The organism is Flavobacterium sp. Root901, from assembly GCF_001429765.1.
GTDB lineage: Bacteria > Bacteroidota > Bacteroidia > Flavobacteriales > Flavobacteriaceae > Flavobacterium.
In genome coordinates, this window is record NZ_LMJB01000009.1 from 173015 (window position 1) to 403700 (window position 230686).

The following is a 230686-nucleotide window of genomic DNA, read 5'->3' on the forward strand; positions in this document are numbered from 1 at the left end:
CCCATCATTACAAACTCGGTTATACCGATTGTTAAACCCCCAAAGGAGAGTGCAATAAGACTTTTTTTCATTTTGATTTCATGAGAAAGGGAAAGACTTTCTACGATACAAATTTAACACTCTTAATCCTGAAAAAAGTTGTACATTTACAATATAAACTTGTAATAATAAAACATGCCGAAATTAAATCAATTTGAAACTCTTGTCATTCATGAGTTTGAAGATGAAAAATTTCATCTTCCGCCGCATACCCATACGTATTACGAAATCATTTATATAAAGAAAGGAAACGGTGTTCATCATCTCAATAATAATCTTCTTCCTTATAAATCCGGAGATTTATTTGTGATCTCGCCAGAAGACGAACATTATTTTGACATTAAAAAACCAACCCGATTTGTCTATATAAAGTTTACTGACAATTATTTTAATTCTAAGCAAAATTTAACCTGCGACGAATTCTTAATTCACACACCGGAAAATTTTATGCGGGATAAGTTATTAAAGGAAACGGTTTTAAAGTTAGACGATCCGTGCAAAACAATTCTTAAAAATACAATCGAAAACATTACAGCTTATAACTGCAAAACCGATGTCTCGACTTCGCCTATTATTTTTTATCAGATTCTTTCGATTTTCGGTTTAATTAAAGAAACCATAAAATGTATGAATCTGCGAATGGAATCGACACATATTGATAACGAGCAAATTGCAACTTATATTCACCAGAATATTTACAATCCAAAATTGGTTCAGATTAAAGTCATTGCGAGTCATTTTAATATTGCCGAAACTTATTTTAGTGCTTATTTCAAAAGAACATTTTCGATTAGTTACCGCGAATACATTAATAATTTACGAACAACCTTAATCGAAAAACGTATTCATAATGACAAACTTTCGATAAAACAAATTGCGTACGAATTTGGTTTTACTGATGAAAGTCATCTTTCGAATTATTTTAAAAAGAAGAAAAACATGAAACCAACAGATTTTAAAAAAACATGAAATCTTAAATAAAGAACAGCTATTAAAAAAAATATTTAAATTTGTAATTCCAAAGTAATTTTCATTGAAGAAAAAGATTCACATATTATTATTCATTTTAAGTCTTGGCTTCTTTTTGATGTCCAATTCCGGATATGCATGTGGAAAATCTTCTGAAAAAAATTCTTGCGAAAAGAAAGTTACATCTTCACATTTATGTGAAAAAGACTGTTGCAAAAAAAGTCAGGATTCTAAAAAAGACAAAGGCGGCTGTAACAGAAAATGTGATCATTCCAGCTGTACAACTACTATTTTACAGTTTAGTATGATTACCCCAAACGAATTTGAATTCGAAAATAATCTCTTTAATTTCTCTCCTGAGAAATCCATTTCTTTTTACAAAACTGCCAGTATTTCTGATGGTTTTACTTCTATTTGGTTAATTCCAAAAATAAAGTAATACTATTTTTGACAGCCATAATTGCGTTTAATCTAACCGTAATCCTGATAATTATCGGGAATAAAGGTTGACGCAGAAAACAGAAAAAAATTAAAACTTCATAAGGAAACTCCGATTACCTTTAATAAAAATTATATAAAAATGAAAAATTCAATTTCAATTATAGCAGCAGCAATTACATTATTATTTTCTGCAAATACAATTCAGGCAAACACCATTAAAACAGTAAAAACAGGAATTGAAATTGCTGATTCAAGTCAGCTTCAAACTGTTTATGATGCTTATTTTACAGTAAAAGATGCTTTAATTAAAAGCGATGCTAAATTAACTTCGGCAAAAGCCAAAGATTTATTGGATGCCATTACTGCCGTAAAAATGGATAAATTAAAAACAGACGAACATACTGCCTGGATGAAAGTGGTAAAAAAACTAACTGCCGATGCCAAAAGTATTTCTGCTTCAGCAGATCTTAAAAAACAACGTGAGACTTTTAAATCGCTTTCTAAAAACACTTATACTTTAATTAAAGCTTCAAAATCGACTGAAACTGTTTACAAGCAATATTGCCCAATGGCAGATGCTGATTGGTTAAGCAGAGAAAAAGCTGTAAAGAATCCTTATTATGGTTCTTCGATGTTAACTTGCGGAAACGTAGTAGAAACTATCAAATAAATATGACGCTCTACATCAAAAATATGGTGTGCAGCCGCTGTAAAATGGTTGTGAAGTCTGAGTTGGATAAACTCGGACTTCAAACTATTTCTGTTGAATTAGGCGAAGTCGAATTACAGGATGATATTACTGATTCTCAAAAAGAAATTCTGCTTAAAAACCTTCAGCCTTTGGGTTTTGATTTAATTGATGATAAAAAAACTAAAACTATCGAGAAAATCAAAAATCTTATTATCGATTTGGTCCATCATAAAAACAGCGAGCTAAAGGTTAATTTATCTGATTATCTGGCAGAAAATCTTAATCAGGATTACAATTCATTGAGTAATTTATTTTCTGAAATTGAAAACACAACAATAGAGAAATATTTCATCAGCCAGAAAATTGAAAAAGTAAAAGAGTTATTAATTTACGATGAACATTCTCTAAGCGAAATTGCCGATATTTTAAATTACAGCAACGTAGCCCATTTGAGTAATCAGTTTAAAAAAATTACAGGCTTTACTCCTACTTCTTTCAAGCAGTCTAAAGATAAAAACCGAATTCAGATTGAGAATTTGTAGTTTTTATTTTAACCGCAAAGTTCGCAAAGCAAAGGTTTACGCATGCTCTTAAAAACATAGCCCAAGGTTTCAACCTTGGGGACAGGGAGGAAATTTTTTGTGTCCCAAGGTTGAAACCTTTGAAACGCAATAATTGGCGCGCAACGGGATTTATCACAATACGTTTCCCCAAAGTTGAAATCTTTGGAACGCAATAATAAGAACACAGGATTTTATCACAATACCTTTCCCAAGGTTGAAACCTTGGGCTATATTCAAAATAGAGTTCGCAAGGTTTTTCATAAAGCCTTGCGAACTCTTCATTTTTATGCAGATCAGGTATGTCAAAAATAATTCGTGCCATTTGCAGTTAAAAAATTCGTATCTTAGTAAATCTTACAAATCATCCCCAAAATTATACAACCAAAAGTAAACGTTACTTCGGAAATTTGCATTGTAATACTTAAAAACCAATACAATGACCCATCAATATATAATTTCAGGAATGTCATGCAACGGGTGCCAAACTAAGGTCGAAAAAACTTTAAATGCAATAGAAGGTGTTCAGGCAGTAGTAACTTTAGATCCGCCGGCTGCAGAAATCACAATGGACAAACATGTTGAAACCGAGAAATTTCAGGAAGTTTTAAGTGCTGCAGGAAATTATACAATTGAGATGAAAACTGCTGCAAATTCAGAAACTAAATCTTGTTGTTCATCCAAAAAAGAACATTCACATCACGAGGCTAAAAAAACAACTGTGTTGCCTCATAATGCAACCGGAGTTTTTTATTGTCCGATGCATTGCGAAGGCGATAAAACCTATAACAAACCCGGAGATTGCCCCGTTTGCGGAATGGATTTAGTTCCGCAGGTTGCCATTAACAACACACAATATACATGTCCGATGCATCCGGAAGTTATTTCCAGCGAACCGGTCGACTGCCCAATCTGCGGAATGGACTTGGTGCCAATGCAGGTTTCAGACGAAGAAAACAAAACGTATTCTGATTTATTAAAAAAAATGAAGATCGCGATTTTATTCACGCTTCCGATTTTTATTATTTCAATGTCAGAAATGATTCCGAATAATCCTCTTTACAATATAATGTCTGTTGAAAAATGGAATTGGGTTCAGTTTCTGTTTTCAATTCCGGTTTTGTTTTATGCCGGATGGATGTTTTTTGTACGCGCATACAAATCAATTGTAACCTGGAATTTAAATATGTTTACGTTAATTGGAATTGGTACCAGCGTTGCTTTCCTCTTTAGTATTGTCGGAATGTTTTTTCCAGATATTTTTCCGGTTGAATTTAAATCGCATCATGGAACTATCCATTTGTATTTTGAAGCCGCTACGGTAATTATCACTTTAGTTTTATTGGGACAATTGTTAGAAGCAAAAGCGCACGGACAAACCAATGGAGCTATAAAAGAACTGTTGAAACTTGCTCCAACCGAAGCAACTTTAGTCGAAAACGGAGTTGACAAAGTAATTTCAATTCACAATATCAAAAAAGGCGATTTATTACGTGTAAAACCCGGAGAAAAAATTCCCGTTGACGGAAAAATAACTTCCGGAGAAAGTACTATCGACGAATCGATGATTACGGGAGAACCAATTCCGGTTGATAAAAAAGTTGGAGATGCTGTCATTTCAGGAACTATAAACGGAACAAAATCGTTTGTAATGATTGCTGAAAAAGTAGGTTCAGAAACGATGCTTTCGCAGATTATTGAAATGGTAAATAATGCAAGCCGTTCACGCGCTCCAATTCAGAAACTGGCCGATCGTGTTTCAAAATATTTTGTACCGACAGTAGTTTTAATTTCGGTTTTAACTTTTATACTTTGGGCAAAATTTGGTCCGGAACCTTCTTACGTTTACGGACTAATTAATGCGATTGCGGTTTTGATTATTGCCTGTCCTTGCGCACTCGGATTAGCTACTCCAATGTCCGTAATGGTTGGTGTTGGTAAAGGCGCGCTACACGGAATATTGATCAAAAATGCCGAAGCATTGGAAAATATGAATAAAATTGATGTTCTAATTACAGACAAAACCGGAACCATTACCGAAGGAAAACCATCGGTAGAAAAAATTTATGCCATTCATAATGACGAAGATTTTCTGCTTCAAAACATTGCTTCTTTGAATCAGCACAGCGAACATCCTTTGGCGCAGGCCGTTGTCACTTTTGCTAAAGCTGGAAATTTTTCTCCTCAAGAAGTTTCAAATTTTGAAACCATTGCCGGAAAAGGTGTTTTAGGAATTATTGAGGGCAAAAAAGTGGCTTTGGGAAATAAAAAACTAATGGATGAAATTGGCGTTTCTGTTCATGAAGATTTAGAAAATAAAGTAACTGCCGAGCAAAATTTAGGAAAAACAATCTCTTACATCGCAATTGACAAAAGTGTTTTAGGTTTTATTGCGATTACAGATGCTATAAAAGAAAATAGTGCAAAAGCGATTAAGGAACTTATAGATCAGGGTATTGAGGTAATTATGTTAACAGGCGACAATCATAATACTGCAAAAGCAGTTGCAGAACATTTACATCTAAGTTCATTCAAAGCCGATTGTCTTCCGGAAGATAAACTAAAAGAAATTGAACGTTTACAAACTCAAGGAAAAATCGTGGCAATGGCAGGTGACGGAATCAACGATGCTCCGGCTTTGGCACAATCGAATATTGGGATTGCGATGGGAACCGGAACCGACGCTGCGATAGAAAGCGCTAAAATTACTTTGGTAAAAGGAGATTTAAACGGAATTGTAAAAGCCAAAAACCTCAGTCATGCCGTAATGTCAAACATTAAACAAAATCTGTTTTTTGCTTTTATTTACAACACTTTGGGCGTGCCAGTTGCGGCGGGAATTTTATATCCGTTTTTTGGAATTTTACTTTCGCCGATGTTAGCAGCACTAGCGATGAGTTTGAGTTCTGTTTCGGTTATTGTAAATGCTTTGCGCCTTCGAAATTTAAAATTGTAATTTATCATGAAAATCAAACATCTTCTTCTTCTTTTCTTTTTTATTGCTTTCCAGCTAAAGGCCCAAAAAATAGTTCGTTACGATTTGCATGTTAGAGATACGATTGTCAATTTTTCGGGAAAAGAAAAACGGGCAATTGCCGTAAACGGGCAAATTCCGATGCCGACTTTGACTTTTACCGAAGGCGATATTGCAGAGATTTATGTGCATAACGAATTAAAAAAAGAAACGACTTCAATGCACTGGCACGGATTGTTTCTTCCCAATAAAGAAGACGGCGTTCCTTACCTGACGCAAATGCCAATTGAACCCGGAACGACGCATAAATATTCGTTTCCGATTATTCAAAACGGAACCTATTGGTATCACAGTCATTCGGGATTACAGGAACAAATTGGTTTGTACGGACTTTTTATCATCAATAAGAAAAAAGACGATCCAGCCATTAGAAAAGGAATTGATGATCTGCCGACGATTCCGGTTATTTTAAGCGAATGGTCCGATTTAAAACCGGAGAATATTCAGCGAATGCTTCATAATGCCAATGACTGGTTTGCCATAAAAAAAGGAACTACGCAGAGTTATGCCGAAGCCATAAAACAAAAACATTTTTCGACTAAAGTGACCAACGAATGGAAACGAATGAACGCAATGGATGTAAGCGATGTTTATTATGAAAAATTTCTGTTGAATGGCAAAAACGAACAACAGCTTTCTGATTTTAAACCGGGTTCAAAAGTCCGTTTACGAATTGCCAACGGAGGCGCTTCAAGTTATTTCTGGCTGACTTACGGCGGAGGAAAAATAACCGTTGTGGCCAGCGATGGAAATGATGTTGAACCTGTAGAAGTCGACCGTTTGATTATTGCGGTTTCTGAAACTTATGATGTTGTGGTTACGATTCCTAAAGACAATAAATCTTTTGCTTTTCTGGCTACAGCCGAAGATCGAACCGGATCGGCATCTCTGTTTTTAGGAAACGGAGAAAAACAACCCATTGATCATCTTTCGAAATTAAAATATTTTGAGGGAATGAAAATGATGAATGATATGATGAAAATGAATGGCGAAATGAACGATATGGGTATGAATATGTCTTTGAATAAAATGGATATGAATGCCGTAATGTATCCTGAAATTTCCGGTGAAGATGAAAATGCAAAACCAGCTATAGATCATTCAAACCATAATATGGAAGAAATGAAAATGGAAACTGACAGCACAGAAAATCCTGAAATTGTGACTCTAAATTACGGTATGCTGAAATCGCCTTTTAAAACCAATCTTCCAAAAGATGCACCAGTAAAGGAACTTCGTTTTGAATTATCCGGAAACATGAACCGTTACGTTTGGAGTCTGGATAATAAAGTAGTTTCTGAAACCGATAAAATCTTAATTAAAAAAGGAGAAAACGTTCGTATCACTTTATATAATGGTTCGATGATGCGCCATCCGATGCATTTGCACGGACACGATTTTAGGATTTTGAATGAACACGGCGATTATTCTCCACTCAAAAATGTAATTGATATTATGCCGATGGAAACCGATACCATCGAATTTCAGGCAAATGCAGACGGCGACTGGTTTTTTCATTGTCATATTTTGTATCACATGATGGCCGGAATGGGAAGGATTTTTAGTTATGAAAATTCAGCTCCAAATCCGTTAATTCATCATCCGGAAATGGCTTTTAAAATGCTTAAAATGGATGATCGAATGTTTCATTTTATGGGCGAAAATGATTTTGCAACAAACGGAAATGACGGTGAAGCGATGTACAGCAACACGCGCTGGAGCATTGGAACAGAATGGCGTTTGGGTTACAATGACAAACACGGTTATGAGACTGAAACTCATATTGGAAGATATATTGGTAAAAATCAATGGTTAATGCCGTTTATTGGTTTTGACTGGCGTTACCGAAAAATGGGAATGGACGAACAGGAACAAAATCTTTTTGGGCAAAAAAACACCAAAGACAATCGCTCGGTTTTTAGCGCCGGATTGGAATATACTTTACCAATGTTGATTAAAGCACAAGTTGAAGTTTATACGGATGGAAATGTTCGTTTGCAGTTTGAGCGAAAAGATATTCCGCTTTCGAGACGTTTGCGAATGAATTTAATGTGGAATACCGATAAAGAATATATGGCGGGATTGAAATATATCGTAGCAAGAAACTTTGGAATTACAACACATTATGACAGCGATATGGGAATTGGTTTTGGGGTTAATTTGAATTATTGATTATTAAAATCATTTATCTATAAAAAAACATCAGCTCGAATTAATTCGAGCTGATGTTTTTTATTTAAATATAATTTCTATTAAAGTGTAATTACAATTTTACCAACCGTTCTTCCGGTTTCTAATTGCGAATGTGCTTTTTCCATTTCATCAAATGCAAATGTTTGTGAAACGTGAGATTTGATAATTCCTTTTTCCATCAAATTAGCAACTGTTTTCATGTCAGTTCCTGAAGATTGCACCAGGATTGCAAACAAATCAACATTTTTATCTTTGGCTTTTTGTGCAAATTCCGGAGCGATTGCACCTAAAATGTAAACTATTTTTCCGCCCGGTTTTACAATATTGATCGAGCGATCGTTGATTGCATCAGATATTGGATTTAAAACAAAATCAATATCCGAAACTTCATTTTCAAAATCGGTTTTACTGTAATCAATATGCTGGTCAGCTCCGTTTTGCAAAACAAATTCCTTGTTTTTTTCTGATGAAGTCCCAATAACATGCGCTTTAAAATGTTTTGCAATTTGCGTTGCATAATGCCCAACTCCGCCAGAAGCTCCGTGAATTAAAACTTTATCGCCTTCCTTAATTTTTCCGTTTGTGACCAAAGCCTGCCAGGCCGTAAGCAAAGCCAGTGTTCCTGCAGCGGCTTCTTCGTGAGAAATGTTTTTGGGTTTCAAAGCTAAATGCGAAGCCGGAACTGCAACGTATTCAGCGTAAGCTTTACCTTTTCCCGGAAAATTTACCATCCCAAATACTTCGTCGTTTAGTTTAAAATCAGTTACATTTTTTCCGGATTCTACAACGGTTCCGGATAAATCCCAGCCTAGAATAATCGGGCGTTCATCGTCAAAAAAATTCTTTATATACTGTGCTGATGACTTTGTTTTATAATCAACCGGATTGATACTCAATGCACTTACCTTTACCAAAACTTCATCGTCATTAATTTCCGGTTTTGGAATATCTACATATTTTAAGTTAGGCATACTTTCAGCATCATTCAATATAATTGCTTTCATAATAATTGTTTTAAAATTGAAGTACAAAAGTATAATATCAGTATCTTTGCCACAAGTATGCACTTTTTTGTAATCTACATACCAAAAACATACTAATATTGATTATCAATGTTTTAAAAATTAAAAAATGGCAAAAAAAAATTATACTGATGGATGTACAGATGTAGTTTGCTCTGTAGATTATGCTTTTAAGAGAATTGGAGGTAAATACAAAGGGCGGATTTTGTGGAATTTAAGCAATAAAAATATACTTCGCTATGGCGAATTAAAAAAAACACTCATGGATGTTACACCAAAAATGCTAACCCAAACTTTAAGAGAGCTTGAAGATGACGAATTGGTTTTAAGAAAAGTATACCATGAAGTACCGCCAAAAGTAGAATACTCTTTAACTGAAATAGGTATGGAACTCATTCCGTTTATCAATCATTTAAAGGAATGGGGAGATAAACAGCGTGCTAAAGAGAAAGCTTAATTTTACAAGTTTTTAAAACTGATTACAAAGAAAACCCAGAAAAGCCAGGTTCTCTTATTTCTGTTAATTCTTGTAAACTATCATTTAACAGTACCGACATTTCCTGTCCTTGTAAGCACACCCCAGCTTTGGCTTTCGCCTTTTATTGCTCTCCGTAATGCTCTAAATAAAATTACGTACATCAATTGTCTATAAACGAATCGTTGCGGAATCAGCCAGAATAATTTAGATAATTTTTCTTTTTCAAAAACAAATGCAACGACACTTACCAGCATGTCTACTAGCATAAAAGCAATGTAATAAATGAGTATTTTACGAAGACTGTCCGGATCATCATGATTCCAAAACAAACTTAAAATAAGTACTAAATCTGCCAATGGGGCAAAAATGGGAAGTATAATTTGAAATAGTAAAATGTTGGGCAGCGCTACCATCCCCAAACCTTTGTAACGCGGATTAAAACAGGCATCCCTGTTTTTCCAAAAAGCCTGCATAATTCCGTAACTCCAGCGGAAACGCTGTTTCATAAACTCTTTGAGACTTTCTGGTGCTTCGGTAATTGCAACTGCTTCAATACAATTTGTAATGCGGTAATCGTTTCTTAAAATACGAATCGTCAAATCACAGTCTTCTGCCAAAGTATCGGTTGTAAAACCTCCGGCTTTTTCGATGGCTTCTTTTTTGAATGCGCCAATTGCTCCGGGAACAACCGTTATTCCGTTAATAAGATCAAAAGCTCTTCGGTCAAAATTTTGTGCGGTTGTATATTCAATACTCTGCCATTTGGTAAGCATCGTGTTTTCGTTGCCTACTTTTACATTTCCGGCAATGGCGCCAATTTCCTGATTGCCTTTTAGCTGCATGGTAAAACCTTTCATTAATTGCGATATAGCATCGGTTTTCAGCTGTGTGTCGGCATCAATACAAACTACATAATCATTTTCTGTTAATTTAATACCGTAATTTAATGCCGAAGCTTTTCCTCCGTTTGGTTTAGTGTTTACTTTTACCTTTGGATTATCTTTAAAAGCTTCATTTATCATAGCAAAAGTTTTGTCTTTGGAGCCATCATCCACAAAAACAATATCAAAATCCGGATAATCCTGACACAGTAAGTTTTCGATAGTTTTTACAGCATTGATCTCTTCATTATAAGCCGGAACAATAATACTTACTTTAGGATTTCCTTCGGATATTTTATAAACAGGCGGATATTTATGATCGCGCCATCGTTTAATAAAAGCCATAATTGCCATTAATGCAATACGCAGAAAACCTAAGAAAATAGCAACCCAGAATGTTGCGGTAATGAAATGTCCAAACCAATATCCAAAATCAAAAATAAAGTTATCGAGCGAAATAAATTGTCCTTTTGCTTCGGGCATAATTTCGGCTTTGGTTTTGCCAAGCAAATGAGAAACAGTTGTAAACTGAATATTTCTGTCTTTAAAATATTTAATAATTCTGGGCAGCGCTTCAACCGTAGCTTGTCTGTTTCCGCCGGCATCGTGCAGTAAAATAATTCCTTTATCAGGATTTGCTTCATATTGTTTTATCGTTCTTATATACACACTATCTGCGCTTACTCCTTTTTCCCAGTCATTTGGGTCAATACTTTCTCCTACCGTATAATAATTTTGTGCTTTGCTTAATGCAATTGGTTTTAGTTCGGCTTCAGTAGTTGGTTCTGCATCAGCATTATACGGCGCCCTAAAAAGCACTGTACTTCTTCCGGTAACGGCTTCGATTAATAATCTTGTAGTTTCCATTTCTGCCGAAGCTCTGTCTGGACTTACCAAAGCAATATTAGGATGCGTAAAAGTATGATTGCCAATTTCGTGGCCTTCTTTATAAATTCGTTGCAGCAACGGAATATTATTTTCTCCCTGAATACCAATTACAAAAAATACAGCTGGCACTTTTTCTCTTTTCAGAATGTCTAAAACCTGAGGTGTATAAGTTGGATCCGGACCATCGTCAAAAGTTAGGATGACTTGTTTGTGTACATTACCAAATTTGCTGATTACATATTTAGTTGGCAATTCTACATATTTCTGCTCCGTAATGATATCTTCATCTTTATTAATTTCTAAGTCAATTTTTCCGGGTGCAGGATCAGAAATCACATTCAATATTTCACCATCTCCAATATATGCCGGACTTTCAATTCTGGTATTGACACGTTTCAATACCGAAAAATCAAATGGTTTTTTAATAATACTTTCGTCTGTTAAACTTCGCTGGTAATAACTCCATAAACGCTGATCTTCACTTCCTAAACGCCATAAAGCAGTTCCTGCCAAACCATATTCATCACTAAATCGAATCGTATTAAAATTTGTTGCAGCATCTTCAAAATTGACTACGTGTGTTTTACCATTGCTGTCTGTATAATTAAAAGAATTGCTGTAACTGTTATTGTCAAATTTAATTTTGGCGTTATACTGTTTTGCAATCGCAATAGCCTGGTCATAAGTTATTGTTTCGCCTTCCTCCTTTTCCTGCCAATCGTAACCATAACCCGCAAAACAAAGTATAATTTTATCTGACGGAATTTCTTTAGCAGTTTTATCAACCGTTTTTTCAATCCATTTTTGACTGCTCACATCGCCCGGAATACTTTGCGCATAATGCTCATCATAGGCCATCAAAAACATGTAATCATTGTATCTTGACAATTCTTTTATATTAAAGTCATCATCGCCTGCCATAATATCCTGAGAAACCAAATAGCCAAGCGGATGTAATTTTTGATACAATTCTTTTTGAAAAGTAATTATAGGTTCGTCGCTATTTTCTTTAAATTCCTCAAAATCAATATTAATTCCTTGAAAATTATATTTTTTTAAAGTCTTTGCGATATCATTAATCAGTCTTTCTCTTTTAGTTTTGTCATGCAGAATCCGATGAATAAGATCGCCGTCAAATTCGCCTTCTCCCAACGATTCATTGATATTATTGATCAAAGGCACGATTTTTACTTTTCCTTTTCTCATCACTTTCAATGCTGCGGTATCAATTTCTGTTTGCAGCAAATCGGTTTTTGGATCTATAAAAAACCATTCCGGAACTACCATATTGAGTTTGTCAATATTTTTTTGCAGTGAAAATAAACTCTGCGGATCCCAGTCTACATAAAAAGCAGCGCGGATTTCTGATGCTGTTTTGTGAACAATTGATTGTTTTTCTAATTTCTGAACCTTCTTTTTAGCTCTTAAGTAATAATCAAATCCTTTAAACTTTTTTAATTCCTGAATACTTAAGTCTTTTGGAATTACAGGGTTTTCTAAACTGCGTCCTGTTTTGGCGCTGTTTGCTAAAAGTGGCAATTCCGGCTTTAGTCCTCTTTTTAAAGTGATGTAAAAAATCGGAATCATTAAAATCAAAACAAACAAAAAAAGTCGGCTTGACCATTGAAAAGTCTTCCAGCGTTTTTGGGTAACTGTCTGAAATATTTGCTTTTTAGTATCCATATATTCTTATTTTTTAGAAGAATATTATAAGAGAAAATCAATCAAAATTAATTTTGCTTTTAAAACTCCAACAACTTAAATAACCTCTGCTTATCTTATTATTTTCGGCAAAGATATTTAAATAATATAATTCTTACATATTATTTGAATTTAGATGTAAAATTATTGTGCGTATATGAAGACAGTATGAAGTATAGAATTTATTGTACAGCGTTGAAGCAGCCGTAAAGCTGAATAAAATTACAAAAGAAAAGTTGAGAAAAAACAAAATAAAAAATAAAATTTCTGACAATCAACAAGTTAAGCATTATAAATAATTTAAAAAAAAATGACTTGTTAAATTACAAGTCATTTATAGTATATTGATTTTTATTTTATTTTAATCGGACACTCCATTCAAAATCCATTTCTGAAACCTGAACTCCTTCTTCATTAGTACCGATAGATTTCATCCAAAAAGTCTGTCCTTCACCGGTTTCAATTGTTTTCTGAATTGCATCGGCAATCAAATGTCCGTCATTACAAACAAATGTTATTCTGCCTGTGGCTTTTTTAGTAAAGTTTCCTTTATTGTTTGCTACCAGCATCGATATCTTTCTTCCGCTTTCCTGAATTTGCGAAATCACCAAAGCACCGGTTGTTAACTCAGCAGCCATTGCCTGAACAGCAAAATACATGGAATTAAACGGATTCTGATTGATCCAGCGGTGTTTTACACTTACGATACATTTGTCTTTGTCTATCGCTTTTACCCGAACACCGCAAATGTATGCCGATGGTAATTTGAATAATACAAATTTGTTGAGTTTGGAAACTGAAACTGCCATAAGTTTATTTTTTTATGTAAAAATACAAAAAAACTATGCACGCACAATAAATTACAAACACTTTCCTGTACAGCCAATAAAATCAAGCATTACGATTGATTTTCAGTATTTTTTTCCTGATAAACTATTTTTCTTATTGTTAAAATTTTGTTAATATTTGGTACTATGCAAAACAAGATACTGTTTTTTAGATATATATTTGCATAAGAAATTACTATATACTTTTAATCATGCAATCAACAACACCACTCATCATGGAAAAATCATCAGAAAAGAATACTTCGGCATTCGCACATTTAAGCACATTAAGTCAATACATTGTTCCGTTTGGGAATTATATTTTCCCAATTATAATCTGGTCAAGCTACAAAGACAAATCAGAATTTGTAGATCACCATGGAAAACAAGCTTTGAACTTTCAGTTAAGTTTATTGCTTTATACGTTAATCTTAGCTTTAATCGCTGTTCCGATTTTTGTTACGGTTTTTTTACAAAACCTGCCAATGGAAGCTGTTTTTAACGATGAAGATTTCTATATCAGAAACATTAATTTTGAAGGAAACATTGGACTCTTGAGTATTGGCGCTACGGCTGTTGTACTTTTTGGACTTTTAAAATTTGTTGAATTCTTTTTAGTGATTTATGCTTCTATAAAAGCTTCGAATGGAGAATTATATAAATATCCAATGACAATATCTTTTATTAAGTAACACTTCGGTTCGCTCAGTGTGACACAAAAAGTTAAAAGTTATAGGTTAAGAGGGAAACCTTAAAAAACAATCAATCATCAATCAAATATCATCAATCAAAAAACGAATTGTTCAATCAAAAAAAAACAAAATGAAATTATGAACATTGAAAACACAAAAGCACAGATGCGCAAAGGTGTTCTTGAGTTTTGCATCTTATCTGTTCTAAAAGAAAAAGACGCATATACATCTGAAATATTAGACACTTTAAAAAACGCTAAATTACTAGTTGTTGAGGGAACAGTTTACCCGCTTTTAACTAGATTAAAAAATGACGGTCTGCTCAATTATCGATGGGAAGAATCTACATCCGGACCGCCAAGAAAATATTATGGTTTAACCGAAATAGGACAAACATTTTTAAACGAACTCAGCGGCACCTGGACAGAATTGTCAGACGCTGTAAAACTAATCACCAATCAAAATCAATAAGTCATGAACAAAACAGTAAATATTAACTTAGGCGGTATGTTTTTTCACATCGATGAAGATGCATATTTAAAATTGTCACGCTATTTTGACGCTATAAAACGATCACTTAACAACTCATCCGGACAAGATGAAATTATTAAAGATATCGAAATGCGTGTTTCTGAATTATTAACAGAAAAACAAAAAAGCGAGAAACATGTTGTTGGACTGAAAGATGTTGACGAAGTGATTGCGGTTATGGGACAACCGGAAGATTACAGAATCGAAGATGAAGAAAATACCAATCAGTCTTTTAATAATTATACAGGAAGAGGCCACAAAAAATTATACCGTGATAAAGAAAATGGTATGATTGGAGGTGTAGCAACCGGTCTGGCACATTATTTTGGAATTGATGCCGTGTGGATTAAAATCGTATTCCTAATATTTGTTTTTGCAGGTTTTGGAACCGGGATTTTAGCTTACTTCGTTCTTTGGATTGTAACTCCTGAAGCTGTTACAACTTCTGAAAAACTGGAAATGACAGGAGAACCGGTTACGATCTCGAACATTGAAAAAAAAGTCCGTGAAGAAATAGATTCATTGTCTGATAAATTTAAAAATGCAGATTATGACAAAATGGGAAACCAGGTAAAGTCGGGAGCTGAGAGAATAAGTAGTTCATTTGGAGACTTTATCATGACAGTTTTTAAAATCTTCGCTAAATTTTTAGGCGTAATTTTAATCATGTCGGGAATTGCAGTTTTAATCATGTTATTAATTGGGGTTTTTACTTTAGGAACAAATGCTTTTGTTGATTTCCCATGGCAGAATTTTGTTGATGCCGGCAACTTTACAGAATATCCTTTATGGTCTTTCGGGTTATTAATGCTTTTTGCAGTTGGGATTCCGTTTTTCTTCTTAACATTATTAGGATTTAAATTGTTATCTCCAAATTTAAAATCGATTGGCAACATTACTAAATATACATTGCTGGCCGTATGGATTATTGCTGTTGCCATTGCAATTAGTATTGGAATTAAACAAGCTACTGAAATTTCACGCGATAATAAAGTGGTAGAAAAGAAAACAATTGCAATCACGCCAAAAGATACTTTATATGTAAAATTCAGATATAATGATTATTACGCTAAAGATTTAAATCGTCACGGAGATTTTCAGTTTGTTCAGGATTCTGCAGGAAACGATGTAATGTACTCAACAGATGTTCGTTTACATGTTTTACGTACTGATGAAGCTTCTCCTTATGTTCAGGTAGAAAAAAGCGCAAGAGGAAATTCATTTACAAATGCGAAAAAAAGAGCAGAAAAAATCAATTTTAAATACCAGGTTAACGGAAATCGTTTAATTTTGGATAATTATTTTCTGACAGACGTTAAAAACAAATTCAGAGGTCAGGAAGTAGATGTGTTCTTATATTTGCCAGAAGGTCAATTATTTAAACCAGACGCATCAATACAGGATTATGATGATTCTGAAGATGATTTTTTCAACTTACACTTTAGCGGAAATTATAACTATAAAGTAGAAGGCGCTAAAATTAAATGTCTGAACTGCCCAGCAGAAGAAATGAACGAAGATCATGACGGAGATTATAATGAAGAAAACAACATTGAAAATGATACTGTAAAAGAAGTTTCTATTAAAATAAACGGAAAAGAAGTTCTAAACGGTAAAAAAACTAATGGAAAGCTAACCACTGATAAAAACGGAGTTATAATTAAAATTAACTAAGCCATGATCAAAATAATCATTCACATTACGAAATTTATTATTGCCACAATTACCGCATTATTGTTTGCTTCATGCAACTTTAATATAAAAACCATTGAAGGAAGCGGAAATGTAACAACTGAAAAAAGAATTGTTCAGGGAGATTTTAAAAACATCGAAGTAAGCAATGCAATAGATTTAGTTATCCAGCAGTCTGATTCAGTAGACATTACCGTGGAAGCCGATGATAACCTGCAAAAAGAAATAATTACTACGGTCGAAAACGGAACGTTGATTATCAAATGCAAATTCAGTTCTTTCCGTAATGTTAACATGAAAAAAGTAACGGTAAAAATGCCTCATGTTAGTAAAATTGAAGCATCAAGCGCTTCTACTGTTACAAGTAAAAATACACTTCAGGCACAAAATATAGAACTAGAAACTTCAAGTGCGGCATCAATGCACGTAGATGTAGAATCTGACAATATTTCTTGTAATTCAAGCAGCGGAAGCTCAATTGATATTAAAGGAAAAGCATTAAAAATCCAGACTTCAGCATCAAGCGGGTCTTCAATCGAAGCCGGAAAATTATTGGCAAATGATGTTGATGCAGAAGTTTCAAGCGGAGGCGTTATCAGTGTTCATCCTATTTTAAACCTAAAAGCACATGCGAGCAGCGGCGGAAATATTAATTACAATAATGTTCCTAAAACGATCGACAAAACTGCAAGTTCAGGCGGAAGCGTTAGTCAGAGCTAACATTTTTTAACTGTTAAATATAAAAGAAATCATTCATCTAAAGTGGATGATTTTTTTATATTTGCTAAAATCAAATCTAGAATTAATGAAAAAAAATACAGCACTATTCCTGTTGCTTTTGTTTACAACATTAACTTTTGCTCAAAAGAGAGAAAGAGTAAAAGGATCTAAAATTGTAACAACATCTGTTAAAGAAGTAGAAAGTTTCGATGCACTTGAAGTAGATGATAACTTAGAGGTTTATCTTGAAAAAGGGGAGAAAAACGAGATTAAAATTGAAGCCGATGATAATCTTCACGAAATCATCGGGATGGATTTAAGAGATAAAACACTTCGCTTATACACATCAAAAGAAAGCACTATTTTCAAAAAACTTTCGGTAAAAATTACCTATACAAGTTCACTAAAAAAAGTAATCAGTAAAAATGATTCTAAAGTTTATGCGATTCAGGAAATTCAATTAGATGATATTACTTTTAATAGTTTTGATTATTCTAAATTATACCTGAATGTAAATTCAAAGAAATTCAGTTTAATTGCAGATGATAAATCCAAAACAGAATTAAACCTAAAAGCCGACGACGGAAATCTACAGTTGAGTAAAAATGCTTCTATTAAAACTTTGGTTTCTGCCATCAAATTTAAATGTGATTTGTACCAAAAAGCAAATGCGGCTATAGAAGGAATTGCTGAAAAAGCAACGATTCGTTTAGACAATAATTCGGTTTTTACAGGAACAAAATTCACTTTAAAAGAAGCAAATGTAACAGCCGAAAACAATTCTGCAGCCACTATATTAGCCGAAACTAATGTTTCAATCGCTGTTGGAGATAAAGCGGAACTTACTTTGTACGGAAATGCAGCAATTCAGTTAACCCGTTTTTCTGAAGAAGCAAAGTTGTTTAAGAAGATTAAATAAGGTTCTAAGATGCTAAGATACTGAGTTTTTTTACTAAACATATAAGGAACAGAGTTCCAGAATTTTTTAATCAACTTGTTTGTCATTTATAGTATTTCATAAAGATTGACTCACTTTGCAGAGTTTCTCGCGGAGATTTCTCCTTCGTCGAAATGACACAAAATGAGATAATACTACACCATAATACTTTTAAATAAAAAAAAAGTCCCGCTCATCGAACGGGACTTTTATATTTATAAGAAGCTCAAATTAACCTGAAACAAAGAAAATCTGAAACCTGAAACTAAAAAATTATTCTTTTGAAGCTAAATATCTTTCAGCATCAAGTGCCGCCATACAACCTGTGCCTGCAGCAGTAATTGCCTGACGGTAAACGTGGTCTGCAGCATCTCCGGCTACGAAAACACCTTCAACATTTGTTTTGGATGTTCCCGGAGTGTTTACAATATATCCGGTTTCATCAAGAGTGATGTAATCTTTAAAAATATCTGTGTTTGGTTTGTGGCCAATTGCTACGAAAAATCCCGTTGCAGGAATTTCGATAACTTCACCTGTAGTTTTATTTAATGCTTTAATAGCATGTACCACATTTTGATCTCCTAAAACTTCAACAGTATCGTGGTTCATCAAAATTTCGATATTTTCTGTTTTGCGAACTCTTTCTTCCATAATTTTAGAAGCTCTGAATCTTTCGCTTCTTACTAACATCGTTACTTTTTTACAAAGTTTAGATAAGTAATGTGCTTCTTCACAAGCCGAATCTCCTGCCCCAACAATCACAACTTCCTGATTACGGTAGAAAAATCCGTCGCAGACAGCGCAGGCAGAAACTCCCCCGCCCATATTTAAATAATGCTGTTCTGATGGTAATCCTAAATATTTAGCAGAAGCACCTGTAGAAATAATTACAGTTTCACAGTGTAACTCGATTGCATCATTAATCCAAACTTTATGAATATCTCCTGAAAAATCTACTTTTGTAGCCCATCCATCACGAATATCAGCACCAAAACGTTTGGCTTGTTCCTGCAGCTGAACCATCATTTCCGGTCCTGTAACACCATCAACATAACCTGGAAAATTTTCTACTTCATTAGTTGTTGTCAACTGGCCTCCAGGCTGCATTCCCTGATATAAAACCGGATTCATGTTTGCTCTGGCAGCATAAATTGCCGCAGTATATCCTGCAGGGCCAGAACCTATAATAAGGCATTTAATTTTTTCGATTGTATCTGACATAATGTGTATTGTTTTTTTGTGATGCAAATGTAAACTTTATTATAAAAAATAACGCCGAAAATAAATCTGAAATAGCTATCTCAAAATAAGTTTTATTTATTTTCATTTTTTCCTTTTGTAAACAAATTTTATTCCTATATTTGCATCCGCTTTCGGGCACTACAACAAATGCATCTTCGGGGTGTAGCGTAGCCCGGTTATCGCGCCTGCTTTGGGAGCAGGAGGCCGCAGGTTCGAATCCTGCCACCCCGACAAAAGTCTTTTCATTTCTGGAAAGACTTTTTTTTTTGCTTTAAACTGAAATATAAAATCAATCAAGATTATAGGTTTCTAAAAATTTATCTCATTTAAAACAATAGCCCGTGATTTCAACGGGGACGCATTATATTATCACGCTACGTTCTCTAGTTGAAACCACGGGCTATTTTAAAAAATATATCTTATTTACTTCTCCATGACAATATAAACAGGATATGATTCATGATTTGGCAAAGCAAATTCTTCATCATAAGGCTGTGTACCATCACCATTATTATATAATGCGACACGTTTTACGCCATCTGTTGTACTTCCGCCAGTACCGTTGATAACATTTTGGATATTCCCCGAACCTGCAAAACGAGTTATACACATTTTTTCGAGTTTTACATTTGGGCTGTTTGGTATTTCAAATCCGTTTTTCTTATTTACTTTTCCATCAGTTCCGGTAAAAACGGCATAAGAACCCAGTCCAATTGTATGATGATCTTTTACCATATTAGCGACTTTAAATGCTGCATAACCGTCTACTCTGCCTGACTGACTGCTCCAAGCTGCCTGATTTGGCGCATCATACGGCGGCTCGTTTTGAAAGAAATAAGTTCTGCCGCGTTCTCCAAGCCACAATACTTCATATTCCTGAAAATGCTCTACAAATAAGGCATAAAGTGTAACATCATTACCCGTAACTATAAGTCCGTTTTTACATCTGTCTCTTACCCAGCGTGCGTCTCCGCCTTTTTGAGAACCATGATCGGCACGCCACAACCAAAAATGATCACCAATCACGTTATTGCTGTTTATCTGCATAGCAGCCTGTATCTGAATATTTTTTGACTGAACACCTCCAACCCTGCAAGTAATATCCGATAACAAGATAGGATCTGCAGCATGATCTGCCTTTGCGCCTTCATTACCAATTCTAATTTGGTAAGTGGTACTATTAAAGGAATCCATAAGAAGTCCGGCAATAATGATTCCGTCTTTATCATCAGCATAAATACATCCCCAGGTATTTTTTTCAGCAGGTTCTAATGTTACCGAAGCAATGCCTGCTCCCAGAAGTATTGCATCTTTTCTGTTTACCTGTATAGGTGCATTCAATGTATAATGTCCCGGAGTAAAAAATATATTTTTTCCGGCTTTTAATGCATTATTAATTTCTACATTAGTATCACCTTCTTTGGCAACATACCATTGAGTAAGCAAATCCTGAACTTTACCTTTTCCCATATCTGTTGATGACCATGAAACTCCTACTCTGTCTTTTTGCCATGCCGGAACAAATACTTTGTATTCACCATCGCTGTCTATAAAAAGAAAAGGTTTTTCTCTAATAATAGGTGTAGTAGGAATTGGGGCATTTATATCGTTTGCCTGCGGCGGATTAACACATCCCTGCCAAACCATATTATAAGAACCGCCCATTGCTCCTGAACCTAAAGGAAAAACGGCATTTCTGGTATACCATTGCTGTTGTCCGCCCCAATTTGGTCTGGAAGAGGTATAATTTGCATCGGCAATAAAACCTCCGCTTCCCCAAAAGTTAGTATTTCCAACATCTGAAATATATTTAGAAGTACTTTCAATTAAAATTCTTCTTGCACTGGTTGATTGAGAAACCGTCCATGCAAAATCCCGCATCACTTCTACATTTTCCACAGAACGCCAAAAAGTACAGGTCGCATTTGCTCCTCCCGAAAGATGAGGCCTGGTGAATATTGAACCTAATTTAACATCTGAAGGAACTTTGCCCAAACCTCCAATATGAGAGTAAAATCCTAATTCTATCGAATTGGCCTCTGGAGATGAAGCAGAACCTGACCCGCCCGAATCGTAAGTCTGCCCCTTAATATTGGCTTTTAAATAATAAGCCTGACGCTTCGTGGTCCACTCGCCATTGGAACCGCCTAAGCCAATTGCTCCAAATTGCGAATTAATATCATTCTTAGCCGTTTCTGCCTTTTCATATTTTCTATCATAGAAGTACATATTGTGTCCAAAAATCTGTTTTTCTAATGATAGTACTATTGTTACAGAGTTACGTGTAATTTTATAATAGTTCTCATATTTATTTTTATTTGGTTTACTGTCTGTAAATACTAATTTAGAAGTAGAACCAACAGCAGCAAAGTCTAAAGCTAGCCGGCTGCCGCCTCTGGTAATTACATAGTTTCCGGAAGAACCAAATTCCGGCCATGATAATGTCATGCTGTGTTTGTTTTTGTTGTAAACAACCTTGCCTTCTGTCTTATTCTCCTGAATTTTTTCATCGGGTGCCTGAGGTGCCGCAAAGCTGCAAAGTATAAGCATGACCGAAAATGCAGTACATGCTGAAATTAACTTTTTAATCATAAAATAATCTTTTTGGTTTGATAATAGTATAGTTTTTCAGGGATTCGAAAATAGCAATAAACTTTAACCTGTTTGTTTTCAATTTTCTTATCAAAAACTATACAAAGACCCTAAATCTGTCTTTTAATGATATAAATAAACCTTATACAATAAATTTATTTTTTTTCAATGGAGTTTTTTTGCCGTTCAACAGAATAAAAAAATGAAAACGACATTCTTATCTATTGCTTTAGCTGTTTCCATAGCGGTTGCTGCACAAAATAAACAATCTTCCCCAAACGTCGATATTACAAAGGAAGAATATACTTTATACATGAAAAATGCTCACGCCTCTTATTATCATGATAAATTTAATGGAAGAAAAACAGCCAGTGGAGCAAAATTTAATAACAGTGCTATGACTGCGGCCCATAAAAAATTTCCGTTTGGCACCATGCTGAAAGTTACAAACGAAATAAACAATAAATTTGTTATAGTAAAAATTACAGACAGAGGGCCTTTTATTAAAGGAAGAGAAATTGATTTAACAAAAAAAGCATTTATGAAAATTGCTTCTAACAAAAAAAGCGGTTTAGTGTATGTAACAATCGAAATTTTAAAAATCAAGTAAACCGTTTCTTCAAAGCCAAACCAGATTTACACCTCTTTTAAAGCATAAACAAAGCCAAATAATCAAAATTTAAACCGGCAATTTTATTCACAACTAAAATTATTTTGTGCCGAAGACCCATCAAACACCGATTAAATGAAGTTTCATAAATGTTAACAAAATAGATTTTCAAAAACCATAAATAATTGTATTTTTACGGTTCAAAATTCAGAAAATAAATGGGCAAAATCATTGCGATTGCTAATCAAAAAGGAGGCGTTGGAAAAACTACAACATCTGTAAATCTTGCAGCCTCATTAGGTGTTTTAGAGAAAAAAGTATTATTAATCGATGCTGATCCTCAGGCAAATGCTACATCAGGTCTTGGGATTGACGTAGAATCTGTTGAAGTTGGTACATACCAAATACTTGAACACAGCCACACACCAAAAGAAACTGTTATTCAATGTACAGCACCAAATGTTGACGTAATTCCTGCTCACATTGACCTTGTTGCCATCGAAATCGAATTGGTCGACAAAGAAAACAGAGAATACATGCTTAAAACAGCATTAGAAAGTGTAAAAGACGAGTATGATTATATCATTATCGACTGCGCACCTTCATTAGGTTTATTAACTTTAAATGCTTTAACTGCTGCTGATTCTGTAGTTATTCCTATTCAATGTGAATATTTTGCGCTGGAAGGATTAGGAAAATTACTGAACACCATAAAAAGTATTCAAAAAATACATAACCCTGATCTTGACATCGAAGGATTATTACTTACAATGTATGATTCAAGGTTACGTTTATCAAATCAGGTTGTTGAAGAGGTTCAGAAACACTTTAATGATATGGTTTTTGATACCGTTATACAGCGAAATGTAAAATTAAGCGAGGCACCAAGTTTTGGCGAAAGCATCATTAATTATGACGCTACAAGCAAAGGTGCAGTTAATTACATTAATTTAGCTCAAGAAATTATAAAGAAAAACAGTAAATAGTTTTTATGACAAAAGCAATTAAAAAACAAGCCTTAGGAAGAGGATTATCAGCGTTATTAAAAGATCCGGAAAACGACATTACATCAGTAGAAGACAAAAATGCTGATAAGGTTGTTGGAAATATTATTGAGCTTGAAATAAGTGCTATCGAAATAAATCCGTTTCAGCCCAGAAGCAATTTTAATGAAGAATCATTACGCGAACTAGCGACTTCTATTAAAGAACTTGGTGTAATTCAACCTATTACTGTTCGAAAATTAGATTTTAACAAATACCAGTTAATTTCCGGAGAGCGTCGTTTACGTGCTTCGACTTTAGTTGGACTAACTCATGTTCCGGCTTATATTCGTATTGCCAATGACAATGAGTCTCTGGTTATGGCTTTGGTTGAAAACATTCAGCGCCATGACTTAGACCCAATTGAGATTGCTCTTTCGTACCAGCGTTTAATTGACGAAATTCAATTAACACAAGAACAAATGAGCGAGCGCGTTGGAAAAAAACGTTCTACAATTGCGAATTATTTACGTCTTTTAAAACTAGATCCGATTATTCAAACTGGTATTCGTGATGGTTTTATTAGTATGGGTCACGGCCGCGCAATCATCAATATTGAAGATTTAGACGTTCAGACTGATATCTATCAAAAAATTGTGAGTCAGAACTTATCTGTTCGTGAAACTGAAACTTTAGTAAAAAACTACCATGAAAGCTTAAAACCAAAAGAAGAAGGAAAAGCTAAGCCTGATTCTTCATTTGTAGTGAGAGAAACACAAAAAAATTCTTTCAACGACTATTTTGGTGCGAAAGTTGATATTAAAGTGGCTGGCAATGGAAAAGGAAAAATTACAATTCCATTTAATTCTGAAGCCGACTTTAATAGAATTATAAAATTAATAAACGGATAGTGAATAAAATTGTCCCCATAAGTATATTGTTCTTTCTTATAGGAACCGTTTCTCTTTTTGCCCAGGTAAAAAAAGACACGGTTTTAGTCGTTAAAGACACTTCTGCATTACAGGAAATAGACCCGCTTACTCCGGCAAAAGCAGCCTTTTATTCGGCTATTTTACCCGGTCTTGGTCAGGCATACAATAAAAAATACTGGAAAATTCCGCTTGTTTACGGAGCAATAGGTACGAGCTTATATTTTTATATTGACAACAATAAAAAATATCACGATTATCGTGACGCATACAAACGCAGGTTAGAAGGATACAATGATGATAAATATGAATATCTGGATGACAGCAGACTTATTGCCGGCCAGAAATTTTATCAGCGAAACCGTGATCTTTCTGCTTTATTTGTTGTCGGATTTTACGTTTTGAACATTATAGACGCCAATGTTGATGCCGCTTTGATTCAATTTAATGTAAATGAAAGATTATCACTTCGTCCGGAAATTTATCCCGCCGATGTAACATTTAAACCTAACGTTGGTCTAACTTTTAATTATCGTTTTTAAATAGCCTCTGTCTATTTAAAATTTACAAATACACAAAAAATGAAAATTGCGCTTTTAGGATACGGAAAAATGGGTAAAGTAATTGAAAGAATTGCTTTAGAAAGAGGTCACGAAATTGTCTTAAAAAAAGACGAGTTTAATACATACGACGGACTTTCTACGGCAGATGTCGCCATCGATTTCAGTGTACCAACAGCTGCCGTTAATAACATTTCAGCTTCTTTTAACGCTAATGTTCCTGTAGTTTCCGGAACAACAGGATGGCTTGAACATTATGATGAAATGATCGCACTTTGCAAGGAGAAAAACGGCGGTTTTATTTCCAGCTCCAATTTCAGTCTGGGCGTAAATATCTTCTTTGGATTAAATGAATATTTAGCGAAAATCATGAATCAATTCGATTCTTATAAAGTTTCGATGGAAGAAATTCATCATATCCATAAACTGGATGCACCAAGCGGCACTGCCATTTCTTTAGCACAAGGCGTAATTCAAAACAGCAATTATTCTAACTGGACTTTAGACGAAGCAAAAAGCAACGAGATTCGTATTGAAGCGAAAAGAATTGGAGAAGTTCCGGGAACACATACCGTAAATTACGATTCTCCTATCGACAGCATCGAAATAAAACATACTGCTCACAATCGTGAAGGTTTTGCCCTGGGCGCAGTAATTGCAGCAGAATGGCTTGCAGGAAAACAGGGTGTTTTCACAATGAAAGATGTATTAAACTTAAATTAAAAACATTTGGATTTTAAGGTTAAACCTTAAAATCGAAAAACATAAATTAAAAAATCATGACACTATATCTTTGGTTCGTATTTTTCTTAGCAGTGCAGGTTATTCACTTCTTAGGAACTTGGAAATTGTATCAGGCAGCAGGGAGAAAAAGCTGGGAAGCAGCAGTACCGGTTTACAATTCGATTGTTTTAATGAAAATTATTGGCCGTCCAGCATGGTGGACTTTATTACTTTTCATTCCAATTATTAACCTGATCATGTTTCCGGTTGTTTGGGTAGAAACACTGAGAACCTTTGGTAAAAAATCAACTTTAGATACTATTTTGGGGATTTTTACTCTTGGCTTTTATATCTATTATGTAAACTATACGCAAAAATTAGAATATCATGCTGACAGAAAACTAACTACTGAAAACAAAACAGCAGATACAGTAAGTTCACTTCTTTTTGCTATTATAGTAGCTACTTTAGTGCATACTTATGTAATTCAGCCTTATACAATCCCAACTTCTTCATTAGAAAAATCTTTATTGATTGGAGATTTCTTATTTGTAAGCAAAGTAAATTACGGACCAAGAGTTCCAATGACAACTGTTGCTTTACCAATGGTTCATGATTCTATTCCTTTAACAAAAAGAAAATCATATTTAAGCTGGCCGCAATTGCCTTATTTCAGACTTCCTGCTTTTGAAAATATAAAGAGAAATGACATTGTAGTATTCAACTGGCCTGTTGATACGGTTCATTATTTTTATGAACCAAAAGGAAGACCAGGTGTAATAAAACCAATCGACAAGAAATCCAATTACGTAAAAAGATGTGTTGGTATTCCTGGTGACAGTTTATCTATTAAAGATGGTTTTGTTTTTATCAACGGAAAAAAACTAATTTTACCAGAAAGAGCAAAACCACAATATTCATATTCTGTAGCTTTAGACGGAAAAACTCCTGTAGATTTTGAATCTTTATTTAAAGAATTAGACATTACAGATCCTGCAGGTTTTAGAACAGAAAAAAGAGATACACTTTATTTCAGAGCTTTGACTGAAGCAAGCGCGGAGCGTTTAAAAAATACTCCCGGCATAACTGCTGTAATAAGAGAAATCGACAAAGGAAACGACAATGCAATTTTCCCTCATATTAACAAATGGAATCAGGATAACTTTGGTCCAATTTATATTCCTGAAGCTGGAAAAACAGTTGCTCTTACCAACGAATCTCTTCCATTTTACAAAGAAATCATAACAAACTACGAAGGAAACACCTTAGAATTAAAAGGTTCTAAATTTATCATAAACGGTAAAGAAACGAACACTTATACTTTTAAACAAAATTACTACTGGATGATGGGAGACAACCGTCATAATTCTGAAGACAGTCGTTACTGGGGTTATGTTCCTGAAAATCATATCGTAGGAAAACCAGTTTTTATCTGGATGAGCTGGGATACAAACGGAAAGGGCATTAATAAAATTCGCTGGAGCAGAGTTTTCACTACTGTTGACGGAGAAGGACAGCCGCAATCTTATTTTAAATATTTCCTAATTATTCTTGCACTTTACTTTGTTGGAGAATTTTTTTGGAAAAAAAGAAAACAGAATAAAGCATAAAAAAGACGTTTATTCGTTGATCCGGCAAATCGTTTAATCGTTTCTTAAAAAGTACGGTTAAACGATTTACCGATTAAACAAAAAATTATAATCATGAATTCGTTATTACTTCCTACTTATTTTCCTTCTATCAGCCATTTTGCAGTTATGGCTCAATCTGAAAATATAATTTTTGAAATGGAAGATAATTTTCAAAAACAAACTAACAGAAACAGAACGTACATCTATAGTCCAAACGGAATTCAGTTATTAAATATTCCAATAAAACACTCTAAAGCTGTTCATCAAAAGACAAAGGATGTTTTGATCGAGAATGAATTTGACTGGCAGAAACAACATTTTAAATCACTTGAAGCGGCGTATAGAAGTTCTCCGTTTTTTGAATATTTTGAAGATGATATTGTGTCTATTTTTGAAAAAAAGCATACTTTTCTAATGGACTTAAATATGGAAGTCTTTGACACAGTTACCAAATGTCTTCGAATGAAAATTGAATTTGAAAAAACTACAGAATACTTTCACGAAGTAGAAAATATTTCTGATTTCAGATATTTAGCAAACGGAAAAAAAGATCAAAACGCATTTGAAAAATATACTCAGGTTTTTGATGACAAACACGGATTCATCAATAATTTAAGTGTTTTGGATTTACTTTTTAATGAAGGGAAGTTTGCCGCAGATTATTTAAAAACTCAGAAAATAATCTAAAACTGATCTATTGAAAGTCTTGTCATTATGGGGTAATGATCAGAGTTTTCAAAATCAGAAAAACTTTCAAACTGCTTTACTTTCATTTTAGTATCTGTAAAAATATAATCGATTCGGGCTGGATAATACTTAAACTTATAAGTCGCTCCAAAGCCTTCTCCCGCTTCTTCAAAAGCATCTTTGAGTTTACCCTTGATATTTCGGTAAACGTATGAAAACGGACTGTTATTCATATCTCCGCAAATAATAATCGGGTACTGGCATTTCCTGATATGCTCTTTAAAAATTTCAGCCTGTTCCTGCTGCTGCGTAAATCCTTTACTGATTCTGGCATAAATTCGCTGTGATTTCTTCTGATTTACATTATCAATATCGTCTGAAATCTCACTGACATCCGGAGATATTTTAATAGACTGCAAGTGCATGTTATAAACACGAATAACATCTTTTCCGCGTTTAATATCAGCATACACTACGTTATTATCAGATTTAGGAAAAACAATTTTTCCTTCGTCTATAATAGGAAATTTAGAAAAAATGGCCTGTCCTGTTTTTATCTGTTTTCCATCAATAAAAATATAGCGATGCGGGTATACTTTTAAATCAATATGCGCTGAGTTCGAATATTCCTGAACACACAAAATATCGGGATCTTTTTCATCGATAAATGCTTTTATATTTTCCGGAATATCATCACGGTCCAGCCATTTAAAAACATTAAATAAACGAACGTTGTAACTCATTACAGAGAAATCCTTTTCATCTTTAATATATTCTTTGGCTGAGAATTTATAGAATTTGCTGATAAAAGTAATTCCGGTCAACAAAACTAAACCAGACAAAATAAGGCGCTTTTTAAACTGAATTGCCCAATAAACAAAGAACAATCCGTTTGCAACAAAAAAAGCCGGCATAAACAGCGTAAGCACCGATAAAAGCGGAAAACTTTTAGGTGCCAAAAAAGGTAAAATATAGACACTGAAAGTAAGCACAGTCAGCACTATATTCAAAAAGAACATTATCTTATTAAACCACGAAAGGTTTTTCATATTTTTCTGCTAAGGATTATTTTCCAGCTTTAAATAAAAACTCTTTTTCTTCTTTTGTCAGACAATCATATCCGGATTGGCTGATTTTGTCTAAAATTTCATCAATCTGCTGCTGCGTTTTGTCCTTTGTAACAATTCTTGATGTCGATTTTTCTGTAGGTTTTTTGTAATTCTTATGAACTTTTGTAAATGGGGTCGTTGGGGATTTTCTAAAGAGATTAGCAAAGAAATCCAATGTTCTGGAAACAATCCTGCTTAAATCTGTTCCGTTTTGAAGCAGTTTTATAAAGATAAATCCAAAAAATGCTCCGGCTAAATGCGAGATATGTCCTCCCATATTTTCTAAACGGAACTGCATTAAATCTAAAACTAAAATTATGCCGGTAATGTGCCAGAGTTTGACATTTCCAAAAAGAAACAATCTGACATTCATTAATGGCTGATAGGTTGTTGCTGCAACTAAAATCGCCATTATAGCGGCCGATGCACCAACTATTGAAGCTGAAGTTCCTAAAACATAAAAACTTAAGGCAAATACAATTCCAGAAAAAATTGCACCTAAAATATACAATCCTAAATATTGTTTTTGAGTAAAAAAAGTAAGGAACAAATTACTTGCGAAGTTTAAAACCAGCATATTAAATAACAAATGCATAAATCCGAAATGAAAAAACGCATACGTTAAAAAAGTCCATGGTTTAAAAATGAAAATCTGAGGATCTGATGACAGAGCCAGCCAGTTTGGAAAAATAAACTGACCAGTTGAAAACTGATAGAAAAAAATTAGCGAAATAAAAAAACATGCAACATTCCAATAAATAACCTGCATTGCAATGCCGCCCAATTTATATTGAAGTTTTAAATCGTCAAGAATATTCATAAAGTTCTCTTTTGGTTTTTAAATTTAATTAAAGTTAAAAATTTAATTCCATCGATTATTGTTAAACTGATTTTTTTTCCAGTACCACATAATCATAAAACCGAAAAAAGCACCGCCGATATGTGCATAATGAGCTATTCCAGAATCTATTCCCATTAAAGAACTTCCAAAAATCCCAAAAAATCCATCGAACAAAAGCATATAAATTGGCACAAAATATTTAGCTTTAATAGGAATTGGTATAAACAGAATTCCAAGTTCTGCATTTGGAAACATAAAAGTAAACGCGACAAGTAAACCATAAATAGCTCCCGAAGCACCAACAACAGTTCCCAGATAAGCATTCATGAAATGTTTAAATTCTGAAGCAGTCAAAATCTCCTGCCATCTTGTATCTATTTTACCGCTATTTAACAAATTAAGAATATCTGCTTTGTGATAGCCATTTTCTAATAAAATATTCAAGCTATCCTGATAAAAATAATAGTTTACTGCAAAATTCACTAAAGCTGCTCCGAGTCCGCAGGAAATGTAGAAAAATAAAAATTTTCTTCCTCCCCAAAAATGCTCTAATGTTGAACCAAAAGAATATAAAGCGAACATATTGAATGCAATATGAGAAAAACCGCCATGCATAAACATATGCGTGATAGGCTGCCAAACTTTAAATCCCGGATTTTCAGGAAAAAATAATGCTAAATATTCGTACGATACGGGAACTAACTGAGTACCAATAAAAAATATTATATTAATGATTAGCAGCTGTTTAACTACTGGCGTTATATTCATCATAAGGCAAACTTTTTATCTATATCTTCCACACGCATAGTAATGAAAGTAGGTTTTTGAAAAGGTGAAATATTTGGATCTTTGCAGGCAAACAATCCGTTTACCAGATTGTCCTGCTCTTTTTCGGTTAAGTAAGATCCTGTTTTAACCGCTAAACTTTTTGCCATCGATTTGGCAATAGTATCATTTTGACTGTAACTGCTGGCCGGAATTCCGTCCTGCAAATCGCTTAATAATTGTTCGATTACTATAGAAACTTCGCTTTCGGTAATGTTTACCGGAATTCCTGAAATTACAATATGATCGCTTTGCGCTTGCTCAAAAACAAAGCCTGTTGTTTCTAAAGAAGGTTTTAATTCTTCAATTAATTTCATTTCTGCAGAAGAATAAAACAAATCTAACGGAAAAAGCAATTGCTGGCTTGAAGCCTGATTTACCGTCATATTCAGCAAAAATTGCTCGTATAAAATGCGCTGGTGTGCCCGCTGCTGATCCACGATTATCATTCCGGATTTTATTGGCGAAACAATATATTTTTTATGAATTTGATAGGTTTTCTGACTTGCCTGTTCTACTTCATCATCATTAAACAAAGATGATGTTACTTCTTCGTTTTCAAAAGCAAAAGGAAAACTTTCCATGCTTTCTGAATTTTCTGTATCCAGACCAACATACAAACTTTCCCAGCTTGCCATTGGTTCTACTCTTTTAGAATATCCCGAATAAGATGAAGACGAGGAAGAGGAACCGGAATTATAACTTCCTGTACCTGATCCAGAAACCGCTTTTGCATAATGCTGATTGGTTTTATCATCTGTAAAAGGGTTAAAAGTTCCATCAACCTGAATTGTGGGCACTTCTGCATCCAGATCTTTGTAATGATAAGGCGTATCTAAATTTGAGTCTCTGTCAAAATCCAAAACCGGAGCGACATTAAACTGCCCTAAACTGTGTTTTATAGAAGCTCTTAAAATGGCGTAAAGAGCCTGTTCATCATCAAACTTAATTTCTGTTTTGGTTGGATGAATATTGATATCAATTGTATTTGGCGGAACCTGAAGGTATAAGAAATAACTTGGCTGACAGCCGTCTTTCAAAAGCCCGTCATAAGCTGCCATAACCGCATGATGCAGATAGCCGCTTTTTATAAAACGATCATTTACAAAAAAGAACTGCTCTCCCCTGTTTTTCTTAGCAAATTCAGGTTTACAGACAAATCCCTGAACGTTTATAATTTCGGTATCTTCCTTTACTGGAACCAGTTTTTCATTGGTTTTACCAGACATGATTCCAACAATTCGCTGGCGATATCCGGCAGCCGGAAGATTATACAATTCGCTTCCGTTATGATAAAAACTAAAATGAATGTTCGGGTGTGCCAAAGCTACACGCTGAAATTCATCCATTACATGACGAAATTCAACTGTATCTGATTTTAAGAAGTTACGGCGTGCCGGAATATTAAAAAATAAATTTTTAACCGCAAATGAGGTTCCTTTTGGCAGAACCGCTACTTCCTGCGAAATAAATTTACTTCCTTCAATAATAATATGTGTTCCAAGCTCATCCTGTTCTTGTTTGGTTTTCATTTCCATGTGCGCGATTGCCGCAATAGAAGCTAAAGCCTCTCCGCGAAAACCTTTAGTAGCAAGAGAAAATAAATCTTCGGCCTGACGAATTTTGGACGTTGCATGGCGTTCAAAACACAAACGTGCGTCTGTAACGGTCATTCCAACACCATTATCAATAACCTGAACTAATGATTTGCCGGCATCTTTTATTATCAATTTAATATCAGTTGCCTTTGCATCAACAGCATTTTCTAACAATTCTTTCACAACAGAAGCGGGTCTTTGAACCACTTCTCCTGCAGCAATCTGGTTAGCAACGTGATCAGGAAGTAATTGAATAATACTCGACATTTAAAATTTTAGATTGTAGATTAACGATTTAAGATTTTGATTTAAATCTAAACCAAGTTGGACAAATTTAGTGAATTTTGATTGTGATTCAGAATATCTAAAGTCATAAAAAAAACAAAAAACCTATACTATTATGACACAGTACAGGTTTTAATATTTTTAAAACAAATGTGTTTTATTCTTTCTCGATTTTAACAGGCGTTTCTTCAATTTGAAGTGCTCCTGAAGTCAATAATGGCTGATTAAAAGGATGTGAAATTGAAGCCTGCTGACGAATATAAGCCATTTTTATAGCAGCTATTGCAGCTTCGGTTCCTTTGTTTCCGTGAACACCGCCGCTTCTGTCAATAGATTGCTGCATGTTATTATCTGTTAAAACGCAAAAGATAACCGGAATATCAGTCTGAACATTTAAATCCTTTATTCCTTGTGTAACGCCTTCGCAGACAAAATCAAAGTGTTTCGTTTCGCCCTGAATTACGCATCCGATTACAATAACCGCATCGACATTTTGTGTCTGAAGCATTTTTTTTGCGCCGTAAATCAATTCAAAACTTCCCGGAACATTCCAGCGAATAATTTGCTGTGCAGGAACATCACAATCAATTAAGGCATCAAAAGCGCCATTATAAAGTCCTTCTGTTATAACATCGTTCCACTCAGAAACAACAATCCCAAATCGAAAGTCTTTCGCATTTGGGATCGTGTTTTTATCGTATTCTGATAAATTTTTATTTTCGGTAGCCATCTGTAGTATTTTAGATTTTTTTATTTAAGAGTTTATATTCTTAAATACAAATCTACAATCTAAAATCTAAAGTCTGAAATTTTTATTGTGCTAATCCAATCAAAGCATCAACAGAACCAGCCTCAGGAGTTGCATCGAAGTTATCTTTAATATCATTTAAGTATTTTAAAGCATCTTCTTTCTGGCCTAAAGCAATAGCCGTTTTAGCAGCTTTTAACAAAAAACGAGGTGTTGTAAAATCGTTTTTGTTAGATTCAGCAGCTTTTACATAATAGTCTAAAGCTTCTTTTTGATTGTTTTTTTGAGAATAAGCATCTCCAATTGCTCCGGTTGCCAAAGCACTTAAAATTAAATCATCTGATTTAAATTCTCCTAAATATTTGATAGCATCATCAAATTTACCTGTATTTAAATATGCCATACCAGCATAGTAATTTGCCAGATTTCCAGCATCAGTTCCTGAATATTCATCAGCAATTTTTACAAATCCAAATTTACCTTCAGATCCGTTTAATGCCAATTTATATAAAGAATCACTCGCTACACCATCAACAGCTTTTTGAAAGTTTTGCTGCGCTACAAACATTTCGTTTGCCGCTTCGTCCTGCTTAGGGTTTTCAATAAATTTTTGGTAAGCCAAATAACCAATAGTAGCAACTGCAATACCAGCAACTAAACCAATAATGATTTTTTGATTTTTAGCAACCCAATCCTCAGTTCTTGAAGCAGTTTCATCTAATTTAGAAAAAACACCAGCAGTTGTGCTGTCTTTTTCGTCAATGATTACCTGTTGTTCTTCGTTTACTTCTTTAACTTCCTTCTCTTTTGGTGCTTTATATCCTCTTTTATTGTAAGTAGCCATTTAAAATTAATTTAGTGAACGGCAAAAATAAAATTTTTCTTGAAACTGAGGCAAAAAAAATCAAAATTATCACTATTTTAAAAAAAATATTTTCGCCAACGCTAACTGCTTTCACATCAGCATTAAAATAAATCAACTTGAAAAGAGCCAAAAGCCCATTATATCGATAATTTTCGATAATTTGCACCCTCAAATTTTTACTGCTCCGAAACAGTAACTTTTACCTTTTAGAGTCTCTTAAAAATGCATTTAAACAAAATTTCTTTATTCAACTATAAAAATTTCTCCGAAGCCAGTTTTGATTTCGACATCAAGATCAATTGTTTTGTTGGTAAAAACGGAATTGGCAAAACAAATGTACTCGATGCCATTTATCATTTGGCGTACGGGAAAAGTTATTTTAATCCGCTTGCGGTTCAAAATATCAGGCACGGAGAAGAGTTTTTTGTTATTGATGCCGAATTAGAAAAAAATGACCGGACAGAGCAAATTGTCTGCAGTTTAAAAAAAGGTCAGAAAAAGGTTTTAAAGAGAAACGGAAAAGCATACGATAAATTCTCCGATCATATCGGTTTTATTCCACTGGTAATTATTTCACCTGCCGACCGCGATTTAATTGTTGAAGGAAGCGAAACACGCCGTAAGTTTATGGACAGTGTTATTTCGCAGTTAGATTCGGCTTATCTGCATCAGCTTATACAATATCAAAAAGTAATTGTACAGCGAAATGCGCTTTTGAAATATTTTGCGCTCAATCATACTTTTGACAACGATACCTTATCTATATATAATGAGCAGCTGAATGAATATGGGAAGTCAATTTTTGAAAAGCGAAAAGATTTCCTGGAACAATTTATACCTATATTTAATAACCACCATCAGGCTATAACCGGTTCTGAAGAATCTGTGCAATTGGTTTACGAAAGCCATTTATTCGAAAAAGACCTTTTAAGTTTACTACAGGAAAACATAAATAAAGACAGAGCGCTGCATTATACAACATCAGGAATACATAAAGATGATTTGTCGTTTGAAATTGATTCGCATCCGATAAAAAAATTCGGATCGCAAGGACAGCAAAAATCATTTTTAATTGCTTTGAAACTGGCTCAGTTTGAGTTCCTGAAAAAACAAAGCGGTGTAAAACCTATTTTATTGTTTGATGATATTTTTGATAAACTCGATGAAACCCGTGTTGCAAAAATTGTCGAAATGGTTAACAGCGAAACTTTTGGCCAGCTTTTTATTTCAGACACGCATCCGGAACGAACAGAAGCGATTGTAAAATCGACGCATCAAACTTATAAGATTTTCAATTTGTGATTTTTACTCTGCCGTAATTTTTTTTATCAATCAGTTTCAAAAGGAAGTTTTTAGCCACAAATTTCACAGATTCTCACAGATTAATTTTCCGCAACAGCAAAAATCCTTTTAATCTTTTTAATCTGTGGCAAATAATTAAATTTTGAAACTTTGACAAAGTTGATACAATTTGTATCAGATTTCTTAATCAATTCCAAAATGGAAATCCTTAAATTAGCCTAACAAAAAATTATAACAACTGCAATTAAATTTAGGACTATGCTAACAAAAGAATCATTGCAATTTTTAGACGATATAAAAAAGAACAACAATAGGGAATGGTTTCAGGACAATAAAAAACGTTATGAAATCTTCAAAAAAGATTACCATCAACTTGTGAGTGAATTTCTGGATGCCATGAAACCGCTTGATCCTTCATTGGAATTGCTGGAAATTAAAGATTGTACTTTTAGAATTAATCGCGACATTCGATTCTCAAAAGATAAATCGCCTTACAAAGCACATCTGGGCGTTTGGCTTTCTGCCGGAGCAAAAGGCGCCAATCGTTCCGGTTATTACGTACACATTGAAAAAGGGGCGAGTTTTATTGCCGGCGGATTTTATTCACCAGATGCAGAAGATCTGAAAAAAGTCCGCAAAGAAATCGCTTTTTTCTATGATGATCTGCAGGAGATTTTAAATGATAAAAACTTCCAAAAAGAATTTGGAAACTTAGACATAAACGAAAACAATTCACTTAAAAGCATGCCTCGCGGTTACGAAAAAGACCATCCGGCAAATGAGTTTTTAAAATTAAAGAGCTTTACCGCAACTCAAAAATATGACATTGCCGAAGTTACCAAAAAAGACTTCGTAAAGAAAATGACTCAGAAACTGATCGCGTTAAAACCTTTAAACGATTTTATAAACCGCGCTTTAGAAACTGAATAATTTTAGTTTTATTTGCCACAGATTTCACAGATTCTCACAGATTATTTTTTTGCAACAGCAAAAATTCTTTTAATCTTTTAATCTGTGGCAAAAACAATAACTGAATGAAAAGGAAAATACTTTTTCTTGGAGAATCTTACCGCGCCGATGCCATAACCTGGATGAAAGGTTTAAAGGAATTTGGCGGTTTTGAAATTATTACCTGGGAACTTCAAACTCCAAATAATTCAAAACTCAACAGATTCAAACGTATTTTAGAGTATTTCTCTGCTCCAGCTGCTATTCGGAAAATAATTAAAAAAGAAAAACCGGATATGGTTATTGCCGAAAGGACTACCAGTTATGGTTTCTTAGCTGCTTTATCAGGTTCAAAAACTATTGCCGTCGCCCAGCAAGGCAGAACCGATTTATGGCCGGAAACTTCTGTTTTATATCCGTTTAAGAAATTTATTCAGAAGTACGCCTTCAAAAAAGCACATTTAATTCATGCGTGGGGACCTGTTATGACCATTTCTATGAAAGAAACCGGCGTAGATATGAGTAAAGTTTTAGTACTTCCGAAGGGAATTGATTTATCTCTTTTTACTCCTTCAACCAATAATTCGAATAAAATTGAAGCGATTGTAACACGTTCGCTGCAGCCGGAATACCGACATGATTCTATTTTAAAAGCTTTTGGAATTTTACATCAAAAAGGAATTGACTTTTCTTTGACGATTGTAGGAGACGGAACTCGTTTGCAATTTTTAAAAGATTTAGCAAAAGAATTACAAATTGAAAACAAAGTAATTTTTACCGGAAGAATTCCGAATACTGAACTTCCTAAATTATTACAGCAATCCAATATTTACATCAGCATGCCAATTACGGAAGGCGTTTCGGCATCTTTATTTGAAGCAATGGCTTGTAATTGTTACCCCGTAGTTTCTGATATTGCAGGAAATCAAAGCTGGATCACCCATCGCGAAAACGGACAATTAATTGAAATCGACAATATTGAAATGCTGGCAGAAGAATTAATCTGGTCTTTTGAAAATACTGAATCCCGAAATCAGGCAATTATTCAGAACAGAAAATTTGTTGAGGAAAATGCTAATTATGATATAAATATGAAAGTTATTTCAGAGAAATATCATGAGTTACTTGATTCCCGAAAGTAATTAAATAACAAAGTTAGACAAACTGCGCTTAAAACTTTGCCAGTTTTGCGGTTAAACCAAAAATTATAATCCTTACTTTTGACACAGATTAAAAAGCCTTTTATTTATGGAAATCCAATCCAATTTTTCTTTAAAAAACTATAATACTTTTGGCATTGAAGCCAAAGCCAGACAATTCGCTGCAGTTCATTCAATTGCTGAATTGAAAACTATTTTAGAAGAAAACAAAAACGAGAAAAAATTTATTTTGGGAGGCGGAAGCAACATGCTTTTAACCAAAGATATTGATGCATTGGTGATTCATATTGATTTAAAAGGCAAAAAAATAATCAAAGAAGACGATGATTTTGTCTGGGTTGAAAGTCAGGCTGGAGAAACATGGCATGATTTTGTTCTTTGGACAATTGACAACAATTTTGGCGGATTAGAAAATATGTCTTTAATTCCCGGAAATGTCGGTACAACTCCTGTACAAAATATTGGGGCTTACGGAACTGAAATTAAAGATACTTTTGTTTCCTGCGAAGCAATGCATATTGAAACGCAGCAAATGAAAACTTTTACTAACGCCGAATGCAGTTTTGGGTACCGTGAAAGTATTTTTAAAAATGAAGTAAAAGATCAATTTATAATCACATCTGTAATTTATAAACTCACCAAACGCAATCATAAAATCAATACTTCATACGGTGATATTTTGGCTGAATTGGCTAAAAACAATATCTCAGAACCAACTTTGAAAGATGTCAGCAATGCTGTAATCGCAATCAGACAAAGCAAATTACCTGATCCAAAAGAATTAGGAAACAGCGGAAGTTTCTTTAAAAATCCCATTTTATTGAAATCTGATTTCGAAAAAATCCATCAAAAATTTCCTGAAATGAAGTTTTATGAAGTTTCTCCAACTGAAGTAAAAGTTCCTGCAGGATGGCTGATTGAACAGGCAGGATTTAAAGGAAAACGTTTTGGTGATGCCGGCGTACATAAAAATCAGGCCTTGGTTTTAGTAAATTATGGAAATGCAACCGGTCAGGAAATTTTAGCCGTTTCGAAAGAAGTTCAAAAGACTGTCTTTGATATTTTTGGTATACAAATTGAAGCAGAAGTGAACGTGATTTAAAACGTATATTTTACAAAGCTTACCACTACCATTAATGAAAGAATTGAATATCAAAGTTATATTACTGCAAATATTAGGAATGATTTTCCTGATTAATGGTATTTTACAGCTTAAACTTTATACAGTTTCTGAAAAAATCATGTGGGCACAAACACATGCTCAATACAAAAACTCACAATACTGGAACAGTCTCCTGCCAACAAAAGAAGGTATTTTTAACTTTTGGCCGAATGTTTACGTATGGATTTTTTTAGGTTCTTTAATTGGCATTTCCATTATGGCATTTGTAAATTGGAAAAGTAAACTTTCTTCTTTAAACATTATTATACTTGCGATCGTTTTATACATTCTTTTGAGACTTAAATTTTTTAGAAAAGGAGTAATATCACAATTATTCCGTCCGGTCAGAACGTGCTTATCTAATGATTTTGGGACACAATGTTTGACCGAAGGAATCATTTTTACTTTTATTGGAGTTGCCATTCTATACTTCAGCGTAATTAAGATTTATTTAAACTCCAAAAAACTCAGCTGAGCCTAAAATAAGAACAGAAACTATTTTCACAAAAAAGACAAATCCAATGATGAAAAAGTACTGTTAATTATATAAGGAATTGTCTGCAAATCTTTATCTTCGTTTTAGAAGTCACAGAAAGAATTCTTTTTGCCGATTTTCTATTTAATAATATTTATAAAGATTTCCACTGCTATTTGTTTCGGACCATCTTTAAATAAACTCACAAAATGTATACACCAGAATTATACAAAAACGAAGATCCGGAATCGATCAGAACTTTTTTAAAAGAAAACAGTTTTGGAATCCTGATTAACCAAACCAACGGCAGATTATGCGCCACACATATTCCTATAGAATTAGAAATCAATGATGAAGGAAAAGAAATCCTGCAGGGTCATATTTCTAAGTTAAATCCACAAGCTGAAGGTTTTGCAGAAAATGATCAGGTTTTGGCAGTATTTACCGGGCCGCACAGTTACATTTCTTCTTCATGGTACGATCATGAAAATGTGCCTACATGGAACTATATAGCCGTACATGTTTATGGAAGAATTAAAATTGTTGATTACTCAGCTGCTGTCGAACAATTAAAAAAACTGGTCGACAAATACGAAGCAAATTCTGAAAATCCTGTTCGCGTTGAAGATCTGTCTGAAAAAACAATGCGTGAAGCAAGAGGAATCTTTGGTTTTGAAATAGAAATTGACGAAATCCAGGCCACAAAAAAACTTTCTCAAAACCGTGACGATCATAATTATAAAAACATTATTTCTGAATTAGAAAAAACAGAAAACCCTCAATCTATTGCTGTTGCAAAAGAAATGTCGAAATGCCGAAAGTAATTAGGATTAAACATTGAAAATTAGTAATTCATAACTACCTTTGTTGTCGCAAAAATTCAATATTAACAGACATTAAAATTATATGCTTATAACTTTATTTTACTTCTTTATTGCTATTGTTTTTATCCAGCTTTTCTATTATTTGGGAATCTTTGGAAAGTTTGCTTTTGCTAAACCTCAGGATGTGACACCAAAAAACATTCCGGTTTCTGTAATTGTATGTGCAAAAAATGAAGAAGAAAATGTAAAGAAATTCATTCCGTTATTAGCAGAACAAAATTATCCTGATTTTGAAATTGTTTTAATTGATGATGCTTCAAGCGACGAAACACTTGAAGTTTTCGAAGAATTTGAGCAAAGATATTCCAACATCCGTCTGGTTAAAGTTGAAAACAATGAAGCTTTTTGGGGAAACAAAAAGTATGCTTTAACTTTAGGAATCAAGGCCGCAAAAAAAGAATATTTATTGTTTACAGATGCTGATTGTTATCCGGTTTCAAAAGACTGGATTACAACAATGACGTCTCAATTTACCGCAGAAAAAACTATTGTTTTGGGTTATGGAGGTTATGAAAAAATAGAAAATTCTTTATTGAACAAAATAATTCGTTTTGAAACGGTTTTAACTGCTGTTCAATATTTTTCGTGGGCAAAAGCCGGTCTTCCGTATATGGGCGTTGGCCGAAATCTTGCTTATAAAAAAGAGGAATTTTTTAATGTAAACGGTTTTATTGATCATATTCAGGTTCGTTCCGGCGACGATGATTTATTTATAAATCAGGCAGCAAACAAATCAAATACTACTATGTCTTATATTCCCGAAAGTTTTACTTATTCAAAACCCAAAGAATCTTATAAAGACTGGTTTACACAAAAAAGAAGACACATTTCAACTGCAGAATATTATAAGTTTTTTGATAAATTTCAGCTGGGGCTTTTCTTTTTATCACAATTATTTTTCTTTTTATCTGTTATAGTTTTATTGGCTTTCCAGTTTCAATGGATTGCTGTTACGGCTATTTTAGCCACTCGTTACACTGTAGTTTGGACTGTAATTGGTTTTTCTGCAGGAAAATTAAAAGAAAATGATATTAAAATTTGGTTTCCTGTTCTGGAAATTGCGCTTATTATGACGCAAATTAATATCTTTATAACTAATCTCTTTTCAAAACCTGTATATTGGAAATAAATTCTAAAATAGAAAAAGCAAAAAAAGGTGACCAGGTCGCCTTTACTTTTTTATTAGATTATTTCTGGAATGAAGTTTATGCCTTCATGCTTAAACGTACAGAAAATGAAACTACCGCAGAAGATATTACTATTGAAACTTTTTCAAAAGCTTTTGACAGAATAGCTTCTTATAATCCGGAATTTCAATTCAATACATGGCTTATTGCTATTGCAAAAAATGTATACATTGATTTATTACGTAAAAAGAAAACCAATCTTTTTATAGAAATTACGGATACCGAAGACCAGCAGGCATACAATATTGCCGATACTACTCCATCTGCAGAAGATGCATTAATTAAAGAGCAAAATCTCTCCCGTTTGCTTTTATGCATTAAAGAATTAAAACCACACTATCAGGAGGTAATCCAGCTTCGTTACTTTCAGGAAATGTCCTATCAGGAAATTGCTGACAAAATTGATGAGCCTCTAAGCAATGTAAAAGTGAAATTACTACGCGCTAAAAAATTACTTGCAGAAATCATTGAACGTAATAGATAATTTATTATCTTTAGAAAAAGAATAAGATATAATCATATTTTATCTTAAAAAATTAATTTATTCACACACTAAAACAACAACTCCTGCGTTGTTTGCTAAAACCCAACTCCTATCGCTTATGATTTAAAAGTACTTAACCTTAAAATCCAAAAATCATGACTAAATTAAGCATCTACGAAAACAAATGGATAGATCTTGTTTTCGAAAACAAAAACAAAGAGTACGGAGCGTATCAATTACGTCAGGAAAATTCTAAAACAACAGTAACAGCTTTATTTATGGCATTGTTGTTATTAACAGCCTTAGGAAGTGTATCGATGCTGATTAGTAAATTTAGAACGCAGACAACGGTAAATGATCCCACAGTTATTTCTTGCCCAATAACACCAATTACATTACCGGATATTGTAAAACCTAAAATCAAAGACCCAATTGCTCCTCCAGTGCAGTCAACTGCACCGGCTGCACCAGTAACATCTTCACAATTGACAAATCCGGTTATTGTGCCTACAGATCAGGCAACACAAAACATTGCTCCTAACGTTGAAAACAATGCTCATGTAGACAATACTAATGGAACAGAAGGAACAATTGTAAATGCAGTACCGGGAACTCATGGCGGAGAAGTAGTAGAAACACCACTTGGTGACGATGGAAACTCTATTGTTAACACAGTTGCTTTAGACAAATTACCAGAATTCCCCGGAGGAATTAAAAAGTTCTATACATATGTTGGTAATAATTTTACTAAACCAGAAATGGATGCAGAAAGAACTTTAAGAGTATACGTTTCGTTCGTAATAGAAAAAGACGGGACAATGACAGATATTGTGGTTAAAAACGATCCGGGATTTGGAATGGGTAAAGAAGCTGTCAGAGTTTTAAAATCATTAAAAACAAAATGGGCTCCGGGAATATTAGCAGGAAAACCAGTTAGAACTGCCTACAATCTTCCGATAACTATTAAAACAGGAGAAACCGAATAAAAATAAAAAATAGAAAAGCAGAATTTAGGTTCTGCTTTTTTTATGTTCAAAAATAAATCCCGACATTAAGAGATTAAGTCCTGATTTAAAGAAATTCTACTTAATTTTCTTAATCCCTTAATGGTTAGAAAAATTCTTTTATTCTTCATTTTGCTTATTTTTACAAGATATTTAATCACTAAAAACATTTAAAATGGGAATATTTTCAGCTCTTATGGGCAATGCAGGAACTGTCAGCCAAGAAGATTTACTTAAAAAATACGGTCAGCTTTTGACTGATAATGAAGAAATCGAAATGGGTTTTAAACTAATTCGTGACACTTTTATTTTTACAAACAAAAGATTAATCTTAGTTGATGTACAAGGATTAACAGGGAGCAAAACCGAATATAAATCTATTGCTTACAAAAGCATTACCCGTTTTAGCGTAGAAACTGCCGGAACATTTGATCTTGACGCTGAATTGAAAATCTGGGTTTCGAGCGAATTAAACCCAAGTATTGTAAAACAATTTAATAAATCTGTAAACGTATACGATGTTCAGAAAGTTTTGGCACATCACGTTTTAGGTTAAATCATAAAACAAAAAAAACCGGCAAATCGAGATTTGCCGGTTTTTTTTATAATAGTCAAAAAAATTATTTTTTCTTTGTCGTTTTCTTTTTAACAGCAGTCTTTTTAGGAACTGTATTGTCAATCTTTTGCTGAACATACGGTTTATAAACACCATCTTTTTCAGCTCTTGCTTTTGCATCATCGGCTCTTTTTTTAGAATCAGGATGCGAACTCATCATTTGATCTATAAAAGAAGCTTCAGCACCTTCGCTCATTTTAGCCAAAATTCTAAAAGCAGATTCTTCAGCATTTACATTGTAACCGTTTTTCTTTAAGAAATTATAAGAATACAAATCGGCTTCCGTTTCTTGTTTACGACTGTGTTTACTATCGATTAAAGCACTTCCAATTTTCCCTAACTGACTGTCTGTTACAGCAGAAATTTTAGCAGACTGAGAAGAAGCTCCGTCAATTAGTGCTTCTTTTTGATACGCTGCACGCATTGCATCTCTTGAATCATTATTTGCTACGTGGCCTATTTCGTGACCAATTACTGCCAGCAGTTCATTATCATCCATAATATCCATTAGACCGGAATACACACGAACACTTCCGTCTGCAGTTGCAAAAGCATTAACTTCTTTTAATTTGTATACTTTAAAATTTAAAGTAAAACCCTCGCCTGCAGTATGTTTTCCAAAAACACGGTTTAATCTTAAAGTATAACCGTCATTTGGTCCTGCCACCTGATTAGTCGAATCTAATTTTCGAACCGCTTCTTTTGAAAGCGCTGCAGCATCGGCATTTGTTAAAGTAAAAGCTGCAACACCTTTTTGAACTGCACCTATTGCTTTTTCACCAAAATTAATTTGTGCATTCATTTTGGTTAAACCAAATGCTGCAAATAGTGCTACTATTATAAATCTTTTTTTCATGTTTTTATAATTACAATTTAACAACAAATGTAAATAACATAATGCTATTTCATTTCACTCAAGGTTCATTTTTTTAACAATTAAAGGTATAAATTTTAAATGAGCTATAAACGTCTTTTTAATCATTGTTAATCTCTAAATCAAAAAAAAACCGGTAATACTGCAGTATTACCGGTTTTACATTTTTGTATAAAAATTACTTCTTTTTTGCTGTCTTTTTAACAGCAGCTTTCGCCTTTGTTTTTGCAGGTGCAGTATTTACAATTTTCTGTTGTACATATTCTTTATACAAACCGTCTTTTACTGCTCTTTTCTTAGCCTCATCTGCTCTTTTTCCAGAATCAGGATGCGAACTCATCATTTTAGTCATAAAAGATGCCTCTGCTCCTTCGCTTAGATTTTGAAGAATTCTAAAAGCTGATTCTACTGCATTGACATCATAACCATTTTTTTTCATAAAATTATAAGAAAACAAATCGGCTTCAGACTCTTGTTTTCTGCTATGTTTACTATCGATCATCGCACTTCCTAATTGTCCTAATTGAGATTTTGTCATAGTTTCAATTTTTCCTGATTGCGATGAAGCTGCATCTAACAAGGCTTCTTTTCTATAAGCAGCTTTAATTGCATCTCTGGTATCATGATTTACAACGTGTCCAATTTCATGACCAATAACCGCAAGCAATTCATTATCATCCATAATATCCATCAAACCTGCAAATACACGAACACTTCCGTCAGCACATGCAAAAGCATTAATATCTTTTACTAAATATACTTTATAATTTAAAGTCACACCTTCGGTTGAAGTGTGTTTTCCAAATAAGCGGTTTAATCTCAAAGTATAACCATCTGCAGGTCCGGCAACAGGATTATTGGCATCCATTTCTGCAATTGACTCTTTGGCCAGAGCAGCTGCATCTGCATCGCTAAAAGTAAATCCTGAAACGCCTTTCCCTAAAGCTCCCATAGCTTTATCTGAAAGGACTTGTGCATTCACTTCAGCCAAACTAAAGACCGCGAATAAAATACCTAATACAATAAATTTCTTTTTCATGTTTTCAAACTATTAAATTAACAGCAAAATTATTACAGCGTAAATTTTACGTTATCTCAATGAGCCAAATTTGTATTAGAATAAGGTGAAATTTAATATTTAAAAATCAGGTGTAAATATCAATATTTTAAGAAAAAACCAAAAAAAGCAAAACCTAAATTCATTTAAAATCAAATTATTAGCATTTAACTTAAAATATTAAATATTATAAGCAAACACTAAAAGCAAACGAAAAGCAAATTAGCATTATCAAATAAACTACATTCCGTATCTTTGTATTCTGATTTATGATATATGGAAACAGTCATTGAAAACATACCGCCTGCAAAACCTAAATGGTTGAAGGTTAAATTACCTATAGGACAAAAATATACTGAACTGCGTGGTTTGGTTGATAAATACAGCTTAAATACTATTTGCACCTCCGGAAGCTGCCCAAACATGGGAGAATGCTGGGGAGAAGGAACTGCAACATTCATGATTCTTGGAAATGTCTGCACGCGTTCTTGTGGTTTTTGCGGCGTTAAAACCGGAAGACCTGAAACTGTAGACTGGGATGAACCTGAAAAAGTAGCCCGTTCTATAAAAATCATGAACATCAAACATGCTGTAATTACAAGTGTTGACAGAGATGATTTAAAAGATGGCGGTTCGATTATCTGGATGGAAACTGTAAAAGCGATCCGAAGAATGAATCCTGAAACTACACTTGAAACTTTAATTCCGGACTTTCAGGGAATAGAAAGAAATATAGACCGAATTGTAGAAGCAAATCCTGAAGTAGTTTCGCATAATATGGAAACCGTTCGCCGATTAACGCGTGAAGTTCGTATTCAGGCAAAATACGATCGCAGTCTTGAAGTTTTACGCTACCTAAAAGAAAAAGGAATAAACAGAACTAAATCCGGAATTATGCTTGGTCTTGGTGAAACCGAAGAAGAAGTATACCAGACCATGAGAGATTTACGCAATGCAAATGTTGATGTTGTAACTATTGGACAATATTTACAGCCAAGTAAAAAACATTTACCGGTAAAAGAATTTATAACTCCTGAATTATTTGCCAAATACGAAAAATTTGGTCTTGAATTAGGTTTCCGTCATGTAGAAAGCGGACCGCTTGTGCGTTCTTCATACAAAGCACAAAAACATATTTTATAAAAAGGTTTAATCGTTTAATGGTTAATCGTTTAATCAGAGATAGGTTAAAAGTTCAACAATTAAACGATTAAACGGTTTTAACGGTTAAACAAACTAACGAATAAACCAGAATTGAAAACAAGAATTGCCATTAATGGTTTTGGAAGAATTGGCAGAAATTTATTTCGCCTTCTATTAAACCACCCTGAAATTGAAGTTGTTGCAATTAATGATATTGCAGATAATAAAACAATGTCGCATTTAATAAAATACGACAGTATTCATGGAGTCCTGCCTTTTGCAGTAAGTTATGATGAAAACGGCATTATTGTAGATAACAAACATTTTTCGTTTTTTCATGAAAAAAGCATTTCAAATCTGGACTGGAAAAGTCAGTCGATTGATTTTGTAATTGAATCAACAGGAAAATACAAAACACACGAAGAATTAAATGGGCATATTGAAGCCGGAGCAAAAAAGGTAATCCTTTCTGCCCCTTCAGAAGTTGATACTATTAAAACAGTAGTTCTTGGAGTAAATGAAAATATTTTAGACGGAACAGAAACCATTGTTTCTAATGCAAGCTGTACCACAAACAACGCTGCACCAATGATAAAAATTATCGAGGAATTATGCGGAATTGAACAAGCTTACATTACAACAATACATTCTTACACAACAGACCAAAGCCTTCACGACCAGCCGCATAAGGATTTACGCAGGGCAAGAGGTGCAAGTCAGTCGATTGTTCCAACTACTACAGGTGCAGCTAAGGCATTAACAAAAATTTTTCCTAAATTGCATGAAAAAATAGGAGGCTGCGGCATTCGTGTTCCAGTTCCCGATGGCTCGTTAACAGATATCACTTTTAATGTTAAGCGCGCCGTTACTATTGAAGAAATTAACATTGCATTTCAAAACGCCTCAAAAACAAATTTAAAGGGAATACTGGATTATACCGAAGATCCCATCGTTTCAGTTGATATAATTGGCAATACACATTCATGTTTATTTGATGCACAACTAACCTCTGTTATTGACAAAATGGTAAAAGTTGTGGGTTGGTACGATAATGAAATTGGCTATTCATCAAGATTAATTGATTTGATTTTACTGATCAGAAAAAAATAAAATTCATTATAAATACGCTGCCATATATGAAATGCTATATTTTATTTGCAGTTTGTTTTTTTTATTCCTTTTTGTATTCTCAAAACAACCAGAATACAGACAGCATTTCCTATTATAACAAAAACCGAAGCTCGGCCCTTACAACTTTCCATGAAATAATTAAGAAACCTGATAATCCTTCGATTTTAAAAACAAAAAGCGAGGCGTATTATCAGCTTGGATTGATTGAAGCAAAACTTAAACGGAATGATTCTGCAATAATTTATTTTAACAAGGCTTTAGATTATACTGATAAAACGAATGACCTTTCGCAAAAATCAAAAATTACTTTAGCCATAAGTCAATATTACAAACAAAACCGCAAATTTGATCTGGCCTATTCTTATCTGGATGAACATTATCAGTTAGAAAATTATATCCTGAAATTAAAAAATGCCAAAATTGATAATAATGAATTTGAAAAATTCAAAAAAAATCAATCTTTAAACAATACCCTTAAACGACAAAGTGAAGAAAAAATTCAGCTTAAAACGTATCGGTATTCTAAATTAGTCAGTATTCTGGCTATTGCGCTGATTTCAATCCTATCGCTTTTGAGTCTGGCTTTGTATAAAAATAATATTATTCGAAATCAGAATAATTTAATTTTAAGAGAAAAAAACAAAGAACTGATTTTAGCCAAAAACAAAGCCGAGAAAGCCTCAAAAGCCAGATCTGAATTTTTATCTACCGTAAGTCACGAGCTCCGGACTCCGCTCAACGCAATTAACGGAATTACGCATTTACTTCTGGAAGACAATCCAAAAAAAACACAGCTTAAATATCTGGAATCCCTAAAATTTTCAGGAAATTATTTAACTACTTTTATAAACGAAATCCTCGAGATTAATAAAATCGATTCAACAAAAGTTGAAATTGAAAACATAAGTTTTAATTTAAAAGAGCTGCTTTTCAATATTCAGAGTTCTTTAAAAGAATTGGCAGCCGTCAATAAAAACTATTTTAATCTGGAAATAGACGATTCAATTCCGAATATATTAATCGGCGACCCTACTAAAGTTTCTCAAATCATATTAAACCTAATAAACAACGCTTTAAAATTTACTGAAAACGGACATGTAAATGTAATTGCAAAATTATTTTCACAGGAAGAAGAAAATGCAATTGTTTATTTTGAAATAGTCGACACAGGAATTGGTATTCCCGAAGATAAATTACAAACTGTTTTCGAGAGCTTTTCTCAAGGTTCCATCGAAGTAAACCGAAAATATGGCGGAACTGGATTAGGCCTGGCAATTGTTAAAAAGTTAATTGAACTTCTTGGCAGCGAAATCAAACTAAAAAGTGAAGTTGGAAAGGGATCGACTTTTACTTTCAAATTAAATTTTAAAATCAACAACGAACCTTTGGAAGCTATTACAGAAGAAAAACCATACAGCGACAAGCAGTTAGAGCATAAATCAATTTTATTGATTGAAGACAATAAAATCAACCAGATGATAACACGAAAAATGCTTGAAAACAAAGCAATTCATTGTGAAATTATTGATAATGGCGAAGAAGCCGTTGAACTTTTAAAAGTTAAGCATTTTGACATGATTTTAATGGATGTGCACCTTCCCGGAATCAACGGAACTACTGCTACACAGCAAATTAGAGATTTTGATAAAATAACTCCAATTATTGCACTTACCGCAATTTCGCTTGACGAAAACCGCGATATGCTTTTATCTTTTGGAATGAACGATGTAATTACCAAACCTTTTGCCCCTGACGAATTTTACAGTACAATCGCAAAGTTTTTTGATTCCTCTAAGATGCCGGAGTCTTTTTAATATATTCTAAAATAGACGAATCAAAATTTTGCTGGTGATTTATAAAAGTACTTTTTATAGGTAAATAATATAACTGAGAAATTAATTTAGAATCCTTTAAACGAACGTAATCTTTCTCAGTTGTAATTATTTTTCTTCCATTTGCTTTGCTCTGAATTGCTTCTAAATCTGCGTCAGAAAAATGATGATGATCCGGAAAAGTCAGGCATTCATCCTCTTCATTTTTTAAATAATCAAAAAAAGGTTTTGGTTTTGCAATTCCGGCCAAAAGTAATTTAGATTCCAATTTAATTTCGTCAACTTCTATTTTTTTATCTTTTCCATAAATTACGGTATCATAATCGATAAAACTAAAAAAGATTTGCTGCGAGCAGTTAAGATGCAGTTTTAAACGGATTTCTTCTTGTTTCTGTTCAGACAGCTCTTTTGGGCATTTGGTAACCACAACGATATTTGCCCTTTCTGCACCGCTTCGGCTTTCTCTTAAATTTCCTGTCGGAAGCATACAATCATCTGCGTATAAATCATCAAAAGAAGTGAGCAAAATATAATATCCGGCTTTGACTTTTCGATGCTGAAAAGCATCATCTAACAAAATAACCTGTGGTTTTTCTTTCTGTGAAAGCAATTGGGTAATTCCGTTTTTACGATCTGCATCAACAGCAACCTGAGCATCGGGGAATTTTTGATAAAATTGAAAAGGTTCGTCTCCTAGAATTTCAGCATTTGAATTTTCATCTGCCAAAACAAATCCTTCGCTTTTTCTTTTGTAGCCGCGGCTTAAAGCTGCAACCTTATATTTGTCCGACAACAAGCGAATTAAATATTCAATTTGCGGCGTTTTACCGGTTCCGCCAACGCTTAAATTTCCAACAGCAATAACCGGTACATTAAATGAAGTCGATTTCAATATTCCTTTATCAAAAAGAAAATTACGAATTGAGGTTATAAAGCCGTATAAAATGGCAAAAGGGAAAAGTATTTTTCGGAGTAAGTTCATTTTACGAAAGTATAATTTTTTTCGTTAATTTGTTTTTAGGTTTAAACATCTGTTAAAAACCTGAAATCAAAAACTTGAAATGACACCAAAAAAATGAAAATCAAAGATATCATAACCGTACTAGAAGAAATGGCACCACTCGCCTATGCAGAAGATTTTGATAATGTTGGGCTCCTGGTAGGAAATCCGGAAACAGAAAGTACCGGAATTTTAGTTTGTCATGATGCACTTGAAAACGTAATTGACGAAGCAAAAACTAAAAACTGTAATGTTGTGGTTTGTTTTCATCCCATTCTATTTTCAGGAATTAAAAAAATTACAGGCAAAAATTATGTCGAACGCGCTATTTTAAAAGCCATCAAAAATGATATTGCCATTTATGCTGTTCATACCGCGTTAGACAATCATTCGCAGGGCGTTAATAAAATTTTCAGCAATGCTTTAGGATTAAATAATACTAAAATATTGATTGCGAAACAGCAATTTCTTCAAAAATTAATTACTTATACCGTTCCTGATAATGCTGAAAAAATTCGAAATGCAATGTTTGAAGCCGGCGCAGGAACAATTGGCAATTATGACAGCTGCAGTTTTAATTCAGAAGGCTTTTTTACTTTTAAAGGAAATGAAAAAAGTAACCCTACAATTGGCGAAAAAGGAAAACTACATACCGGAACCGAAATTAAAATTGAAGTTATTTTTGAAAAGCATTTACAATCCAGCGTTTTAAAAGCCCTTTTAAGCAATCACATTTATGAAGAGGTGGCTTATGAAATATACGAACTGCAAAATTCACATCCAAATATTGGTTTGGGAATGATTGGCGAACTGGAAAATGAAATGGAGGAAAAAGAATTTCTTTTGTATGTAAAAGAAAACATGATTGCACGCGGCATCCGTCATTCTGCCTTTACAGGAAAAAAAATAAAAAAAGTAGCCGTTCTGGGCGGTTCAGGAAGTTTTGCCATCCAAAATGCAATTCAGGCCGGAGCCGATGCTTTTTTAACTGCCGATTTAAAATATCATCAATTTTATGAAGCCGAAAATAAGTTACTTTTGGCAGATATTGGTCATTTTGAGAGCGAACGCTATACAAAAAACTATATTGTTGATTATCTTCGAAAAAAAATTCTTAATTTTGCGATCATTTTATCGGAAGAAAATACAAATCCAGTTAAGTACTTATAGAATATGACGAATACGAAAGAATTAAGTGTTGAGGACAAGTTAAGAGCAATATATGATTTACAGCTTATTGACTCTAGAATTGACGAAATCAGAAACGTTAGAGGAGAACTTCCTTTAGAGGTTGAAGATTTAGAAGATGAAGTTGCAGGTTTGAGCACTCGTTCAGAGAAACTGAAAAGTGAACTTGAGGTGATTGAGGAGCAAATCAAAGCAAAAAAGATTGCTATTGAGGAGCATAAAGAGGTTATCAAAAAATACACTAAACAACAAGAATCAGTTCGTAATAACAGAGAATTTAATTCTTTAACTAAAGAAGTTGAATTTCAGGAATTAGAAATTCAATTGGCTGAAAAGCAAATCAAAGAGATGAAAGCTTCTATCGAGCACAAAAAAGAAGTTATTTCTAATTTAAAAGAAAAACTTGATGCTAAAAGCTCTCATTTAAAACATAAAAAATCTGAATTGGATGCAATTATGGCCGAAACTCAAAAAGAAGAAATCTTCTTGTCTGAGAAATCTGCTGAGTTTGCTGCACAAATCGAAGACAGATTATTAGCTGCTTACAACAGAATCAGAAGCAGTGTTCGTAACGGATTAGCTGTAGTTTCTATCGAAAGAGGAGCTTCTGCAGGATCTTTCTTTACGATTCCGCCGCAAACACAAGTTGAGATTGCTTCCAGAAAAAAAATTATTACTGATGAGCACTCCGGAAGAATTTTAGTTGATACTCAATTAGCTGAAGAAGAAAAAGAAAAAATGGAACAATTGTTCTCAAAAATCTAAATATCAAATCCCGATTCTTATCGGGATTTTTTTTGCCTATTTTTTTTGCCACGAATTACACAAATTTTCACTAATTATTTTTTTAACAATACTCCAAATAAAAAATTTGTGAAAATTTGTGAAATTCGTGGCAGACCTTTTTACCTTTAGAAAAAATTTAAGTTTTGGGAATTAAAAAAGGAATTCGTTTTATTACATTAAAATCAGTTGGATCTTATATTAACTTTTTGAGTTACGTGCGTCCGCAAAAAGCCATGGAACTTTCTTATGCACTTTTTAGCCAGCCCCGAATTGGGAGATTAAAAAAAGAAACACTTCCAAAAGTTTTAAGAAATACCGAAACAGAAATTTTTCATCATAACGAACATCATTTTCAAACCTATATCTGGAAAGGGAATGAAACCAAAATTTTACTCGTTCACGGATGGGAAAGTAATGCTTCCCGATGGAAAAAAACCCTGCCCCATTTACAAAAATCCGGAAGTACTATAATTGCAATTGACGCACCTGCTCACGGGCAAAGCAGCGGTAAAGAATTTAATGTTCCGCTTTATGCGGAATTTATTAATAAGGCCGTAGAAAAATATCAGCCTGAAATTATTATTGGTCATTCTATTGGCGGCGCAGCCTGCGTTTATCATCAATATTTATTTCCGAATACGAGTATAAACAAAATGGTTATTCTTGGCGCTCCATCTGATTTAAAAACTTTGATTGATAATTATATTTCTATGCTGAGTTTAAATACCAAAATGTTACCGCTTTTAGAAAGTAAATTTATAAATCGTTTCAACTTCAAACTGGATGAATTTTCAGGACAGAAATTTGCATCAGAGTTTACCGTTCCCGGTTTTATTGCCCATGATATTTTAGATAAAATCGTCGCTTTTGAAGAAGGAAAAAAAATAGCCAGCAACTGGAAAAACAGTCAGTTTATTGAGACTAATGGTCTAGGACACGGAATGCACGATGATGAATTGTATGAGAAAGTAATTGAGTTTCTTTTCCCTAAAGGTTCAAAGTAACTTTTTAAAGGTTCTGAGTCTCTAAGCTGCTAAGGTTCTAAGTTTTTATCAAAAAAAATCTCTTCTAAACGACGATTTTAAAATGTTTTAAAAGTTCTTTTTCTCCTTTTCCGGTAATTTGTATTGCTCTGGAATCTTTGGTTCTTCGCAGCCAATCCTCGGCAATCATTTTATCTAATAAAGAAGCACCAATCGAACCCGCGATATGATTTTTCCTTTCGCTCCAGTCTAAACATGGTTTTAAGAATAAACGTCTTTGCTTTTTAAGTTCTTCAAGATTGATTCCAAAATCAGAAAACCATTCTGCTCCTTCGCTGCTTATTTCAAACTTATTATCAGAATCGAGAATAATTTTTTGTTCTAAAAGGCTTTCGGCGACAGCCACACCAATTTTCCCGGCCAAGTGATCGTAGCAGGTTCTACAGTGTTTTATTGGCGAATGTTTTTCCGGATTCTTTTTCTGCGGAAGTGACGGCGGAATCAAACTTGCCATGGATTCAATTACATACGCAACTTCTTTGTTCGAAAATCTATAATATTTATGACGCCCTTGTTTTTCTACACAAAGCAAGCCCGCATCCAAAAGTTTAGCGAGATGCATACTCATATTTTGCGGCGATGTATTTGCTGAAATAACAAGTTCGGTTGCTGTGAATGCTTTGCCGTCAAGCAAAGTCCACATAATAGATGCACGGGTTGGATCACCGATTAATGCTGCTATTTTTATAAATTGATCTTCCATTTTATGCAATCATAGTTAAAACAAGACTGAAGTATTCGTTTGTAAAGTTAAATAACTTTGCTAAAAACAATTCATCATGTCATCTTTATTTCTACAATCAGAAATCGAAAATCCTTATTCATTTTATCAGAAAATGATAGAAGAAAATCCTGTTTATTGGGATGAAACCAATAAAATATGGGCTGTTTATTCTTATGAGTATTGTTCAGCCATATTAAGAAATACAAATTCACATGTTCCTGCATTCCCTTCAAATAGAGATCTTAATCGATTTGCAGTAGAAATAATTAAAAATCTCGCCCGATTATCTGACGGAATTCAACATGAAATTGCAAAAGAAACCGCTGTTATTTTATTTTCAAACATGAAAAATGCCGGAATTGATGTCATTATGAAGGAATTACTTCAAAACAAAAAGGAAATAAACTGGGTTGATTTGGTCTGCAAAAAATTACCGGTTTTGACTGTTTTAAAAAGCTTTGATTTTAATGACGCCGATTCAAATTTTATTGTTGAAAAAATAGCCGTTATTGTAAAAATAATGCAGCCGAATAAAACGGTTGAAGATGTAAACATTATTAATGAAGTTTCAGAAAAAATCTATACAATTACAGAAAATCATATTGTTACACTTTCGTTTTATAAAACGCTGATTGAGAAAATCTCTAATAACTATGGTATTTCATCAGAAGAAGCAATTTCAATTTGTATTTGTAATTTAATCGGATTGTTTATTCAAAGCTATGATGCCTGCAGAGGACTTTTGAGTAACTCTTTGTTGCAGATTTTTTCTCAGGAAAATAGCGCTGAAATCGAAATTGATAAAAACCGCATACAAAAATTCGTTGTAGAAACTTTGCGATTTGATCCGCCGATTCATAATACGAGACGAGTTGCTGTGGAAGATATCAGCTTAGGTGAAATTACAATTAAGAAAAACGATTTCATTTTAGTTGTTTTGGCAGGAGCCAATCTGGATTCGAAACAATTTATAAATTCGATGATTTTTGATCCTGAAAGAAGCAACAATCACGAAAACCTAACTTTTGGAACGGGCGGACATATGTGCCTGGCGAAGTATTTTTCGATTAACCTGACAGCCGACGTTTTATACTATTTGCTTTGCAATTACGAAATTTCGATTTTAGAAACTAAAACCGAATATGAACCAATGATAAACGCCAGACTGCCAAAAGCAATTTGGATTTCACTTTTAAATAACAAAATATGATAGCAGTAATTTTTGAAGTCATTCCGAATGAAGGAGAAAAAGAAGAATATCTGGACATTGCCGCAAAATTAAGACCTGAACTGGACAAAATTGACGGTTTTATTTCGATCGAAAGATTTCAGAGTTTTACCAATCCTGACAAAGTTTTGTCATTGTCTTTTTGGAGAGATGAAGAAAGCATTCAGCAATGGCGAAATCTTGAAATGCATCGATATGCCCAATATAAAGGCAGAAATGAAGTTTTTAAAGATTATCATTTGAGAATTGCAGATGTAAAACGCGACTATGGAATGTTCGAAAGAAAAGAGGCGCCAGAGGACAGCAGAGATTTTCATCAATCTAAAATCTGAAATCTGAAGTCTAAAATTTAATTTTTCGCTACTTTTGCAGTATGGAAGATAATCTTAAACGTCTTAATAAATTTATTGCTGAAACAGGTTTTTGCTCCCGTCGTGAAGCCGATAAATTAATTGAAGAAGGACGTGTGACAATAAACGGAGTCGTACCGGAAATGGGAACTAAAGTTTCACCATATGATGAAGTACGCGTAGATGGAAAATTAATCGTGGAAAAGCACGAAAAAATGATTTACCTGGCATTTAACAAGCCTGTTGGAATCGAATGCACGACTAATTTGGAAGTTCGGAATAATATTGTGGATTATATTAATTATCCAAAACGTATTTTTCCTATTGGAAGACTGGATAAAGCGAGTGAGGGATTAATTTTTATGACCAATGACGGCGATATTGTAAATAAGATTTTACGCGCCAGAAACAATCACGAAAAAGAATATACGGTTACTGTAAACAAACCAATTACAGACCGATTTATACAAAGAATGGGTAACGGAGTTCCGATTTTGGATACGGTTACTAAAAAGTGTAAAGTAGAACAAATCAGCAAGTATACTTTTAAAATCATTTTAACGCAGGGACTAAACCGCCAGATTAGAAGAATGGCCGAATATTTGGGTTATGAAGTTACAGCGTTAAAACGTATCCGAATTATCAATATTTCTCTCGATGTTCCGGTTGGCCGTTATCGTGATTTAACCGATGCTGAAATAAAAGAACTGAATCAGTTAATTGAACCTTCGAGTAAAACAGAAGAAGCAAGTCTGCCAAAAGTCGAAAGTCCGAATAAAACCTCAGGCAGAAGAACAACATTTATTTCGAAACACGATCCCCGATTTAGAAAAAGAGGCGATAATTAAATATAAAAAGTCCCGTTTGCAAATCACAAACGGGACTTTTGCTTTTATTTATTTTGATGATTCAAAAACTCATAATATAAAGCTTTAGACAAGAAGCTGTTATTTTGATAATCTGAAATTAATTCTTCTCTCATCGCTTCATTATTGCCTCCGTTTAAATTGTTTTTTAAGAAATAATCTCTTCGGGTATCGTCATTAAAGTTTAAACTGCTTAAGAATTTTGGTTCTACTCCTTTGTTGACAGAAATATTATAATTCGTAATTAAACTGCCCCAATTTATAAAACTGCACATCAGGATTGTTCCGTAAAAATACCAAACCATTTGATTGAATAAATAAGCATTTGTTTTTTGTTTGGTAATTTTCAGAAAAGAATAAATAAGTCCGATAATTGCTAAAATTAAAAAAGCATAAACACCAAGACGTTTATAAGTTAAACCGTAAAAGGACACATATTCAGAGTTTTTGATAATTGTGCTCAGTATTAAAATAATATTGAGGACAAGCCATACTTTAGCTAGTTTTTTTAATGTGGATGCTTTTTCATCAAAATTAAAACCTCCTTTAAAATAAAACAGGATTACGCCAACTGCCATCAGGATTGAAAAAATAACTGCATTTACACGCTCGTGTGTGTCTGCACTTAAATTTGTTTTTTCGACAACTTCAAAGAACTGCTCGTAGTTATAAGCTGCGATAAAAGCTAACAGCATAATATTTAAAAGAAATAAAGTGATTTCACCGCTTTTTCTTTCGAAGTCAAGATCAAGAAATGTAAAAGTACTTTGGGTTTTTATTTCAGCCATATTCGTGAATTCATTATTCAGTTTTGGGTTCAATTGATAACAGACGTCCGGAACCCAATAATTCCAAAAACTAAACGAAATATAAAATCCCAGAATACAAATCAATACTAATTGTACGATATCAAGATCTAATGTATAATCTGTAAATAATGAAGAGAAATGATTGCTCCCAAAAGAATAAACGATAAAAAACAATCCAAGGAAGATTGCGGGAATAACTACAAAAGCTACTAACTTCTTGGCAAAATCATTGTGAATTTTTTGTTGTGGAAGCCATTGACTAAATATAAAAATGCGTCCCAGAGAAGTAATTCCGTTTAAAAAAATGAGTGGAAAAATCTGCACCATTTTAAGTTCTCCATCCTGCGTTTTAAACTGTAAAAACAGAATTGAAAATACTAACGCAAAAAAAGAGGCGCCGTCTCCATACCAGGCAAAGGCAAAGCAGGACAAAATTGAGGTCATTACCAATACAAGATGTGATCTGTTTACAAATTTCTCCTGAAAAAAATAGCTAATTAACAGAGTAAGTACTACTCCGAAAATAGCTATATTGATTCCAACTGATTCATTGTAAAAAAGCAGTGCAAATACTGCTGTACAAGCCAAAATAATTTTATGTTTTTTCATTTTTAAAGGTTTTTAAATTTCATAAAGTACTTTGTAATTCAAAGTTTTTAAGCAAAAAAATATAGTTGTTACGATTTCATTAATTTTTCAAGATAGGACAAATGTTCCTTGAAAGCCGCACGTCCTAAAGGTGTTACCTGATAAGATGTTTTTGGTTTTTTACCCACAAATTCCTTTTTAATCTCAATATATTGGGATTTTTCCAATGCAGAAGAATGACTTGCTAAATTACCATCGGTGATATTTAAAAGCGTTTTCATCTCGGTAAAATCTACCCAGTCATTAACCATCAGAACGGACATTATACCCAATCTGACACGGCTTTCAAAATCTTTATTTAGTTTGTCAATAATTCCCATTGGATTATTTGTATTTTTTGAACATCACTAATCCATATACGATATGCAAGATACCAAATCCTATTATCCAAAATATCAGACCATATCCAATATAGAAAAGAGAAATACACCCTAATAAAAGCTCAGAAAAGCCTAAATATTTTACATCAGAAAAAGTATATTTTTCGGCATTTATAACCGCAAGTCCGTAGAATATTAAAGTAGCCGGTGCTATAAAACCGTAATTTCCATGATACAGTAAAGCGATACAAAATATCCCGCCTGCTGCAAGCGGCACGGCCAAATTAAACAACATATTTTTAGTAGCAGAAGTCCAAATTGGTAAATTGTATTTTTTACTTTTTCTAATGGTAAAGAAAATTCCAAATGTTAAAGCAAACAGTAAAATTATTAAAGCAGTCAAAATTAAATGAGAAACCAAATTTTCAGGAAGAATTACATCCTGACCTCTAAAATATCCTATTCCTCTAGTTTCAAGTAACATATAGGTATACAGTCCGCCAATTAACGCTGAAAGACCTGCGAAAACTCCTGAAAGTCCGCTTAATGATATAAATCTGGAAGAGCGTTCCATCATGGAACGAATATGTGCTAAATCTTCTTGGTGCTTTTGATTCATAATTAAAGTACTTTGCGATACAAAGTTATTATTTATTTTGAATTGACAAATAAAAATGCATCTTTTTTTATTGAAATTTAATTGAACATCATAAAAAAAGCCTGCTCATTAGAACAGGCTTTGTAAAATATATTGCGATCAAATTTTATTGGTTTTTTGCACTTCTCATTTTACGTGCTAAAAGTGTGTTTTTTAGCAGCATTGCAATTGTCATAGGCCCTACTCCACCAGGAACCGGTGTAATAAAGGCTGCTTTTTTACTTACGCCGTCAAAATCAACGTCACCTTTTATAACATATCCTTTTGGGTTTGATGCGTCATCTACGCGAGTAATTCCAACGTCAATGATAGTTACTCCATCTTTTACCATATCAGCTTTTAAGAATTCAGGAACTCCCAGAGCTGTAATAATGATATCGGCATTTTTAGTGTATTCCTCCAAGTTTTTAGTTCGGCTGTGTGTTAAGGTAACTGTCGAATCTCCCGGATTTCCTTTACGGCTCATCAAAATACTCATTGGACGCCCTACGATATGACTTCTTCCAATTACTACGGTATGTTTTCCTGAAGTTTCTACTTTGTAGCGTTCTAACAATTCCATGATTCCAAATGGCGTTGCCGGAATAAAACTTTCCATTTCAAGCGCCATTCTTCCAAAGTTAGTCGGGTGAAATCCGTCTACATCTTTATCGGGATCGATTGCCAATAATATTTTTTGCTCGTCGATATGTTTTGGCAACGGCAGCTGAACAATATAACCGTCTAGGTTATCATCTTCGTTTAGTTCTTTAATTTTTGCCAGCAGTTCCTCTTCGGTAATCGTTTCCGGCAGACTTACCAGTGTTGAATCAAATCCGATTTCCTGACATGATTTTACTTTACTTCCTACGTAAGTTAAACTTGCACCATTGTTTCCTACCAAAACTGCTGCTAAATGAGGTACTTTTCCTCCGGCTGCTTTTATAGATTGAACTTCGGCTGCAATTTCGTTTTTAATGTCGTTAGATGTTTTTTTACCGTCTAGTAGCTGCATTGTTTTTATTTCAGGTTTAAAAAGTTTTGTTTCAAGTTTTTTTGTTTCACGTTTCACGTTAAACTAAACTATAAATTCTTATCGAAAAAAGTTTCAAATTTCAGCCTCATAACTTGAAACCTGAAACTTGAAACTTTTAATTTTATTATCTCGGCATTCCGCCTGGCATTCCTTTCATACCACCCATCATTTTCATCAGATTTTTTCCGCCCGGACCCTGCATCATTTTCATCATCTTGCTCATTTGGTCAAACTGCTTCATTAACTGATTTACCTGCTCGACCTTAGTTCCCGAACCTTTTGCGATTCTGGCTTTTCTTTTTACGTCAATAATGGCAGGTTTGCTTCTCTCAATTGGCGTCATCGAGTAAATGATTGCTTCGATATGTTTGAAAGCATCATCTTCAATCTCTACATCTTTCATGGCTTTTGAAGCACCCGGAATCATTCCGACAAGGTCTTTCATATTACCCATTTTCTTTACTTGCTGAATCTGCGTAAGGAAATCATCAAAACCAAATTCGTTTTTAGCAATTTTCTTTTGAAGTTTTCTTGCTTCTTCTTCATCAAATTGTTCCTGAGCTCTTTCAACAAGGGACACAACGTCTCCCATTCCTAAAATACGCTCCGCCATACGGTCTGGATAGAAAACATCAATTGCTTCCATCTTTTCACCTGTACCAACAAATTTGATTGGTTTGTTTACAACTGATTTAATTGAGATTGCCGCTCCACCACGAGTATCACCATCTAACTTTGTTAAAATAACCCCATCAAAATTCAGGATATCGTTGAAAGCTTTTGCAGTGTTTACAGCATCCTGTCCTGTCATAGAGTCAACAACAAACAAAGTTTCCTGCGGCTGGATTGCTTTGTGTACACGTGCAATTTCGTCCATCATTTCCTGATCTACTGCCAAACGACCTGCAGTATCGACGATAACTACATTAAAACCGTTTGCTTTGGCGTGTTTAATTGCATTTTGAGCAATTTCTACAGGATTTTTATTTTCTGGTTCTGAGTATACCTCAACACCTATTTGATCTCCAACAACATGTAACTGGTTAATCGCCGCAGGACGGTAGATATCACACGCTACAAGAAGTGGTTTTTTATTTTTCTTGGTTTTTAAGAAGTTAGCTAATTTTCCTGAGAAAGTAGTTTTACCAGAACCCTGAAGTCCTGACATTAAAATAACGCTTGGATTTCCTGACAGGTTAACTCCCGCAACATCACCTCCCATTAATTCTGTCAGCTCATCTTTTACCAGCTTTACCAATAATTGTCCAGGCTGTAAAGTTGTTAATACATCCTGGCCAATTGCTTTTTCTTTTACTTTGGTTGTAAAATCTTTAGCAATTTTAAAGTTAACGTCGGCATCAAGTAAGGCACGACGAACTTCTTTTAAGGTATCGGCTACGTTTACTTCTGTAATTTTACCGTGTCCTTTTAATATATGGAACGCTTTATCTAACTTATCACTTAAATTATCAAACATACTATTTTCTTTATTTGAAGTGCAAAGATAATCTAATTAGATATTTCAGGCAATTTTTATTTAACTGCATTTTTGCCACGAAAGCGCTAAGACACAAAGTGATTTTTGCCATAAATAGCACTAATTTCTTGAATTATTTTTGTCTCCCGCAGATTTAGCAGATTGCGCTGATTTCTTTTATTATTGAATATAAAAAATATTGCGAAACGTTAAGAAACAAAAAAACTTGTGTCTTATCCCTTCGTGGCAAACAAAAAAGGCGCAAAGAAAAACATTTGCGCCTTTGAAATTTTATCCTTTGAACTTTTAGAATTGGAAATATATAAATGGTTGTGAGCCGGCAACTGCTGTTGCATACACGATCCAGTAAACAAATCCAAGAATTATTGCTTTTATTAATAGTGGTGTCTTGTCGAAAACCAGTTTCATTTTGCCTGTAATAACTTCCGGCAAGAAATGCCAAACGTATCCGAACAACATTAATAAAAAAACATTTTTATATCCTAAAATAATGGCTTTCCAGTTCTCCGGTTCAAAAGTTAACTGACCAATGTTATTAATTACCTGTAAAGCTGTTTCGAAATCCCGGGCACGGAAAAATATCCAGCAGAAAACCACAAAGTGAAATGTAATTAAAACAGAAAAAAATGTCCATAAGAAATTGCTTTTTCCGTCTTTTTTTGATGGAAAAAATTCCATAAATATTTTGTGAACCGCCAATGCTAATCCGTGAAGTGCTCCCCAAACAATAAACTGTGCTCCTGCTCCGTGCCATAAACCTCCTAAAAGCATTGTTGTAAACAAATTAAAATTGGTTACCAATGTCTGCTTTCTTTTGTTTGAAAGTAAAAATGACAAACAGAAAATTAAGATACTGCTAAAAGCCACAATTAACGGAATTATACTGGTTGTATAATTTGCCATTCCCCAAAGCAATAATCCAAAGAAGAACAAACTCGGAAATAAATATCCCGCAAACGAACCTTCTCTGTTTCCTCCTATTGAAATATACAGGAAGTCTTTTAGCCAGGTTGAAAGCGAAATGTGCCATCTTCTCCAGAAATCTGTAATTGATGTTGATTTATAAGGCGTTCTAAAGTTGGCCGGTAATTTAAATCCAAGCAATAAAGCAATTCCTATTGCCATATCTGAATATCCTGAAAAGTCACAGTAAATTTGAATTGCATATCCATAAGAAGCCATTAAATTTTCAAATGAGGTATAATTCATCGGCGTATCAAAAACACGATCGACAAAGTTTACCGAAATGTAATTTGAAATAACTGTTTTCTTTATTAATCCGCCAATAATCAAAAATAATGCATTGTTTACATCTTGTTTCGTAAGATTCAATTTTTGATAAATCTGCGGAAGGAAATCTTTTGCGCGAACAATTGGCCCGGCAACCAGCTGAGGAAAAAACGAAACAAAAAATAAATATTCAATATAATTTTTGGTTGGCTTAATTTCTTCACGATAAATTTCGATAATGTAACTCATCGACTGGAAAGTGTAAAACGAAATCCCGACCGGAAGAAAAATATCATGAAATTTAAAATTACCATTGAACATATCGTTATATGTCCCAATCATAAAATTCATGTATTTGAAATAACCCAGCAATCCTAAATTCAGGATTACGCTTATAACCAAATATATTTTTTTTGTACTGTCTTTTGTTTCTTTATAAATAATCTGGCTTAAACCATAATCTACTACTGAAGAAAGCAGTAAAAGTAAAAAGTAAACGCCGCTTGACTTATAATAAAAGAAAAGCGAGAAGAGAATCACATAGGTTAATCTCAAATAAAATGTTTTGCGCAAAAACCCATATACAAAATAAAAAACGAGAAATAATCCTAAGAATAAACCGGTATTAAATAATAGTTTTTCGTCTGGGTTATAAATAAACCAACTTTTAACCTGCTCTATTGTAATTGCACCAAAATTTTGGACTAACCAATTATTGATGTTATCTATTGTTGTCAACTTACTTTTTTAATTTAAAATTATCGTATGCTTTTAAAAATGCTTCAGAAAACAAATTTCCTTGTTTTTCGTATCCTTTTTTAGAATAATGAACCCAATCCGGACCAATTAATCCTGCAGATTTCAGGCTTCTTATTCCATCCATTCCGCCAAATTCATCGTATAAATCCCAAACTGCAAAACCATCTGTTTGTGCGATTTCGATAATTTGTTTCGCATAATCCTGAATAAATGTATTTGGTTTTTTTCTTAAAAGAGATGGAGGCGGCGTCATCACAATTATCGGAACATTTATATTCTGCGCTTTTATATTACTTATAAACTCTCTCAAATGTTTGATATAATTCCCTGATTCTAATTTTTCGTAACTTTCATTTGTTCCAAGAGAAAAAACCAGCATATCCGGATGTAACGCTTTTAATTGTTCAAAAAACAACGGATATTTATTATAATCTGAATATTTAGCACCGTTTACACCAATTCCGCTGTAAATTAAACCCGGAGCATCTTTTTCTAAAACAATTCCGTTTAACTCAAATTTTGAAGCACTTTTATTCGGAATCAAATAAATTTTATCTAAGGCTTTTTCCGAATTATAATAATGGGAATAAGAATCAGACTGTAAATCCAGAGATACAAATTCTGAAGTTTTAATATTTCTTGACTGTTTTTCGTTTGTTGGAATTTTCAATATTCTTCCTGCACGAATGTTATTTGATTTTAGCGAATTGGCTCTTTTTATTTCGGCAATTGAAACATTGTATTTGTCTGCAATTACAGAGATTGCTTCACCTTTTTTAATTTTATGTTTAATTATTTTTGGCTCGGTGGTTTCAATAAATTTGGTTTGAGACGCCGTAGACAAATCAAACATGTCTTCATTTTTTGGCGTTATAATCCGGATTGAATTAAACTTATAAGACGGATCTTTAATATTAAGCTCAAGTACAAACCCGCCGGTATCTCTCCAAAGTCCAATTCCGCTTAAACCAATCGGATAATTTCTAACCGGATAAATATTCTTGTAGGTTTCCCAAACTCTGTTACAGCGAAAACGCTCATTGTAAGATCCGTTTGTTTTGGCCAATTGATACGGAAAAACTAATCCACGTCCGGCATTACCAAATTTTTGCTGCAAATTTTTTCTAATCTCATTGGTCATCAAATCTCCCTGAATATGAGAATCTCCAATATGAACAATATTTACCTTTTGACTGCTGCTGCCCTCATTATCCTTTAATTTCTTAAAAAGACTTTCCAGCACTTTTGCATTATAAATATTATTTCCTGAATTAGATTCGAATGTTACTGAATCAGTTTTTCTAACCATGTTTTTAATTATTGGAGGTGAGACAGGATCTTGCGGTTTATCGTTTGTTGAGAAAAAAAGACAACAAAAGAACATAATAAGTTTATTCATTTACGCTATCTTTTTTTACAGAAATGGAATCTGTTTTGGGTTTTCTGTTTACTTTTGGTTTCACAACAGTTTCACGTTTTTCCCGTAAAACTTTATATTGTTCATATCCTTTATTTAACTGACTGTATAATAAATTTCCAATTACTTTTGCGCCTCTTTGGTTAAAATGCGTGTAGTCTTTATTTGCTTTTGCCGGAGATTCATCTACCCATTTTACCATCGATCCGTCACCGCCCATTAAAGTATATAAATTTACAAATCCGGACTCGGTTTCTAATGCATATTTTTTCTGTGCTTTCATTAAAGGAACAACTGCTGAATCTGTTTTCATTTCTAAATCATACTTGGTCGATTTATCAGCTGTTGAAACAATTAAAATAGAAACGCCGGGAAATGATTCTTTTATTTTGTTTACTGTTTTGGTCATTCCTTTTTCGTACCAAAAATAATTTTTAGTGCCGTAATTCAATACATTCGTTCCATAATGAAGTATGATTAAGTCGTATTTCAGGTTATTATTGAAAGCCTGCATTACATTGGCATCAAACATTGAAATTGGCAATCCGGAGTTTCCTCTTTGAGAAAAATTATCAACATGAACTCCACTTCCGTTATCGAAATTAAATCCATAAATTGGAATTGAATCTGCGTGGATGAAATTTGCTTTAAAACTTTTTATACTTCCGGAAGTAACTTTTAAGCTGTTTACCAAATTATTTGGAGAAAGGGTTTTACGAAGTGTATCTTTTCCTATGATAAAATTGACACTTCCTTTTTTTGAAGATTTTCCATAAAACAATGTCGGATTATCTAATGATGTAGAATATTTGTTTGGTCCGGCTTCGTACTGCACCCAGGTTGTATTGGCTTTATCATTTGCAAAAAACACATGTCCGTTTACGCCAAAAGGACTTATAGGTCTTTTGACATTTAAGTAAGATTGTGTTTTCCAGTTTTTAGAAAATAATGTTTTTACAGAACCTCTTGATGCTGATGATTCTGAGATTATCGAAACAAATCCTACTCCATTTCCTCCAAAACGCTCCTGATAATTCATACGAACATCTTGTACGATTAAATCTCCATCTGTCATAGAGTCTCCATAATAAGCGATTCTGACATGGTTTTGCGGATTTTGTTCAAGCTGATATAATTTTTCATAAAAAGAAATCAGGTATTGGTATCCTTTGTAATTATCGAATGTTTCTGATGGAAATTCGATTCCTTCAGAAGCATCGTAAACAATTTTCTGCTGACCTAATTTACGCTCGCTTTCCTCGATGCTGTCACTTTTTAACGATAAAGAATCTTTTGCTACAGATTCCAGAAGCATACTGTCGATCAGTACATTTTTGGAATCTACTTTGCTATCCGAAAAAATTTTATTTGGCAAAACTTGTTTAAACCCAATAAAAGCAACAAATGCCAATGCAACAATCGCAAAAGACTGAAAAAAATAAGATTTTGTATTCACTTACTAATTATAAATTTGAAGAAGAGAATTAGAAAGACTTTAAAATTCCTGTTAATTCCCAATATAAAAACACGTGCAAAGATAAAATTAAAGATTCATTTTCAATTCATTTTAACAATAAGAAAACAAAAAAAAGAGGTTAGATAAATCTAACCCCTAAATCAAAAAAAATAAAAAAAACAAAGCTAATGATTAACTAATTTTTACTTGTTGTTATTTAAAAATAACTCTTAAAAACAAAGAGTAATTTTCTTCATGTTTAAATGAATTATCAGTAAAAAATAACCCCGAATAATAATATTCGAGGCTATAATTATTTTATTTTAATATAGCGTATTGAAAAGTTGGATGACCTCTTTCAAGATTAACTAGTGCGCCACCTGTAAATTTTAATTTGTAATAGTTTCCAGCTGGATCTTTTACTACATAGAAACGATCTGTTTTAAGAACGAATTGAGACACAGGGATTCCTCCTGCACCTGGAGCACTAGTACTTCTCCAGTTCGAACCAATATTTCTCTGATCTGCTGTAAATTTAGTGTTATCTACATTTGCTAATGTAAAGTTATCATATGTAGTTGTCTCAGTAACTAAAACCTGATATGTTTGTGCTCCGCCTTTAGTATTGTTAACTACAAAATCCGGGTAGAAATATGGTGTTGGTACTGCACCGGGAATAATATTTGTAAATGTTGTGAAGTTAATATCCCATTGCGCTTTCTGCGGCTCAACACTTACTGTTTTATTATCGATTAAGCTAAAGAAAGTAAAGTTGTAAGCTGCATTTTTAGTAACCACAACTTCTTGGTGAGTTGTTGCTGCGATGTCAGCAAACTGAACTTTATAGTCGTTTCCGCTTCTTAAAATTCTAACTTTTTTCCATCCTCTTGCTTCTCCTCCAACTGACCCTTCTTTTCCTAAAACCGGAGCTGCGTCAGCAGGTTTGTTACCTAAGTATAATAAGTATACTTTATTGTTTGCATCTGTAGCTGAAACTTCAGCAATTGTAGTTTTTGTAATATCTCCTGTTGGATCATCGATTTGAGTGGCATCTCCACTTCCCTGGTTTATAATCATAGCATCATCAGCAACTTGTACTTCATCGATGTTAGTAGTAGCTAATTGTTTAGCAGACATTTTAACTGAATTGTTTAATACTACTCTAAAATCAGCTCCTGAATAGAATGCTAATTCCCAAGAATTTCTTAAAGCTTTTGTCATTGTTCCACTGCTTAAATCAACATAAACCTGATTTGGTTCTAATGGTCCTCCAACTTCAGCAGCTAAAGCATTTCCTAAAGAAGCAGTTTGGTTAAAGTTTACCTGAATAGATTTATTCTCAGCAATTGTAGCATTGATAGTAGCACTTGTGATAGTGAAAACTACATTTTTAACCTGACCTTCAATAGCATCTACTAACTTATTAAAATTAAAAGTTACAGAAGATACATTTTTAGCAAAAGGTATCGCTACAGTTTTCCCACTAGCAGCCGGTAAAGTAGTAAAATCAGTTCCGCTTACAACAGCAGTCTCAACAAAAGAAACAGTTACAGTTCCAGCTTCAGCTGTTGGAGAAGCAAATTTTATCTCAATTGGCGTAGTCGCCGCTGATAAATTCAATGAAGTAGATGCAAATGCGATTGAATTCGCAGCAGGTGCATCATCATCACTATTACAGGCCGTAAAAGCAAGTAAAACAAAAGAAAGAATTAAAATAAGATTTTTTTTCATGGTATTTATATATTAATTAAAATTTAGGTTATACGTAAGTTTAAGAAAGTAAGACCGCCCATATCCAAGCAATAAATCAGAGCTTCCTGATCCATGTGCCCCGCCTGTCGAGCCTCCGCCATTTTGAGTAATCTGAACATTTTTTATATCGAACAGATTTCTGGCTCCAAGTGTTATTTCAAATTGATTTTTAAAAAATAATTTTCGAACTGAAGCATCCATCCAACTGTATGGTTTTATTTCATTCAAAAAGAATTTAGCACTACCATCTGTATCAGTTCCAGCTTCAAATTGCTGTTGTTTTCCGTTGTATTTATAATAAAGCGCAAACAAGGTATTCCATTTAGGAATATTGTATGAAATACTGGAATTTAAGTTTAAGGAATACAAGAATTTATCATCAGAAGTGAGCTCTAAAGCTGCCAGATCAATTTTACGTGAAACTCCAACCAGAGCAGCTCCAACTTTTACATTCCAGTTTTTATAAGCATACTGCTCTGTGGTTGAGATATTCCACATTTTGTATTTATTGATGTTTATGTACTTATAAAGTGAAGTAGGCTTTGTTTGTGTCAATACCATATCAATTCTGTCATCTACATCCATAAAAGTGACAGCAAGATTATTGGCTATTTGTGCACCTGAGTCAAAACTGCAAGTTCTTTTAAAACTCACTTCATATGAAGTACTGTTTTCCGGAACTAAATCAGGGTTTCCTTGTAAATTGTGATTAGAATCTACAAAATAGGTATAAAGTTCATCAAAATTGGGTGTGCGATATGATTTTCCAAGTGAGGCTCTGGCTTCTAATCCTTTTTTGAAAAGGTATCTTAAACCTAAAGAACTTGCGTACTGATCTTTAAAAGTTGATTGAATGGAATAACGAAGTCCTGGTCGAATTGAAAATTTATCTGACAAGTTAATTTCTGCAACACTAAAAATATCATAATTTTCCAGTCTCTTTCTAACATCAACAGATTGTAATGCATTGTCTAAAAAAGTTCCTGCAGAGCCACTATAAAAACCATTTTCATTTGTAATTTCATATCCTAATTGAAAATCTACTTTTTTACTGTTAAAAAAATTACTTAGTGTTCCTGTAGAATAGAGTACTTCTTTAGATTGATATGTAAATCTGAAATTATTAAACTCCTGTTTAGTTTCCATTTGATAATTAAACAGTTCAGCATCTCTTTCCTGTTTTTGGTGTGAAAGAGAAACGTTATAATTTAATTGAGAAAAAAGCTTTCCGTTTGCATTTAAATGATGGTAGTAACGATTTGTAATATACCGTTTATCTCTTGCGAAATAAGTTTCAGGAAAAGGATAATTATCCTCCGGAACTAATATTGGACTATAAAAATCTACATTTTCTCCGTAATAATCGAATTTGTAAAAAATTCTGAAATTATTTTTATGATAACCTAACATAGCATTTCCTACCAATTGCTCTTTTGGCAGCCAGCTATATCCTCTCAGACCATCATTTACACTATAATCTTTTCCTTTTTTATTATCATAAAATCCGTCAAAATCATTTCGATTACCACCAATATTGACAAACCAGTTTTCATTAAAATTGTGAGCAAGTTTTGCTGCCTGAATATGACGTCCTTTATCGGAAAGTGAATATTCATTTCCTACGGTTTCTTCCTGAACTGTAGCGTTTATCTCCCACTTATGTCCTGCTCCTTTTTTAGTGATAATGTTTAGAATTCCACTGACAGCATTTGCACCATGCGTCACTCCCATTGAACCTTCAATAATTTCGATGCGTTCAACATCATCAAGGTTTACCTGAGTTAAATCAACATTTGTCCCCATACCGGTATCACTAACTAAAGGGATATTATCAACTAAGATTTTAAAATATTGAGAGTCTAATCCAAACATTGAAACGGTAGATCGGCCATCGCTTCCGCTATTCTTAACCGTAATGTTTAAATATTGATTCAACACATCTGAAAGATTATTTGCTGCTAACTGTTTAATATCCTCTTTAGAAATAACCCGAACATTAAATACCGATTTCTTTATAGACTGCGGTTCGAATTGGCCTGTAACAACAACTTCAGAAAGTTTTTCTCGTGATACAATAGTATCTTTTTGCTGGGCAAAAGAAATGTAGCAGGAAAGTACAGTAAAAAGGAGTAATTTTATTTTCATTATTTTTATTCAGTCTTAATAATCCATGCAAATATATAACTATTTTTAATTATTCTAAATTAAATTTATATATTTGCCGAAATTTAAAACAAACAATAAGTTATGATTTCAAAAAGCCTTTTTTTGTCAGCCGCTGTGGCTTTAACATGTAGTCTTGGTTTTAGTCAGGACAAGAAACAACAAGACATAAAATCGATTAAATCTATGTGCGGTTGTTATGAAGTGAAGTTTAATTTCACAGAAACATTCTCATATCCAAAAGATTCACTTACTTATAAACCATCAGAAACAAAACATGAATCTGCTTTAGAATGGGTAGAATTAATTGAAGATACTCCTAACAAAATCTCAATGCAGCATTTACTTATTGTAAGTGATGACATGATTATCAAACACTGGAGACAAGATTGGTTGTATGAGAACACAGACTTATACTCATTTGACAAAGGAACTAGCTGGAAATATAAAAAATTAGATAAAAAAGCCGTAAAAGGGCAATGGACTCAAAAAGTTTATCAGGTAGATGACAGTCCTCGATATGAGGGTTCTTCAACCTGGGTACATGTTGACGGACAGGATTACTGGACAAACGTTGCCGATGCTCCACTTCCTAGAAGAGAGCAGACAAAACGTAATGATTATAATGTTTTAAAAAGAAGAAATATTCACGAAATTACTGCTACAGGATGGAATCACGAACAGGATAACGACAAACTTATTCGTGATGACGCAGGAAAAGATGTTTTATTAGCTCAGGAAAAAGGATTTGACGTTTACACTAAAGTTGCAGACATTAAATGTATCGCTGCTCAAAAATGGTGGAAAGAAAATAATGCACTTTGGAAAAATGTTCGTGACAAATGGCAGACTCTTTTTGACAGACATAAAGACTTAAATTTAGAAGCTAAAGTTGACAGAAAAGCTCTTTATTCTCTTTTGTTTGATTTAAAACCAACTGCAACAAAAACAGAATCTGATGCAATTATCGACAAATTCGTAAAATAAAAATGTTTGTGTTAGTTGTAAAAAAGCCGATAATTTAAAATTATCGGCTTTTTTTATTCAATTAATATTTTACAGGACAAATTAATATTCATCTTCTTTAAAACCAGTTCGTTTTGTACCTACATAATCGTATTTAACGCCTGGCTCATTACTATATTCCACAGTAAATGAGATTTTATCAACAGTATGTCCGCCTCTTGATATGCCTCCCATTTTTTCAATTTTGCCATTTGTAATTGTAACGGTTTTATTCGGTTGTCTTAAATTAGCTGTATTAACATCAGAACCAAAATCTCCATTATTCATATTTATAGAATACTTTGCTTTTAATAATTGAGATGTAGGCTTCGTTTGCGACAATCCATTATCATCAATGAACATTGTATTATCATTAGCTGAAGTATTATAGGTTGAAAATCTGATAAATTTATTTACGCCCTGTACTTTAACATTAATAAACCAGTCACCTGCAAAGTCTTGGGTTGTTGTTCCTCCAGCCTCTGGATTTCCACCTTCATCGCACGAAGCAAATGAAATAGAAATAAGGATTCCAAAGAATATTCTAATTATATTATATTTTAAATTTTTCATTGTTTTAATTTTAATTCCATTTAAATACTGATTACTTATTCCACCAAATTTTAGTTGTGGTACTCAATAATTCCGGAGTATTTGCATTATAACTTCTTTCAGATAAAGGATAAGGAATTCTCTTTGGAAAAGTACCATACGGCACTACTACATCCGGACTTGCAGAAAAAGCAAATTGACCTCCTATATAAGTCGAAATGTTTTGTGGCACTGGAGAAGTTTTTGGATAATCTGTTCTGTTTTTTTCAAAGAAAGCTTCAAATCCGTTTTCAGGAAAACTAGCCACCCATTTCTGAACAATGATTGCTTCTAATTTTTGCTCAAAAGTACCCGCAGCCGGATAAGCATATGCACCACTAATAAAACTATTTGCTGTTGAAGCGTCTAAACCATTTTTCTTAAAATTTTCAACTATTGCTGCATCATATTTTGCTTTCCCGCTTTGGTTTATTCTTTCTAATGCCTCTGCCTGCAAAAACAAACTTTCTTCATATGACATTAAATAAACTGGCTTTTGAGATCCATTATAGATCACATCCGGGATAGATGCTGCAATTGGACCTTTTGTATATCCTAAACTTGGATTTGCATCATAATTCCCCTGATCCTGAAAAACATAAGCCTTCGGATCAGTGCTTGCAGGATTCCAATATACAAAAGGGTTCATTCTTGGATCAGCATTATTAGTTAAAAACTGCCCCAGAGTTTTACTCAATCTTATATTTGTCCTTGTATTTAATTTATAATTAAACTCATATAAAGGATTTTCATAATTTGGTGAACCAGTAAAATTAGACTCCGCTGCATCAGTATCTAAAAACGAAACATTTGGATCATGTAATAAAGCTGCTATCCCATTGTCTGAAACGGTTTTATTTTTTTCTGATTGTCTGATGTAAATTTTCAATTTCAAGGTGTTGGCGAATTTCTTCCATTTTTCCATTTTCCCCAGAAAAACAAAATCATCTTTACCGGGAACTGATCCTTTTGATGACTTCAAATCTTTTGAAAGTGCCTCATCCAAATCTTTAATCATTAATTGATATACTTCTTGTCCCGTATTAAATTTTGGAGTAAGTATTTTTGGGTTACATGCTTCTGTGTATGGAATATCACCATAAAAATCTGTCATTACCTGAGATGCCTGAACATATAAGGTAGTCGCAATTAAATAATAGTTCCAATTTTCTTCGGCCAAAGCTTTTCTTTGCACTGCCTTTATATCATTAAGAGCATCATACATAGCAGTCCATGCATAATTGTAATCGTTTGTAGTGATTGTATAAGAATCTATGTTCCTAAATTGATTTGCTCCCGAAGATTGTGTGTAATATTGTGCCCAAAATCCTCCTATAATAGACAGTATTCCGCCTTCAGTACCAACTACTCCAATAATCCCCGCAGGAAGTTGAGTAGCTAACGGAGTTGTTTCCGGAGTTAAAAGATCTGGATCTTTATTAATGTCAAGATCAGTACTACATCCTATAAATGTAGTTGATAAAATAAGTATAGATATGATAATTTTTTTCATTTTATTTACTTTTAGAATGTTACTTTAAGACTTGCCCCATAAGATCTTTGAGAAGGGTTAGTTGCAAATTCTCCGGCTTCACTCAATAAACCGTCTCCATAAGTTGACAATTCCGGGTCTACGTAAGGATTTGCCTTAGGCGTCCACATAAAAAGATTTTTTCCATATAAACTTAGATTTGCATTTGCTACTTTTATTTTTTTAGTAAATGATGATGGCACATTATATGATAAAAATATATCTCTTAAACGGATAAATGTTTTGTCAATAACATGACCCGCTTCTATACCAGGGTTTGATGATGTATTCCAAAAACTAGTTACTTTGCTCGTTGTCATTGGTGTTGTATTTTCTGCATAAGTTATGTTTCCTGCCGCGTCTTTAACTTCTACTACAGAATTCGGGATGATATAGGTATTTCTATCATTATATGTTGTTTCAATTCCATTACCTGAAAATTCATTTATCCTTTTTGTATAAGAATACATTTCACCTCCTTGTTTCCAGTCGAAGCTACACCCTAATGTGAAGTTTTTATATTTAAAATTGTTTTTTAATCCCATAACAAAATCTCTTTGGGATGTTCCAACATTACTTTGATCAGCATTAATTGCATAGTATCCCGTTGAAGAAGAAACAATTGGTCGACCGTCAGGGGTTAATTTAGGAGTAAAAGCAGTAAACATACCAAGAGGCTGTCCTTTCTCAGCTACAAAATTAACTCCGTACATCGATGCTAAAGTCAATTTATCCAGTCCATAAGCGATATCAAGAACTTTTGAACTGTTTTTAGAGAATGTAGTTGTGAAATCCCATTGAAAATCTTTCACTTTGACAGGAACAATATTTAACACAACTTCAATTCCTCTATTCTGAAGATCCAATATATTATCTGTTTGTGAAGTAAATCCAGTTGAAGCAGCCAATGGTCTTGAGAATAATAAATCAGTTGTTTTTTTATCATACACGGAAACATCTAAGTTGATTCGTTTTTTATAGAAATTACTTTCAAAACCTAATTCATATTCTCGTGTTCTTTCTGGTTTAAGATTAGGATTTCCTAAGTTTCCGGATAATTCATATCCGTTTACACCACCAATAGGAAGAAAAATGTTTCCAAATCCTAAAGCTGCATTTGCCGGAATCATGGAATTACTTGTTTGATAATAACCTGTATCGTTTCCAATAGAAGCCACACTAGCTCGTAATTTGATAAAATGAGCTGTGTTATCCAGAACAATTCCACTTACACTTAAAGAAGGATAAAAGTATGAGTTTTTCCCTCGAGGTAAGGTTGACGTCCAGTCGTTTCTGCCAGTTAAGGTTACATAAAGTTTCTCCTTATAAGAAGCTTCAACTGATGCGAAAACTCCATAACTTCTTCTTAAATAATCATCTTGCACAACAATAGGTGACAATATTGAGTTAGATAATTCATAAAAGTTAGGGACGTCTAAGTTTGTAACGGAAGCTTTTAATGAAGATCCGCTTCTTTCGTTTGTATTAAATCCAACCATGGCATTTAGGTTAAAATCTTTTCCAATTGGAGAAGTATAAGCTAAATTGAAGTTCGTATCTGTTTCAATATTTTCTGCTGTTTTTTCTGTTACGCCTCCAACAGCTGGTGCTTTCCCATTATCAGCATTTGCTGATCCTGGCAGATAATTCATTATGGCTCCGTATGATTTTATTTTCTCATTTCTGTAATCACCCCCTACTTGATAAGTTGCAGTAAGTTTATCAGTAATTTTGTAACTTAAATTAACATTACCAAAAAAACGGTTTCCTTTTATCTTTGTAGAATTCTCCTCTAAATCAAAATATGGATTGTTTACGTAAGGAGAGTAAAGGTCACTTGGTGTATTATATGGATTATTAATATAATCTTTTAATCCGACAATATTAATATCTCTGGGAGTCTGCGCTAATGCCTGTGCAACTGTACCACCTTCTGTACCGCCCTGACCAGTATTTACTACATTTTGATTTTTATTGATGTAATTTATACTGGTTCTCACTGTAAATTTATTTGCCGAAATACCCGCATTTAATCCTATAGTATTTCTTTTATAAGCATCTGCAGTGGTAGGGAAAATACCATCTGAATCAACAGTTGAAAAATTTAATGAGAAATTTGAATTTTCACCTCCACCGCTTACACGAATACTATTTGTAAACGTAGTTCCTGTAGTATAAAAATCTTTTATATTGTTTGGTAGTGCAGCATATGGTTTAGTTTGCTGTACTCCATTAATAATAGCGCCCCATGGTCTTACTTCTCCATTAAATCTGGCTCCCCATGAACCATTTTCATTACTTGCGTTATTATCAGCATTTGCTGCTCCAGACCATGAAGAATAAGAAAGACCATTCCATCCTTGTCCAAAATCATTTTGCAAATGAGGAACTCTTGCTACTTGGTTAAAATCTGTTGAAGTTAAAAAATCGATACTTATTTTTGATTTGTTTTTAGCTGATTTTGTTGTAATTAAAACAACACCATTTGCAGCTCTGGAACCATACAATGCAGATGCAGCAGCTCCTTTTAGGATAGTCATGCTTTCTATATTATTAGGATCTAAGTCACTTATTCCATTTCCTGCATCAAAACTTCTAGTGCTGTTTATTTTTCCATCAGCAGTTGTTCCTCCTCCATTACTGCTGTTATTGATTGGTGTCCCATCAACTACATATAACGGACTGCTGTTTGACAGTGAATTGAATCCTCGAATAATAACTTTTGATGAGGCACCAGCTTGGGCGGGAGTAGTTATATCCGCTCCTGCAACTTTTCCTGATAATGATTCAAATACATTAACATTTGCAACATCTGTAAGGTCTTTAGCACTTACACTTGTCGTTGCATAACCTAAGGATTTTTTCTGTTTTTTTATGCCCATTGCTGTGGTTACAACAACGCCTTCCAACTCTTGAGCGCCTGCATCAGCCATTCTTACATTAATAACAGAAGAACTTACATTTATCTCCTGAGTTTTCATCCCAATGTAGGAAAATACCAAAACCTGAGACGAGGAAGCTTTAATGGAATATTTACCATCCATGTCAGTTTGAGTTCCTAATTTAGTTCCTTTTAATAAAACGCTAACACCCGGAAGTGGTATTCCTGCGTTATCTGATACAATTCCTGATATTGTTCTCTCCTGTGCAAAAAATAAATGCGTGGTAAGAATAAATATCAGAACTAACATCCCTTTAATTTTTCTTTTCATTATAGTTTATTTGAATTAAGGGGCGCAACTTATAAAATTAAATTAATTTTAACAAGAATTTATTTCTTTTTAACAATAATAAATATAATATATTTCTTATAAATTAATTATTTGAAATAAAAAAACCGTCTAAAGTACTTAGACGGTTTACAATCCTTATTATTTCTTACTAATCGGGTACTAATTCAAAATAGTTAAAAAATGAATATAGGAAAATATCTTTACGATGATATGAGAATCAACAAACAAATTCAATGTAAAACACAATATGTCAATGCTTTAAAAATAAATTACTATGCAATTATAATTATTATGACAAATTGATTTTGCAAAATTAACATGAATAATCCTTAATATAAAAACATTAACAGTATTTAACGTAAATATGTCTTATTTTAATACTTTGTACTTTTTAGGGGATTTTATAAAAAAAGAAGCCGATAGTAAACTATCGGCTTCTTTTTTTTAAATTTTAATATTCTTACATTCTTTCCGGAACTTCAATTCCAAGTAAACTAAAAGCCGACTTAATAACTTCTGCAACTTTTTGCGAAAGCTGTACTCTAAAAATCTTTTTTGTTAAATCGACTTCACCCAGTATATGTACAGATTGATAAAATGAATTGTATTCTTTTACTAAATCATATGTGTAATTTGCAATTAATGCAGGACTATGGTTTTGCGCCGCATTTTGAATTACTTCCGGGAAAAGTTCTATTTGTTTTACGAGTTCTTTTTCTTTTTCATGCAACTCTTCAATATTTGTTTTTGCAGAAAAATCAAAATCGGCTTTACGAATAATGGATTGAATTCTGGCATACGTATATTGAATAAACGGACCTGTATTTCCGGCAAAGTCAACTGACTCTTCAGGATTAAACAAAATACGTTTTTTAGGATCTACTTTTAAAATGTAATATTTCAAAGCACCAAGACCGATTGTTTTATACAATTTTGCTTTCTCTTCTGCAGAATAGCTGTCTAATTTTCCTAAATCTTCAGAAATTTGTTGGGCTGTATCTGTCATATCCTGCATCAAATCATCAGCATCTACCACAGTTCCCTCACGGCTTTTCATTTTTCCGGAAGGTAAATCAACCATTCCATACGACAAATGATATAAACTCGAAGCCCAGTCAAAACCTAATTTTTTAAGAATTAAAAACAAGACTTTAAAGTGATAATCCTGTTCATTACCAACTGTATAAACCATTCCTCCAACATCTGGCATATCTTTTACACGCTGAATTGCAGTTCCAATATCCTGTGTCATATAAACGGCAGTTCCGTCAGAACGCAAAACAATTTTGCGATCCAGGCCTTCATCTGTCAAATCAATCCAGACTGAACCGTCCGGATCTTTTTCAAAAACCCCTCGGTCCAGACCTACCTGAACCACATCTTTTCCTAATAAATAGGTATTGCTTTCGTAATAGTATTTATCAAAATTAACTCCCAGATTATTGTAAGTAGTTGCAAAACCCTCATAAACCCATTCGTTCATCATTTTCCAAAGTTCAATCACTTTTTCATCTCCGGCTTCCCATTTTTTAAGCATGTCCTGGGCTTCAATAATAATCGGAGCTTGTTTTTTTGCTTCTTCTTCGGTTTTACCAGTTTCTATTAATTGATTAATCTCAGCTTTATAGGCTTTATCAAACTCAACATAATATTTCCCGACTAGTTTATCTCCTTTTAAATTGGAACTTTGGGGAGTTTCTCCTTTTCCAAATTTTTCCCAGGCCAGCATCGATTTACAAATGTGGATTCCACGATCATTTATGATCTGTGTTTTATAAACTTTTTTACCCGATGCTTTTAAAATTTCTGCAACAGAATAACCGAGTAAATTGTTACGAACGTGTCCTAAATGCAAAGGTTTATTTGTATTTGGTGAAGAATATTCGACCATAACAGCCTTATCTTCCGGACTTGGAGCTACATAACCAAATTTTGTATTGTCTTTAATATCATTAAAGAAATCTAGATAGTAACTATCAGAAATAACAATATTCAAAAAACCCGAAACTACATTGAAACGAGCAACTTCAGAAACATTTTCTACCAGATAATTTCCAATTTTATTTCCTAATTCTGCAGGATTGCTTTTTATCACTTTCAATAAAGGAAAAATAACCATTGTGATATCGCCCTCAAACTCTTTTCTGGTAGTCTGAAACTCGATTTTATCAACTGAAACATCAAATAATGCTTGTATTGCTTTTTGTATAGAAGGTGTAAGAATTTGTGATAATGACATGTAAACTTATTTTAAAGTGAGCAAAGATACTGCTTATTCATCAATTAGAGAAAATGAAAAAGATATAAAATTATGCAATACTGCAAGAATTTCTTAAAAAACGATTTGTTTTGAATGTTAAAATTATCAAAATATCAAAACACTAATTACCTATAAAACAGAACTTCCGAAAAAAATAAAAAGTTTTTTTTAGTTTTCCTGTAACATAACGACAACAAAATAGTCTTAATAGAGACTTTAAATTTATTTGAAGCCAAAAAAAAATCAAAACAAACAAAAACAACCTCATCATCAATCAAATCAAAATAATCATTATCGCACTATGAAATTAAAATTCTTTCTGTTCGCATTACTGGGGGTATTTGCAACAGCTCAAGCTCAGAATTCCGGAACGGTCACGGGTAAAATTACCGAAAAATCAAACAATGCGCCTATTTCTTACGCGACAGTTTCTCTTAAAGAAAATGGAAAAGTAGTCTCTGGCGTTAACACAGATGACAATGGAGATTTTGCCTTTAAAAATGTGGCGTTAAAGAGCTATACTATCGAAATTCAGTATATCGGATTTAGAAAATACATTGGTTCTGTGGTTTTAGGTGAAAACAAAAAAACTGCAGCTGTAAATGTTGCCCTTGAAGAAGAGGCTACACAATTAAAAGGTGTAAACATTGTTGCTGAACGCTCAACAATCGAACAAAAGATCGATAGAAAAGTGGTAACAGTAGGAAAAGATTTAACTACTGCCGGAGCTTCAGCATCTGATATTATGAGCAACATTCCATCCGTAAATGTAGATCAGGACGGAAAACTTTCACTTCGTGGAAATGATAATGTACGTGTGTTAATCGACGGACGTCCATCGAACATCGATCCTGCACAGTTATTAAAACAAATTCCTTCAACTTCTATTAAAAAAATTGAGTTGATTACAAATCCAAGTGCAAAATACAATCCTGAGGGAATGTCTGGGATTATCAACATTATTTTGCATAAAAATGCGAATACTGGTTTTAACGGAAGCTATAGCGGTGGAATCACTTTTGGAGAAACAGCAAAATACAATCAATCTTTAGATTTGAATTATAAAACCGGAAAAGTGAATTTCTTTGGAAATGCAGGTAACAACTTTGGTACCTATTTTAACGATGGTCACATTAAAAGATTAGATCAGGATGTTAATCAAAAATTAGATATTTCTAATGATAATGACAACTATTTGTACAAAGTAGGTATGGATTATTTAATTAATGATCACAATACTTTATCTATTTATACCAATCAAAATAAATCGACCGGAACTGGATTAGTAAATACTGATATTGATTACAATAACGGTGATCCTAACATTAAAAATATCTACCAAAAAGCCAGATACCAGGGTCCAAACGAAACAGGAACTTATAATTTAGCGTACAAACATATCTTTAAAAAAGAAGGTCATACTTTAGATTTTGAAGGAAACTACAGTAATACGAGAGAAACTCAAAATGCGAATTTTGATACTCAGACAACAAGTCCTGCAAACGCGGTTAACAGCATCATTTACAACGATTACATCAATGACAAAAGAAAATTAGGTACATTAAATATTGATTATGTTAATCCTTTAAACGACAAAACAACTCTTGAAGCCGGAGCTGAAGCCAGAATTACAAGAACAGATAACGATTATATCACAAGTAACCCTGCAGTTGCTGCTGCTGATCAAATTTCTAATTATAAATACGATACTGATATCTACTCTGCTTATGTTACTTTCGGTCAGAAATATAAAAAATTCAGTTATCAGTTAGGTGCTCGTTTTGAAAGTTATAAAGTTGCAGCTGATTTAAATCACGGCTTTAAAAAATTTGATGACGATTATATTACGTTATATCCATCTGCTTATTTAACTTATAATCTAAATGAGAAAAATGTTTTACAATTAAGCTACAGCCGTCGCGTTGACAGGCCAAGTTTAGAGCAGACAAAACCTATTCGTGAGTTTTCTACTCCGCTGGTTACATCATATGGAAATCAGGAACTAAGACCTCAGTTTACCAATTCTGTTGAAGTAAATTATACTAAAACACTTGAAAAAGGAAGTATTACTGCGGGAGTTTTTGTTAGAAGCATTAATGATCAGATAAGCAGAACTTTAAGCCCAGACCCTAATGATGCTTCCGGATATAAACAAATTTTAAGTTTTGCCAATTACGATCGCAATAGTGCTTATGGTTTTGACATTTCTGCCAACTATAAGCTTACAAAATGGTGGGACATCCAGCCTTCAATTGATTTCTCAAGTATAAAGCAGCAAGGTGTTGTTTTTCAATTTGATCCTGTAACAAATACAAGTTCGCCATTAGAGCGCAGTGTAACAACTTCTGCTTTTAATGCCCGTATGAACTCAAACTTTAAACCTACAAAACGTTTAAGCTTTTTATTATTCGGTTTTTACAGAGGAGGAGTTGAAGAAATCCAGCAGCACAGAAACGAAATGTACAAAATGGATATTGGTTCACGCTATACATTGTTAGACAACAAAATGAACATCAGCTTGCGTTTTAACGACGTTTTCAATACAATGAAATTTTCTTTTGATGGTGTTTATCCTTATCCTCAAACTGGTCAGTTTACATGGGAAAGCCAAACGGTTTACTTAGGTTTAACATACAATTTTGGCGGGGCGAAAATCAAAAAATTAGAGCGTAAACAAAGAGAAGATAATACTAATCAAGGTGGTGGCGGAATGTTTTAATCACCGTTTTAAGAAAAGATATTTTTAAATAATTTTGAATAATTTCTTGTAGAAAAAAGCCTGGAGTATGCCAACTCCAGGCTTTTTTATTTAATGAGTATTATAGAAAGTTTCGCAATTCTTTTATTTCTTCCGGATTTGCAATTTCTGAGTCATTTGTAATTGCCGATGAATGATAAAAAGTTAAATCCAATCGTTCCTGCAGCAATTTGATATTTGAAGAACGCAGGCCTCCGCCAGGCATTATTTCGATTCTGTCTCCGGCAAGTTTTTGCATTTTTTCTAAAATTAAAATGCCTTCTTCAACATTGATTCCCTGCCCAGAAGTTAAAATAGTTTTAAATCCGCAGTCAATAATATCTTCCAAAGATTTTTCTGCATTTTTTACAACATCAAAAGCACGATGAAAAGTGCAGGAAAGCGGATGCGCTAAATGCACTAATTCTCTGTTTTGCTTTTTATTAATACTTCCATTTTCTTTTAAAATCCCGAAAACAAAACCATCAACTCCAAGTTTTTTATATTGCTTGATATCTTGTTTCATTTCTGTAAGTTCTTCATCAGAATAAACAAAATTACCTCCGCGTGGCCTGATAATAACGTGCATCTTTATATTCAAACTTTCACGGACTTTTAGCACCAAAATAGAGTTTGGTGTTGTTCCGCCAAGTTTCATATTTTCGCATAATTCTATTCGGTCTGCTCCATTTTCCTGAGCAATTAATGCCGATTCGTAATTAAAGCAGGCTATTTCCAGTTGATTTTTTTTCATTACTTATTGCATTTATTCATAGTTTGTCATTGCGAGGAACAAAGCAATCTCATCTCTTTTCTTCGATTAAAAAATTTGCCAATTGTTATTGTGATTGCTTCGTTCCTCGCAATGACAGAAACAAAATTATAAAAAAACCTGCCCTTAAAAAAAAGCAGGTTTTAAAATATAATGTAAAATGAATTAATTTACCATTTAATAATTGCACTCGCCCAGGTAAATCCGCTTCCGAAAGCTGCCAGAACTACTGTGTCTCCAGATTTGATTTTTCCTTCTTCCCATGCTTCTGTCAGAGCAATTGGAATTGAAGCTGCAGTGGTATTTCCGTATTTCTGAATGTTATTATGAACCTGATCATCTGTAAGTCTGAATTTATTCTGAATAAATTGAGAAATTCTCAGGTTTGCCTGATGCGGAATCAGCATATCAATATCAGAAACCTGAAGACCATTTGCTTCTAAACCTTCGTTTATCACTTCTGCAAAACGAACTACAGCATTTTTAAATACAAATTGTCCGTTCATGTAAGGATAGTAACTTTCATCATTTGGATCATTATCTGCAATAATGTCTGTTACCCAGCGCGCTCCCATCCCCGGTGCCTGCAAAGCCAATTCTTCTGCATGCTGTCCTTCAGAATGTAAGTGTGTAGATAAAATTCCTTTTGCCAAATCTTCTTCGCGACTTAAAACTGCTGCTCCTGCTCCATCTCCAAAAATAACAGAAACGCCGCGTCCGCGTGTTGTCATGTCCAATCCAGTTGAGTGAACCTCAGAACCAATAACTAAAATGTTTTTATACATTCCGGTTTTAATATATTGATCTGCAACAGATATTGCATAAACAAACCCCGAACATTGATTTCTAACATCTAAAGCTCCCACAGTTCTTAATCCTAAATCACGCTGTACTAAAACGCCGGGTCCAGGAAAATAATAATCAGGACTTAATGTAGCAAAAACTACAAAATCAATATCTTCTTTGGCTACGCCAGAACGTTCGATTGCAATTTTAGCCGCTTTTACTCCCATTGAAGTTGTAGTATCTTCTCCGCGAATAATATGTCTTCTTTCCTGAATTCCTGTTCTTTCCTGAATCCATTCGTCATTGGTATCCATTATCTTAGACAAATCATCGTTTGTCACAACATTTGAAGGAACATAATATCCTAAGCCTGCTATTTTTGAATGATACATATAGTATTGTTATTTGTTAAAAATTTAGAATGCAAATTTACGCATACTTTAAAACATAAGAGTACAAATTACTATTTTTTTCGTTATTAGCAATTTAATATACTTTAATTATAAGAGTGTTTAAAAACAATTACTTTTTGAAAAAGCAGTTTTCAAAGCAATTCATTGAAAAGAATGAAAAATAAGAATTAAAATGTAACAAGACTAAAGTATCTTAGACAAACATTTGAATACCATTTTTTTTAAACCCTAAAAATTCAACTCATAAAATTAAAGGTTACGATCTTCTTATTCTTTAATATTGTTTCTTTTTCTTTTGCTCAGGAAAATGTAACCTACCAAAAGCCTTCTAAATCTATTTTAGATCTGGCCGATTACCAAAGAGCCCCAACGGTTTCCATGGATACTAAAAAAGAAAATATGCTTTTAATGTATCGAAACACCTATAAAACACTCGACGATTTAAATCAGGAAGAAGTTCGTTTAGCAGGAATTAGAATTAATCCCGTTACGAACATATCGAGTACAGTAACTTATATAACGAACCTTAAACTTCGTAAAATAAATGGAAAAGACGAAATTCAGGTTTCCGGCTTACCTGAAAACCCAAAAATCACCAATATTCTTTGGTCTCCAAACGATAAAAAGATTTTGTTTTCGCATACTACAAACTCAGGTGTCGAACTTTGGGTTTTAGATGTAGCATTGGCGCAGGCAGTTAAGCTCACCGAAGCGACCGTAAATGCAAATCTCGGAAATCCGTTTAACTGGTTTTTAGACAATGAAACTATTTTGGTAAAAATGCTTCCCAAAAACAGACAGCCGATTCTAGATTCTAAAAAAGATTTACCAAAAGGCCCAATTGTCTCTAATACTTCCGGAGAAAAATCTCAAAACAGAACGTATCCTGACATGCTGAAAAACAAAAACGATGAAGCTAATTTTGAAACCAGTATTACATCTGAATTATATAAAGTCAAACTAAATGGAGATGCGGTTTTATTTAAAGAAGCTGCCATGTTTGCCGGAGAGAAAATTTCGCCAGACGGAAATTATATTATGCTGACTACAATCCAGAAACCTTTTTCGTATGTTGTGCCATTAAACAGATTTCCATCTAAAACAATCGTTTATGACATTCGAGGAAAAGAAATTAAAACGGTTAATGAAGTTCCTTTAAACGAAATTATGCCAAAAGGATTTATGGCTGTCAGAAAAGGAAAAAGAGAAATGACATGGAGAAGCGACAAACCGGCTACTTTATCTTATGTAACAGCATTAGACGAAGGCGACCCTGCAAATAAAGTAGATTTTAGGGATGAAGTTTTTCTTTGGGATGCGCCTTTTGACAAAGATGCTGTATCGCTGATAAAAACACCACAGCGTTTTAATACCATAATTTGGGGAAATGATAATCTCGCAGTTGTTTCTGACGAATGGTACGATACGCGAAATGAAAAAACGTATTTAATAAACCCCTCAAATCCTGCTCAGCAGCCAAAATTAATAACAGACAGAAATTCTCAGGATGTTTACTCTGATCCGGGAGTTTTTGAAACCAGAAAAAATGAATTCAATAAATACGTTCTGGCTTTTGAAAAAGATAATCTTTACAGAATTGGAGACGGTTATACAAAAGAAGGCCAGTTTCCTTTTGTAGATGAATTTAATGTAAAAACACTAAAGTCAAAGCGTCTTTATACTTCACGTTACAAGGATAAAAAGGAAGAAATTTTAGAAATTGAAGATTTTAAATCTGGTAAAGTTTTGGTTCAGATTCAGTCAAAAAGTGAGTATCCAAATTACTTTTTCAGAAACATAAAAAAACAAAATAACCTAACCCCTATTACCGATTTTAAAAACCCATTTGAAAGTATTAAAAATGTCAGCAAAGAAGTAATTAAGTATAAACGTAAAGACGGACTGGAGCTTTCCGGAACTTTATATCTTCCTGCAGGTTATGATAAAACTAAAAAAGAAAAACTGCCTTTATTAATCTGGGCATATCCGGCAGAATATAAAGACAGAAACAGCGCGTCGCAGTCGACTCAAAATTCAAACGAATTTACATTTCCAAATTATGGATCGTTTGTATACTGGGTAACTAAAGGATATGTTGTTTTAGACGATGCTGCTTTTCCAATTATTGGAGAAGGAACCACGGAACCCAATGACAATTTCATTTCGCAATTAGTCGATAATGCCGAAGCAGCAATTAATGCTGTTGATGCTTTAGGATATATTAATCGTAAAAAAGTCGCAATTGGCGGACATTCTTATGGTGCTTTTATGACAGCAAATTTATTAACGCATTCTAATCTTTTTGCTTGCGGAATTGCACGAAGCGGCGCTTACAACAGAACACTGACACCGTTTGGTTTTCAGTCTGAACAGCGTAATTATTGGGAAGTTCCTGAAGTTTACAATACAATGTCGCCTTTTATGAATGCTGATAAAATGAAAACTCCACTATTATTGGTTCATGGCGAAGCAGATAATAATCCCGGAACTTTTACTTTGCAGACCGAACGTTATTTTCAGGCTTTAAAAGGCTTGGGAGCACCGGCAAGAATGGTAATTTTACCAAAAGAAGCACATGGTTATGTTGCTAAGGAAAATATTCTGCATTTGCTTTGGGAAGAAGATCAGTTTTTGGAAAAGTATTTGAAAAACTAATTTAAATATACTATAAAATAAATAACCCGACAAGTTTAAAAAACTGTCGGGTTTGTTTTTTATATAAATGTTTTATAAATAATTTAATCCGAGAAATATTTCCTGTTCCAGCGGAAGGTCGATTTCGCTTTCAAAAAATATTAATTGTCTTTTATAAACGGTTTCCACTAAATAATGTCCTCCCCTAAAATAAGTCCTTCTGATTTTTACCGGAAGTTTAGATTCTGAAACCATTTTAAACTGATGCGGATAAACCAGCGTTTTATGTGTTTCATCTTCATAAGGAAGTAATAAATGGGTTGCAATTTCATTTACCTCTCCAAATAATGAAGCCACATATTTAGTCTGCGGATCTTCATATATTTTTGTCGGATCTCCTTTTACGATAACTTCTCCATGTCGCATCACGATTGCTTCATCTGCAAAAGAAAGGGCATCTGTGCTATCGTGAGTAGCTATAATACAGGTAATTCCTTTTTGTTTTAGATATTTGAATAGGTTTCGGCGTAAGGCATTTTTACGAAAAGCATCAATCTGGCTGAAAGGCTCATCCAATAAAATTACTTCCGGCTCTAAAGCCAAAACCCTGACCAAAGCTACTCTCTGCTGTTGTCCTCCACTTAAAAATTTAGCTTTTACATTTGAAAACTGTTCCATCTCAACCATTTCAAGTAATTCCTGAACACGAAGTTTTTTCATGTTAGCAAAACCATTAGAAAGGAATTTACCAACATTCTCGGCCACAGTTTCATAAGGAGACAAATCAAAATCCTGTGCCAGATATTTCATAAATGGCATTCCCGGAATCAAATTGTATTTTGGTCCCAAAACAGGTTTTTCATTATAAAATATTTTTCCTTCATCTAAATCAAACAAACCGTAAATAAGCTTAAGGAGCGTACTTTTACCGCACCCGCTTTCGCCGATAATGGCAATATTTTCACCTTTATTGATTGTAAAAGAAACATTATTGATAACTGGTTTATCAGTATACGAAAAAGATATATTTTGAATATCAAGCATGAGTTGTAATTAGAGAGGTCAAATTTACAATGTTTAATTTCTAAAGTCAAAAAAAAGCCGCTTCAATTAAGAAACAGCTTTTTTTATATTTTATTTTGTCTGAAATTATTTTCCAGCTTCAGTTTTTGCATCATTAACCATTTTGTCATTTGCAGTAATTGCAAATTCCACACGACGGTTTTGAGCTCTTCCTTCCGGAGTATCATTTGTTGCAATAGGATCAGCAATTCCTAAACCTGAAGTTTTAAAACGGCTTGATTTTAAACCTTTTGAAACTAAATAAGCCTGTACAGAAGCCGCTCTTTGCCCTGAAAGTGTCAGGTTATATTCTGGTTTCCCTGTATTGTCAGTATAACCAAAGATTTGAATATCAGTATCTCCATATTCATTAAATACAGGAACTAATTTATCTAAGTTAGTTTTTGCCTGAGAAGTCAAAGTTGATTTATTGGTATCAAAACGTACAGCATTTTCATTTAAAGTTAAGTGAATTCCCTCACCAACTCTTTCTACTGTAGCACCTGGTAAAGCCTGATCGATTTCACGAGCTTGTTTATCCATTTTATTTCCAATTAAGGCTCCGGTTCCACCACCAACAGCAGCTCCAATTGCAGCTCCTAAAGCAGCGTTTCCTCCTTTACCTAAATTATTTCCCAACACAGCACCAATTACACCTCCGGCAACGGCACCAATCCCAGCTCCTTTTTGAGTATTATTAGCATTTTTTACTGAATCGCAGCTTGCAAATAAACTAACTAATACAAGTAAACTACTTAAACCTAAAACTGTTATCTTTTTCATATTTCTTATTTTAAATATTAATTAGCTCTTTGAAATTGGTAAGTCACGTCTTTAACCTGCCCGCCAACATTAATGTTATCAATTAACTGGAATGAACTTTCAGTTACACCGGCAACTTTAAGCAAATAACCGTCTCTTACTTTTTTGGCTTTTTCACCGGCATCAAGAATTTTCAGGATAAACATTCCCTGATTGTTGATACTCCATACAATTGGTGAAGAAAATCCGGTACAATTTGGAGATGTTAAAGCCATTGTTCCTTTATTATTATTAGAAATAAAGCTCCATGTACTTCCGATAAAACATTTAGAATCAGCTAAATCAAAAGAATTTACTTTGATGTAATCAGAACCCGGATACGACACGTTAGTTAAAACCCAATTCCCTTTTAAGGCTACCTGAGTTGGTCTGTCGAGTTTTTTAGAAAGTGTTTGGTCTGTCGAAGCTGTTGACGAAGCCGATTTACACGCAAAAAACATAGCGGCAATCAGGCATATAAAAATACTCTTCTTCATTTTATACAATTTTTTTAGATTATTATTTTGCTATTTTAACAATTATTGTACCACAAATATACGATTGATTCAGGTATTTTGTGTTTTAGAATCTATTTATTTTCTTTCAAAATTAACATTTCCGCCAATTTGTCATCTCAAAAAAATTGGTATTTAATTTGAATAAGTGAAAACCATCAAGTTAAATTCAAAAAATAAAAAAATATGACAACAGGTAAAATTAATGTTTCAGTAGAAAACATCTTTCCCTTAATCAAAAAGTTCTTATACAGCGATCACGAAATCTTTTTACGTGAGCTGGTTTCAAATGGAACCGATGCTACTTTAAAGTTAAAACACTTAATCAGCATTGGTGAAGCTAAAGTTGAATACGGAAATCCGGTTATCGAAGTTAAGGTTGATAAAGAAGGAAAAAAAATCCACATTATTGACCAGGGTTTAGGTATGACAGCTGATGAAGTTGAAAAATACATCAATCAGGTTGCCTTTTCCGGAGCTGAAGAGTTTTTGGACAAATACAAAGATTCTGCAAAAGATTCCGGAATTATCGGACATTTTGGTCTTGGTTTCTATTCTGCTTTTATGGTTGCAGAAAAAGTAGAAATCATCACAAAATCTTACAAAGATGAACCTGCTGCACACTGGACTTGCGATGGAAGTCCGGAATTTACTTTGGAGCCGGCTGACAAAACTTCACGTGGTACAGAAATTATCCTGCATGTTGCCGAAGATTCTTTAGAATTCTTAGAAGATTCTAAAATCAGTGGTTTACTGAATAAGTATAATAAGTTTATGCCTATTCCAATTAAATTTGGGACAAGAACAGAAACGCTTCCAAAACCAGAAGATGCTCCGGAAGATTATGTTAACGAAACAATAGAAACGGACAACATCATTAATAATCCAAATCCGGCATGGACAAAACAGCCTTCTGAATTATCTGATGAAGACTATAAAAACTTCTACAGAGAATTGTACCCAATGCAGTTTGAAGAGCCGTTATTCAACATTCATTTAAATGTAGATTATCCTTTTAACTTAACTGGTATTTTGTATTTCCCAAAATTGGGTACTGATATGCAGATCCAGAAAGATAAAATTCAGCTTTACCAAAATCAGGTTTATGTTACTGATAACGTAGAAGGAATTGTACCAGAATTTTTGACGATGCTAAAAGGGGTAATTGATTCTCCGGACATTCCGTTAAACGTTTCTCGTTCTGGCTTACAGGCTGATGGAGCGGTTAAGAAAATCTCAAATTACATTACACGTAAAGTTGCTGATAAATTAAAAGCTTTATTTAACGAAAACCGTGCTGACTTTGAAGCAAAATGGAACGACATTAAAATCGTTTTAGAATACGGAATGCTTTCTGAAGATAAATTCTACGAAAAAGCGGGCGCATTTGTTTTATACCCAACTGTAGACAACACTTACTTTACTTTAGAAGAATTAAAAGAGAAGTTAAAAGAAAATCAAACTGATAAAGATGGTAAACTGGTAGTTCTTTATGCGGGAAATAAAGAAGAACAACACTCTTATATTCAGACTGCAAAAGAAAAAGGTTACGAAGTACTGCTTTTAGACTCTCCAATTATTTCGCATTTAATTCAGAAAATTGAAAACGACAATAAAGACTTAACTTTTGTTCGTGTCGATTCTGACCATATTGATAATTTAATTAAAAAAGAAGAAAACACGATTTCTAAATTATCTGATGAAGAAAAAGCAACTTTAAAAACTTCTTTAGAAGCGTATATTCCAAAAGCTTACAGTGTTCAGTTAGAAGCTATGGATTCTCAGGCAGCACCATTCATTATTACACAGCCAGAATTTATGCGCAGAATGAAAGAAATGAGCCAGACAGGCGGCGGCGGAATGTTCGGAATGGGAAATATGCCGGAAATGTACAATTTGGTTGTAAATACTAATTCTGATTTAGCTTCAAGTATTTTAAATACAGAAGATAAAACGCATCAGGAGCATTTAGTAAAACAAGCATTAGATTTGGCTAAATTATCTCAAAACCTTTTAAAAGGTGAAGCCTTGACTGCTTTTGTAAAAAGAAGCTTTGAAATGATTAAATAATCTTTCATAAGAATATTTCAAAATCCTGCAGATTATTTCTGCAGGATTTTTTGTTTTATACTGATTTATAAACATTTAAAACAATAAAATTCTAAAAGCAGATTTTTCATGATTTTGTTCGTTAATTATTTTTTTTCTTACATTTGAATGCCTTTTAATCTAATCTTAAACAAAAACCAATATGAAAAAAACTGCTATTTTAATTTCAGCAATTTGCGCCTCTGCACTAATTTATGTTTCCTGTTCGAGCGACGAAGTAGTTAATCAGGCAGATACAACTGCCGTAGGAGCTTCTGTAGTAATAGATGCTGTGAACGAAATGGACGTCAAAACCGGATTAGCTGTAACGAACACAAATGCTGCAGCAAAACCATCTGAAACCTCCCCGGGAGTCTGCGCCAACATTACTGTTGAAACTCCAAACGGAACATCTTATCCAAAAGTCTTTACAGTAGATTACGGAACAGGATGTGCAGTAAGCAACATTACAAGAAAAGGAAAATTAAAAATTACACTTTCCGGTCCGGTCATTACAACCGGAAGCAAAATGACAATTGAGAGAATCGATTATTACATTAATGGTCTTAAACTAGAAGGAACAATTGAATATACGAATACCACTACTGTTGCAACCGTACCGCAATGGACGAGAAAAGTAATCAACGGAAAATTTACTGATTTACTTGGAAGGGTTTTTACAAATTCAGGAACAATTACTGTAAAACAAACTGCAGGAGTTGATACACCGTATGTTTTAGAGGATAATATTTACGAAATGCCGGAAGGAAATCATACCGTAACTTCTGAAAAAGGAGGAACTCTTACCCTTACTGTACAGGAAACATTAGTTAAAAAATATTCATGCGAGTATGTTTCTAAAGGAAAATTAAAAATTCAGGGCGGATATTTAAACGGCGTTGTAGATTATGGAAATAATGACTGCGACACGAAATACACCTATACGCATGAAAACGGAGCAACTTACAATTTGGCAATGTAATTAATTCATTTTTAAAAAAATATCCAAATCCCAATTTAGAAATAGATTGGGATTTTTATTTTTTTGAAAAATTAAACAGCGGCATATTTACATTCAAACTATTTTCTTTATTTTGCACCCAAAATCCAATAAACTAATGAAAAAATCTATTATTGCCTTTGTTACGCTTGCACTGCTTGCATCATGTAGCAAAAAAGAATCTGCCCCTGATAATCTACACCTTACAGGAAATATAAAAGGTTTAAAAACCGGAACTTTATATATTCAAAGAATCGTTGATACCTCTCTTGTAGCTATCGACAGTATTAAAATTGACGGAAATGCAGCTTTTGAAAGAGATATTAAACTTGAATCTCCGGAAATGCTTTATTTATTCCTCGATCGTGGCGTAACCAATTCTTTAGACAATAATATTTTATTTTTTGCTGAACCTGGAAACATTAATATTGATACCAACTTAGATAACTTTATTGCCAGCGCAAAAATTACCGGATCTAAAAATCAGGAATTATTTGAAGAATATAAAAAAGTAAATTCCCGTTTCATAGACGAAAACCTTTCAATGGTCGAAGCCCGATTTAAAGCTATAAAAAGACAAGATCAAAAAGCAGTTGACAGCATCGACGCCAAACAGCAGTCAAATATTAAAAGAAAATATTTATATGCTACAAACTTTGCGATCAACAATAAAGATCATGAAGTATCGCCTTATATTGCTTTAGCAGAGATTTATGACATTAATATCAAATTTCTGGACACGATTCAAAAATCAATGACTCCAAAAGTAGCTCAGTCCCTTTACGGAAAAAAGCTTACTAAATATGTAGCGGATATTAAGAAAGAAGAGCAGCAAGCTCCTGCCGCAGCAGAATAAAAAAAACGTCCTGAAATTCAGGACGTTTTTTTTTGATTTATTTGAAATTATCTTCCAAACAGGACCCCTAATAAAGAAAACAAAATTACAAGTCCATACAGTACCAGCATCACAATCATTAGAATGCCAATAAATTTGTAGTGTGATTTTAAATAGCCAAATGATTCGGTCAATGCTTCAGAATCATTTTCTCTAAAAGCTCTTTTTCCGTTTGAAGAGAACTTAAATAAATAATACACAGGAAAGAAATAAAGGGCCGCCAATAACAAATAAACAAAACTTATTATGGCGCCAAACGATCCGCCATACATTCCCATTCCGGGCATTGTACTGGCCATTGTAGAAAAAAGTGCTCCTGCAAAAACTGCAATCAGTACTAAAAAGGCAATGCCGACAAAACCAATAATAGACAGGAAATAGGCCCATTTATTAATTTCTTTTAAAAACTCTTTTGATGATTCATTAAGGTGAAGTTCAAATTTTTCAAATACTGAAGATTCTTCCATTTTTTTATGTTTTGGTTAAGAAACAAACATAAGAAAATTTTTAATTATTTTATCTTAAATTTCAAATTGAGATATCAAATGGAAAATAAGTTTTGAGCAGATTGAAATTAAAATTGAAGCAAAAAAAAACCACCACAATTGTGATGGTTTTTGAGCCGATAGAGGGACTCGAACCCACGACCTGCTGATTACAAATCAGCTGCTCTAGCCAGCTGAGCTACATCGGCCTATTTTCGGGTGCAAAGATAAAATTGTTTTTTAATATTCCAAAAATAATTTGACACCTCTCTCTATAATTAAAAAAACCATCACATTTCTGTGATGGTTTCCGTTGAGCCGATAGAGGGACTCGAACCCACGACCTGCTGATTACAAATCAGCTGCTCTAGCCAGCTGAGCTACATCGGCGTCATTACGGGTGCAAATATAAAGCGGTTTTTCGTTTTCCCAAAATAAATTTGCACTTTTTTACACTTTTTTTTGTTTACAATGCGTTGATTTTTTCAATCAATTGATTAGCAGTTTGTTCTAATTCAACATTGATTTGTTTGAAATGTGCTTTTTTATTTTCAACGTTCTTAGCGTTCACTTTTGTAATCAAAGTATCAAATGCAGCAATAGCTTCATCGATTAAAGCATTCGTTTCCGGAGTAGGATTTCCTGTTGTAGACATCTCAAACAAGTAAACTGCCTCAATAATATCTCCTAATACAAAATTGATGTCTTTCTTTAAATTCTTAACGTTTGCCATTTTTATTATAATTTTAATTTGCGTCTGCAAAAGTACACATAATCTTTAGATTAAGTGCTATGAAATGTAAATTTCTAAAATTGAAGCTTTTCCAGTTAAATTAAATGCATTTATCGCAGCAGGAACTAAAACAGTATCACCTTTTATATAAGTGTGTTTAAATCCTTCATATTCGATTTCAAAACTTCCCTCAATGCACATGTAAACGGTAAATGTTTCTCCGGATTTAGAAATTGCAACTTTATCTTCTAACGGAATAAAGTTGGTTGTAAAATAAGGACAATCTACAACTACATTAGAAGTATTTGGTTTTGAGTCATATTTTTTCTGTGTATCGACTTTATTGTAGTTTATTGCATCAAGTGCTAAATCTACGTGCAGTTCTCTTTTGTTTCCCTGTGCATCTACACGATCAAAATCATATAAACGATACGTAATATCAGAAGTCTGCTGGATTTCTGCAACAACCAAGCCTGCTCCAATTGCATGAACAGTTCCGGTTTCTAAAAAGAAAACATCTCCTGCTTTTGCTTTTACATCATCTAAAATTGAAACTAATGTATTGTCATGCAAATGTTTTAAATATTCTTCCTTACCGGAGTTTTCTTTAAAACCAACAATAATTCTCGAATCTGTATCGGCCTGCATCACATACCACATTTCGGTTTTCCCGAATGAATTATGACGTTCTTTTGCTAATTTATCGTTTGGATGAACCTGGATAGAAAGATCTTCTCTTGCATCAAGGTATTTAAAAAGCAAAGGAAATTGCTTTCCAAAACGCTCGTGAACTCTTGTTCCTAAAATTTCGTTTGGCATTTCATTAATAAGTTCCATTAATGATTTACCTTTTAAATCGCCGTTGGCAACAGTGCTTACATCACCTTCTACTGTCGACAGTTCCCAGCTTTCACCGGTAATTTTAGACGTAATTGGTTTGTTTAATAATGTTTTTAATTTTTCACCTCCCCAGATTCTTTCTTTTAGGATTGGCTCAAATTGCAAAGGGTATAAATTTGGTTTCATATTCTAGTTTTATGGGCTAATATCTTTATTAATTTATAAAAGGTAATACTATTTTCTTAATTTAGAGCACTAATTCTTTTATTATTTCAAGTGCTTTCGAAATGTGTTTTGCAGCGTTCATACTATCAAAAATATAAATTACAACTCCATTTCTGTCAATAATATAAGTTACTCTGCCTGGTAAAAGTCCAAACAAATTATTTTTCACGCCAAAAAGATGTCTCAGTCTTTTGTCCTGATCTGAAAGTAAAATGAATGGCAGTTTGTGTTTATTGGCAAATTTATGGTGTGATTTTACACTATCGGCACTAATACCAATTACTTCTGCGCCCAAGTCTTTAAAATCTTCGTATTGATCCCTAAAGCTACAGGCCTCGGTTGTACAGCCGGGTGTATTATCTTTTGGATAAAAATAAATCACTAATGGTTTTCGACCCAGGTAATTCTGGCTTTCAAAAATTTCTCCGTGACTATCTTTTGCAGTAAAATTCGGAACTATATCTCCTATTTTTAATGACATTTATTATTCTCCTTTATAGGTTACAAAATTGCGGTCTGTTTCATACAGTACGATTTCCAAATCAAAATCGGGCTGAATTCTTTTTTTAATTTTATTCCATATCACAACCGCAATATTTTCTGCAGTTGGATTCAAATCCTGAAATTCCGGAACATCCAGATTCAGGTTTTTGTGATCAAACGGAATTTCTACTTCTTCGAGTATAATATCCGCTAATACTTTCACATCTAAAACAAAACCAGTTTCCGGGTCAATTTTTCCTGTAACACTTACTGTTAAACCATAATTATGACCATGAAAATTAGGATTATTACATTTTCCAAAAACAGCATTGTTTTTTTCTAATGACCAATCCTTCCTATGCAGTCGATGTGCAGCATTAAAATGTGCTTTTCTTGATATGGTTACTCTCATTTAGGTCTTTGGTTAATTTGGTTATAATTTATGGTCTTCGAGATAATGATCAAATTCATCAAAAATTATCTTAAACCATACGGTATAAATTTCGGGCTGTTTTTCTATATCTGCTTTTACATCTTCAATGCTCATCCATTTCCAGTCTTCTACTTCGTCCGGGTTAATATTGGGTTCCTCATTATAGTAGCCAATCATAACATGGTCTAATTCATGCTCTGTCAATCCGTTATCAAATGGAGCTTTGTATATAAAGTGAAAGAGCTCTTTCAACTCTGCTTTAAAACCCATTTCCTCAAACAGCCTGCGGCTTCCGGCTTCAATATTGGTTTCGCCTTCACGCTGATGACTGCAGCACGTATTGGTCCACAGCAAAGGAGAATGGTATTTATGATGAGCTCGCTGCTGCAGCATGATTTCATTTTTATTATTTAATATAAAAACCGAAAAGGCGCGATGCAAAAGCGCTTTTTCATGTGCTTCTAATTTTGGCATTAAGCCAATTGGTTCATCGTTTTGATTAACTAATATTACGTTTTCTTCTGTCATAAGGTGCATTGATTTAACAAAAATACGAAAAAAGAAATGGCTATAAAATCCTGGAAAACATTGTGAAAAGTTTAACTACTTCATCGTTTTTGTAAAATTTTGATTTACAGCGCACTGCAAGTCATCTTATCTCAAAAAACCTTTAAAAATAAGATTTAAAAACTATAGGAATTTGTTTTACGTAAATAATGAAAAGTTAAAACATACTTAAATATATCTGAATTGTAAAATAGGCGACATTTCGAAGATAAAACTCGCCGTATCTTTGAAATTCAGATTTAATCACCCAAGAATATATGAAATCTAAAAACTTAATTTTCAGCATTTGTTTTTTAATCCCGCTTTTTATTTTGCAGGCATGCGGACAGAACACAAAAAAACAACCTGCAAAAACCATTACTATGGAAAATAAAATCAGTAAACCCGGAAATCCTTATTATTCGAACACTGACACCACTAAGTTAAATGTGAGTAATGCCGAATGGAAAAAGGTTTTACCCGAAGATGTTTACGCCGTAATGCGCGAAGCTGATACTGAAAGACCTTTTACAGGAAAATACTGGAACACAGACGAAAAAGGAACTTATTACTGTGCTTCGTGCGGCAACATGCTTTTCAGATCGACTGCCAAATTTTCAAGCAGCTGCGGATGGCCGAGTTTCTTTGAACAGGAAAACAAAAAAAGTGTGATTTTTAAAAACGACAACTCACTCGGAATGGAAAGAATTGAAGCCCTTTGCGGACGCTGCGGCGGGCATTTAGGCCATCTGTTTGACGACGGACCTCAGCCAACCGGAAAACGTTACTGCATGAATTCGATTGCACTTGATTTTATTCCTGATTCTAAATAATCATTCAAACTTTTCAACACATAGAAACATAGATTTTTAAGCTCGTAAAAAGAGTTTTGAAAGAAACATGTTTCTGACACATAGTAAAAGATTAAAAAATTCATTTCAGTACTTTTCAATTTAGTAAAAGCTATGTGAATTTAGTCAAGTAAACGCCTTTATTTAAGATTACAGATCTATGTTTCTATGTGTTTAACAAAAAAATCTCATTATGAAAAACCTACTTTTAATCTGCCTGTTTACTTTATCAATAAGCGGATTTTCTCAAAATAAAAAACCTAATCTGGAAACCATTACGCTTGGCGGAGGATGCTATTGGTGTGTTGAAGCTGTTTATGAAAATCTTAACGGAGTAAAATCTGTTGTATCCGGATTCTCCGGAGGAAAAACTGTAGACCCGTCTTACGAAGATGTTTGCACCGGAACAACCGGCCATGCTGAAGTCGTACAGATTACTTACGACAAAAACGTAACTGATATTAATGAAATATTCAAAGTGTTTTTTACCGTTCACGATCCAACAACTTTAAACCGTCAGGGTGCAGATGTTGGCACACAATACCGCTCTGTAATTTTCTATAAAAATGCCGAACAGAAAAAAGCTGCCGAAAGTATTATCGCCGAATTAAACAAAGCTAAAGTTTACAACAATCCAATTGTTACTAAAGTAGAGCCTTTCAGGGTTTTCTATAAAGCCGAAGATTACCATCAGAATTATTATGCAAACAATAAAAATCAGCCGTACTGCAAAATGGTGATTCAGCCTAAAATAGAAAAATTTGAAAAAGTGTTTAAAGACAAACTCAAAAAGAAATAAAAAATACAACGCATAAAAAAGGGAAATGAGTTATTCATTTCCCTTTTTTTATAAGGCAGGACTTTATCAAAGTTGAACCTAAAATTATTGTTTCGCTACTTTTTTAAATCGCATCATTGGCACATCGCCCTGAATTAAATTTAATTTTCCGTCTTTGTCTACAGAATAGCTTGTTATTTTTTTCATTTGCTGTAAAAACTGCTGTTCTCCCCCGCCTTCACAAAACATCATTGTTGCTGGTCCAGGCTCACCAAAAGTTAAAGAATTTCCTTTTAAAGTATATGGCGCGCTGTATCCGTTACATCCGCTGTTACCATACACTTTTGTTTCTTTCTGATCAAAAGTAATTTGCGGTTTTTTATTTGGATACAAACCTTCAAACGCAATTCTTGGTCCTGAGATATATTCTAATTCCCATGTTGTATCATAAATATTGGCCGTGCTTTTATTTTCTTTTGATGCCATACATGAAGCTAGTAATAAGGTTAAAACTGAAACGACTGCAATTGTATATTTTTTCATAAAATTTGTTTTTAATTAATATTTATTTTTCAGGATAAGTTGTTTTCTATAAATATCCTCTTCTCAATATTCGTGCCTTGCTTTAGGTTCTTATTAAAATTTACTATTAAAAAAACCTGCCCGTTTTATTATTAAAACCGCAATTTCTTATCTCTAAGTTACATTATTTTGATTAAAAAACTACAAATCAAATATTTAAATTAAAACTTAAGCTTGCATTTTTTTTGTAATTTGCAAGGATCAAAAAACAAAAAATCATCAATAAAAAACCAAAAAAATGAAGCAGTTTCTTTTATTTTTTGCCATCTTCATGAGTGCTCTTCAAATTCAGGCACAAGAAAACCTTCCAACAGATTATCTTTCTAAAGAATTTCACAAAGGACGCCGCGAAGCTTTTAGGAATTTAATGCCGGCTAATTCTGTAGCCGTAATTTTTTCTTATCCGGAAAAAGTATTTTCAAAAGACATCAATTACAACTATCACGCAAATCCTGATATGTATTATCTGGCAGGTTATAAAGAACCTGATGCCATTTTATTGCTTTTTAAAGAAGAACAAGGAACAGAAAAATACAATGAAGTTCTTTTTGTGAGAGAAAAAAACGCTGCAAGAGAAATGTGGACCGGAAGACGTTTGGGAATTGAAGGCGCAAAATCTAAATTGGGTTTTACTACGGTTTACAACGGAAAAGATTTTGCAAATTTTCCAATTGATTTTAAAAAATTCGATAAAATAATTTATGACAAAATACCAACTGATGTTACCGTAAATAATAACACAGATAATCTTTACGCATTAATTCAAAGTTTTAAAACAAAAGCAGAAATCACTAAGGAAAATGAAGCTTCTAATAACTTGTTTACCAATATAACCAATTCTCTTCGCGAAATAAAAACTCCTGAAGAAATGGAATTAATGCGCAAAACTGTAAAACTTTCCTGTGTTGCCCATAATGAAGTAATGAAGGCTGTTGGGCCTGATATGAGCGAAAATGAAGCTGACGGAATTCACATGTATATTCACCGAAAATACGGTGCCGAAGACGAAGGTTATCCGCCAATTGTTGGTGCGGGCGCAAACGGATGTATTTTACATTATGGAGAAAACAACGCGGCCAAAATCGACAATCAATTATTATTAATGGATGTTGGTTCTGAATATCATGGCTATTCTGCAGACGTTACCAGAACAATTCCGGCAAATGGAAAATTTACCGAAGAACAAAAAGCAATTTATCAAATCGTTTACGAAGCTCAGGAAGAAGTTTTTAAACTTTGTAAAGAAGGAACACCAATTCAGGACTTAACCAAAAGATCGAAAGAAGTCGTTGCTGCAGGATTAATCAAATTAGGAATTATTACAGATCCTAAAGATGCCAGAATTTATTATCCGCACGGTTGTTCTCATTTTCTTGGTTTAGACGTTCACGACAAAGGAAATTACATGGGAACTTTAAAGGAAAACATGATCCTGACTGTTGAACCGGGAATCTATATTCCGGCAAACAGTAAATGCGATAAAAAATGGTGGAATATTGGCGTCCGTATCGAAGACGACATTTTAATAAAAAAAGATTCATATGAAAATCTTTCAGCAGAATCACCAAGAAAATGGCAGGAAATTGAAGCTTTGGCCAAACAAAAAAGCACTTTTAATGAAATGAAATTTCCTAAAATATAATTTTTATTTTTCAGCCACAGATTTAAAGGATTTATACAGATTATATTTAGTTTTCAACATAAAAAATCTTTTTAATCCTTTAAATCTTTGGCTAAATAAAAACCAATTAAAAGCCTCATTTAACTTTTTAAGTGAGGCTTTTTTCTGGGAATTTTCCCGAACTTTGTTTCCTAAATTAATTTAAAAAATGAAAGCACTTACTTTCTCTACTTTTGGAGATTCTGATGTTCTGGAATATATAGAAATCCCAAATCCGCAATTAAAAAGCGATGAAATCTTAATCGAAATGAAAGCTATCGGATTAAACTTTGCCGATGTTTACAGACGAAAGGGAAATTATCATTTAAAAGGAAATCCGCCTTTTATAGCAGGTTACGAAGGCGCAGGAATTGTAGTTGATGCCAATAATCATCCGGAATATAAAGTGGGAGATCGTGTGGCTTTCGCCGATGCCCCTTTTGCCAATGCAGAGTTAGTTGCCGTAAATGTAAATCATGTTTTGCCGCTGCCGGAAGCTATTTCTTTTGAAACTGCAGCTGCCATATTATTACAAGGTTTAACAGCACATTATTTAGCCACAGACAGCCATAAAACGCAAAAAGGCGAAACAGTTTTAATTCATGCCGTTGCGGGCGGAGTTGGCCAGACGTTAACACAAATCAGTAAGTTATTAGGCGCAAAAGTTATCGGACTGACTTCTTCTGCAGATAAAGCAAAAGTGGCTTTTGAACAAGGCGCTGATCACGTTTTATTATACAATGAAGATTGGAAAACAGCACTTTTAAAAATTGCTCCCAAAGGCGTTGATGTCGTTTATGACAGTATCGGCAGCACTTTAAAAGACAGTTTCGAAGTCACAAAAGAATGCGGACAGGTTGTTTTCTTCGGAATGGCAGGCGGAGATCCCGAACCTGTAGATCCAAGAATGTTAATGGACGGTTCTAAAACCCTAACCGGCGGAGATTTGTGGAGTTATTTAAATTCTAAAGAAGAAAGAATTAAAAGAGCCAACCAATTATTTGACTGGATTATCGAAGGAAAAATTAAACTTTCAACTCCAACTTCTTTCAAATTATCAGAAGGAAAACAAGCGCACGATTATCTGGAAAGTCGAAAAAGCACCGGAAAAATTATTCTAATTCCGTAAAAACATCAGGGCGTGCCACCAATAAAAAAAGGGGCTGACTATGCAAACCGCTTAGCCGCCCCTTTTTTTACTGCTGTCGGGCTATCCGCACTACTTCGGTAGTTTGCTCCTATCCCTCACGCAGCATCTGTACTTTTTATAACTGATAGATTTTAATTTTAATCAATTCAGACAATTTTAAAATTCTGCCAACATCTTCTTTATGAGCAGCAAAAAAAAGATAATCGTCTCCTCCCGTTTCATAAGTCATTAATTCTAAACCCAGCTTTCCTAATGCTGATTGAATATAAGGGAATAAATCATGACTGTAGGTTTCTTCCGGATATTCGAAATTAAGTTCCTGACCTATTATTTCAGAAATAAAATACTCTGCATCTTCCGGATCAAATTTCCAGTCGCTGTGCCAATAATTAGTACTGTCAAGTAAAAAATCAAAATCTCCATCATACAGAACATCATAAAATGGTGCTTCAATTTTATAATCGAAAAGTATTCTGGATTGTCTTTTAAGTTCTTTATTGCTGATATTTCCTCTGGTAGTCAATTTTAAAAATTCTTCGAAATTCTGCAGTAATTCAACTTCTCTTTTTTGTTTCAAAATAGTAGTTGGAAGCTCAATGTTTTCTGGAATTGTAATTTGTAAAAAGCTGCATATTTTTTCCAAGACAAATGCAAGCACTTCCAATTTAGAATTATCAACTTCATTTAAATCTAAATATGCTGAATCTAAGAGATCTTGTATATAAAGAAAATCATACCTAAAATCCTGTAATATTCTAAAATCATTTATTTCAACACTCTTATTCGTTTTGCAAAAGAATATAAAAAAATTATAGACACTGGCCTTATTGCTATTTATTTTCGAATAGTATTCTTTTAGATATTCATCTGGTTTTTTATAATATTGAACGCGAATAAAATGATACTCAAGCCGATCTGTCTTTTCATTAAGATTCAGTTTTTTATAAATTTCATTTCGAATATTATGCATTTCTGAAGATCCGCTTTGATCAGTATCATTTTGAGAATCTAAAAACAAATCCGGAAATTTATATGCATTTAAAGAAATTCCATCAGGCGCATTTTCTTCGGTAATTTCAATTGTAGATATTTTTGCCAGTTTATCATAAACTAACTGTAGAATGGAAAGAGAAATTATAGAATTTTTCATTTGAATAATAATTGTACCTAACAATTTAATTTACTTGATATAATAAATTATTCAAAAGTAATATTTTATTTACAAAAAGTCTATTTTCTTGATAGTATTAGAGCTGATTGATCTCAATTTTTGTCAATTCAGATAATTCTAAAATCCGGTCAACATCACCTTTATGGGCAACAAAAAAAAGATAATTATCTCCGTAAGTATCGTAAGTCATCAACTCCAAATCTCGTTTTTCTAATGCCGATTGTATATAAGGAAACAAATCATGACTGTAAGTTTCTTCCGGATAATCGAAAGCAAAATCTTCCCCAATTAAATTAGAAATAAAATATTCTGCATCTTCCGGATCAAATTTCCAGTCGTTGTTCCATGCGTCTATACTCTCAAAAAAAGCAAAATGGCCTTCGATCTTTTCGTGATATTCTTTGGTTTCTTTTTGAAAATTCTTAAATAACTTTTTTGATTGTTTTTTAAGTTCTTTTTCTTCAATATTGCCTCTTGAAACCAATTGTATAAATTCTTCAAAAACGGCTTCTGTTACTTCTTCGCTTTCCAGTAAATTTTCTGCAGACGGGAGTTCAACTGTTTCCGGGATTTCAATATCTAAATACTGGCAGATTCCCTGCAAAACGATTTTAAAATCTTTAATTCCTATTTCCTGAGTTTCATTCTTTGGATTGCTTAAATCAAGAGGTTCTGTATCTAATAAACCTTTGGTATAATCTAAAAAATGTCCGCTGGAATACAAAATCCTGAAATCATTTGTTTCAAGACTGTTTGTGGCGCAAAAGAAAATCACAAAATTATTTAGTACACGTTTGAAATATTGTTTTACTTCTGAACCTGGTGCAGAATAAAATTGAATATGAATAAAATCATATTCTAATCTATCCTGCATATTTTCTTCTGAAATTGGTCCGATATTGATCTTTTTGTAAAGTGCATTCAAAACTTCATACGAATTATTAAAACCGGCTTTTTTGATTTCTGCCTGCGCTTCATCATGATCAAACGAACCCGGAAAATAAAATAAATTAACCGTGACGCTGTCCTGAATTCCTTTTACTTTAAATTCAAAACTGCCTTGTACATTGTATAAATGAGAATAAATAGGATCAATAACATCAAAAGAAATTATTGATTTTGGATCGTTGTTTTTGTTAAATAAATTCGAGAAGAAATTTTTCATGGCGTTTAAATAGTGTTGCATGTGGTATCTCTAAATTAATAAGAAATACAGACATACAATATACTTTTCGCCGTAAAATTATTTCAAAGATTCAGCAATCATCAAAGCGCATTTTTCGCCGTCAATGGCAGCAGAAATAATTCCGCCTGCATAACCTGCTCCTTCTCCACACGGATATAAACCTTTTATCTGCAAATGTTCCAGAGTTAAAGGATCTCTTGGAATACGAACCGGAGACGAAGTTCTGCTCTCGGGCGCGTGCAATATGGCTTCATTGGTTAAATAACCGCGCATCGATTTTCCAAATTCTTTAAAACCTTCACGCAAAATCTGCGATAAAAATCCCGGAAAAACCTGTCCCATTTCTACAGAAGTCGTTCCCGGAACATAAGATGTTTTCGGAATATCTGCAGAAACTTTATTTTGAGTAAAATCGACCATTCGCTGTGCCGGAACTTTTTGAGTTTGTCCCGCCAGATGCCAGGCTTTTTGTTCGATGCTTTTTTGAAATTCCATTCCGGCCAAAGCACCAAATTTTGCAAAAGGTTTAAAATCTTCTAATTTCAATTCAATTACAATTCCGGAATTGGCTGTTGCCTGATCACGTTTCGATGGCGACCAGCCGTTTGTAACTACTTCTCCCGGACTTGTTGCACAAGGCGCAATTACACCGCCCGGACACATGCAGAAAGAATACATTCCGCGGCCATTTACTTGTTTTACAATAGAATACGGCGCTGGAGGTAAATATTCTCCGCGATAATCGCAGCTGTACTGAATGCTGTCAATTAGTTCCTGCGAATGTTCTGCACGAACTCCCAAAGCAAAAGGTTTTGCTTCGATTAAAATTTTCTTTTTATCCAGCAACTCAAAAATATCACGTGCGGAATGTCCCGTTGCCAAAATCAATTTGTTCGATAAAATCTTATCCCCATTTTGCGTTACGATTCCTTCAACTTCATTGTTTTTCACCAAAATATCGGTAACTCTGGTATCAAATAAAACCTGACCGCCAAACTCAATTATTTTGTTCCGAATGTCTTCAATAATTTTCGGAAGTTTATTAGTTCCAATGTGCGGATGCGCTTCTACCAAAATATCATCAGAAGCTCCAAAAGCAACTAATAATTCTAAAATTCTGGTTACATCGCCTCGTTTTTTAGAACGTGTATATAATTTTCCGTCAGAATAAGTTCCGGCTCCGCCTTCTCCAAAACAGTAATTAGAATCTTCGTTTACGATATGTTCCCTGTTAATTGCTTTTAAATCGCGTCGGCGTCCGCGAACGTCTTTTCCTCGTTCGAGTACAATTGGCTTTAAGCCTGATTCAATTAATTGTAAAGCAGCAAAAAGTCCGGCTGGCCCTGCTCCAACCACAATAACTTCTTGTGCAGCAGAAACATCTTTATAATTTGGAAGTTGAATTTTACTTTCCTGAAAAGGTTCTCCTTGTAAAAAGATCAGAACTTTCAAGTTGATTTTAATCGCTTTTTGACGTGCATCAATAGAGCGTTTTAAAATCGAAACATGCTGAATTTCTTTTGGAGAAACTTTAATCTGCTTAGACAAATAGTCTTTTAGCAATGATTCGTTTGCAGCAATTTCTGGGGTTACTTGAAGTAAAAGTTCTTTAGGCATTTTTTTGTATTTATTCTATTAGCTTTTCTTTCTATGAAAAGAAGATGCAAAAGTACTATTTTGAAATGAGATTTTATCTTTGCAGCAAAATTTGCACGCAGATCACACAAATTACAGCAGATTTTAGAGATTTTCAGCATAAAGGATATAGTAGAGGCGCACTGCACTGCATCTCCGTAACGAATAGCTGTAATGGGTTAGACGCACTGCAGTGCGCCTCTACAGAAAAAACTTAGAACCTTAGTATCTTAGAATCTCAGAACCTAAAAAAACCTTGTACCTTTGTACTAAGAACCTTTGTACCTATAAATAATGTCCAGAAAAATAAAATTAATTTGGGATTTTCGAGGCCCGGCTGCTGCAAAAACTGCAGAACATCATGAAATTCACTTAAAAGAATTTATCGCAATCGAAAAATTACCTTTAAACATTACCGGATTTAAAATCGTAAACGATATGCACGCCACAGCTTTTATGGTTGTAACCGATGAAAATATGATTCAGGTAAGAGATGCTTTGAAACCGCATCGAGGGGAATTATATGAAGGATAAATTCCAAATTTTAAATTCCAAGGTTGGGAAATATTTTAAAAACAAATTCCAAATTCCAATTTACTTTTCAGTTTGGAATTTGGAATTTAATATTATTGGGATTTAACGTTAATTCGCTACTTCACTGATAAACTTAATTCGCATTAAACGTAATTCATCAATATCGTAATCGCCGTCGAACTCTTTTAAAGCATCTTCGATTTTATCCGATTCTGATTCCATGAAATAATCGTGAATCTCTTCCTGCTGATCATCATCTAAAATATCATCAAGCCAATATTTGATATTTAATTTAGTACCGGAATAAACAATTTGTTCCATCTCCTTAATTAAAGTATCCATAGTTAAGCCTTTCGCAGAAGCAATATCACTTAACGGAAGCTTTCTGTCAATATTTTGAATGATATATAATTTGTTGGCAGAATTTACTCCTGTGGATTTTACAACTAAATCGTCCGGACGAATAATATCGTTATCTTCAACATATCGACTGATGAGCGTAACAAATTCGCCGCCGTATTTTTTAGCTTTTCCTTCACCAACTCCATGAATATTGTATAATTCAGTCAGCGAAATTGGATATTTTAAAGCCATATCTTCAAGTGAAGGATCCTGAAAAACAACAAATGGAGGAACTCCCAGTTTTTTGGCCACTTTTTTACGAAGTTCGCGCAGCATTCCCATTAAAACTTCATCTGCAGTTCCTGATGATTTTGATGATGCAACGATTGCCTCATCATCAGCTTCACTATATTCATGATCTTCAGACATCATAAATGAAACCGGGTTTTTGATAAAATCCAAACCTTCTTCGGTAATTTTTATTACACCGTATGTTTCAATATCTTTTGATAAATATCCTGTAACCAAAACCTGTCTTAACAATGCCATCCAGTATTTTTCGTCGTGACTAGATCCTGAACCAAAGTAAGACTGTGTATCTGTTTTATGCGCCTTAATAACCGCATTTATACGGCCGATTAATGTAAAAACAATTTCTTTTGATTTATAAATATGTTTGGTATCCCTGACAATTTCGAGCAATTTAACCACCTGATCTTTGGCCTCAACTTTATGTTTAGGATTACGAACGTTGTCATCCATATCTGCACCTTCGCCGGTTTCGCTGTCAAATTCTTCTCCAAAATAATGCAGCAGAAATTTTCTGCGTGACATTGAGGTTTCGGCATAAGCTACAACTTCCTGCAAGAGCGCAAAACCAATTTCCTGTTCAGCAACTGGTTTTCCTGACATAAATTTTTCAAGCTTTTCAACATCTTTATAAGAGTAATAAGCAAGACAATGACCTTCGCCTCCATCTCGGCCGGCGCGACCTGTTTCCTGATAGTAGCTTTCGAGTGATTTTGGAATATCATGGTGAATTACAAAGCGAACATCTGGTTTATCGATTCCCATTCCGAAAGCAATAGTGGCTACAACCACTTCCACATCTTCCATCAAAAACATATCCTGATGCTTTGCGCGTGTCTTAGCATCTAAACCTGCATGATACGGCACAGCGCTGATTCCGTTTACCTGCAAAACTTCTGCAATCGACTCTACTTTTTTACGGCTTAAGCAATAAATAATTCCGGATTTGCCTTTATGCTGTTTGATAAAGCGAATAATATCCGATTCGATATTTTTCGTTTTAGTACGTACTTCGTAATATAAATTTGGTCTGTTAAACGATGCCTTAAAAGTACTGGCATCAGACATGTCCAAATTCTTTAAAATATCCTCCTGAACTTTTGGTGTTGCAGTAGCGGTAAGACCAATAATGGGTACTTTACCTAATTGTTTAATAATATTTCTAAGATTTCTGTATTCCGGCCTAAAATCATGACCCCATTCTGAAATACAGTGCGCCTCATCGATCGCAACAAATGAAATGGGTACACTTTGTAAAAAGGCTACATATTCTTCTTTTGTTAAAGATTCGGGAGCAACATATAAGAGTTTAGTTAATCCTGAACTGATGTCTTTTTTTACTTGTGCAATTTCTGTTTTGGTAAGAGAGGAATTCAACACATGTGCAATTCCGTTTTCTGATGAAAGGCTTCGAATCGCATCTACCTGATTTTTCATCAAAGCTATTAAAGGAGAAACAACAATAGCCGTTCCTTCCTGAATTAAAGCGGGCAATTGATAACAAAGAGACTTACCGCCGCCCGTAGGCATAATTACGAAAGTATTCTTTTTATCTAAAATACTCGTAATGACTTGCTCCTGCAAGCCTTTAAATTGGCTAAAGCCGAAATACTTCTTTAATTCCTTGTGTATTTCAATTTCGTTTGAATTCATTCTTTATTTAAATGGATATTTTTGTATAAATTTGCAACACATAAAGATACAACTTTCTTTTATACATACAAATTTTAAATATTCTGTTTTGATCTCAAAAGAAAATATACTGGCAATCGCCAAAAAAACCATACTCTCTGAAAGTGAAGCAATTACAAAGTTAATTGATTTTCTGGACGAAAATTTCTTCGAAGCAACTCAACGTATTTACGAAACTAAAGGCCGATTAATCGTTACCGGAATAGGAAAAAGTGCAATAATCGCTCAAAAAATGGTCGCTACTTTTAACTCTACCGGAACACCATCAATGTTTCTGCACGCTGCAGAAGCTATTCATGGTGATTTGGGAATGATACAAAGTGACGATATTATTATTTGCATTTCAAAAAGCGGCAACAGTCCGGAAATTAAGGTTCTGGTTCCATTATTGAAACGTTTTGGAAATACCTTAATTGCTATTACCGGAAATATTACTTCGTTTTTAGCAAAAGGTTCTGATTACGTTTTAAATACAACTGTAGATACAGAAGCCTGCCCTATAAATTTAGCCCCGACCAACAGCACTACAGCGCAGTTGGTTATGGGAGATGCCCTTGCCGTTTGTTTAATGGAAATGCGTGATTTTAAACCCGAAGATTTTGCAGTTTACCATCCGGGAGGAGCTTTAGGAAAAAAGCTTTTACTTCGTGTAAAAGACATGATCGAGCATTCGTTAAAACCTGCTGTTACTCCGGAAACCTCTATTAAAAAGGCAATTTTCGAGATTTCCGAAAAGAGATTAGGGGTGACTGCAGTGATTGAAGACAATAAAATTATCGGAATTATTACGGATGGAGACATCCGAAGAATGCTAAACGACGTAGATACTATTGCGGACTTAACTGCAAGAGATATTATGTCTAAAAATCCTAAAGTAGTTTCTTCAGAAACTATGGCAGTTGACGCATTAAATATTTTAGAAGATTTTTCTATTACACAGCTTATCGTAGCTGACAACGGCGAGTACAAAGGAGTATTACATTTACATGACATTTTAAAAGAAGGAATCGTATAATGGCAAAGAAAAACCTTGGCGAGATGTCATTTTTGGATCATCTTGAAGAATTAAGATGGTTATTAGTTAGAAGTACAGCGGCAACATGCATTATGGCATTTGTAACTTATTTTATTAGTGATTATTTGTTTGACAAAATCATTTTAGGCCCAACAAGACCTACATTTTTTACTTATGTCTGGTTTTGTGATTTATCCCATCAATTGGGTTTTGCAGATAGTATTTGTATTACAGAACTGAATTTTATTATTCAGAATACTGAAATGGAAGGTCAGGTAAATATTTTTGTCTGGATGTGTCTTTTAGCAGGATTCATCTTGAGTTTTCCTTATATTTTATGGGAAATATGGAAATTTATCAGTCCGGCACTTTATGAAAAAGAAAGAAAAAATGCCAAAGTATTCATATTTGTGTCTTCACTGCTTTTCTTTTTAGGAGTATTGTTTGGATACTTTGTTGTAATCCCAATGTCGGTAAACTTCGTTGCCACTTTCTCTGTAAGTGATGTTGTAAAAAACCAGTTTACACTTGATTCATATATGGGAATGGTAAAAACAAGTATTCTTGGAAGTGCCATATTTTTTGAGTTACCCATCGCTATTTATTTCTTAACCAAATTAGGGCTCGTGACTCCTGTATTTTTAAGGAAATATTGGAAATATGCCGTCATAATTATTCTAATCATTGCTGCAATCGTAACTCCGCCAGATGTGGTGAGCCAGACCATTGTAGCTATCCCAATGTTAATTATCTACGAAGTAAGTATTCTGATTTCGAAGGTTGTTTATAAAAATAAATTAAAAGAAAATGTCTGAATTAATTCAAGAATTTAACGACTATCGTTCTAAAATGAACGAAAAATTACTCGCTGACAACAACAAAATTGTAAAGCGAATTTTTAACCTGGACACGAATGCATACGCTGAAGGAGCTCTTGATGTAAAAACAAAAGAACTTTTAGGTTTAGTTGCTTCTACAGTTTTACGCTGCGATGACTGTGTAAAATACCATTTAGAAACAAGTTACAAGGAAGGTGTTTCTAAAGAAGAAATGATGGAAGCAATGGGAATTGCAACTCTTGTTGGAGGAACAATCGTAATTCCGCATTTAAGGAGAGCATACGAATTCTGGGAAGCTTTAGAAGAAGCCGGGAAGTAATTAGAAAATATGTCAATTAGATAATTGGGGAATTTCTTGAAATGCTCTAATTATTTAATTTTTAACCATAAATTCCAAATTTTAAAACGCAATAATTTGTTAATTGATTCATTGGATTGATTATTTTACATTTATTTTGCTTTCAAATTGAATTTGAGCTAGTTTTTCATTTATCTCATTTTCAAATTATCTAATTATCTAATTAAAAAAATGAAGCTAAGAGCCGATAATTTAATAAAAACATACAAAGGACGAAGTGTTGTAAAAGGAATTTCTGTTGAAGTAAACCAGGGAGAAATCGTTGGACTTTTAGGTCCAAACGGTGCCGGAAAAACAACTTCTTTCTATATGATCGTAGGATTGGTAAAACCAAACTCAGGAAACATATATCTTGATGATTTAAATATTACTGATTATCCTATGTACAAACGTGCACAGCAAGGAATTGGTTATCTGGCACAGGAAGCATCTGTTTTTAGAAAATTGAGTATTGAAGATAATATTTTAAGCGTTTTACAATTGACTAAACTTTCTAAAGAAGAGCAGATTGCAAAAATGGAAAGTTTAATTGAAGAATTCAGTTTAGAACATATTAGAACTAACCGCGGGGATTTACTTTCGGGTGGAGAACGCCGTCGTACTGAAATTGCACGTGCTCTGGCTACAGATCCAAAATTTATTTTGTTAGATGAGCCTTTTGCCGGAGTTGACCCGGTTGCGGTTGAAGATATTCAGAGAATTGTAGCACAGTTAAAAAATAAAAACATCGGAATTCTAATTACCGATCACAACGTTCAGGAAACCTTAGCGATTACAGACAAAACATACTTAATGTTTGAAGGAGGAATCCTGAAAGCGGGAGTTCCGGAAGAATTAGTTGAAGATGAAATGGTTCGCCGCGTTTATCTTGGACAAAATTTCGAGCTCCGTAAAAAGAAACTGGAATTTTAATTTAAGTATTCAGTCTCAGTTTTCAATCTCAGCAAAACTGAAAACCGAAAACTGAGACTGTAAACTTATTCAACAGTAATAAACTGCAGCTGTTCTATATCTCCATTGTAAATATTTACATCTACACGATGCTCTATTCCGGGCAGAGAAGCTTTTTCTGTAAACTGCCAAAACAGCCAGTCATCTTCAATTTTTTCTCTGTAGAAGTTATAATTGGCTATCCAAAATAAATATTCTCCAAATTCTTCTTTTAAGAAATCAGAATAATATCTTTCACCTGAATAAATTATCGGGCGTACCTGATAATGTTTTTCAACTTTGGTCAGCCAGCGCTTTAAACCTTTTTTCAAACTATCCAAAGGCTGATTTTTAGGTAATTTTTCAATATCCAAAACCGGAGGAAGATCTCCTTTTTGCAGTTTTACAGTTTTTATAAAAAGATCTGCCTGCTCTATCGAATTTTCGTTTGGACGATAATAATGATAAGCGCCGCGCATGATTTTATTTTCTTTTGCTCCTGCCCAATTTCGCTTAAACTGACTGTCAACACGATCGTTTCCGGCCGTTGCGCGAATAAATACAAATTGTACCGGATATTTTTCTTCGAGAATTTCAACTTCTTCCCAATCGACTTTTCCCTGAAACTCAGAAACGTCAATTCCAATCACTTTTCCTTTATGATTTTCGAGAACCTGAATGTTTCGAACATCAGAAAGATGTTTATCTACGGCATCTTCTTCTAAAACCTTTTCTGTTTTAAAGCCGAGATAGTAAGCTAATCCTCTGCGATAATGATAAATTACTGCAAAGAAAAGCAAAGCCAGAAAAGAAAAAATTATAAAACGGATTACTTTACTTAATAAAGATCGCTCAGGTTTTCGGGAATAAGAAGTTCGTCGTGTCGTTTTTCTTGCCATTCGGATAAAACTACTTTTTCAAAAACAAATTATTTACGATTGATAACAACACATAAAAAATGATAATTAGAGGAACGGCTCCAAAATGAAATAACAAAAGCAAAACGAAAGAAATAAGCAAAAACACAATTTGTAATGCATTGTCTTTCACATTAAACTTTTTAACTTTTAAAGCAAAAAGCGGAATTTCAGCATTTAAAATATAAGCACTGCATAAAGTAATTGCCAATAAAACATACTGATTGGTTAAGATTTCAAGAAGCAGTAAAGAATCTGAAAATTGTAAAACTAACGGAAGACTCAAAATAAAAAGGGAATTTGCCGGAGTTGGCAGTCCAATAAATGAATCTGTCTGACGTGTATCAATATTAAAATTGGCCAAACGATAACAAGAACCCAGAGTTACGATAAATCCTAAAAATGGGATAAAAGCGTTTGTGCCTAATTCATGTGCGCTGTTTGTAAATAAGCTGTACATTACATAACCGGGCGCAACTCCGCTGGTTACCATATCTGCCAGCGAATCCAGCTGTAAACCAAGCGGACTTGAAACTTTGAACAATCTGGCGAAAAAACCATCAAAAAAATCAAAAAAGATTCCCAAACTAACCATATAAAAAGCCATTTCGTAATTAGCCTGAGAAATAAAAACTATTGCAACGCAGCCGCAAAAAAGATTAATCAATGTAATTAAATTCGGAATGTGCTTTTTGATATTCATGTTTTGGTTTTGATAAAATTTGAATGACAAATTTCGTTTAAAAATTCAATTAAACCACACTAAAATAAAACTAATATTAAACTAAGCAAAACATGGTTTTAAACTTTCGCAATATTTATCAAAAGGAAGAAATTAGATAGGTAAAATATTCTATTTTTGATAAAAATTTAAAAACAGGTTATATCCTGCAAAAAACTAACTTCTTGAAAAAACTTTTTGCGTTTTTATTATTTTGGAGTTTTACTTCGCAATATGCCCAAACCGTTCGTAAATATTCGAATGAGTTTATGAATATTGGCGTTGATGCCGCTGCGTTAGGAATGTCGAGTGCCGTTACTGCATCAACAAATGATGTAAATGCAGTTTACTGGAATCCGGCAGGTTTAACCCATCTGGAAGATCATCAGCTTTCGCTGATGCATGCCAGTTATTTTGCCAATATTGCGCAATATGATTTTATAGGTTATGCAAGTCCAATTGATGACCGAAGTGCATGGGGAATCTCGATGATTCGCTTTGGAGTCGATGACATTATGGACACAACGCAGTTAATCGACAGCCAGGGAAATATTGATTACAATAGAATTCGGTTATTTTCTACGGCTGATTACGGTTTTACTTTTTCATACGCAAGAAAACTTCCTGTCGAAGGATTTCAATATGGTATAAACGCCAAAATCATTAGACGCGTTATTGGAAAATTTGCCAATTCCTGGGGGTTTGGTTTTGATGTCGGACTTCAGTTTGAGCACAATGACTGGAAATTCGGATTGATGCTTCGTGATATTACGACAACTTATAATGTCTGGAATATTGATGAAGAAGAATATGCAAAAATTGCAAATGCAATTCCGGGAGAAAATAATGAACTACCAGAAAGTACTGAAATTACCCTGCCAAAAGCACAATTCGGTGTTTCTAAAAAGTTTGAATTTCATGATGATTACAGCCTTTTGGCAGCCGGAAATTTAAATATGCGTTTTGAGCAGACAAATGATATTATTTCGTCTAAAGTTGTGAGTATAGATCCGGCGATTGGTTTTGAGTTTGGCTACACCGACCTTGTTTTTTTAAGAGCCGGGGCCGGAAATTTTCAGAATGTCATGCAGCTGGACAATACCGAGAAATTAAGTTTTCAACCCAACATTGGTCTTGGTTTTAAATACAAAGGCATTCAGGTTGATTATGCTTTAACTGATTTGGGAAACCAAAGTGCTGCTTTGTATTCGAATATTTTTTCGATAAAAGTAGATTTGGGTATTTTTAGATAACAATTACAAAACTGTTAGACTTCTTAAAGTTTAAATTATGAAAAAAGTCCTTTTACAAAAAACACTTTTTAGTTTATTATTATTACTAAGTTTTACAATTGGTTTCAGCCAAAATGTTCCTTTATCAAAATATGCTAAAATAAGCGTGATTACCTGCGGATTAGGAAATGAAACGTATTCTTATTTTGGGCACACTGCTATTCGTGTTAAAGATCCTTTAAATAACCTTGATGTGGTTTACAATTATGGTGCTTTTGATTTTAGTACACCCAATTTTGTTGCCAAATTTGCAAAAGGCGACCTGCAGTATTTTGTGGTTGTACATGAGTTTGCAGATTTCATAAATGATTACACTTATGAAAAAAGAAGTGTTTTTGAGCAGGAATTGATTCTTTCGCAAGACTTAAAACAAAAGCTTTTTGATAAATTAAATACTGTTTTATTATCAGAAGAGCGTTATTATACTTATAAGTTTATTGACAAAAACTGCACATCGATGGTTGTTGATGTTGTCAATTCGACTTTAGGAGGAAATGTAATTGTAAAGAAAGAAGATGCTGATAAAACTTATCGTTCTGTTTTGTTTCCTTATTTTAAAGGACATTTTTACGATCAACTCGGAACGAGTATTATTTTTGGAACAAAAGTAGATCAACCGGCAACCCGGATTTTTCTGCCTTTTGAGTTAAAAAACAGTTTAGATGAAACTACTTTTGAGGGGCATCTTCTGGCAGGAAAAAGTAAAACCCTTTTAAGTTTTCAAAAAGAAACTCCAATATCCTGGTGGAATAATATCTACACTTATTTATTTATTCTGGGATTTGTAGTTTTAGCACACAACAAAATTGTAGACAAAATCTATCTTGTAATTTTATCTTTTATGGGAATCTTTTTTGTTTCTGTTGGATTTTATTCTTTTCATCAGGAACTGGCAATGAATTATAATGTCTTATTATTTAGTCCGCTTTTATTAATCCTGATTGTATTTTCGGTTTTAAAAAATAAAAAATGGACTTACAGGTTTGCCGTTTTACACTTACTATTTTTACTTGTGTATACTATTTTTATTATCAACAAAGCACATTTTTTCATTATGCTTCCAATGATTATTACGAGTGGCTTTGTTTTAGTAAGAGCTGCCATACGAAACGCAAAACCAATTCCTATAATAATTTAAAATTATTGTCCGCGGTAAAACAGCACAGTCGTAATGGTTTTAAACGTAATACTTAAATCCAAAAAAACACTTCTGTGTTTGATGTAATAAAGATCGTATTGCAATTTTACTAAACTTTCGTCTATTGATTCTCCATACGAATAGTTCACCTGAGCCCAGCCGGTAAGTCCGGGTTTTATAACATGACGCGTTTCATAAAAAGGCATTATTCTGGCAATTTCTTCAACAAAAAATGGCCTTTCGGGTCTTGGCCCTATTACAGCCATATCTCCTTTTAAAACATTATAGAATTGAGGCAGTTCGTCTATTCTTGATTTACGCATAAATTTCCCAAACGGAGTTATTCTTTTATCATTTTGAACTGCAAATACGGCACCGTTTGTTTCAGAAGCTTTAATCATGGTTCTGAATTTGTATATTTTAAAAATATTCCCGTTTTTCCCTACTCTGTCTTGTGTATAAAACAAACTCCCTTTGTTTCCAAGAAGATTACCAATGGAAATAAACGGAATAAAAATTACACAAATCAATAAACCGGTAAATGAGAACAGCAATTCTAAAAAGCGAATTAAAAACAGATACAATTTATTATTATTACTTCGGCTGAAAGGAAAAAAACGATAAAAATCGCGGGCTATATAATGTACCGGAATACGTTGTGTTTTACTTTCGTAAACCTGAGTATATTCTCTAATAATATTACCCGATTCTAATAAGTGAAGTAATTGCTGATATAAGTCTGCTGTAATTCCATCTGTTTTTTGAGAAGCAATTACAATTTCTGAAACACTGTTTTGGATTACAAAATCTTCCAGTTCGCTTTTAGCAATTTCTTTAACATAATAAACCGCTTTTGATGCAGAAACGGAATCAGAGTTAACGAATCCGATGATTTTATAATGCGGATCTACACTTTCGAGACCCAGCACTAAGTCTTCCACCTGATCCTGATCGCATATCAAAACCACATTTTGTGAAAATCGTTGAGATGCTAAAAAAACGGCATAAAAGAAACGCCATAAAAGAACTGTAAAAAGTAAAGTGAGATAAAAAATCAATATTACCAATCGCTGCTTTGGAAGTCCTGGTGATAAAACCGGTGTAAGAAGGTATGCTAAAACCGTTGTAGACACTGTTAGTACAACACTTCTGAGCGTTTGAAACTGGTTACTTGCAATCTGGAGATTATACATTTCGAAAATTGTTCCAAAAATGTATAAATACCCAACAAGAATTATTGGTCTATAAATAGTCGCTATTTCAAAAGCGAAATAGTGGTCATTAAAAAGGACATTTAAGAAATATAATGCAGACAAAACAAAAACTGCATCAAAAGCAAAAAGTAAAACTTTCCGTTCTGAAATTTCAAAATGCATTTTATTACTTGAACGCATGTTTATGTAGGTTTAGGGCTTAAACTTAAAGCAAATGTATTATAAAAAACCAAACTAATCCACTGGATTATTTGTTTTTCCAGGAAATTTAACCTGCACTGAAAGAAGTGTCAGTGCATATACAAAAGCAGGGGCAGCAATTCGCATCGCAGCATGGTTTATAGTAAGCAGCCAAAAAATAAAAAAGGAAAAGAAATATAAGTGCTGTCTATTGTTAATGTAAGTCACCAATGGAACGACAATTAAAATTAAAAATCCAAAAATACCAAACAAACCATGTTCACTTAACATACGGGATATTTCATTATGAGCAGCAACTGACTGCCCTAATGCTTCTCTTCGAATATCTTTTCCCATTCCTGCACCAATTCCTAAAATTGGGTTATCAAGAAATAATTTTAAATCTGCATCAATAATAGCTTCCCTTCCTCCTAAGCGATCACTTTTATCTCTTCCTTTTGCGTCTTTATTTGCATATCTTTTTTCAATAAGTCCTCTGGTCTGAAGTGAGGTATAGCTCCAAATTCCAACCCCAAGAAAACCCACGAGCAATAAAATTAAACCAACCTTGCTTTTTCCTTTTCTATTAGATACATAATACAATAAAAACAATAAAAAAATAATCATTGCTACTCCTGATATAACACCTCCTCTTGAAAAAGTTGCTATTCCTCTGTAGCTCACAAATATTAATAAAGCTCCATTTAAAAACATTTCACTTTTTAATTTTGAAGATAAGACCAATTGTGAAAAGAAAATAAACATTCCGAGCCCTAAAATTGTTGAAACCTGATTGGGTCCAAATCCCCCGGAGGTTTCGAAATTAGACTGTGTTCCTGTTACAACGTCTTTTACACTCGGATTGTATAAAAATAAATAGACTACAGTTGTAATTATCGGCAAGCCCATTATCGTTATAACTTTTTGTAAATCAGGAAACAATATTCGTCTTTTTAAGGTATAAATAGATGCAATTGCTAAACAGACAGGTCCTGACAAGTTAAACACTAAAGCTTTTCTAATATCTGTATTTAAATTTTCACTTGCATTTGTAACTAAAACACCTGGAATTAACAACAACAAAAAGAATAAATAGATTGATGCATTTACTGAAAAGTTGCTGTAAATCATTCCTGTCAGCATAAAAAATATGACCAGTACCTTGACATATTCGTTATTAAAATTTCCTCCAGTCATTCTTAAGAAAACCTCAACACCCACTAAATATGCAGTGACGAAAAGAACCTCATTGTTTTTATTTTTATTCTTTACAATTAATAAAAATCCTAAAACCGGTATAATAAGTCCGTAAATTTTTGATAAAAAAGGCACCGCAAAAATCGCTAAAGCAATTACAGCATGAATGAAGACAAGGTAATTATATGATAATGTTTTTTTCATGACTAAATTTACTTTTTATACAAAAGCATCAATTTATTAATTACTTCTTCTTCTGAATAATTTTTAAGAATTGACTGTTTTAAATTCTCAACAACTTCCTTCCTTAACAATTCATTTTCTATTATTTTTGATAACTGAGATTTTACTTCTAATTCATTTCTGGGATCAAACAATAATCCTGAGATATCATTTTTTATAATTTCTGAACAATATCCAGCATTGGTTGAAACAATAGCTAAACCTGCTAATCCATATTCCAGCAATGTTACAGGAAAACCTTCTTCAGTTGAAGATAAAACTCCAATCGTTCCTTGAGATAAGATATAAGAAATATCATTTCTTTCTCCGTACAAATGTATATGATTTTCTAAAGAATTTGATTTGATAAATGTCTTTAAAGTTTCTGAATAAGTATCCAAATAATCTTTTCCTATTAAATGCAGACTCCAATCTGAATTCTTTAATCCTAATTCAAAATATGATTTTAAGATAAGCATATGATTTTTAGGATTTTTTAAATTTGCTAAAAAAACAATTCTTTTTCCATCTCTTCCCTTTAATTGAGTAATTTGTTTCTGATTATTCTTTTGTGTTGTAAAATTAGGCACAAAACTAACCCTTTTACAAAGCATATTTTTTTCATTCCATTCCTTCAATTGATGACTGACTACAAAAATTGAATGAAAAAATAGAGATAAAAAAATTAAGGTTTTATTTTTAAATCGGGATTCCCGTATCCTGCTTCCATAATGATCATGCCAAAATATCTTAATTGCTGGCAAAGTCAATTTTACCAAAACTGCAATAAAAAAAGACGAGCTGTGCGCATGAATAATATCAATCTTATTACTTACTAAATATTTTCGAAGCTTGAATATGCTTTTAAAATCAACAGTCTTTTTTTTATCTAAAAACAAATAGGAAACATTACTATTTATCTGCGTAAGTAATTGACCTTCTTTTCTCGTAGCTATTAAACCTGAAAATTTTATTTTTTCAGACAAAGCATTTGAATAATTCACCGCCATTCTTTCAGCTCCTCCGGCTTCTAAAGAATCTATGATCTGTACAATTCTCATTTCGAAACCAATTTTTCAATTTCATTTTCAAAAACTTCTATAGTATAGTTTTGAGACCATTGAGCTGCTAATTCGGATAGATTTTTATAAGTAATTTGATCTAAAAGCAAATTTTCAATTTGAATAACATCTTTTTTTAAATTCATTTCCAATATGATTCCTCTTTTTTGATCATTAAGCATATATGGTACACATGAAACATTTGTTGCCAAAGGAACACAGCCCCAAAACATTCCCTCTGCGATAGCTTTTGGCCATCCTTCACTTCGTGATGGTAAAATAACGAAATGACTTTTTTTATAAGCTTTTTTTAATACATCCTTATTTTGATTCCCTTGCAAAAAAACACAGTCCTGAAGTTCATTTTTCTGAATATATTTTTCCAGATTAACTCTTTCAGGCCCTTCTCCAAATAAGTTAAGCATAACTTTATACCCTTTTTTAGCTAAGATATCAACTAATTTTAAAGCATACATAGGATTTTTACCTGCAGTTAAACTTCCAACAAAAACAAACTCAATTCCCAGATTTAAGTTGTTTTTTTCAATTGCTTCTTTTTCATAAACTGAATATGTAGCTGTAAAAAAAGGTTTCACATTTTTAGACTGATTTTCCCATTCTCCATAAACCAAAACCTGCATATTCTGGGTTAAGAATGTATTATTTAAAATACGTTTTTGCAGTTTATATGTCCACGGCTGTTTGCTTTTTGGATCCCAATTTCCGGCATATTTTGCAGTTTTTATTTTATTTGGAAAGCAAATCTGAACAAAACAGCCAATTAAACCCATGTTTCCGGGACAGCGTAAGTGAATATGATCTGCATTTTTCATGGCTTTAAAAGTCTTCCAAATTATCAAAGGCAAGTTGAATGCGCTTTTTAAAATACGCATTGGTGTATTAAATGCTAAAGCGGGTATTTTGTGAAAACTTATTTTAGAATGCTCGTAAGCCAAATCAATATTACTTGACTGTCCTTTACTAAAAGGAGCCACAATAGTAACCTCATCAACATATTTAAACCAGATATTCATTTCTCTAACATATGGACCATAGGCCAATAAGTTAGATTGCCCTTGATAGTGTTCAACGTGAGTGATAATGGTAAAGTTCATTAATTTGGGAGTAAGTTCTTTTTAAATTAGTCTTTCGGCTTTAAATTACGTTTGGATTTTAATTTTCGATTATTTTTTTGATTTTAGCACAATAACTATCTGTTCCAAATTTTTGCAAATATGTTTTTCTGGCCTCTGTTCCCATAAAATCACAATTTTTGTGATTATTTTCTACTTTTTCAAACAACGAAATCATTTCTTCTAAAGTTGGATTAAACTTAAAACATTCAACCTCATCTGTTAGTTCTCTGGTCAATCCTGTTCCGTTTGAAATTAATAATGGGGTTTGATTCATCATTGATTCTAAACCAACTGTTGGCAGGTTATCAAATTTTGATGGTATAATGGTATAATGGCTTTTATTTAAATATTGATCAATTTCATTGTAAGGTAATGCTCCATGAAAATTAATATGATTATGAGAATTACTTAATTCTAATATCTGATCATGTTGACTTCCGTTTCCAGCAATATTTAAAAGAATTTTCGATGTTGGAAACTTGTTTTTATAGGCTAAAAAAGCATCGATTAATTCAACAACTCCTTTTGAAGGTTCTAAACGGCCTAAATAAGAAATTACAATGAAATCTAAATCTACAGTAATTTTCTCAGTAAATCTATCTTTCATTGGGTTAAGAACTTTTATGCTATTCTGACAATGGAAATATTTTTCTAAATCTTCTTTAGCTAAATCTGAAGGGCAGATAACTAAATCTGTAAACCAGCGATAAAGCAATTGTTTTCTATACTTTTTAAAATTTCTTTTAAATGAAGAACTCGAAACATCTTCCTTAATCTGGCTTGATAATGTATGATAGTACGGAAATGTCTTAACCTTTCCAAGAGAAAGGATTTTTGAAACTACGATTGTGATATTAACATTTACAAAATGGCTTATTACAATACTTGGTTTGTATTTTAGATAAATTTTGGCAAACCAAAATGCATCAGAAATCTTTACAGGTCTTTTATCTGTTGGCCATGAATAAACTAACAGTTCTCCGTTTTCAGTATTTTCTTTGAAAGGGTTATTAAAAAAAGGCCGATGAGAAATAAATACAACTCTATTTCCATGATTGGCCAAATTCTGAGCCAGATAATAGCTCATATAAGCAAATGAGCCGGCTGTATAATTATGTGCAATTAAAATTGTCTTCATCCTTTTACATCAAAAAATTACATTTTTATAAAAATCAATATTTTGACGAAGAATATTTTCAAGTCCGTATTTTGTAATTACGTACTTTCTGGCTTTTTTTCCCATTTCTTTTGCTTGTTCTTTGTTGGATAAAAACCAAATAATTTTTTCAGCAATATCTACTGGATTATATGGATCACATAATAAACCTGTTTTATAGTTTTCAATTGTTTCAGGCCCCGGCCCCAGTTTTGTAAAAACAACTGCTTTTTCCATCGCCATTGCTTCAGGTGCTACCAACCCTTGAGTTTCCATATGAGAGGGAAATACACATAATGAAGCTTCAGAATAAACCTGGGGAATATCAGAATAAGGCACAGCTCCGTGAAAATTAATATCCTGAGATGCATTTCCCAGTTTTATCAATTCTTTATCTTTTAACATCTTCATATAAGAAGTACCATTGGGAAAAAACCAATCCCTTCCATAGACTTCTAAAGTAACGTTTGGAAATTCTTTTTTAACTAACGGAAAAGCCTGAATTAATTGACGAATCCCTTTTTTTTCACAAACCGTTCCGGCAAAAACAATTTTATTATCAGAATCGTTTGTAATTATTGGTTTAAAAAAATCTGTATCAATAGGATTACTTATATAAGCTATTGGTTTATTGTGATAACTTAGATATTTTTCAGTATGCTGTTTTACATATTCAGAAACTGCAATAAAAGCATCAGCTTTTTTAAAAGATCTTTTTTCCTGAAATCCTTTCCATTTATTGATTTTCCTGTTTTCGCTTTCAGCAAAAAAATGGTGACCTCCATGTAAACGGATAATGTACTTGATGTTTTTTATTTTAGATAAGAAGGCGAGACCAAGCTCAGAAGATTCAATAATCTGTATTGGACTATTTTTATGAATCTCTCTGATTTTTTTATCAACTGTCTTCGAATTAAAATACCAAGAAAGTCCTTTTACTTTGCTTTTTTTTAATCTGTAAACCTTTATTCCTTCGACAATTTCAGATTCATTAGTTGGAGAATAATTAATTCCGATGACTGATATTTGAAAACCTTTTTTAACCAGTGAAACTGCCAATGTCTTAACAAAGCTGCCAATTCCTCCATGTGGAAAACCTTCTTTTGGAAATTCATTGGTTATGAAACAAATGTGCATTTATATATGTTTTTTAATAAAACTATCTATTGACAAATAGAAATCATTTATGTTTTCTTTGATTTTTTCATCAGACCAATCCCACCAGCTAATTTTATTCAAAGCATCTATAGTTTCCTGATTATGTTTGAATTTGATAACTTTTGCCGGAATCCCTCCTGCAATTGCATAATCTGGAATATCATCAGATACAACTGCACCAGCCAAAATAGAAACTCCGTTTCCAATTTTAACATTGGGCAAAATTGTAGCATTCATTCCAATCCAAACATCATTTCCTACTATTATATCAGATTTATTTGGTTTCAATTTTTTATTTAAATCGGCAGCTTTATAAGTCATACTATTAATTATTATTTCATCATTTTTTTCTAAAATTTCATGAAATAAAGGAAATGATGTAATTTCACTCTCAGTATGAAAGCCTGAATCACAAATGAAGTTTACATCATTTGCAATGGAACAATATTTACCTATTTTGAGACTTGAATCATTATACCATTTCCATACAAAAGCACCGTTATCATATGTTTTATCTCCAATAACTGCCCATTTTGCATCTTTTAAATAAACACTATTTCTGCCCTTTAAATAATTGTAGAAATTAATTCCTAAAATACTCCAAAGCAATTTTCTTATATAAAGAATCATACGTTTCTATTTTTTATAAGATTAGAAATATTAATTGAAGCGCTATTATTCTTTTCTTCAACTACAATATTATACCACTCCTTTAAATTGCTTATAGAATTCCACTCTTTTTTGTAAATAATTTTATCTATAATTTCCTCTTTATTATTGAGCCAAATTACGGCATCATCATTTGGCATACTTTTAAAATGCTGAAATTGATAGATCGTTTTTACTGACCAGCGTTTATCATTTTGATTTTGCTGATCATAGTTAATGAAAACACATGGCTTATTAAACTTTCCAAAATCAAAAGCCATTGTTGAACCAACATTTACAACTATATCAGAATAGAATGCAGTACTCACTAATAACTTTACATCTTTAAAAGTTGGATAAACGGTGTTCCATTCTTTTGATTTACTAAAATACCATACGGGCGGAGCTTCTTTAATTAAATCTTTATATTGTTTTACAACTTTATCAAATCTTCCCGAAAAATCGACCGGACATCTTCGCAGTAAAATTTGATATTCGTTCTGTAGATTCGCTTTGATAATTTCTTCGGCTATATCTTTCAAATAATCCGGATCATCCGGAGAAGTTTTGATATCGTCACCAGAAAAACATATAATTTTTTTATTCAAATCCAGATCATATTCCCTATAAAAAGATTTCTTATCAATTAAATTTTTCGGATCATCATAAAATTCAAATTGTGGAGTTCCAGTAACATGAATATCATCTGATAAAATTTCGGGATAATATTGCTTCAATTCATTTTTCATATAACCGGACCATACCAAATAGTTATCTGCACGGAGTGCCAATCGGGCTTTTGGTAAATTATCCCAGGAGTAAATCACAGTGCTTGTTTTAATTCCCAAATCACTTGCTGCGGCAAAAACCGGAGCTGCATTCAAAGCTCTTTGGTGTGAACAAAAAACATGATCAATTTGCTGCTGTTTCAGAATAGTTTTTACTTCATCGTAAAACGAATTTTGACGAATTGCTTTCTGATACATTCTTTCAAGTTTTAAAATACTTGAATAGTCTTTAAAAAAGGCCGATAACAATTCTATCGTTTTATAGAATATCTTTTTTGAAAATCCTTTCTGTTTCCAGTTCCAGTTAGTTAATAAAGTTGGATTATTAACTTTAGAATTATTGTAATGCAATCTTGAAAGACAAATTAATTCTCTCAAAAACTTTTCCTTAACAGACTCTTTATAAGATGGAATTGAGATTTCTTCATTAATTGCAGTATTTTCTTTGATTGCTTCTATAGTTTCGCGGTCGAAATTATGAAACAGAATTATGTCTTTATTTAAATTATTAAAAACATTAGAATAAAGATAATTTCTTATTCCAACACCATCAGGAAAAAGCAGTACTATTTTATTTTTATCCATTGAAAAACTATTCTAAAAAAAAATCTTTTAAAATTTTTGCCGTAAATATTTTTGCTCCTTTATCATTCATGTGTCCGCAAGAAGAAAAATATTTATTTTCAATTACAACATTTTCATAATTATGAATTTCCGGATATGCTTTTTTTACTTTATCAAAATAATTCAATCCTTTTGTGTTTTCACACATTGGTGTCATTAATGCGATAAAATTAATGTTATTGGCTTTACAAAGATTTTTAATTTCTTCGTAATATTTATTGTGCTTTAATGGATTTAAATTCACAATATTATTTTTCATATTAGCATTTTTGTGCTTTCCTAATGGATAATATCCTAAGTTATCTAATGTATTCGTTTTTTCCTTTTTTAGAACCTTAACTACTTCTCTAAATCCTATTTTTCCATCATATTTAATATATCTGTAAAATGGGATATAATAAAGCTCATTAAAATCTGTTTCATTTAAAAAATGATTTTTAATAACCTCTGAGTTATGGATATATGGCAGAAATTTAGCAGAAATTCCCTCCGCCTGATGTTCATTTGAAAGATTTAAATCGGCTTCTAGAATAATATTTTTGATTTGGTATTTTCGTTCGATCATTAATTTCAACATCAAAGAAGCTTCAAATAAATGTCCGCCGCTCATTCCGTAATTGAATGCTTTTAATCCTTTGTCTTCAAACATTTTTGCCACAAAATGATTATTTGCTCTTGAAGATCCTAAAAAAACAACATCGTATTTCTGGGCTTGTGAATTAAAAACTTTTTCGATTTTCCCTCTGTCATTGGAATGCATGAAAATATAGGTATACAACCCATCTAATAGAAATGCTATTAAGATTGTTATGACACTAATTTTAGCGATATAAATTAAAAACTTCTTCATTAAAACTGAAAATATATAAATTCTTTATAATCTGAAAAAGTTCCAAATGCCATAATCGCTAAAATTGCCAAGGCTACTTTTAATGTACTCCATTTTCCAGAAAGTGGTTCTACTTTACTGCGGTTATTCCACTCGATTAACACAAATAACGCAATCATTAGTAAAAGTTCATAGCTGTAACGTTCATTATCTAAATACTGAAAACTAAAATCTCTGCTGGTAATAATTCTTTTTAAATACAAAACTGCGTCTGTAATTGTTTTGGCTCTAAAAAATACCCACGCAATGCACGTTAACGCAAATGTGTAAAGTATACTGAAGAATACTTTTACAGAATCAAAATCAAATTTCAACTGAATGGTGTCCATGTTATTTCGATTACTGTTAGAAAGAAGTAATGGCAGGAAATAAACTGCATTTATGAATCCCCAGGCTAAGTATGTCCAATTTGCACCGTGCCAAAAGCCACTAACAACAAAAATGATGAATGTATTTCTAATTTTCATCCATAATCCGCCCTTACTTCCTCCTAACGGAATATATAGATAATCACGAAACCAGGAAGAAAGCGAAATATGCCAGCGTCGCCAAAACTCGGCTATATCTCTTGAAAAATATGGATAATTGAAGTTTCGTAATAAATCTAAACCAAATAATTTTGATACACCCAGTGCAATATCTGAATATCCGGAAAAATCACCATAAATCTGAAAAGCAAAGTATATAGCTCCCAAAATTAATGAGAAGGAATTCATGGAAGTGTAATTATCAAAAACAGCGTTGGCGTAAGGGGCACAAGTATCGGCAATAATTACCTTTTTTACTAAACCCCAAATAATTTGATAAACTCCTTGTTTTGCATTTTCTAAATCAAATTCACGTTTAACTTTTATCTCTGGAAGTAAATGTGTCGCTCTTTCGATTGGTCCTGCTACTAAGAGCGGAAAATAACTCACAAACAGAGAATAATCTACAAAGTTATATTCGGCTTTTATTCTTTTAAAATAAATATCTATTACATAAGAAAGACCGTGGAAGGTGTAAAATGAAATTCCAACCGGTAAAATTACATTTAGTAAAAGTGGACTTGCTTTTATACCGGCTGAATTTAATAATTCTGAAAATGAAGAGGCAAAGAAATTATAATATTTAAAGACTCCTAAAAATCCCAGATTGACCAAAATACTCAACCAAAACCAAAATTTTCGGCTTTTCTCAGATTTACCTTTTTCAATTTGAATTCCCGTGTAATAATCCAGAAAAGTTGAGAAAACCAATAAAAACAGAAATCTCCAATCCCAACAAGAATAAAAATAATAACTGGCAATAATCAGTAAAGCATTTTGGGTGCTTTTGTTTTTATTAAAAACAAACCAATACAGCAAAAAAACGATTGGTAAAAAGATAGCAAATGCTATGGAGTTAAAAAACATATGAGTTTACAATGGTATTAAAAAGGATATTATATATCTCTAAATTGTTTTTGGTGATTCAGCTGCCAAATATCGTTTTTCTTTAATGATTGTAAAAACAATTCGTTACTATTTCCTTCTCCAAAATCATTATCTGAAACCTGAACTTTATGAGAATCTATTTTGGAAAGAGCTTCAAGAATATCTTTTTCAGAATAATCGACATTTAGAATATCGGCATGAATGGCTCTATTTTGCTGGCGCGTTCCAATATTTATAATTGGTATCCCATAATAAGGCGCCTCTCGAATTCCGGCACTGCTGTTGCCAATTATAAATTGACTCTTTTTTAATAAAGTCAGAAAATATTCAAATCGCAATGATGGAAAAATTCTGAATCTTGTAATTCCTTCTAATCTTTTAAATTCGTCTATTATGAATTGGCTTCCCAAATCATTGTTTGGAAAAATAACAATATAGTTTCGATTATCTTTTAGTAAACAGTCAACAAAAGTAACAACGTATTCTTTCATTGAATTAAATTCTGTCGTAACCGGATGGAACATTACTAATGCATAATCTTCAAACGGAATTTCATAATATTTTTTTGCTGTTTCCAGAGAAGGCAGATTATTAGAAAACATAATGTCAATATCTGGGGAACCAATGGTAAAGATAGACTCTTTTACTTCTCCCATTTGCAATAATCTTTTTTCGGCCTGCTTATTAGACACAAAATGCACGTGACTTAGTTTACTAACACTATGACGAATTAATTCGTCTACAGTTCCAGAAACTTCACCACCTTCGATATGAGCAACCAAAATATTATTTAAAGATCCTACAATAGCGCCTGCAAGTGTTTCTACTCTGTCTCCGTGCACGACGATCATATCAGGTTTTATGTTTTTGCAATAATTGGACAACCCTTCAATAGTCTTTGCCAACGTTAAATCCATAGTAGTTTCGTGGGTATGATTTTCGAAAGTAAAAACGTTTTTAAAATTACAGCGTTCTATTTCGATTAATGTATAACCATAAATCTCCTGCAGATGCATTCCGGTAACAAAAACAAAAGCTTCAAAATCCTCTTGTTCTTCTAGAGTCTCAATGAGTGATTTAATTTTCCCGAAGTCTGCACGGGTACCGGTAAGAAATAATATTTTTTTTGAAGAATTATTCAAAATCAGAAAAATCTAATTGTTCGTCATTTTCAATATCTCTCGATGCGGTTTTTCCAATTAAATCATTAAAATGTTCCGCTAAAATTTTACCTGTTCCGGGACGTTTAACCCAGATATTTTCTTTAGATAAAACTTCTCCTTTTTTAATTGGCTTTATAGCGCAAACCGTAGCAAAAGCAAAATCGATTGTAACTTGTTCCTCTAGAGCAGGTTTTTTAGTTCCACCTCGCATTAAGGCAATTTCAGCACTTGAAACAATTAATTCTGCACATGCTTTTTCATCCATACTGCAAACAATATCCGGACCTGTTCGCTGCATATGATCTGTAAAATGTCTTTCCAGAATACTTGCACCAAGCGCTACTGCACCTAAGCAGGCATTATTGTTTAAAGTATGGTCACTTAGTCCAAACACTTTATCCGGAAAAGCCTCATGAAGTTCGACCATTGCTCCAAAACGAACTAAATGAATTGGTGTTGGATATAAATTTGTAGTATGAAGTAAAGCAACCGGAATATTGTGTTTGTCAAAAATTGCAACCGCTTTTTGAATACTTTCTATTGTATTCATACCTGTGCTTAAAATCACTGGTTTTCCAAATGACGCAATATGTTCTAACAAAGGATAATTATTGCATTCTCCTGAACCAATTTTATAAGCCGGAATATCAAATTTCTTTAATCGCTCTGAAGCTGCTCTTGAAAAAGGTGTCGAAATAAAAATCATGCCTTTGCTTTCTACATAATTTTTCAATTCCAACTCTTGCTCTTCATTTAGTGAGCATCTTTCCATAATTTCATAAATAGAAACATCTGCATTTCCCGGAATTACTTTTTTGGCTGCACCAGACATTTCATCTTCTACAATGTGAGTTTGGTGTTTTACTACTTCAACTCCTGCTCTGTGTGCTGAATCAACCATTTCTTTTGCGACTTCTAAAGAGCCTTCGTGATTGATTCCTATTTCGGCAATAACTAATGGTGGAAAATCTGGTCCAATTTTACGGCCTGCAATTTCTATATATGGATTCATTGTTTATTGGTTTTGGTATTTTATTGTTTTTTATAAAGATATCTCGCATACTCTAAATCTTCAGGAGTATCGATATCAACTTGTGCAAAAATATGATTTACCTCGAATGGAAAAGCATTTTCTGAAATAATAATATCGTTTAGTATTAAAGAACTCTTTGTAATATAAAGTAATCCGTTTTCAAAAAAAAGCGGTTCTAAATCCTGACTTCTCTGCCCAAAAGTATAATTAAAAGGCTGAAATTTATTATCCATTATTTTTCCAAATTTTTGATGATTTCTGGAAACCGTAAATAGGCTGTCTTTATTTTCTTTTTCGAATTTATTAAAAGCTTCTTGTAATAAGTTTTCAGGACGTAAAGGATTTGTTGCCTGTAATAAAACAACATTTTCCACATCTGTATCAATTGATTCCAAAACATGTTTTAATGCCGAAACTGTTGGCTCTAAATCTCCTGAAAGGGATTTTGGTCTGTCAATAACTTTTGCTCCAAATTGCAGTGCTGTTTTTTTTATTTCAGCATCATCTGTTGAAACGTAGATATCATCTATAATTCCACTATTTTCTTTTGCATATAATATAGAATGGGCAATTAAAGGTAATTCTCCTAAAAGCTGAATATTTTTTTCTGATATTCGTTTTGATCCTCCTCTTGCAGGAATTATAGCTATTGTTTTCATCTCCTTAATTGTTTTATTAAGCTGGATTTTCAATTATCTCAGCTATTTTCTTTTTTATTCTTATTTTATCTCTAATTGGTTTTTCAATGTAGACATAAGATAATGAAGAAATAATAATCAGGATAATAAGTCTTAGAAAAAAGACAAGTGTAGGCTCACTTAAATGCAGATATTTATTTACACTATATGCACTTACTAAGGAATAAACTGGAAATTGTAGAATATAAATTCCAAAGCTAATTTCTCCCAAAAATATAAATATTCTTTTTTTAAATAATGTAGTTATTATTCCATTATTTAAGGAAATAAGGATTATTAATGGAATGAAAAGCACTGCCAGCATTCCATTATGAAATTTTAAATTTAGCGGAAATTTTAAAGCCAAAAAGATTAATCCGAGAATTAATAGAATTAAAAAATCATAGCTGCCATTCTTATGCTGCCATTTTTTGATTAAAAAATATCCAGATAAATTTCCAATCAAAAATTCATTGAGATGCAATATAGGATTGTACATCAATAAATCTCTTACTAACTCATTTCCGGCAAATAATAAAAAAAGAGTTTCAAATAAAATTTGACTAAAAATCCAAAATACAACAATATATACTGCAGCTTTTTTATAACTATTATTTTTAAGAATATTAAAAACAATAGGGAAAGCTGCATAAAACAACATTTCTACAGATAAAGACCATCCTGGTGGATTAAAAGATAAAGCTTGTCCCGGAATCCAGCTTTGAATCATAAATATGTTTAAAAACATACCTAATAAATCAAGGCTTTTAGTTCGTATTTGTAAAAATAACACAAGAAGTATGGCAAAAAAATAGATGGGATAAATTCGTGCAAACCTATTTCTAAAATATTCTTTTGGTGAAAAATTTGATTTTTTCCCATAAGCAATTATCATAACAAATCCTGATAGTAAAAAGAAATAACTAACACAAACATCTGCGTTAAAAAATATTGGTTTTACAAAATCATTATTAAAGAGAAAGCTTTTTTTTCCAAAATGAAAAATTACAATTGATACTGCGGCTAAAAACCGTGTAAATGTTAATTGATCTATTCTCATACTTGTTATTTACTTTCTATTCTGAATTTTGCTTCTTGAATGATAGAAGTCATATTTGCATCCCAATTTTCCATAGAATACATTTTATTAGATAACGGTGTAACCTCTATAGTTTGATCTATAAAATCATTTATTGCACCAACCCACTCAGAAACAAAATGAGGGTTTTCTATTAATTTACCGTATTTACCATATTGTAAAACTTCAGGAACACCTCCCATTGCCGATGCAATGCAATAATTACCACAATGTAATGCTTCAATTAAACTTAAACCGAAACCTTCCTGACAAAGAGTGGAAAAAAGATAGCAATCAGATGCTTGATAATATTCCGGAAGATTATCGTTTGAAATTCTGCCTAAAAATTTAACTCCCAAAATATTTTCTTCTCTTTCTGATCCTATAACAAGAAGAATAATATTTTTTTTCGATTCATATACTTTTCTCCATGCTTCTAAAACAATATGCAATCCTTTTTTGGGTCTATCTTGTGAACACCAGATAAAGACTTTTTTATCTTCAAATCCAAGTTTTTTCTTTAAATTATGTTTATTAGAAACCGATATGGTTTTAAATTTTTGAGTATCAATTCCATTATAAAGAATTGAAAAATGACAAGGCAGAACATTAACTTTTTCTCGAAATTGATTATAGCTATCATGGGTCAAAACAATTAGCTCATCAATCAATTCATAAAAATTTGAACCGGAATTTAACTGCATATACGGTGAGAATCCATGATAAAAAAACTGAATGTAGCAATTCTTCAAAATCCCTACTGAATTAAGATAATCATAAAGAGGTTTAATCATTCCATAATTATCAACAACTTGAATTATATATTTTTGATTTGGAACAATTATTTTATTTAGAGCCTTAAAATATTGAAGGTTTTTTTTCTTAAAAACCTTATGTTGAACTTTCTGTAAGAAACTCGTATTAGCAAAACTATAGTTAATCCCTGAAAACTTAATTTGAGTTTTTGGGCAAATAACATAATCTATTCTATGATCACCTTGAAGATAATTTTTATAGAGTGTTGTCCAGCTTCCAATTTTAGAATAAGGTAATGGCACTTGGGAAATTAAAATTGTTTTTGTCATACTTTAACTTAATTAATAAATTCCTGCTTCTGCTTTACTAAGTCCTTTGTATTTTAAAAACCATCTTTTTACAGGTTTTCTCGACATTACTTTCCTAAATAAAACATTTTTAATCCATAAAAGGATTTCATTTCTTTTGTTAGATTTAAAGTTTAATGAAAATTCCGGAGTTGTATTTGAAATTAACAAAGACTGTAAAACTTCTTCCATCCATGATTCTTTAACATTCCCCATATGATATGTATAATTATCTTCTGTAGCTAAACGCCAAAATCCCTGATCTACAACAGGCTTGTCAAGAATATCATCACTGTTTCCTCCCATTACATATTGGGTGTGTTTTTCCTTAATTTCTCGCAAAATATCTCCTCTATATGTTACAACAAAATGTCCTGCACCAACAACTGCCTTTGTAGAATTACTGGAAATTGTTAGATATTTTTTTAGATGTACATCTCTATAAAAATTTGAATTATTAATACTAACAGCAAATGCTTCTAAAGCTTCGGGGTTTTTGACTTTTGAAAATTGCATTTTTTTTGAAAAAAAATTCTCAAAGAGTATATTAAAGGTTTTATCATTAAATGATTTTGACGAAGGGGTTGGACATACAGCTCCTGCTTTTGGAAATGCTTTGAAAACTTTATATGTTTCCTCTTGCCAATTATTCAAAAACAGAACGTCTGCATCAGCAGCTGTTACTAAATCAAACTTATGCCCTACGATTCCTTTTAAAATTGCATTGATATATCCAATATTTGTTAAATGAATAATCTCTTGAATTTTATGTTCATCAAACATATTTTGCAAATAATCAATAACGATTTTACAACTACCATTATTTACTATAGATATGTATGTTTTATTATGACTTGTTTTTATAAGAGACTCAAGGCTGTATTTTAAGATTTGAAAACTATCCGTAAAATACCCTTCAAGATTTGGAATATAAACTGGTATAATAACCTGATGGAAAAAATCCTCGGTTTTTTTTATTTTATCTTTTTCAGGATTAAAACCTATTCGCATTTAATAATTTATTTCTAGGTTTTTATATAATGCTATAACCTTTTGTTGATTAGTATTATAATCTAATTTTTCAAGGGCAATTTTGTTATTTATATTTTTTGCCTCTATCAACATTTCTTTATCTTCAATAGATTGAATGATTAATTTAGCAATCGAATCAATATTTTCAGGATCTTCGATTAAAAATCCATTTATTCCATGATCTATAATCTCGGCCGAGACATTTCCCGGATTGGATTGAATGGGAAATGCTCCCATAACAATTGACTCCAACAATGTATTTGCCATTCCATCTGAAGTATTATTTCCAATATATATTATCGATTTACCCATTAATTCCATTATTTGCTGGTGCGATAAATCATGTCGGCCATATACTTTATATTCTAAATTATTTTCAGCTGTATACTTTTCAACAATATTGTGTGCTCCAAAAACAATTATCTCATATTGGTCAAGTTTTGTCTTTAATTTGTCAAGTGCTTTAATTATATTTATTGCCCTACCAAATAAGTTTTGATATCCTTTAACTAAAATTACTTTTCTCTTCTCAATCGGCAGTTTATAAATTTCAAATTCTTCTATTTTATAACCTGTTCCGCCAGGAATTACTCCTACATGTGTACCACTAAAACCTAATTCTTTGGCTATTTCATAATCTCTAAAACAATCAGTATGTAAATAATTTACGCGTTTTAGAACATTTTTGATTTTGTTTTTATGATATATAAAATTCTGAAAATAAAACAAATCACTACCCCAGCAAGAGTAAATCCATTTAATGTTCGGGAATTTATTCATCGTTTTAATTATTGGATAAGAGCAGGATTGCATTTCAAAACTATGAATAATGTCTGGATTAATTTCCTGAATTATTTTTTCGAGAACTTTGTTTTCAGTAATTTCAAAAAAAGGACGAATTGAATTATATAATTCAGGCATTTTTTTAGAGAGCCAATATTCGCCTTTTAAGTAAGGTAATTTTCTTTTTTTCCAGTTTGTAAATTGATGATCTGATTTAAATGTATCCAACTCTCCTCTATTTAAAACATCAAACCAATAGAGTTCATGATCGGTTTTGCTTAAATTTTCAATCCATCTAAAAAAATGAATGGAAGGCATTGAGATGAAGAGAATTTTCATATATTTTTAAGTAATAAATAACCTTTATTAAATATGGAATAAAATATAAAAGCATTTATGGATTTTATTGCACCTAAATAATCCATTAATTCTAATTGTTTCTTTATTAATATCCTTAAATATTTGTATCTATTTATATCTTTTTTCTGGAGAGCAGTTATTAAAAACCATTTACATCTCTTTTTGATATAATTATTTAATATTAAAGGATTTGCTTTTTTATTAATTTTCAATAATTTTAAGTGCTTTTCAAGAGAAACTATCTCTGAGTAAATTTCTTTATAGTTTAATTTACTTATTTCATGAGCTAACGATTCTGAATGAATTCTATATTGGATTAAAGGTTTATGAATATATTCTATTTTTGGGTTTTGATATAACATTCTTAAATTAAAATCCCAATCGTCTAAATTAGTGATCTGTTCATCAAAAAGCTGCGTTTGCATATTTATAAATTTTCTACTCCAGGTTTGAAAAACATAATATGCAATTTTTCCAACTAGATAATCTTCAATCAAATTTTGAGAAAAATAATTATACTTTTTATCTAATTTAATTTCATCAATATTTATAAACTCAATATTTGAAACAACAAGATCGCAGTCTTTTTCTAAGAATATCTCCAGAGTACTAGCAAGGCAGTCAGTTAGCATAATATCATCACTGTCAAACCATTTTATATAAGTTCCTTTCGATTTTTCAAAACCATAATTCCTGCAGGAGTTTGGTCCCTTTAAAAGATTATCAGGACGATTATAATATTGAAATCGAGAATCTTTCAACACATATGTATTTACAATTTCTTCAGTATGGTCTATACTTCCGTCATCCACAATGATACATTCCCAATTAGTATGTGTTTGATCAATTATGCTATCCAAAGTTTTACCAATCAAATGTGCTCGCTGATAAGTTGGAATAATAATTGAAAAAAATGTGCTTTTATTTTCTATAAGCATATATCATACCTGTATTGATTGCCAATTGCTGGCTAAAACAATTAAAATTGTATTTCAATAATATTTTTTCTAGTTCCTGGCTTCCTTTATCATGCCATTCTATCATTGCAAAATCAATTTTATTCAAAATTCCACTGTTATCTAAGTCTTCGAATATCTCATATTCAGCTCCTTCACAATCAACTTTCAAAACTATTTTAAAATTTTGGTTTTGATTTATAATTTCTTTTAGAACCGAAGAAGCATTCTTTATTATTACATTTACTTTCTCAACATCCGAAATTATAAAACTCGAGCTTAAAGCACCTCGAGATCCCGTATTTCCTTTAACATTTTTATTAAATAAGAATGTTTCTTCTTTGTCCGTGTTACCTAATCCATAATTATTTAATTCAACCACTTTATTCTTATTTAAAGTCAGGTTAAATTTTGCCTGATCATAAGTAAGTGGTACTGGTTCATATGAATATATTTTTTTTACATTATCTTTTGAGGAAAAAAACAGTGCTCCTAAACCTATGTTTGCACCAATATCAATAACTACAACTTCATCATTTGTACAAAAATTATAATCATTTGAATAGAAAATTTCGTTTAAAATAAAAAATTCTTCACAAGTTTCTAAATAAACAGTCGTATCATCAAATGTAAATAAAACTCCTTGTCCATTATCTTTTATACGTATGGAATATTTATTTTCCAGATTACGAATAAAATCAAATGTCTTTATTAATAATTCTAAGTTATCTATAACCTTATATTTTTTTAAATAAGATATTTTTCTTTCTCTTTCTTTGTTCTTATTTTCAATTTTATATCCTAGTTTAGCCAAAAATCTATATAAGTATTCCTTCATTTTTTGAATCTGTATTTTATCAATTTTATAAAATCTTCAATTTTTATCATTTTACAATAAGACAAAAATAACTTAATCTGTATTCTTTCTGTCCTAAAGTAGTTTTTTAAAAAATTTAGTCTTATTTTTTTTAATTGATTGTTAAACAATTTATTATCATAAATTTTCTTTTTAACATTGCCTTTTTGCAATAAATTAAATAAGATCAAAGATTTTTTGAAATCGTCAATTGTATAATGATCTTGTTTTTTAAATGCAATATGCATTTTTTTATAGATATCATTTTCAAAATTAATAATTGATTCAAACATTCTAAACTGAGAAGAATATCCTACTGTAGTTTGATGTACATTATTCGCTTGAGAAACTTGCTCCTCATGACTCCTATAGAGTAATAAAACTTCTTCTAAATTTGCTAACTCTCCTTTGAATGCCAAGCGTGTCCACAAATCATAATCTTCAGCATGTTTATATTTTATATCATACAAATTTTCTTTGAAAACAGCTGTTTTCCCCATCACAGAGGGATGACAAAATGAAGTTGTAAAACATAATTTTATAATTATTTCTTCGTGAAATAAAGGGTGTCGCAAAATAGTATTTTCATTTATTATTTGAATTGCAGAGCCACACAAAATAATATTTGGATTTTGTTCTAAAAACTTCAATTGTTTTTCAAAGCGTTGTGGCAAACAAATATCATCGCCATCCATTCTGGCAATATATTCTCCTTTTGCAATTGAAACAGCATAATTTAAGCTATAAATTAATCCTGTATTTTTCTCTTTTCTAATTAAATTTATTCTCGAATCATCAAAATTCTCTATAATTGCAACTGTTGAATCAGTTGAGCAATCGTCAATAATTAATAACTCAAAATCTTCAAATGTCTGATTTAATACACTTTCAATTGATTCTCTAATATATTTTTCACAGTTGTAAACTGGTAATATTACACTTACTTTGGGCATTTAAGGTTATTAAATTTAATTTCTTATTTATCTATTTTTTATAAAACAATAAAACTCTTTTAATAAATCTATAAGGCGTTAGAATTCCTTTTCCTAATTTATAATCAATTGTTTTTCTAAGATTATGCGAACCTAATTCTAAAGCTTGCATTTGTGAAAAAAGATTCTCAATCATTAATTCATGATAAGTATTCCATAAATCTTTATGTTTTATATATATATATTTGTATAATTCATATTTATGAAATTTATTAGCCTGCGAATTTCTCGATTGATTTTTTTTTCTGTAGTTAAATAGATATTCTTCTATTATGACAGTTTTCCATCCGGCTTTTGCTACTGAAATATTAAATTCCCAATCCTCATAACCCTTTTTCATTTTTTCATCATAACCACCTGCATCGAACCAACATTTTTTTCTAAATAAATAATTTCCAGAAGCACTATTAAAAAGAATCAAAGTCTCTAAATCACCTCCCGGAATTTTAGACATCTCTACAATTCCCTTATCATTAAAAATCTTAATCCAGCAGCTTATTATTCCTATCTTTTTATCGATAGAGATATAATTTAATGCTTTTGAAATAAAAACAGGATCAAAATAATCATCGGCATCCAGAGTCAGAATATAATCTCCTTTTGCATGATTTATTCCATTGTTTCTTGCAGCACTTGTTCCTAAATTTTCCTGATACAGGATTGTCAAATTTTCTTGAGTTATAGCTTTAAGAATATTTTTTGTCTTAATATCTGATCCATCATCTACAATAATAATCTCAACATTTTTATGCGTTTGATTATTAATTGAGTTTATTGCTTCATGAATATATTCATGATCATTATAACAAGGTATAATTACAGATACTAGATCATTCAAATTTGACATCATATTTCTAATTTAAATATTTCTTTCCTGGCTTTCTGTTTTGCAAAACGCTTAATTCTATACTTTCTTTGTTTATGAGTTGATATTTAGTCTTATTAATTAGGTACTCTTTAAAATTAAATTTCAACAAACTAAAAATTGATTGTTTAAAAAAATAATTTCTTATTCTGGTAATTTCTTCATAGTCTTTTGAATTTACATTAGCATATTTTACACGTATTCTATTCAAAAATTTATTATAATATTTTGCAGAACCTTTTATAAAATCAATTGTATTATTATTATCACTATTGTGCTTTATAATTGTTTTTGGCGTAATACCAATTTTTAAATTATGATATAATACTCTTTGACAAAAATTATCATCTTCTCCATAGAGAAAAAACATAGGATCAAATCCTCCTACAATTTCAAAAGTTTTTTTAGGTATAAACCAAGCTGCAGCATTTATCATTTCGATTTCATAAAGCTCTTTCATATCTTTATTTAATATTGAATCGGAAATTAGATTATTTCCTTGTCGATTTATATAATATAAAAAACTCATGTCTAATAAATCTCCATTTCCATCTGAATGGATAGGGCTTACTATTCCAAAGTCTAAATTTCTACTTGAAACTTTTAATAATTTCTCAACAGTATCTTTTTGTATAGTTGTATCTTGGTTTAATAAAAATATAAAATCACTATTTAATTCTAATGCCAGCGAAATACCTAGATTATTAGCTCGTCCAAATCCTAGATTTTCATTAGATTCAATAAGTTTGATTTTTTGAGAATAATTATTTTTTAAAAAAGCATTTGTATTGTCTGTACTGCAATTATCAACAATTATAATTTCTGGCAATAAAGTACTTTCCAGAATAGAATCTATACAATTTTTTATCCATTTCATACCATTGAAGGTAACAATGACTAAGCTTACTTTCATTTTTAAATTTAAATTAATCTACTGACAATATATTTCCCTAAAATAAAATTTATTTTTAATGAAATGCTGAATTTAAAGACTGACAGAAGATAGATTAAGCCTTTCTTTTTGCCTAAGATATATATACAATGATCTATATATTTTTTCCCAGCAAAGATTTGTTGTTCTAAAGTAGAATTATTACTTCTTAAACTCTGTTGATATTTGTTATGAAATGACTTTATCGAGAACAACCAATCTTTATTTAATACACCTATTGACAAATGTTCTATTAAAATTTTCTTGGTTACCCCAATTTTTTTCCCTCTTGTTTTTACCTTACAAGACAAGCTAAGATCATAATTATGAAAACCAGTTAAATCTACATCAAAAAACAAGTCCTTTTCACTTTTTAAAGCCATGAAAACTCCATCGATCACTAAAACTTCTTCTAAATTATCATCTGTAAACCCAAAAAATTGTTTTTCAATTTTATTCTTTTCATGTTGGATGAGATTGACTACTTTATACTTGTTTTCACAATCCCACCATCCTGTTGGATATTGAGTTTTAACTTTTGATCCTGCAATTCCGATAAGAGCAAAATTAGCGTTTTCCTTAAATTCCGATTCTAAAATTAATCCCCATTCTTTTGTATGAAATATAATATCATCATGAATGAAACATAATATATCTCCTTTACTTTTTTTAATTCCTAAATTATAAGCTTCGAAAATAGAATAATCGGATTTGGAATTATCTATTAACACTAATTCATGTTGATTTCCGATTGTATTATTTATATTTTCAGCTAATTCTGGTGAAAGAGCTTCGGTACGGCTGCATATAATTAGAGAAATCATTTAGAAAAGATTAAAATATTTTTAAGTCGTTTATAAAAAGGATATTTTTTCACAAATACATCAAAAATTCCAATTAATATTAAAATCGCCTTCCACTTCTTTTTATTGTTGAATAAAATCAAAGCTTTTTCATACTTTAACAATTCAATTATTTTTTTATTCTTTTCAAAAATCTGCTTTTTGTTAACAACAGGGATTGGATGTAAATAATTAACGATTGCTTTTCGCATTTGAAGATCTATATCAATAAGCGATATTTGCTTTTGAGATTTTGAAATACGTGCTATAACACTATTATCATGATATCTAAAATTGTTAATCGATTCAGCTAAAAATGAAATCTCCTGATTAATAATTACCTGAAGATATATAATCCAATCCCCACAATATCTAAGCGCTGGTGTATTAATTAATTGATCTGAAATTTCTAAGTTATCTTTGCGAAATAAAACAGCACTTGCATTTGGAATTACATTTTTCTTAATCAAATATTTTTCGATAAATAAATTACCTTCCATAACAAAATTTTCAGCAAATTGTTTAGTATCTAAATCATCCGTATATGTCTTCCAATTGCCAATAATCTTATCATTTATATCTACTTTATTAGATTGACAATACGACAAAGTAATCTGATCATTTAATAATAATGGCTTAATTGCAGATTCTAAAAAAAAAGGATCACAGAAATCATCAGATTCTGCAATCCAAATAAATTTACCTTTTGCAAGTTGAATTCCTTTTTTCCATTGAACAAAAGTATTCCCTGAATTTATTTCATTGAAAATACAATGCTTTACATGATCATTTTTTGAATATTTTACTAGAATATCTTTACTGTTATCTGTACTGCAATCATCTAAAAGAATTACTTCAAAATTATAATATGTTTGATTAAATATGCTTTCTAATCTTTTTTCAAGAAATTTTGCATGATTATAATTGGGTAAAATTACAGATATAAGAGGATTCATTTTTCGATTATTTTCTTTCTCCATCTTCTCAATAATATATATATCAATTTTCTTGTAGAATAATTTCCTACTGCATTTTTTTCAACACATAAAACTGGGGCATATCTATTCATAATATCATGCAATGCCTGATATATTTCTCTTTCATACTTAAAATGATAGTATTCATTTATTCTATGATATAAATCTGCTCTATAGTGTATCATTCTAAAATCTTTATGGGTTATAGAAACTCCTAATCCAAAAACTCTATAAACACTCATCACTTCTTTAAAAAGAAAAAATTTACCAAATTGAAATAGATAAGAAGCTAGCGCAATATCTCCACTTTTAACGTGTAAAAATTCTTGCGGAAAAACATTATTTTCTTCTAGAAAAACATTTCTTAAAACAATCGATGCAGTCGGTATGTTCCAGTTATATAATAATCCATACATATTGTATTCATAATCAATGACTTTAAGTTCTTGATCAACAAACTTATTCTTACCGTTTTCAAGTGTAAGAAATTGACATCGATGAAAACACATTACATAATCAGGATTTGCTTCTAAAAAACTTATTTGCTTTTTTAGCTTCAAAGAATCAGTCCAATAATCATCTCCTTCACAAATTGCAATAAACTCACCTTTACTTGCCTGCAATACAAACTGAGAATTTAGCATCATACCAATATTTGACTCATGCTTAATATAGTTAATCCAATTACTTCTAGGATGATTTTCTATAATTGAATTTACAATTTCATCTGTTGCATCAGGTGAGGCATCGTTGGAAATAATCAATTCAACCTCAAAGTCAACTTCTTGCATTAAGACACTATTTATTGCTTCTTCAATAAATTTATCGTGACCATAAGTTATCATGCATACACTGACTTTTATGTTTTTTGACATTCTATTTGATTTAAATATTTTATTGTATTTTCCATTCAAATTGTGGTCTTATATATCCGGGTTCCCTACCCATATAAGTTCCTAATTCCCTACCAGAATCTACAACTGTAAAAGCAATAATATCATTTTCAACAAAAATTGGCTGTTTTGAGTCTTCAACAATGAAAAGAGATAAAAAGTATTGTCCGGATTGAAAAAATGATTTTGGAAAATTACAACTTAAATCATTTATGCCATTCTTTAAAAAAAAATTTCCAGCATTAGAAAATGAGAACATGGCTTCGCCAATTTCATTATATAAATGATATGTTATATGGTATCTTTTTGCATCCTCTACTTTTATATTTATTTTAGTATTCAAAATGATTGATTCATTTTCCTGCAATACATCATCAGAACTTCTTTCAAAGTTTTTTAAAGAAATTTCAATTAATTTAAACACTGGAAAATCGTATTCATTACCAAATGTTTTTAAATTCATTGTTTCCGCATTCCCGCCAAGATAATAACTTACAGCATTTTCTATCTGGCCTTCAAAAGCAACCTTTCCATGTTCCAATATAATCCCTCTTGTACATAAACTTTTTACTGCAGCCATATTATGACTTACAAATAAAACTGTTCTTCCTTCTCCTTTAGAAATATCCTGCATTTTTCCAATTGCCTTTTTCTGAAATTCAGCATCGCCGACTGCTAAAACCTCATCAATAACCAAGATTTCCGGTTCTAAAAAAGCCGCGACAGCAAATGCCAGACGAACCGTCATCCCGCTGCTATATCTTTTTACAGGAGTATCTATGTAACGCTCACAACCTGAAAACTCGATAATTTCGTCAAGTTTAGAAGCAATTTCTTTTTTAGTCATTCCGAGGATTGCACCGTTTAAGAAGATATTTTCACGACCTGTCATTTCACCATGAAATCCAGTTCCAACTTCTAATAATGAAGCAATTCTTCCACGAGATTTTATAACTCCGGTTGTTGGTGCTGTTACTTTTGAAAGTATTTTTAAAAGTGTTGATTTTCCTGCCCCATTTTTACCAATGATTCCTAAAACTTCTCCACGTTCTACTTCAAAATTAATATCCTGAATTGCCCAAACATATTCTGACGTTCCTTTAGTTGAACGGTCATTTGTATCACCAATTTTTAAATATGGATCTTCTTTACCACGAATTTGATGCCACCATCGGTTTAAATCGTGAGTTAACGTACCTGTACCTACTTCTCCCAAACGATATTGTTTTGAGATGTTCTCGGCTTTTAAAATAATATCTTTTTCCAATTATACTTTTATTTTGTCTTAAATACGATTTATTAAAGCATTGATTTAAACTGTATCAATAAAGCTTTTTTCTGTTTTATTAAAAATCAAAAGACCCAGAAAAAATATAATTATTGTAACTGCCACAGTAAAGCTTAATCCAATTATCGAAATTTCACCCACATTAAGAAGCATATAACGTGCAGATTCAATAATATAAGCAAGTGGATTATATTCTACAATCCATCCATAGGCTGGTAATTTTGCTTTTATAAGTTCCATTGGGTACATAACGGCAGACAAATACATTAGCAGCTGTATTCCAAAGGCCACTAAATAGCTAAAATCACGATATTTAGTCACCATTGAAGAAATCAACATTCCTAATCCCAGTCCTAGAATCCCCATATTAATGATTAATAATGGAAAAAAAAACACGGTTGCATTAAGAGTTAATTTATCTCCTTGCAAATAATAAAAAATATAAAATGCAATAAAAATCACAAGTTGAATTCCTAATTTGATCAAATTTGAAATTACAACAGAAAGAGGTGTAATTATTCTCGGAAAATAAACTTTACCAAATATACTGGCATTGGCTTTAAATGTGTCTGAAGTTCCATTTAAACATGCTGTAAAATAATTCCAAACTGTTATTCCTGCCAAATTAAATAAAAAAGGCCTAACGATTCCTGTGTTAATACCAGCAACATTATTAAATATTATGGTAAATGTTATAGATGTAAATAAAGGTTGAATCAGATACCAAAGCGGGCCTAATACTGTTTGTTTGTATACTGTAATAATGTCTCTTTTCACAAAAAGAAGTAATAAGTCTCTGTATTGCCAGATTTCTTTAAAATTTAATGAAAAGAACTTATTTTTTGGTGTAATTTCAAACAGCCAATTATTAGAATTATTATTCATTTTATATTTCTATAATTTTTTAAATAGTTTTAAATTTTACTAAATCTCAAAATCCAATTTGATTTAACAAGATTTTTAGTCGCTTATTATTTGATAAAAAAGCAAAAAGGCGTTTTAAAAAAACACCTTTTTATAATACCATATATTTTTTGCGAAAATTATTTATCCAGAACTTCAAAAGCTGAATTCATACTTTTAAATTCGGGAACAATTTTTTTCATCTTAGCTACTATATCTTCATTATCATAAAAATCTGCGATTCCGATTAATTCATCTATATCAGTATGGAGATTTTCGTATTCATCTTGTATTTCCTGAGCTATCATAATTTTATTATGATAGGTTGGCAGTGTTTTAGAAGTATCATTTAACAATTCTTCGTATAACTTTTCACCAGGTCTCAAACCAACAATTTTTATTTTAATTTCTTTATCAGGAATAAACCCTGCAAGCTTAATCATTTTTTTAGCCAAGTCGATTATTCTTACGGGTTTACCCATATCAAAAATATAGATCTCACCACCATTACCCATTGCCCCAGCTTCCAAAACTAACTGACAAGCTTCAGGTATAGTCATAAAATATCGAATAATATCCTGATGCGTAATGGTAACCGGACCTCCTTCTGCAATTTGTTTAGTAAATAAAGGCACAACAGAACCATTAGAGCCTAATACATTACCAAATCGTGTTGTAATAAATTTTGTAACTCCCGGTATATTCTCTTTTTGATTTTTCAAAAATAATGATTGAACGTATTTTTCTGCAATTCGTTTACTGGCTCCCATTACATTACTTGGATTCACAGCTTTATCTGTAGAAACCATCACGAATTTTTTTACGTGATATTTGCACGCTAAATCAGCTAGATTTTTAGTTCCTTTTATATTTGTTAATATAGCTTGCGATGGATTTTCTTCCATCAATGGAACATGTTTATAAGCAGCTGCATGAAAAACTACATGAGGATTATAATTTTTAAATACTTTTTCTAATGCCTTTTTACTTTTTACATCAGTAATTACTGCTACAATTTTTGCAGTTGTATCCATGCTTAGTGTTTCTAAGCAAAGATTATGTAAAGGAGTTTCTGCGTGATCTAAAATAATAACTGTTTTTGGATTAAATCCAAGAACCTGCCTTACTATTTCACTACCAATTGACCCAGCAGCTCCAGTAATAAGAATGGTTTTATCTTTTAACTGTTTAGAAATCGACTTACTGTCTAAAACTATAGGTTTTCTCTCTAATAAATCTTCAATCTGAATATTTTTTACTTTTTGAGAAATCTCTTTTTGATTTTCCCAGTCTGAAATTAGAGGAACTGTATAAACTCTATAATTAAATTCAAGACATTGATCAACAATAATCAATTGTTCATCTTTTGATAAACTTTTATCAGCAATAATAACACCTTCAGCTGCAACAGAACGCATTAAGGCTGGAAGTTTTTTTCTTAAAATCAAAATTGGTAAATCCAACATCCTCTTAGAGGCATTTTGATTGTTTTTATCTACAAAACCAACAATTTTAAATCGGGATGGAGTTTCAAATTTTAACGCATTTGCTACAGAAATAGCGTTTGCATCAGTTCCATAAATTACTGTTCGTATAAGTTTTGAATTTGTTTTTTCTGAAAAATATAATTCAAAAGTTTGCTTTACAATTACACGATATAAAAATAATCCACAAAAAGACAAAACCAGATTTATGAATAATGCTGTATTTAAAAATGCTTTTTCACCTGTATACAATTCATAAACCAAATTGACAAACAAAAAGAACACCAAAACTGACATTTGCGAGAATAAAAGTTTTATAGCGTCAATATAGGATGAATGCCTTATGATACCTGAATAAGTTCTAAAAAGCCAAAAGAAGAATACATTAACTATAATTAAACTTGAAACAAAATAAAAGTCATGTGCAACAATAATATAGCCTAATGCTGTGCCTTCGAACAGCATATAGGTAAATGTAAAAGAAAAAAGAAGCACCATAATATCTATAGCAACGATAATCCACCTTGGTAAATAACTAAGGTTATTAATGTTTGCTCTCAAATTCCTTGGAGAAAAAGAATTGTACAAAAAGGATGCTATTTTAGTTGGTTTATCTGTATCCAATTTTTGATTTAATTAAATTTTTAACAGACTTGTCTGTTTTACAAAAATACGAATTAAAGGATTATAAATTTATTAATTTTTTTTGAAATTAAATTTTAACCCCATTTTTCTTTTGTTTTAAAAGTTCATTCAAATATTCTCCATAACCGGATTTAACTAATGACAAAGCTAAACTCTTCAATTGTTCATCATTAATAAAGCCTTGTCTCCATGCCACTTCTTCAATGCATCCAACTTTTAAACCTTGTCTTTCCTCGAGAACCTGAACAAAATGCCCCGCTTGCATTAAACTGTTAAAAGTTCCGGTATCAAGCCAAGCTACCCCTCTTCCTAAAACGCCAACTTTTAAACTTTTCTTTTCTAAATAAATTTTATTTATATCAGTTATTTCATATTCTCCTCTTGCACTTGGTTTTATATTTTTAGCAACTTCAACTACTGAATTATCATAAAAATACAATCCTGGAACTGCAAAGTTTGATTTTGGCTTTTCTGGCTTTTCTTCAATACTAATTGCATTTAAATTTCCATCAAATTCAACAACACCATAACGTTCAGGATCTGAAACATGATATGCAAAAACAACTCCCCCATTAGGTTTAGTGTTAGATCTCAATAATTCCTGCATTGTAGCTCCAAAGAATATATTATCCCCCAAAATTAATGCAACATCATCGTTCCCAATAAAATCTTCGCCAATAACAAAGGCTTGTGCTAAACCATTTGGAATTGCTTGTTCTGCATAACTAAATTTACATCCTAAATTAGAACCATCACCTAATAATTTTTTAAAACTTGGCAGATCATGAGGTGTTGAAATAATCAATATTTCATTGATTCCTACCATCATCAATGTAGACAATGGGTAATAAATCATTGGTTTGTCATAAACAGGCATCATCTGCTTACTGACTGCGAGTGTTAAGGGATGTAAACGTGTTCCTGAACCTCCAGCTAAAATTATTCCTTTCATAATATCTTTGAGTTTTTTAGATTTTAAAAATTTGTTACTAAATGCTGATACAAATCTTTAGATTAATCTATATAATGAACATTTTTTCTAAACTATCTTTATAATCAGGAATATCAACGTTATAAGTTTTTTTTATCTTTATTTTACTTAACAACGAAAATATTGGTCGTTTTGCAGGAGTTGGATAAGATGATGAAGGTATTCCATAAACTTTACAATTGTACTTTCCAAACTCTTTTATAGCCAACGCAAATTCATACCATGTTATTTCACCTTCATTTGAATAATTGTAAATTCCTGGTATCCATTTTTCAGATTCAACAATATCAATAATTACCTGTGCTAAATCAGCGGCATAAGTAGGAGATCCTACTTGATCATTGACAACATTAATTTGATCTTTTTCTTTCATTAATCTCTGCATTGTTTTAACAAAATTATTGCCAAATTTGCTATAAACCCAAGAAGTTCTAATTACAATTGAGTTTGGATTTTCTTTAACACAAGCTATTTCTCCGGCTCTTTTACTTTCACCATAGATATTAATAGGATTTGTTACAGCTTCTTCATTTAAAGGAGTTGATGAAGATCCGTCAAACACATAATCTGTCGAAATGTGTAGTAATTTCACATTATTACCCTCAGCATATTTAGCGATTGATTCAACTGCTAAATGATTAATTGTAAAAGCTATTTCTTTTTCTGTCTCTGCTTTGTCTACTAATGTGTATGCTGCGCAATTCAGGATAATATCAGGTTTAATTTCATTTAACTGCACTTTCAGCAAGTTAACATCATCAAGTGTAACTTTGCTTCGATCTGCAAAAACCCAATTATAATGTAAATATTGTAAGGACAAAACATACAATTCAGAACCCAATTGACCATTCGAACCAGTTACAAGTATCTTCTTCATTAAAATAAACTATTGCATTCCTGAATAAAAGGTAGATTTTGATCTTTTTCTGAAATAATGGCTTTATTTAAATCTATCATCCAGTCAATATTTAATGACGGATCATCAAATTTAATACCTCCTTCGGAAGCTTTATTGTAAATCTGATCACATTTATACATTACAGAAGCGGTTTCACTTATGACTGAAAAACCATGTGCAAAACCTTGTGGTATTAATAGTTGCTTTTTATTCTCGGCTGATAATAAAACACTGAATGTTTTGCCGTAAGTTCGTGAACCTATTCTCAAATCAACTACAATATCTACTATTTCGCCTTGTAAAACACGAACTAGTTTAGTTTGAGCAAATGGTGGATTTTGATAATGCAAACCTCTCAAGGTTCCATATCGTGAAAATGATTGATTATCCTGAATGAAATCAATTTCAACACCTAAGTCTTGAAATTTAGTTTTGTTGTATGATTCAAAAAAATAACCTCTTTCATCTCCTAATATAATAGGTTCGACGATAAGTAAACCTTCAATAAATGTTTTTTCAATTTTCATTTAATTAGAATTTCACGTTAAAAAAATCGTCTAAAACTGCCTGTATTCTTTTTCTATCTTCATCACTTAAATTTGATCCAGAAGGCAGACACAACCCATTTTCAAATAATTTTTCAGACACTTTTTTACCATAATATGGATACTGTTCAAAAACAGGCTGCAAATGCATTGGCTTCCAAAGAGGCCTGCTTTCAATATTAGCTGCTTCAAATGCGACTCTTAAATTTTCTCTTGTCTTTCCCTTAGTTTTTGCCGAATCGATTGTAATGGCAGACAACCAATGATTTGAAAAATAATCATTATTTGGTTCTGTAAGAACCTCAACGCCTTCAATATTATTAAAGTAATTAGCATAAAATCTATTCATCTTTCTACGAAGTTGTATATGATTGTCTAAAATTTCCATTTGTCCACGACCAATGCCTGCGCAGATATTACTCATTCTGTAATTATATCCAATTTCACTATGTTGATAATGAGGTGCATTATCTCTAGCCTGAGTAGAAAGAAAAACTGCTTTTTCTTTTATCTCTGATTTTTTTGTTACAATTGCTCCACCTCCAGACGTTGTAATAATTTTATTTCCATTAAAAGAAAGAATTCCTATTTCGCCAAAAGTTCCACATTTCTTATTTTTAAAATAACTTCCTAGTGCTTCTGCACTATCTTCAAGAACAGGAATGTTATACTTTGCAGCGATATTATTAATATCATCAACTTTGTAAGGCATTCCATAAAGATGAACTGCAATGATTGCTTTTGGTTTTTTTCCTTTCGAGATTCTGTCAATAATAGCATTTTCTAGTGAGATTGGACATAAATTCCATGTATCACTTTCGCTGTCAACAAAAACAGGAGTTGCCCCTAAATATAAAATTGGATTTGCAGATGCTGAAAAAGTCATACTTTGGCAAATAACTTCATCACCAGTTTTAATACCTAATAGAATTAGCCCTAAATGAATAGCAGCTGTTCCTGAACTTAGTGCACCTACTTGAACATTTGATCCCAAATATGTTTCTAAATCTTTTTCGAAACCGTTGACATTTGGTCCTAATGGAGCTATCCAATTTGTATCAAAAGCTTCTTTCACATATTTTTCTTCTGTTCCTCCCATATGTGGAGATGACAGCCATATTTTTGAATTATTCATTTTTATGATTATATTTTATTATTTTGCCTGGATTACCAACAACAACAGCAAAATCCGGAATATCATCGATTATTACCGATCCAGCTCCTATCGTTGTCCATTTTCCAATTTTAACACCTTGTATAACGCAAGTACCAATACCAACATGTGTTCCCTCTCCTATTGTAACGTTTCCTGCTAGAGAAACATTGGGAGAAATATGGCAATAGTCTGCGATGTTGCAATCATGGTCAATTATTGAACCCGTATTAATAATACAATGCTCACCTATATTTACAGAAGCATTTATAACGACTCCCGCCATAACAACAGAACCTTTATCAATTTTTGCACTTTCAGATATGATTGCTTTATTATGAAATGCAACAGCAAAGTGAGCATTAATATTTGAAGCAATTTTTTTTCTAGTCTCATTATTTCCTATCGAAATAATAATTTTATCTCCTGGCAAAATTTCTGTTTTAGAAAATTCAATTACAGGAATATCCATAAGAAAATTATTTTTTGGATAGTCATCCAAAATTGCTCCAACTTTATTGTTTATGCTTTTTAATATCTCAATAATTACTTTGCAATGACCGCTTGCTCCATATAAATATTTAACACTCTCCATTAAAACGATCTATAGTTGCAACATTTGCTGCATTAATTCCTTCACTTACAATTACTTTTTTAAAAGTTTTCAGAATAATTTTTAAATCTAACAAAAATGATAAGTTTTCAACATACCAAACATCAAATGTAAATTTATCCTGCCATGAAATTGCATTTCTTCCATTTACTTGTGCCCAACCTGTAATACCTGGTTTGACGTCATGTCGTTGTTTTTGGAATTCGTTATACAATGGTAAATATTCCGGTAGTAATGGACGAGGACCTATAATACTCATATCACCTTTTAGAACATTTAATAATTGAGGTATCTCGTCTAAAGATGTTTTTCTAACAAATTGACCAATCTTCGTTATTCGTTCTGCATCTGATAATAATTCTCCTTGAGAATCTTTCTTCTCGTTCATGGTTCTAAACTTTATTATTTTAAAAATCTTACCACTTTTCCCTGGACGGTTTTGAAAAAAAAATGGTTTTCCTTGATTTGCAAAACATAAACCTATTGTTACTATAAAAAAAATTGGACTCAGAATTAGAAAACCAATAAATGCAACTAAAAAATCAAGTGCGGGTTTAAAAACTACTTTGTACATAAATTTTCTAATTTTTTATATTCATCTAAAATAGCATCCCAAATGACTTTTTGATCATAGCGAGATACGATCATTTCTCTAGATTTCTCTTTTAAAGAATTTTTCAATTCTGAATCACTAATCATTCTTTTCATACTATCATATATCGATTGGGCATTTTTTACAGGCACGATTATTCCATTAATTCCGTCTTCAATAATTTCATTACATCCATTTATATCAGAGACAATAGATGGTAAGCCCATAGCGCCTGCTTGCATTACAACATTTGGAAATCCTTCTCGATAGCTAGGAAAAACTAAACAATCGCTAATAGCAAAATAAGAACGAACATCTTGCTGGAAACCAACTGAAAGAATTTTTGAATTTTCTTTAATAATCTGAAGGGTATTCAAATCCAATGGATCTAATTCTTCTTCAAAAGGACCAACAAGAATTAATTTAGCATTACTATAATCCTTACTAAGTTCATTGAAGGATTTAACCAGTTCATTTATACCTTTATCAGAAACAAGTCTTCCAACAAAAATAAAAACAAAATCTGTTGGAATAATATTTAAATGTTTTGCTAATAAAGTTTTTTGTTCTGATGAAATTAAGTTTGCATCAAAATGATTGGTGTTAATTCCATTTGAACTTCCATTTCCTAAAACTTTTAATTTTGCTTTATCTGCAAATTTATTTTCTACTATAAAATCATACAACCCTTTTGAGTTTGGATATACATTTGTAGCAAATCGATAAGTTAATTTTTCTACAAGATTTAATAACTTTCTTTTATTTCCCGTGGCTTCCATTAATGGTAAACCTGCAACAGTATGTAGTCTAAAGGGTACTCCAGCAAACTTTGCAGCAAGCATTGAAATAATACCTGCTTTTGGTGTATGAGAATGGACTATAAAAGGTTTTTCTTTTTTTAAAATAATATATAATTTATAGAGGGATTTTAAATCTTTCGCAGGCGAAATTTTTCTAGTCATTTCTACCGACAAAACCCGAATTCCTTCATCTAAATTAACATCTGACAGTTCTTTTCCAGCAGATGAAATTCCGATTACTTCATAATAAGAAGACATAAATCTATTTTGCCCTTTTAATAAAGTTTTTAATGATAATGGAACAGTCGTAATACGTATTAATTTCTGTTTACTTTTACCTGAAATTATTTGGTTCATTTCTAAATGTAGGGATATTTTTAAACACAATCAACATTTACCGCACTAAACAATGTTTGTGTGTGTATTGCTTTTAATTTCTTTAGATCAAATGTTTAATTCACAGAAATTATTCTTTCACGCAATTGTTTTTTTCTCAGTTCAGTTTCTTTAGTATCCAACTTTCCGTTGGTATTTATCTTCAAATTAGAAAATTTATACTTTGGTATATATTTAAAATCGCTGGCCATTAATAATTTATTCTGACTGTCATTCCAATTAGAATTTGTAACATTAATAAATCCGCCAAGCACTTTAATGGATTCTGGATATGAAAGTCTATTACCTCCCATTAAAAAACTCGTTTTAGAAAAGTAATCAATATGAGAATCAATATTAATCGAAACGTTCTTATGATTTTTTCCAATCATATTCAATAAAATAATTGCGACGCCAGCATCTGCGTTATTGAAAGTTTTTATTTTTTTTAAATTTATACTTTCTAAAACATCATCATTAGTATTTGGTTCGATATCAATTCCTGCCATCGGAAGAGTTCCATTAGTATTTGAAAGTACTATATTCGAAATATCTATTTTCTTCCCACTTATAATCGATATTCCATTGCGTCGATTGTTATCAATAATTCCTCCTTTAACAATAATATTTTCTGACTCTATGACAGAAACTTTACTAATATAAATACCATCTCCCCAACAATTTTTTATTTCTGGGTTATAAATTGAAATATTTTTAGATGAAAGTATATTAATACCCATTCCCCATTCTCCCTTCACACCCGTATGTTCATATCTTTCTCCTATTAATTTAGGATTATATATTTGAACGTTTTCTATATTTTTAAGATCTAAAATTTGATAATTTGAAAGTGAATTTGCCTTTAAAATTAATTTTGATTTACTTTTAAATAGTAGTATTGAATTGCTTTTTAATGTTAAACCATTTTCTCCTATTAGGATTGGAAAATTAGGAAATTCAACAAAACTATTTTCATCAATTCCTTTTTGTAAGTAAGTACCATAATCAACAGATCCATCCTGAACATAATTCTTAGGCAGATAATTCTCTAACCTTGAATATTTAATTTTGCTTTTTACAACTAATGGAATAGTAGCAATATGAGTTGTTTTAACGTTTCTATATTTAAAACTTAACTCCTTCTTTTGCTGGGAGTTGCATGATACAAAAAACAATAAAACTAATAATAATATTAATTTATTCATTATACTAATTTATATATTTCAATATATTGATCTATCATTTTATTTATACTAAAATCATTAGATCTTAGTAAGCACTGTCTAGCATTTTTTTGATAAAAATCATTGTCCTCTAGCAATTTCCTTACCAAAATTTCGAGTTCTTTCTCATTTCCTTTTTCAAATAGCAAACCATGGTCTTTAACAATTTCTTTGATTCCGTCAATATTACTTGCTATAACCGGCTTACCAGACGCCATTCCCTCTACAATCGCTAGTCCAAATCCTTCCCATTCTGAAGATAAAATTACAACATCGCTATACTTCAATAATTCGGGAATATCGTATCTGTTACCTAAAAACACTACTCTTTCTTTAATCCCTAATCCTTCTGCTAAAACTTTATTGTTCTCAATCAAAGGTCCATCTCCTACCAAAATCAATTTAACTACTTCCGGAAGCAGTTTCAAACTTCGAATTAAAGTCGCTTGATCTTTTTGTTTACGAAAACTAGATACCTGTATTAACTTAAAATCTTCTTTTTCGAAAAACTTAAAATCTGCAATATTATCCACATTATTAAATTTTTTGGTCTCTATACCATTATTAATAACGTGCATGTTTTTATTAAATTTTAGATGTTTCTTCAAGTTATTTTTTACACCTAGAGTTATACAAACAATTTTTTGAAGTTTCTTATAAATAATCCTGTCAACAAATTTAAATAGCACCATATCCCTCCTTCTATTGTTAGTACTATGTTCTGTATAGACTAATTTGACTTTCGAAAAAGAAATACATTTTGCAATTACTACCCAATATAATGTTGGAAATAAGTGTAAGTGTGCTACGTCATATTTCTTTAGATAGGGAATAATTTTAAATATTAAAAAAGGGTTATAAATAGATTTAGAGGTAAGTCCTGATACTTTTCCATTGCTATTCTTCTCTAGCTGTTCCCAAAATGGAGTTTTCCTATTGTTTATAGAGAGAACATCCATCTCTATTCCTTTGGCTTGATAAAGAGGGACACTATCAACAATTAACTTTTCTGCTCCCCCAATAGATAGAGATGTAATGATTTGCAATACTTTCACCTGGTAAATTTATTTTCTTTTCTTAAGCTGTGATGTTTTTTAAAATTATCTTTCAATCTATTCTTTTGATTCATAAAACTCATCTCTAATTAGTGCTCGATCATAATACGATTCCTTAACAAAAATTACGCTCGTGTATCTATATAGAGGGTTATTAAAAGTAATGTAAGTTTTCAAAAAACAAAATAATATAACTGGAAATACAACGGTTTTTCTCAACTCTCGATGCTTAATTAAATCTTTTAAATTACATAATATAATTAAATACGCCCAAAAAAACAACAGTGCAAATCTATTTATCATGGCATCTGAAGTACTAAAATATAGTTGAATAAAACAGTAACAAAAAAAACTGTTAAAGTATATTGGAGAAATTACTTTATTATTTACTATATATTTATAATTACTTAGTACTAATATAAACAGGAAGATCTTTTCAAGGATTCCAAATCGTATTCCATAAGATGCATCTGATTCAGTTACAGTGCCAGCCAAATATTCAAATCTTCCACCTAGTACAGCTCCTAATGAAGCCATAATACTATCTATAAAGCGAATCTGAAGAAAATAAACTATAGTGCCAAAAATTAATAAAACAACCAATACTTTTTTATTGAAATAATTTCGCTTTAGGAAAAAAAGAAAGAGAAAGGTGATGCCTGTCAAATGAAAACTCATAGAAAATAAGATAATCAGGAAGGCCTTTATTTTTTTATTTTTATTAATGTATTCTATCGATTGAACTGCTATCAAGATAGCTGTAAAATTTCGTAATAAATCAATAATTAAAAGCGGAAAACAACTTATAAGAACAATATAGGCTAGCGAAATATTATATGATTCTTTTTTTAAGAACCGATGCCATAAAACGACTTGTATTAGTGTTATAAAAAACACAAAAAACGAATACTCAAAGCCTAAATCATGGAATAATTTCACCAAAAATGAAAATCCAATCTCATAGTCAAAAGCTGTCCACACATCTAAAGTTGCTTCTGAATAATAATTTTCATAATTAAACCAATCGCTTCCTATAAAACCTCTAAATCCAAAAAATAAAACAAAAATAAAAGCACACCAAAATCCAGCTACACTTTTATTATTTGACTGTTGACTGCTTTTTTCATAAAAGTATAAAAAAACATAACATAGTATAAGGGCAAGATATGGTAAACTAAAAAAATTCATTGCCCTTTTATTTTTCTATCAATTTACTCACCAAAGATTTAATATTTACTGAATTATACAAAGACAAAGAACCTTTACTAAACTCATCGTAATTTTTATCGATTTCTAAAATGATATTTGCCATTTCCTTAGGTTTAAATTCAGCAACTACTTTTCCCGCATTGTATTTATTAAATAAATTGGACAATCCAGGAACATCATTTGAAATCATGGGTACACTAAAGCATGAATATTCAAAAATTTTATTGGGTGCACAGTAAAGCGTATTTATTGCTGTTTCGATTGAGCCTTGTTGTGAAAAATAGGACAGAAAGCCTATATATGCTTTTTGAGTAACCTCCAGATGATATGGAGCCGATTTAAAAGGCAAAAACACAACACGCTCTGATTTGTATTTGTTGATAAGTCTAGCCTTATTATTATCGTCTCCTCCCATAATGCAAATCACATATTCGCTTGGTAAATATTGTATGGACTCACATAACTCATCTAATCTTCTTTCAGGATAGTTAAAAATACCCTGATATAAGATCAGCTTTTTATTCTTGAAAAGAGCTTCAGTCTCATCATCAAGTATGTTTTTTAATTTAGAAAGATCAAAATCAGGCTTGTTTGGAATTACAATTGGTAATTTTACCAAATTAAAATAAGCTTTTGTGATATGAGCCCTATTGTATTCACAGCAAACCACTTTCCATGCTTTTTGCATAGTGCCTGCATAATTAAGAAATGGACTTAAAAGCTTATATCTCAATCCAACTTTTAGTTGTGGAGTTTCAAATAAATACAATATTGATTTAAATTTAAAAACTAAATTATAAAGAAGCCATATATTTTGATTTCCGAATAACCATAAAATTGAGTCTTTTTTAAATTCTTCATTTACAATTTTCTCAACTTTTTTCTTATAGGAATATAGTTTAAAAAATTTTACAATTTTATTTTCTTTGGTATCGTTTATAATTGTTTCAATATAAACTACCCCTTGCAATTCTAAATCAGAAATCGTATTTTTATCACTGCAATAACCTACAATAACAACTTTCTTACCTAGAGAGAGTAATATTTTCACTATAGTTAGAATAGGCGGGTATTTTTGTATGTCATGATTATATACTAAGATATTGCTCATTTATTCTAAATTTGATATATAGTTTACAATTCTTTCACACGCTTTTCCATCACCATAAGGATTGTGTAGTACACTCATCCTTGTATATTTATCCTCATCATTCAGCAATTTATTTGCTTCATTCACTATAAGTTCTTTGTTGGTCCCAACCAATATTACTGTTCCAGCAACTACTGCCTCAGGTCTTTCTGTCGATTCACGCATAACCAGCACAGGTTTTCCAAGACTTGGTGCTTCTTCCTGAACTCCACCACTATCAGTAATGATTAAATACGATTTATCCATCAACCATACAAAAGCAGGGTAAGCCAAAGGTTCTATTAACTTAATATTATCAATTCCAGATAGTATTTCATAAACAGGTCGTTTTACATTAGGGTTTAAGTGTACTGGATAAATTATCTCTACATCTTGATTAATTAAAGCTATTTCTCTTAAAGCTTCACAAATTCGAATAAAACCATCTCCATGATTTTCTCTACGGTGGCCGGTAACAAGAATTGTTTTTACATCCTTTTTCACAATCTTCTTTAAGTTTTCAATTTCCAAATTATAGATCTCTTCTACTCTTTTAGAACTATCAATCAATGCGTCAATAACCGTATTACCTGTTACCAATATTGTTTCAGATGCTATATTTTCTTTTAAGAGATTTTCCTTAGATGCTTCTGTGGGGGCAAAATGATAATCCGCAATTCTTCCTGTCAGTTGTCTATTCATTTCTTCAGGGAAAGGTGTTCGCTTAAAATTTGTACGAAGTCCTGCTTCAACATGACAAATTTTAGCTCCAGAATAAAATGATGCTAAACTAGCTGCCATTGTTGTCGTTGTATCACCATGCACATAAACATAATCTGGTTTAAAATTCTCTAAAACTTCTTTTAAGCCGATTATAATATCTGCTGTTAGTGAATATAAGTTTTGATTTGCCTTCATTAAGTTCAGGTCGTAATCTGGCTGAATATTAAAAAAGTCCAAAACTTGATCTAACATTTCCCGATGCTGAGCGGTAACACAAACTCTGGTTTCAAAAATATCTGAATGTTTTTTAAACTCTTGAACCAGAGGAGCCATTTTTATAGCCTCAGGCCTTGTTCCAAAAACAATTAAATTTTTTTTCATTATAATATTTACAACTATTTAAATTACCTTATATTATCTTTTTCTTTGAAGAAAATTCTAAGCACGATTATATCTTAAAAAACTTAACTATTCGACGAATTTGGCGATAAAAATGAATTGGCCATTCATAATTTTTAAGTTCTTTTTCTATCATTATCTCATTTTTTTTGCAAACATCTATAATCTTATCATATTCACTTTTCCATAAGGTCATTATAGAATTATAATCGTAATTTTCATTAAACATTTTAATAGCTGCATTACCAGCACTAATTCGACGTGAATCTGATTCTATTATACTTTGTATTGCTAATTGAAAGCTTACTGGAGATCGATCCTTTGGAGAATTAATGACTATTATGTCTTTATCTAAGTTATTCTCGCCCCAAAAACCCCAAGCAGATTTATTTGTTTCAGGAGTAAATCCAGCAATTATTGAAGGCTTAGCACACGAAGCAGCTAGCAAAAGAGTAGTTCCCATACCAACAAACATTGTACATCTCTGATACAATTTTTCTAAATCTTTACCAACTACCGTTCCTTTTAATTGAATAATTTCCTGACCCAATTCTCTATTTATATGAATCGCTAATTGATTTAATTCATTGAATAAATTACCATCGCCTACGATAACTAATTTGTATTCCTTAAAACTTTCATTTTTTCTATATATTTCATAGAAATCCTGAATTAAATATTTTACGTAGTCTTTATCTTCAGATAACCTGCTGACAGATAAAATATATTTTTGAGCAGAAACAGAACTATCGGTCTCAATTGCTTTAACTGGAATGGGTATTATATTGGGATTTAATTTTAATTTTGTAACTCCTTCAATATATTCATGCATTTGTGGCGTTAGTGAATAAAATAGCCCAAACCTATTCATTTTCTTAGTGATAATTTTCAATAAAGGATTACGCCTGTAAGAAAGCTCCGACAATATATTAACACAAAAAGGAATTTTAGTTTCATTATACAAAGAAGCCACGTGAACAATTGGGTATGAATTATGAGCCTCAATAACATTTACTTTATTATCTAATAAAATTGTCTTTAGCTTTTGTTTAAAGCTGTTGTATTGAGCATTTGTAAATACTAAAGGAGGTAAACTTATTCCTTTCAACGTTATATGAATTGTACCTTGAGGTAAATTTGAGACATTTTCGCCACCCTCTGAAATAACCAAAACATCAAATCGGTTGTCAATGAGCCATTTACACTTATTAATTACGTAAGTTTCTGCACCACCTATAATCATCAATGGGGTAATAAACGCAATTTTAAATTTTTCTTTATTCATTTAAATCGAATTCTTAAACTTAAGAGCTATTAATTTGCTTATTTCTTTGAAATAATAGTTTTCTAAAAATGTAAATCATGAAAAACAAACACAGCAAATAATTTAATGCAAATGCCATTGCAACTCCTTCAACATTGTAATACTTCATAAACAGCCACCCAAAGAAAACATAGTTAGTACTAAAAAAAATCTCAGTTATTAAAAAATATTTAGTCATTGATTTTGCAATCATAATATATCCCAATATCCACGAAGCAATCTTGAAGAAATCACCCAGTAATTGCCAAAAAAACAATGCCTGCATAGCCATAAAATTTTTTGTAAACAACACTGAAATTATTACAAAACGAAGAAAGTATATAATTATACATCCTAAAACAACAAGAGGCATTATAATCTTAAAGCTTTTAAAAACTTCGCTTTTAATCTCATACTCTTCTTTAATAGATGATAATTTTGGCAAATAATAAGTGCTTAATGATGTTGTTATAATCATTAAATATCCGTCTGATATACGCATCATTCCTTGCCAAAAACCCGCAGAGTCAACTCCTAAATTCTTAATAATTATATTTCGTAATAAAATTTGCGAGACAGGAATAGTGACAGCTGAAACAATTGCCATCAAGCTATAATGACTTAATTTTAAAGCAATTACCTTATTAAAACCAAGTTTAAAATATTTCCATGAAAACCAATCACTTTTGGTAATTAAAAATAGAGTAATAAAAAAAACAATAGATTGGGAAAGTACTAACGCATATAATGCCCCTTCTAATTTGAAATAATAAACTAGAATCAAAGTAAAAATTAATCCTATAATACTTCCAACAGTATTAACTAAAGTGTATTTTTTAATCTCCTTCTTACCATTCAAAATTGAAATCATCAAAGAATTTAGAGAATACAAGATTATTGTAACGCCCAAAACCCTAATCGGATTGCCATACAATTTTGTAACAAATATCCATTTAGAAAATAATGTGCCAAATAAAAAAAGTACCACTCCAATAAATCCCGAACAATAAACACTTATTCTAAAAGAGGTACTAAATAAGGATTTTAAATTTTCTTCGTCTTTTTCATATTCAGCTGTATATTTTACAACTCCTGTATTGATAGCTCCATTTGCAAAAGTAAGTACTACTGTTATAAAGTTAGAAAAAGCTCCTATTAAAGCTACGCCCGCTGGCCCTGTCAGTATTGCTATTGCTTTACCAGCTACAAACCCAGTACCAACTCTTATGAATGCAATTATTGCTGAAAAAAAAGATGTTTTTAGAAGATTCAATATTTAATTATTTAATTAAGGCTATAATTTAGAAAACTAAACTGTATCATTTACAGGAAACATTTCTCTATGCCAATTCGCAATATTTGTCTTTAAGATTTTAGCAGGAGATCCGCTTAATAGTGCTCTTTCTGGATATTCACCCGCTAACACTACTGAAAGAGAAGTAACTATTGAATTTTTATTGACAACGGCTCCCTTTAATACTTTTGCACCAACTCCAATCCAAGTATGATCTCCAATTACTGTTTTCTTTGTAGAATTTTTCCCTTCAATTCCGTGCCAATCACAATCAGTGATAAAAGTATCCCACGCAATAATACAATCCTTACCTATTTCTACACATTCATTTACCATAACAACTGAATTAGCTGTAATCCCTGACCCACTCTCTTTACTTTTTCCATGCAATATTAATTGAGCATTTGGAGCAAGATAAATTTTAGTACCTTGTCCTAATATAAAATCATTCTCTATAATACATTTTGCATTATTTCCTAGCGAAAATGAAATACAACCATCTCCATTTAGCCACCGTTCCAAAATCAATTTATTTTTTATGACTAGTTTAGCATTCTTTTGTTTTTTGACTTTTATCTTCATCGAACCATTAATTTGAAATGCTGGAAAAAAGCTGTATTCATCAACAAATCGAAATGTTAAATAAGCTGCATAGAACCAATTAATTGGTGATTTTAAAAAAAAAATAAAACTGGGATAATTGCGAATGTTTTTTTTTAACGAATTTATCATCTTTAATATTCATTAAGAGCACGAATAATCGTCTCTACTTCTTCAAAACTTAACACCGCACTTAAAGGTAAACTTAAAACTTCATTATGAATTTGTTCAGAAATAGGAAAACTTAAATTATTCCATTCTTTATATGCCTCTTGTTTGTGAGGTGGAATTGGATAATGTATTACAGTTTGTATACCTTTATCTTTTAAATAATTATGCAAATCATCTCGCTTAACAGTACGAATTACAAATAAATGCCAAACATGAGCTAAGTTTTCTTTAACTTCTGGTAATGAAATTTTTGAGTTAACGATTTCATTAAGATATCTATTTGCGATATTACGCTTTGTTTTCGTTTCTAAATCTAATTTTTTTAATTTAACTGTTAACATAGCTGCTTGTAATTCATCCAAACGACTGTTTATACCTTTATATAGATTTTGATATTTTACATGTGAGCCATAGTTTAATAAAGCACGTATGCAGGCAGCCAATTCATCATCGTTAGTTGTAATTGCTCCTCCATCTCCTAATGCTCCTAAATTTTTACCTGGATAAAAGCTAAATCCAGCTGCATCTCCCCAGTTTCCAGCTTTTTTATTTTTCAAAATTGCTCCATGTGCTTGTGCGCAATCTTCAATTACTTTTAAATTATGCTTTTTAGCAATTGTATCAATAACAACCATATCACATAATTGACCATAAAGATGAACAGGCAAAATAGCTTTAGTTCTTGAAGTAATTTTAGATTCTATTAATGAAGAATTCATATTAAAGGTCTCTAAATTTGGTTCTATCAAAATTGGAATTAGATTATTTGCTGAAATTGCCAGAATACTAGCAATATAAGTATTTGAAGGAACTAAAATCTCATCGCCTTCTTGAAACCATCCCATTTCTTTATATGCTCTAATGATGAGTATTAGTGCGTCTAGACCATTTGCAACACCAATTGCATGTTTTGTACCACAATAACTTGCAAATTGTATTTCAAACTCTTTTAATTCATTTCCCATTATATACCAACCTGAATCTAAAACTCTAGTAAATGTTTCGAGTAATTCATTCTTGTATTGTGCATTTATTTTTTGTATGTCTAAAAATTTAATCATTTCTTTTTACTGGTTTTAAGCCCTCTAAATAATATTTTTCATTTGTTATTTTATCAGTTAAATTCAAGTCTAACAACTTAGAATCTTCTGTTATATAACCTACATGTTTTGCCGGATTACCATACCAAACCGTATATGGCGAAGTGCTTTTAGTCAATACACTACCAGCTCCAATTAATGTCTTTTTACCTATTTCAATGCCACACAAAATTGTAGAATTTGCACCAATAGAAACCAAGTCATTAATAATTGTCTTTTCATTTTTATAATCCTTGTTTTTTGAAATGGGAATTTTGTCATTTGTAAAAGTAACATTTGGACCAATCATTACTTTGTTACCTATTGTAACACCATCCCAAATTTGGACTCCTGGTTTAATAGTGACATCATCACCTATAACAACATCATTTTCAATAAAAACATTGCAATTTATATTACATCTTTTACCTATGACTGCACGCTCAAGTATTACTGCAAATTGCCAAACAAAAGTATCTTCGCCTATATTTTTTGATTGAACATCAGATAGCAGGTGTATCATTTCTATAATTTAAATATTCAACATAATCTCTAATGTAATCTGATTCTCTATACTCGCTAGAAGCAAAAACTAAACAAATTGAGCCACTTGAAAAATCTTTTATTTCTCTCCATATACCTGGTTGAATGTATAATGCTTTAGAAGGATCGTTTAAAAAGAAATCTTTTCTAGTGACTCCATCATCTAATACAAATGTAAATGAACCACTCGCTGCAATTATATATTGTTGCAACTCATAGTGACCATGCCCACCTCTATCTGCTCCCATGGGAACATCATATAAATAATAAATCCTTTTTACTTCAAAAGGAATATTCTTGTTATTTTCTACAACTGTAATATTTCCAGCGTCATTATGGACTTTTGATAAGTCAATAATCTTACAATCTGAAACACTAAACATTTTTCAAATTTTTAAATTTTTCAAAATCTCTAATATAATCTTCCTTTGAAAAAGAACTACTAGAAATGTGTAAAGCCAAAGAATTTGTTGAAAAGTTCTCCATATGCCTCCAAGTTTTTGCTGGAATGTGTAATCCATAATAACTTCTATTCAATGAATATTTTTTAACGCTCCCATCTAGATCCGTTATAACTACATCAAAACTTCCACTAATTGCAATAATAATTTCTTCTTGTTCTTTATATGCATGCCCTCCTCTAGTCTCACCACCAGGAACATCATAAATCCAGAAGACTCTTTTAATTTCGAATGGAATTTGACTAGGATTTTGCATAAATGTTAAATTTCCTCTTGGATCTTGAATTTTAGGAAAATTTATAATTTTTGGCTTCATAATAATTATTTAAATAATTAAAGTTTAGCATCTACATTTGATCTCAAAAAATTCTTCACATCATAAATAACACTTAATTCTTTTTGAAAATTAGATAAATTTAAATCTAAAAAATCATTGTGTGCTACCCCTAAAACTATTGCATCAAATTTTTGATTTGGCATATCAGAATAGACATCTAAATCATATTCATGTTTAACTTCTAAAGGATTTGCTAAAGGATCATATATAACTACTTCAATACCGTATTCACCTAAAGCCCTTATTACATCAACAATTTTAGTATTACGTATATCAGGACAATTTTCCTTAAATGTTAGTCCTAGCATTAATAAAGTTGTACCTTTAATAGCTATTCCTTTTTTAATCATCAATTTGATTATTTGAGAAGCAATATATTCTCCCATACTATCATTTAATCTTCGTCCTGCTAAAATAATTTCTGGATGATACCCAAATTCCTGTGCACGTTGTGCCAAATAATAAGGATCTACCCCAATGCAATGTCCCCCAACTAAACCAGGTTTAAAATGTAAAAAATTCCATTTTGTTGCAGCTGCCTCCAATACATCATTTGTATTGATGTTCATTAAGTTAAATATTTTTGCTAATTCGTTTACAAAAGCAATATTGATATCTCTTTGTGAATTCTCAATAACTTTAGCCGCTTCGGCAACTTTAATAGTTGGCGCTAAATGTGTACCCGCTCCAATTACACTTTTATACAAGTTATCCACTACAATTCCTATTTCGGGAGTAGATCCTGCTGTAACTTTTAAGATTTTTTCAACAGTGTGTTGTTTATCTCCTGGATTGATTCTTTCTGGTGAATAACCCGCAAAAAAATCTTCATTGAAAATTAGCCCTGAGATTCTCTCCAATACTGGAACACATTCTTCTTCTGTAACACCAGGATAAACCGTAGATTCATAGATAACAATATCCCCTTTTTTTAACACTTTACCCACCGTTTCACTTGCTTTATAAAGTGGTGTCAGGTCTGGTCTGTTATTTCTATCAACTGGAGTAGGTACAGTTACAATGAATATATTACATTCTTTTAAATTTTCTAAATCATAAGTACAATAAAGACCCAATTCACTATTAGGATTATCTACTAAAACGGCTTTCAAAACTTCATCAGACACTTCAAGTGTAGAATCATGACCTGCATTTAGTATATCAACTCTTTTCTTATTAACATCAAATCCAATTACTTGGTATTTCGTAGCAAATAATCTTGCTAGTGGTAAGCCCACATAACCTAAACCAATAATGGCAATTTTTTTCATATTTGTAATTATTCTTTAAATTAGTAAATGAAACTATTTTACTATTAGTTTATTTTCTTAGATTTTTATAATACCAATTAACGGCCTCCTTAACCCCTTTTTCTATTGAATATTCCGGGTTATACTCCAATAATCTTTTTGCTTTCTCAATACTTGCTAAAGAATGGGGAATATCACCTGCACGGTTTGGTCCATAAAGAATTTCAACATTTTTTATATTTGAATCAAACTCTGAAAGTTTATCACGCAACATATATACTAACTCATTTAAAGTTGTTCTATCTCCAAATGCAGTATTATAAATTGTATTAACAGCCTCACTATTTTGAGATAAAATGGCTCTTTCATTCATTTGTATTACATTATCTATATATGTAAAATCTCTAGAATAGTTACCATCTCCATTAATCAAAGGACTTTCATAATTCATAAATTGCATAACAAATTTCGGAATTACAGCTGCGTATGCTCCATTTGGATCTTGACGTCGACCAAAAACATTAAAATATCTCAACCCTATTGTTTCCAATCCATATATTTTACTAAAAATGTTAGCATATAATTCATTTACATATTTAGTAATTGCATATGGAGAAAGCGGATTACCAATCTTATCTTCAACTTTTGGTAATGATTCTGAATCTCCATAAGTTGATGAACTTGCAGCATAGATAAAACGTTTCACCTTAGCATCTCTTGAAGCAACTAACATATTTAAAAACCCACTAACATTTACATCATTAGTTGTTATCGGATCATTTATAGATCGTGGAACAGATCCTAAAGCTGCTTCATGCAGAACATAATCAACACCTTCTACTGCCGCTGTACAGTCCCCAAGATTTCTAATATCTCCTTCAATTAAAGTAAATTGATTATTAGCAAAAAAAGGCTCGATATTATGTCGATGTCCTGTTGAAAAGTTATCAAGGCAAATAACCTGGTTTCCTTTTGCTAAAAAATATTCACATAAATTTGAGCCTATAAACCCAGCTCCTCCTGTTATTAAAATTTTCATTAAATTGTATTTATAGTTTTTTTTAATAATAAAAAACCAGCAGTCAAAAAAGATGCAATAAAAGCTCCTAAAATGAATCCTTTTAATATTCCTAAATGCTCTTTTGCTAGTGGCAGTATAGGTGAATCAATTATCTGAATAAGAGGAGTTTCTTTGCGTAGGGCAACTTTGGCTAATTCGGCTTGTTTTACTAATTCTGTCAGTATTGCGGTATTTGCCTGAACATCCACCTGTCTTCTGGCAGATGGGGTTCTTCTTACATTTAAAGCTGGATTTAAATTAAAAGTATTATCATTTGCAATAGCTACTCCAGTAATAGCACTATTAAGCTCTCTTCTAATAGAATCTGTTTGCCTTTCTAGTATATCCATATTTAACCTTGCTTTTTTACTTTTGGTTTCAACATAAAAATTTCCAACTTGTTTGGCTAATGCTTCGCAAAAGTATTTAGCAAATAATTCGTTTTTTGAAGAAACGTCTATAGTAATAATCGCAACTTTTTTATCTTTTTGACCTACATTTAAACTTCCCTTAGATAGGTTTTCATAAATTTTACCTAAAATACTATCTTGTATTCTGGTAAAACCTACTCTTTTTCCATCAGGTAAAAATTCTAATGACTTAAATTTATTATCATCTTCCCATTTTTTTCTCCAGTTATTATTTTGAATATACATCTCAGCCAAAGAAATTAATTTTCCATCTACTTTAACAGGACTCAATAACGTTTGTTCGACCATACTACGAGACCTAAATAACTCTGTCAAGTTTGGACCTGTAAAAATGCCTCCTCCTTCACCACCAACATCCAAACCTAGTGAAGTAGCCAAACCTAATGCGTTTCCTAATCCTCCTCCCGTTTTTTCATCTTCTAAGGCAAAAGAAAGGGTAGCTGTGTAAATAGGTTTTTTTAAAATAGAGTAAGTAATCCCTAAACAACCCCCGATAAATCCAGCCAACAGTATAATTTTCCATTTTGATAACAAAAAAAAGAACCATTCCTTTATTTTTTCTATTAATTCTTTTAACGAAATCTCGTTACTTTCATCAATTACATTATTCATAAAAAAATTATTTAAAAGCTGTAACGATTAATAATGCTAGACTTGTTATAACACTCCCTATACTAACCCACTCTCCTGTTGTCATTCTCTTGGTTTCTGGCTTTTCTGGGACAACTATCTGTGAATCTGGTTCTACTGTAGGATAAGATCTGAAAAATAAAAATGATTTAGTTACATCAGCTTTTCCATTAGGATATATTATATATGCCTTTCTCTTCCAGCCTTTATTATTCACTCCTCCCACAGCATTTATGTAATATTTAAATCCTTTTCCACTTCGGTATGGAATTTCTGATGTTAACAATACATTTCCAGTTACTTTTACTCCTTCATTATAAACAGCCACCTCAATTTCGTCACCTGGAAATAACGTAACGTTAGAAAAATGATTTTTATCTTTCTCTATTTTCTCCCAATTAATTGGAATAGTCGCAAACTTTATATCTTCTAATTTTTCTTTTAAAGAATCATTTTTAGATAAGTTCAAATCTATGCTTTCTAATTTATCTATTTCTTCTTGTTTGATCGGCCTTTTGATTTTCATACCCTCTATGTTAGAAACAGAAGTCAATCCCCCAGCTCTCATAACTATATCATATACTTTTTCCTTTTTGTTCGCTAAAACATATTTACCTGGATAAACTACTGCTCCTGAAATCGTGACCATTTGAGGTTTTTCATAAACAGCAATTCTTCTAATATTTATAACATCAAAGGGTTTTAAAATAAAATTCTTGGCTTGCTCATTATTGTCTGTAGTAATTTCAAATTGAACTAATTCAACGCGTTTTGGATCTGAATCATTTATGACATCCGACTTTACCATTCTTGCTATTTCTACTCTTTTAGATGCGGAACCTGTTAAACCACCAACTTGTACAATTAAATCATTTAAGGTTAGATTCTCAAAATATTCATATACCCCAGGATTTTTTACCTCTCCGTCAATAGTAACTTTATATTCTTCCCTAAAATCTAAAATTGAATAAACAGTTACGATATCCTCCCTCTTTAATTCAAGGTCAGCATTTATATCTCCTGATAATGCTGCGGTTAAATCTACATTTACTATCTCGGTTGTCAAATCTGATTTTAAACGGATAATTCTGGCTCTTTTACTATATGCGTCTTCTTTAAGACCTTCTGCTCTGGTTATAAGATCAGAAACTCTCATCCCTTCATTAAAAGAATAGTAATCTGGTCTGAAAACAGCGCCCTCAATCTTAATTCGATTTTCAAATCTGTTTAAAATTTTTGTTACTTTAAAAACATCTCCTGATTGTGGATTATAGGTTGAGAAATCACTTTCATTGATATCATGAACTTTAAATTCTTTTGCTGTCTTTTGAGTAACATTTACTGAAGCCGTGTAAGCAAATTCATTAAATCCTGAAGCAAAGTTCAACAGATCTGAAAAAGTTTCTCCCTTTTTCATTTCAAAAATACCTGGACGTTTAACCTCTCCCTGAATTGTTACCCTTTGTGTGTAAGCTGGAATCCTGATAACATCATTATCTTTTAAACTTACATTATCTGATTGATCTCCCTTAACTAAAAATCTATAGATATCTATGTTTTTAAAAACTTTATTATTTCGAATTAATTCAATATTTCTATAGCTTCCATTTTTACCCGGACCTCCCGCTAAATGCAATGCATTATAAACTGTTGCTAAAGAAGATATTGAATAATTACCCGGCTGCTTTCCTCCAACTACAGTTATTTTTATAGTTCGTATTTGACTTAAACTTACACTAACTTGTGATTGACCCGAACGAACAGTACTATAAACTTTCGCAATTGCAGCCTTGATTTTTTGTGTCGCAGCTTCAACAGACATTCCTGATACTGAAATTTGGCCTACATACTGAATTGTGATTTTACCTTCTACACTTACTGGTATACTAGCGTTATATTCCTGAACTCCGTATACACTAACTTGTAATTCGTCTCCAGGTCCCAACACATAATTCATTGGAGTTGCTAATTTCAAATCTGGTTCAAAATTTAGAGTTGGATTATCAAAAAGCTCAGAACCAAAAATTAGTGCATTGGCAGAATCTTTTACTTTTTCATTTACAATTTTATCTTGCTTTCTTCCTGATTCTTTTGTGCTTTCTTGAATTTTGGGTTTATCGGTAGATTTAGCTGAATATGCATTAAGTCTTGCTTTTAATTTATCATATTCGGTTTGACTCATTCCTTTGGAAAGGGCCATTGGTTCAACTTGTTCTATCGTGGTATTGTTATTTTTTAATTGTGCACTTATTTTAGCCAAATCATCATCGGTTAAATAATCCACATTTATTGTGCTTAAATCTTTAGATCTTAGTATATCCTGCGCATTTACGTGCAATGACATCATTAAAATAATGAATAGAGTAAGAACGTATGTTGTTTTTTTCATATTAATTTAAATTTGATACAAATAAAATCTATGAATATTGTTTTTGATAATAGTCTTTGTAAGCCCCAGAAGTGACATTCTTTAACCATTCTCCATTTTCAAGATACCAGTTAATTGTTTTTTCTAAGCCTTCTTCAAAAGTTACTGAAGGTCTCCAACCCAGCTCTTTATTGATTTTTGAAGCATCTATTGCATAACGCAAATCATGTCCGGGCCTGTCTTTGACATAAGTAATTAATTCTTGAGAAGTACCTTCGGTTCTGCCTAATTTTTTATCCATAATTTGGCATAACAATTTTACTAAATCAATATTTTTCCACTCATTAAATCCTCCTATATTATAGGTTTCATGATTTTTACCTTTATGGAAAACCAAATCTATTGCAGCAGCGTGATCTTCAACAAATAACCAATCGCGCGTATAATTTCCATCACCGTATACTGGTAAAGGCTTTTCATTTATAATGTTATTTATAAAAAGAGGAATCAATTTTTCAGGAAAATGGTACGATCCATAATTGTTAGAACAATTTGTTAAAACATAAGGTAGTCCATAAGTTTCACCATAAGCACGGACAAAGTGATCAGAACTTGCTTTAGAAGAAGAATAAGGTGAATTTGGATCATAAGGAGTAGTTTCAGTAAAAAGTCCATCAGTTCCAAGAGAACCATATACTTCATCTGTACTTATATGATAAAATCTTTTGCCTTCATAATTCTCTTTCCATTGATTTTTTGCTGCATTTAACAAATTCATAGTGCCAATTACATTTGTTTTTACAAAAGCTAAAGGATCTTCAATAGAACGGTCAACATGTGACTCTGCAGCTAGATGGAGAATTCCATCAAAATCATTACTTAAAAAAAGATCATTAATAAAACTTTCATCAACAATATCCCCTTTTACAAAAGTATAATTCGATTTGTTTTCAATATCTTTTATATTTTCAAGATTACCTGCATATGTCAAAGCATCCAAATTATAAATTTGGTAGTCTGGGTATTTGTTCACAAAACGTCTTACTACATGCGAACCAATGAATCCTGCACCGCCCGTTATAAGAATTTTTTTCATTTTTCTATTAATTTAGTAATTCTGAATTTTGCTTTTCCAATTCATTATAAATATCTTTTACGTCTTGCGAATTTTCTTTTTGTAGAATTAAATTTGCATTATTAGTATGAACGAAAATGGTATTTCTTAACCCTAAAAATGTAGTGTAGCTTTCACATCCAATAACCATATTTCCATTTGCATCGATCGGATGACCCTTTGTAATCAAATACTCATAAACAGATTCAAATGAACCTAAATCTGACCATGCGAAAGATGCGGGCACGACTTTTATTTTCTTACTACGTTCCATCACAGCATAATCAATACTAATTGACGGAATTTCTAATGATAAATCTAAACTTAAAAAACCATCTTTACTAGCTTCCCAAACAGCTTTAGATTTTTCATAAACATCTGGTTGAAACTGTTTCAATTCATCAAGTAAAACTCCCGCTTTAAAACAAAACATTCCGCTGTTCCATAAAAAATTACCCCTTGCAATAAATTCTTTTGCTGTAGTTTCATTTGGTTTTTCACGAAATGAAATCACTTTATCGCCTTTTGATTCTATATAACCATATCCCGTTTCTGGTTTTGTTGGAATAATACCAAAAGTCACAATATAACCATCCTGTGCTTTTAAAATAGCTTCATTTATAGCTTGATTATAGTTATCCATTTTATCAATAATATGATCTGACGGAGTAACAATTAATATATCGTCAGGATTAGAGGCAAACGCTGCAAACGCAATTGCTGCTGCTGTGTTTCTAGGAGTTGCCTCAACAATATTTATGTATGAAGTTTGTGTTTTATTCATTACTTTACCACTCAAATGATGGTTATCTACATTCCCTACAACCATAACTTTATTTGCTAAATGACTATTTCTGTCTACAGTCATTTCAAAAAGTGATTTCCCTTCAAATATCTCAAGATATTGTTTTGGCTGACTTTTGCGGGATAATGGCCAAAGCCTGCTTCCAACTCCTCCGGTTAGAATTACATGTATTATTGAATTATTTATTTTCATATCTTTTCTTTAAATTTAAAAAAAAAGTTTTAGAAACTATAATCTATTATCAGCTATAGTTCCTAAAACTCCTTTTACATCGTACAATAAACTATTTGATTGTTGTAACTCTGAAAAATTAAGTTTTAAAAATTCCTTGTGTGCAACACCTAAAACAATAGCATCAAATTTTTCTTTTGGAATTGAATCTATTGTCGTCAATTTATATTCTTTTTTTACCTCTTCAATATTCGCTAATGGATCAAAAATAGTAACAGCTATTCCATATTCTTTTAGTGCCCTTATTACATCTACAATTTTTGTGTTTCTAACATCTGGGCAGTTTTCTTTAAAAGTGATTCCCAACATTAAAAGATTTGCCCCGTTAACTGAAATTCCCTTTTTGATCATCAATTTTACCACTTGAGAAGCGACATATTCTCCCATACTGTCATTTAAACGTCTTCCTGCTAAAATTATTTCAGGATGATATCCAAATTCTTGCGCTCTTTGGGCTAAATAATACGGATCAACACCAATACAGTGCCCGCCTACAAGACCAGGCTTGAATGGTAAAAAATTCCATTTTGTTCCTGCCGCCTTTAAAACCTCCTGAGTATCAATATTCATTAAATTAAATATCTTTGCCAACTCATTAACAAAAGCGATATTAATATCTCGTTGAGAATTCTCAATTACCTTTGCTGCTTCGGCAACTTTGATCGAAGGCGCTAAATGAGTTCCCGCTGTGATAACAGATTTATACAGGGCATCGACTTTTAAACCAATTTCCGGAGTTGAGCCTGAAGTCACTTTTAAGATTTTTTCGACCGTATGTTCCTTATCTCCCGGATTTATTCTTTCTGGGGAATATCCAACAAAGAAATCTTCATTAAATTTTAATCCTGAGAATCTTTCTAATACCGGAACGCATTGTTCCTCTGTGACACCTGGATAAACGGTAGATTCGTAAATTACTACATCTCCTTTTTTCAGGACTTTACCAACAGATTCGCTTGATTTATATAGTGGAGTAAGATCCGGACGATTATTTTTGTCTACAGGTGTTGGAACAGTTAATACAAAATAATTACAATTTGAAATGTCTTCAAGAGAACTTGTACAATAAAGCCCCGTTCCTTCATTCCCGTTTTTAACTAAAACCTTTTGCAATGTTTCCTCATCGACTTCTAATGTTGCATCAATACCGGAATTTAAACTTTCAACTCTAGATTCATTAATATCAAAACCAACAACTGAATATTTTGTAGCAAACAATCTCGCCAATGGTAAACCAACATACCCCAGACCAACAACTGCTATTTTTATATTTTCTTTCAATTTTACTTTCAATTTATGGTTTCAGTTACTAAAACTCACGGCTTCGCCCTTCTGAGTCACAAATAATTGACTCAGACAACCTAAAAAACAATTTTGGCAAATATAGCATATTCATTCTGTTTAATCAATACAGTTTATAGTATAACTAAAAAGAAATCGTATTAAATTTTTACAAAAAAGACAAGTAACTCTTAATCAGTACAAAAAGAATTTTACTACAAAAAACAAAAGAGAAAAATAGTTATTATTTTTCTCTTTTGTTTTTTGTGAAAGCATTGTCTTACTTATATTTTATTTTTAAAACACACCCAAGTGATTCTAAAAACAAAATATAATATGTATTTGAAACTTCCTGAACAATGGCGCTCTGATTATTAAAAGCACCAGATTCAAGCTTTATTTTGTCTCCAACCCGAAACGATGTAACCGAAATATCTGCTGTATTTGAAGATTTTAGACTATTTTTAATAATATTGATTTCTTCATCACGAACAATAGCAGGCTTTCCTAACCAAAATAAATACCTCACAACCCCTGCAATCTGAAACACCGTATTTCTCTCAATTTCTGGCAATTGCACAAATACATACGAATTAAAAAGAGGCATCTCAACTTTTTTTTTCCTGTCTGACCACTGTTGTACTTTAGTAATTAGAGGACAATAGCATTCAATTCCTATTTGAGTAAGTTTTTCTGCTACTTTTTTTTCCCATTTTGGTTTTGTATAAATAACGTACCAGTTCATGCTTGCTTAATTAATATTGAAATACAGCCCCTATTCTACTTCTACTATTTCTCGTATTTAAAGATCCCTTCAATACAAATGTTTTTTATGAACCTATTCCGTTATAAACAAAACCAATAGACTCAAGTTTTTTTGCATCTAATATATTTCTTCCATCAAAAACAAATGCAGGCTTATGCATCGATTCATAAATTTTCTGCCAATCGTATGTTGTAAATTCATCCCATTCAGTTAATACTGCGATAGCATGAGCATCTTTACAAGCTTCATAGGCATTATCAAATATACTTAATCCTTCAATGTTTTTTTCCGGACTTCTTGTCTCTAAATAGTTTAAATCATTAAGCATTTTATTTCTTGACACCTTAGGGTCATAAACCGAAATTTTTGCTTGTTCATTAATTAAATCATCAGCTACATATATTGCTGCAGATTCTCTTGTATCATTTGTGTCTTTTTTGAACGCCCAGCCTAAAAATGTGATTTTTTTATCTGCCACTGTGTTATACAAAGTCTGAACAATTTTATTTGAAAACCTTCGCTTTTGATGATCATTCATAATGATCACCTGCTCCCAATAATCGGCAACTTCATTTAAGCCGTACGATTTGGCGATATAAACCAAATTCAAAATGTCTTTTTGAAAACAAGAGCCGCCAAAACCAACCGACGCTTTTAAAAACTTCGGACCAATTCGACTATCCATTCCGATTGCTTTGGCAACTTCATTTACATCTGCACCAGTTTTTTCGCATAGTTCAGACATTGCATTAATTGAAGATATACGCTGTGCTAAAAATGCATTGGCTGTAAGTTTAGACAATTCTGATGACCAAACATTTGTGGTTAAAATTTTATCTTTACTTACCCAATTAGCATATACATCGACCAAAGCCTTTATTGCAATTTCTCCTTCGGGTGTTGTGTCTCCTCCAATTAAAATTCTGTCCGGATTTAATAAATCTGTAACAGCTGTTCCTTCCGCCAGAAATTCCGGATTTGATAAAATTTGAAACTGAACACCATTTCCTGTATTATCCAAGATACTTTTTATAGCTTCAGCCGTTCTAACAGGCAGAGTCGATTTTTCAACTACAATTTTATTCTGTTTCGCAACTTTTGCAATTTGTCTTGCACATAATTCAATATATTTTAAATCAGCTGCCATACCTTTTCCTTTACCATAAGTTTTGGTTGGAGTATTAACTGATATAAAAATTATTTGAGCTTCATCGATAGCTTTTTCAACTTCTGTTGAAAAAAATAAGTTTCTTCCTCTTGCTTCAGCTACAATTTCTGAAAGTCCCGGCTCATAAATAGGAATATTATCAGTATTCGGGTCATTCCAGTCTTTAATTCTTTGTTCGTTCAAATCTACAACCGTGACTTGAATATGTGGGCATTTTTGCGCTATAACCGCCATTGTAGGACCTCCTACATAACCAGCACCTATACAGCAAATTTTTGTAATTTCCATTTACTTCGTTATTTCTTTATTTTATTTCAAATTATTCCAATACCAGCTTACAGCTTCTTTTAATCCTTGCTGCAAAGAGTATTTTGGATTATATCCCAACATTTTTTTTGCTTTATCGATACTTGCTAATGAATGCGGAATATCACCTGCCCTGTTTGTACCATAGATAACTTCAACATTCGCAATTTTTGGATCAAATTCAGCCAGATATTCTTTTAAGTATCCAACCAAATCATTTAGTGTATTTCTATCCCCAAAAGCTGTATTGTAAACTGTATTTACTGATTCGGGATTTTGACTTGTTATAGCAAGTTCATTCATCTGAATAACATTATCTATATAAGTAAAATCGCGAGAATAGTTTCCATCACCGTTAATTACCGGACTTTCATGCTTCATTAATTGCTTAACAAATTTTGGAATCACTGCCGCGTAAGCTCCATCCGGGTCTTGCTTTCGTCCAAATACATTAAAATAACGCAGTCCTATTGTTTCTATACCATAAGTTTTGCTGAAAATTTCCGCATATAATTCGTTGACATATTTGGTTATTGCATATGGTGACAATGGTTTTCCGATAACATCTTCTACTTTTGGCAGCCCTTCAGAATCTCCATAAGTAGAGGAACTGGCCGCATACACAAAACGTTTTACTTTTGCATCTCTTGCAGCAGTCAGCATATTTAAAAAACCAGAAACATTTACTTCATTAGTTGTGATCGGATCACTTATTGATCTGGGAACAGAACCTAAAGCTGCCTGATGTAAAACGTAATCAACACCTTCAACCGCTAAAATACAATCTTCAATTTTTCGAATATCACCTTCAATTAATTTGAAATTTGGATTATTAATAAAATCCTTCAAATTATGATGATGTCCAGTAGAAAAATTATCCAAGCAAATTACTTTATGGCCTAGTCCCAAAAAATGTTCTGATAAATTAGAGCCTATAAAACCAGCACCTCCAGTAATTAATATTTTATATTGATCTGACGTTTTCATTGTAATATTATCGTTTTCTAAATTTACCAGATATCAAATTCCAAAAACTTATTTTCTTTTCTTCTTCATGATATCCATTTGAATAGGCTCCATATCCATAACCATATCCATAAGTAGAACCATATTTTGCCTTGTTTTCAAAACCATTAAACACAATGCTTGCATTACTTAACTCACCTCTTTTAACTTTATTGTTAAGCAGCGTGATCATGTCTTTTTTAGTATAATTTTGTCTCACAATATATAGCGTGACATCTGCGTACTGAACTAATTCAGATGCATCTGAAACCAGACCAACCGGAGGTGTATCCAGAATTATATAATCATATTTTTGTTTCAATTCATCGATTAATTCTGTCATTGCATCACTCAAAATTAATTCGGATGGATTTGGAGGAATCGGTCCGGAAAGTATAACATCAAGATTAGCAATTTGTGTTGAATTTGTAATTTCATCTAAATTATTTTGGCGGATTAAATAATTTACGACACCTAAATTGTTGTTTGTCAAACAAAATTCGTCTGCTAATCTTGGCTTTCTTAAATCTAAACCAACGATAACTGTTTTCTTTTCACTTAAAGCAAAAACTGTAGCAATATTTATCGAACAAAATGTCTTTCCTTCACCACTTATAGAAGATGTGATCATTAAAGTTTTTGAACCATGAAGCTGTTGTTTCTTGTATAAAAACTGTAATGAGGAACGTATACCTCTAAAAGCTTCTGATAATGCAGATTTTGGTTTGTCAAATACCGCCAGACTCACAGCATCTTTACTTAATCCTACTACACCAATTATTGGTATTTCGGTCAATTTACTGATGTCATCAGTGTTTTGAATTGTGTTATTTATAAAGAAATTGATGAACACAATGATAAGAGGGATTAATACCCCCATAAACAACGCCAAAATGTAATTTGCAGAAGTTTTAGGACCAATTAAACCTTCTCCTATATCTTTGGCCGGATCTATAAAATGAATGTCTGATAAATTTGAAGCTTTTACTATTTCTGCTTCATTTCTTTTCTGAAGGAATTCTGTATAAATATTATCATTTAAATCATACTTCCTTTTTATTTTTAAAAGCTCTTGCTGTTCTTCAGGTAATTTTCTAACAGTACTTTCTGCCTGACCAATTTTTGCATTTACCAAAGATAAATCATATAGCAAGGAAGATTTTGCTGAAATTATATTTTCCAATAAAACATTTTTTACAGCCTGCATTTGATTGTCAAAGTCTTTAAAAATCTTATCACTTTTTACGGCATAAGCCATTTCCGATCTTTGTGTAGAAAGAGCAATAAGTTTAGAAACATTGGTAACAATATTAGGATCTTCTATACCCGCAACAGAAGGTGCCGGTAATCTGGAATAATCGACACTATTATTTAAATAGGATCGAAGAGAATTATAGTAAGCGACTTTTCTGGTAATTTGATCTCTTTGAACATCAAAATCCATAATCTTATCTGAAAATTTAGCACCTCCGCCTTCAATTTCATATATGTTTTTATCTTTTCGAAAAGTTTTTAATTCGTCACCTGTCTGTTTTAATTGAGTTTCCATAGCAACAAGCGTGCTATCTATAAATCTTATAGTATTGGTAGCAAACTGATTTTTACCATCAAGTTGAATTTTAATCAGCATTCTTACTGTTGCATTTAAATATTCAACCATTCTGGCTTTATTTGTTCCCTGCATTCCCAATGTTAACAGTGACCCTCCATTTTTGTCACTATCTACACTAATTCCTTTATATTTGGAAACTGTTCCGTCAAAATCATTAAATTTCACGAAATATTCTTTTCCTTTATAAAAACCGGGGTTATCGTTAATTTGCAGTTTCCAATTTAAAAATGGTAAAGAAACTGTTTCTCCAACTTTGTATTTTTTTATAAATGTAACCGGCTGTACAGAAGTGTTACTGTAGGTATTTGTAGAATATGTAATAACGGAAACAGAATTACTTTCAAATGGAATTTGAATTTGATATTCATTTTCACTTAAAAACTTAATATTAATTAAAGTGTTTGCAAGCTGTCCTTTTGTTTTATCAATATCAACATAAAAAGGTACAGCTCCATAAGAATCAACTAAATTGTATTCTCCCTGCTCCAGATAATCAATATAATATTGTAATTTATCGACTACTAGTTCGTTATGTGACCTTGATTGTAATATTGTAGAAATACCATTTACCTGATCTGAAATTCCTCCCCAATTAAAAACCAAACTGGTATTAGATGTAAAAAACGGATTGCTTTCTTCTTTTATTGAAATCATGGTCTGCATTCCGTAAATTTTTTCTTTTCGAATATTTACCTGATATGCAATAGTAAAAGCTATGATTAAGCTTAACAGAAACCATTTCCAATAACTTAAGATTTTCAATAAAAATCCTTTAAAATCAAAATTTGATTGATTTTCAAAAATGGAAAAATCTTTTATATCTAACATCTAATAATTATTTTTTAATTTCTGATTATCAAATAAACTGTTGTAGCCAATGACAGTAAAGTTATTATGGTTCCGATAGATTGTATCCCGGTTTGACCAGTCCCCCATGTCTTTTGCTTCAACGGTTTAACATATATATAATCATTTGGCTGTAAATAATAATAGGGCGATTTCATAACATTAACATCTGTAAGATCTATTTCATTCATTAGAACTCCAGTTGGAGTTTGGCGAATAACCATCACAGCTTTTCTATTTCCAACTGTTGTAATATCTCCTGCATTGGCAACAGCTTCCATTATATTCACATTATCCTTAAATAATGTTTTTGTTCCTGTACTTGCAACTTCTCCATTTATCGTATATCTAAAACCTGCCAATTTTACTGTGACAAAAATGTTAGCTTCACTTTTAAAATATTCTTCAAGTAATTTTTTTTCAATTTTAATACGAACTTCTTCAAGAGTATATCCAATAACATTAATTTCTCCTAAAATTGGTATTCTTATATTCCCATGATCATCAACTGTAAATCCATCAAAATACAAGGTTGATTCTGATTTGGCATCAATATTACTTTCTGCTTTATTAAAAATAGAAACTAATTTAGGATCAATAGCTTTTATGTTGACACTTAAAACATCATTTACCTGTAATCGATAAGGCTTAGATTCTACTGATGCAATATTATTTTGCTCTGATGAAGTGTTTTTATCCTGAAGATACACTAGATCGTTTAGTGGAATACAAGATGTAAATAAGGTGCTTATCAACAAGAATATATAAAAGCTGTTTTTTGTCATTTTGAAAATTTTATCGCAAATATAGTTTTTCCTTTACTCTTCAGGAAATCTATATATTATTTGATTCGATTTAATTGTTTTTGAAAGTTTTTTCAAACGGAACCCGATGCAAAATACTTCTCCCAAGAGTGATTTCATCTGCATATTCTAATTCATCTCCAACAGAGATCCCTCTCGCAATTGTAGAAATAATAATTTCAGATTCAGCAATTTGTTTGTAAATGTAAAAATTTGTGGTATCTCCTTCCATAGTAGAACTTAGTGCAAAAATAATTTCAATTACTTTTCCTGCCCTTACTTTTTCAACTAAACTGGAAATATTTAACTGACTGGGACCAACTCCTTCTATCGGAGAAATTTTTCCGCCCAAAACATGATAAATTCCTTTATACTGCCCTGTATTTTCTATAGCCATAACATCTCGAATATCTTCGACCACACAAATGGTTTGATGATTTCTGGCATTATTTGCACAAATTTCGCAGACTTTTGTATCTGAAATATTATGGCAGCTTTCACAAAACTTAATATCCTCACGCATATTTAATAATGCCTGAGAGAGAAATCCAGTCTGCTCTTTTGGCTGTTTTAATAAATGAAGAACCAAACGCAATGCCGTTCGCTTACCTATCCCTGGTAATTGCGACATTTCGTTGACTGCTTTTTCTATTAGTTTTGATGAAAATTCCATGACGACAAAAGTAATACTTTTAATGGTATCACTAATTTTGATATATCGAAAATCAACTATTTAGGGAAATAAATATTTATTTCCCTAAATAGAAGTAAAACTTTTTCCAGCTATTTTATATTTATTGAGAATTTAAAAGATAGAATAGAAACTTAATCAGCTTTCTGGATTAATATTGATTTGTGGCCAGCAGAACCAAAGTACAGGCAACTTCTACTTCAATATTATTTAACTCTAATAATTGATATAATTCCGGATTTTCAGTTCCCGGATTAAAAATCACTCTTTTTGGATGAGCTTCGACAATGTAATTGTAGTAATCACGCTGACGAGCAGGATTTAAGTATAAAGTAACAGTATCAATATTGGTTACCGGAATGGCTTTTGTTTGAATTTTAACTCCGGCAACTTCTCCCGTATTTTGTCCTATCGCGATAACCGTATGTCCTTTTTGAGTTAAAGAATTTATAGCTCTAAAAGCATAACGCTCAGGTTTTGTGGTAGCACCAAGAAGTAAGGTTTTTTTATTTTTCATCATCTTAAATATTATACAAAAGTAGTGAAAAAAATATGGGACAAATTATTCTATTGATTTCAAATATTGACTTTAAAAAATAATATCAAATATTAATTTGTCACGAGATATTAAAATTTGACTATTTTTACTTCACTAACCAGTTTTATATGGATCTATTTATTTATCTGTTTGCAGCACTTTTTTCTGTACTAAACCCAATTGGAACAGTTCCAATTTTTGTTGGATTAACACAGCATGATTCGCAAAAAGAGCGTTCAAGAATTTCTTTATGGACAGCCATAAACGTTGGTATTATTTTATTGGTTTCTTATTTCATTGGTCAATATGTTCTAACTTTTTTCGGAATAAGTATCGATGCACTTCGAATTGCCGGCGGAATTGTAATTGTAAACTCTGGTTTTTCTCTGCTTTCTGGCAAATTCAATAAAAAACGAGGCATCAACAAAAAAATTGAAAGCGAAGTACAGCAAAGGAACGACATAGCCTTAACACCTTTAGCAATACCAATGCTCGCCGGACCTGGTTCTATTTCTTTGTTAATAGCATTTTATCAGGAACATCACGAAATGGAAGAAATTGTTTTTTCCTGCCTGGCAATTTTAGCAATTGCAGTTGTTATTTTTGTTATCCTGAAAAGTGCACATTATTTAGCCCGTATATTGGGTGCTTCAGGAATTGTAGCGATTTCCAGGATCGTTGGTTTTATTGTAATATCTATCGGAATTCAATATATCGTGAGCTCGATTATAAATATTATTAAAGGAAATTTGATGTAGTTCACTATGCTTAAAATAAAAAAAGGGACAACTTTAAAACTGTCCCTTTTTTATATCTATAAATTTTAATTTTTCGGCAAAAACACTTCAGCCATCATGCATCGTGCACTTCCGCCTCCGCAGGCTTCAATTGTATCTAAGCTCGAACTTAATATTGCAGCATGTTTCTCCAATTGCTGGATTTGTTTCGGAGTTAGACTTTGATGAGCAGAGGCGCTCATAACAATATATTTTTTATCGTTTGTCCCTCTAACTTCNAGCATGTTTCTCCAATTGCTGGATTTGTTTCGGAGTTAGACTTTGATGAGCAGAGGCGCTCATAACAATATATTTTTTATCGTTTGTCCCTCTAACTTCCAGCATATTACCGGCAAAATTATTAACCTGGTCTTCTGTAATCAGAATGATTTCTTTTTTATCTTCTTTCAAATTATCCAAAACCATTTTTCGCTCTTTTTTATCATCAATACAATCAGCACAGATCACGGCAAAAGTCTCACCCAGGCACATCATTACATTGGTATGATAAATTAGTCTGCGATCGCCGTCAACGGTTTGAAACGCTTCAAAAATTACCGGGGCATAATCAAAATCTTCACAGAATTCTATAAACAATTCTTCGTCTGCGCGGGGAGATAAGGCACAATAGGCTTTTGCATTAGCACGATCTAATAGTAAACTTCCTGTTCCTTCTAAAAAATAACCATCTTCTTCTGCTGATGTGTAATCTATTATATTAGAAATCACAAAACCTTTTTCTTCAAGGGTGTCTAAAATATCCTCACGACGTTCCAAACGACGGTTTTCTGCAAACATTGGATAAAGTGCCACGTCACCATTTTCATGGAAGGAAACCCAGTTATTTGGAAAAATACTGTCCGGAGTATCTGTTTCTAAAGTATCTTCGATTACTGTAACATCAACTCCAACGGCTCTCAGCTTTTCAACAAAAACATCAAATTCCTGTTGTGCTTTGNTCCGGAGTATCTGTTTCTAAAGTATCTTCGATTACTGTAACATCAACTCCAACGGCTCTCAGCTTTTCAACAAAAACATCAAATTCCTGTTGTGCTTTGGCATTAACTGTACTTGGCAGTAATCCGTCCAATACTTTTTGGTAATAATTATTTACCGCTGTCTGTTCATTCATTCTAAAAGCAGCAGGCCGAATCATTACGATTGCATTTGTTGTTTGTTTCATGTTTTTTTATTTTTTTGTTTCAGGTTTAAGGTTTCAAGTTATGACAACTTGAAACCTTAAACCTGAAACTTTTTTAGTCTCTAATTAATGGCAGGGTTGAGCATCTCAACAATCCTTCTTGTTTTGCAATTTCAGCATACGGAATTTCTTCTACAGTAAAACCGTTTGCCCGAAGCCAATTGTTTAAGCGGGTAAAGTTTTTCTCAGAAACCACCACATTTGTATCAATCGAAAATACATTTGAAAACATATGATACATTTCCTCTCTTTCAATATGAAACAGGTTTTCTTTTCCAAAAAGATTTACCAGATACAAATAATCGGCTTCTTCACGAAAACCTCTTTTATAAATAATGCCTTTATCTTTTCCAACGGGTTGAAAACAGCAGTCTAGATGCAATGCATTATCACGGGCTTCCAATTTGGATTTTACCAGATCAAATTCCTTGACAATTTTATTTGGAAACAGCTCTTTGATATAATTTACGCCATGCATGTTTGTACGCGCAGTGATATAATCTTTATAATCGCTTCCTTTATAAGTTCCTATAAAAATATGATCGTTCCAAAGCATAACATCTCCGCCTTCGATATGAACTTCNCGCGCAGTGATATAATCTTTATAATCGCTTCCTTTATAAGTTCCTATAAAAATATGATCGTTCCAAAGCATAACATCTCCGCCTTCGATATGAACTTCTTCGGGCGGGCGCACCACTTTTATGGGATCGATTTGATCAATTACATATTGAATGGCATCTAACTCGCGTTCGCGATCGGGCAGAATATTCGATTTTATAAAGACATCATCAATTACAAACCCAATATCCCTTGCAAAAATCTGATTGTAATTTTCGATCATTTCAGGACGATAAACCTTTACATCGTATTTCTGAAAAACAGCATTAAAAGCGTTCATTTCAGCAACCATGTCTTTTTCTACAGGGTATGTACCTGCTTTAATATGTTCCAGCGATTTAGGATCATAGGCTTCATCTATTGATGGAGTTGGNCCGCCTTCGATATGAACTTCTTCGGGCGGGCGCACCACTTTTATGGGATCGATTTGATCAATTACATATTGAATGGCATCTAACTCGCGTTCGCGATCAGGAAGAATATTCGATTTTATAAAAACATCATCAATTACAAACCCAATATCCCTTGCAAAAATCTGATTGTAATTTTCGATCAATTCAGGACGATAAACCYTTACATCGTATTTCTGAAAAACAGCATTAAAAGCGTTCATTTCAGCAACCATGTCTTTTTCTACAGGGTATGTACCTGCTTTAATATGTTCCAGCGATTTAGGATCATAGGCTTCATCTATTGATGGAGTTGGYCCATTATGAACGGCCGAACCCAAAACTACTGCACGCAGTCTTGACGTTTCGTTCTTTACATTTAATGGCAGCATAACTTTATTATATTTTGAGCAAATATAAAAAAAGCTTCACAGTTAAGTGAAGCTTTCTTTTTTTTATTTATTAGACTTAAACTCTCGTAGCGGATGTCCTGTATAAATTTGTCTTGGTCTTCCAATTGGTTCTTTGTTTTCACGCATTTCTTTCCATTGTGCGATCCAGCCAGGAAGCCTTCCAATAGCAAACATAACAGTAAACATATCTGTTGGAATCCCTAATGCTCTGTAAATAATTCCAGAGTAAAAATCAACGTTTGGATATAAGTTTCTTGATTTGAAGTAATCATCCTCAAGGGCTGCTGTTTCTAATTTTCTTGCAATATCTAAAATCGGGTCTTCAACACCTAAAGTTTCTAAAACTTCTTTAGCCGCTTTTTTGATGATCTTAGCTCTTGGATCAAAGTTTTTATAAACTCTGTGACCAAATCCCATTAAACGGAAAGGATCGTTTTTATCTTTTGCTTTTGCCAGGAATTTATCTGTGTCGCCGCCATCTTTGTTAATTTCCTCAAGCATTTCAAGCACGGCCTGATTAGCTCCTCCGTGAAGCGGCCCCCAAAGAGCAGAAACTCCGGCAGAAATAGATGCAAATAAACCTGCGTGAGATGACCCAACCATTCTTACCGTAGATGTTGAACAGTTCTGCTCGTGATCTGCGTGAAGAATAAATAATTTATCTAAGGCATCAACAACAACAGGATTTACTGTATAAGGTCCTGTAGGTAATTTAAACATTAATTGCATAAAATTTTCTACATAACCAGTTGTATTGTCATAATAGTTTAACGGATAACCCATTGACTTTCTGTAAGTCCAGGTTGCAATTACAAGAAATTTACCCATTGTTTTGCAAATGGCTTCATACATTTCTTTTTCATTATCAACGTTTACCGCCTTTGGATTAAATGCTGTCAAAGCACTTGTCAAAGCAGATAATACACCCATTGGATGCGCTGTTTTTGGAAAACCGTCAATGATATTTTTCATCTCTTCGTTTACCAAAGTATGTTTTTTAATACCATTTTCAAATTGCTCTAATTCCTGAGCAGTTGGTAATTCTCCAAAAATCAAAAGATAAGAAACTTCTAAGAAGTTAGCCTTTTCAGCTAAATCTTCGATTGAATATCCTCTGTAACGTAAAATTCCTAATTCTCCGTCTAAGAAGGTGATTTCGCTCTTACAAGATCCCGAATTTTTATATCCCGGGTCAATTGTAATAACACCTGTTAAATCACGTAATTTGTTAATATCGATAGCTGATTCATTTTCACTCCCAGTAATTACCGGAAGTTCAATTTTCTTACCATCTACTTCTAATGTAGCTATTTTTGACATAATATAATCGGAAATAATTCTATAAAATAATAATTTATCAAATCTAAGGAATTTAAGACTAATTAAAAAAAGAATCCTGATATGAATTTGTTAAAACTCCAAAAAAAAACCATTCGCGTTAACGAATGGTTTGATTTCAATATATAACTCTTACAATTATTTGATCTTGAAAGCGTTTAATCCCGGGAAATAAGCAGTACTTCCCAACTCTTCTTCGATTCTTAATAATTGGTTGTATTTTGCCATACGATCAGAACGAGACGCAGAACCTGTTTTAATCTGTCCACAGTTTAAAGCAACAGCTAAGTCTGCGATTGTATTATCTTCAGTTTCTCCAGAACGGTGAGACATTACAGATGTATAACCCGCATTTTTAGCCATGTTTACAGCTGCAATTGTTTCAGTTAAAGTTCCGATCTGGTTAACTTTTACTAAAATTGAATTAGCAATTCCTTTTTCGATACCAGTTGATAAACGAGCTACGTTAGTAACAAATAAGTCATCTCCAACTAATTGTACTTTATTTCCAATTTTATCAGTTAAAGCTTTCCATCCATCCCAGTCATCTTCGTACATACCATCTTCGATAGAAATAATTGGATATTTAGCAGCAAGTTCAGCTAAATAATCAGCCTGCTCTTCAGAAGTTCTGATTTTTCCAGTTTCACCTTCAAACTTAGTGTAATCGTATTTACCGTTTACATAAAATTCAGAAGCTGCACAGTCAAGAGCAATCATAATTTCGTCACCGAAAGTATATCCTGCTTTTTCAACTGCAAGTTTAATCGTGTCTAATGCATCTTCAGTACCGCCAGCTAAGTTTGGAGCAAAACCTCCTTCGTCACCAACAGCAGTGCTTAAACCTCTGTCGTGTAAAACTTTTTTCAAGCTGTGGAAAATTTCAGTTCCCATTTGCATAGCATGTGTAAAAGAAGTTGCTTTTACCGGGAAAATCATAAATTCCTGAAATGCGATAGGCGCATCAGAGTGAGAACCTCCATTAATGATATTCATCATCGGTACAGGCAATGTGTTAGCAGAAACTCCACCAACATATCTGTATAAAGGCAGTCCAAGTTCGTTTGCAGCAGCTTTAGCAGCAGCTAAAGAAACTCCCAAAATAGCATTAGCTCCTAATTTAGATTTATTTGGAGTTCCGTCTAAATCGATCATTAACTGATCAATTGTGTTTTGTTCAAAAACAGAAGTTCCAACTAATTCTTCAGCAATAACAGTATTTACATTGTTCACTGCATTCAAAACTCCTTTTCCAAGATAGGCTTTACCTCCATCACGTAATTCAACAGCTTCGTGCTCTCCGGTTGATGCTCCAGATGGAACTGCAGCTCTACCTAAAACTCCGTTCTCAGTTACTACATCAACCTCGATAGTAGGATTTCCTCTGGAATCCAAAATTTGTCTTGCGTGAACTTTAATTATAATACTCATTATTTTTGTTTTTTATTAATAGATTATAGATTTTTTTTCGAAATTATAAAAATATTTAATATTAAAAACGAATTTTCTTTACTAAACACCTTTATTTATTAACTACATCGTTTTAGACACTGCCAGTTTTATATTCTCAACAAATTGGTCAAATAAATAAGACGAATCATGTGGTCCCGGACTTGCTTCCGGGTGGTATTGTACTGAAAAACAATTTTTATTCTTCATACGCATTCCCGCAACAGTGTCATCATTTAAATGTATATGAGTCAGCTCCAATTCAGGATGTCCGTCCAAGGCTTCTCTTTTTACAGCAAATCCGTGGTTCTGCGATGTAATTTCACCCTTCCCTGTCAAAAGATTTTTTACAGGATGATTGATTCCTCTATGCCCTCCAAACATTTTATAAGTCTGAACGCCATTAGCTAAAGCAATAATTTGATGGCCTAGACAAATTCCGAATAATGGTCTGTCATCTGCAATTATTTTCTTTGCTACTTCAATTACTCCATGTAACGGGTCCGGATCCCCAGGTCCATTTGACAAAAAGAACCCATCAGGATTAAATGAATTTAAATCTTCATATGTAGCATCGTATGGAAAAACTTTAATATAGCAGTCTCTCTTGGCAAAGTTTCTTAAAATGTTTTTCTTAATTCCAAGGTCAAGTGCAGAAATTCTATAAGCTGCATTTTCATCACCAACAAAATAAGGTTCTGTAGTCGAAACTTTAGAAGCCAGTTCTAAACCTTCCATATTTGGAACATTTGATAATTCTTTTTTCAAGTCTTCAATTGAAGTTCCATCAGTGCAGATTACAGCATTCATTGCCCCATTATCACGAATATAACTAACCAGAGCTCTTGTATCAACATCAGAAATACAAATCAAGTTTTGTTTCGCAAAATAATCTTTTAAACTTCCAGATGCACCTTCTCTTGAATAATTAAAACTAAAGTTTTTACAAACCAAACCAGCAATTTTCACATCTTCTGATTCGATCTCCAGATCATTTACACCATAATTACCAATATGAGGATTAGTAGTTACCATAATTTGCCCAAAATAAGAAGGATCTGTAAAAATCTCCTGATATCCGGTCATTCCAGTGTTAAAACAAACTTCACCGAAAGTTTTACCGCTGATTCCGATAGATTTACCATGAAAAATAGTTCCATCACTTAGTAATAAAATGGCGCTTTGTCGTGTTGTGTATTTCATTCTTTAATTTGTATTGTTTTTAATCGTCTAATGAAACTTTAGGTTTCAACTGTAATTAGATATTTTGCAAATTTACTTCTTTAAAAGAGTGCTGCCAAGATTTTTTAAAATTTTCATTCATAAAAATAAAACCCTGACAATGAAATAAGTTAAATTTCACTCTTCTAAAAAATTCAAAAAAAAAGGATAAACTAAAAATTAGCTTATCCTTGATTTCTATAGAATCATTACTTTCATAATTATTCAGAAGCTTCAGTAGTCGATTCTGATTCAGCTGCAGGAGCTTCAGGAGCAGTACCTTCAGCTTTTTTAGCTTTACCACCACGACGGCTTTTAGCTTTTTTAACTTCTTTTTTACCTCCGTTGTAAAGTTCATTGAAATCTACAAGTTCGATCATCGCCATATCAGCGTTATCTCCCAAACGATTTCCAACTTTAATGATACGAGTGTATCCTCCTGGACGGTCACCAACTTTAGCAGCTACATCTCTGAACAAGTCTGTTACAGCATATTTACTACGTAAGTAAGCAAAAACAATACGACGATTGTGAGTCGTATCCTCTTTTGATTTTGTGATTAAAGGCTCAACGAATTGTTTAAGCGCTTTAGCCTTAGCAACAGTAGTGTTAATACGTTTGTGCTCAATAAGAGAACAAGCCATATTTGCCAACATAGCTTTTCTATGTCCAGTCTGTCTGCTTAAGTGGTTGAATTTTTTTCCGTGTCTCATGACGTGTTTTTTTTATCTTCATCTTGCTTCAATCCACTATGGAGAGCAAAATATGAAGTAAATTATTCTTTATCTAATTTGTATTTAGCTAAATCCATTCCGAAAGTTAAATTCTTCACTGCAACAAGTTCATCAAGTTCAGTTAAAGATTTTTTACCGAAATTACGGAATTTCATTAGGTCATTTTTATTGAACGATACTAAATCACCAAGTGTATCAACTTCAGCCGCTTTCAAGCAATTTAATGCTCTTACAGATAAATCCATATCAACAAGCTTAGTTTTAAGCAATTGTCTCATATGCAATGACTCTTCATCATACGATTCTGTTTGTGCAATTTCGTCAGCCTCAAGTGTAATTCTTTCATCAGAAAACAACATGAAATGGTGAATTAAAACTTTAGCAGCTTCAGTAAGAGCATCTTTTGGATTGATAGAACCATCAGTTTTAATTTCAAAAACTAATTTTTCGTAATCTGTTTTTTGCTCTACACGGAAATTTTCGATTGCATATTTTACATTTTTTACCGGAGTAAAAATAGAATCTGTAAAAATCGTTCCAATTGCAGCATTCTGTTTTTTGTTCTCTTCAGCAGGAACGTATCCTCTACCTTTTTCGATTGTTAAATCGAAGTTCAATTTGATTTTAGAATCTAAGTTACAGATAACAAGGTCTGGATTCAAAACTTGGAAACCTGAGATAAATTTTTGAAAATCACCTGCTGTTAATTGATCTTTACCAGAAACAGAAATAGTAACTGATTCATTATCGATATCTTCAATTTGACGTTTGAAACGTACTTGTTTCAGATTAAGGATAATTTCGGTAACATCTTCAACAACACCTGAAATAGTAGAAAACTCATGATCTACACCTTCGATACGAACAGATGTAATTGCATAACCTTCTAACGCTGAAAGCAAAACTCTTCTAAGTGCATTACCAACTGTCAATCCGTAACCAGGTTCTAAAGGTCTAAATTCGAATTTACCTTCAAAATCGGTTGAATCGATCATGATAACTTTATCGGGCTTTTGAAAATTAAATATTGCCATAAATTTCGACTAAGTCAATTATTATTTGTTGTACAACTCTACGATTAATTGTTCTTTAATGTTTTCTGGAATTTGAAGTCTCGCAGGTATAGAAACAAAAGTTCCTTCTTTAAGATCATTGTTCCAGGTAATCCATTCATAAACATGACTTGAATTTGATAAAGAACGCTCGATAGCCTCTAAAGATTTAGATTTTTCACGAACTGCAACTTTATCACCAGGTTTTAGGTGGTAAGAAGGAATGTTTACAACTTCTCCGTTTACTGTAATGTGTCTGTGAGATACAATTTGACGAGCACCTCTTCTAGATGGAGCAATTCCCATTCTAAAAACAACATTATCTAATCTTGCTTCACATAGTTGTAATAAAACCTCACCAGTTACACCTTTAGTAGCTGATGCTTTTTCGAATAAATTTCTGAATTGTTTTTCTAAAATTCCATAAGAATATTTAGCTTTTTGCTTTTCCATTAACTGAACAGCGTACTCAGATTTTTTTCCTCTTTTCTTAGCCATCCCGTGTTGTCCAGGTGGGTAATTTCTTTTTTCGAAAGATTTATCATCTCCGAAGATTGCTTCGCCAAATTTACGAGCGATTTTGGTTTTTGGACCAGTATATCTTGCCATTTTAAAAAAAATTTAAGGTAGAAATTATGAATTCAGGTCTAATCCTTCGATAATCTATGTTCTACCTTGTTTATACTATAAAAAATAAAAAATTAAACTCTACGTCTTTTTGGAGGACGACATCCGTTGTGCGGCATTGGAGTAACGTCGATGATCTCAGTAACTTCAATTCCACCGTTATGAATAGAACGGATAGCAGACTCACGTCCGTTTCCTGGTCCTTTTACATAAACCTTAACTTTTTTAAGTCCTGCCTCAAGAGCTACCTTGCTGCAATCTTCTGCTGCCATTTGAGCTGCATACGGAGTGTTCTTTTTAGAACCTCTGAAACCCATTTTACCAGCTGAAGACCAAGCAATAACTTCACCTTTCTTATTTGTCAAAGAAATGATAATATTGTTGAAAGTCGAAGAAATATGAGCTTCACCCGTTGATTCAACGATAACTTTACGTTTTTTTGCAGTTGCTTTAGCCATATTACTTATTATTTAGTTGCTTTTTTCTTGTTAGCAACAGTTTTTCTTTTTCCTTTTCTTGTTCTAGAGTTGTTTTTAGTTCTTTGACCTCTTAATGGAAGACCAGATCTATGACGAATACCTCTATAACAACCAATATCCATTAAACGTTTGATGTTCAAAGAAACTTCAGAACGTAATTCTCCTTCAATTTTGTAAAATGAAACAGCATCACGAATCGCTCCGATCTCGTCATCATTCCAATCTTGAACTTTTTTATCTTGGCTAACTTGAGCTTTTTCTAAAATCTCAATAGCTCTACTTTTTCCTAATCCGAAGATGTAGGTAAGTGCTATAACACCTCTTTTGTTTTTTGGGATATCTACCCCTGCTATTCTTGCCATAATTATCCTTGTCTTTGTTTAAATCTAGGATTCTTTTTGTTTATCACGTACAATCTTCCTTTTCTACGCACGATAATGCACTCGGCACTTCTCTTTTTTACTGATGCTCTAACTTTCATAGTGAATATCCTTTAATATCGATAAGTAATTCTTGCTTTTGACAAATCGTAAGGACTCATTTCCAGTTTCACTTTATCACCAGGTAATAACTTGATATAATGCATTCGCATTTTTCCAGAAATATGAGCAATTACAATATGTCCATTTTCTAACTCCACACGGAACATCGCATTTGACAATGCTTCAATGATTGATCCGTCTTGTTCTATTGCTGATTGTTTTGCCATAAATATATTAAGCTACTGCTTTTCTATTTTTACCAGTCTTCATTAAACCATCATAATGCTTGTTTAACAAGTATGAGTTGATTTGTTGAATAGTATCTATTGCAACCCCAACCATAATTATTAATGAGGTACCTCCAAAAAACATTGCCCAAGATTGTTGTACATCCATAATACTTACAACAATAGCTGGGAACACAGCAATTAAAGCAAGGAATAAAGATCCTGGGAAAGTTATTAAAGACATCACTTTATCTAAAAAATCTGAAGTTTCAGCTCCCGGACGAACGCCTGGAATAAAACCACCGCTTCTTTTTAAATCATCAGCCATTTTGTTAGTAGGTACAGTGATCGCAGTATAAAAGAATGTAAATACAATAATTAAAGTTGCAAAAACAAAATTATACCAAAAACCAAACATATTACTAAATGCACCAACAATAGATTGTGATGTATCTGACTTAGAAAGTCCAGCTACAGCTGCAGGTATAAACATAATTGCCTGAGCAAAAATGATTGGCATAACTCCAGAAGCGTTAAGCTTAAGAGGAATCCATTGTCTATTACCACCTGCCAAATCCTGCTCGTAATCTCCAGTTGTTGTACGACGAGCGTATTGTACCGGAATTTTACGTACTGCCATAGTAAGCAATACACAAGAAATGATTACTAATAACCACACAATAATTTCAATAACTAACAACATTGGACCTCCATTGTTATTGGTAACTCTCGTTGTAAACTCTTGAATAAAAGCTTGTGGTAAACGAGCCAGGATACCAACCATAATTAATAATGAAATTCCATTTCCAATACCTTTATCTGTAATTTTTTCACCAAGCCACATAGCAAAAATTGTACCAGTAACTAAGATGATAACAGACGAGAACAAAAATTCAGGAGAATTAAAGCCTAGTAGAAAAGCACTACCAGGCAATGTTCTGTATAAATTATAGATATAAGTTGGACCTTGAACCAGTGTAATAGCTATAGTCAACCAACGAGTGATTTGATTAATCTTTTTTCTACCACTTTCTCCATCATTCTGAAGTTTTTGTAAATAAGGAATAGCAATTCCCATTAACTGAACAACAATAGATGCAGAAATATAAGGCATGATACCTAAAGCAAAAACTGAAGCTTTAGAGAAAGCACCCCCAGTAAACATGTCTAGGATAGATCCTAAACCATTTTTAGTTTGTCCCGCTAAACCAGTTAATTGAGTTGCATCAATCCCCGGAAGCGTAACATGTGCACCAAAACGATAGACTAAAAGTAATCCTAATGTAATTAAGATTCTGTTTTTCAGTTCTTCGATTTTCCAAACATTACTTAGTGATTCAATAAATTTCTTCATCTTAATAGATAAGTTATATAGTTACAGCTTCACCACCAGCAGCTTCAATAGCAGCTTTTGCAGTAGCAGTAAATTTGTGGGCAGTTACTTTTAATTTTGCTTTCAATTCACCTCTACCTAAAATCTTAACGATTTCATTTTTTGAAGCAAGACGATTTGCTACGAAATCTGTCATAGAAACAGAATCAGTAATCACACCATTGTCTACTAATAATTGAAGCGTATCTAAATTAACACCTTCGTATTCTTTACGATTGATGTTTTTGAAACCAAACTTAGGAACACGTCTTTGAAGTGGCATTTGTCCACCCTCAAAACCAATCTTTTTAGAATAACCAGAACGAGATTTTGCTCCTTTGTGACCTCTTGCAGAAGTACCACCTTTTCCAGAACCTTCTCCTCTACCTACTCTTTTATTTTGATTGTGCGTTGATCCTTCAGCAGGTTGTAAGTTACTTAAATTCATAACAGTATTTGTTATTTAGCTTCTTCAACAGAAACTAAGTGTTTAACTTTGTTTATCATACCAAGGATAGCAGGATTTGATTCATGCTCCACAACTTGTCCTAATTTACGTAGACCTAAAGCTTCTAAACCTCTCTTTTGAGAAAGAGGACAGTTGATCTTGCTTCTTACTTGTTTTACTAATAATTTAGCCATAATTTCCTTGATTAACCTTTAAAAACTTTTTCTAAAGAAACTCCTCTCTGTTTTGCAACAGTATGAGCGCTTCTCATTTGTAATAAAGCATCAAAAGTTGCTTTAACTACGTTATGAGGATTTGATGATCCTTGAGATTTTGATAATACGTCGTGAATTCCTACTGATTCAAGAACTGAACGAACAGCTCCACCAGCAATAACCCCTGTACCATGAGAAGCAGGAATTAAGAATACACGTGCACCACCAAATTTACCTTTTTGTTCGTGAGGAACTGATTGACCATTCAAAGGAATTTTTACTAAATTTTTCTTAGCATCTTCTACTGCTTTCGCAATTGCTTCAGAAACATCTTTAGATTTTCCTAATCCGTGACCAACTACTCCATTTTCATCACCTACAACTACAATAGCAGAAAAACCAAAAGCTCTACCTCCTTTTGTAACTTTAGTAACACGATTCACACTTACCAGACGATCTTTAAGTTCAAGACCACTAGGTTTTACCAATTCTACATTTTTGTATTTAGACATAATATATTAGAATTTAAGTCCAGCGGCTCTTGCGCCTTCTGCTAATGATTTAATACGACCGTGATATAAATAACCACCTCTATCGAAAGTAATGGTATCAATCCCAGCTTGTAACGCTTTCTCTGCAACTAATTTTCCAACAGCAGCAGCGATTTCAACGTTAGTACCTTTTCCTATTTCTTTTTCTCTCGAAGATGCAGCTAATATAGTAACTCCATTTACATCATCAATAAGTTGAGCATAAATTTCTTTGTTACTTCTAAATACAGATAGTCTTGGTTTAGCAGCAGAACCACTAATTGTTTTTCTAATTCTGAATTTAATTCTCTGTCTTCTTTCAGATTTTGTTAATGACATAATCTTATATTTTAAGCTGATTTACCTGCTTTTCTTCTTAATACTTCACCCACAAATTTAACACCTTTACCTTTGTATGGCTCAGGCTTACGGAAACCTCTGATTTTCGCAGCAACCTGTCCTAAAAGTTGTTTGTCAAATGATGTTAATTTTACGATTGGGTTTTTACCTTTTTCAGATATTGTTTCTAAAGATACTTCTGGAGCAATTTCTAAAACAATATTGTGAGAATATCCAAGAGCTAAATCTAATTTTTGTCCTTGGTTTGAAGCTCTATAACCAACTCCAACTAATTCTAGTTCTTTTGTGAAACCTTCAGAAACACCGATAATCATATTATTGATCAAAGATCTAAATAATCCGTGTTTTGCTCTGTGGTCTTTATGATCAGACGATCTTTCTACTGATACTTGATCGCCTTCAACTTTTACAGTTACGTCCGAAAACTCCTGAACTAGCTGACCTTTTTTTCCTTTTACTGTAATAATACCGTCTTTAACTTCTACAGTTACACCAGCAGGGATTACAATTGGGCTTTTACCTATTCTTGACATCTTATCTAGTGTTTAAAATTAGTATACGTAACAAATTACTTCACCACCTACATTTAATTGCTTAGCTTGTTTTCCTGTCATCAAACCTTTTGATGTAGAAACAATAGCAATTCCTAATCCGTTAAGGATTCTTGGTAATTTGGCAGCACCTGCGTACTTACGTAAACCAGGTTTACTAATTCTTTGGATATCTTTAATTACAGGCTCTTTAGTATCTTTATCATACTTTAAAGCAATTTTGATAGAACCTTGAACAGTGTTCGTCTCAAATTTGTAACTTAAGATATAACCTTGATCAAATAAGATCTTAGTTATTTCTTTTTTAAGATTAGAAGCTGGAATTTCAACAACTTTGTGGTTTGCAGCCACAGCGTTACGAACTCTAGTCAAATAATCTGCAATAGGATCTGTATACATATGTATTTGATTGCGATTATGGTTTTCAGGAAGCACCCGCCTCCTGAACCTTTAATCAATTTATAAACTTTTTTAAATTACCAGCTGGCTTTTTTTACACCTGGAATTAATCCATTGTTAGCCATTTCACGGAAAGTTACACGAGAGATACCGAATTGACGGATATAACCTCTAGGTCTTCCAGTTAATTTGCAACGATTGTGTAAACGAACAGGTGAAGCATTTTTAGGTAATCTTTGTAAACCTTCATAGTCTCCAGCTTCTAATAAAGCTTTTCTCTTTTCAGCATACTTAGCTACCGTTTTCTCTCTTTTCACCTCGCGGGCTTTCATTGATTCTTTAGCCATGTCTTAATTCTTTTTAAAAGGTAATCCTAATTCAGCCAATAATGACTTTGCTTCCTTGTCTGTTTTTGCAGTAGTAACAAATGTAATATCCATTCCTGAGATTTTGTTTACTTTGTCAATATCAATTTCTGGGAAAATGATTTGCTCCAAAACTCCAAGATTGTAGTTACCTCTTCCGTCGAAACCAGTAGCTTTAATACCACCAAAATCTCTAACACGTGGTAAAGCAGAAGTAATAAGTCTATCTAAAAACTCATACATTCTTTCGCCACGTAAAGTAACTTTTGCTCCAATAGGCATCCCTTTTCTTAATTTGAAAGACGCAACGTCTTTCTTAGAAATTGTAGATACTGCTTTTTGTCCAGTGATCTTTGTTAACTCATCAACTGCATAGTCAATAAGTTTTTTATCAGATACAGCTGCACCAACTCCACGGCTCAAAACGATTTTTTCAAGTTTAGGAACTTGCATTACGTTTGTATATCCGAATTCTTCTTTAAGAGCAGAGATCACTCTACTCTTATATTCTTCTTTTAGTCTAGGTGTATATGCCATTACTATAGTACTTGATTAGATTTTTTTGAAAATCTTACTTTCTTATCTCCTTCTACTCTAATACCTACTCTAGTTGTTTCCTTAGTTTTAGGATCAATTAAAGCAATGTTAGAAATTTGAATAGAAGCCTCTTTCTTAACGATACCACCTTGAGGGTTTTTAGCACTTGGTTTAGTATGTTTTGAAACCAGGTTTACACCTTCAACGATCGCTTTGTTTTTTTCACGGTAAACACGTAAAACTTTACCTTCAGCACCTTTATGGTCTCCAGCAATAACTCTTACGATATCTCCTGATTTTATTTTTAGCTTTATCATCTTAAAACGAATTAAAGCACTTCTGGTGCTAATGATACAATTTTCATGAATTGTTTTTCACGAAGTTCTCTTGCTACCGGACCAAAAACACGAGTTCCTCTCATTTCTCCTGCAGCATTCAATAGAACACATGCATTGTCATCGAAACGGATATAAGAACCATCAGCTCTTCTCACTTCTTTTTTAGTACGTACAACAACTGCAGTTGAAACAGCTCCTTTTTTTACGTTTCCGTTTGGAGTTGCATCTTTGATAGAAACTACAATTTTGTCACCAACAGAGGCATATCTTCTTTTAGTACCTCCTAAAACACGAATAGTTAAAACTTCTTTAGCTCCCGTGTTATCTGCTACTTTTAGTCTTGATTCTTGTTGTACCATAATTATTTAGCTCTTTCTAAGATTTCAACTAATCTCCAACATTTTGTTTTACTTAAAGGACGCGTTTCGCTAATTCTTACAGTATCTCCAATGTTACAGTCGTTTGTTTCGTCGTGTGCAACATATTTCTTAGTTTTCAACACGAACTTACCGTATAATGGGTGTTTTACTTTTCTTACCTCAGAAATAACGATAGATTTATCCATCTTATTTGAAGTAACAACACCTATTCTTTCTTTTCTTAAATTTCTTTTTTCTTCCATCTTTCAGCAGAATACAATTATTGTAACTCTCTTTTAGTTAACTCTGTAGCTAGTCTTGCAACTGTTCTTCTAACACTTCTAATTTGAAGCGGGTTAGCAATTGGAGAAATAGCGTGAGCCATTTTTAGGTCAGCATATACTTTCTTAGTTTGACTAAGCTTTTCTTGCAACTCCGCTGCAGAAAGATCTTTTATTTCTGATTGTTTCATAATAAATATAAATTATGCTTCGAAATCTCTAGCAACGACGAACTTAGTTTTTACTGGAAGTTTTTGAGCTGCAAGACGTAAAGCCTCTTTTGCAACTGATAATGGAACCCCTCCAACTTCAAACATAATTCTTCCTGGTTTAACAACAGCAGCCCAATACTCAACTGCTCCTTTACCTTTACCCATACGTACTTCAAGAGGTTTCTTAGTAATAGGTTTGTCTGGAAATATTTTAATCCATAATTGTCCCTCTCTTTTCATGTAACGAGTTGCAGCAATACGTGCAGCTTCGATTTGACGAGAAGTTAAGAACATTCCATCTTCATGTACAGATTTAATACCAAACATTCCATTTGAAAGTTCATGCCCTCTTTGAGAGTTACCTTTCATTTTACCTTTTTGTACCTTACGGTATTTTGTTCTTTTAGGCTGTAACATTTTTCTTTAGTTTAAAAATTTACTTTCTTTTACGAGCGTCTGGTTTTCCACCTTTATTAAAGTTAGATTTACCTCTAGGGGCATCTCCACCTTTACCACCGCCAGTACCAGATTGTTTTTTATCCATTCCAGCAAGTGGAGAAAGATCTCTCTTTCCATAAACTTCACCTTTCATGATCCATACTTTGATTCCCATTCTACCATAAGTAGTGTGAGCTTCCGCCAAAGCATAATCAATATCAGCTCTGAAAGTTGATAGAGGAATTCTACCTTCTTTGAAACCTTCTGAACGCGCCATCTCAGCACCATTCAAACGACCAGAAATCAAAACTTTGATACCTTCAGCGTTCATACGCATAGAAGCAGCAATAGCCATTTTGATTGCACGTCTGTAAGAGATACGGCTTTCGATTTGACGAGCGATGCTTGTCGCCACAAGATAAGCATCTAATTCAGGTCTTTTAATTTCAAAGATGTTAATTTGAACCTCTTTGTCAGTAACTTTCTTAAGTTCTTCTTTTAACTTGTCTACCTCTTGTCCGCCTTTTCCGATAATGATACCAGGTCTAGCAGTAGTGATAGTAACGGTTACAAGCTTTAAAGTTCTCTCGATGATTACTTTAGATACACTAGCTTTTGATAAACGAGCGTGGATATACTTTCTGATTTTGTGATCTTCGGCAAGTTTATCACCGTAATCATTTCCACCATACCAGTTTGAGTCCCATCCTCTGATGATACCAAGTCTATTTCCAATTGGATTTGTCTTTTGTCCCATGCTGCTTAAGAATTGCTTTGTGTGTTATTGATAGCTCCAAGCACGATTGTTACGTGGTTAGAACGTTTTCTTATTCTGTGTGCACGACCTTGTGGAGCTGGACGAAGTCTTTTTAACATCATACCACCATCTACTCTGATCTCTTTAACAAATAATCCAGCTTCTTCTAAATTACCTTCACTATTTTTTTGCTCCCAGTTATTGATTGCAGATAATAATAGTTTTTCTAATTTTCTTGAAGCTTCTTTAGAACTGAATCTTAAAATGTTAAGTGCTCTTTCTACCTTCTGACCTCTTACCAAGTCCGCTACTAAGCGCATTTTTCTAGGTGAAGTAGGGCAGTTATTCAATTTTGCGAAAGCAATAGACTTATTAGCCTCTTTTCTCGCATCTGCTGTTTCTCTTTTACGAACTCCCATTGCTTCTTATTTTTTACCTTTATTTTTTGCTCCAGCATGACCTCTAAAAGATCTAGTTGGTGAAAACTCTCCTAATTTGTGACCTACCATGTTTTCTGTTACGTAAACTGGTACAAATTGACGACCGTTATGAACTGCGATAGTTTGTCCAACGAAATCCGGAGTAATCATAGAAGCTCTAGACCAAGTCTTTACTACACTATTTTTACCACTTTCTACGTTTTCCTGAACTTTCTTGTCTAATTTATAATGAACGAAAGGTCCTTTTTTTAATGAACGTGCCATATCTTATTATTTCTTTCTACGTTCTACGATATACTTGTTACTCGGGTTTTTCTTAGAACGAGTTCTGTAACCTTTAGCTGGCAATCCGTTTCTTGAACGTGGGTGCCCTCCAGAAGAACGTCCTTCACCACCTCCCATAGGGTGATCAACAGGGTTCATCGCTACTGGTCTAGTTCTAGGTCTTCTTCCTAACCATCTTGTTCTACCTGCTTTACCAGATACAACTAATTGGTGGTCAGAATTAGAAACAGCTCCAATTGTAGCCGAACAAGTTAACAAGATCAATCTTGTCTCTCCAGATGGCATTTTAATTGTAGCGTATTTCCCGTCTCTTGCCATTAACTGAGCAAAAGTTCCAGCTGAACGAGCAATTACAGCTCCTTGTCCTGGACGTAACTCAATACAAGATATAACAGTTCCAAGAGGAATTCTGCTTAAAGGTAATGTATTACCAATTTCAGGCTGAGATTCTGGACCAGAAACTAATTTCTGACCAACTTTCAATCCATTTTGAGCAATTACATAAGTTTTCTCTCCATCAGCATAAGCCAATAAAGCGATAAATGCAGTACGATTTGGATCGTATTCGATTGATTTCACTGTAGCTGGAATTCCATCTTTAGTTCTTTTGAAATCAATAATACGATATCTCTGCTTGTGACCACCACCCGTATAACGCATGGTCATCTTTCCTTGACTATTTCTACCTCCAGAGTTTTTTATCGGCGCTATCAAAGAGCGTTCCGGCTTATCAGTTGTAATGGCGTCATAACCATTCACAACTCTAAATCGCTGACCTGGGGTAATAGGTTTTAATTTTCTTACTGACATTTTTCTATCTTAGATATTGTTGTAAAAATCAATTGTTTCTCCTTCTTGTACTTGAACAATTGCTTTTTTGATTGCATTTGTCTTTCCACTGATTAAACCACTTTTAGTGTATTTAGTAGATCTGTCTGGTCTCACATTCATTGTGTTAACAGAAACGATAGTTACTCCATAAGCAGCCTCAACAGCTTTCTTAATTTGAACTTTGTTTGCTTTTTTGTCAACAACGAATCCGAAGCGGTTTAGAACTTCACTTTCTTTGGTTACTTTTTCAGTTACTATAGGTCTAATTATGATACTCATACTCCTATTATTTACTTAAATTTTCTTCAATTAACTCTAAAGAACCTTCCAAAAGCACCAAATTATTAGTGTTTAATATTGCGTAAGTGCTTAATTCTGAGCTAGTTACGACATTAGAAGCCTTTAAATTGCGTGACGACAAATATACATTTTTATTTGACTCTCCCAACACAAATAGAGATTTTTTATTTTCTAACCCTAAAGCTTTCAAAACGTTAATGAAATTTTTAGTGTTTGGCGCATCAAAATTAAAGTCTTCAAGAACGATAATATTTGACTCTTTTGCTTTGATTGAGAAAGCTGATTTTCTAGCCAATCTTTTCAAGCCTTTATTCAATTTAAATGAATAACTTCTTGGTCTTGGTCCGAAAACTGTTCCTCCACCTTTAAACAAAGGATTCTTAACACTTCCCGCACGAGCTGTACCCGTACCTTTTTGCTTTTTAATCTTACGCGTACTTCCAGTTACTTCAGCTCTTTCTTTAGCTTTGTGAGTTCCTTGTCTTTGGTTAGCAAGATATTGCTTAACATCAAGATATACTGCGTGATTGTTTGGTTCAATTGCGAATACTGAATCAGAAAGTTGAACTTTTCTACCAGTATCTTTTCCGTTGAAATCTAATACTTTTACTTCCATTACTTCTGAATGATTACGTAAGAGTTTTTGTGCCCAGGAATACATCCTTTAACAACAAGTAGATTCTTCTCAGCAACTACTTTTAAAACTCTAAGGTTTTGAACTTTTACATTATCTCCTCCCATTCTTCCAGCCATACGCATTCCTTTGAATACTCTAGATGGATAAGAAGAAGCTCCTACAGAACCTGGCGCTCTTAAACGGTTGTGCTGACCATGAGTAGCTTGCCCAACACCACCAAAACCGTGACGTTTAACAACCCCCTGGAAACCTTTACCTTTAGACACACCTTGTACGTCTACAAATTCTCCTTCTTCAAAAATAGAAACATCAATAAGATCTCCTAATTTTTGTTCAGTTGCAAAATCTTGGAATTCAACGACTTTTTTCTTAGCAACAGTTCCAGCTTTTTTAAAGTGACCTAAAGCCGCTTTAGTAGAATGTTTCTCGTTTTTGTCATCGAAACCAAGTTGCAACGCTTCGTACCCGTCAACACCTTTGGTTCTGACTTGGGTAACAACACACGGCCCAGCCTCGATTACTGTACAAGGAATGTTTTTCCCGTTTTCGTCGAAAATACTAGTCATGCCGATTTTTTTACCAATTAACCCAGACATAAATATTAATTATTAATTACTAAAATTCCCTTCAATTTGAAAATAACAGAAATTTCCAAACAGGGAGTGCAAAAGTAGATATTAAAATTGAATATACCAAACAGTTATAAAAATTAAATCGCTCATTATCAAAATCCAAGCATTAAACGCATCGCAAAAGTGACCATTTTCATTCTAAAATTCAAACCTTACATTTAAATTAAATATCTTTCACACTTAACATTTAATCACATAAATAACAACAAAAAACTTCCGCACCGCGCTAAAACAAAGAGTTTTAAACATTTCAATATTTTACAATCTTTAAAATTTCAAATAAAAAACCTTCATGTATAAACAAAAAAAAGCGAGACAAAAATGCCTCGCTTTTTATATATTAAAAATATAAAAAAATTATACTTTTATTTCAACTTCAACTCCACTTGGCAATTCAAGTTTCATTAAAGCATCAATAGTTTTAGATGAAGATGAATAAATATCAATCAATCTCTTGTATGACATTACTTCAAATTGCTCTCTCGCTTTTTTGTTAACGTGCGGAGAACGTAATACAGTGAAAAGTTTTTTGTGAGTTGGCAACGGAATTGGACCTGTTACAACCGCTCCAGTAGTTTTTACTGTTTTTACGATCTTTTCAGCAGATTTATCTACCAACATGTGATCGTAAGATTTTAGTTTTATTCTGATTTTTTGACTCATTTTCTTAAAATTAAGCGTTACCTTTTGCTTTTTTGATTACCTCTTCTGAAACGTTAGAAGGTGTTTCTGCATAGTGAGAAAACTCCATTGTTGAAGTAGCTCTACCAGAAGATAATGTTCTTAACGTTGTTACGTATCCAAACATTTCTGACAAAGGCACATCAGCTTTAATAGTTTTAGCACCATTTCTATCACCCATATCATTAACCTGACCTCTACGACGGTTCAAGTCACCAACGATATCACCCATGTTTTCTTCAGGAGTAATAACTTCGATTTTCATGATTGGTTCTAAGATAACAGCTCCTGCAGCTTTACCAGATTCTTTATAACCCATTCTTGCAGCTAATTCAAAAGAAAGAGCATCAGAATCCACAGGGTGGAAAGATCCATCTGTCAAAGTCACTTTTAAACTATCTACAGCATATCCTGCTAATGGACCAGTTTTCATAGCTTCTCTAAATCCTTTTTCAACAGCCGGGATATATTCTTTAGGAACGTTACCACCTTTTACAGCATTGATAAACTGTAATCCAACTGGAACTTTACCATCAACTTCATCAGCAGGTTCGATTGTAAATACGATATCACCGAATTTACCACGACCCCCAGATTGTTTTTTGTAAGTTTCTCTGTGTGTTGCAGATCTTGTAAATGCTTCTTTGTACTCAACTTGAGGCTCACCTTGGTTTACTTCAACTTTGAATTCACGTTTCATTCTATCAACCAAGATATCTAAGTGAAGCTCACCCATACCAGAGATAATAGTTTGACCTGAAGCTTCGTCTGTTCTAACAGTAAAAGTCGGATCTTCTTCAGCTAATTTTGCCAAAGCCATACCCATTTTATCAACGTCAGCTTTAGTTTTCGGCTCAATTGCAATACCAATTACAGGATCAGGGAATTTCATAGACTCCAAAATAATTGGATTCTTTTCATCACATAATGTATCTCCAGTTTTGATATCTTTAAACCCTACAGCAGCTCCAATATCTCCAGCCTCAATAAAGTCGATTGGATTTTGTTTGTTAGCGTGCATTTGGTAAATACGAGAAATTCTCTCTTTGTTACCAGAACGAGTATTTAAAACATAAGAACCAGCATCTAAACGTCCAGAATAAGCACGGAAGAAAGCTAAACGACCTACGAATGGGTCAGTAGCAATTTTAAATGCCAAAGCAGCAAACGGCTCTTTTACATCTGGCTTACGTAAAATTTTAGTTTGATCTTCTTCTAATAAATCAGCATCATCAGGATGAATACCTTCGATACCTTCTTTATCTAAAGGAGATGGCAAATATTTACAAACTGCATCTAACATAAACTGAACTCCTTTATTTTTGAAAGAAGAACCAGCAAGCATAGGAATGATTGCCATGTCGATTGTAGCAGCTCTTAAAGCATTATTAATCTCTTCTTCAGTAATAGAGTTCTCATCCTCCATATACTTATCTAAAAGATTTTCGTCGTAAGTAGCAATTTCTTCGATAAGGATAGAACGGTATTGTCTAACCTCGTCAACCATGTCAGCAGGAATATCAACGATATCAAAAGTAGCTCCTTGAGTTTCATCATGCCATACGATAGCCTGATTTTTAACTAAGTCAACAATACCTTTAAAATCAGCCTCATCACCAATAGGTAAAGTAATTGCAACCGCATTCGATTTCAACATATCTTTAACCTGTCCGCATACTGCTAAGAAGTTTGCACCTTGACGGTCCATTTTATTTACGAATCCCATACGTGGAACTCTATATTGATCCGCAAGTCTCCAGTTAGTTTCTGATTGCGGCTCAACACCATCAACAGCACTAAACAAGAAAACTAAACCATCAAGTACACGTAAAGAACGGTTTACCTCTACAGTAAAGTCAACGTGTCCAGGAGTATCAATAATATTAAAGTGATAAGGTAATGATTCCGGAAGAACTTTACCTTGCTCAGTTGGAAAATTCCAAGTACAAGTTGTAGCTGCAGAAGTAATTGTAATACCTCTTTCCTGCTCTTGTGCCATCCAGTCCATTGTTGCAGCACCATCGTGCACCTCACCAATTTTGTGTGATTTTCCAGTATAAAAAAGAATACGCTCAGTAGTTGTTGTTTTACCAGCATCAATGTGAGCAGCGATTCCGATATTTCTTGTATATTTTAAATCTCTAGCCATTTCTTACGAATTAAAATCTAAAGTGAGAGAATGCTTTGTTAGCTTCTGCCATTTTGTGAGTATCCATTCTTTTCTTAACTGCAGCACCTTCTTCTTTAGCAGCAGCTAAACACTCTGATGCTAAACGTTGTGCCATAGATTTTTCGTTTCTTCTTCTAGAATAAAGTATTAACCACTTCATTGCCATAGAGATCTTTCTGTCTGGACGAATTTGCATTGGAATTTGAAATGTAGCTCCACCAACTCTACGGCTACGTACTTCTACGTGAGGCATAACGTTTGTTAAAGCATCTTTCCAAATTTCTAATGAAGTTTTTTCATCATTTTGCTTCTTAGTTTCGATGATATCAATAGCATCATAAAAAACTTTAAAAGCTGTAGACTTCTTACCGTCCCACATTAAGTTGTTTACAAAACGTGTTACCAATTGATCATTAAATCTTGGATCTGGTAAAAGTGGTCTTTTCTTTGCCGCTCTTTTTCTCATGTCTTTTTCTTAAAAGTTTTTAAATTACTTTTTTGCTTCTTTTGGGCGTTTAGCACCGTACTTAGATCTTCTTTGCGTTCTTCCTGCAACACCTGACGTGTCAAGCGCTCCACGAACGATATGATATCTAACACCTGGTAAATCTTTTACCCTTCCGCCTCTAACTAATACTATCGAGTGCTCTTGTAAATTGTGTCCTTCTCCAGGGATGTAAGCATTCACCTCATTACCATTTGTCAAACGTACACGCGCAACTTTACGCATTGCAGAGTTTGGTTTTTTTGGTGTAGTAGTGTAAACACGCGTACAAACCCCTCTTCTTTGAGGACAAGAATCTAAAGCAACCGATTTACTCTTCTTAGTTATCTGAGTTCTTCCTGTTCTTACTAATTGTTGAATTGTTGGCATAATTAATACTAAAAATTAATATGATATTAAATTCCCGCTTTTTACGGGGTTGCAAATGTATAAAATAAATTTCAGTATACAAACGTTAATCTATTAATTTTCAACAAGATTATTTAATAGTATGTTTTTTCAAACAAACAATAGATATTTGCACTTCGTTTAATTAAACAAAAATTATACAAATTGAAAAAGTTTTTTCAGACATTGTTTTTTCTTTTGATAAGCATCTCCGCTTACACTCAAAATTTTTATTTAAAAATAAACGGATCAAACAGTATTGAAAACAAAACTATTGACTCACTAAATTACAAGACTGCTCACACAAATATAAAATCTCTTTTTAATGAGATCAAACTCACTTCAAACAGACTTTCCAAAGAAGGCTATTTGGATGTCAAAACAGTAGAAACCAAACAAATAAATGACAGCACTTATATATCATTTTTAGACTTAAAAAAAAGAGTAAAATATGTGCATATATATATAGGTATAAATTATCCATTTTTAAATTTCGAAGAAACACTAAACGACACCGTAATTATTCCTTATCCTGAAATTGAAAACTACTTAAATCAAAAAACAATTAGTGCCGAAAAAGCAGGTTTTGCACTCAATAAAATAAAACTCAAAAATATCCGGAGAAAGAATTTAATAATTTATGCCGACTTAAATTTTGAATCTGAGAAAAAAAGAACTTTAAATTCTATTATCCTAAATTATGCAAATAACAATTCTGCTAATTTTTTTCCGAAAGGACATCTAAAACAACTTAATAAAAAATATCTAAACAAAATATTTAATCGAGAAATTACAAAACAGCTTTACGAAGACATAAACAATTTTGAGTATGTTTCTCAAACAAAATATCCTGAAATACTTTTCACAAAGGACTCAACTAAAATTTATGCATATGTAGAAAAAAGAAAAGCAAATACATTTGATGGATTTATTGGTTTTTCAAATGATGAAAATAAAAAAGTAACACTCAACGGTTATCTTGACGTTTTACTAATCAACACACTTCATGCGGGAGAACAATTTTCTTTGTACTGGAAAAGTGACGGAAATCAACAAAAAACTTTTAACACAAGACTTGAAATTCCATATATTTTTAAATCTTCACTTGGAATCAAAGCCCAATTAAACATCTTTAAGCAGGACAGTACTTTTCAAAACACAAAAACTGCTATTGACCTTGGATATTACATCAATTATAATTCAAAAATATATCTGGGATACCAATCCACAGAATCAAGCGATATTCAAAACACAAACAATGCAATTATAAGTGACTTCAATAATTCATATTTTACATCAACATACGAGTATAAAAAAACAGACTACGGCAATAACTTAATGCAGAAAAAAGCTTTTTTAAATTCATTAATCGGGCTCGGAAAAAGAGACACAAATAGTGACTTAGAAACAGCGGGGCCAAGCAGCCAATTTTTTGTAAATCTAAATGCCGGCTATAATTTTGAACTCAACAGTAAAAATTATATTAACATAAATTCACAAAATTTTTATTTGCAAAGCAAAAATTACATTTCTAATGAATTATTTCGTTTCGGCGGAAATAAGTCAATCAGAGGTTTTTTGGAAAACAGTCTTCAGGCAAACTTTGCAAGCAGCATTCTTACAGAGTACAGATATATCGTTTCTTCCAATCTTTATATTAACTCCATTCTCGATTACGGAATATATCAAGACTTAACAAGCCTTTCGGACCCAAAAAAAATAAAAAAATTAATAGGAATTGGAATTGGAACATCAATACAAACTCCTAACGGATTAATAAATATTAACCTTACAAATGGCGGAGAGAAAATTCAGGAGTTACAATTATATAACACTATCATAAACATATGTTATAATGTTAAATTTTGACCTTTAACGAAAAAAAAAAATATTTTACTAGGAAAGTTAACAAATTATTAAGAGTTTTGCGATACTAATTCAAAATATTTAAAAATGAAACTAAAGTTCAATGGATTCTTAGTGCTTTTATTAGTACTAGTTGCGCAACTTTCTTTTGCGCAAGAAAGAGCTGTTTCGGGAACAGTTTCTGACAATGCAGGAATGCCTTTACCAGGTGTTAGTGTAATAGTCAAAGGAACAAAATCTGGAACGCAAACCGATTTTGATGGTAAATACTCTATCAAAGCTTCATCAAGCCAAATTTTGGTATTTAGCTACATTGGGATGAAAACCCAGGAAATAGCTGCAACTTCATCAACAGTTAACGTAAAATTAGCTGGTGATGCACAAGAACTTGAAAGTGTTGTTGTAACAACAGCTTTAGGTGTTAAAAGAGAGAAAAAATCTCTTGGTTATGCAACACAAGAGGTAAAAGGAGGAGATTTAAGAAATGGTACTTCAAGTGGTAACTTCTTAAATGAACTTTCTGGAAAAGTTGCAGGGGTTAACGTTAGAAGAAACACTAACTTTGGTGGTTCTACAAGTGCAATTTCTCGTGGGGTTAAAGCTATCAATCAAAGTAATGAGATGCTTATTGTAATTGACGGTATGCCAATTAACAATGGAAACAATACTAATGATGGTACAGTAGCTCAATCAAGAGGTGCTCAAGGTTATGACTACGGAAATAACGGTATGGATATCAACCCAGAAGACATCGAAAGTGTTAACGTATTAAAAGGTGCTGCTGCATCTGCATTATACGGATACTTAGCTGGTAACGGGGTTTTAATGATTACAACTAAAAAAGGTAAAGCAAAAAGAGGTTTAGGTATTACTGTTTCTTCTGAAGTAGTTACTGGAGTAATCGATAAAAGCACTTTTACTAAATACCAAAAATCATACGGAGCTGGATACGGTGCTTCTTTTGATACTACACAAGATATCAATGGAGATGGTGTAAATGACAGAGTTGTATATATGGGAGATGACGCTTCTGTTGGAGCAGCTTTCGATCCATCGTTAAATGTTTACCAATGGGATGCTTTTTCTGCATATCCAGGAAACAACAATTATGGAAAAACTACTCCTTGGACAGCGGCTAAAAATGATCCAACGTCATTCTTCAAAAATTCTTTATCATTAGTAAATACTATCTCATTTGAAGATGGTAACGATAAAACAAACGTTGTATTTAATTATACAAACAGCAAACAAACAGGTGTAATGCCTAATAGCGAAATAAACAAAAATAACTTCAGTTTAAAATTAAATCACCAATTTACTGACAAGTTATCTTTGAGTACTTTTGCTAACTTTTCAAATCAAGCAACAGTTGGTAGAAACATGACTGGATACAGTGACAACTTAGTTTCTGGTTTCCGTCAATGGTGGCAGACAAACGTAGATTTGAAACAATTAGAGCAAGCATACAACGCTTCAGGCGGACAAAACGTAACTTGGAACAGAACATCTGTAAGTAATGGATTCCCAGCTTACTGGAATAACCCATACTTTGATCGTTACAAAAACTACCAAAATGATAGTAGAAATCGTTTTGTTGGATATGCTAACTTAACTTACAAAATTGCTGACTGGTTATCTGCTACAGCAAAAATATCTACAGATACTTACGCTGAGCTTCGTGAAGAAAGATTAGCAGTAGGTTCAGTTGGAAAAACTTTCGGTATCAATGCTTTCACAGAAACTTCAGGATACCAAAGATATAATGGTAACTTCTCTGAACAGAACTACGATTTATTACTTAACTTCAAACATAACTTTGGTGAAAACTTTAGTTTAACTGGAGTATTAGGTGGAACTGTAAGAAGAAACTATTTCAATCAAATTACTGCTTCTACAGAAGGAGGACTTATTGTTCCTGGTCTTTATAGCTTAGACAACTCTGTTTCTGGAAGTCCATTCCCTTACGAAAGAGAAACTAAAACTGGAGTAAACAGTTATTTTGCTTCTGTTTCATTAGGTTACTTAGATCAATTCTTTATTGATGCAACATCAAGAAGAGATGCATTCTCTCAATTACCAGAAGGTGACAACTCATTATTCAGTAACTCTATTTCTGGAAGCTGGGTTTTCACAAAAGCTATTGATGCAAGCTGGTTAACATTTGGTAAATTAAGAGGTGGTTACTCTGAGAGCCCACTTGGAACTCCAACATTGGCATTAGTTGATACTTACACAAAAATCAACTCATTCAATGGACAACAACAATATTCAGTAAACTCTACAAAAAACAATCCTAACTTAAAACCTATCAAAACTGAAACAGAAGAGATTGGTCTTGAGATGCAATTCTTAAACAGAAGAGTTGGATTTGACGTGAGTTTATACAAAAATACAAACGACGGCGAAGCTATTCCAGTTCCTTACTCAACTGCAACAGGTTACTCAACTCGTTATGTAAACGCTGCAACTATTCAAAACAAAGGTATTGAGGTTCAATTTAACGCAACTCCAATTAAAACAAATGATTTTGCATGGGATATTACAGTTAACTGGTCTAAAAACGACAATAAAGTAATCGCATTAGCTGATGGTGTAGAAAACTTATTAATTGGTGGTTCTTACCCAGGTGGTGTTACTTTAAACGCTGTTGTTGGAAAACCTTTCGGAGTTCTTAAAGGAACAGATTATACTTATACTGCTGATGGTCAAAAAATTGTTAACCCAACAACAGGAAGATACGTAATCAATACTTCTACAAATAACATTATTGGTGATATTAACCCTGATTGGATTGGTGGTATCCGTAACAAATTTTCATACAAAAGTCTTTCTTTCAGTTTCTTAATTGACATGAAAAAAGGTGGAGATATCTTTTCTACTGACCAATGGTATGGTGTTGGTACTGGTTTAACTGATGAAACTGCTGGATTAAATGATCTTGGAAACCCAAAAAGAAATTCAGTTGCTACTGGCGGAGGTATAATCAACCCAGGAGTTTATGCTGATGGTACTCCAAACACAACAAGAACTGCTTACTCAACTGGTGGAGCTATTACAAACGCTTACTCAAACGGGCCAAGAAGTCAATATGTATATGATGCTGGTTTTATTAAATTAAGAGAGGTTAATATTACTTATACATTACCAACTTCATTAGTACAAAAAATCAAATTAGTGGATGCAAAAATCTCACTTATTGGATCTAACTTATGGATAATTGACAAGAACCTTCCAGATGCTGATCCAGAAAGTGGTTTAGGATCTAACATTGGATCTGCAGGTTTATCTATCGGATCTCTTCCAACCACTAGAAACATTGGTTGCAACTTAACAATAAAATTCTAAGCTATGAAAAATAGACTGCTTATATTAATACCACTTTTATCCTTGTTTGCATCATGTACTGATGATATTACAGGATTAAACACGGACACTAAACGTCCAACTTACACTCAGGCTGAGTACTTATTTACCAACGCAGAACATGCAATGGTAGATCAAGTAACAAGTACTTCTGTTAACTTTAACGTTTTCAGATTATTTGCTCAACAATGGACAGAAGTTCAATACCCACAAGAAAGTCAATATGATCTTACTGGTAGAACTATTCCTGATACACACTGGACTACATATTACCGTGATGTATTAAAAGATTATAAAGAAGCTAGACAAATTTTGGTTGATTCAAAAGCTACTTACACTGGAGCTCCTGAAGGATTAATCGTTATTAACAATAAAATTGCTGTAATTGATATCTTAACTGCATATACTTATGGTATTTTAGTTGACACTTTTGGAGATGTTCCGTACAGTGAAGCTTTAGATATTATCAATCACCCACTGCCAAAATACGACGATGCTCAAACAATTTACAGAGATCTTATCTCAAAATTAACAACAGCATCTAACTCTTTAGATTCAAGTGAAGATAGTTTTGGAGATGCTGATTTAGTTTACGGTGGAGATGTAGCAAAATGGGCTAAATTTGCTAATTCGTTACGTTTAAGAATGGCAATCAATATGCATGATGTTGATGCTGCTTATGCTTCAACTCAAGCTATTGCTGCTGTTAATGATGGTATTATTACATCTAGTGCTGATGGAACTTACATGAATTATGCTGCAACTCAGCCAAATGCTAACCCATTATACGTTGATTTAGTTGCTTCTGGCCGTAATGACTTTATTCCTGCAGATACATTTGTAAATAAATTAAACGCTCTTAGTGACCCAAGAAGACCTCAATATTTTACTGAATACCCAGTTGGATCAGGATTATACAAAGGAGGAGTTTATGGAGCAATTAATACTTACGATGCATTCTCTCACTTAACTGAAACAATTAAAGAGCCAACATATCCTGGTGTATTATTCACTTATTCAGAAGTTGAATTTTTACTAGCTGAGGCTGTTGAAAGAGGTATTGCTGTTGGTGGTACTGCAGCATCTCACTACAATGCAGCTATTACAGCTTCTATGTTAGACTGGGGTGTAGCACCTGCTGCTATTGCAACTTATTTAGCAAGACCTGATGTAGCTTATGCTACTGCTACAGGAACTTGGAAGCAAAAAATTGGAGAACAATCATGGATCGCTTTATTCAATAGAGGATTTGAAGCTTGGACTTCTTACAGAAGATTAGACTACCCTGCTTTACAAGTACCTGCTGTAACTTATGGTGATATCACTGAAGTTCCAAAACGTTATTCTTATCCTAACAGAGAGCAAACGCTTAATGCTACTAGTTTAGCAGCAGCAGTTGCTAAACTAGGTAACAATAATGTTACTACTAAAATATTCTGGGATAAACAATAATTTTGTTCCAAATCAATACCAAAAACCATCCTGTTCATTCAGGGTGGTTTTTTTTTATATAAACATTATACTTATATTTGCCCTATGGAAAAAGAACATCAAATATTTGGCATTAGAGCCATTATAGAGGCAATACAAGCAGGACAGGAAGTCGATAAAGTATTTATACAAAAAGAGATTTCGGGAGAATTAATGAAAGACCTAATGAAGGTAATGAAACGTGCTAACATTAATTTTTCTTATGTACCTGTTGAAAAACTAAACCGATTAACGCCAAATAATCACCAGGGTGCCGTTGCTACAATTTCACCAATTGGATTTATCGATATTGAACATTTAGTTGAATCCACTATTGAATCAGGGTCTAAACCATTATTTTTAATATTAGATCAAATTTCAGACGCTCGAAATTTTGGAGCTATTATCAGAACTGCTGAATGCACAGGAGTCAACGGAATCATCATTCAAAAAGCAGGTTCAGCTCCGGTAAATGGAGATACTGTAAAAACATCTGCCGGTGCGGTTTTTAATGTTCCAATATGTAAAGTTGAACATATTAAAGATGCAATATTCTATTTACAAGGATCTGGAATAAAAACTGTGGCTGCTACAGAAAAAACAGATCAAAATATTTACGATTTATCATTAAACGAACCATTAGCAATTATAATGGGATCTGAAGACAGGGGTATCAATCCTTCTGTACTTAAAATCGTTGATGAAAAAGCAAAATTACCAATGTTTGGCTCAATTGGATCGCTTAATGTGTCTGTGGCCTGTGGTGCATTTTTATATGAAACTGTACGTCAGAGAAGTTAAGTAATACAAGAATTAGGAATGACAAATAAATAGTAAATTTTATGTCTTCACAACCTAATCATTTCTTACTAAAAAAAATAAGTCCAATACTTATAACAATTATTTTTGCAAGTATTGGTTATGGCCAAACCATACACTATAATCAATTTTGGGGTGAAGTTCAATTTAACAGAACTATAAACGAAAAATGGTCTGCAGAATTAAACATCGGAACGAGTTACAGCAGTACAAAATCCTCACCAAATATATTCGAACAAAACACTCAACGGTTTTTTAGAGGCTGGGGACATTATTATTTGTCACCACGATGGAAACTGTCAACTTCTATTGGTTATTTTGACAATAAAGATGTACCTGAAATAGGTCAGTTTGCTTCACCAGAATGGAGATATGCCTTACAGGGAATCTATTACTTTCATAAAGCCGGTTACACATTAAGTACAAGAATGCGGGCTGAACTTCGGCACATGAAAAACGAAGATGATACTCATGAAAATGTAATACGTTATCGGCAGCAGATAAAATACATACAACCTGTAAACAGTAAAATCCTGCGTTCCGGAGTAATTTATGTACTGGCTTCTGACGAACTTTTCTTTAAATCAGGAACTAAAGTTACAGGTCTTAGTTTTTTTGACAGGAACAGATTAAATATTGGTGCCGGATATTTATTTACCGATGATATTCAAGTTGAATTAGTCTATGCGAATGATTTCCTTCCCAGAGACAATGCAGACCAAATTGTCAATGCTGCTTCGCTAACGCTTAAATTTAATAATCTTTTTAAAAACATACATAAAAAGTTATTGGATAAAGCTGAAGCTCTTAATGAAGATTAAGTTACTTTTCTTTCTTCAAAAAACACGCCAGCTGTTTTAAGATTTCGTCTTTGTGCAATTTAAAATTATAATCACGAACAAACTCTGTTCCTTTCATATTGATTGATGCGACTACAGCTTCAAACTTAGAAAAAGCATCAATATCTTTATTATCTATCAAATAAAGAACCTGCATTATAGAATCGTTTTGAATATATTGAGTATCATAATGCGTTAATTTATACTTTTCATTATTAGCTAAGCGTATAATTAAATCGTCAGTTATGTTTTTTCCGGTTTTTTTTTCCGGGAAAGGAGTCGGCTGCAAAGCCACAAAATAATTTTCTTTATCAGTAACGATATTAATTTTTAGTGATTTCGACTTGGTTGTATAAAATACTGCCGGATCGAAATAATATACCATTGAACCATCTGCAAGAACTTTATTCTTTACATTGCATTGGGCAAAAGACTCAATTGAAGTCAAAACCAAAATTGTCAAAAAAAGCTTTTTCATTATACAATTTGTAAATGGTTGTAACAAAATTAATCATTTTCTTTAAATGCTTTTAAACAATCAAAATTTATCTCCTGATTCTGATTTAGTTACAATATAATTTACCTCTATAGTAGAATTAAAATATGATTCGGGATTATTATTTTCGTTTTCCTCTTCCGTTTCTGTATTAACAAAATTGCCATTTTCATCAAAATGTTTCATAAAAGCATCTTGTTGAGGATCAAAATCTGGTTTTTGCCAATCGTAAAGTATTGGTTTTGAATATTCAGGTGTTTTATAATAGAGCGAAAGACCAAATCCTGTAATAAATCCGGCCAAATGTCCTTCCCATGAAATTGCCGCATCAACATCTGGAAATATATACCAGATCATTCCGCCATAAAGCAAAATAACAGATAATGAAAGCGCAACTAAACGATAATATTTAGTTTGAATTCCTTTAAAAAAAATAAAACTTACCAGAACATAAATTAATCCACTCGCTCCAATATGAAAATTTGAACGTCCTATAATCCATGTTATTAATCCTGAAAACAAAATTCCATAACAAATAACTGCTAGTGACTGTTTTGGATAAAAAAACTGTAAAGCTGCCAATAATACAAATAACGGAATTGAATTATTATATAAATGCTCTAAGTTTTCATGAATAAACGGACTGAATAAAACTCCTTGTAAACCTGAAAAATCCCGCGGATAAATTCCATGCTGATAAAAATCAAAATCAAACCGAATCTGCATCCAATAAATAATCCATAATAAAAGCACAAAAAATGCCGGCAGTCCAATAATAGCATTTGAAAATTTAAAGTGATTATCATTCATATTATTCGATTCTAATTTATGTTTTGACATCAAAAAACTATCCAAATAAAATTTACTGATAATTTGTCAGCTTAAGATTTATATGTTAAATGTTTCCGAATGAATAAGTATATAGTTTTACTGAAGGTAAAATTAAATCTGAAAATAGTAATTTTACAAAATGGAAGCACCTTTAGCAGAGCGTATTCGCCCACAGAAATTAGAAGATTATGTAAGTCAAAGTCATTTGGTTGGACCAAATGGTTCGCTGACGCAGCAAATTTCGAGAGGAATAATACCTTCGTTGATTTTCTGGGGACCTCCCGGAACCGGAAAAACAACTTTGGCACAAATTATTGCGCAGGAATCAAAACGTCCTTTTTATATTTTAAGTGCAATTAATTCCGGAGTTAAAGATATTCGGGATGTTATTGATAAAGCGAAACAAAGCGGAGGCTTATTTACAGCCAAAAATCCTATCTTATTTATAGATGAGATTCATCGATTTAGTAAATCGCAGCAGGATTCCCTTTTGGCCGCTGTCGAAAAAGGATGGATTACACTTATTGGCGCAACAACAGAAAACCCAAGTTTTGAGGTTATTCCCGCATTATTATCGCGCTGTCAGGTTTATATATTAAATGCTTTTTCAAAAGACGATTTAGAAGCCTTATTACATCGTGCCATGAAAATTGATGTCGAATTGGCATCTAAAAATATAACTTTAAAAGAAACAGAAGCCCTGCTCCGTCTTTCTGGCGGCGATGGCAGAAAGTTGTTGAATATTTTTGAACTTGTTGTAAATGCTTCTCCAAATGACGAAGTAATTATTACCAATGACCGGGTCCTTAAACTTGTACAACAAAATACAGTTTTATACGATAAAACAGGCGAACAGCACTATGATATTGTTTCGGCATTTATTAAATCAATAAGAGGAAGCGACCCAAATGGTGCAGTTTATTGGCTTGCCAGAATGATTGAAGGTGGAGAAGATGTAAAATTTATCGCCAGAAGAATGTTGATTTTATCCAGTGAAGATATAGGAAATGCCAATCCAACTGCATTTATTATGGCAAATAATACCTTTCAGGCCGTATCTACAATTGGTTATCCTGAAAGTCGTATCATTTTAAGTCAGTGCGCCATTTATTTAGCAACATCCCCAAAAAGCAATGCTTCCTATATGGCTATTGGAAATGCACAGCAGCTGGTAAAACAAACCGGAGATTTACCCGTTCCAATTCATTTGCGAAATGCTCCAACGAAGTTGATGAAAGAATTAGGCTATGGAGAAGATTATAAATACTCTCATGACTATGCCAATAATTTTGCAGAACAAGAATTTTTACCAGATGCTATAAAAGAAACGGTTCTTTACAATCCGGGAAGCAATTCGAGAGAGAACAGCAACCGCGAATTTTTAAAGAACCGCTGGAAAGATAAATATGGTTATTAAACCTTATTTTATTTAAAATTTTACAGAAATTTTTTCAGAAACCAATTTGTCATTTTGATAATATTCAAAATACCATTGATTGTCCTTTGCATTTAAAGAACCTTGTATTCCATCTTTAATTGCTATAAAAGAATCCGCACGCGAAGTTTTAAGCAGCTTCATTACCACTTTTGGTGTTTTATCAATTAATTGAAAACCATTTTCTGTTGGCTGTGCGTATAATAAATTCGGATCTGAAAGATTTACATTGACAGCTGGTTTTTCTTCAACTGGAGTATTTGCAGCTACAGTTACAGCAGCCGCAGCAGGTTGTACTTGTACTGCATTTGAAGAAGAAACAGATTTTCCGCTGTATTGATAATGCAAACCAATTACAGATGTAAATGCATTTTCAAGACTTTCTTTATAGGCAACTTCATATTCTTTTTCTCTGCTTTTTCCGGTTTCAGATGTGTAAATTACTTTTCCATAACAATCTTTAAACTCAATAAAAAGTTTAGTTACCAAAAAGGCATTGTCCTTTTTTACATCAATATACAAAAGTTCACATCTGTCGAATCCAGCCGGGATCTGTTCATTGGTATAAAACGCCTGAAATCCTGCTTTGAGTAAATTTGACTTTGTTAATGTAGCTAATCTGTACTGATTTTCAGTTTTAAGAAAGTCATATTTTAATGGAATTATAACAGCTTTGTAATCATTAACAGATTGCGAAAATCCAATTAAAGAGCAAAGAAACAGAGCTAATAAAGCTTTTATTTTCATAATTATAAATATTTTTTTAGTTCTAGTAAATGGTTAATTTGTTTAAAATTCTTAGGTACTTCAACATTTCTTACGTTAAAAAAAATGGCATCTAGTCCAGCATTTAAAGCTCCATGAACATCTGCATCAAGATCGTCGCCAATCATAATACTATTTTGTTTTGATGCCTGAGCCAAATTGACAGCATAATCAAAGATAATACTATTTGGCTTTTTAACTCCCGCTAATTCAGAATTTGTAATTGTGCTGAAATAACCTCCAAGTGAAGCATTATTGATTTTTTTAGTCTGAACACTCGCAAAACCGTTTGTAATAATATGGAGTTTATATTTTGGTTTTAAATATTCTAAAACTTCAATTGCACCATCAAACAAATAATTATTATCGGTTAGAAACTCAATATAATCATTGGCAATCTGATCTATATTTTCATCTGAAATAACATAATTCAAAGCATCAAAAGAAAATTTTAATCTATTGTATCGCAATTCCTGATGTGTAATCTGGTCATTTTGGTACAAGCGCCAGCATTCCTGATTTATTGGAACATATTTCTCAATAAAATCTTCAATTCTTATATGACCAAAATTATTTTTAAAAATACGATCAAAAGCCATTTCAGAGTTCTTGTCAAAATCCCAAAGAGTATGATCTAAATCAAAAAAAATGTCTGTAATATTAGTGTTCATAAATTAAAAAATTCCTTCATCTACAAAACTATAATATTTTGTTTCAGTTATTATCAAATGATCCAAAACTTTAACATCTAGTATCTCCCCTGCTGTTTTCATTTTCTTTGTAATTTGCATATCGGCATCGCTGGGATTTAGATTTCCCGAAGGATGATTATGACACAAAATCAATCCTGTAGCACCGTTTTCTAATGCCAGTTTAAAAACTAACCTGACATCGACCACAGTTCCTGTTATACCTCCTTTGCTCAATTGCGATTTAGAAATAACCTTATTTGAATTATTAAGAAAAAGCACCCAAAATTCTTCATGGGGAAGTTCACCAATAATTGGCTGCATTATTTCAAATATCCCTTTACTTGAAGTTATTTTTTTAAATTTCAATGCATCCTCACTTCTTTGTCTTCTTCCTAATTCTAATGCAGAAACGATAGAAATGGCCTTCGCCTCACCTATTCCCTTAAATTGTGTTAATTGAGCAATAGACATTTTTCCTAAAACATTTAGATTTCCTGCATTCAGCAAGATGCGTTTGCTTAAATCTACAGCCGATTCATTTCGGCTTCCCGATCCTATTAAAATAGCAACTAATTCTGCATTACTTAAAGATTCTTTTCCTTTTAACAGGAGTTTTTCACGCGGACGGTCATCTTCAGACCAGGTAGTAATAGGAAAATAAGTGTTTTCCATTTAATTTATATTTATGATTATCAAGTATATTTTAAAAAACATTTTCGGCGAATATATCAAATATATAAGAAAAATCATTCAAATAAATTTGTGTAAATAAAAATGCCAATTACAATAAGCAATTGGCACATTATCAAATTTCTAGTTTGATTAATTATTCAATCAAACCTTTTACTTCATCAAAATTTAAACCTCCGTAATTTCCAGAGCTCATTAATAAAAGTGCAGAATTATCTAAATTCAGATTAAAAAGATATTCTTTAAATTCAGCCGGATTGGTATAAATGATTAGATCTTTTCTATTAAAAGAATTTGCAATCTGCTCATAAGTAACTTCTTCTAACTGCTTAATTTTTACAGCATCTGGCGAATAAAAAACAACTGCAACATCTGCATATTCTAATGCGCCTTCATATTCTTTTAAAAATTCAGCATTTAAACTGCTGTATGTGTGCAATTCTAAACACGCAACCAAAGTTCTGTTTGGATATTGTTCTTTTACAGCTTTTGTCGTTGCAGCAACTTTACTTGGCGAATGTGCAAAATCTTTGTAAGCTACTTTTCCTTTTCCTTCGGCAATTTTTTCTAAGCGTTTTGATGCCCCTTTAAAACTAGCGATGGCTTCATAAAAATCGGCTTCGTCAACTCCCATGTTTTGGCAGATCCATTTTGCTCCGGCAAGATTATTTAAATTATGCGCTCCAAAAACTTCAATTGGCATATCGCCTTCTGGAGTTTTTAATAATGTTACACCATCATTAACGGTATACTCCGGAGTATGATAAGGAAGTTTCCTGATTGGATTTGTCGCAGCTTCAGAAACTCTTTTTACCTCAGGATCATTTTCGTTGTAAACCAAAATTCCGCCATTTGTAATTTTTGAAATAAAGATTTCAAACTGCTCAACATAATTTTCATACGTTGGAAAAACATTAATATGATCCCATGCAATTCCTGAAATCAAAGCAATATTAGGCTGATACAAATGAAATTTCGGACGGCGATCAATTGGAGATGATAAATATTCATCGCCTTCTAAAACCACAAAATCATTTTCTTCTGTTAAATGCACCATTGTATCAAAACCTTCTAATTGTGCACCCACCATATAATCCACTTCTATATTATGATAATGCATTACGTGCAGAATCATCGAAGTGATAGTTGTTTTTCCGTGAGATCCTCCAATAACAACACGGGTTTTATTTTTAGACTGCTCGTATAAAAATTCAGGATATGAATAAATTTTAAGACCCAATTCCTGCGCTTTTAACAATTCGGGATTATCAGCTTTTGCATGCATTCCAAGAATTATGGCATCAATATCGGCAGTGATTTTTTCAGGAAACCAACCCATTTCAGCAGGAAGAATTCCTTTTTTTTCTAATCTTGATTTTGAAGGCTCAAAAATAGCATCGTCACTTCCTGTAACCTGATAGCCTTTATTATGTAATGCTAATGCTAAATTGTGCATAGCGCTTCCGCCTATAGCGATGAAATGTGTTTTCATTTAAAATGTTTAATCGTTAAACTGTTTAATTGGTTAATCGAAATACCCAATAACTGATAAAACTCAAATAATTATTTTTCAAAAATAAGTAAATATAAAATGTGTTATTTGGTTTTACTGATAAATTAGTACTTTGTACAGAAAATATTTTAGAAATAATTCCTGCCTTAAATTAACAGTCACTATAATAAAAATTCTGTTTAATTAAAATTGCAGCATACATAAAAACTTGATTACACTCATCCTGAGAGGTTTTAAATGCAAAAACAACAAAAAAACCCGACAGGTTATTAAAACCTATCGGGCTTGATATTTATTTCAGAAACCGGAATTATTTTACAATCGTCAATTCGTCGATGATATTTTTAGCTCCGGCGTATTTATCGATAATCCAAAGTACATAACGAATATCAACATTGATAGTTCTTTGTAATTTAGGATCAAAAATAACGTCTCCAGCCATAGCTTCGATATTTCCGTCAAAAGCAATTCCAATTAATTCTCCTTTTCCGTTAAGAACCGGTGAACCAGAGTTTCCTCCTGTGATATCATTATCCGTTAAGAAGTTAACTGGCATATACCCTGCTTTATCAGCATATTGTCCAAAATCTTTTGCTTTGTTTAATTCTAATAAACGTTTTGGCAAATCAAATTCCTGATCTCCTGCTTTATACTTTTTCACCATACTTTCCATTGTAGTATAATTGTTGATCGCAGCATCATTACGAGGATCAGCTGGTAAAGCACGAACTTTTCCGTAAGTTAGTCTCAGGGTAGAGTTGGCATCAGGATATTGAATCGCATTTAATTTTGATTCTCTCAAGCCTTCAACCAGTTCACGATAAGCGATTGCAAAACCATCATCTGCTTTTGCCTGATCGTCTGTTTTAGAACGGTATTTTGTCAATAAATCATTAGAAATAATATACAAAGGATCATGCACAATCGCTAATGGTTTTGGATCAGCCATAAATGCTAATACTTTTTCTTTTGTAGTAAAATAACTTACTTCAGCTGCTTTTGCTACATCTGCAGTAAAATCACCATTATTTTCTGATTTCATTTTGGCAATTTGCGGAGCTAATCCATATTCAGCAGCCTTAGAAGCATATAAATTTAATTGTGCAGTCAACAAGTCTTTTTCTAATGGAGCATAAAAATTACCATAGATATTCTCAATCATTGAGTTGATCTTAGGAAGCATTTCTGCTCTCTTTGCTTCATTTTCTTTATAATAAGCAATTAATTCATTTCCTAAATTAGCAGGTCCTGCTGCATACGCCGATGTACGTAAAAGCTGCATCAAGTAATTATCGTGGCGCGCTTTTAAGTTCGTTTCTCTATAATAATCGTTAATCGTCGGAATTACATTTTCATATTTTTCTTTATTCGCAGGTTTACTTGCCCACTCATAAAATTTATCTTCCTGTTGTGATTTAGTATCTACTGTTCCGGCTTTTGTTAAAGCGTCAATCATACCCTGGCGGTTTTTCCAGTAATTTGCTGTAGAAGCATATTTAGATGCATATTGCAAACGAACTGTTGCATCTTTGTCCATATACTTTTTCATTTGATCCATTCCGGTTTTAGCACCTTCAACCCATGCAGGATAAGCATATTTAATATTTTGCTCGATTCCGCCCGCCGGCATCCATCGATTTGTCCTTCCCGGGTAACCTAAAATCATGGCGAAATCATTTTCTTTCACACCTTTAATACTTACCGGCAAATAATGTTTTGGGTTCAAAGGCACGTTGTCTTTTGAGTAAGCTGCCGGATTTCCGCTTTTATCAGCATACACTCTAAACATAGAGAAATCTCCTGTTTGGCGAGGCCATTCCCAGTTGTCAGTGTCTCCTCCAAATTTCCCAACACTTTCCGGAGGTGTTCCCACTAAACGAACGTCTGTATAATCCTGATAAACGAAATAGTAATATTCATTTCCCTGAAAGAAAGGACGAACAGAAACAGTATATTTTCCGTTTTCGCTATTTTCTTTTTCGATCAGGCTAATTTCCTGCTGAATGATTTTGTTTCGTTCAGTTTCAGTCATTGTATCATTTACTTTTGACAAAATTCTTTTAGAAACATCGTCCATACGAACAAAGAAACGAACATACAGAGATTTTGGTTTCATTTCGGCACTTCTCTCTTTTGCCCAAAAACCATCTTTTAAATAGTTTTGCTCTGCAGTTGAAAGTTCTGCAATTGCATTATATCCACAGTGATGATTTGTTAAAACCAATCCGTCTTTAGAAACGATTTCAGCAGTACAACCACCGTTAAATTGTACAATTGCATCTTTTAAACTGTGGTGATTAATACTGTAAATTTCTTCGGCTGTTAATTGCAAGCCCATTTTTTCCATATCTCTATGGTTCAATCTTTCGATAAACATCAGGAACCACATTCCTTCATCAGCTCTTACAGGAAAAGCCATAAGGCACATGGTAAAGAATAAAATTATTTTTTTCATGTTATTTTGTTTAAGTTATGCGAATATAAGTCATTTTCATAATTATTCGATTTAAAAGAAGAGCAAAAATGAATATGATTATATTTTTTTCGCTTTTTATTAAGAATTTAACATTTTAAAAAACAAAAAAAGGCGTCCTTTTCAGAACACCTTTTTTAAATATGTAAAATAATTTTACTCGTTAAGCATTTTCCAAAGTTTATCTTTTAAATCTGTCAAACCTTGCTGTGCAACAGATGAAATAAACATGTACGGAATATCTTTAAATGAAACGTCTAATTCTGCTTTTAATTCTGCTTTAAGTTCGTCGTCCAGCATATCACATTTTGAGATAACCAAAAGACGTTCTTTGTCCAGCATTTCAGGATTATATTTTGTCAGCTCATTAACAAGAATATCATATTCTGCTTTAATATCCGGTGTATCAACCGGAACTAAAAACAATAAAGTTGAGTTACGCTCAATGTGACGCAGAAAATAATGTCCTAAACCTTTTCCTTCTGCAGCACCTTCAATAATTCCCGGAATATCTGCAATTACAAAAGACTGAAAATCCCTGTAAGCTACAATTCCTAAATTTGGTTTTAAAGTCGTAAAAGGATAATCTGCAATTTTTGGTTTTGCCGAAGTTAATACAGACAATAAAGTGGATTTTCCCGCATTTGGAAAACCAACTAAACCAACATCTGCCAGAACCTTAAGTTCCAGAATAACGTCCATTTCTATTCCCGGCAAACCTGGCTGTGCATAACGCGGGGTTTGGTTGGTCGAACTTCTAAAATGCCAGTTTCCTAAACCTCCTTTTCCTCCTTTAGCCAGAATTCTTTTTTCGCCGTCTTCTGTAATTTCAAAAAGTGTTTCTCCGGTTTCCTTGTCTTTTACAACAGTTCCCAAAGGCACTTCAATAAATTTATCATCTCCATCTGCTCCTGTGCTTCGATCTCCTCCTCCATCTCCGCCGTGTCCTGCTTTAATGTGACGGGCAAATTTTAAATGAAATAATGTCCAGAGTCCTTTATTCCCAACTAAATACACATGCCCTCCGCGACCTCCATCTCCTCCGTCGGGACCGCCTTTTTCAATAAATTTCTCTCTATGTAAATGCGTTGATCCTTTTCCTCCTTTACCGGACGAAACATATATCTTAACGTAATCTACAAAATTTCCTTCTGTCATTTTTCTGAATTTCAGATTTTAGATTTTTAGATTTAGATTGAAATCCAACTAAAACTACTCACTATCCTCTTATTATTATCTATATTTAAATTGAAAGCCATAATTATAAACCAGGTAAAACTCATAATTTATAACTCATAACTCAATTTTTATTCTTTTAAAGCTTTTACCAAAACTTTATCAATCTTAACGCCATCCATATCGACCACCTCTAAGATAAATTTTTGCCAAACCAGTTTTTCACCTTCTTTTGGAATATGCGAAAGCTCGGTCATAATCATTCCGCTAACAGTATTTACTTCGTAATCATTTGTTAGTTCATCTAACTCAAAATAAGTTAAAAAATCGTGTAATGAATAATGTCCGTCAACCAGCCATGAACCATCTTCTCTTTCTACGAGCTGAAATTCATCTTTATAAAATTCTGATGCGTCTCCAACCAAAGCTTCCAAAATATCATTCAGCGTAATTAATCCCTGAAAAACTCCATATTCATCAGAAACCAAAGCATAATGGACGCCTGTTTTTTTGAAGTTTTCCAATGCTTTATAAGCAGTTGTCTGCTCCATTAAATAAGGAGCATCAGATATTATTGAAGCAAAATCAAAATGATCATTTTCAATATTGGCAAAAATGTTTTTAAGTGTTGCTACACCGACAATGTCATCATAATTTTCATTATAAACCGGATATACGGTATGCAGATCCTGAACAACTAATTCTTTTATTTTAACTTTATCAGCATTTAGCGGCAGCATATCAACCGATTTTCGGTGTGTCATTAAAGAACTTACTTTTCTGTCTCCAATATGAAAAACACGCTCAACGATATCCTGCTCAATTTCCTGAACTTCTCCAACTTCGGTTCCTTCTTTAATGATTGCTTTAATTTCTTCCTCGGTAACTTTTCCGTCAGCTGTTGGTTTTATTTGTAAAACATTCAGCAGAAAATCTGTTGAAGAGGTTAATAACCAAATGAAAGGCGCTGTAATAATCGAAATTACCTTCATTGGCATGGCAACCATTTTTGCAATTGATTCGGGATAGTTTAATCCAATTCGTTTTGGAAGCAGTTCTCCTAAAACCAAAGAGAAAAAAGTTAAAACAACTACCACAATTCCAACCGCAATTGAATGTGCATAAGGTTTTAAAGCGGCAAATCCGGCAACAAAAGCCTCAACATCGAAAGTAATTTTATCTCCGGAATAAATACCGGTCAAAATTCCGATTAAGGTAATTCCGATTTGTACCGTTGATAAAAATTTATTTGGGGAATTGGCCAGATCCAGTGCTGTTTTAGCACTTTTATTTCCTTTTTTTGCTGCTGTTTCCAGTCTGTTTTTTCGTGCAGAAATTAATGCAATTTCAGACATCGAGAAAACCCCGTTTAATAATATTAGAAAAAATATAATTAGTATTTCCAATTTGTGGCTTGTTCGTTATAAAATAGTCTCGTTAATATAATTTGTAATCTCAATTTTTTAATAACTGTAAGTTAAAAAACTAATTTTTCTAACCCAAATATTCATTCTCAAATTTGAAAACTCCTTTTAAGGTTAGAAAAATAGTTTTTCTGCTTCCCGATGGCCCGGGATGAAACGTACAGCCGGATTAGCTTCTACAAATTATCTATAACTGACGTTAAGCGCTCTGTAATTTGTTCAATTGTTCCGATACCGTCTACGGCATGAAACTTATTCTGCTCTTTGTAATATCCAATTAACGGAGCCGTTTTCTCATTGTATTCCTGGTATCTTACACGAATTTTTTCTTCGTCCTGATCATCAGCCCTGCCGCTTGTTTTTCCTCTTTCAAGTAAACGTTTTACCAAAATTTCATCATCAGCCTCTAAAGCTATTGTAGCTGTTACACTTGAACCAATTGTTGGCAAAAATTTATCTAAAGCTTCTGCCTGATTAATTGTTCTTGGATAACCGTCGAACAAAAAACCTGCAGTATCCGGGTGTTTTTTTACTTCATCAATTAACATTGCAGTTGTTACTTCGCAAGGAACCAATTCTCCATTGTCCATAAAAACTCTTGCTTTTTTACCTAGTTCTGTATCATTTTTTAAATTAAAACGAAAAATATCTCCTGTAGAAAGATGTGTTAAATTGTATTTTTCTTTTAAAAATTCTGCCTGAGTTCCTTTTCCTGCTCCCGGCTTTCCAAATAAAACAATGTTAATCATAATACGTTTGAGTTGTGACTTCTTATTTTTTTGAAGAAGTTTAAAATGAATATATAGTTGTGTTTTGTTTAATGTTATTCTGCTAATTTGTATACTTCTGTAAGGTTTCGTCCAAGACCATTGTAGTCTAATCCGTAACCCACAATAAATTTATTCGGAATTCTGATTCCGATATAATCTATTTTAATGTCCTTTTTATAAGCTTCCGGTTTAAAGAACAAAGTCGCCACTTTAAAGTGTTTTACATTTTGTGCTTTAAATAAATATTTTAATTCTTCAATCGTATTTCCTGTATCAACAATATCTTCAAGGATTACTACGCTTCTTCCGGATAAATCCTGATTAATTCCTATTAATTCTTTAACAGAATTTGTTGTTTCGGTTCCTTCATAAGATGCCATTTTGATAAAGGAAACCTCGCATGGCTTTTTGTATTTTTTAAGGAAATCGGCAACAACCATAAATGCGCCATTCAAAACTCCAATAAAAATTGGAGTATCATCTCCAAAATCATCTTCTACCTGAGCCGCCAGTTTGGTTAAAGCAAAATCAATTTCTTTAGCCGAAATAAACGGAACAAATTGTTTATCGTGAAGTTGTATCATTATTTTTAAATTTAAAATAATGGACAAAGATACAGAATTACAACCAATCTGCCGACATCAAAATATATTCAGAAACCGACTTTTTTGCGAATGTTAAATATCAGTTAATAATTACAAAATCTTCCCTGCAGATATTTTTTAATTTACTAAATTGTTGTTGAATAATCATTTAACTCCAAATACCAATGAAAAAATCCTTACCGATACTTTCACTATCACTATCAATATTAATAACGGCCTGCAATGGGCAGGTTAAAAAAGAAGAAAAAGAAGCACTGGCAAAACAACCTGCAAATGTTGTTAAAACCGCAATTGGTGACATTACACTTCCTCCGCCTTATGCCACAGAATCTAAAACCAATAACAGTAAAGTAATTGGCTGGCCAAACGGAATTACACCAAAAGCTCCGGAAGGTTTTACAGTAGAAAAATTTGCAGATGGTTTTGAAAATCCACGCTGGACGTATATCGCTCCAAACCAGGATATTTTTGTTGTAGAAAGCGGAACAAGATCAAGTAAAAACCAAATCACAGTGCTGCGTGATAAAGATAAAGACGGAAAATTTGAAACCCGTGAAGTTTTTATTAAAGACTTAAATAAGCCCTTTGGAATGCTGGTTTTAAAAGACTTTTTTTACATTGCAAATACAGACGGTTTATATCGTTATCCTTATAAAAACAATCCGCTTAAATTAGAAACCAAAGGCGAAAAAATTCTTGAACTTCCCGCCGGAGGTTACAACAATCACTGGACCAGAAATTTATTAGCAAGTCCTGACGGAAATAAAATTTATGTTTCTGTAGGTTCCGGAAGCAACAACGCTGAACATGGTATTGACAAGGAAGTTCGCCGTGCCGGTATTCTTGAAATTAATCCTGACGGAACTGGCGAAAAAATTTACGCTTCGGGTCTTAGAAACCCGGTTGGAATGGACTGGAATCCTGTTACGAAGCAACTTTGGACAGCTGTTAATGAGCGTGACGATCTGGGCGACGATTTAGTGCCGGATTATATTACAAGTGTAAAAAAAGATGGTTTTTACGGATGGCCGTATTCTTATTTTGGAAGCATTCCTGACCCAAGAATGAAAGGGGAAAGAAAAGATTTGGTAGAAAAAGCAATTGTCCCTGATGTCCCTGTTGGTCCACATACTGCTTCGTTAGGGTTAGCTTTTTATACTAAAGATGCTTTTCCGGCAAAATATAAAAATGGTGCTTTTGTTGGACAGCACGGTTCTTGGAATCGCTCTAAAATTTCTGGTTATAAAGTTCTTTTTGTTCCTTTTAAAGATGGAAAACCTTCAGGAAAACCGGAAGATTTTTTAACAGGTTTTATTTCAGATGAAAATAAAGCTGAAGTGTATGGACGTCCTGTTGCCGTGACGGTTATGAATGACGGCTCGCTTTTAGTAAATGATGATAGTGGAAATACGATTTGGAAAGTTACAGCTAAATAAAATCAGATTAGTTTATCTAAAACCAATTCCAAAATTCACATATATTTTAAACACATAGAAACATAGATTTTATTTTTTGTTATGATTAAAAGAAAACTCATTTCGCCATTAAAATATGCAGCTGAAATGAAACGCCTTTTTTGCCTCAGTAAATTCTATGTTTCTGTGTTTTAAACTATGCCTTTTAACCCAAATCATTTATGACCATAAAAAAACATTGTCTCTTTCTTTTTATGTTTCTTGTTTTTCAAAATATAGAAGCGCAAAAAAAAGCCGGCAGACAAATTGACTCTCTGCAAACCGAAAAACTAAAAGAAGTAGTTATCAGTTCGCTTCATATTAATAACAATTCATTAAACACTCCAGCCTCAATTGGCATTCTTTCAAAAAAAGATTTGCTGCAAAACAATACTACAGACATTACAACGGTAATCAATACAATTCCGGGTGTTTTTATGCAGTCTTCTAATTTTACGACAACCCGAATTTCAATTCGCGGAATTGGGGCAAGAACTACTTACGGTACTAATAAAATCAGAGCTTTTTACGGCAGTATTCCGCTGACTTCAGGAAACAGCGAAACTGTTATTGACGATATCGATCTGGAAAACCTCAATCAAATCGAAATTATAAAAGGGCCGCTCTCTAGTGTCTATGGTGCAGGTTTAGGCGGTGCCATTTTAATTTCACCTCAGCTTTCTAAAAACGAAAATCAAAGTGCCGGAATAAGTTCTGTTTTTGGTTCTTACGGATTATTAAAAAACAGTTTGAATTTTAGTTTAGATAAAAAAGAAGGAAGTTTAAATATTAGCTATCACAATCTAAAAACCGACGGCTGGCGCGAAAACAGTGCTTATAAACGTGAAGGAATTACCCTCGCCGGAGAATTGTTCAGAAAGAAAAACAGCAAACTAACGTATTTTTCAAATTACACTTATTTAAAAGCCTTTATTCCGAGTTCGATAAATAAAACTGCTTTTGAAAATAATCCGGAATCCGGTGCTCCAACCTGGGTGGCTTCAAAAGGATTTAAAGAATACAAATCGACTTTGGGCGGATTAGCTTATGATTTTAAAATCAATGAAAATTTAAACAATTCGACTTCTGTTTTTATTAATTATAAAGACAGCAACGAGCCAAGACCTTTTGACATTTTACGTCAATATACGTTTGCATCGGGAGCAAGAACACAATTTACCGGAAATTTTAAGATTGGTAAAAAAGAGAACCATTTTATTGCGGGAATTGAATACTTTACAGATACTTATAAAGGCAATACTTTTGAAAACCTGTATCAGCAAAATAATGGTTTAGGAAGCCTTCAGGGTAATCTGCTTACAGAAACCGGACAAAAAAGAAATTTCTACAATATCTTTTCTCAATTACGAACTTTACTTTCTGAACAATTCGAAATTCAGGCTGGTTTAAATTACAACAAAACAAAATTCAACCTTGATAACTATACCGCAAATACCAATCAGGAATATAGCTATGATGGTATTTTCTCTCCTCAATTGTCATTATTATTCAAACCGAACCTGCAGCAAACGGTTTATTTTTCTATAAGCCGCGGGTTTTCATTACCGGCAACGGAAGAAACCCTGAAAAGCGACGGCACAATAAATCCCGATATAAAACCTGAAAACGGCTACAATTTTGAAGTTGGAGGAAAATTCTATTTTTTCAATAAAAAACTTTACACAGAAATTGCTTTATATCGAATGGAAATTAAAGATTTATTGGTGGCCAAAAGAATCGGTGATGATCAATATGTGGGTTTAAATGCCGGAAAAACATTTCATGAGGGCATCGAAATTACACTAAATCATAATTGGCCAATTAATCGTATTGTTTCGCTGAATTCTTATTTAGCCGGATCTCTCGGCAATTATGAGTTCAAGGAATTTGTAGATAACGGAAATGACTATTCAGGAAATAAACTTACCGGAGTTGCGGCCAATAAAGTCAACGGCGGAATTACTGTAAATACAAATTTCGGGATTTATTTCAATGCAGATTATCAGTTTGTAGATGAAATTCCAATGAACGATGCCAATACCGCTTTTTCAGATTCCTATAACATTCTCAATCTAAAAACAGGGTATCGATTTGAGATTCTGCCAAAATTAACAACACATATTGCAGCTGGAATAAACAATGTAACAAATACAAAATA

221 protein-coding genes, 3 tRNA genes and 5 pseudogenes (2 of these 229 cut by a window edge) are annotated in these 230686 nt (G+C 32.7%); 66 read left to right on the forward strand and 163 right to left on the reverse strand.

The features are described from left to right. Nucleotides 1–71, reverse strand: partial view of an MFS transporter gene (locus ASE21_RS18135; protein ID WP_057124133.1) — the start only. Its footprint begins 1096 nt before the window's first position; the window shows 71 of its 1167 coding nt (coding positions 1–71); the start codon lies at nucleotides 69–71; its stop codon lies beyond the left edge, outside the window. Nucleotides 72–174: 103 nt separating this feature from the next. Here ASE21_RS18135 and ASE21_RS18140 point away from each other — a divergent pair, with 103 nt between their 5' ends. From ASE21_RS18140 to ASE21_RS18165, 6 genes are all read left to right on the forward strand, one after another. Continuing rightward, the gene (locus ASE21_RS18140) at nucleotides 175–1008 is read left to right on the forward strand and encodes an AraC family transcriptional regulator (protein ID WP_057124134.1); all 834 of its coding nucleotides are present in this window, start codon (nucleotides 175–177) and stop codon (nucleotides 1006–1008) included. Nucleotides 1009–1072: 64 nt separating this feature from the next. Further along, complete coding sequence (locus ASE21_RS18145; RefSeq protein ID WP_057124135.1) at nucleotides 1073–1447, forward strand: hypothetical protein; 375 nt, start codon at nucleotides 1073–1075, stop codon at nucleotides 1445–1447. Nucleotides 1448–1588: 141 nt separating this feature from the next. After that, on the forward strand, nucleotides 1589–2119 hold the full coding sequence (locus ASE21_RS18150) for a DUF3347 domain-containing protein (RefSeq protein ID WP_057124136.1): 531 nt from the start codon (nucleotides 1589–1591) through the stop codon (nucleotides 2117–2119). A 2-nt stretch (nucleotides 2120–2121) separates the two neighbouring features. Further along, nucleotides 2122–2682: a helix-turn-helix domain-containing protein gene (locus tag ASE21_RS18155; protein ID WP_057124137.1), complete on the forward strand. Its 561-nt coding sequence runs from the start codon at nucleotides 2122–2124 to the stop codon at nucleotides 2680–2682. A gap of 457 nt (nucleotides 2683–3139) precedes the next feature. Next, entirely contained in the window at nucleotides 3140–5656 is a 2517-nt protein-coding gene (locus tag ASE21_RS18160; RefSeq protein ID WP_057124138.1) for a heavy metal translocating P-type ATPase, read from the forward strand. A gap of 6 nt (nucleotides 5657–5662) precedes the next feature. After that, nucleotides 5663–7906 (forward strand): multicopper oxidase family protein, encoded by a 2244-nt coding sequence (locus tag ASE21_RS18165; RefSeq protein WP_057124139.1) that lies wholly within the window; start codon nucleotides 5663–5665, stop codon nucleotides 7904–7906. Nucleotides 7907–7986: 80 nt separating this feature from the next. On the opposite strand, the gene ASE21_RS18170 is transcribed toward ASE21_RS18165, so the two are convergent. Then, nucleotides 7987–8931, reverse strand: a complete 945-nt coding sequence (locus ASE21_RS18170) for an NADP-dependent oxidoreductase (RefSeq protein WP_057124140.1) — start codon at nucleotides 8929–8931, stop codon at nucleotides 7987–7989. Nucleotides 8932–9058: 127 nt separating this feature from the next. Between ASE21_RS18170 and ASE21_RS18175 the strand changes: the two genes are divergently transcribed. Then, entirely contained in the window at nucleotides 9059–9406 is a 348-nt protein-coding gene (locus ASE21_RS18175) for a winged helix-turn-helix transcriptional regulator (RefSeq protein ID WP_057124141.1), read from the forward strand. Between the two features lie 80 nt (nucleotides 9407–9486). Here ASE21_RS18175 and ASE21_RS18180 read toward each other — a convergent pair whose 3' ends face one another. After that, on the reverse strand, nucleotides 9487–12879 hold the full coding sequence (locus ASE21_RS18180) for a polysaccharide deacetylase family protein (protein ID WP_057124142.1): 3393 nt from the start codon (nucleotides 12877–12879) through the stop codon (nucleotides 9487–9489). A gap of 374 nt (nucleotides 12880–13253) precedes the next feature. Then, entirely contained in the window at nucleotides 13254–13706 is a 453-nt protein-coding gene (locus tag ASE21_RS18185; RefSeq protein WP_057124143.1) for a DUF4442 domain-containing protein, read from the reverse strand. 254 nt (nucleotides 13707–13960) lie between these two features. On the opposite strand from ASE21_RS18185, the gene ASE21_RS18190 reads away from it, so the two are divergent. The 6 genes and pseudogenes from ASE21_RS18190 to ASE21_RS18210 all read left to right on the forward strand — a co-directional run bounded on the left by ASE21_RS18190 (nucleotide 13961) and on the right by ASE21_RS18210 (nucleotide 18278). After that, nucleotides 13961–14416, forward strand: coding sequence for a DUF4870 domain-containing protein (locus tag ASE21_RS18190; protein WP_057124367.1), 456 nt, complete (start codon nucleotides 13961–13963; stop codon nucleotides 14414–14416). Between the two features lie 165 nt (nucleotides 14417–14581). Then, a pseudogene (locus ASE21_RS18195) lies at nucleotides 14582–14809 on the forward strand (PadR family transcriptional regulator); the annotation flags it as partial. Then, entirely contained in the window at nucleotides 14749–14913 is a 165-nt protein-coding gene (locus ASE21_RS22480) for a PAS domain-containing protein (RefSeq protein WP_410503573.1), read from the forward strand. The pseudogene ASE21_RS18195 and the gene ASE21_RS22480, both read left to right, overlap by 61 nt. Continuing rightward, nucleotides 14891–16621 (forward strand): PspC domain-containing protein, encoded by a 1731-nt coding sequence (locus tag ASE21_RS18200; RefSeq protein ID WP_057124144.1) that lies wholly within the window; start codon nucleotides 14891–14893, stop codon nucleotides 16619–16621. Before ASE21_RS22480 ends, ASE21_RS18200 begins: the two co-directional genes overlap by 23 nt. Nucleotides 16622–16624: 3 nt before the next feature. Continuing rightward, nucleotides 16625–17359: a head GIN domain-containing protein gene (locus ASE21_RS18205; RefSeq protein ID WP_057124145.1), complete on the forward strand. Its 735-nt coding sequence runs from the start codon at nucleotides 16625–16627 to the stop codon at nucleotides 17357–17359. A gap of 85 nt (nucleotides 17360–17444) precedes the next feature. Continuing rightward, the gene (locus ASE21_RS18210; RefSeq protein ID WP_057124146.1) at nucleotides 17445–18278 is read left to right on the forward strand and encodes a GIN domain-containing protein; all 834 of its coding nucleotides are present in this window, start codon (nucleotides 17445–17447) and stop codon (nucleotides 18276–18278) included. Nucleotides 18279–18569: 291 nt separating this feature from the next. On the opposite strand, the gene trxB is transcribed toward ASE21_RS18210, so the two are convergent. Beyond that, nucleotides 18570–19517: a thioredoxin-disulfide reductase gene (gene trxB / locus ASE21_RS18215; RefSeq protein ID WP_057124147.1), complete on the reverse strand. Its 948-nt coding sequence runs from the start codon at nucleotides 19515–19517 to the stop codon at nucleotides 18570–18572. A 177-nt stretch (nucleotides 19518–19694) separates the two neighbouring features. Here trxB and ASE21_RS18220 point away from each other — a divergent pair. After that, nucleotides 19695–19769, forward strand: a tRNA-Pro gene (locus ASE21_RS18220). Nucleotides 19770–19961: 192 nt separating this feature from the next. Here ASE21_RS18220 and ASE21_RS18225 read toward each other — a convergent pair. Beyond that, entirely contained in the window at nucleotides 19962–22130 is a 2169-nt protein-coding gene (locus tag ASE21_RS18225; RefSeq protein ID WP_057124148.1) for a hypothetical protein, read from the reverse strand. A 202-nt stretch (nucleotides 22131–22332) separates the two neighbouring features. On the opposite strand from ASE21_RS18225, the gene ASE21_RS18230 reads away from it, so the two are divergent. The 7 genes from ASE21_RS18230 (at nucleotide 22333) to ASE21_RS18260 (ending at nucleotide 28253) form a co-directional block, all read left to right on the forward strand. Next, nucleotides 22333–22740, forward strand: a complete 408-nt coding sequence (locus ASE21_RS18230) for a septal ring lytic transglycosylase RlpA family protein (RefSeq protein ID WP_057124149.1) — start codon at nucleotides 22333–22335, stop codon at nucleotides 22738–22740. A 218-nt stretch (nucleotides 22741–22958) separates the two neighbouring features. Further along, entirely contained in the window at nucleotides 22959–23726 is a 768-nt protein-coding gene (locus ASE21_RS18235; protein ID WP_057124150.1) for a ParA family protein, read from the forward strand. 5 nt (nucleotides 23727–23731) lie between these two features. Beyond that, nucleotides 23732–24634: a ParB/RepB/Spo0J family partition protein gene (locus ASE21_RS18240; protein ID WP_057124151.1), complete on the forward strand. Its 903-nt coding sequence runs from the start codon at nucleotides 23732–23734 to the stop codon at nucleotides 24632–24634. Beyond that, the gene (locus ASE21_RS18245; RefSeq protein WP_057124152.1) at nucleotides 24634–25194 is read left to right on the forward strand and encodes a DUF5683 domain-containing protein; all 561 of its coding nucleotides are present in this window, start codon (nucleotides 24634–24636) and stop codon (nucleotides 25192–25194) included. The genes ASE21_RS18240 and ASE21_RS18245 overlap by 1 nt, the downstream gene beginning before the upstream one ends. A gap of 39 nt (nucleotides 25195–25233) precedes the next feature. Continuing rightward, nucleotides 25234–25935 carry a 4-hydroxy-tetrahydrodipicolinate reductase gene (gene dapB / locus ASE21_RS18250; RefSeq protein WP_057124153.1) on the forward strand — a complete coding sequence of 234 codons (702 nt, stop codon included), beginning with the start codon at nucleotides 25234–25236 and terminating at the stop codon, nucleotides 25933–25935. 56 nt (nucleotides 25936–25991) lie between these two features. Continuing rightward, complete coding sequence (gene lepB, locus ASE21_RS18255; protein WP_057124154.1) at nucleotides 25992–27545, forward strand: signal peptidase I; 1554 nt, start codon at nucleotides 25992–25994, stop codon at nucleotides 27543–27545. 93 nt (nucleotides 27546–27638) lie between these two features. Continuing rightward, complete coding sequence (locus tag ASE21_RS18260; protein ID WP_057124155.1) at nucleotides 27639–28253, forward strand: WbqC family protein; 615 nt, start codon at nucleotides 27639–27641, stop codon at nucleotides 28251–28253. Here the strand turns inward: ASE21_RS18260 and ASE21_RS18265 are convergent. The 6 genes from ASE21_RS18265 to ASE21_RS18290 form a co-directional block, all read right to left on the reverse strand. Beyond that, complete coding sequence (locus ASE21_RS18265; RefSeq protein WP_057124156.1) at nucleotides 28250–29302, reverse strand: endonuclease/exonuclease/phosphatase family protein; 1053 nt, start codon at nucleotides 29300–29302, stop codon at nucleotides 28250–28252. The two genes, ASE21_RS18260 and ASE21_RS18265, sit on opposite strands and share 4 nt — an antisense overlap. 16 nt (nucleotides 29303–29318) lie before the next feature. Beyond that, nucleotides 29319–30182, reverse strand: a complete 864-nt coding sequence (locus ASE21_RS18270; RefSeq protein WP_057124157.1) for a rhomboid family intramembrane serine protease — start codon at nucleotides 30180–30182, stop codon at nucleotides 29319–29321. Between the two features lie 42 nt (nucleotides 30183–30224). Next, nucleotides 30225–30974: a rhomboid family intramembrane serine protease gene (locus ASE21_RS18275; protein WP_057124158.1), complete on the reverse strand. Its 750-nt coding sequence runs from the start codon at nucleotides 30972–30974 to the stop codon at nucleotides 30225–30227. Beyond that, the gene (gene mutL, locus ASE21_RS18280; protein WP_057124159.1) at nucleotides 30971–32893 is read right to left on the reverse strand and encodes a DNA mismatch repair endonuclease MutL; all 1923 of its coding nucleotides are present in this window, start codon (nucleotides 32891–32893) and stop codon (nucleotides 30971–30973) included. Before mutL ends, ASE21_RS18275 begins: the two co-directional genes overlap by 4 nt. A gap of 175 nt (nucleotides 32894–33068) precedes the next feature. Next, nucleotides 33069–33641, reverse strand: a complete 573-nt coding sequence (ribH, locus tag ASE21_RS18285; RefSeq protein WP_057124160.1) for a 6,7-dimethyl-8-ribityllumazine synthase — start codon at nucleotides 33639–33641, stop codon at nucleotides 33069–33071. Between the two features lie 82 nt (nucleotides 33642–33723). Next, complete coding sequence (locus tag ASE21_RS18290; protein ID WP_057124161.1) at nucleotides 33724–34503, reverse strand: tetratricopeptide repeat protein; 780 nt, start codon at nucleotides 34501–34503, stop codon at nucleotides 33724–33726. Between the two features lie 243 nt (nucleotides 34504–34746). On the opposite strand from ASE21_RS18290, the gene recF reads away from it, so the two are divergent. The 10 genes from recF to ASE21_RS18340 all read left to right on the forward strand — a co-directional run bounded on the left by recF (nucleotide 34747) and on the right by ASE21_RS18340 (nucleotide 43686). Beyond that, a complete protein-coding gene (recF, locus tag ASE21_RS18295; protein ID WP_057124162.1) occupies nucleotides 34747–35826 on the forward strand; it encodes a DNA replication/repair protein RecF in 1080 nt (359 codons plus the stop codon). 258 nt (nucleotides 35827–36084) lie between these two features. Then, entirely contained in the window at nucleotides 36085–36756 is a 672-nt protein-coding gene (locus ASE21_RS18300) for a DUF2461 domain-containing protein (RefSeq protein WP_057124163.1), read from the forward strand. Between the two features lie 104 nt (nucleotides 36757–36860). After that, nucleotides 36861–37916: a glycosyltransferase gene (locus ASE21_RS18305; protein ID WP_057124164.1), complete on the forward strand. Its 1056-nt coding sequence runs from the start codon at nucleotides 36861–36863 to the stop codon at nucleotides 37914–37916. 106 nt (nucleotides 37917–38022) lie between these two features. Next, nucleotides 38023–39036, forward strand: coding sequence for a UDP-N-acetylmuramate dehydrogenase (gene murB, locus ASE21_RS18310; RefSeq protein ID WP_057124165.1), 1014 nt, complete (start codon nucleotides 38023–38025; stop codon nucleotides 39034–39036). Between the two features lie 34 nt (nucleotides 39037–39070). Further along, nucleotides 39071–39571, forward strand: a complete 501-nt coding sequence (locus ASE21_RS18315) for a hypothetical protein (RefSeq protein WP_057124166.1) — start codon at nucleotides 39071–39073, stop codon at nucleotides 39569–39571. 209 nt (nucleotides 39572–39780) lie between these two features. Further along, nucleotides 39781–40395, forward strand: coding sequence for an FMN-binding negative transcriptional regulator (locus ASE21_RS18320; RefSeq protein WP_057124167.1), 615 nt, complete (start codon nucleotides 39781–39783; stop codon nucleotides 40393–40395). Between the two features lie 82 nt (nucleotides 40396–40477). Further along, complete coding sequence (locus ASE21_RS18325) at nucleotides 40478–41584, forward strand: glycosyltransferase (protein WP_057124168.1); 1107 nt, start codon at nucleotides 40478–40480, stop codon at nucleotides 41582–41584. After that, a complete protein-coding gene (locus tag ASE21_RS18330) occupies nucleotides 41575–42126 on the forward strand; it encodes an RNA polymerase sigma factor (RefSeq protein WP_057124169.1) in 552 nt (183 codons plus the stop codon). The genes ASE21_RS18325 and ASE21_RS18330 overlap by 10 nt, the downstream gene beginning before the upstream one ends. A 155-nt stretch (nucleotides 42127–42281) precedes the next feature. Beyond that, a complete protein-coding gene (locus tag ASE21_RS18335) occupies nucleotides 42282–43112 on the forward strand; it encodes an energy transducer TonB (RefSeq protein WP_057124170.1) in 831 nt (276 codons plus the stop codon). A 193-nt stretch (nucleotides 43113–43305) separates the two neighbouring features. Then, nucleotides 43306–43686 carry a PH domain-containing protein gene (locus ASE21_RS18340; RefSeq protein ID WP_012022332.1) on the forward strand — a complete coding sequence of 127 codons (381 nt, stop codon included), beginning with the start codon at nucleotides 43306–43308 and terminating at the stop codon, nucleotides 43684–43686. A 64-nt stretch (nucleotides 43687–43750) separates the two neighbouring features. Here ASE21_RS18340 and ASE21_RS18345 read toward each other — a convergent pair whose 3' ends face one another. Both ASE21_RS18345 and ASE21_RS18350 read right to left on the reverse strand, forming a co-directional pair. After that, entirely contained in the window at nucleotides 43751–44602 is an 852-nt protein-coding gene (locus ASE21_RS18345) for a M48 family metalloprotease (RefSeq protein WP_057124171.1), read from the reverse strand. Nucleotides 44603–44798: 196 nt separating this feature from the next. Beyond that, a complete protein-coding gene (locus ASE21_RS18350; protein WP_057124172.1) occupies nucleotides 44799–45659 on the reverse strand; it encodes a M48 family metalloprotease in 861 nt (286 codons plus the stop codon). Nucleotides 45660–45953: 294 nt separating this feature from the next. Here ASE21_RS18350 and lipA point away from each other — a divergent pair, with 294 nt between their 5' ends. The 3 genes from lipA to ASE21_RS18365 all read left to right on the forward strand — a co-directional run bounded on the left by lipA (nucleotide 45954) and on the right by ASE21_RS18365 (nucleotide 49765). After that, on the forward strand, nucleotides 45954–46820 hold the full coding sequence (gene lipA / locus ASE21_RS18355) for a lipoyl synthase (RefSeq protein WP_057124173.1): 867 nt from the start codon (nucleotides 45954–45956) through the stop codon (nucleotides 46818–46820). Between the two features lie 111 nt (nucleotides 46821–46931). Next, nucleotides 46932–47930 (forward strand): type I glyceraldehyde-3-phosphate dehydrogenase, encoded by a 999-nt coding sequence (gene gap / locus ASE21_RS18360; RefSeq protein WP_057124174.1) that lies wholly within the window; start codon nucleotides 46932–46934, stop codon nucleotides 47928–47930. 26 nt (nucleotides 47931–47956) lie between these two features. Continuing rightward, nucleotides 47957–49765 carry an ATP-binding protein gene (locus ASE21_RS18365; RefSeq protein ID WP_242410303.1) on the forward strand — a complete coding sequence of 603 codons (1809 nt, stop codon included), beginning with the start codon at nucleotides 47957–47959 and terminating at the stop codon, nucleotides 49763–49765. Here the strand turns inward: ASE21_RS18365 and lpxK are convergent. Beyond that, a complete protein-coding gene (gene lpxK / locus ASE21_RS18370) occupies nucleotides 49743–50765 on the reverse strand; it encodes a tetraacyldisaccharide 4'-kinase (protein WP_057124175.1) in 1023 nt (340 codons plus the stop codon). The genes ASE21_RS18365 and lpxK overlap by 23 nt on opposite strands. A gap of 93 nt (nucleotides 50766–50858) precedes the next feature. On the opposite strand from lpxK, the gene ASE21_RS18375 reads away from it, so the two are divergent. The 3 genes from ASE21_RS18375 to ASE21_RS18385 all read left to right on the forward strand — a co-directional run bounded on the left by ASE21_RS18375 (nucleotide 50859) and on the right by ASE21_RS18385 (nucleotide 53761). Further along, on the forward strand, nucleotides 50859–51953 hold the full coding sequence (locus tag ASE21_RS18375; RefSeq protein ID WP_057124176.1) for a Nif3-like dinuclear metal center hexameric protein: 1095 nt from the start codon (nucleotides 50859–50861) through the stop codon (nucleotides 51951–51953). 3 nt (nucleotides 51954–51956) lie between these two features. Next, on the forward strand, nucleotides 51957–52736 hold the full coding sequence (locus tag ASE21_RS18380) for a zinc ribbon domain-containing protein (protein ID WP_057124177.1): 780 nt from the start codon (nucleotides 51957–51959) through the stop codon (nucleotides 52734–52736). A gap of 164 nt (nucleotides 52737–52900) precedes the next feature. Next, nucleotides 52901–53761, forward strand: coding sequence for an alpha/beta fold hydrolase (locus ASE21_RS18385; RefSeq protein ID WP_057124178.1), 861 nt, complete (start codon nucleotides 52901–52903; stop codon nucleotides 53759–53761). 64 nt (nucleotides 53762–53825) lie between these two features. Here the strand turns inward: ASE21_RS18385 and ASE21_RS18390 are convergent, their stop codons facing one another. Then, nucleotides 53826–54503, reverse strand: coding sequence for an ArsR/SmtB family transcription factor (locus ASE21_RS18390; RefSeq protein WP_057124179.1), 678 nt, complete (start codon nucleotides 54501–54503; stop codon nucleotides 53826–53828). Nucleotides 54504–54579: 76 nt separating this feature from the next. On the opposite strand from ASE21_RS18390, the gene ASE21_RS18395 reads away from it, so the two are divergent. Genes ASE21_RS18395 through rluF form a run of 3 tightly spaced genes read left to right on the forward strand, consistent with a single transcriptional unit; the run spans nucleotide 54580 to nucleotide 56950 of the window. After that, nucleotides 54580–55734: a cytochrome P450 gene (locus tag ASE21_RS18395; protein WP_057124180.1), complete on the forward strand. Its 1155-nt coding sequence runs from the start codon at nucleotides 54580–54582 to the stop codon at nucleotides 55732–55734. Beyond that, nucleotides 55731–56084 (forward strand): antibiotic biosynthesis monooxygenase family protein, encoded by a 354-nt coding sequence (locus ASE21_RS18400; protein ID WP_057124181.1) that lies wholly within the window; start codon nucleotides 55731–55733, stop codon nucleotides 56082–56084. Before ASE21_RS18395 ends, ASE21_RS18400 begins: the two co-directional genes overlap by 4 nt. 41 nt (nucleotides 56085–56125) lie before the next feature. After that, a complete protein-coding gene (rluF, locus tag ASE21_RS18405) occupies nucleotides 56126–56950 on the forward strand; it encodes a 23S rRNA pseudouridine(2604) synthase RluF (RefSeq protein WP_057124182.1) in 825 nt (274 codons plus the stop codon). 44 nt (nucleotides 56951–56994) lie between these two features. On the opposite strand, the gene ASE21_RS18410 is transcribed toward rluF, so the two are convergent. The 10 genes from ASE21_RS18410 to ASE21_RS18455 form a co-directional block, all read right to left on the reverse strand. Next, nucleotides 56995–58386 (reverse strand): DUF4173 domain-containing protein, encoded by a 1392-nt coding sequence (locus ASE21_RS18410; protein ID WP_057124183.1) that lies wholly within the window; start codon nucleotides 58384–58386, stop codon nucleotides 56995–56997. 68 nt (nucleotides 58387–58454) lie between these two features. Further along, nucleotides 58455–58745, reverse strand: a complete 291-nt coding sequence (locus tag ASE21_RS18415; RefSeq protein ID WP_057124184.1) for a winged helix-turn-helix domain-containing protein — start codon at nucleotides 58743–58745, stop codon at nucleotides 58455–58457. Nucleotides 58746–58749: 4 nt separating this feature from the next. Further along, nucleotides 58750–59364: a hypothetical protein gene (locus tag ASE21_RS18420; protein ID WP_057124185.1), complete on the reverse strand. Its 615-nt coding sequence runs from the start codon at nucleotides 59362–59364 to the stop codon at nucleotides 58750–58752. Nucleotides 59365–59509: 145 nt separating this feature from the next. Next, nucleotides 59510–60397 carry a bifunctional 5,10-methylenetetrahydrofolate dehydrogenase/5,10-methenyltetrahydrofolate cyclohydrolase gene (locus ASE21_RS18425; protein ID WP_057124368.1) on the reverse strand — a complete coding sequence of 296 codons (888 nt, stop codon included), beginning with the start codon at nucleotides 60395–60397 and terminating at the stop codon, nucleotides 59510–59512. 145 nt (nucleotides 60398–60542) lie between these two features. Next, on the reverse strand, nucleotides 60543–61895 hold the full coding sequence (gene ffh, locus ASE21_RS18430; RefSeq protein WP_057124186.1) for a signal recognition particle protein: 1353 nt from the start codon (nucleotides 61893–61895) through the stop codon (nucleotides 60543–60545). Nucleotides 61896–62201: 306 nt separating this feature from the next. Next, nucleotides 62202–63884, reverse strand: coding sequence for an MBOAT family O-acyltransferase (locus ASE21_RS18435; protein ID WP_057124187.1), 1683 nt, complete (start codon nucleotides 63882–63884; stop codon nucleotides 62202–62204). A gap of 1 nt (nucleotide 63885) precedes the next feature. Next, the gene (locus ASE21_RS18440; RefSeq protein WP_242410304.1) at nucleotides 63886–65214 is read right to left on the reverse strand and encodes a GDSL-type esterase/lipase family protein; all 1329 of its coding nucleotides are present in this window, start codon (nucleotides 65212–65214) and stop codon (nucleotides 63886–63888) included. 82 nt (nucleotides 65215–65296) lie between these two features. Then, nucleotides 65297–66778, reverse strand: coding sequence for an SGNH/GDSL hydrolase family protein (locus ASE21_RS18445; protein ID WP_057124189.1), 1482 nt, complete (start codon nucleotides 66776–66778; stop codon nucleotides 65297–65299). A 318-nt stretch (nucleotides 66779–67096) separates the two neighbouring features. Continuing rightward, on the reverse strand, nucleotides 67097–68509 hold the full coding sequence (locus ASE21_RS18450; protein ID WP_057124190.1) for an HmuY family protein: 1413 nt from the start codon (nucleotides 68507–68509) through the stop codon (nucleotides 67097–67099). 12 nt (nucleotides 68510–68521) lie between these two features. Next, nucleotides 68522–70675: a TonB-dependent receptor plug domain-containing protein gene (locus tag ASE21_RS18455; protein ID WP_057124191.1), complete on the reverse strand. Its 2154-nt coding sequence runs from the start codon at nucleotides 70673–70675 to the stop codon at nucleotides 68522–68524. Between the two features lie 102 nt (nucleotides 70676–70777). On the opposite strand from ASE21_RS18455, the gene ASE21_RS18460 reads away from it, so the two are divergent. After that, a complete protein-coding gene (locus ASE21_RS18460; protein WP_057124192.1) occupies nucleotides 70778–71680 on the forward strand; it encodes a DUF6607 family protein in 903 nt (300 codons plus the stop codon). A gap of 81 nt (nucleotides 71681–71761) precedes the next feature. Here ASE21_RS18460 and ASE21_RS18465 read toward each other — a convergent pair whose 3' ends face one another. From ASE21_RS18465 to argS, 4 genes are all read right to left on the reverse strand, one after another. Continuing rightward, complete coding sequence (locus ASE21_RS18465; protein ID WP_057124193.1) at nucleotides 71762–72271, reverse strand: lipid-binding protein; 510 nt, start codon at nucleotides 72269–72271, stop codon at nucleotides 71762–71764. A 31-nt stretch (nucleotides 72272–72302) separates the two neighbouring features. Next, nucleotides 72303–73802, reverse strand: coding sequence for a SusD/RagB family nutrient-binding outer membrane lipoprotein (locus ASE21_RS18470; protein WP_057124194.1), 1500 nt, complete (start codon nucleotides 73800–73802; stop codon nucleotides 72303–72305). A gap of 11 nt (nucleotides 73803–73813) precedes the next feature. Next, nucleotides 73814–77032: a SusC/RagA family TonB-linked outer membrane protein gene (locus ASE21_RS18475; RefSeq protein WP_057124195.1), complete on the reverse strand. Its 3219-nt coding sequence runs from the start codon at nucleotides 77030–77032 to the stop codon at nucleotides 73814–73816. A 481-nt stretch (nucleotides 77033–77513) separates the two neighbouring features. Then, nucleotides 77514–79292, reverse strand: a complete 1779-nt coding sequence (gene argS / locus ASE21_RS18480; protein WP_057124196.1) for an arginine--tRNA ligase — start codon at nucleotides 79290–79292, stop codon at nucleotides 77514–77516. A gap of 322 nt (nucleotides 79293–79614) precedes the next feature. On the opposite strand from argS, the gene ASE21_RS18485 reads away from it, so the two are divergent. After that, nucleotides 79615–82032 carry a TonB-dependent receptor domain-containing protein gene (locus ASE21_RS18485; protein WP_057124369.1) on the forward strand — a complete coding sequence of 806 codons (2418 nt, stop codon included), beginning with the start codon at nucleotides 79615–79617 and terminating at the stop codon, nucleotides 82030–82032. A 100-nt stretch (nucleotides 82033–82132) separates the two neighbouring features. On the opposite strand, the gene ASE21_RS18490 is transcribed toward ASE21_RS18485, so the two are convergent. After that, the gene (locus ASE21_RS18490; protein ID WP_057124197.1) at nucleotides 82133–82804 is read right to left on the reverse strand and encodes a copper homeostasis protein CutC; all 672 of its coding nucleotides are present in this window, start codon (nucleotides 82802–82804) and stop codon (nucleotides 82133–82135) included. A 188-nt stretch (nucleotides 82805–82992) separates the two neighbouring features. After that, nucleotides 82993–84000: a 3-oxoacyl-ACP synthase III family protein gene (locus ASE21_RS18495; protein WP_057124198.1), complete on the reverse strand. Its 1008-nt coding sequence runs from the start codon at nucleotides 83998–84000 to the stop codon at nucleotides 82993–82995. Nucleotides 84001–84264: 264 nt separating this feature from the next. Between ASE21_RS18495 and ASE21_RS18500 the strand changes: the two genes are divergently transcribed. Beyond that, entirely contained in the window at nucleotides 84265–86676 is a 2412-nt protein-coding gene (locus ASE21_RS18500) for a prolyl oligopeptidase family serine peptidase (RefSeq protein ID WP_057124199.1), read from the forward strand. Nucleotides 86677–86748: 72 nt separating this feature from the next. Here ASE21_RS18500 and ASE21_RS18505 read toward each other — a convergent pair whose 3' ends face one another. From ASE21_RS18505 to ASE21_RS18515, 3 genes are all read right to left on the reverse strand, one after another. Continuing rightward, on the reverse strand, nucleotides 86749–87699 hold the full coding sequence (locus ASE21_RS18505; RefSeq protein ID WP_057124200.1) for an ABC transporter ATP-binding protein: 951 nt from the start codon (nucleotides 87697–87699) through the stop codon (nucleotides 86749–86751). A gap of 105 nt (nucleotides 87700–87804) precedes the next feature. Then, the gene (locus ASE21_RS18510; protein WP_057124201.1) at nucleotides 87805–88500 is read right to left on the reverse strand and encodes an OmpA family protein; all 696 of its coding nucleotides are present in this window, start codon (nucleotides 88498–88500) and stop codon (nucleotides 87805–87807) included. A gap of 17 nt (nucleotides 88501–88517) precedes the next feature. Continuing rightward, nucleotides 88518–89015 (reverse strand): lipocalin family protein, encoded by a 498-nt coding sequence (locus tag ASE21_RS18515; RefSeq protein WP_057124202.1) that lies wholly within the window; start codon nucleotides 89013–89015, stop codon nucleotides 88518–88520. Nucleotides 89016–89219: 204 nt separating this feature from the next. Here ASE21_RS18515 and htpG point away from each other — a divergent pair, with 204 nt between their 5' ends. From htpG to ASE21_RS18530, 3 genes are all read left to right on the forward strand, one after another. After that, on the forward strand, nucleotides 89220–91103 hold the full coding sequence (htpG, locus tag ASE21_RS18520; protein ID WP_057124203.1) for a molecular chaperone HtpG: 1884 nt from the start codon (nucleotides 89220–89222) through the stop codon (nucleotides 91101–91103). A 181-nt stretch (nucleotides 91104–91284) separates the two neighbouring features. After that, nucleotides 91285–92103, forward strand: coding sequence for a hypothetical protein (locus tag ASE21_RS18525; RefSeq protein ID WP_057124204.1), 819 nt, complete (start codon nucleotides 91285–91287; stop codon nucleotides 92101–92103). Between the two features lie 136 nt (nucleotides 92104–92239). After that, the gene (locus ASE21_RS18530) at nucleotides 92240–92977 is read left to right on the forward strand and encodes a DUF4369 domain-containing protein (RefSeq protein WP_057124205.1); all 738 of its coding nucleotides are present in this window, start codon (nucleotides 92240–92242) and stop codon (nucleotides 92975–92977) included. A gap of 47 nt (nucleotides 92978–93024) precedes the next feature. Here ASE21_RS18530 and ASE21_RS18535 read toward each other — a convergent pair whose 3' ends face one another. The 8 genes from ASE21_RS18535 to idi form a co-directional block, all read right to left on the reverse strand. Beyond that, the gene (locus ASE21_RS18535) at nucleotides 93025–93483 is read right to left on the reverse strand and encodes a DUF5362 family protein (protein WP_057124206.1); all 459 of its coding nucleotides are present in this window, start codon (nucleotides 93481–93483) and stop codon (nucleotides 93025–93027) included. A gap of 153 nt (nucleotides 93484–93636) precedes the next feature. Next, nucleotides 93637–93710, reverse strand: a tRNA-Thr gene (locus tag ASE21_RS18540). Between the two features lie 107 nt (nucleotides 93711–93817). Next, a tRNA-Thr gene (locus ASE21_RS18545) sits at nucleotides 93818–93891 on the reverse strand. Nucleotides 93892–93967: 76 nt separating this feature from the next. Then, the gene (locus ASE21_RS18550; protein WP_012022371.1) at nucleotides 93968–94234 is read right to left on the reverse strand and encodes a hypothetical protein; all 267 of its coding nucleotides are present in this window, start codon (nucleotides 94232–94234) and stop codon (nucleotides 93968–93970) included. A gap of 57 nt (nucleotides 94235–94291) precedes the next feature. Then, a complete protein-coding gene (locus ASE21_RS18555) occupies nucleotides 94292–95260 on the reverse strand; it encodes a type I phosphomannose isomerase catalytic subunit (protein WP_057124207.1) in 969 nt (322 codons plus the stop codon). Between the two features lie 61 nt (nucleotides 95261–95321). Further along, nucleotides 95322–95780: a peroxiredoxin gene (locus ASE21_RS18560; RefSeq protein WP_057124208.1), complete on the reverse strand. Its 459-nt coding sequence runs from the start codon at nucleotides 95778–95780 to the stop codon at nucleotides 95322–95324. Between the two features lie 3 nt (nucleotides 95781–95783). After that, nucleotides 95784–96194, reverse strand: coding sequence for a 6-carboxytetrahydropterin synthase (locus ASE21_RS18565; RefSeq protein ID WP_057124209.1), 411 nt, complete (start codon nucleotides 96192–96194; stop codon nucleotides 95784–95786). 21 nt (nucleotides 96195–96215) lie between these two features. Next, complete coding sequence (gene idi / locus ASE21_RS18570; protein WP_057124210.1) at nucleotides 96216–96743, reverse strand: isopentenyl-diphosphate Delta-isomerase; 528 nt, start codon at nucleotides 96741–96743, stop codon at nucleotides 96216–96218. 296 nt (nucleotides 96744–97039) lie between these two features. Between idi and msrB the strand changes: the two genes are divergently transcribed. Both msrB and msrA read left to right on the forward strand, forming a co-directional pair. Further along, complete coding sequence (gene msrB, locus ASE21_RS18575; protein ID WP_057124211.1) at nucleotides 97040–97594, forward strand: peptide-methionine (R)-S-oxide reductase MsrB; 555 nt, start codon at nucleotides 97040–97042, stop codon at nucleotides 97592–97594. A gap of 211 nt (nucleotides 97595–97805) precedes the next feature. Continuing rightward, a complete protein-coding gene (msrA, locus tag ASE21_RS18580; protein ID WP_057124212.1) occupies nucleotides 97806–98411 on the forward strand; it encodes a peptide-methionine (S)-S-oxide reductase MsrA in 606 nt (201 codons plus the stop codon). 84 nt (nucleotides 98412–98495) lie between these two features. On the opposite strand, the gene ASE21_RS18585 is transcribed toward msrA, so the two are convergent. Beyond that, nucleotides 98496–98933: an META domain-containing protein gene (locus ASE21_RS18585; RefSeq protein WP_057124213.1), complete on the reverse strand. Its 438-nt coding sequence runs from the start codon at nucleotides 98931–98933 to the stop codon at nucleotides 98496–98498. 277 nt (nucleotides 98934–99210) lie between these two features. On the opposite strand from ASE21_RS18585, the gene ASE21_RS18590 reads away from it, so the two are divergent. Together ASE21_RS18590 and ASE21_RS18595 are read left to right on the forward strand one after the other, a co-directional pair. Beyond that, the gene (locus ASE21_RS18590; protein ID WP_057124214.1) at nucleotides 99211–100614 is read left to right on the forward strand and encodes an aminopeptidase P N-terminal domain-containing protein; all 1404 of its coding nucleotides are present in this window, start codon (nucleotides 99211–99213) and stop codon (nucleotides 100612–100614) included. A gap of 187 nt (nucleotides 100615–100801) precedes the next feature. Further along, nucleotides 100802–101761: a quinone oxidoreductase family protein gene (locus ASE21_RS18595; protein WP_057124215.1), complete on the forward strand. Its 960-nt coding sequence runs from the start codon at nucleotides 100802–100804 to the stop codon at nucleotides 101759–101761. Between the two features lie 136 nt (nucleotides 101762–101897). Here the strand turns inward: ASE21_RS18595 and ASE21_RS18600 are convergent, their stop codons facing one another. The 3 genes from ASE21_RS18600 to ASE21_RS18610 all read right to left on the reverse strand — a co-directional run bounded on the left by ASE21_RS18600 (nucleotide 101898) and on the right by ASE21_RS18610 (nucleotide 105756). Then, entirely contained in the window at nucleotides 101898–102932 is a 1035-nt protein-coding gene (locus tag ASE21_RS18600) for a hypothetical protein (RefSeq protein ID WP_128414724.1), read from the reverse strand. Nucleotides 102933–103029: 97 nt separating this feature from the next. Beyond that, on the reverse strand, nucleotides 103030–104118 hold the full coding sequence (locus ASE21_RS18605; protein ID WP_057124370.1) for a hypothetical protein: 1089 nt from the start codon (nucleotides 104116–104118) through the stop codon (nucleotides 103030–103032). A 78-nt stretch (nucleotides 104119–104196) separates the two neighbouring features. Beyond that, the gene (locus tag ASE21_RS18610; protein ID WP_057124217.1) at nucleotides 104197–105756 is read right to left on the reverse strand and encodes an NAD(P)/FAD-dependent oxidoreductase; all 1560 of its coding nucleotides are present in this window, start codon (nucleotides 105754–105756) and stop codon (nucleotides 104197–104199) included. A gap of 312 nt (nucleotides 105757–106068) precedes the next feature. Here ASE21_RS18610 and ASE21_RS18615 point away from each other — a divergent pair, with 312 nt between their 5' ends. Beyond that, on the forward strand, nucleotides 106069–106308 hold the full coding sequence (locus tag ASE21_RS18615) for a hypothetical protein (RefSeq protein WP_057124218.1): 240 nt from the start codon (nucleotides 106069–106071) through the stop codon (nucleotides 106306–106308). A gap of 108 nt (nucleotides 106309–106416) precedes the next feature. Here ASE21_RS18615 and recQ read toward each other — a convergent pair whose 3' ends face one another. Then, a complete protein-coding gene (gene recQ, locus ASE21_RS18620) occupies nucleotides 106417–108612 on the reverse strand; it encodes a DNA helicase RecQ (RefSeq protein WP_057124219.1) in 2196 nt (731 codons plus the stop codon). 88 nt (nucleotides 108613–108700) lie between these two features. Here recQ and ASE21_RS18625 point away from each other — a divergent pair, with 88 nt between their 5' ends. The 4 genes from ASE21_RS18625 to lptB all read left to right on the forward strand — a co-directional run bounded on the left by ASE21_RS18625 (nucleotide 108701) and on the right by lptB (nucleotide 111775). Then, nucleotides 108701–109666 (forward strand): SIS domain-containing protein, encoded by a 966-nt coding sequence (locus ASE21_RS18625; protein WP_057124371.1) that lies wholly within the window; start codon nucleotides 108701–108703, stop codon nucleotides 109664–109666. Beyond that, a complete protein-coding gene (tatC, locus tag ASE21_RS18630; RefSeq protein WP_057124220.1) occupies nucleotides 109666–110481 on the forward strand; it encodes a twin-arginine translocase subunit TatC in 816 nt (271 codons plus the stop codon). Before ASE21_RS18625 ends, tatC begins: the two co-directional genes overlap by 1 nt. Then, nucleotides 110474–110824, forward strand: coding sequence for a carboxymuconolactone decarboxylase family protein (locus tag ASE21_RS18635; protein ID WP_057124221.1), 351 nt, complete (start codon nucleotides 110474–110476; stop codon nucleotides 110822–110824). The genes tatC and ASE21_RS18635 overlap by 8 nt, the downstream gene beginning before the upstream one ends. Nucleotides 110825–111034: 210 nt before the next feature. Continuing rightward, entirely contained in the window at nucleotides 111035–111775 is a 741-nt protein-coding gene (lptB, locus tag ASE21_RS18640; protein WP_053470913.1) for an LPS export ABC transporter ATP-binding protein, read from the forward strand. Between the two features lie 65 nt (nucleotides 111776–111840). On the opposite strand, the gene ASE21_RS18645 is transcribed toward lptB, so the two are convergent. Both ASE21_RS18645 and ASE21_RS18650 read right to left on the reverse strand, forming a co-directional pair. Continuing rightward, nucleotides 111841–112692 (reverse strand): glycoside hydrolase family 25 protein, encoded by an 852-nt coding sequence (locus ASE21_RS18645; RefSeq protein ID WP_057124222.1) that lies wholly within the window; start codon nucleotides 112690–112692, stop codon nucleotides 111841–111843. Between the two features lie 10 nt (nucleotides 112693–112702). Next, entirely contained in the window at nucleotides 112703–113413 is a 711-nt protein-coding gene (locus ASE21_RS18650) for a CDP-alcohol phosphatidyltransferase family protein (RefSeq protein ID WP_057124223.1), read from the reverse strand. 287 nt (nucleotides 113414–113700) lie between these two features. On the opposite strand from ASE21_RS18650, the gene ASE21_RS18655 reads away from it, so the two are divergent. After that, a complete protein-coding gene (locus ASE21_RS18655; RefSeq protein ID WP_057124372.1) occupies nucleotides 113701–114684 on the forward strand; it encodes a PorV/PorQ family protein in 984 nt (327 codons plus the stop codon). A 37-nt stretch (nucleotides 114685–114721) separates the two neighbouring features. Further along, nucleotides 114722–115861 (forward strand): DUF4105 domain-containing protein, encoded by a 1140-nt coding sequence (locus tag ASE21_RS18660; RefSeq protein ID WP_057124224.1) that lies wholly within the window; start codon nucleotides 114722–114724, stop codon nucleotides 115859–115861. Nucleotides 115862–115863: 2 nt separating this feature from the next. Here ASE21_RS18660 and ASE21_RS18665 read toward each other — a convergent pair whose 3' ends face one another. The 61 genes from ASE21_RS18665 to ASE21_RS18965 all read right to left on the reverse strand — a co-directional run bounded on the left by ASE21_RS18665 (nucleotide 115864) and on the right by ASE21_RS18965 (nucleotide 180787). Next, nucleotides 115864–117255 carry a sugar transferase gene (locus ASE21_RS18665; protein ID WP_057124225.1) on the reverse strand — a complete coding sequence of 464 codons (1392 nt, stop codon included), beginning with the start codon at nucleotides 117253–117255 and terminating at the stop codon, nucleotides 115864–115866. 54 nt (nucleotides 117256–117309) lie between these two features. Continuing rightward, on the reverse strand, nucleotides 117310–118656 hold the full coding sequence (locus tag ASE21_RS18670; RefSeq protein ID WP_057124226.1) for an O-antigen ligase family protein: 1347 nt from the start codon (nucleotides 118654–118656) through the stop codon (nucleotides 117310–117312). Between the two features lie 8 nt (nucleotides 118657–118664). Next, the gene (locus ASE21_RS18675) at nucleotides 118665–119735 is read right to left on the reverse strand and encodes a glycosyltransferase (RefSeq protein ID WP_057124227.1); all 1071 of its coding nucleotides are present in this window, start codon (nucleotides 119733–119735) and stop codon (nucleotides 118665–118667) included. Then, the gene (locus ASE21_RS18680) at nucleotides 119732–120850 is read right to left on the reverse strand and encodes a glycosyltransferase (RefSeq protein WP_057124228.1); all 1119 of its coding nucleotides are present in this window, start codon (nucleotides 120848–120850) and stop codon (nucleotides 119732–119734) included. Before ASE21_RS18680 ends, ASE21_RS18675 begins: the two co-directional genes overlap by 4 nt. 58 nt (nucleotides 120851–120908) lie before the next feature. After that, nucleotides 120909–122009, reverse strand: a complete 1101-nt coding sequence (locus ASE21_RS18685; RefSeq protein ID WP_057124229.1) for a glycosyltransferase family 4 protein — start codon at nucleotides 122007–122009, stop codon at nucleotides 120909–120911. A 9-nt stretch (nucleotides 122010–122018) separates the two neighbouring features. Beyond that, a complete protein-coding gene (locus ASE21_RS18690) occupies nucleotides 122019–123164 on the reverse strand; it encodes a glycosyltransferase family 4 protein (RefSeq protein WP_057124230.1) in 1146 nt (381 codons plus the stop codon). After that, on the reverse strand, nucleotides 123165–123815 hold the full coding sequence (locus ASE21_RS18695; RefSeq protein ID WP_057124231.1) for a CatB-related O-acetyltransferase: 651 nt from the start codon (nucleotides 123813–123815) through the stop codon (nucleotides 123165–123167). It lies immediately after the preceding gene. Beyond that, complete coding sequence (locus ASE21_RS18700) at nucleotides 123812–125206, reverse strand: hypothetical protein (RefSeq protein WP_057124232.1); 1395 nt, start codon at nucleotides 125204–125206, stop codon at nucleotides 123812–123814. Before ASE21_RS18700 ends, ASE21_RS18695 begins: the two co-directional genes overlap by 4 nt. Before the next feature lie 7 nt (nucleotides 125207–125213). Further along, on the reverse strand, nucleotides 125214–126095 hold the full coding sequence (locus ASE21_RS18705) for a hypothetical protein (RefSeq protein ID WP_057124233.1): 882 nt from the start codon (nucleotides 126093–126095) through the stop codon (nucleotides 125214–125216). Further along, on the reverse strand, nucleotides 126095–127528 hold the full coding sequence (locus ASE21_RS18710; RefSeq protein WP_057124234.1) for an MBOAT family O-acyltransferase: 1434 nt from the start codon (nucleotides 127526–127528) through the stop codon (nucleotides 126095–126097). Before ASE21_RS18710 ends, ASE21_RS18705 begins: the two co-directional genes overlap by 1 nt. Before the next feature lie 29 nt (nucleotides 127529–127557). After that, complete coding sequence (gene neuC / locus ASE21_RS18715) at nucleotides 127558–128691, reverse strand: UDP-N-acetylglucosamine 2-epimerase (RefSeq protein WP_057124235.1); 1134 nt, start codon at nucleotides 128689–128691, stop codon at nucleotides 127558–127560. After that, nucleotides 128684–129724 (reverse strand): N-acetylneuraminate synthase, encoded by a 1041-nt coding sequence (gene neuB, locus ASE21_RS18720; protein WP_057124236.1) that lies wholly within the window; start codon nucleotides 129722–129724, stop codon nucleotides 128684–128686. Before neuB ends, neuC begins: the two co-directional genes overlap by 8 nt. Before the next feature lie 20 nt (nucleotides 129725–129744). Next, nucleotides 129745–130404, reverse strand: coding sequence for a cytidylyltransferase domain-containing protein (locus ASE21_RS18725; RefSeq protein ID WP_057124237.1), 660 nt, complete (start codon nucleotides 130402–130404; stop codon nucleotides 129745–129747). A gap of 16 nt (nucleotides 130405–130420) precedes the next feature. After that, the gene (locus ASE21_RS21645; protein WP_082603507.1) at nucleotides 130421–131482 is read right to left on the reverse strand and encodes an acyltransferase family protein; all 1062 of its coding nucleotides are present in this window, start codon (nucleotides 131480–131482) and stop codon (nucleotides 130421–130423) included. Nucleotides 131483–131487: 5 nt separating this feature from the next. Beyond that, nucleotides 131488–132585: a glycosyltransferase family 4 protein gene (locus ASE21_RS18735; protein ID WP_057124238.1), complete on the reverse strand. Its 1098-nt coding sequence runs from the start codon at nucleotides 132583–132585 to the stop codon at nucleotides 131488–131490. A gap of 12 nt (nucleotides 132586–132597) precedes the next feature. After that, nucleotides 132598–133614 carry a glycosyltransferase family A protein gene (locus tag ASE21_RS18740; RefSeq protein WP_057124239.1) on the reverse strand — a complete coding sequence of 339 codons (1017 nt, stop codon included), beginning with the start codon at nucleotides 133612–133614 and terminating at the stop codon, nucleotides 132598–132600. Next, on the reverse strand, nucleotides 133615–134757 hold the full coding sequence (locus tag ASE21_RS18745) for a glycosyltransferase (protein WP_082603508.1): 1143 nt from the start codon (nucleotides 134755–134757) through the stop codon (nucleotides 133615–133617). Beyond that, nucleotides 134754–135716, reverse strand: a complete 963-nt coding sequence (locus tag ASE21_RS18750) for a glycosyltransferase family 2 protein (RefSeq protein ID WP_057124241.1) — start codon at nucleotides 135714–135716, stop codon at nucleotides 134754–134756. The genes ASE21_RS18745 and ASE21_RS18750 overlap by 4 nt, the downstream gene beginning before the upstream one ends. Further along, nucleotides 135700–136572: an FkbM family methyltransferase gene (locus tag ASE21_RS18755; RefSeq protein ID WP_057124242.1), complete on the reverse strand. Its 873-nt coding sequence runs from the start codon at nucleotides 136570–136572 to the stop codon at nucleotides 135700–135702. Before ASE21_RS18755 ends, ASE21_RS18750 begins: the two co-directional genes overlap by 17 nt. Then, complete coding sequence (locus ASE21_RS18760; RefSeq protein ID WP_057124243.1) at nucleotides 136569–137543, reverse strand: glycosyltransferase family 2 protein; 975 nt, start codon at nucleotides 137541–137543, stop codon at nucleotides 136569–136571. Before ASE21_RS18760 ends, ASE21_RS18755 begins: the two co-directional genes overlap by 4 nt. A 31-nt stretch (nucleotides 137544–137574) precedes the next feature. Then, nucleotides 137575–138432 (reverse strand): glycosyltransferase family 2 protein, encoded by an 858-nt coding sequence (locus ASE21_RS18765; protein ID WP_128414725.1) that lies wholly within the window; start codon nucleotides 138430–138432, stop codon nucleotides 137575–137577. Nucleotides 138433–138436: 4 nt separating this feature from the next. After that, nucleotides 138437–139360, reverse strand: coding sequence for a glycosyltransferase family 2 protein (locus ASE21_RS18770; protein ID WP_057124245.1), 924 nt, complete (start codon nucleotides 139358–139360; stop codon nucleotides 138437–138439). 8 nt (nucleotides 139361–139368) lie between these two features. Next, nucleotides 139369–140202 carry a glycosyltransferase gene (locus ASE21_RS18775; protein ID WP_057124246.1) on the reverse strand — a complete coding sequence of 278 codons (834 nt, stop codon included), beginning with the start codon at nucleotides 140200–140202 and terminating at the stop codon, nucleotides 139369–139371. Continuing rightward, complete coding sequence (locus ASE21_RS18780; RefSeq protein WP_057124247.1) at nucleotides 140199–141200, reverse strand: glycosyltransferase family 2 protein; 1002 nt, start codon at nucleotides 141198–141200, stop codon at nucleotides 140199–140201. Before ASE21_RS18780 ends, ASE21_RS18775 begins: the two co-directional genes overlap by 4 nt. Then, entirely contained in the window at nucleotides 141173–142072 is a 900-nt protein-coding gene (locus ASE21_RS18785; RefSeq protein ID WP_057124248.1) for a glycosyltransferase family 2 protein, read from the reverse strand. Before ASE21_RS18785 ends, ASE21_RS18780 begins: the two co-directional genes overlap by 28 nt. A gap of 19 nt (nucleotides 142073–142091) precedes the next feature. After that, complete coding sequence (locus ASE21_RS18790) at nucleotides 142092–143357, reverse strand: polysaccharide ABC transporter ATP-binding protein (RefSeq protein ID WP_057124249.1); 1266 nt, start codon at nucleotides 143355–143357, stop codon at nucleotides 142092–142094. A gap of 45 nt (nucleotides 143358–143402) precedes the next feature. After that, nucleotides 143403–144263 (reverse strand): ABC transporter permease, encoded by an 861-nt coding sequence (locus ASE21_RS18795; RefSeq protein ID WP_057124250.1) that lies wholly within the window; start codon nucleotides 144261–144263, stop codon nucleotides 143403–143405. 158 nt (nucleotides 144264–144421) lie between these two features. Further along, complete coding sequence (locus ASE21_RS18800; RefSeq protein ID WP_057124251.1) at nucleotides 144422–146389, reverse strand: polysaccharide biosynthesis protein; 1968 nt, start codon at nucleotides 146387–146389, stop codon at nucleotides 144422–144424. Between the two features lie 88 nt (nucleotides 146390–146477). Further along, nucleotides 146478–147362, reverse strand: a complete 885-nt coding sequence (gene rfbA, locus ASE21_RS18805; RefSeq protein ID WP_057124252.1) for a glucose-1-phosphate thymidylyltransferase RfbA — start codon at nucleotides 147360–147362, stop codon at nucleotides 146478–146480. A 67-nt stretch (nucleotides 147363–147429) separates the two neighbouring features. Next, on the reverse strand, nucleotides 147430–148278 hold the full coding sequence (rfbD, locus tag ASE21_RS18810) for a dTDP-4-dehydrorhamnose reductase (protein WP_057124253.1): 849 nt from the start codon (nucleotides 148276–148278) through the stop codon (nucleotides 147430–147432). Continuing rightward, entirely contained in the window at nucleotides 148278–148826 is a 549-nt protein-coding gene (gene rfbC / locus ASE21_RS18815; RefSeq protein WP_057124254.1) for a dTDP-4-dehydrorhamnose 3,5-epimerase, read from the reverse strand. The genes rfbD and rfbC overlap by 1 nt, the downstream gene beginning before the upstream one ends. 4 nt (nucleotides 148827–148830) lie before the next feature. Further along, nucleotides 148831–149979: a DegT/DnrJ/EryC1/StrS family aminotransferase gene (locus ASE21_RS18820; protein WP_057124255.1), complete on the reverse strand. Its 1149-nt coding sequence runs from the start codon at nucleotides 149977–149979 to the stop codon at nucleotides 148831–148833. After that, on the reverse strand, nucleotides 149972–150592 hold the full coding sequence (locus ASE21_RS18825) for an acetyltransferase (protein WP_057124256.1): 621 nt from the start codon (nucleotides 150590–150592) through the stop codon (nucleotides 149972–149974). Before ASE21_RS18825 ends, ASE21_RS18820 begins: the two co-directional genes overlap by 8 nt. Next, complete coding sequence (locus tag ASE21_RS18830; RefSeq protein WP_057124257.1) at nucleotides 150579–151184, reverse strand: sugar transferase; 606 nt, start codon at nucleotides 151182–151184, stop codon at nucleotides 150579–150581. Before ASE21_RS18830 ends, ASE21_RS18825 begins: the two co-directional genes overlap by 14 nt. Next, complete coding sequence (locus ASE21_RS18835) at nucleotides 151172–152359, reverse strand: glycosyltransferase family 4 protein (RefSeq protein ID WP_057124258.1); 1188 nt, start codon at nucleotides 152357–152359, stop codon at nucleotides 151172–151174. The genes ASE21_RS18830 and ASE21_RS18835 overlap by 13 nt, the downstream gene beginning before the upstream one ends. Before the next feature lie 95 nt (nucleotides 152360–152454). Next, nucleotides 152455–153582, reverse strand: a complete 1128-nt coding sequence (locus ASE21_RS18840; protein WP_057124259.1) for a right-handed parallel beta-helix repeat-containing protein — start codon at nucleotides 153580–153582, stop codon at nucleotides 152455–152457. Next, nucleotides 153582–154655: a glycosyltransferase gene (locus tag ASE21_RS18845; RefSeq protein WP_057124260.1), complete on the reverse strand. Its 1074-nt coding sequence runs from the start codon at nucleotides 154653–154655 to the stop codon at nucleotides 153582–153584. Before ASE21_RS18845 ends, ASE21_RS18840 begins: the two co-directional genes overlap by 1 nt. A 57-nt stretch (nucleotides 154656–154712) precedes the next feature. Then, complete coding sequence (locus ASE21_RS18850) at nucleotides 154713–155843, reverse strand: EpsG family protein (protein ID WP_057124261.1); 1131 nt, start codon at nucleotides 155841–155843, stop codon at nucleotides 154713–154715. 7 nt (nucleotides 155844–155850) lie between these two features. Further along, complete coding sequence (locus ASE21_RS18855; protein ID WP_057124262.1) at nucleotides 155851–156975, reverse strand: hypothetical protein; 1125 nt, start codon at nucleotides 156973–156975, stop codon at nucleotides 155851–155853. After that, a complete protein-coding gene (gene wecB / locus ASE21_RS18860; protein WP_057124263.1) occupies nucleotides 156976–158097 on the reverse strand; it encodes a non-hydrolyzing UDP-N-acetylglucosamine 2-epimerase in 1122 nt (373 codons plus the stop codon). 67 nt (nucleotides 158098–158164) lie between these two features. Beyond that, the gene (locus ASE21_RS18865) at nucleotides 158165–159400 is read right to left on the reverse strand and encodes a glycosyltransferase (RefSeq protein WP_057124264.1); all 1236 of its coding nucleotides are present in this window, start codon (nucleotides 159398–159400) and stop codon (nucleotides 158165–158167) included. A 19-nt stretch (nucleotides 159401–159419) separates the two neighbouring features. After that, nucleotides 159420–160691, reverse strand: coding sequence for an O-antigen translocase (locus tag ASE21_RS18870; protein ID WP_057124265.1), 1272 nt, complete (start codon nucleotides 160689–160691; stop codon nucleotides 159420–159422). Nucleotides 160692–160727: 36 nt separating this feature from the next. After that, nucleotides 160728–161444, reverse strand: a complete 717-nt coding sequence (locus tag ASE21_RS18875; RefSeq protein WP_057124266.1) for an acyltransferase — start codon at nucleotides 161442–161444, stop codon at nucleotides 160728–160730. A gap of 2 nt (nucleotides 161445–161446) precedes the next feature. Beyond that, nucleotides 161447–162544, reverse strand: a complete 1098-nt coding sequence (locus ASE21_RS18880) for a DegT/DnrJ/EryC1/StrS family aminotransferase (protein WP_057124267.1) — start codon at nucleotides 162542–162544, stop codon at nucleotides 161447–161449. After that, nucleotides 162537–163085: an acyltransferase gene (locus ASE21_RS18885; protein ID WP_057124268.1), complete on the reverse strand. Its 549-nt coding sequence runs from the start codon at nucleotides 163083–163085 to the stop codon at nucleotides 162537–162539. The genes ASE21_RS18880 and ASE21_RS18885 overlap by 8 nt, the downstream gene beginning before the upstream one ends. After that, nucleotides 163066–163488 (reverse strand): sugar 3,4-ketoisomerase, encoded by a 423-nt coding sequence (locus ASE21_RS18890; protein ID WP_057124269.1) that lies wholly within the window; start codon nucleotides 163486–163488, stop codon nucleotides 163066–163068. The genes ASE21_RS18885 and ASE21_RS18890 overlap by 20 nt, the downstream gene beginning before the upstream one ends. Continuing rightward, entirely contained in the window at nucleotides 163481–163882 is a 402-nt protein-coding gene (locus ASE21_RS18895) for a sugar 3,4-ketoisomerase (protein ID WP_057124270.1), read from the reverse strand. Before ASE21_RS18895 ends, ASE21_RS18890 begins: the two co-directional genes overlap by 8 nt. Before the next feature lie 17 nt (nucleotides 163883–163899). Next, nucleotides 163900–165174, reverse strand: coding sequence for a nucleotide sugar dehydrogenase (locus ASE21_RS18900; RefSeq protein WP_057124271.1), 1275 nt, complete (start codon nucleotides 165172–165174; stop codon nucleotides 163900–163902). A gap of 49 nt (nucleotides 165175–165223) precedes the next feature. Further along, nucleotides 165224–166192, reverse strand: a complete 969-nt coding sequence (locus ASE21_RS18905; RefSeq protein WP_057124272.1) for an SDR family oxidoreductase — start codon at nucleotides 166190–166192, stop codon at nucleotides 165224–165226. Then, nucleotides 166192–167256 (reverse strand): lipopolysaccharide biosynthesis protein, encoded by a 1065-nt coding sequence (locus tag ASE21_RS18910; RefSeq protein WP_057124273.1) that lies wholly within the window; start codon nucleotides 167254–167256, stop codon nucleotides 166192–166194. Before ASE21_RS18910 ends, ASE21_RS18905 begins: the two co-directional genes overlap by 1 nt. Nucleotides 167257–167263: 7 nt before the next feature. Next, nucleotides 167264–169663: an SLBB domain-containing protein gene (locus tag ASE21_RS18915; protein WP_057124274.1), complete on the reverse strand. Its 2400-nt coding sequence runs from the start codon at nucleotides 169661–169663 to the stop codon at nucleotides 167264–167266. A 28-nt stretch (nucleotides 169664–169691) separates the two neighbouring features. Next, on the reverse strand, nucleotides 169692–170738 hold the full coding sequence (gene rfbB, locus ASE21_RS18920; protein WP_057124275.1) for a dTDP-glucose 4,6-dehydratase: 1047 nt from the start codon (nucleotides 170736–170738) through the stop codon (nucleotides 169692–169694). A 7-nt stretch (nucleotides 170739–170745) separates the two neighbouring features. Continuing rightward, the gene (locus ASE21_RS18925) at nucleotides 170746–171753 is read right to left on the reverse strand and encodes a mannose-1-phosphate guanylyltransferase (protein WP_057124276.1); all 1008 of its coding nucleotides are present in this window, start codon (nucleotides 171751–171753) and stop codon (nucleotides 170746–170748) included. 36 nt (nucleotides 171754–171789) lie between these two features. Beyond that, complete coding sequence (locus ASE21_RS18930; RefSeq protein ID WP_057124373.1) at nucleotides 171790–173073, reverse strand: nucleotide sugar dehydrogenase; 1284 nt, start codon at nucleotides 173071–173073, stop codon at nucleotides 171790–171792. Nucleotides 173074–173353: 280 nt separating this feature from the next. After that, complete coding sequence (locus ASE21_RS18935) at nucleotides 173354–173818, reverse strand: UpxY family transcription antiterminator (protein ID WP_057124277.1); 465 nt, start codon at nucleotides 173816–173818, stop codon at nucleotides 173354–173356. 85 nt (nucleotides 173819–173903) lie between these two features. After that, nucleotides 173904–175295, reverse strand: a complete 1392-nt coding sequence (locus ASE21_RS18940) for a UDP-glucose 6-dehydrogenase (protein ID WP_057124278.1) — start codon at nucleotides 175293–175295, stop codon at nucleotides 173904–173906. 21 nt (nucleotides 175296–175316) lie between these two features. Further along, nucleotides 175317–176300 (reverse strand): SDR family oxidoreductase, encoded by a 984-nt coding sequence (locus tag ASE21_RS18945; protein ID WP_057124279.1) that lies wholly within the window; start codon nucleotides 176298–176300, stop codon nucleotides 175317–175319. Nucleotides 176301–176307: 7 nt separating this feature from the next. Further along, complete coding sequence (locus ASE21_RS18950) at nucleotides 176308–178758, reverse strand: polysaccharide biosynthesis tyrosine autokinase (RefSeq protein ID WP_057124280.1); 2451 nt, start codon at nucleotides 178756–178758, stop codon at nucleotides 176308–176310. A 14-nt stretch (nucleotides 178759–178772) separates the two neighbouring features. Next, entirely contained in the window at nucleotides 178773–179561 is a 789-nt protein-coding gene (locus tag ASE21_RS18955; protein WP_057124281.1) for a polysaccharide biosynthesis/export family protein, read from the reverse strand. 70 nt (nucleotides 179562–179631) lie between these two features. Continuing rightward, entirely contained in the window at nucleotides 179632–180252 is a 621-nt protein-coding gene (recR, locus tag ASE21_RS18960; RefSeq protein WP_057124282.1) for a recombination mediator RecR, read from the reverse strand. Nucleotides 180253–180421: 169 nt separating this feature from the next. Next, nucleotides 180422–180787, reverse strand: a complete 366-nt coding sequence (locus ASE21_RS18965; protein WP_057124283.1) for a CoA-binding protein — start codon at nucleotides 180785–180787, stop codon at nucleotides 180422–180424. Nucleotides 180788–180936: 149 nt separating this feature from the next. On the opposite strand from ASE21_RS18965, the gene ASE21_RS18970 reads away from it, so the two are divergent. Next, nucleotides 180937–181566 carry a MarC family NAAT transporter gene (locus ASE21_RS18970; protein WP_057124284.1) on the forward strand — a complete coding sequence of 210 codons (630 nt, stop codon included), beginning with the start codon at nucleotides 180937–180939 and terminating at the stop codon, nucleotides 181564–181566. A gap of 65 nt (nucleotides 181567–181631) precedes the next feature. Here ASE21_RS18970 and ASE21_RS22345 read toward each other — a convergent pair. From ASE21_RS22345 to rpsL, 41 genes and pseudogenes are all read right to left on the reverse strand, one after another. Next, the coding region (locus tag ASE21_RS22345) for an arginine deiminase-related protein (protein ID WP_242410305.1) at nucleotides 181632–181823 on the reverse strand (192 nt) is incomplete at its 5' end. A 1-nt stretch (nucleotide 181824) separates the two neighbouring features. Continuing rightward, nucleotides 181825–182505 (reverse strand): annotated as a pseudogene (ctlX, locus tag ASE21_RS18975) (citrulline utilization hydrolase CtlX); the annotation flags it as partial. A gap of 38 nt (nucleotides 182506–182543) precedes the next feature. Next, a pseudogene (locus ASE21_RS22065) lies at nucleotides 182544–182767 on the reverse strand (arginine deiminase-related protein); the annotation flags it as partial. A 73-nt stretch (nucleotides 182768–182840) separates the two neighbouring features. Continuing rightward, on the reverse strand, nucleotides 182841–183368 hold a 528-nt coding region (locus ASE21_RS22070; RefSeq protein ID WP_242410306.1), incomplete at its 5' end, for a dimethylarginine dimethylaminohydrolase family protein. 1 nt (nucleotide 183369) lies between these two features. After that, nucleotides 183370–183779: pseudogene (locus tag ASE21_RS22350) on the reverse strand (amidinotransferase); the annotation flags it as partial. Nucleotide 183780: 1 nt separating this feature from the next. Then, nucleotides 183781–184187, reverse strand: a pseudogene (locus ASE21_RS22485) (amidinotransferase); the annotation flags it as partial. A gap of 63 nt (nucleotides 184188–184250) precedes the next feature. Then, on the reverse strand, nucleotides 184251–185528 hold the full coding sequence (locus ASE21_RS18985; protein ID WP_057124285.1) for a citrate synthase: 1278 nt from the start codon (nucleotides 185526–185528) through the stop codon (nucleotides 184251–184253). A gap of 156 nt (nucleotides 185529–185684) precedes the next feature. Continuing rightward, nucleotides 185685–186977, reverse strand: coding sequence for a phosphopyruvate hydratase (eno, locus tag ASE21_RS18990; protein WP_057124286.1), 1293 nt, complete (start codon nucleotides 186975–186977; stop codon nucleotides 185685–185687). A gap of 102 nt (nucleotides 186978–187079) precedes the next feature. Next, the gene (gene carA / locus ASE21_RS18995) at nucleotides 187080–188198 is read right to left on the reverse strand and encodes a glutamine-hydrolyzing carbamoyl-phosphate synthase small subunit (protein ID WP_057124287.1); all 1119 of its coding nucleotides are present in this window, start codon (nucleotides 188196–188198) and stop codon (nucleotides 187080–187082) included. Nucleotides 188199–188437: 239 nt separating this feature from the next. Continuing rightward, nucleotides 188438–188929, reverse strand: a complete 492-nt coding sequence (gene rplQ, locus ASE21_RS19000; RefSeq protein ID WP_053470833.1) for a 50S ribosomal protein L17 — start codon at nucleotides 188927–188929, stop codon at nucleotides 188438–188440. 62 nt (nucleotides 188930–188991) lie between these two features. Further along, nucleotides 188992–189984, reverse strand: a complete 993-nt coding sequence (locus ASE21_RS19005; RefSeq protein ID WP_008464329.1) for a DNA-directed RNA polymerase subunit alpha — start codon at nucleotides 189982–189984, stop codon at nucleotides 188992–188994. A 21-nt stretch (nucleotides 189985–190005) separates the two neighbouring features. Next, nucleotides 190006–190611, reverse strand: coding sequence for a 30S ribosomal protein S4 (gene rpsD, locus ASE21_RS19010; protein WP_057124288.1), 606 nt, complete (start codon nucleotides 190609–190611; stop codon nucleotides 190006–190008). Nucleotides 190612–190703: 92 nt separating this feature from the next. Continuing rightward, nucleotides 190704–191087, reverse strand: coding sequence for a 30S ribosomal protein S11 (gene rpsK, locus ASE21_RS19015; RefSeq protein WP_012022477.1), 384 nt, complete (start codon nucleotides 191085–191087; stop codon nucleotides 190704–190706). A gap of 8 nt (nucleotides 191088–191095) precedes the next feature. Further along, nucleotides 191096–191470, reverse strand: coding sequence for a 30S ribosomal protein S13 (rpsM, locus tag ASE21_RS19020; protein WP_012022478.1), 375 nt, complete (start codon nucleotides 191468–191470; stop codon nucleotides 191096–191098). 2 nt (nucleotides 191471–191472) lie between these two features. Beyond that, entirely contained in the window at nucleotides 191473–191589 is a 117-nt protein-coding gene (gene ykgO, locus ASE21_RS21655) for a type B 50S ribosomal protein L36 (RefSeq protein WP_002987490.1), read from the reverse strand. Between the two features lie 12 nt (nucleotides 191590–191601). Beyond that, nucleotides 191602–191817: a translation initiation factor IF-1 gene (gene infA, locus ASE21_RS19025; protein ID WP_007136545.1), complete on the reverse strand. Its 216-nt coding sequence runs from the start codon at nucleotides 191815–191817 to the stop codon at nucleotides 191602–191604. 7 nt (nucleotides 191818–191824) lie between these two features. Beyond that, nucleotides 191825–193171 carry a preprotein translocase subunit SecY gene (gene secY / locus ASE21_RS19030; protein ID WP_057124289.1) on the reverse strand — a complete coding sequence of 449 codons (1347 nt, stop codon included), beginning with the start codon at nucleotides 193169–193171 and terminating at the stop codon, nucleotides 191825–191827. A 13-nt stretch (nucleotides 193172–193184) separates the two neighbouring features. Next, nucleotides 193185–193637 carry a 50S ribosomal protein L15 gene (gene rplO / locus ASE21_RS19035; protein WP_057124290.1) on the reverse strand — a complete coding sequence of 151 codons (453 nt, stop codon included), beginning with the start codon at nucleotides 193635–193637 and terminating at the stop codon, nucleotides 193185–193187. A gap of 11 nt (nucleotides 193638–193648) precedes the next feature. Next, a complete protein-coding gene (gene rpmD / locus ASE21_RS19040) occupies nucleotides 193649–193831 on the reverse strand; it encodes a 50S ribosomal protein L30 (RefSeq protein ID WP_012022481.1) in 183 nt (60 codons plus the stop codon). A gap of 11 nt (nucleotides 193832–193842) precedes the next feature. Continuing rightward, complete coding sequence (gene rpsE, locus ASE21_RS19045; protein ID WP_085950926.1) at nucleotides 193843–194367, reverse strand: 30S ribosomal protein S5; 525 nt, start codon at nucleotides 194365–194367, stop codon at nucleotides 193843–193845. 3 nt (nucleotides 194368–194370) lie between these two features. After that, complete coding sequence (rplR, locus tag ASE21_RS19050) at nucleotides 194371–194721, reverse strand: 50S ribosomal protein L18 (protein WP_057124291.1); 351 nt, start codon at nucleotides 194719–194721, stop codon at nucleotides 194371–194373. Nucleotides 194722–194732: 11 nt separating this feature from the next. Continuing rightward, a complete protein-coding gene (gene rplF / locus ASE21_RS19055; protein WP_057124292.1) occupies nucleotides 194733–195275 on the reverse strand; it encodes a 50S ribosomal protein L6 in 543 nt (180 codons plus the stop codon). An 18-nt stretch (nucleotides 195276–195293) separates the two neighbouring features. After that, the gene (gene rpsH, locus ASE21_RS19060; protein WP_029272051.1) at nucleotides 195294–195692 is read right to left on the reverse strand and encodes a 30S ribosomal protein S8; all 399 of its coding nucleotides are present in this window, start codon (nucleotides 195690–195692) and stop codon (nucleotides 195294–195296) included. Between the two features lie 77 nt (nucleotides 195693–195769). Continuing rightward, on the reverse strand, nucleotides 195770–196039 hold the full coding sequence (rpsN, locus tag ASE21_RS19065; protein ID WP_008464305.1) for a 30S ribosomal protein S14: 270 nt from the start codon (nucleotides 196037–196039) through the stop codon (nucleotides 195770–195772). Between the two features lie 3 nt (nucleotides 196040–196042). Then, nucleotides 196043–196594, reverse strand: a complete 552-nt coding sequence (gene rplE, locus ASE21_RS19070) for a 50S ribosomal protein L5 (RefSeq protein ID WP_012022484.1) — start codon at nucleotides 196592–196594, stop codon at nucleotides 196043–196045. Between the two features lie 2 nt (nucleotides 196595–196596). Beyond that, nucleotides 196597–196911, reverse strand: coding sequence for a 50S ribosomal protein L24 (gene rplX / locus ASE21_RS19075; protein ID WP_008464300.1), 315 nt, complete (start codon nucleotides 196909–196911; stop codon nucleotides 196597–196599). A gap of 11 nt (nucleotides 196912–196922) precedes the next feature. After that, nucleotides 196923–197291: a 50S ribosomal protein L14 gene (gene rplN, locus ASE21_RS19080; RefSeq protein WP_007803649.1), complete on the reverse strand. Its 369-nt coding sequence runs from the start codon at nucleotides 197289–197291 to the stop codon at nucleotides 196923–196925. Between the two features lie 2 nt (nucleotides 197292–197293). After that, on the reverse strand, nucleotides 197294–197554 hold the full coding sequence (rpsQ, locus tag ASE21_RS19085) for a 30S ribosomal protein S17 (protein WP_012022485.1): 261 nt from the start codon (nucleotides 197552–197554) through the stop codon (nucleotides 197294–197296). Between the two features lie 17 nt (nucleotides 197555–197571). Then, complete coding sequence (gene rpmC, locus ASE21_RS19090) at nucleotides 197572–197763, reverse strand: 50S ribosomal protein L29 (protein ID WP_008464297.1); 192 nt, start codon at nucleotides 197761–197763, stop codon at nucleotides 197572–197574. A 12-nt stretch (nucleotides 197764–197775) separates the two neighbouring features. After that, entirely contained in the window at nucleotides 197776–198201 is a 426-nt protein-coding gene (rplP, locus tag ASE21_RS19095; RefSeq protein ID WP_017495016.1) for a 50S ribosomal protein L16, read from the reverse strand. Nucleotides 198202–198220: 19 nt separating this feature from the next. Then, on the reverse strand, nucleotides 198221–198979 hold the full coding sequence (gene rpsC / locus ASE21_RS19100; protein ID WP_012022487.1) for a 30S ribosomal protein S3: 759 nt from the start codon (nucleotides 198977–198979) through the stop codon (nucleotides 198221–198223). A 5-nt stretch (nucleotides 198980–198984) separates the two neighbouring features. Beyond that, complete coding sequence (rplV, locus tag ASE21_RS19105) at nucleotides 198985–199398, reverse strand: 50S ribosomal protein L22 (RefSeq protein ID WP_007803631.1); 414 nt, start codon at nucleotides 199396–199398, stop codon at nucleotides 198985–198987. A 6-nt stretch (nucleotides 199399–199404) separates the two neighbouring features. Further along, nucleotides 199405–199683: a 30S ribosomal protein S19 gene (gene rpsS, locus ASE21_RS19110; RefSeq protein WP_012022488.1), complete on the reverse strand. Its 279-nt coding sequence runs from the start codon at nucleotides 199681–199683 to the stop codon at nucleotides 199405–199407. Between the two features lie 6 nt (nucleotides 199684–199689). Beyond that, nucleotides 199690–200514 (reverse strand): 50S ribosomal protein L2, encoded by an 825-nt coding sequence (gene rplB, locus ASE21_RS19115; protein WP_035650459.1) that lies wholly within the window; start codon nucleotides 200512–200514, stop codon nucleotides 199690–199692. Nucleotides 200515–200523: 9 nt separating this feature from the next. Further along, complete coding sequence (gene rplW, locus ASE21_RS19120; protein WP_012022489.1) at nucleotides 200524–200814, reverse strand: 50S ribosomal protein L23; 291 nt, start codon at nucleotides 200812–200814, stop codon at nucleotides 200524–200526. Between the two features lie 7 nt (nucleotides 200815–200821). Continuing rightward, on the reverse strand, nucleotides 200822–201451 hold the full coding sequence (rplD, locus tag ASE21_RS19125; protein WP_057124293.1) for a 50S ribosomal protein L4: 630 nt from the start codon (nucleotides 201449–201451) through the stop codon (nucleotides 200822–200824). Further along, complete coding sequence (gene rplC / locus ASE21_RS19130; protein ID WP_057124294.1) at nucleotides 201451–202068, reverse strand: 50S ribosomal protein L3; 618 nt, start codon at nucleotides 202066–202068, stop codon at nucleotides 201451–201453. The genes rplD and rplC overlap by 1 nt, the downstream gene beginning before the upstream one ends. Before the next feature lie 393 nt (nucleotides 202069–202461). Then, nucleotides 202462–202767 (reverse strand): 30S ribosomal protein S10, encoded by a 306-nt coding sequence (gene rpsJ / locus ASE21_RS19135; RefSeq protein WP_007803605.1) that lies wholly within the window; start codon nucleotides 202765–202767, stop codon nucleotides 202462–202464. A gap of 10 nt (nucleotides 202768–202777) precedes the next feature. Beyond that, nucleotides 202778–204934: an elongation factor G gene (gene fusA, locus ASE21_RS19140; protein ID WP_057124295.1), complete on the reverse strand. Its 2157-nt coding sequence runs from the start codon at nucleotides 204932–204934 to the stop codon at nucleotides 202778–202780. A 10-nt stretch (nucleotides 204935–204944) separates the two neighbouring features. Further along, the gene (rpsG, locus tag ASE21_RS19145) at nucleotides 204945–205421 is read right to left on the reverse strand and encodes a 30S ribosomal protein S7 (RefSeq protein WP_026727879.1); all 477 of its coding nucleotides are present in this window, start codon (nucleotides 205419–205421) and stop codon (nucleotides 204945–204947) included. Nucleotides 205422–205445: 24 nt separating this feature from the next. Beyond that, nucleotides 205446–205829 carry a 30S ribosomal protein S12 gene (gene rpsL / locus ASE21_RS19150; RefSeq protein WP_007136570.1) on the reverse strand — a complete coding sequence of 128 codons (384 nt, stop codon included), beginning with the start codon at nucleotides 205827–205829 and terminating at the stop codon, nucleotides 205446–205448. Nucleotides 205830–206012: 183 nt separating this feature from the next. On the opposite strand from rpsL, the gene ASE21_RS19155 reads away from it, so the two are divergent. The 5 genes from ASE21_RS19155 to ASE21_RS19175 all read left to right on the forward strand — a co-directional run bounded on the left by ASE21_RS19155 (nucleotide 206013) and on the right by ASE21_RS19175 (nucleotide 214186). Next, the gene (locus tag ASE21_RS19155; protein WP_082603509.1) at nucleotides 206013–207716 is read left to right on the forward strand and encodes a hypothetical protein; all 1704 of its coding nucleotides are present in this window, start codon (nucleotides 206013–206015) and stop codon (nucleotides 207714–207716) included. 84 nt (nucleotides 207717–207800) lie between these two features. Further along, a complete protein-coding gene (locus ASE21_RS19160; protein ID WP_057124297.1) occupies nucleotides 207801–211058 on the forward strand; it encodes a SusC/RagA family TonB-linked outer membrane protein in 3258 nt (1085 codons plus the stop codon). 3 nt (nucleotides 211059–211061) lie between these two features. Next, on the forward strand, nucleotides 211062–212528 hold the full coding sequence (locus ASE21_RS19165; protein WP_057124298.1) for a SusD/RagB family nutrient-binding outer membrane lipoprotein: 1467 nt from the start codon (nucleotides 211062–211064) through the stop codon (nucleotides 212526–212528). An 84-nt stretch (nucleotides 212529–212612) separates the two neighbouring features. After that, entirely contained in the window at nucleotides 212613–213347 is a 735-nt protein-coding gene (gene rlmB, locus ASE21_RS19170; protein ID WP_057124299.1) for a 23S rRNA (guanosine(2251)-2'-O)-methyltransferase RlmB, read from the forward strand. A gap of 41 nt (nucleotides 213348–213388) precedes the next feature. Beyond that, a complete protein-coding gene (locus ASE21_RS19175) occupies nucleotides 213389–214186 on the forward strand; it encodes a DUF2490 domain-containing protein (RefSeq protein ID WP_057124300.1) in 798 nt (265 codons plus the stop codon). Between the two features lies 1 nt (nucleotide 214187). On the opposite strand, the gene ASE21_RS19180 is transcribed toward ASE21_RS19175, so the two are convergent. Continuing rightward, entirely contained in the window at nucleotides 214188–214682 is a 495-nt protein-coding gene (locus ASE21_RS19180) for a hypothetical protein (RefSeq protein ID WP_057124301.1), read from the reverse strand. A gap of 60 nt (nucleotides 214683–214742) precedes the next feature. Next, entirely contained in the window at nucleotides 214743–215510 is a 768-nt protein-coding gene (locus ASE21_RS19185; protein ID WP_057124375.1) for a rhomboid family intramembrane serine protease, read from the reverse strand. A gap of 160 nt (nucleotides 215511–215670) precedes the next feature. Here ASE21_RS19185 and ASE21_RS19190 point away from each other — a divergent pair, with 160 nt between their 5' ends. Continuing rightward, nucleotides 215671–216948 (forward strand): replication-associated recombination protein A, encoded by a 1278-nt coding sequence (locus ASE21_RS19190; RefSeq protein WP_057124302.1) that lies wholly within the window; start codon nucleotides 215671–215673, stop codon nucleotides 216946–216948. A gap of 12 nt (nucleotides 216949–216960) precedes the next feature. Here ASE21_RS19190 and ASE21_RS19195 read toward each other — a convergent pair whose 3' ends face one another. From ASE21_RS19195 to hpt, 9 genes are all read right to left on the reverse strand, one after another. Then, nucleotides 216961–217713, reverse strand: coding sequence for a hypothetical protein (locus tag ASE21_RS19195; protein WP_057124303.1), 753 nt, complete (start codon nucleotides 217711–217713; stop codon nucleotides 216961–216963). Nucleotides 217714–217715: 2 nt separating this feature from the next. Continuing rightward, a complete protein-coding gene (locus ASE21_RS19200; protein ID WP_057124304.1) occupies nucleotides 217716–218402 on the reverse strand; it encodes a YjjG family noncanonical pyrimidine nucleotidase in 687 nt (228 codons plus the stop codon). A gap of 3 nt (nucleotides 218403–218405) precedes the next feature. After that, on the reverse strand, nucleotides 218406–219095 hold the full coding sequence (gene radC, locus ASE21_RS19205) for a RadC family protein (RefSeq protein WP_057124305.1): 690 nt from the start codon (nucleotides 219093–219095) through the stop codon (nucleotides 218406–218408). 154 nt (nucleotides 219096–219249) lie between these two features. Then, nucleotides 219250–220605, reverse strand: coding sequence for a UDP-N-acetylmuramate--L-alanine ligase (locus tag ASE21_RS19210; protein WP_057124306.1), 1356 nt, complete (start codon nucleotides 220603–220605; stop codon nucleotides 219250–219252). 331 nt (nucleotides 220606–220936) lie between these two features. Further along, entirely contained in the window at nucleotides 220937–223081 is a 2145-nt protein-coding gene (locus tag ASE21_RS19215; protein WP_057124307.1) for a S46 family peptidase, read from the reverse strand. A gap of 174 nt (nucleotides 223082–223255) precedes the next feature. Then, entirely contained in the window at nucleotides 223256–224257 is a 1002-nt protein-coding gene (gene obgE, locus ASE21_RS19220) for a GTPase ObgE (protein ID WP_057124308.1), read from the reverse strand. Between the two features lie 149 nt (nucleotides 224258–224406). Further along, entirely contained in the window at nucleotides 224407–225681 is a 1275-nt protein-coding gene (locus ASE21_RS19225; protein WP_082603510.1) for a hemolysin family protein, read from the reverse strand. A 194-nt stretch (nucleotides 225682–225875) separates the two neighbouring features. Beyond that, a complete protein-coding gene (locus ASE21_RS19230; protein WP_057124310.1) occupies nucleotides 225876–226448 on the reverse strand; it encodes an adenylate kinase in 573 nt (190 codons plus the stop codon). Between the two features lie 74 nt (nucleotides 226449–226522). Further along, a complete protein-coding gene (gene hpt, locus ASE21_RS19235) occupies nucleotides 226523–227053 on the reverse strand; it encodes a hypoxanthine phosphoribosyltransferase (protein WP_057124311.1) in 531 nt (176 codons plus the stop codon). A gap of 185 nt (nucleotides 227054–227238) precedes the next feature. Between hpt and ASE21_RS19240 the strand changes: the two genes are divergently transcribed. Further along, nucleotides 227239–228510 carry a PQQ-dependent sugar dehydrogenase gene (locus tag ASE21_RS19240; RefSeq protein WP_057124312.1) on the forward strand — a complete coding sequence of 424 codons (1272 nt, stop codon included), beginning with the start codon at nucleotides 227239–227241 and terminating at the stop codon, nucleotides 228508–228510. 200 nt (nucleotides 228511–228710) lie between these two features. Further along, nucleotides 228711–230686, forward strand: partial view of a TonB-dependent receptor gene (locus tag ASE21_RS19245; RefSeq protein WP_057124313.1) — the 5' portion only. 115 nt of this gene lie beyond the right edge of the window; the window shows 1976 of its 2091 coding nt (coding positions 1–1976); it begins with the start codon at nucleotides 228711–228713; its stop codon lies beyond the right edge, outside the window.

Bases quoted from the DNA above. Each gene is read 5' to 3' on its own strand.
- ASE21_RS18140 (WP_057124134.1), top strand. From the start codon at position 175: ATGCCGAAATTAAATCAATTTGAAACTCTTGTCATTCATGAGTTTGAA.
- ASE21_RS18150 (WP_057124136.1), top strand. From the start codon at position 1,589: ATGAAAAATTCAATTTCAATTATAGCAGCAGCAATTACATTATTATTT.
- ASE21_RS18155 (WP_057124137.1), top strand. From the start codon at position 2,122: ATGACGCTCTACATCAAAAATATGGTGTGCAGCCGCTGTAAAATGGTT.
- ASE21_RS18160 (WP_057124138.1), top strand. From the start codon at position 3,140: ATGACCCATCAATATATAATTTCAGGAATGTCATGCAACGGGTGCCAA.
- ASE21_RS18165 (WP_057124139.1), top strand. From the start codon at position 5,663: ATGAAAATCAAACATCTTCTTCTTCTTTTCTTTTTTATTGCTTTCCAG.
- ASE21_RS18170 (WP_057124140.1), bottom strand. From the start codon at position 8,931: ATGAAAGCAATTATATTGAATGATGCTGAAAGTATGCCTAACTTAAAA.
- ASE21_RS18175 (WP_057124141.1), top strand. From the start codon at position 9,059: ATGGCAAAAAAAAATTATACTGATGGATGTACAGATGTAGTTTGCTCT.
- ASE21_RS18180 (WP_057124142.1), bottom strand. From the start codon at position 12,879: ATGGATACTAAAAAGCAAATATTTCAGACAGTTACCCAAAAACGCTGG.
- ASE21_RS18185 (WP_057124143.1), bottom strand. From the start codon at position 13,706: ATGGCAGTTTCAGTTTCCAAACTCAACAAATTTGTATTATTCAAATTA.
- ASE21_RS18190 (WP_057124367.1), top strand. From the start codon at position 13,961: ATGGAAAAATCATCAGAAAAGAATACTTCGGCATTCGCACATTTAAGC.
- ASE21_RS22480 (WP_410503573.1), top strand. From the start codon at position 14,749: ATGGGAAGAATCTACATCCGGACCGCCAAGAAAATATTATGGTTTAAC.
- ASE21_RS18200 (WP_057124144.1), top strand. From the start codon at position 14,891: ATGAACAAAACAGTAAATATTAACTTAGGCGGTATGTTTTTTCACATC.
- ASE21_RS18205 (WP_057124145.1), top strand. From the start codon at position 16,625: ATGATCAAAATAATCATTCACATTACGAAATTTATTATTGCCACAATT.
- ASE21_RS18210 (WP_057124146.1), top strand. From the start codon at position 17,445: ATGAAAAAAAATACAGCACTATTCCTGTTGCTTTTGTTTACAACATTA.
- trxB (WP_057124147.1), bottom strand. From the start codon at position 19,517: ATGTCAGATACAATCGAAAAAATTAAATGCCTTATTATAGGTTCTGGC.
- ASE21_RS18225 (WP_057124148.1), bottom strand. From the start codon at position 22,130: ATGATTAAAAAGTTAATTTCAGCATGTACTGCATTTTCGGTCATGCTT.
- ASE21_RS18230 (WP_057124149.1), top strand. From the start codon at position 22,333: ATGAAAACGACATTCTTATCTATTGCTTTAGCTGTTTCCATAGCGGTT.
- ASE21_RS18235 (WP_057124150.1), top strand. From the start codon at position 22,959: ATGGGCAAAATCATTGCGATTGCTAATCAAAAAGGAGGCGTTGGAAAA.
- ASE21_RS18240 (WP_057124151.1), top strand. From the start codon at position 23,732: ATGACAAAAGCAATTAAAAAACAAGCCTTAGGAAGAGGATTATCAGCG.
- dapB (WP_057124153.1), top strand. From the start codon at position 25,234: ATGAAAATTGCGCTTTTAGGATACGGAAAAATGGGTAAAGTAATTGAA.
- lepB (WP_057124154.1), top strand. From the start codon at position 25,992: ATGACACTATATCTTTGGTTCGTATTTTTCTTAGCAGTGCAGGTTATT.
- ASE21_RS18260 (WP_057124155.1), top strand. From the start codon at position 27,639: ATGAATTCGTTATTACTTCCTACTTATTTTCCTTCTATCAGCCATTTT.
- ASE21_RS18265 (WP_057124156.1), bottom strand. From the start codon at position 29,302: ATGAAAAACCTTTCGTGGTTTAATAAGATAATGTTCTTTTTGAATATA.
- ASE21_RS18270 (WP_057124157.1), bottom strand. From the start codon at position 30,182: ATGAATATTCTTGACGATTTAAAACTTCAATATAAATTGGGCGGCATT.
- ASE21_RS18275 (WP_057124158.1), bottom strand. From the start codon at position 30,974: ATGATGAATATAACGCCAGTAGTTAAACAGCTGCTAATCATTAATATA.
- mutL (WP_057124159.1), bottom strand. From the start codon at position 32,893: ATGTCGAGTATTATTCAATTACTTCCTGATCACGTTGCTAACCAGATT.
- ribH (WP_057124160.1), bottom strand. From the start codon at position 33,641: ATGGCTACCGAAAATAAAAATTTATCAGAATACGATAAAAACACGATC.
- ASE21_RS18290 (WP_057124161.1), bottom strand. From the start codon at position 34,503: ATGGCTACTTACAATAAAAGAGGATATAAAGCACCAAAAGAGAAGGAA.
- recF (WP_057124162.1), top strand. From the start codon at position 34,747: ATGCATTTAAACAAAATTTCTTTATTCAACTATAAAAATTTCTCCGAA.
- ASE21_RS18300 (WP_057124163.1), top strand. From the start codon at position 36,085: ATGCTAACAAAAGAATCATTGCAATTTTTAGACGATATAAAAAAGAAC.
- ASE21_RS18305 (WP_057124164.1), top strand. From the start codon at position 36,861: ATGAAAAGGAAAATACTTTTTCTTGGAGAATCTTACCGCGCCGATGCC.
- murB (WP_057124165.1), top strand. From the start codon at position 38,023: ATGGAAATCCAATCCAATTTTTCTTTAAAAAACTATAATACTTTTGGC.
- ASE21_RS18315 (WP_057124166.1), top strand. From the start codon at position 39,071: ATGAAAGAATTGAATATCAAAGTTATATTACTGCAAATATTAGGAATG.
- ASE21_RS18320 (WP_057124167.1), top strand. From the start codon at position 39,781: ATGTATACACCAGAATTATACAAAAACGAAGATCCGGAATCGATCAGA.
- ASE21_RS18325 (WP_057124168.1), top strand. From the start codon at position 40,478: ATGCTTATAACTTTATTTTACTTCTTTATTGCTATTGTTTTTATCCAG.
- ASE21_RS18335 (WP_057124170.1), top strand. From the start codon at position 42,282: ATGACTAAATTAAGCATCTACGAAAACAAATGGATAGATCTTGTTTTC.
- ASE21_RS18340 (WP_012022332.1), top strand. From the start codon at position 43,306: ATGGGAATATTTTCAGCTCTTATGGGCAATGCAGGAACTGTCAGCCAA.
- ASE21_RS18345 (WP_057124171.1), bottom strand. From the start codon at position 44,602: ATGAAAAAAAGATTTATAATAGTAGCACTATTTGCAGCATTTGGTTTA.
- ASE21_RS18350 (WP_057124172.1), bottom strand. From the start codon at position 45,659: ATGAAAAAGAAATTTATTGTATTAGGTATTTTATTCGCGGTCTTTAGT.
- lipA (WP_057124173.1), top strand. From the start codon at position 45,954: ATGGAAACAGTCATTGAAAACATACCGCCTGCAAAACCTAAATGGTTG.
- ASE21_RS18365 (WP_242410303.1), top strand. From the start codon at position 47,957: ATGAAATGCTATATTTTATTTGCAGTTTGTTTTTTTTATTCCTTTTTG.
- lpxK (WP_057124175.1), bottom strand. From the start codon at position 50,765: ATGAACTTACTCCGAAAAATACTTTTCCCTTTTGCCATTTTATACGGC.
- ASE21_RS18375 (WP_057124176.1), top strand. From the start codon at position 50,859: ATGAAAATCAAAGATATCATAACCGTACTAGAAGAAATGGCACCACTC.
- ASE21_RS18380 (WP_057124177.1), top strand. From the start codon at position 51,957: ATGACGAATACGAAAGAATTAAGTGTTGAGGACAAGTTAAGAGCAATA.
- ASE21_RS18390 (WP_057124179.1), bottom strand. From the start codon at position 54,503: ATGGAAGATCAATTTATAAAAATAGCAGCATTAATCGGTGATCCAACC.
- ASE21_RS18395 (WP_057124180.1), top strand. From the start codon at position 54,580: ATGTCATCTTTATTTCTACAATCAGAAATCGAAAATCCTTATTCATTT.
- ASE21_RS18400 (WP_057124181.1), top strand. From the start codon at position 55,731: ATGATAGCAGTAATTTTTGAAGTCATTCCGAATGAAGGAGAAAAAGAA.
- rluF (WP_057124182.1), top strand. From the start codon at position 56,126: ATGGAAGATAATCTTAAACGTCTTAATAAATTTATTGCTGAAACAGGT.
- ASE21_RS18410 (WP_057124183.1), bottom strand. From the start codon at position 58,386: ATGAAAAAACATAAAATTATTTTGGCTTGTACAGCAGTATTTGCACTG.
- ASE21_RS18415 (WP_057124184.1), bottom strand. From the start codon at position 58,745: ATGGGAATTATTGACAAACTAAATAAAGATTTTGAAAGCCGTGTCAGA.
- ASE21_RS18420 (WP_057124185.1), bottom strand. From the start codon at position 59,364: ATGAATCAAAAGCACCAAGAAGATTTAGCACATATTCGTTCCATGATG.
- ASE21_RS18425 (WP_057124368.1), bottom strand. From the start codon at position 60,397: ATGCAGCTACTAGACGGTAAAAAAACATCTAACGACATTAAAAACGAA.
- ffh (WP_057124186.1), bottom strand. From the start codon at position 61,895: ATGTTTGATAATTTAAGTGATAAGTTAGATAAAGCGTTCCATATATTA.
- ASE21_RS18440 (WP_242410304.1), bottom strand. From the start codon at position 65,214: ATGGTTAGAAAAACTGATTCAGTAACATTCGAATCTAATTCAGGAAAT.
- ASE21_RS18450 (WP_057124190.1), bottom strand. From the start codon at position 68,509: ATGAAAAAAAATCTTATTTTAATTCTTTCTTTTGTTTTACTTGCTTTT.
- ASE21_RS18455 (WP_057124191.1), bottom strand. From the start codon at position 70,675: ATGAAAATAAAATTACTCCTTTTTACTGTACTTTCCTGCTACATTTCT.
- ASE21_RS18460 (WP_057124192.1), top strand. From the start codon at position 70,778: ATGATTTCAAAAAGCCTTTTTTTGTCAGCCGCTGTGGCTTTAACATGT.
- ASE21_RS18465 (WP_057124193.1), bottom strand. From the start codon at position 72,271: ATGAAAAATTTAAAATATAATATAATTAGAATATTCTTTGGAATCCTT.
- ASE21_RS18470 (WP_057124194.1), bottom strand. From the start codon at position 73,802: ATGAAAAAAATTATCATATCTATACTTATTTTATCAACTACATTTATA.
- ASE21_RS18475 (WP_057124195.1), bottom strand. From the start codon at position 77,032: ATGAAAAGAAAAATTAAAGGGATGTTAGTTCTGATATTTATTCTTACC.
- argS (WP_057124196.1), bottom strand. From the start codon at position 79,292: ATGTCATTATCACAAATTCTTACACCTTCTATACAAAAAGCAATACAA.
- ASE21_RS18485 (WP_057124369.1), top strand. From the start codon at position 79,615: ATGAAATTAAAATTCTTTCTGTTCGCATTACTGGGGGTATTTGCAACA.
- ASE21_RS18490 (WP_057124197.1), bottom strand. From the start codon at position 82,804: ATGAAAAAAAATCAACTGGAAATAGCCTGCTTTAATTACGAATCGGCA.
- ASE21_RS18495 (WP_057124198.1), bottom strand. From the start codon at position 84,000: ATGTATCATTCAAAAATAGCAGGCTTAGGATATTATGTTCCTTCAAAT.
- ASE21_RS18505 (WP_057124200.1), bottom strand. From the start codon at position 87,699: ATGCTTGATATTCAAAATATATCTTTTTCGTATACTGATAAACCAGTT.
- ASE21_RS18510 (WP_057124201.1), bottom strand. From the start codon at position 88,500: ATGAAAAAGATAACAGTTTTAGGTTTAAGTAGTTTACTTGTATTAGTT.
- ASE21_RS18515 (WP_057124202.1), bottom strand. From the start codon at position 89,015: ATGAAGAAGAGTATTTTTATATGCCTGATTGCCGCTATGTTTTTTGCG.
- htpG (WP_057124203.1), top strand. From the start codon at position 89,220: ATGACAACAGGTAAAATTAATGTTTCAGTAGAAAACATCTTTCCCTTA.
- ASE21_RS18525 (WP_057124204.1), top strand. From the start codon at position 91,285: ATGAAAAAAACTGCTATTTTAATTTCAGCAATTTGCGCCTCTGCACTA.
- ASE21_RS18530 (WP_057124205.1), top strand. From the start codon at position 92,240: ATGAAAAAATCTATTATTGCCTTTGTTACGCTTGCACTGCTTGCATCA.
- ASE21_RS18535 (WP_057124206.1), bottom strand. From the start codon at position 93,483: ATGGAAGAATCTTCAGTATTTGAAAAATTTGAACTTCACCTTAATGAA.
- ASE21_RS18550 (WP_012022371.1), bottom strand. From the start codon at position 94,234: ATGGCAAACGTTAAGAATTTAAAGAAAGACATCAATTTTGTATTAGGA.
- ASE21_RS18555 (WP_057124207.1), bottom strand. From the start codon at position 95,260: ATGAAACCAAATTTATACCCTTTGCAATTTGAGCCAATCCTAAAAGAA.
- ASE21_RS18560 (WP_057124208.1), bottom strand. From the start codon at position 95,780: ATGTCATTAAAAATAGGAGATATAGTTCCGAATTTTACTGCAAAAGAT.
- ASE21_RS18565 (WP_057124209.1), bottom strand. From the start codon at position 96,194: ATGAGAGTAACCATATCAAGAAAAGCACATTTTAATGCTGCACATCGA.
- idi (WP_057124210.1), bottom strand. From the start codon at position 96,743: ATGACAGAAGAAAACGTAATATTAGTTAATCAAAACGATGAACCAATT.
- msrB (WP_057124211.1), top strand. From the start codon at position 97,040: ATGAAATCTAAAAACTTAATTTTCAGCATTTGTTTTTTAATCCCGCTT.
- msrA (WP_057124212.1), top strand. From the start codon at position 97,806: ATGAAAAACCTACTTTTAATCTGCCTGTTTACTTTATCAATAAGCGGA.
- ASE21_RS18585 (WP_057124213.1), bottom strand. From the start codon at position 98,933: ATGAAAAAATATACAATTGCAGTCGTTTCAGTTTTAACCTTATTACTA.
- ASE21_RS18590 (WP_057124214.1), top strand. From the start codon at position 99,211: ATGAAGCAGTTTCTTTTATTTTTTGCCATCTTCATGAGTGCTCTTCAA.
- ASE21_RS18595 (WP_057124215.1), top strand. From the start codon at position 100,802: ATGAAAGCACTTACTTTCTCTACTTTTGGAGATTCTGATGTTCTGGAA.
- ASE21_RS18600 (WP_128414724.1), bottom strand. From the start codon at position 102,932: ATGAAAAATTCTATAATTTCTCTTTCCATTCTACAGTTAGTTTATGAT.
- ASE21_RS18605 (WP_057124370.1), bottom strand. From the start codon at position 104,118: ATGAAAAATTTCTTCTCGAATTTATTTAACAAAAACAACGATCCAAAA.
- ASE21_RS18610 (WP_057124217.1), bottom strand. From the start codon at position 105,756: ATGCCTAAAGAACTTTTACTTCAAGTAACCCCAGAAATTGCTGCAAAC.
- ASE21_RS18615 (WP_057124218.1), top strand. From the start codon at position 106,069: ATGTCCAGAAAAATAAAATTAATTTGGGATTTTCGAGGCCCGGCTGCT.
- recQ (WP_057124219.1), bottom strand. From the start codon at position 108,612: ATGAATTCAAACGAAATTGAAATACACAAGGAATTAAAGAAGTATTTC.
- tatC (WP_057124220.1), top strand. From the start codon at position 109,666: ATGGCAAAGAAAAACCTTGGCGAGATGTCATTTTTGGATCATCTTGAA.
- ASE21_RS18635 (WP_057124221.1), top strand. From the start codon at position 110,474: ATGTCTGAATTAATTCAAGAATTTAACGACTATCGTTCTAAAATGAAC.
- lptB (WP_053470913.1), top strand. From the start codon at position 111,035: ATGAAGCTAAGAGCCGATAATTTAATAAAAACATACAAAGGACGAAGT.
- ASE21_RS18645 (WP_057124222.1), bottom strand. From the start codon at position 112,692: ATGGCAAGAAAAACGACACGACGAACTTCTTATTCCCGAAAACCTGAG.
- ASE21_RS18650 (WP_057124223.1), bottom strand. From the start codon at position 113,413: ATGAATATCAAAAAGCACATTCCGAATTTAATTACATTGATTAATCTT.
- ASE21_RS18655 (WP_057124372.1), top strand. From the start codon at position 113,701: ATGAATATTGGCGTTGATGCCGCTGCGTTAGGAATGTCGAGTGCCGTT.
- ASE21_RS18660 (WP_057124224.1), top strand. From the start codon at position 114,722: ATGAAAAAAGTCCTTTTACAAAAAACACTTTTTAGTTTATTATTATTA.
- ASE21_RS18665 (WP_057124225.1), bottom strand. From the start codon at position 117,255: ATGCGTTCAAGTAATAAAATGCATTTTGAAATTTCAGAACGGAAAGTT.
- ASE21_RS18670 (WP_057124226.1), bottom strand. From the start codon at position 118,656: ATGAAAAAAACATTATCATATAATTACCTTGTCTTCATTCATGCTGTA.
- ASE21_RS18675 (WP_057124227.1), bottom strand. From the start codon at position 119,735: ATGAGAATTGTACAGATCATAGATTCTTTAGAAGCCGGAGGAGCTGAA.
- ASE21_RS18680 (WP_057124228.1), bottom strand. From the start codon at position 120,850: ATGAACTTTACCATTATCACTCACGTTGAACACTATCAAGGGCAATCT.
- ASE21_RS18685 (WP_057124229.1), bottom strand. From the start codon at position 122,009: ATGAAGACAATTTTAATTGCACATAATTATACAGCCGGCTCATTTGCT.
- ASE21_RS18690 (WP_057124230.1), bottom strand. From the start codon at position 123,164: ATGCACATTTGTTTCATAACCAATGAATTTCCAAAAGAAGGTTTTCCA.
- ASE21_RS18695 (WP_057124231.1), bottom strand. From the start codon at position 123,815: ATGATTCTTTATATAAGAAAATTGCTTTGGAGTATTTTAGGAATTAAT.
- ASE21_RS18700 (WP_057124232.1), bottom strand. From the start codon at position 125,206: ATGGATAAAAATAAAATAGTACTGCTTTTTCCTGATGGTGTTGGAATA.
- ASE21_RS18705 (WP_057124233.1), bottom strand. From the start codon at position 126,095: ATGAAGAAGTTTTTAATTTATATCGCTAAAATTAGTGTCATAACAATC.
- ASE21_RS18710 (WP_057124234.1), bottom strand. From the start codon at position 127,528: ATGTTTTTTAACTCCATAGCATTTGCTATCTTTTTACCAATCGTTTTT.
- neuB (WP_057124236.1), bottom strand. From the start codon at position 129,724: ATGAATCCATATATAGAAATTGCAGGCCGTAAAATTGGACCAGATTTT.
- ASE21_RS18725 (WP_057124237.1), bottom strand. From the start codon at position 130,404: ATGAAAACAATAGCTATAATTCCTGCAAGAGGAGGATCAAAACGAATA.
- ASE21_RS21645 (WP_082603507.1), bottom strand. From the start codon at position 131,482: ATGAGAATAGATCAATTAACATTTACACGGTTTTTAGCCGCAGTATCA.
- ASE21_RS18735 (WP_057124238.1), bottom strand. From the start codon at position 132,585: ATGACAAAAACAATTTTAATTTCCCAAGTGCCATTACCTTATTCTAAA.
- ASE21_RS18740 (WP_057124239.1), bottom strand. From the start codon at position 133,614: ATGCGAATAGGTTTTAATCCTGAAAAAGATAAAATAAAAAAAACCGAG.
- ASE21_RS18745 (WP_082603508.1), bottom strand. From the start codon at position 134,757: ATGAAAATTCTCTTCATCTCAATGCCTTCCATTCATTTTTTTAGATGG.
- ASE21_RS18750 (WP_057124241.1), bottom strand. From the start codon at position 135,716: ATGCTTATAGAAAATAAAAGCACATTTTTTTCAATTATTATTCCAACT.
- ASE21_RS18755 (WP_057124242.1), bottom strand. From the start codon at position 136,572: ATGAAGGAATACTTATATAGATTTTTGGCTAAACTAGGATATAAAATT.
- ASE21_RS18760 (WP_057124243.1), bottom strand. From the start codon at position 137,543: ATGCCCAAAGTAAGTGTAATATTACCAGTTTACAACTGTGAAAAATAT.
- ASE21_RS18765 (WP_128414725.1), bottom strand. From the start codon at position 138,432: ATGATGTCAAATTTGAATGATCTAGTATCTGTAATTATACCTTGTTAT.
- ASE21_RS18770 (WP_057124245.1), bottom strand. From the start codon at position 139,360: ATGAAAGTAAGCTTAGTCATTGTTACCTTCAATGGTATGAAATGGATA.
- ASE21_RS18775 (WP_057124246.1), bottom strand. From the start codon at position 140,202: ATGATTTCTCTAATTATATGCAGCCGTACCGAAGCTCTTTCACCAGAA.
- ASE21_RS18780 (WP_057124247.1), bottom strand. From the start codon at position 141,200: ATGGAGAAAGAAAATAATCGAAAAATGAATCCTCTTATATCTGTAATT.
- ASE21_RS18785 (WP_057124248.1), bottom strand. From the start codon at position 142,072: ATGTCAAAAAACATAAAAGTCAGTGTATGCATGATAACTTATGGTCAC.
- ASE21_RS18795 (WP_057124250.1), bottom strand. From the start codon at position 144,263: ATGAATAATAATTCTAATAATTGGCTGTTTGAAATTACACCAAAAAAT.
- rfbA (WP_057124252.1), bottom strand. From the start codon at position 147,362: ATGAAAGGAATAATTTTAGCTGGAGGTTCAGGAACACGTTTACATCCC.
- rfbD (WP_057124253.1), bottom strand. From the start codon at position 148,278: ATGAAGAAGATACTTGTAACTGGTTCGAATGGTCAATTGGGTTCTGAA.
- rfbC (WP_057124254.1), bottom strand. From the start codon at position 148,826: ATGAAAATTGAAAAAACATTTATTGAAGGTTTACTTATCGTCGAACCT.
- ASE21_RS18820 (WP_057124255.1), bottom strand. From the start codon at position 149,979: ATGAATAATTCAAAAATATGGCTGTCATCTCCACATATGGGAGGAACA.
- ASE21_RS18825 (WP_057124256.1), bottom strand. From the start codon at position 150,592: ATGGAGAGTGTTAAATATTTATATGGAGCAAGCGGTCATTGCAAAGTA.
- ASE21_RS18830 (WP_057124257.1), bottom strand. From the start codon at position 151,184: ATGTACAAAGTAGTTTTTAAACCCGCACTTGATTTTTTAGTTGCATTT.
- ASE21_RS18835 (WP_057124258.1), bottom strand. From the start codon at position 152,359: ATGAACCAAATAATTTCAGGTAAAAGTAAACAGAAATTAATACGTATT.
- ASE21_RS18840 (WP_057124259.1), bottom strand. From the start codon at position 153,582: ATGAATAAATTAATATTATTATTAGTTTTATTGTTTTTTGTATCATGC.
- ASE21_RS18850 (WP_057124261.1), bottom strand. From the start codon at position 155,843: ATGAATTTTTTTAGTTTACCATATCTTGCCCTTATACTATGTTATGTT.
- ASE21_RS18855 (WP_057124262.1), bottom strand. From the start codon at position 156,975: ATGAGCAATATCTTAGTATATAATCATGACATACAAAAATACCCGCCT.
- wecB (WP_057124263.1), bottom strand. From the start codon at position 158,097: ATGAAAAAAAATTTAATTGTTTTTGGAACAAGGCCTGAGGCTATAAAA.
- ASE21_RS18865 (WP_057124264.1), bottom strand. From the start codon at position 159,400: ATGAATAAAGAAAAATTTAAAATTGCGTTTATTACCCCATTGATGATT.
- ASE21_RS18875 (WP_057124266.1), bottom strand. From the start codon at position 161,444: ATGATAAATTCGTTAAAAAAAAACATTCGCAATTATCCCAGTTTTATT.
- ASE21_RS18880 (WP_057124267.1), bottom strand. From the start codon at position 162,544: ATGATTAAATTTTTAGACATACAAAAAATAAATGCACAATACAAGAAT.
- ASE21_RS18885 (WP_057124268.1), bottom strand. From the start codon at position 163,085: ATGATACACCTGCTATCTGATGTTCAATCAAAAAATATAGGCGAAGAT.
- ASE21_RS18890 (WP_057124269.1), bottom strand. From the start codon at position 163,488: ATGTTTAGTGTTTCAGATTGTAAGATTATTGACTTATCAAAAGTCCAT.
- ASE21_RS18895 (WP_057124270.1), bottom strand. From the start codon at position 163,882: ATGAAGCCAAAAATTATAAATTTTCCTAAAATTCAAGATCCAAGAGGA.
- ASE21_RS18900 (WP_057124271.1), bottom strand. From the start codon at position 165,174: ATGAAAAAAATTGCCATTATTGGTTTAGGTTATGTGGGCTTACCACTA.
- ASE21_RS18905 (WP_057124272.1), bottom strand. From the start codon at position 166,192: ATGAAAATTTTAATAACAGGAGGAGCTGGGTTTATAGGCTCAAATTTA.
- ASE21_RS18910 (WP_057124273.1), bottom strand. From the start codon at position 167,256: ATGAATAATGTAATTGATGAAAGTAACGAGATTTCGTTAAAAGAATTA.
- ASE21_RS18915 (WP_057124274.1), bottom strand. From the start codon at position 169,663: ATGAAAAAAACAACATACGTTCTTACTCTATTCATTATTTTAATGATG.
- rfbB (WP_057124275.1), bottom strand. From the start codon at position 170,738: ATGAAAAAAATTCTTATAACGGGCGGTGCAGGATTCATTGGTTCGCAT.
- ASE21_RS18925 (WP_057124276.1), bottom strand. From the start codon at position 171,753: ATGAAAATAAATAATTCAATAATACATGTAATTCTAACCGGAGGAGTT.
- ASE21_RS18935 (WP_057124277.1), bottom strand. From the start codon at position 173,818: ATGAACTGGTACGTTATTTATACAAAACCAAAATGGGAAAAAAAAGTA.
- ASE21_RS18940 (WP_057124278.1), bottom strand. From the start codon at position 175,295: ATGGAAATTACAAAAATTTGCTGTATAGGTGCTGGTTATGTAGGAGGT.
- ASE21_RS18945 (WP_057124279.1), bottom strand. From the start codon at position 176,300: ATGAAAACGTCAGATCAATATAAAATATTAATTACTGGAGGTGCTGGT.
- ASE21_RS18950 (WP_057124280.1), bottom strand. From the start codon at position 178,758: ATGTTAGATATAAAAGATTTTTCCATTTTTGAAAATCAATCAAATTTT.
- ASE21_RS18955 (WP_057124281.1), bottom strand. From the start codon at position 179,561: ATGACAAAAAACAGCTTTTATATATTCTTGTTGATAAGCACCTTATTT.
- recR (WP_057124282.1), bottom strand. From the start codon at position 180,252: ATGGAATTTTCATCAAAACTAATAGAAAAAGCAGTCAACGAAATGTCG.
- ASE21_RS18965 (WP_057124283.1), bottom strand. From the start codon at position 180,787: ATGAAAAATAAAAAAACCTTACTTCTTGGTGCTACCACAAAACCTGAG.
- ASE21_RS18970 (WP_057124284.1), top strand. From the start codon at position 180,937: ATGGATCTATTTATTTATCTGTTTGCAGCACTTTTTTCTGTACTAAAC.
- ASE21_RS18985 (WP_057124285.1), bottom strand. From the start codon at position 185,528: ATGTCAAAAATAGCTACATTAGAAGTAGATGGTAAGAAAATTGAACTT.
- eno (WP_057124286.1), bottom strand. From the start codon at position 186,977: ATGAGTATTATAATTAAAGTTCACGCAAGACAAATTTTGGATTCCAGA.
- carA (WP_057124287.1), bottom strand. From the start codon at position 188,198: ATGAAATACACAACACGACAAAGCGCCATTTTATTACTAAGTGATGGA.
- rplQ (WP_053470833.1), bottom strand. From the start codon at position 188,929: ATGAGACACGGAAAAAAATTCAACCACTTAAGCAGACAGACTGGACAT.
- ASE21_RS19005 (WP_008464329.1), bottom strand. From the start codon at position 189,984: ATGGCAATATTTAATTTTCAAAAGCCCGATAAAGTTATCATGATCGAT.
- rpsD (WP_057124288.1), bottom strand. From the start codon at position 190,611: ATGGCAAGATATACTGGTCCAAAAACCAAAATCGCTCGTAAATTTGGC.
- rpsK (WP_012022477.1), bottom strand. From the start codon at position 191,087: ATGGCTAAAGCAACTGCAAAAAAACGTAAAGTTATCGTTGAATCAACG.
- rpsM (WP_012022478.1), bottom strand. From the start codon at position 191,470: ATGGCAAGAATAGCAGGGGTAGATATCCCAAAAAACAAAAGAGGTGTT.
- ykgO (WP_002987490.1), bottom strand. From the start codon at position 191,589: ATGAAAGTTAGAGCATCAGTAAAAAAGAGAAGTGCCGAGTGCATTATC.
- infA (WP_007136545.1), bottom strand. From the start codon at position 191,817: ATGGCAAAACAATCAGCAATAGAACAAGACGGATCAATCATTGAAGCA.
- secY (WP_057124289.1), bottom strand. From the start codon at position 193,171: ATGAAGAAATTTATTGAATCACTAAGTAATGTTTGGAAAATCGAAGAA.
- rplO (WP_057124290.1), bottom strand. From the start codon at position 193,637: ATGAATTTAAGTAACTTACAACCTGCTGAAGGATCAACGCACAATCAA.
- rpmD (WP_012022481.1), bottom strand. From the start codon at position 193,831: ATGGCTAAATTATTAGTAAAACAAGTAAGAAGCAAGATCAACTGTCCT.
- rplR (WP_057124291.1), bottom strand. From the start codon at position 194,721: ATGTCATTAACAAAATCTGAAAGAAGACAGAGAATTAAATTCAGAATT.
- rplF (WP_057124292.1), bottom strand. From the start codon at position 195,275: ATGTCAAGAATAGGTAAAAGCCCAATTGTAATCCCTGCTGGTGTAACT.
- rpsH (WP_029272051.1), bottom strand. From the start codon at position 195,692: ATGTATACAGATCCTATTGCAGATTATTTGACTAGAGTTCGTAACGCT.
- rpsN (WP_008464305.1), bottom strand. From the start codon at position 196,039: ATGGCTAAAGAATCAATGAAAGCCCGCGAGGTGAAAAGAGAGAAAACG.
- rplE (WP_012022484.1), bottom strand. From the start codon at position 196,594: ATGGCATATACACCTAGACTAAAAGAAGAATATAAGAGTAGAGTGATC.
- rplX (WP_008464300.1), bottom strand. From the start codon at position 196,911: ATGATAAAGCTAAAAATAAAATCAGGAGATATCGTAAGAGTTATTGCT.
- rplN (WP_007803649.1), bottom strand. From the start codon at position 197,291: ATGGTACAACAAGAATCAAGACTAAAAGTAGCAGATAACACGGGAGCT.
- rpsQ (WP_012022485.1), bottom strand. From the start codon at position 197,554: ATGGAAGAAAAAAGAAATTTAAGAAAAGAAAGAATAGGTGTTGTTACT.
- rpmC (WP_008464297.1), bottom strand. From the start codon at position 197,763: ATGAAACAATCAGAAATAAAAGATCTTTCTGCAGCGGAGTTGCAAGAA.
- rplP (WP_017495016.1), bottom strand. From the start codon at position 198,201: ATGTTACAGCCTAAAAGAACAAAATACCGTAAGGTACAAAAAGGTAAA.
- rpsC (WP_012022487.1), bottom strand. From the start codon at position 198,979: ATGGGACAAAAGACAAATCCAATTGGAAATAGACTTGGTATCATCAGA.
- rplV (WP_007803631.1), bottom strand. From the start codon at position 199,398: ATGGGAGTTCGTAAAAGAGAAACAGCAGATGCGAGAAAAGAGGCTAAT.
- rpsS (WP_012022488.1), bottom strand. From the start codon at position 199,683: ATGGCACGTTCATTAAAAAAAGGACCTTTCGTTCATTATAAATTAGAC.
- rplB (WP_035650459.1), bottom strand. From the start codon at position 200,514: ATGTCAGTAAGAAAATTAAAACCTATTACCCCAGGTCAGCGATTTAGA.
- rplW (WP_012022489.1), bottom strand. From the start codon at position 200,814: ATGAGTATCATAATTAGACCTATAGTAACTGAAAAAGTAACCAAAGAA.
- rplD (WP_057124293.1), bottom strand. From the start codon at position 201,451: ATGGAAGTAAAAGTATTAGATTTCAACGGAAAAGATACTGGTAGAAAA.
- rplC (WP_057124294.1), bottom strand. From the start codon at position 202,068: ATGTCTGGGTTAATTGGTAAAAAAATCGGCATGACTAGTATTTTCGAC.
- rpsJ (WP_007803605.1), bottom strand. From the start codon at position 202,767: ATGAGTCAAAAAATCAGAATAAAACTAAAATCTTACGATCACATGTTG.
- fusA (WP_057124295.1), bottom strand. From the start codon at position 204,934: ATGGCTAGAGATTTAAAATATACAAGAAATATCGGAATCGCTGCTCAC.
- rpsG (WP_026727879.1), bottom strand. From the start codon at position 205,421: ATGAGAAAAAGAGCGGCAAAGAAAAGACCACTTTTACCAGATCCAAGA.
- rpsL (WP_007136570.1), bottom strand. From the start codon at position 205,829: ATGCCAACAATTCAACAATTAGTAAGAACAGGAAGAACTCAGATAACT.
- ASE21_RS19160 (WP_057124297.1), top strand. From the start codon at position 207,801: ATGAAACTAAAGTTCAATGGATTCTTAGTGCTTTTATTAGTACTAGTT.
- ASE21_RS19165 (WP_057124298.1), top strand. From the start codon at position 211,062: ATGAAAAATAGACTGCTTATATTAATACCACTTTTATCCTTGTTTGCA.
- rlmB (WP_057124299.1), top strand. From the start codon at position 212,613: ATGGAAAAAGAACATCAAATATTTGGCATTAGAGCCATTATAGAGGCA.
- ASE21_RS19175 (WP_057124300.1), top strand. From the start codon at position 213,389: ATGTCTTCACAACCTAATCATTTCTTACTAAAAAAAATAAGTCCAATA.
- ASE21_RS19180 (WP_057124301.1), bottom strand. From the start codon at position 214,682: ATGAAAAAGCTTTTTTTGACAATTTTGGTTTTGACTTCAATTGAGTCT.
- ASE21_RS19185 (WP_057124375.1), bottom strand. From the start codon at position 215,510: ATGAATGATAATCACTTTAAATTTTCAAATGCTATTATTGGACTGCCG.
- ASE21_RS19190 (WP_057124302.1), top strand. From the start codon at position 215,671: ATGGAAGCACCTTTAGCAGAGCGTATTCGCCCACAGAAATTAGAAGAT.
- ASE21_RS19195 (WP_057124303.1), bottom strand. From the start codon at position 217,713: ATGAAAATAAAAGCTTTATTAGCTCTGTTTCTTTGCTCTTTAATTGGA.
- ASE21_RS19200 (WP_057124304.1), bottom strand. From the start codon at position 218,402: ATGAACACTAATATTACAGACATTTTTTTTGATTTAGATCATACTCTT.
- radC (WP_057124305.1), bottom strand. From the start codon at position 219,095: ATGGAAAACACTTATTTTCCTATTACTACCTGGTCTGAAGATGACCGT.
- ASE21_RS19210 (WP_057124306.1), bottom strand. From the start codon at position 220,605: ATGAAAACACATTTCATCGCTATAGGCGGAAGCGCTATGCACAATTTA.
- ASE21_RS19215 (WP_057124307.1), bottom strand. From the start codon at position 223,081: ATGAAAAAAATAATTTTATTCTTTACCATGTGCCTTATGGCTTTTCCT.
- obgE (WP_057124308.1), bottom strand. From the start codon at position 224,257: ATGACAGAAGGAAATTTTGTAGATTACGTTAAGATATATGTTTCGTCC.
- ASE21_RS19230 (WP_057124310.1), bottom strand. From the start codon at position 226,448: ATGATTAACATTGTTTTATTTGGAAAGCCGGGAGCAGGAAAAGGAACT.
- hpt (WP_057124311.1), bottom strand. From the start codon at position 227,053: ATGATACAACTTCACGATAAACAATTTGTTCCGTTTATTTCGGCTAAA.
- ASE21_RS19240 (WP_057124312.1), top strand. From the start codon at position 227,239: ATGAAAAAATCCTTACCGATACTTTCACTATCACTATCAATATTAATA.